Genomic DNA, 225,966 nt, shown 5'->3' on the forward strand with positions numbered 1-225,966 from the left:
CAGTGGTGTTCGTATCCCTTCTTCCGGGTCGAGTTCATCTCCGGCCCCCCCCCCCCCCCCCCCCCGGCCGGACGGAGAACATCCCGCCGCCGCCAGACGCGTTCTGCTCCCGCGCAGAACACCTCACCCCGGGGAACGCACGCGCCGGACCAGCGCGAACATTCACGCGGAAACCTGCTCGCAGAAAACCGCCTCATGGGCTCCTGGCTGCCCCCGGTGCTGCGACGATTACCAAAGGTTGCCAAATCGGACGCAAGCGACGGCACCGTCCTCGCAGCACGTCCGCCTGCCGTCCTCCCCCATGCCCAGGACCCCAGCCAGGAGCCCCCACATGACACACGCCTCCCCCGAGCAGTCGCCGCCCGGGACCGAGCACCTGCCTCTGGACGTCGAGACCGCGCTCGCGGCCGCCGAGGACGCCCTCGCCCTCCGGCTCGGCACCGTCACCCGCGAGGAGATCGACGTCCGGACCGCCGAACTGGTCGGCCGGGTCGGTCTCTTCGCCGACGAGGTGCTGGACCGCGCGCTGACGCCCGCGTCCCGCTCCGTACGGTGGGAGGTCGACCAGCTCCTCGCCTCCACGCCCCGGGGCGGCGCGCTCGTCTTCGCGTCCTACCAGCATCTGCACGACCTCGCCCGGATGCTGCGCCGGCTCGCCAACTCCGTTGCCGGGCAGGGGGCCGGGCCGGTCACCGCCGCCCCTCCGGCCTCCCCGGCCTCCCCGACCGCTCCCGTCGAGGGCGGGGTGACGGCATGAGCGTCGAGGTACAGCCCTGGGAGTACGCGACGTTCGCACCCTCGGGACACATCTGCCCCGCCTGTCTGGAGCCGGTCCAGCCGTCCGACCGCTGTCTCCGGGGCAGTCTCCCCCGCCAGGGCGGAGGGCCGGTCACGCTCTACCGGCACATCGACTGCGCGCACCCGCGGAGCCCGTCGGTCCGGCCCCGACGAAGCCGCTGACCCGCCCGCCGCGACGCACGTCCCGCCCGCTTCCGGGGCGCGCCGTGGTGCCCGTACCCGCCCGAACCACCCGCTGGGAGCACGTGTGAGCAATCCGACCGACCTCGACCGGGCCCGGCCGCACATGGCCGCTCTCGCCGACGCGCTGGCCCGCGACGGCGCCATCCGGACGCCCGCGTGGTCGCAGGCGTTCAGCAGTGTGCCCCGCCATCTCTTCGTGCCGCGCTGGTACGTCCAGGAGCGGAACGAACGGGGCATCAGCGTGTGGCGGGAGGGCCACGGCGCGGCCACCGACGACGGCCTCGCCGCCGCCCACCGCGACGAGACGCTGGTGACCGCACTCGACCCGGACACCGCCGAGCGGGTCGACGACACCGCGTGGACCGGCGTCCCGACCTCGTCGAGCACCCTGCCCCGGCTCATGGCCGGAATGCTCGAAGACCTCGGCGTCGGGGACGGCCACCGGGTCCTGGAGATCGGCACCGGCACCGGCTACAACGCGGCCCTGCTCTGCCACCGGCTCGGGGACCGCCTGGTGTCCTCCGTCGACATCGATCCGGCGGTCGTCGACACGGCGCGGGACCGGCTGGCGGTCGCGGGCTTCGCGCCACGGCTCGTCCCGGGCGACGGCATCCGGGGCAACCTCACCGGCGACCGGTTCGACCGGATCATCGCGACCTGCTCCGTCCCTGCCGTACCCGCCGCCTGGATCGGGCAGAGCAGGCCCGGCACCATTCTCGTCACCGACATCGCCCTCGGCATTGAGGGCGGGCTCGTCCGCCTGGAGGTCGACGAACAGGGGCGCGCCCTCGGCCACTTCACGACGACCGGCGGCCGCTTCATGCCCGCCCGCACCGACGCCCGTACGTACGCGGCGCCGCGCCGGCCGAGGCCCGCCGCCGGGACGGGCGTCCGGCGGTCGCGGGTCACCGCCGCGGACGTGCGCGCGCACTACGCCTTCCGCCTGGTCCTCGCGTTCCACCTGCCGGGGGCGGAGATCGTCCACCACCTCGACGACACCGGGGCCCTGGCGTTTCAGATCCAGGGCCCGGACGGTTCGTGGGCGCGTACGCCGCTGGTCGGCGAGGACACCGGCACCGTCGCCCACGGGGGCGATCCCGGCCTCTGGTCCCGGGTCGAGGACGCGTGGCGCTGGTGGAACGGGGCGGGCCGCCCGGCCCACGACAGGTTCGGCTACGCGCGCGAGGCGGACGGCACCGCGCGCGTCTGGCACATCCCCGACGGGACCCGGTGGAACGTCACGTGACGGGCTCCCTCGCTTCCGTACCGGCCGCGATATGTCTCGTACGGTCCATCTCCCGCCACTCCCGGCGCAGTCCGGCCAGGTTGGTGGTGAGGAAGTACAGGATCCCGCAGGTCAGCAGTACCGGTGTAAGACCGGCGGCGGCCACCGCGGCACCGGCGAGCAGGCCGCCGAGCGGGATTCCGGCCCAGGCGAGCGAGTCGCCGAGGGCGTTGACCCGGCCCAGCATGTGGCGCGGGACCCGTTCGAAGAGGACGGCGCCCAGGACGGGGTTGATGAACCCGGCGCCGAACCCGCTCACGACGAAGACCGCCAGCACCGCCCCCAGCGGGACATCGGCGGCGAGGACCAGGAACCTCGGCGCCCCGGCCAGCAGGAACCCGACCAGCACCACCGTCCGGCGGTGCAGCCGGTGCGCGAACGTCGCGGCGATCAGGCTCCCGGCCACCGCCGCGGCCCCCATCACACTGCCCATGAGGCCCATCGCGGCCGGTCCGTTGCCGGACTCCCTGGCCCAGACGGGGAGGAGCACCGAGCCGATCGCCGCGTCGAGCAGGTTGGTGATGGCGACCATGACGATGACGGTGAGCAGCAGCGGCTCGCCCCGGAGGAAGGTGAAGCCCTCGCCGAACCGCTTCCAGTAGCCCGGCTCCTCCGCGTCGTCCGGTCCCGGTTCGGCCGCCTCCGCCGCGCGTCCCATGCCGCGCGGCAGCACCAGCGCGACGACCACCGAGCCGCTGACGAGGCAGACCGCGTTGACGACCAGTCCGGTCAGCGGGCCCACCAGCGCGACCAGGGCGCCACCGGCCGCCGGGCCGATGGTGGAGGCCAGCCGCTCGACCACACCGGCCAGGCCGGTGGCCCGCTCCAGCGGCACCGCGCCCCGGTCGGCGGCCTCCGGCACCATGACCTCCTTGGCCAGATCGCCGGGCCCGCGCGCCGCACCGATCACCGCGACCAGCGCCAGCAGCAGCGGGAAGGTCAGCAGGTGCAGGACGTGGAACAGGGGGATCAGAGCGGCGGCGGTCGCGCTCGCCAGGTCGCTGGTCCAGGAGACGACCCGGGGGCCGGCCCGGTCCACCACCGGCCCGGTGAACGCCTTGACCAGGACGTAGGGCGCCATCTCGCAGAAGACGACCAGGCCGGTCCGGGTGGCGCTGCCCGTCGTGACGAGCACGAACCAGGGCAGGGCCACGAGGGAGATCCGGGTGCCGGTCAGGGACAGGGCCATGGCCGTCAGCACGCCGGACAGGGGTCTTAAGGACCGTGTTCCGGGCAGTCGGGCGGCCGCGGCCTCCGTCGCGCCGCCCCCGCCCGCCGTCACGACTCCTCCGGATCGGGCAGGAGATAGGTGATGACCTCGACCCGCCCGGCGCCCTCGGGAGCGGTCGCCGCCGCTTCCGGGCTGTCCCGGCGGTAGCGGCCGACCACGTCCCACAACTCCTGGCGCAGGGCGGCGGCTTCCTCCGGGGTGAGCAGCAGGCCCACATCGCTCATGTCGAACGTGTTCTGCCAGGCGGGGGGCATCGTCTGGAGTTCGCCGAGCGTCCGCTGGATCTGGAGGGTGTGGAGGGCGGCGACCGACTGGAGGTACGCCAGGACGGCCTCGGGCTCCTTGACGGCCAGTTCCCGGCCCCGCAGCTCCGTCGTCCGGTGGACCGAGCGCCACCAGCGCTCCCGCGCGTTGCCGCGCTCGGTGTCCTCCTCGACGAATCCGGCCGCGCCGAGCTGGCGCAGGTGGTAGCTGGCGGTGCCGGAGTTCACCCCCAGCCGCTCCGCGAGCCGGGTGGCCGTCGACGGGCCGTGCTTCCGCAACAGCCCCACCAGCCGGACCCGCACCGGGTGCGCCAGGGCGCGCAGCCCCTTGGCGTCCAGAACAACCGATTCCGCTTCTACGGCGGGCCCGTCCGGGCCCTTCCACTCGTCTGCCATGCCGCACACACTAGACCGCAAAGAGTTCTTCGCAAAGAGTTGTTCGCGAAGAGGTCTTTGCGGTTAGGTGAGTGGCCGGCTCAAGGACGCGGGACGCCGAGGACGGCTCGGGTGGCGGCCCGCGTGGCCGCCGGGTCGGTGAGGACGTCGGTGCTGTCGATGAACTGGTCGACGGCGCCGCTCACCGGAAGGGCCCGCACGGCCGGGTCGGTGATGCGCGCGGTGAGGGCGTCGGCGAAGCGTTCGGCGCGCAGCACCCGGTAGGGGCGGCTGTGGTACGGCCGGGTGGCCGGGTCGACGGGATCGGTGAGGGCCAGCCGGTTGTGCAGGGCGGCGACCGTCCCGTAGGCGCGGCCGAGGTACGTCTCCCGCTCCTGCGGGTCGGTGGCGGCGAGCGCGGCGGTGAGGTGCGGAGCGAGGGCGGGCGCTCCGGCCGTGCGGGCGAAGGCGGAGCCGAGCCATTTGGCGTACGGCGGGTAGCGGCGGTCCATCAGCAGGCAGAGCCGCATCAGGTCGCGTACCAGCCGGGCGGCGACGACGGCCGATCCGAGCGCGTCCCCGACCTCGGCGCACCGGCCGACGAACGCCTCCTCCTGGGAGATCCGCCGCCACTGGCAGGCGAGGAGGTGGAGCCAGAGATCGTGCGGATACCAGTCGAGCGCGGTCCGGGCCGGGACGATCCGGCCGAGCCCGTCGTGGAGGACGGCGCCGGAGGTGACTTCCGCGAGGCGCTGGGTGGGGGTGGCCAGCCAGTCCTCCGTGCCGACGCCCTCCCCCGGGTCGAATCCGAGCCGCGCGGCGAACCAGGCCGCCGGGTCGGTGATCTCGACGCCGTGCCGCACGGGCCCGTCGGCCGCCCGCATGACCCCGATGCCCGCCTCGCCGGTGTCGGCGAAGTGGGTCGGGAAACCGTGGACGGTCCTCGGCAGGCGGTGGGAGAGCAGCGCGTCGATCCGGGCTCCGTGCCGGGCGACGTCCTCGGGGTCCAGGAAGAGCTGGAGGCGCGGGCCCCAGTCGTGGTCCGCCGAACGGGCCGTGTCGAATCCGAGCACTTCGGAGCCGGCGCCGATCCGGGCGGCGGAGTGAGCGAGCCCGGGGGCGGCCTCCTCCAGCAGGGGGCGTACGGCCTCGGCGTAGAAGCGGCGGCAGAGTTCCAGACCGGGCAGGAAGGCGGGGGCGTTCATTCCGGGCACGATGCCAAAACGGGGGCGGCGCGTCGAAGAGAATTCCCCGCGAAACGCCGCGCCGCCGGGCCCGGCCCGGTCAGGGCGACCCGCGGGACGGCCCTTAACCTGCACAACATGACTGATCCATACGCGGGTTCGGACGATGTCTCGGTCGCGACGGCCGGGGCGCGCGCGGGTGCGGACGTGGTCCGGGAGCTGTACGGCCGACGGCTCGACCGCATCGACAAGGGCGCCGGGGACTTCGCCACCGCCGCCGACGTGGCGGCCGAGAAGGCGATCGTCGACGTCATCCGCGCCGCCCGGCCCGATGACGGGGTGCTGGGCGAGGAGGGCGGGCGGCAGGGGGTGGACGGGGCCGTGCGCCAGTGGCTGGTGGACCCCCTGTGCGGGACGCTGAACTACGCGGCCGGCACCCTGCTGGTCGCCGTCAACGTGGCGCTGCGCGACGGGGCGGCGGCGGTGGCCGACCCGTTCGGCGGCGAGGTCTTCTCCACCGACGGGAAGACCGCTTGGATGCGGCGCGACGGGGCCGACGAAGCGCCGCTGACGCCCACGTCCGCCACCCGGCTGGTCGACGTCAACCTCGATCCGCCGTTCCCGAACGCGCCGGAGTACCGGGCCGTGGAGTTGCTGGCCCACCCCGGGTTCGTCGCGCGGTTCCGGCCGCGCGTCGGGTCCACGACCCTGGCGCTGGCCTGGGTGGCCGCCGGCAAGCGCGCCGCGTACGTCACCGACGGCGGCGACCTCTCCGGAAGCGTCCACTTCGCGGCCGGGATCGCCCTGTGCCGGGCCGCCGGCTGCGTCGTCACCGGCATCGACGGCGCCCCGCTGGGCGAGTCGGGCCGCGGGCTCCTGGCCGCCGCCGACGAGGAGACCCACGGGCTGCTGCTGTCGATGCTGCGCCGCTGAGGCCGGGGCCGCGTCGGCCGCCCCGGCCCCGGCCCCGCCCGTGCCCCGGTGCGGGGCATGCGGCACGATGGGGCGCCGCCCCCGGGCGCGTAGCCGTACCCGTCGTCACCAGGAGGAACCCGTGTCCGCCGCGTCAGTTGCCGAGCCGTCTTCCGTCGAGCCGTCCCCGGAGATCCTCGCCGCCTTCCGGGCGGCCAAGGGCTTCATGCCGGAGGGCGAGGGGCTCGCGCTGTACGCGGCCGCCGTGGAGGGGGCAGCGCTGGGGCTGCCGGTGCTGGAGGTCGGTACGTACTGCGGGCGTTCCACGATCCTGCTCGCCGACGCCGCGCGGGCGGCCGGGGTGACGGCCCTCACCGTCGACCACCACCGCGGCAGCGAGGAGCAGCAGCCCGGCTGGGAGTACCACGACCCGGCCGTGGTGGACCCGGAGGTCGGGCGGATGGACACGCTGCCCACCTTCCGCCGGACCCTGCACGCGGCCGGTCTGGAGGAGCACGTGGTGGCGCTGGTCGGACGGTCGCCGCAGGTCGCGGCCGTCTGGGGCGGGAAGCTCGGCTTCGTCTTCATCGACGGCGGCCACACCGACGAGCACGCCACCGGCGACTACGAGGGCTGGGCGCCGCACGTCGCCGAGGGCGGGCTGCTGGTGATCCACGACGTGTTCCCGGACCCGGAGGACGGCGGGCAGGCCCCGTACCGGATCCACCAACGGGCTCTGGCTTCCGGCGCGTTCACCGAGGTGTCGGTGACGGAGTCGCTGCGGGTGCTGCGGCGGACCGGCCCCGGCATCTGAGACCGGGCCGCCCGGACGCCCCGATAGCATCGCGTGATGCCGTACGACGAGAGTGTTTCCCCCACCCGCCGCCGCCGTACCCCGACAGCCGTCGCGCTGGCCGCCGTGTGCGCGCTGGGCGCCGCGGGGTGCGGCGCGGGCGAGGCCGGCGGTGCCGGAGGCGGCGCGGCCGCCGGGCCGCCTCCGAGCGGTACGGCGTCCGCCGCGTCCCCGTCCACGTCCGGGGCGGCCGAGCCCTCCGGGCGGGCCTCGCCGTCGAAGTCACCGTCCCGCACCACCGCGCCCGCCTCCGAGCCGCCCGCGGGCACCGGCTCCGGACCGCTGTCCGGCCGGACCGTCGTCATCGACCCCGGGCACAACCCGGACAACCACCTGCACACCCGCGAGATCAACCGCCAGGTGGACATCGGCACCACCCGCAAGGAGTGCGACACCACCGGGACGTCGACCGACTCGGGTTACGCGGAGGCCCGGTTCACCCTGGACGTCGCACACCGGCTGCGCACCCTGCTCCGGGCGCAGGGCGCCAAGGTCGTGCTGACGTACGACGACGACCGGGCGTTCGGGCCGTGCGTGGACGAGCGGGCCCGGATCGGGAACGAGGCGCGGGCCGACGCGGTGGTGTCGGTGCACGCGGACGGTTCGGCGGTCGGCAACCGGGGCTTCCATGTGATCGTCCCCGGGCTGGTACGGGGCGGGGCGGCGGACACCTCGAAGATCGTCGCGCCCTCGCGCGACCTCGGGGCCAGAATCGCCGGTCTCTTCGTCCGCGCCACCGGAAGCGCGCCTTCCAATTACATCGGCGGCAATACGGGATTGGACACCCGAAAGGATCTGGGCGGGCTGAATTTGTCGACCGTGCCCAAAGTGTTCATCGAATGCGGCAATATGCGAGACCCGAAGGACGCCGCCCTGCTCACCAGCGCGGGCTGGCGCCAGAAGGCCGCACAAGGCATCGCGGACGGCATCAGCAGCTATCTCGACCGTTAGCAAGAGGTGGTTCTGCGGCGAAATCGGGGGGATGTGCGTCCGTCTTCCGGGCAAGGGCACAACCCGCCCCGGCAGACGATAGATTCATCCGTACGATGGGGGCCGCCCCCAGCTTCGTACCGAACCCGCCGTATCCGTACCGGTGGCAGCGACGACCGCCCCGACGAGACGACCGACTAAGGACCTTCACGTGAATATCCGCTCCCTCACACGAGGCGACGGCGTGGTGATCGGAGCAGCGGCCGTGCTGTTCATCGCCTCTTTCCTCGGCCGCTTCAGCTGCTCCTCGGGCGGCTGCTTCAGCACGAACGCCTGGGACAGCCTCGGCCTCCTGATGAGCGTCTACATCGCCGGCATCATCGCGGCGGTGCTGATCATCCTGAGCCGCGCGACTCCGGGCCGCAAGGTCGCCGGATTCGACCTCGGCCAGTTCGGCGCCGCGCTCAGCATCTTCGCCGCGTGGACCGCCCTGTGGACCCTGCTCGGCGCGGGCAGCGCGGGTGCCGGCACGATCCTGGGCCTGCTCGCGGCTCTCGCCCTCGCGGGCGGCGCGGTCGCCACTCCGCTGGTCCCCGCGCTCAAGGCCCCGCTGATGAGCGCCCCCGCCCCGAACGCCGCGCAGCCGCCGTTCGGCGGGCAGCCGGGCCAGCCCGGTCAGCCCGGTCCGGGGTACGGCTACCCGGGCGGCCAGCAGCCGTCGTACGGTGGTCAGCCGCAGGCCGGCCAGCCGGACCCGAACGCCACCCAGCAGGCGTCTGCCGGTGACTTCACCCCGTTCTGGTTCGCGGTCCCGGTGGCCCGCCCGCTGTACGGGGAGGACGGTTCGCCGACGCCCATCGCGGAGCTGGCACCGGGCACCTGGTACCTCGCGGTGGAGCAGCGCGGTCCGGGCCTGGTCGCCCAGACCCAGGACGGCCGTCGCGGCGTCCTCCAGGACACCACGGGCATCCAGCGCGGCTGAGCCGACGCCGTCCCGCGCACCGCTTCAGCGGCCCCTCGCCCCTTCCGGGCGAGGGGCCGCTGCCGTACCCTCCGTACCGCGTCATTGATCTGACGTATCGTCAGGAATCTGGGGAGGCGGCGGACATGAGGCTGGGACTGGCGCTCGGGTACTGGGGCCGCGGCCCGAACCCGGCCCATCTGGAGCTGGCCCGGGAGGCCGAGGCGCTGGGGTACGCCTCGGTGTGGACGGCGGAGGCCTGGGGTTCGGACGCCTTCACGCCGCTGACCTGGATCGCCGCGCACACCTCCCGGATCCGGCTGGGCACCGCCCTCGCGCAGATGGCGGCGCGCACCCCGACCGCGACCGCCATGCACGCCCTCACCCTGGACCACCTCTCCGGCGGCCGGATGATGCTCGGCCTCGGGCTGTCCGGGCCGCAGGTGGTGGAGGGCTGGTACGGACGGCCGTTCCCGAGGAGCCCGCTGACCGCGACCCGGGAGTACGTCGACGTCGTCCGGCAGGTGCTGCGGCGGGAGGCCCCGGTCACGCTGGACGGCCGCTTCCACTCCCACCCGTACGCCGGTCCGGACTCCACCGGGCTCGGCAAGCCGCTGAAGCCGATCACCCATCCGCTGCGGCCGGGGCTGCCGGTGCTGCTGGGGGCCGAGGGGCCCAAGAACATCGCGCAGACGACCCGGATCGCCGACGGGTGGCTGCCGCTGTACTGGTCGCCGACGCGCACCGACGTGTACGCGGCCTCGCTCGACGGGCTGCCCGACGGGTTCATGATCGCGCCGATGGCCCGCGCCCTGGTCTGCGACGACGTCGCCGAGGGGCTGCTGCCGGTGAAGGCGATGCTCGGTTTCTACATCGGCGGCATGGGGCACGCGGCCCGCAACTTCCACGCCGACCTGATGGCGCGGATGGGGTTCGAGGAGGAGGCCCGCCGCATCCAGCGGCTCTTCCTCGAAGGGCGCAAGGAGGAGGCGGTGCTGGCGGTGCCGGACGCCTTCGCGGACGAGATCTCGCTGGTCGGGCCGCGGGAGCGGATCGCGGAGCGGCTGGAGCTGTGGCGCGGGGGCCCGGTGACCGACCTGCTGGTGACCGCACCGGACCCCCACACCCTGCGGGTGCTCGCCGAACTCAACGCCTGAGGGCTGTCCCGGCCGGGCGCTCAGAACTCGGTGTTCTTCAGCCAGAGGTCCAGCACCTCGCGGTCGCCGATCACCTCCACCCCGTCGTGGTCGACGGGCAGGCGCCGGTTGAACACCAGCAGCAGTTCGGTGAGCGGGGCGCGCAGGGTCACGTCCGCCTTGCCGTGGGCACGGCGCCAGCTGTAGCCGTCCTCACCGAACCCGACCAGCCACTCGGCGCCGGGCGCGTCGGTGGCGTGGAGGTGGAGGGAGTGGCCGGTCCCGGCGCCGGGGGCGGTCAGGCCCGCCGCCCGCTCGCTGCCCGAGGACTGCACGAAGTCGACGATCTGGAGCCACTCCTCGATCGTGTCGGCGGCCAGCTCCGGGTCCACCTCGAAGCCGGTGCCGGTGGTGAGCGCGGCATCGGCGTGGTGGACGATCGTCTCGTGGGCCATCCGGCGCGCCCAGAAGCCCGTGCTGCCCTCCCAGGCCCAGGACCACACCTTCACCTCGGGGCCCGCGTCCCGCAGAGCCTCGACGGCCGCTGCCGCACCCTCGGCCAGCCAGGCGTCCAGCGTTTCGGCGTCCTCGTCCGCCGGGGTGGCGTTCGGCACCCGGTCGGGCGGGATCACCTCGGCGGAGCGGGTACGGACGATCTCGGCGACCCAGTGGTGGACCTGGCCGATGTGGTGGGCGAGTGCGCGCAGGTCCCATTCGGGGCAGGTCGGCACGGTGGTGGAGAGGTCGGCGCCGCGGATCGCGGCCCGGAAGGCTTCGGCGCGGCTGGCGATCTCGGTGCAGTAGCGGTCGTGCGTGAGTGAGCTCATGGCTCCACCCTAAGCATGACGGAGGGTGGAACGCCCGTGTTTATCCGCCGAGTTGGGACGTGGTCGGCACCTTGTCCTTCACGTCGGCGCCCGCGCTGCTGCCGGCCGACTTGATGTTGTTGATCACGCTCTCGAAGGCACCGATGTCGCCCTCGCCGGCCTGGCCGTTGCGGAGCTTGCCGGCGAGCCCCTTGAGCGATTCGATGCCCGCGGTCAGCGGGGCGACCGCCTTGGCGAGCAGCGGGTCGCCCTTGGCGTTCTCCGTCGCCGCCTTGAGCCGGTTGTAGGTGAAGCCGCCCGCGAGCCCGGCCTTGACCAGGGCGAAGGTCCGTCCGTCCGCGCCCTTCTTGAACTTGCCCGCCCGGTACGGCTTCACGATCCACTGGTACGTCGCCCCGGCCGCGAGGCCCGCGTTGGCCACGAACCGGGTCTTGGCGAACTTCTGCGCCTCGGCGGACGAGGTGGCGCTCGGCGAGGCGGAACCGGAGCCGCTCGCGCTGCCGCCGCTCTTCCCGCAGGCGGCGGCCCCGACGACCAGGGTGCCGGACAGCAGCAGCGGCAGGAGCAGACGGCGGACCGGCGCCGGGGCGGTCGGGGCTGAACTGGACACGGCGGGCCCTTCTGACCAGGGCGTCGGGGCGGACCCCCGACGGGTGGCCGCTGCGGCCACTCCCGGTCAGGCTGCCCCGGCCCCGGACGGCCCGCCAGCCGGGGCGGGCCGTCCGGGTCCGCGGACCCGGCTCAGCGGCAGCAGTCCGGCTCCAGGCCGTGCGGGAGGTGTTCGCCGCCGAAGACCGCCGTGGTCGCCTCGTGGCCGCCGAGCGCGGCCACCGCGAGGAGCAGGGAACCGGCCGTCCAGGTGGTGAGCTCCTGGGGCCAGAAGGCCCGGTCGCCCTCGAAGACGTACCCCGTCCAGTACAGGCCGCCCTCGGCGCGCAGGTGCTGGATGGACTGGAGGATCTCCAGCGCCCGGTCGGACTCGCCCACCGCCCAGAGCGCCAGGGCGAGTTCGCAGCTCTCGCCGCCGGTCACCCAGGGGTTGGGCACGACGCAGCGCACCCCGAGGCCGGGGACGACGAAGCGGTCCCAGCCGGCGTCGATGCGCTTCCTGGCGGCCTCGCCGGTGACCGCGCCGCCGAGGACCGGGTAGTACCAGTCCATCGAGTAGTGGCTCTTGTCCAGGAAGCGTTCCGGGTGCTCGCGGATGGCGTGGGCCAGCGCCCCGGCGGCCAGCTCCCAGTCGGGCTGGGGCTCCTCGCGGCGCTCGGCCAGGGCGAGGGCGCAGCGCAGCGCGTGGTGGACGGAGGAGCTTCCGGTGAGCAGCGCGTCGTGGACGGGGGTGCCGTCGGGTTCGCGCTTCCAGCCGATCTCGCCGCCGGGCCGCTGGAGGCCGAGGACGAATTCGACGGCGGCGTAGACGGTCGGCCACATCCGGTCGGCGAAGGCGTCGTCGCCGGTGGCGAGGTAGTGGTGCCAGACGCCGACGGCCACGTACGCGCAGAAGTTGGTCTCCAGCGAGCGGTCGGTGGGCCGGGCGGGGTCGCCGTCGTGGTAGGCGGCGTACCAGGAGCCGTCCGGGTTCTGGTGCCGGGCCAGCCAGTCGTAGGCGCGGGCGGCGGCCCCGTGCTCGCCGGCCGCGTCCAGGGCCATGGCGGCCTCGGTGTGGTCCCAGGGGTCGAGGTGGTGGCCGCGGAACCAGGGCAGCGCGCCGTCCTCGCGCTGGACGGCGAGGAGCGCGGCGACGGTCTCGGCGGCCTGCTCGGCGGTGAGGACGCCGGGCAGGACGAGGTGTTCGGTCTGCTCGGGTACGGTCACGCCTCGGCCCTGGTGAGGTCCTGGGCGGCGGCCGCGGGGAGGTGGGGCTTGGTCGCGTAGGCGACGAAGCTCTTGCCGACGACGGGGTTGAGCAGTTGCTCGGCGACCCGGGTGGCCATCGGCTTCTTCATGATGTCCCAGACCAGCAGCTTGTGGTACGCCCGCACCGGCAGCGCCTTCTCGTTGTCGACGCCGAAGGCGCACTTGAGCCACCAGTACGGCGAGTGCAGGGCGTGCGCGTGGTGGGTGCCGTACGGCTTGAGTCCGGCGCCGCGCATCTTGCCGAGCAGTTCGTCGGCCTTGTAGATGCGGATGTGGCCGCCCTCGACCTCGTGGTACGCGTCGGAGAGCGTCCAGCAGACCTTCTCGGGGCCGTAGCGCGGGACGGTGACGGCGATCCGTCCGCCGGGCCTGAGGACCCGGACCATCTCGGCGAGGACGCCCTTGTCGTCGGGGATGTGCTCCATCACCTCGGAGATGATGACGACGTCGAAGGAGGCGTCGGGGAACGGCAGGTTGAGCGCGTCGCCCTCCATCGCGGTGGCGGTGGCGCCCTCGGGTGCCTCGCCGGCCTCCTTCATCGCGGCGAACCACTTGGCGACCTCGCGGATCTCCTCGCCGTTGCGGTCCAGGGCCACGACCTGGGCGCCGCGCCGGTAGCACTCGAAGGCGTGACGTCCGGCGCCGCAGCCCAGGTCGAGCACTCGGTCACCTGCGGCGAGCGGGAAGCGGGTGAAGTCCACGGTCAGCACGAGTGCCTGCTTTCGCGGTCGAGGGGGTGGGTCGGGGTGGGCGGGGCGGATACGGGGACCGGGTCAGCGACGGCCGCCGGAGCGGGCCGCGATCGCCTCTCGGTACAGGTCGGCGGTGCCGATGGCGGCCCGCTTCCAGGTGAAGCGGGCGAGCACCCGGTCGCGGCCCGCGGCGCCGAGCCGGGCGCGCAGCTCCGGGTCGCCGAGGAGCCGGCCGAGCGCGTCGGCCAGGGCGCCGGGGTCGGCGGGCGGGACGGCCAGGCAGGTCTCGCCGTCGGGTCCGGCGACCTCGGGAATGGCGCCGCCGGTGGTGGCGACGAGCGGGGTGCCGGTGGCCATGGCCTCGGCGGCGGGCAGCGAGAAGCCCTCGTACAGGGAGGGGACACAGGCGATCTGGGCGCCGCGCACCAGGTCGACGAGTTCGGCGTCGGTGATGCCCTTCACGAACTCGACGACGTCCTGGAGGCCGTGCCGTTCGATGGCCTGGGCGACCGGGCCGTCCTCGGCCCGCTTGCCGACGACGACGAGGTGTGCGCGCGGGTTCCCGGCGCGGAGCTTGGCGAGCGCCTCGACGAGGTGGACGAGGCCCTTGAGCGGGACGTCGGCGCTGGAGGTGGTGACGATCCGTCCGGGCACCTCGGCGACCGAGGGATCGGGCGACCAGAGGTCGGTGTCCGCGCCGATGTGCACGACGTGGATCCGGTCCGGGCGCACCCCGAGGTGGTCGACGATCTCCTGCCGGGAGGAGCCGGAGACGGTGAGCACCGAGGGCAGGCGGCGGGCGACCCGCTTCTGCATGCGGGTGAAGGCGTACCAGCGGCGCACCGAGGCGCGGCGGCGGCGGTCCTCGGCGGCGGCGAGCTCCAGTTCGCGGTCGACGGTGATGGGGTGGTGGATCGTGGTGACGAGCGGGGCGCCGAGATCCGCCAACAGCCCGTAGCCGAGCGTCTGGTTGTCGTGGATGACGTCGAACTCGCCGCGCCGGGCGGCGAGATGGCGGCGGGCGCGGAGGCTGAAGGTGAGCGGCTCGGGGAAGCCGCCGGTCCACATGGTGGCGACCTCGGTCAGGTCGATCCAGTCGCGGTACTCGCCCCGGCCGGGGGTGCGGAAGGGATCGGGCTGGCGGTAGAGGTCCAGGCTGGGCAGTTCGGTGAGCGGGACGCCCTCGTCGAGCACCGGATAGGGCTGGGCGCCGATCACTTCGACGTGGTGGCCGAGCCGGGCGAGTTCGCGGGAGAGGTGGCGTACGTAGACGCCCTGACCTCCGCAGAAAGGATTGCCCTTGTAGGTGAGGAGTGCGATGCGCAGCGGGCGGTCGCCGGACGCGCCGTCACCCGCGCGGGGGCCCGACTCTATGGCCTCAGCGGTCACACTCGGCCCCCTTCGTCACTGCGTTTCCGCCGGAGCGTAACCGCTCGCGCTAATCTAGAACAAGTTTCAGACTGGATCGTTCAATATCGTTCAATGAGCTACGAATCTACCGGCAGGTAGCGTCGGTGCAACGGCCGGATCAGGTGATTCGCGCCACGACCTGGCACGCTGGCATGCTGTGCGCCGCCGGGGGCCGACAGCGTCCCCCCGCCGGTAGCGGACAGATGCCATGAAGGGGGACGGGGAGACATGACAGCGGAAGCCAAGCCTGCGTCGCCGCCCCTGACCGAACGCCAGGAGGCCCGCCGCCGCCGCATCCTGCACGCCAGCGCCCGGCTCGCGGGCCGGGGCGGCTTCGAGGCGGTGCAGATGCGGGAGGTCGCGGAGGACGCCGGGGTCGCCCTGGGCACGCTGTACCGCTACTTCCCGTCCAAGATCCACCTGCTGGTCGCCACCATGCAGGACCAGCTCCAGCACCTGCACTCCACGCTGCACCGGCACCCGCCGGCCGGGCGCGCCCCGGCGCAGCGGGTCGCGGACACCCTGATGCGGGCGTTCCGCGCGCTCCAGCGCGAGCCGCACCTGGCGGACGCGATGGTGCGGGCGCTGACCTTCGCGGACCGCAGCGTGAGCCCGGAGGTGGACACCGTCTCGCGGATCACCACGGCGATCATCCTGGACGCGATGGGACTGGAGGACCCGACGCCGGAGCAGCTGTCCGCGGTCCGGGTCATCGAGCACACCTGGCACTCGGCACTGATCACCTGGCTGTCGGGGCGGGCGTCGATCGCCCAGGTGAAGATAGACATCGAGACGGTGTGCCGGCTGATCGACCTGACCAGGCCGGAAGAAGCCCCGTAACGCCCGCCCGGCGGCCCGGGATGCGGTCCGGAGGGATGGCTGCCAACCTGGTGGAGGTGCACGCCGTGCCCCGGTCCGTCACTCGGCCGGGTGCAACGGGCCCGGTGGAACGGACCCCGGGGCGGCACCCCGCAGGCGGGCCGCGCGGATGCCCCCGCAGCGCCCCCCACGTTCACGTACAGAACGTGACAGGTGACGAGTCGAACGTCACTCATCCCATCTGACCCCTTCCAGAAGGGTCCACCGTCATGCAGATCCGTCGCTCCCATGCCTTCGTCGCCGCAGCCGCCGCAGTCCCGCTGGTCATGGTCGGCATGGCTCCGCTGGCGTCCGCCGACGCCTCGCCGAAGCCCGCCCACTCGGCCAAGACCTTCGGGACCGGCTGCTCGTCCATGCCCACCTCGGGCAAGGGCAGCGCCGCCGAGGCGGCCAAGAAGAAGACGGGCGATGCCATCGCCGACAACAAGGACCTCTCCAAGCTCCACGACGCCCTGAAGAAGTCCGGTCTGGACAAGAAGCTGAACGACGCCACGCACGTCACGGTGTTCGCTCCGACCAACGCGGCCTTCGACAAGCTGTCCAAGACCGAGCTGGACTCCCTCATGAAGAATCCCGACCAGCTCAAGAAGGCGCTCGAGTACCACGTGGTCGACAAGAACATCACCCGCACCGACCTGGCCAAGGGCTCCTTCACCACTCTTGAGGGCTCCAAGATCACGACCTCGGGCTCCGGCGAGAACTACAAGGTCAACGGCACCGCCACCATCACCTGTGGCGACATCGAGACCATGAACGGTCACCTCAACCTCGTCGACAGCGTTCTGATGCCGACCTCCTGACGGGACGTCAGACGCTCCGGAGCCCCGGGGCTCCGTCGGGACGCGGACCGCGGACACGGTCCACGTCCGGGCGGGGCCCCGGGGCTCCGCCGGTCCACTCCCGGCCCACCCGGAAGGGCTTCTAACACAGGCGGTGACCGTACCGCAGCCCTTTCGTCACATTCTCCTCACTCTTTGGCTCGAACACGCGTTTAAGTTCCCTTTACCATGGCTGTGACCAGCACCTATGGAGAGGGAGACATGACTGATCAGTCAGGCATCGCAGGCGGCACCTCAGGGCCCCAGGCCCCGGGCGGACCCGGATTCGGCGTACAGCCGCCGCCCGGATACGGATACCCCGGCGGCGCCCCGCTGCCCAGCGGCAAGGCGACCGCCTCGATGGTGCTCGGCATCCTCGGCCTGCTGGTCATCCCGATCATCCTGCCGATCATCGCGCTGGTCCTCGGCATCTCCGCCAAGAAGATGGCCGACCGGGGCGAGGGCGGCGGCCGCGGCCAGGCGGTCGCGGGCATCGTGATGGGCTGGATCGGCGTCGGGTTCGCCGCCCTCGGCATCATCGCGGCCACGATCCAGGCCTTCACCGCGATGTGACGGGCCACCGCCCGCACCTCGCGGAAGCCGCGCCGGGGAACCGTACGATCCGGTTCCCCGGCGCGGCTTCCGCGTTCCCGGACGCGGAGTCCGGCGTACCGGTGCGGGCTTCCGGGTAGCCGTGCGCGGGCCGGCGCGTACTGGCACGCGGCTTTCGCGCCGCGGCTCCATGTGCGGCACCCACATGGGCATCGCGCCAGGTGGGGCGCCCGGCACCATATCGACGGCGGCGCGGTGTTCATACGGTTCGGCGACATCACATGAACACGCCGAGGAGCCGGTCACCATGCGTCGCAGAGCCACGGGCATCCCCCGTCACCGCGGATCCCTCTCCACCGCCCTGTCACTGGCCTGTGCCGGTCTGCTGCTGGCCGGGTGCACCGCCGCCGGGAAGGCCGGTGAGAGCGGCTCGGGCGGGGACGCGAAGGACTCCACCGTCAAGGTGGGGCTCGTCTACTCCCGGACCGGGCTGCTCGCGGACTACGGGAAGCAGTACCGGGACGGCTTCATGGCCGGCCTGGACCACGCCACGAACGGCACCCGCAAGGTGGCCGGACACCGCATCGAGGTCGCCGAGCAGGACGACGCGGGCGACCCCGGCAAGGCGGTCGCCGCGGCCAAGACCCTGATCGGCAAGGGCTACAAGGTCCTCGCGGGCACCACCGACTCCGGGGTGGCGCTCCAGATGGCGCCGCTCGCCGCCCAGAACAAGGTCCTCTACATCAGCGGACCGGCCGCCACCGACGCGGTGACCGGCATCAACGACTACACCTTCCGCTCGGGCCGCCAGTCCTACCAGGACATCCTCACCGCCGGATCGATGCTCGGCGACGCCAAGGGCAAGAAGGTCACGGTGCTGGCCCAGGACTCCACGTTCGGCCAGGCCAACGTCGCCGCCGTGAAGGCGGTCCTCGGGGCCGGGGGCGCGAAGGTCGGCTCCGTGATGGCCCCGCCCAGCGCCACCGACCTGACCCCGTTCGCCCGGCAGGTGAAGGCGGGCCGCCCCGACCTGGTCTTCGTCGCCTGGGCGGGCTCCACCGCACCGGCCCTGTGGACCGCGCTGGACCAGCAGGGCGTGCTGGAGGCGGGCAAGGTCGTCACCGGGCTCGCCGGGACCGCCTCGTACCCGGTCTTCGGGGAGGCCGGCACCAAGGTGTCGTTCCTCGCCCACTACTTCCCCGGGGCGGGCGGCGGCAACGCCGTGGAGAAGACCATGCTCGACGCGGTCACGAAGGCGGGCGGCACCCCCGACCTGTTCACCCCCGACGGGTTCACCGCCGCGCAGATGGTGGTGCGGGCGATCGAGAAGGGCGGCGCCTCCGACACCGCCGCCATGGTCAAGGCCCTGGAGGGCTGGAGCTTCGACGGGGTGAAGGGCAAGGAGCAGGTCCGGGCCGAGGACCACGCCCTGGTGCAGCCGATGTTCGTCGCGAAGCTCAAGGGGAAGGGCGCCGCCGCCACCCCGGAGCTGGTGGACACCGTGCCCATGGCCGAGGTCGCGCCGCCCGTGACGCCCGCGGCGGGCTGACCGATGGCCGCACCGGACACCACCGCGCCGCGCGCGGGGACGGCCCCGGACACCGCCCCGGTGCTCCGGCTGGCCGGAATCGGCTGGAGCGTCGGCGGGGCGACGATCGTCGAGGACGTCTCCCTGAGCGTCCGCGAGGGCGAGTTCCTGGCCTTCATCGGCCCCAACGGGGCGGGCAAGACCTCCCTGTTCAACCTGATCAGCGGGGTCACCGCGGCCACCTCCGGCACCATCGAGCTGGACGGCGCCGATCTGACCGGCCGGCCTGCCCACGCGCGGGCCCGGCGCGGCCTCGGCCGCACCTTCCAGACGTCCAGCCTCTGGCCGGGCATGAGCGTCGCCGAGCACGTCCGGCTGGCCGCGCAGGCGGCCAGGGGCGGCTCGCACCGACTGTGGCGGCGGGCCCCCCGCTTCACCGCCGAGGTGGACGGCGTACTGGAACGCACGGGCCTCGCCCACCGGGCCGGGGCCACCGCGGCCGAACTGTCGCACGGCGAGAAGCGCAAGCTGGAGCTGGCCGTACTGCTGGTGGGCGAACCCCGGCTGATGCTGCTCGACGAGCCGATGGCCGGGGTCAGCGCCGAGGAGGTCCCCGCCCTCACCGAACTCATCCGCACCCTGCACCGGGACGAGGGACGCACCGTCCTGATGGTCGAGCACCACATGGACGTCCTGCTGGGCCTGGCCGACCGGCTCGCCGTGATGCACCACGGCCGGCTGCTCGCCCTGGACACCCCCGAGGCGGTCACCGCCGACCCCGTCGTCCAGCAGGCCTACCTCGGGGAGGGGCTGTGACGGCCGGACCCCTGCTCTCCGTACGGGACCTGCGGGTCCTGATCGGCGGGCGGCACATCCTGCACGGCGTCGAACTGGACGTGGCCCGGCACGGGGTGACCGCGCTGCTCGGCCGCAACGGCGCCGGGAAGACCACCACCGTGCGCGGCGTCCTCGGTCTCGTCCCGCGCACCGGCAGCGTCCGGCTGGACGGCGAGGAGACCGTGGCGATGCCCACCCACACCGTGGTGCGGCTCGGCATCGGCTACGCCCCCGAGGACCGGGGGATCTTCGCCGGGCTGACCGTCGCGGAGAACCTGCGGCTCGCCGAACGGCGCGGCGCGGAGGGGCCCGCGTACGGGCTCGTCCACGAGCTGTTCCCCGAACTGAAGCTCAGGGCCTCGCAGTTGGCGGGAACCCTCTCCGGCGGGCAGCAGCAGATGGTGGCGATCGGCCGGACCCTGCTCAACGGCAACCGGCTGATCATCGCCGACGAGCCCACCAAGGGGCTGGCCCCCAAGGTGGTCACCGAGGTCGCCCAGGTGCTGGAGCGGGCCGCCGAGGCGGTGCCGGTGCTGCTCGTGGAGCAGAACCTCGCCGTGGTGCGGCGGCTGGCCCGGCACTGCGCGGTGCTCGCCGACGGCCGCACCGCCCACCAGGGCCCGGCCGACGAACTGCTCGGCGACGCGGAGAAGGCCCGGCGGCTGCTGGGCGTCGGCCACGGGCCGGCCGCCGGCGCCGCCGCGTCCGGACCGGCCACCGACGCACCGTCGCGGGAGGCGGATTCCTGATGTCCACCGTCGTACTGCTCACCATGACCGGACTCGGTCTGGGAGCCCTCTACTTCCTGATCGCCTCCGGGCTCTCGCTGATCTTCGGCCTGATGGACGTGCTCAACTTCGCGCACGGGGCGCTGCTGTCGATCGGCGCGTACGGCACCTGGTGGGCGGCCTCCGGCCATCTGCCCGGCGCCGGCCCCGGCGGGGCGGGCTTCGTCCTCGCGGTCCTGTTCGGTACGGCGGTGGGCACCGCGGCCGCCGTGCTGCTGGAACTCGCCGTCGTCCGCCCGCTCTACACCCGGCCGCGCGAGCAGGTGCTCGCCACGGTCGGGGTGGGGCTCGCCGTCCCCGCGCTGCTGTCCGGGATCTGGGGCTCGGACGCCCGTACCTTCCCCGGGCCGAAGGCGCTGTCCGGCACCTTCGAACTGTTCGGCGCGCAGGTCCCCGTCAACCGGCTGGTGCTGGTCGGGGCGGCCGTCGTGGTGCTGGTGGCGCTGAAGCTCTTCCTCGGCCGCACCCGGCACGGGCTGGTCGTCCGGGCCGGGGTCGAGGACCGGGCGATGGTCACCGCGCTCGGCATCGACGTACGGAAGGCGTTCACCCTCGTCTTCGCGATCGGCGGCTGCGTCGCCGCGCTCGGCGGGGCACTCGGCGGGCTGTACTTCGGCTCGGTCGACCCCCGGCAGGGCACCTCGCTGCTGATCTTCGCGTTCGTCGTGGTGGTCACCGGCGGCATGGGCTCGGTGAGCGGCGCCGCCGTGGCGTCCGTCGTCATCGGCCTGGTCCAGCAGTTCGCCAACTACTACACCGCAGCGGGCCTCGGCGACCTGGCCGTCGTGGTCCTGCTCGCCGCGCTGCTGCTCGTCCGGCCGCGCGGACTGACCGGGAGGCTCGCGTGAGCACCGCCACCGAGACACGTCACCCCGCCCGCGAGGAGGCCGCCGCCGGGCGCGCCCCCGCGAGCGCCGCCCGGCTGCTGCGCCGCTGGTGGCCGGCGGCCGCCCTGCTGGTGCTGGCCGTCGCCCCGTTCAGCGCGCTGCCGCTGCCGGGGCTGCTGGACGGGCCGCTCGGCAGCCCGGGAAGCCTGCAACTCCTCGCCACCTGCCTGCTGTTCGGGGCGCTGGCGACCGGCTACGACCTGCTGCTGGGCCGGACCGGGCTGCTCTCCTTCGGGCACGCGCTGTACTTCGCGGCGGGCAGCTACGCCACGAACATGTTCCTGCTGGAGGCGGGGCTGCCGTTCGCGGTGTCCGCGCTGCTCGGCGTCGCCTGCGGGATCGGTCTCGCGCTGGTACTGGGCTCGGTGAGCCTGCGGGTCACCGGCATCGGCTTCTCCATGGTGACGCTGGCGTTCGCACAGGCCGGGTCGATCCTGGTCTCCCGCAACCCCGGCGGGCTCACCGGCGGCGAGGAGGGCCGGGCGGCCCCGGCCGAGCTGCTGCCGTCCGGGCTCGTCGGCATCGGGAACACCGCCAACCTGTACTGGCTGGCCCTGGGCTACCTCGTGCTCACCCTCGCCGTCGTCCACTGGGCGGTCAACTCACCCACCGGGCGGGTCTGGGAGGGCATCAAGGAGAACGAGCGCCGGGTGGAGGTGCTGGGGCTGAAGCCGTACGGGTTCAAGCTCACCGCCTTCGTGCTGGCGGGCGCCCTGGCCGCGCTCGGCGGTCTGGTGCACCTGCTGCTCACCGGCGGCTCGACCCCGCAGACCACCACCTCCGACTTCACCCTGTCGCTGCTGGTGATGGTGGTACTGGGCGGCTCCGGCACCCGGTGGGGGCCGATGGCCGGCGGCATCCTCTACACCTGGGCCGACCACCGGCTCGGCGACCTGGCGGGCTCGGGCGCGGTCGCCGATCTGCCGGCGGTGCTGCGGGTGCCGCTCTCGCAGCCGCTGTTCCTGCTCGGCGTGGTGTTCGTGGCCGTGGTACACCTGCTGCCCGGCGGCCTGGCCCGGCTGCCGTCCCGGCTGGCCGCGCTGCGCCGCCGCACCACCGACACCCCCGCGGACGGCGGGGCCCGGAAGGAGAACGCACGCCCATGACCCCGTACGAAGAGATCCGAACGCCCGTGACCGGGGGCGAGCTGGCGGTGCTGCGGTGGCCGGCCCGGGAGCCCGGCGCCCCGGTCGTCGTCGCCCTGCACGGCATCACGGCCAACGCCCTGTCCTGGGGGCCGGTGGCCCGGCTGCTGGACGGCCGGGTCACCCTGGTCGCCCCGGACCTGCGGGGCCGGGCCGGGAGTTCGGCGCTGCCGGGCCCGTACGGGATCCCCGCGCACGCCGACGACGTGGCGGCGGTGGCCGACGCGGTGGCGGGGCCGGGCCGGGTGGTGCTGGCGGGCCATTCGATGGGCGCCTTCGTGGCGGCTCTGGCCGCCGTCCGGCACCCGGAGCGGTTCGGGCCGCTGCTGCTGGTGGACGGCGGGGTCGGCTTCCCCGCCCCCACCCATCTCTCCCCCGACGAGCTGCTGACCGCGGTGATCGGCCCGGCCATGGACCGGCTGTCGATGACCTTCCCGGACCGGGCCGCGTACCGCGCGTTCTGGCAGGCGCACCCGGCGTTCGCGGGCGGCTGGTCGGCGGAGGTGGACGCGTACATCCAGCGCGACCTGACCGGCCGGGAGCCGGAGCTGCGCTCCTCCTGCCGGATCGAGGCGGTACGGGACGACGGGATCGGCCTGTTCGCCGAGGAAGTGCTGGCGGCGGTCCGGCGGCTGCCCGTGGACGCGACCCTGCTGTGGGCGCGGCGCGGCCTGATGGACGAGGACCAGGGCCTGTACGACGAGGGCCGGCTGGCGGTGGCGGACCTGGGCGGTACGCGGGTGACTCCGGTGCCGGTCCCGGACGTCAACCACTACACCCTGCTCACCGGGGAGGCGGGCGCCGCGGAGATCGCCGAACGGCTGGTGAAGGCGGCCGGCTGACCGTCCGGGCCTTCCCTCAGGCCGCCCCGCCCGTCAACAGGTGCAGACGGAGGGCGAGTTGGAGTTCCAGGGCTCGGTCCGGCGCGTTCCAGTCGTGGCCGAGCAGCACCTGGACCCGGTCGAGCCGCTGCACCACCGTGTTGACGTGGACGTGGAGTTCGTCCTTGGCCCGGACGAGGCTGCCCCCGGAGCCGAAGTAGGCGCCGAGGGTGCGGACCAGCTGGGTGCCGCGCTGCGCGTCGTACTCCAGGAGCGGGCCGAGGGTCGCGGTGACGAAGCCCTCGACGTCCTGGGAGTTGCCCAGCACCACGCCCAGGAAGCCGAGTTCCTCGACGCAGGCGCCCTCGCCGGTGCGGCCGAGGGCCCGCATCGCGCGCAGGCAGCGGGCGGCCTCCCGGTGGGCGTCGGCCAGCTCCCGGGCGCCGCGCGCCGGGCCGGTGGCGGCGACGGTGACGGGGGCCTGGGCGAGCTGGCCGAGCTGGGCCGCCGCCGCACGGGCCGCGTCCCCGGCCGACGGGGTGCGCTCCCCGGCGTCGACCAGCAGCACCACGGTCCCGGCGTGCTCGGCGCTCACCCCGTGGACGTCGCCGCCGAAGAGGTAGCGCACCGCGGCGGGGGCGAGCCGGCCCCGGGGGCCGCCCTCGGCCACCAGCAGCAGATGCGGGCGGTCCAGGTCGATGCCGAGGCGGCGGCCGCGTTCGGTGAGCCCGGCCGGGTCGCGGTCGGCGTCGGTCAGCAGGTCGGTGATCAGCTCGCCGCGCACCCGGTTCTCGGTCTCGGCGACCGTGCGCCGCAGCAGCAGGAGGAGCCCGGTGACCACGGAGGCCCGCTCGAACAGCCGCCGGTCGGAGTCGTCGAGCGGCCCGCGCCGGTGCAGGACCAGCCCGGCCAGCAGCTCCTGCCCGGCGAGCACGGCGCAGATCCACCGGCCGTCGCGCTGCACCGCGCGGGCGCCGGTGCGGGACGCCTCGGCGGTCTCGGCCAGCCAGCCCGCGTCCATGCTGTCGGCGGCGAAGTCGCCTCCGTCGGCCCGGACGGCGGCCAGCGGGCGTCCGACCGGGTCGTGGATGGTCAGCGGGGAGTCCAGCAGCCCGGCGACGGCCGTCGCGACATCGGCGACGTCCCCGCCGCGCAGCACCAGGTCGGTGAGCCGGTCGTGGGACTCCTCGGCCCGTCGCATGGCCGCCGAGTGGGCCCGTACCGCGGCGTTCGCCTCGGCCAGTTCGGCGTTGGCCCCGGCCAGTTCGTCCAGGGCGGAGCGGGTGTCGGCCAGTGCGCGGGCGGTGTCGATGGCGATCGCGGCGTGCGCGGCGAGCGAGCAGAGCAGAGCGACCTCGTCGGGGCTGAAGACGCGGGGCGCCCGGTCGGCGGCGAAGAGGACCCCGATGACCTTGCCGGTGCCGCCCCGGCTGGAGCCGAGCAGCAGCGGTACGCCGAGGATGGCGACGAGCCCCTCGTCGAGCACCCCGGCGTTGATGTTGCGGGTGTGGTGGAAGCGGTCGTCGGTGCGGTAGTCGTGGGTGGCGTACGGGCGGGCGGTCTGCGCGACCAGTCCGCCCAGCCCGTGGCCGAGCTCCAGGCGCAGCCGCTGGAAGACCATCGAGACGGAGCCGTCGGTGACCCGCATGTAGGTGTCGCCCGCCTCCTCGTCGGGGAGCGTGAGGTAGGCGGTGTCGGTGCCGAGGAGCATCCGGGCCCGGCGGACGATCGCCTTCAGCACCTCGTCCAGGTCGCGGGAGGCGGCCAGGTCGCCCGCGGTGTCGAAGAGCGCGGTGAGCTGGAGCTCGCGGCGGCGGTGCTGGCGCAGGGCTCCCCTGATCCGCAGCGCGGTGGCGGTCGCCCGCTCCACCTCCGCCAGATCGCCCGCCGCCACCCCTGCGGCGCGGGCCCGCGAGGAGACGGCGCCCAGCTCCTCGGCGGGGGCGTCGTCGGCCAGCAGGTCGAGCAGGTGGCGCAGATGGGGCGCGGCGGAGGCGGGCGGTTCAGACATGGGGGGCCGGTCTTCTTCGGGAGCGGGGGCCGGGGGCTCCCGGCCCCCTGGTCGACGGGGTTCTAGGGGGTGTCTGACACATGCCTGCGGCGTCGCGGGGTCCGGCACGCACGCTCGCGGCGTTGCCGAACCGCCCACGTGGCTCCGCCACGCGGACGCCCCGGCGCCTTGCGATCGCACGCACCGGACCCCGCTCCTTCACCCGCACTCATTTGTCAGACACCCCCTAGTGGGCGGTCCAGCCGCCGTCCATGGAGAGCGAGGTGCCGGTGATGTGCCCGGTGCGCGGTCCGCAGAGCCAGAGCACGGCCTCGGCGACGTCCTCGGGCTCGATCAGCCGCTTGATCGCGCTGCGCTCCAGCATGACCCGGCCGACCACGTCCTCCTCGGAGATGCCGTGGGTGCGGGCCTGGTCCGCGATCTGGTTCTCGACCAACGGGGTGCGTACGTAGCCGGGGCAGACGCAGTTGCTCGTCACCCCGTGCTCCGCCGCTTCGAGCGCGACCACCTTGCTCAGTCCCTCCAGTGCGTGCTTGGCCGTCACATAGGCCGATTTGTAGGGGCTGGCCCGCAGGCCGTGGACGGACGAGATGTTGACCACGCGCCCCCAGCCGCGTTCGTACATGCCCGGCAGGGTCCGGCGCAAGATGCGGAAGGGGGTTTCCACCATGACGCGCTGGATCAGGGCGAACCGGTCCGGCGGAAAGGTGTGCACCGGGGCGACGTGCTGGAGCCCGGCGTTGTTGACCACGATGTCCGCGTCGGCGGGCAGCGTCTCCACCACCTCGGGGTCGGAGAGGTCGGCCACCCACGCCGTCCCGCCGATCTCCGCCGCGAGGCTCCGCGCGGCCTCCTCGGCCCGGTCCACCACGTGGACCCGGGCGCCCGCCGCCGCCAGGGCCTGGGCGCAGGCCCGCCCGATCCCGCTCGCTCCGCCGGTGACCAGGGCGGTGCGCCCGGTGAGGGGGCGGTCGGCGGGGGCGGGCGGCGGGGCGGTGGGCGGGGCGGCCTGGGTGTCCGGGCGCTGGGGAGTCTCCATGGCCGTCACCGTAGGGAGACCGGGGCCCGCGTCACACGGCGCCGACGCACACACCCGGTTACCCCGGCATGGTGGCGGGCCACACGGGGCCGCGCCGCCCGCTCAGTGCGCCGCGTCCAGCACCGCCCGCTGCTCCGCCGTCAGCTCCAGGTCGACCGCCGCGAGGCTCTCGTCGAGCTGGGCCACCGAGGAGGCGCCGACCAGTGGGACGAACGGCACGTCCCCGCCGATCAGCCAGGCCAGCACCACCTGGTTGACGGTCGCCCCGGTCTCCGCGGCGACCTTCCGCAGCGCGGCCTGCCGGGCGGGGGTGCCGGGGTGGTCGTACTCCGGGCCGAGCGGCTTGTCGTCGCGGACGTAGGCCCCGGCCAGCAGCGGCGAGTACGCCACCGGAACGAGCGCGGGTTCGGCCCGCAGATAGCTGAGCAGGTCCCCGGCGACCACGCCCTCCTGCCCGTCCGGGGAACGCCAGCTGGGCTGGTCGGTACGGCGGCGCAGGTAGGTGTGGTGGTACTGGAGGACCTCGTACCCGGGCAGCCCGGCGTCGGCCGCGATCCGGCGGGCGCGCTCCACCTGCCAGGCCCAGTGGTTGCTCACCCCGAGCAGTCCGACGGTGCCCTCGGCGACCAGGCCGGCGAAGGCGCCGACGGTCTCCTCCAGCGGTGTGGCGGGGTCCTGGACGTGCGCGTAGAGCAGGTCGATCTTCTCGACGCCGAGGCGTTCGCGGCTGCGTTCCGCGGATTCCCGGACCACTTCGGCGGAGAGGCCGACGATGCCCTTGGTGAAGTCGGTGGCGGGGACGGTGGGACGGGCGCCGAGCTTGGTGGCGATGACGATCCCGTCGCCGACGCCCCGGCTGCGGCGCCAGCGGCCGAGCAGGGCCTCGCTCTCGCCGCCCCGGGTGCCGTCGACCCAGAACGCGTAGTTGTCGGAGGTGTCGATGAACGTCCCGCCCGCCTCGGCGTAGCGGTCGAGGATGGCGAAGGAGGTCGCCTCGTCGGTGCGGGTGCCCATCAGCATGGCGCCGAGGCTGAGCACACTCACCTCCCGGCGGGTGGTGGCATCGGTGCCGATGGTGCGGTAGCGCATGGTGATCCCCTCGTCAACTGACCGTTCCGGTCAGGGCGTTGGCAGGGAGTCTGCATGTTGGAGTGCGCTCCAGGGCAAGGGCGGAGCGGTCCGGGTCGGGATCGCGCAACGGGGGCGGCGCACACTGCCCGGCCCGGGGTGTGTCCGCCGGGCCCATGGGCCGCCGGTGGGGCGGCCCGTAACGTCCGCACGCATCCCCACCCCCGTACCGCCCGCCGGGCCGTGCCTTCCCCGGGCCGTGTCCGCTCCCCCACCCAGGAGGTCTCCGTGCGCCCACCGATCCTGCGACGCCTGCTCGGGCGCGTCGCTTCCACCGCGGCGCTGGCGCTCGTCGCCGCGTTGCTGAGCGTGGCCGGGACCGCGCGCCCGGCCGTGGCCGCCGGCGGTCTCCAGCAGGTCACCGGCTTCGGCTCGAACCCCGGCAACCTCCAGATGTACGCGTACGTCCCCGAGGGGCTGCCCGCCGACGCGCCGCTGGTGGTGGCGCTGCACGGCTGCACCCAGACGGCGAACGACTACTACACCGGCTCCGGCTGGCCGAAGTACGCCGACCAGTGGGGCTTCGCGGTGGTGTTCCCGCAGACCACGGCGGCCAACAACGCGCTGTCCTGCTTCGGCTGGTTCGATCCGGCGGAGAGCGGGCGGGGCCGGGGCGAGGCCGCCTCGGTCGCGCAGATGGTGGAGTACGCGAAGCAGCGGTACGGCTCGGACGGCGGCCGGGTGTACGTCACCGGCCTGTCGGCGGGCGGTGGCATGGCGGCCGATCTGCTGGCCGCCTACCCGGACGTGTTCGCGGGCGGCTCGATCGCCTCGGGGCTGCCCGCCCAGTGCGCGACCAGCCAGGTCGGGGCCTCCTCCTGCCAGTCGGGGTCGGTGAAGCTGACGCCCGCGCAGTGGGGCGACAAGGTGCGCGGCTCCTACCCCGGGTACGCGGGCCCCTGGCCCCGGGTGGCGATCTGGCAGGGCACCGCCGACTACACGGTGAACCAGGCCAACGCGACGGCCCTGCGCGACCAGTGGACGGACGTCTGGGGCATCGGCCAGACCCCCTCGGCCACCGACACCCTGCCCGGGAGCACGACCCGCACCACGTACGACGACGCCTCGGGCCGCCCGGCGGTGGTGACGTACTCGCTCGCCGGGATGGGCCACGGGCTTCCGGTGAGCCCCGGCCCGGGCGCCGACCAGTGCGGGGCGGCCGGGGCGTACTTCCTGAACACGATCTGCTCGACGTACCACACGGGCGTCTTCTGGGGCCTGGACCAGGGCACCCCGGGCGGCGGGGACGGGCTGCCCGCCCCGTCCGGGCTGCGGGTCGCCGGGGTCACGGCGGACAGCGTCTCGCTGACCTGGGACGCGGTCGGGGGCGCGGCCTCGTACGCGGTCAGCCGGGACGGGGCGCGGATCGCCTCGCCCGCCTCGGCCTCGTACACCGACACCGGTCTCGCGGCGGGCAGCAGCCACCGCTACACGGTGACGGCGCTGGACGCGGCGGGGACGCCCGGCACCGCCTCGGCCGCGGTGACGGCGACCACCACGGGCTCCGCGCCCGCCCGCTGCTTCACCGCCACCAACTACGCGCACGTGGTCGCCGGACGGGCACGCACCACGGGCGGCCTGGTGTACGCGGAGGGATCGGGCGACGCGATGGGCCTGTACAACGTGTTCGTCACCCACACCCTGCGGGAGTCCCCGGCCGGGTACTTCACCCTCGCGGACACCGGCTGCGCGGCCTGAGCCACGGACGGCCGGGCGCCGGTACCTCCCGAGGAGGGCCGGTGCCCGGCCGTCGCGTCACGCCTTCCGCAGGTCGGGGGCGGGGACGCCGATGAGCAGCCGGCGCACGGCGTCCCAGGCGGTGCGCATCGCGCGGTTCAGGGCGGGCGGGTCGCTGCCGACGATCCGGACCCAGGCCCCGCAGTCCTCGGGCAGGGTGCTCACCCCGAAGGCCGGACCGGCCGGGCCCAGCGCCTCGTGCAGCGCGTCGGCGATCCGTTCGGCGGGGGCGAGCGGGCTGACCGCGTACAGCGTGGCCATCAGGTCGTGGCCGGCGAAGACGGCCGGGCCGGTGACCCCGCCGGGCCCGTGCGGGTCGAGCCGGACGCTGTCCACGGCCAGCAGCGCCCCGTCCGGGCGCTGGATCTCCAGGTCGCTGAAGAGCATCCGGTAGGCGTGCCGTTCGCCCCGGGCCAGCCGGCCGGCCGCGATCGTCTCACCGAGCAGCAGGGTGGCGGTCGCGTCGACCGTCGCCCGGGTCTGCTGGTAGAAGCGGGCGTCCCGGTAGGGGATCACCGGGTCCGGCAGGTACTCGACGTAACTCCCCTCCCCCGCCGTCAGGTTGACGACCTGGGTGGCGTGGTCGAACTCCATCCGGTGCACCTTGGTGGCGGCCTGGGTGGTCAGGTGCAGGGCGGTGCCGGGGCCGCAGTCGATGTCGATCCGGTTGCGGTCGGCCTGCACGATGCCGCCGCCGGTCGACATCAGGTACGTCACCGGGAGGTCCGGCCGCTCCGGGTCGACGTAGAGCGGGCGCATGATCTGGAGCGGCGACTTCTGGTACCGGTCGACGAGTTCGGTGCGTCCGTCCACCCGGGCGTAGCGGAGTTCGAGCAGGCCGACCTTGCCGGGGCGCCCGGCGGCCAGGGTGTCCGGGGTGCCGGTGAGGTCGAGCATCCGGGCCGGTACCCGGCGGGGTTCGTAGTGCGCGGGATCCAGCCGCGCGGGCGCCCGGTTCACGCGGAGGCCGTCTCCGGGGCGGGCTCCGCGGTGCCCTGGGCGGCCTCGTGGGCCAGTACGAAGTCGGCGATGGCGCCGAGCCCGTCCCCGGTCAGCGAGTTGGTCAGCACCACCGGGCGCCCCTCCCGGACCCGGTGCGCGTCGGACTCCATGGTGTCGAGGTCGCAGCGCACGTAGGTGGCGATGTCCACCTTGTTGATGACGAGCAGGTCGGACTCGGTGATGCCGGGGCCGCGCTTGCGGGGCATCTTGTCGCCCTCGGCGGTGTCGAGCACGAAGAGGAACAGGTCGACCAGGGCCGGGCTGAAGGTGAGGGTCAGGTTGTCGCCGCCGCTCTCGAAGAGCAGGGTGTCCACCTCGGGGAAGCGCTCCATGAGTTCGTCGGCGGCGGCCTGGTTCATCGTCGGGTCGTCGCGGACGGCGGTGTGCGGGCAGGCGCCGGTCTCCACGCCGACGATCCGGTCCTCGTCGAGGATCCCGGCGAGGGTGCGGCGCACATGGGCGGCGTCCTCGGTGGTGAAGATGTCGTTGGTGATGACGGCGGGGGTCCGGCCGCGTTCGATCAGTACGGGGACGAGCGCCTCGATCAGCGCGGTCTTGCCGGAGCCGACCGGTCCGGCGACGCCGACGCGGAGCACGCCGTCCTTCGGCCGGCGCATGAGGGCGTCGAGGTCGTGGTGGTGGTGTCCGCGGGCCTGCATGGGGTCGTGCATGGGGTGGTCCTGTCTGCGTGTGGGGTGGGGTGGGGTCAGCTGGCGAAGAGGCGGGCCTCGGCGCGTTCGTGGCGGCCGGCCATGATGTCGGCGACCGGGACGCAGCCGCCGAGGTCGGCCGCCTCCCTGGTCAGGGCGGCCTCGACGGTCTCCTCGATCACCGGGGCGGCGCCGTGCAGCACGACCTGCGCCCGGCGGTGGTCGGTCAGCCGCAGCCGCAGGGCGGCCCCCACGAAGCTGGCCGCGAAGGCGAACAGCTCGCAGGTGACCGCCTGGCGGACCGGCAGTCCGTTGCCCGCGTGGACGACGGCGGCGACGACCGGCTGGCAGCCGGGTACGGTGCCGTCCCGGTGGAGGGCCCGGTACCGCTCGATCGGCTCGGTGCCGTACACCTCGGCGGCCAGGTCCAGCAGTTGCCGCCCGGTGCGGACGGCGGCCTGCCGGGCCTCCCGCCCCAGCTTGGTGGCGTGCAGCCGCCGCTCCACCGCCACCAGTTCCGCCCAGTCGCCGGCGGTGACCGCGCGGTGGGCGAGGGCGAGGGCGGTGGCGTCGGACGGGCCGACGCCGTGGCGCAGCAGGTCGTGCAGGAGGGCCGGCAGTCCGCCCGGGGTGACCGCGCGGGCCTGCTGGAAGCCCTCCAGGCCGTGCGAGAGGGTGTAGTAGCCGCTGGGGAAGGCCGAGTCGGTGAGCTGGAGCCCGGTCAGCAGGGCCGGGATCGGTATCGGGTCGTTCACACCGGTGCACCGTTTCCGTTCGGACGATTCGCTCTCGGGCGATTCGTTCTCAGACGATGTAGAAGAGGTGGTTGAGCGGGAGCCGTTCGGCGGGCTCGATGGTGGCGGGCTCGCCGTCCACGGTGACCTTGTACGTCTCCGGGTCCACCTCGATGCGCGGCAGCGCGTCGTTGCGCACCATGTGCTCCTTGCCGATGGTCCGGCAGCCGCGCACGGGCTCGATGCGGCGGCCGAGCCCCAGCTCCTCGGGGACCCCGGCGGCGATGGACGCCTGCGACATGAACGTCACGTTGGTGCGCTGCGCGGCGCGGCCGTGGGTGCCGAACATCGGCCGGTAGTAGACCGGCTGGGGGGTCGGCAGGGAGGCGTTGGGGTCGCCCATCAGCGCCCAGTTGACCATGCCGCCCTTGATGACGAGCCTCGGCTTGGCGGCGAAGGAGTGGATCGGCCAGAGCACGATGTCGGCGAGCTTGCCGGGCTCCAGGGAGCCGATCACGTCCGCGGCGCCGACCGCCCGGGCGGGGTTGATCGTCAGCTTGGCGAGGTAGCGCAGGACGCGGGCGTTGTCGTTGCGGGAGCTGTCCTCGGCGAGCGGTCCGCGCATGTCCTTGCAGTGGTGCGCGGTCTGGAAGGCGCGCAGGAAGGACTCGCCGACCCGGCCCATGGCCTGGGAGTCGGAGGAGAAGATGCTGATGACGCCGAGGTCGTGCAGGACGGTCTCGGCGGCGATGGTCTCGGCGCGGACCCGGCTGTCGGCGAAGGAGACGTCCTCGGGGATGTCGCGGGAGAGGTGGTGGCAGACCATCACCATGTCCAGCAGCTCGTCCACGGCGTTGACCGTGTACGGGAGGGTCGGGTTGGTGGAGGCGGGCAGCACGTTGGCCTCGCCGGAGACCCGGATGATGTCGGGGGCGTGGCCGCCGCCCGCGCCCTCGGTGTGGAAGGTGTGGATGGTGCGGCCGTCGATCGCCGAGAGGGTGTCCTCGTAGAAACCGCCCTCGTTGAGGGTGTCGGTGTGGATGGCCATCTGTACGTCGTACTCGTCGGCGACCCGGAGCGCGGTGTCGATGGAGGCGGGGGTGGCGCCCCAGTCCTCGTGGACCTTCAGCCCGGCGACGCCCGCCTCGACCTGTTCGCGCAGCGCCTCGGGGAGGCTGCCGTTGCCCTTGCCGAGGAGCCCCACGTTGACCGGCAGGTCCTCGACCGCCTCCAGCATGCGGTGGATGTTCCAGGGGCCGGGGGTGCAGGTGGTGCCGTTGGTGCCGTCGGTGGGGCCGGTGCCGCCGCCGAAGAAGGTGGTAATGCCGTTGGAGAGGCCCTCCTGTGCCTGCTGCGGCGCGATGAAGTGGATGTGCGTGTCGACGCCTCCGGCGGTGGCGATGAGGTGTTCGCCGGATATCACCTCGGTGCCGGGGCCGATGACGAGCTTGGGGTCGACGCCCTTCTGGAGGTGCGGGTTGCCGGCCTTGCCGACGCCGACGATGAGCCCGCCGCGGACGCCGATGTCGCCCTTGACGACGCCGAGGACCGGGTCGAGGACCACGACGTTGGTGATGACGAGGTCGAGCGCGCCCTCGCGGTTGAGCGCGGCGGGGTCCTGGGCCATGCCGTCGCGGATGGCCTTGCCGCCGCCGTAGACCGCCTCCTCGCCGTAGGAGCCGGCGTTGTGGTCGTACTCGACCTCGACGACCAGGTTGGTGTCGGCGAGGTGGAACCGGTCGCCCACGGTGGGGCCGAACAGGTCCGTGTACTGCTTGCGCGGGATGATCGCCATCAGATCCGGTCCTCTGCTTCGTTCTCGGTGGCCGGCTCGGGGTGTACGAAGCCGAGTTCGGCGGCGCGGCGGAGCGCGTTGCGGCGGGTGTCGGGGGCGGTCAGCCCGCCGTCGACGAGCCCGGCGAATCCGACGAGCCGTCCGGTCCCGGCGAAGGCGCAGAGCTCCACCTCGCGGGTGTCGCCGGGCTCGAAGCGCACAGCGGTCCCGGACGGGATGTCGAGCCGCATGCCGTAGGCGGCCTCGCGGTCGAAACGCAGGGCGCGGTTGATCTCGAAGAAGTGGTAGTGCGAACCGACCTGTACGGCCCGGTCACCGGTGTTGGAGACGGTGATCCGGGTCTTGGCCCGGCCGGCGTTGATCTCCACGGGGTCGTCCCCGTAGAGGTAGTGGGCTCCGCCCGACATGTGTATCTCCTCGTGGTGGTGGGGCGTCTCAGAGCCTGTCGGGTGACCTTCGACCGATGGGCGGACGCGGTCTGGTGCGTGTGGTTCCAAGGCGCCGGGATGTCCTTGTAGCGGAGCTACTCGGGCATTCCGGCAGCGCCGGAAGCGCGCGTGCCAGGACGTGGCGGCCCGGTCAGAGGTCGCCCGACGGGCTCTCAGGCGCTGATCGGGTCGTGGCAGGTGACGAGCTTCGTCCCGTCGACGAAGGCCGTCTCGACCTGGAGGACGGTGAGCATCTCCCGTACGCCGGGCATCACGTCGTCCCGGGAGACGACCTGGCGGCCCAGCTCCATGCACTCGGCGACGGTGTGGCCGTCGCGGGCGGCCTCCAGCACGGCCTCGGTGATCAGGGCGGCGGCTTCGCTGTAGTTGAGCTTGGTCCCGCGGTCCCTGCGGCGCCGGGCCAGGTCGGCGACCACGTAGACGTGGAGCTTGTCGATTTCCCGCGGTGCGAGGTTCATGACGTCACGTCGCTTTCTCGAAGGAGATGCCGGGCCGGTCCAGTACCGGTCCCGCGGCCAGGAAGAGCCAGGTCGTCACGGTGAACGGCCAGGTGAAGGGGGTGGTGCCGAACGACTGGGCGAACACTTCCCAGGCGGCGGCGAAGGGAACCGTGGCGACGGCGGCGAGTGCCGCGTACCCCGCGGTCCACACGGTGGGGGTCAGGAAGACGGCTCCCAGGGCCACGGCGCAGAGCACCGCGTTGTAGCCGTACAGCCCGTCGGTGATCGAGGCGGCGGGCAGTCCGGCCGCGCAGGCCGTCACCAGCGCGACGGCGCTGCCGGCCACCGCCGCGAGGGCCGCGGTCCGGGAGGCGACGAGGAGCCCGGCGAGCACGATCAGGCCCGCGTACCAGGTGTCGAGGAAGAAGATCTGGCCGATGTTGGCGCAGAGCGCCCGCCCGGCATCGGCGACGCCCAGCTCGGTGAACCCGGGCACGCGCGCGGTCGCGCCGACGGTGACCGGGCCCTTCGACAGGGCGACCGTCAGGGCGCTGACGACCAGACAGTACGGGGCCGTCAGCACGGGCAGCCCGAGGGGGGTGAACAGCCGGCCCACCGCCCCGCTCAGCACGGCGCAGACCGCCGCCGCGAGCACGACGAGCACGGCCGTCCGCCACGAGGCGCCCAGCCGGAGCACCAGGGCGAGGCCGGTCAGGCAGCCGCAGTAGCCCTGGAGGCCCTGCGCCATCCCCCTCCGGTCGGCCCCGAGCAGCACCCCGGCCCCGGTGGACGCGACGGTCCCGAGCAGCCCGAACACCCCGAGCCGCCACCCGCCGGTGAACAGGGCGAGCGCGAAGAGCAGCCCGGCCCACGGACTGCCGACGAGCACCACCTGCCCGATACCGCGCAACTGCGCCGCCCCGGCCCTCAGAACCGTTCCGTCGCGGGGAAATACCCGACCCCGTATCCGCACCGCCTGTTCTGCTGCGGGCACGTCTTCTCTCCTTTGAGACACGACGAATAAGGGCACGCCGAATTCATCCACATCGCCTCGTCCAGGCGATGTGGATCTTGATCAACAATCTGTTGAGACGGTACGCCCGACCGTGGCGCAAAGACATCGACACAAGGTGGTCACGGAGTGCTATCGACTGGCGACCCTCGGAGGTAACACCAGCTCAGAGCCCCACCAAGCCATCTGGACGGCAATCCGGAACCACCCAATCCGCGGATTCCTTGATCAGAGGTTGAACATTCCACGTCCACTTTTTGACCGAAGGATAAGCCCCACAAAGGCACTTCGCCCCTTTCCCGCCACCGCGACCGCCAACCCCGCCCACAACACCCGCCCCCAGACCGCATGCACCATGCACGCATAAAATTCGACAAGAAAATTAGGTTAAATTCCGGCACAAGGGAATCGACCCGTCACCCGCCGCGGATCCCCCGGCGTACCATCCGCCCCCGCCACGGGCCGGCGGCGGCCGTGAGTGAATGGGGGCATGCTCCTCGACTTCACCCACACCCACGGCGATGAACGGCTGAGCGGCGTGTACGGCGGCGCGCCGTCCAGGGCGACCGCCGTACTGCTGCACGGCGCGGGAACCGGCAGCAAGGAGCGACTGCTGCCGCTGGCACGGGAGTTCGCCTCCCACGGCTGCCGGGCGGTCGCCTTCGACTTCTCCGGGCACGGCGGGAGCACCGGGAAGCTCCGCGAACTCAGCCTGCGGCACCGGTTCGAGCAGGCGGTCTCCGTGATCGACGCGTACGCGGGGCCGGACGGGCCGCTGGTCCTGGTGGGGTTCAGCATGAGCGGGCAGACGGTGGCCGATCTCGCCCGGCACTACGGGGACCGGGTGGCGGCGCTGGGGCTGTGCGCGCCCGCCGTGTACGCCGCCGAGGCGTGGGACGAGCCCTTCGGCGACGGGAACGGCCGGTTCAGCGACATCATCCGGCGGCCGGGCAGTTGGCGGGAGGCGCCCGCGTTCGAGGCGCTGCGGGCGTACGAGGGCCGGGCCGTGCTCGCCGTACCGGGCACGGACGAGGTGATCCCGACGGCGGTGACGGAGGCCGTCCAGGAGGCGCTTGCCGCACGCGCCCAGTACACCCGGTTCGATCTGCCGCACGCGTCACACCAGTTGGGCCTGTGGTTCCGCGAGCACGCCGACGACTGCCGGGCGTTCGTGACGTCGGTGCTGACCGGCCTCGGCGACCGGGGCTGGACGGCGACGCACGCCTGGGTGGCCGATCAGCTCGGCCCCGGCAGCTCGGTCACCGGCTCCCGCCCCCTGTCCGGCGGCTGGAGTGCCCAGATGCGCCGCCTCACCCTCGACGACGGCCCGGACCTGGTGCAACGCACCTTCGTGAAGCCCTTCTTCCGCCGTCACGGGCCCGGACTGCTGGACCGCGAGGCGTCCGTCCTGACCCTGCTCGCCGGAGAGGACTCCATCCCCGCGCCTCGACTCGTCGCCGTGGACGCCACGGCCGAACACTGCGACCACCCGGCCCTGTTGATGTCCGCGCTGCCGGGCCGGGTCCGCGTCGACGGGGACGACCTCGACCGGCGGCTCGACCTGCTCGCCGCCCAACTCGTCCGCGTCCACGCCGTCGTACCGGCCGCACGGCCGCGCACGTACCAGGCGTGGACTCCCCCGGAGCACCTCAGTCCCCCGGAAGGCCCCCTGTGGCAGCGGGCCATGGACCTGCTCCACCGCGACCCGCCCCCGTACCAGGGCCGCTTCCTGCACCGGGACTTCCACCCCGGCAACGTCCTCTTCTCGGGGACCGGGCCCGAGCTGCGGATCACCGGCGTCGTCGACTGGGTCGAGACGTCGTGGGGCCCCGCCGACCTGGACGTGGCGCACTGCTCGACCGCGCTCGCCCTGCTGCACGGACCGGCGTACGGCCTGGACTTCCGCGACCGGTACGAGGCCCGGGGCGGCCACGGCCTCGCCGACGGCCCCGACCACCTGTACTGGCGGCTGCTGGACGCCCTGCACTACTGCCCCGACGCGGCGAAACTGGCCGGCCCCTGGCGCGAACTGGGCCGGACCGACCTGACGCCCGAGGTGCTGGCGAACCGCCTGGAGGCTTACGTGGAGGGCCTGTTGAACCGCTACGCCTGACCGGGCGGCAACACCCTCACGCCTTGGCGTGCTTGGCGCGCACCACGGCGCGGGCCTCGGCGAGGAGTTGGAGGGCGTGCTCCCGGTCCTGCTTCAGCGCGTGGTCCACACCGTCGACGGTGACCGTGAGCAGCGCCGTCCCCTCGTCGGCGTACGCCTGGAGCCTGCCTCCGGTCAGGGCGGCGTCGGGCGGGTCGGCCCGGTAGACGACACAGGTCTTCCCGGGGCCCCGGAAGGTCTTGGTGACGCCTGCGGCGGTCGTGTCACGGCAGTACTCGCCGGCGTAGTCGTCCGAGCCGACGCGGCGCTCCCAGTCGAGGATCTCCAGCGAGACCTTCGCGGCCGTGCGGTGCGGCCCGTCCGTCCCGTACCCCGCCTCGACGGCCGAGACGAACACCACGCACGACCCCTTGCCGTCCTTGAAGCCCCCGACGGCCTGGTCGAAGTCGTTGTCACCGAGCGCCGTTGCCACCGTCCCCGCCTTGAGGTAGGGCCCGCACCGCTTCTCCACCCCCCGGGCCAGCGCCTTGCCCACCGCGGGCTTCGCGTCCCCGCCCCCTCCCCCGCACCCGGCCACCAGCACCGACACCACGGCCACCACCCCGGCCAGCGCCCACTCCTTGCGCGCCCGCGCCATCATCCCGTCTCCCCCTGTCGTTCCGACGCCCCTCGACTCCCCATCATGGTGCCCAGCACCGACAAGGGTGCACCGGAGGGGGCGCGGCACACCGGCCACGCCCCTTGACCGGCGTCACCCCCCGCTTCCGGGCGCCCCGAACCGCGCGACGTAGTGCCACACCTTCTTGACGGCCTGGGGGTCGTGGTGACCGTCCCGCGCCGCGTTCCCGATCACGAGCGGATCGAGTACGCCGTCGACCGCGAGTCGTACACCCAGGTCGACGTACTCCTGACCCCGGTAGCCGGGGTGGCGGCGAAGCTCCTCGACCGTGAGCCGGAAGCCGGGGTGCCACTCCACCGGGCAGCCCAGGCGCGAGGCCGCCTCCTCGACGGCCCCACCCCGGTAGCAGGGGTCCAGGACCAGCGCCTCCACATGACGGTCCGGCCGTACGGGCCCGTGCACCTGCGCCTCGATGTAGTCGTCCAGGTCGTCCTGCCGGTCGGCGAGGGCGAGGTCGATGAGCCCCATGCGGGCGGCGTCACCGAAGTCCGAGGGTTCGAGGAAGCTGTCGGGGTAGCAGAACGTGGTCCGCGTCAGCGCCCCGGCCGCCAGCCGGAAATGGGCGGAGCCGAACCTCGGTGCGGCGCCGACGAGTTTGCGGCGGAAGTCCAGCGCCCCGTACACGGGCCGCTCGTGGGCGGGCTCCTCGTCGTAGGCCCCGCCGAAGATCCGGCTCTCCCAACGCCACCGGTCACCACCGGGATGCGCGGTCAGCCCGCCGTTGCTGACCCCCGTGACGAACTGCGAGCGGTAGACCCCGTCCTCGGCCATGACATCCAGGACCGACCTGCCCCGCACCAGCCGGTCCGGGTGAAAGTTGAGGGTCACCCGCAACGCCGGGTCCAGCGGCGGGCCCGCCGCCAGCTTCGCGACATGACCAAGAGCCCGCGCCTGAGGCGTCAGAGAGAGGGGAACCGAGGAACTCATCCGCGCAGTCTCCCCCGATCCGATCAACCACCGCACGCGAATTGGGGCGCTCGACGTCCGGCACTCCGACAGTGGCGGGTCGGCATTCCAACCCGTCCGTTTCGGCTCTTGCATGACGCTCCGTGGCGGGGCCGGCGCATGAGAACTCAGCCGAACGGGGATTACCGCTGGGTGAAAACAAGGGGGTACGGCAACGTTTGGTACCGCGGGCGGCTGCCCCACTGGTTACGGGGGCTGCTCGTCCTCGCGGCCGGGTGGGGGGTCCTGCTCTGCGGTCAGCAGGTCGCCGAAGGCTTCGGAGCGACCATGGAGTACCGCGACGCACCGGTCTGCCAGGGCGGGGACCGGAGCGGGGACGGGGACGAGGGAGAACCGTGCGTGCGGCGTGAGGCGGGCACGGTGCTCGACCGGCGAACAAGTGAGCACTGCACGTCCAACAGCACGAGCGGCGGCACGACGGGAGGCATCGTCACCGGAGGCATCACGGCCGGGGGCGGTATGAACACCGCCGGTGGCGCCGGCGGAGCAACGGTTGGCGGAGTGACCACCGCAGGCGGAGGAAGCGGTGGCACGACCTGTACGACGTACTACGAACTGAAGGTCCAACGACCGGGGGACACCACCTGGTTGGGTGTGGCGTCGGCGACGTACGACGACGCCGGGAAGGGTGACCACGCCGAAGTCCGTCTCTGGCAGGAGGACGTCGTGGAGCTGAGGGTTCGCGGCCACAGCGACTCCTACCCGCCCTCCGCGCAGCAATCGGTTCTCCCATGGCTCGCACTGGGCTGCCTGATCCTGGCGGGCGGCGCATGGGCATTGCTGAGCGGGCGACTCTCCGGCCTCTTCGCCTTCCCCAACTTCGGCATGCTGTTCGTGGCCATCGGGGTCGGCTGGCTCGGCTCCATGGCGCTGTTCGGCGGCCACCCCGTGGCCTGGGGCTTCGCCATCGTGTGGACGGGCTTCGCGGTCTTCTGGACCGTGAGTGCCTGGCGGGACTGGTAGTACGCAAACCGCTCCCGATCCAGAGGAGCGGTCACGCGTGAGCAGGCTCTCAGGAGCTGATCCCGTCGTTCGAGGTTGGCGCGCGATCACCCGGCGCCGCCCTCGCCACTCACGGGGAGCCCGGGTCAGCCCTTCTCCCGCCCTGGCAGGGCCGCGCCATCCAGGAACGCGTGATAGGTCTCAACGGCATCCGGTTCGACTTCCGGGTTGGACGGGCCATAGCGGGTGTCGGAGCGGTCCCGCTTCGGTCCGAAGACCCAGAACTCCTCATTGGTCTGCGTTTCGTAGAAGTTCGCGTCGAACATCCCGCCCGCCCGGCGCAATGCCCTTCCCTGAAAATGCGCGGTGCTCCACGTCTTGGAGAAGTCCACCCACCCGATCCACGAGGGACCACGGTCGGTGTCATGACCAGACTTCACTGCATGAACATGAGACGTCGAGGCATGTACCCAGCGTCCCGCACAGCCCGCACCCGCGGCCAGCGCTTATACAGCGGACGGACGGGCACGCCCATCGTTGCAGGTCCGAGCCGCTACCCATCCGCTCGATCAGGCCCCGGAGAGGCTGGCTCGTGAAAGCCCAGGGTTAGGCCCCCGGTCATGGGGACGCATACGGGTGAGGGAACCGAACCGGTCAACATTCCGCCGGGAACGGTGCCGCTGTCGGACCGGGGTACGCAGCGGATCACCGGCGGCCGACCGGGCGCGCTGCCCCTCGCATTGTTCACATCGGGACGCGGCGAAGCATCGACGCTTACACGCCAGATACAGAGGAATAAATAGACACCTTTATCCTTCTTTTTCAGCGCGAAACGCACACTCGATGGGCACTTTCAAGCCATACACCCCCGGCCCGGATAGGGATGATCGACATCATGCATCCACATTCCTCACACTTTCCACACGCTCTAGTGTGCATATCGACCAGGCCGGAAAGGGGTTTCACTCCATGCATGCTCCCAGAGGGAGAACCGGACAAATAAACATGAAGGGTGTGACGGCTCCGCTTGCCTTCGCGCTGGCGCTCGCCCTCGCCCTGCCGCAGCACGCGGAGGCATCCGACAGCTCACGGGGCAGGAGGGCGCCAGGGGTCGGCCAGTCCCCCGCGACCGCGCCCGACGCCCCGACCGGGCTGGACACCGCTCCCAGCTCGGGCGGTTGCCGGACCTCGGCCCCTTTCGTCTCCCTCGGCAACACGGACATGACGCTCCACGCCGGGGTCAGCGCCCCCGACGGGGGCACACTGAACGCCCGGTTCGACCTGTGGGCCACGGGCCATCACCCCGACGACGACCCCGCCGGAGCCCTGATCGTCAGTACCGAGGTCCCGGCGACTTCCGGGACGGTGGCCTCACTCAGAGTGCCGAAGGAGACGCTGCGGCAGTACCTCACCGCCGCCGACGGCAACTTCTCCTGGCGGGTCCGGGCGGAGAACGGTACGGCCCGGTCCGCCTGGGCACCGGACGCCGACGGGCCCGGCTGCCGGTTCGTCTTCGACCCCGACCGTCCGAGCTCACCGCCGGGCGTCAAGTCGACCGAGTTCCCCGACGGGTCGGACGGCTGGCCGAAGGAGACCGGTCAGGCCCGGAAGCCCGGAACCTTCGTCCTCGGCGACGGCGGTGTCGACGACGTGGCGTCGTACCAGTACTGGACCGACTGGGACCCCACCGTCCGCTCCGTCGTGCCCACCGCCGACGTGGACGGTGACGGAAGAAAGGACGGCGAGATCACGCTCACGCCGCCTTCGGCGGGCCCGCACACACTCAGCGTACGCAGCCTCGACGCCGCCGGTAACCGCTCGGACCTCACCCGATACCTCTTCTACGCGAACAGCTCCACCGCCCCGGACGAGCCCGGCGACCTCGACGGCGACGGAATCGCCGACCTCTACGGCGTACGCGCCGACGGCGGACTGGCGTTCTACGCGGGCGAGGGGGACGGCCGCGTCGGAGCCGCCGCCACGGGCGGAAGCCGCGACTTCAGCGGGGCCTCCCTCACCCATCGCGGCGACTGGACGGGAGACGGCTACGAGGACCTGATCGCCGCGCTTCCCGACAGCGGGGGGAAGTCTCTGTACCTGTTCCCCAACAACGGATCGGGCTTCGCCTGCTCAGAACGCGGCGAACAGGCCGACGAGCAGTCGCCGCCCTGCCAGTACGACGCGCAGAAGCTCGAAGTGTTCGACGAGAGGAACAACCACTGGGCGGCGGCGGACCAGATCCTCGCGATCGGTGACGTGGACGGACCGCCGGACTACGACGGCGACGGCACGGCGGACGCTCCCGGCTTCCCCGACCTCCTGGTCAAGGAGGGCGACCGGCTCTGGCTCTACTTCGGCTCCGCCTCCCTCTACCTCGACGCAGAACGGGACCCGGTCCTGCTCGGCGAGGGACCCTGGGCCGACTACGACCTCGTCGCACCGGGAGACCGCACCGGGAACGGGTACGTGGACCTCGTCGCCCGTGACAGGAACACCGGCCAGCTGCGCCTCTTCGAAGGCACCGGAGACTCCGGACAGGGGCTCGGTGACGAGGCGGCCTCCGTGGTGCTCGGCACCGGCTGGGCATCTGCCGACCGGCCGCTGATCGCGGCCGCCCCGGGTGCCGCCGGAGACTCCGGGGCCGGTCTCTGGGCGACCGGGAGCGACGACCTGCTCCGCTTCCACCCGAACACCTCGGGCAGCGGAGTCGTCGTGGGCGCCACGGGCTGGCTGGGCTTCCAGGCACTGAGCTGACCCCAGCAGCACGGGAACGCGGGTTCGGCCCGTACCGGAGGCGTTCCGGTACGGGCCGAACCCGCGCCCGCCCGGTTCCTCGACGACCACTTCCCATCGCGCTTCGCTCCTGAGCAGGAGCCGGCACGGCGAACCCCGCATCGGCAGGGGCTTGCGTCCTTCCAGGAAATGCCGGGCAGAATCCCGCACGGAAGAAGAAATGCACCCCCGATTCAGCGGAGCATTTCACACGTCAGCAGGCCCGCCAGGAGCTGATCCTGTCGTTCGCGCCCCGTTCGAGATTGGGGCGCGAGTCACCCGGCGCCACCCTCGCGAGGAGAGCGCCGCCGTAACCTGCGTCGTCGTAGAAGCAGATCGTGGAATCCGTGCGGTTCCACAGCGAAGTCGTCAGATCGTTCATCTGGGAACCGACATTCTCCCGACTGGTTCCCGGCACGAAGATGAAACGCCCCTCGTAGTTGCTGTCTCCCCATACGCATACGTAGCCGTCGGGGCAGTCCTTGGAGTCGGCCATCGCCTGCACCCCACCCGCAACGACCGTGGTCGCCGTCATACACAGCCCGGCGACCATTCCGGCCAGCACGGTTTTCCTCATCGGATTCACATCCCTTTCGACATTGTCCGTATCACCCGACCGCAAAGTGTTCTTCCCGCACGGGGCGACACCGCGTCACCCTACCCACTTGCCGAGCGATCAACGATCTTCCTCGACTAGAGTGAATGTACGGAGAATGCATTGTTGATCTGATTACTATTCATGACCATGCCCCGCGCGCGATCCGGGACGCCGTCCGAGCGTCCGCCTCTTTTTCCTCGAAGGGCGGCGGCATGGACAGCAGTTAAGGCTTGTCCCGCAATGAACTTCGAGTCGAAGCCGACGCGGGGACTGCCCAGGGCTGAAAGGACCGCCGGGGAGGGCGGCTCCTGCACGGCGGCCTCTACTCCGGACTGCGCCCACGCCCTGCAGTCGTTGCGGTTGCCCGGGCACGACCCTGACCATCACCGGCAGCGGCTATCCCGGCACCGGGCTCCTCATACCCCACCGCCGCACCCCGGGCGAGGAATTGCCCGAGGGGAAGAATGAACACAACCGCTCGCACAAGCAGACCCGCGCCCGCCCACGTCGAGCATGTCCTCGCCCGTATGAAGGCCTGGAGATCCTTCGTGACTGCCTGCTCAAAGGCGGCGGCGCCCATCACACCATGCTCGGCGTCGCCCGCCTGCACGATCTCACCCTCACCGGCAGGGGGTTGACGGTTCGAGATGGACGTCTTGAGGGAACGGGCAGACACACACCCGCGTGGTCTTGCGGCTCCTGTCGCAAGCTGTCGGCCGCCGCAGCGGAAGGTGCACCCGGTGAACGCGCACAGCCACGACTCACACCAGGTCGTTCAGCGGTACTCCCGGATGTGGAACACAGGCGACACCTCAACCGCACCGCAGGTGCTGAGTCCCCACTGGGCCGACCATGCCCACCCAGCGATATCCGGACCCTCTGACGTTCGGCGCAGCGTCCTTCAAATGCCCACCAGCCGACCCGGACTCCGCTTCCACATCGACACGATCCTCGGCACCGACGACCTGCTCACGGTGATCGACGGCGTCGGCCACGAAAGCCGGACTTGCCATGATGTCGGCCATGCCTTCCCTGGTCACTCCGGTCATGTCCCCTGGCATCCTCAACGCCTCTGCCCAGCCGACGCTGCCGATCGACGACGACTTGCTGCTGCGGCCTTGGCTGCCATCCGATGCAGCCGCCGTCACCCGGGCTTTCCAGGACCGGGCGATCCAACGCTGGCACCTGCGCAGGGCGGACTCCGAAGACGAAGCGCGAGAGTGGATCAAGCATTGGCGATGTGGCTGGGAGACTGAGACCGCCTGCCACTGGGCTGTGGCCGATGCCAGCAGCACCGCGCTTCTCGGACGGGTCGCCCTCCAGTCCATCATCATGGCCGGAGGCCAGGCCGAGATCTCCTACTGGACCACTCCGGAGGCCCGTGGCAGGGGTGTCTGCTCCCGGGCAGTGGCCCGAGTGGCGAGCTGGGCACTGGAAGAAGCCGGCTTCAACCGACTCGAACTCGGCCACTCAACGGTAAACGTCGCATCCTGCCGTATCGCGGAGAAGACAGGCTTCGCCCTGGAAGGCGTACGACGCCAGGCGCTGCTCCACGCGGACGGCTGGCACGACATGCATCTGCACTCCCGAATCCACAAAGCGTGACCGGGCATCCGGTCCCGCCGGCGAGAGACCACCGTCCCGATGCACCGAGGGTCATTACGGGGCAAGTATTAGGCTCCCGGCCATGGGGACGCATACGGGTGAGGGAACCGGACTGGTCGACATTCCGCCGGGGACGGTGACACTGTCGGACCGGCGGACGCAGCGGAGTTGGGCGGTCGAGCTGGCCCCGTACCGGCTCGCGTCCGTGCCCGTCACCCGGGCGCTGTACGCGCGGATCACCGGGGACCGGCCGGGTGCCGCGCGCGGGGACCGGCTGCCGGTCGAGTCCGTGTCCTGGTGGGACGCGGTGCGGTTCTGCAACGCGCTGTCGCTGCGCGAGGGCCTGGCGCCCGCGTACCGCCTGCCCGACGACGACTCCGAGGAGCGCGTCGAGTGGGACGAGGGCTCCGACGGCTACCGGCTGCCCACCGAGGCCGAGTGGGAGCACGCCTGCCGCGCCGGTACGACCGGTCCGCGCCACGGCGAGCTGGACGCGGTCGCCTGGTACCGGGACAACGCCGACGACCGCGTCCACGAGGTGGGCGGCAAGCAGCCCAACGCGTGGGGCCTGCACGACACACTCGGCAACGTCTGGGACTGGTGCTGGGACGTCTACGACGCCGAGGTGTACGGCGGCTACCGGGTGCTGCGCGGCGGCGGCTGGTTCGACGAGCACTGGAGCTGCCGCGCCTCCGCCCGCCGCCGCAGCCACCCCACCTTCCGCGTCGACGACGTGGGCTTCCGGCTCGCCCGCTCGGGCACGAGCTGACAGCCCTTACTCCTCCGGCGGGAACACCACCTCGTCCGAGCCGGTCAGGGTGATCGTGATCGCCTCGACCGGGCAGCCCTCGGCGGCCGTGAGGACCTTCTCGTCGGCGTCGGTCTCCGCGTCCACCGGGTGGGACTGGCGGGCGGTGTCCAGGGCGAAGCGGCCCGGGGCGTGGTTCAGGCACATGCCGGAGCCGATGCAGACGCCCCGGTCGACCTCCACGGACCAGCGGTCCCCCATCACGCCTCCCCGTATCCGGCCGGCAGGTGGATCATCTTGTGCTCGAAGAACTCGCCGTACCCCTCGGGGCCGAACTCCCGGCCCAGGCCGGAGTTCTTGTACCCGCCGAACGGGCCGAGCATGTCGAGGCTGAAGGTGTTCACGCTGTACGTGCCGGTCCTGACCCGGCGGGCGATGTCGATGCCGTGCTCGGTGTCGGCGGTCCAGACGCTGCCGCTCAGGCCGTACTCGGAGTCGTTGGCGATCCTGACCGCCTCGTCCTCGTCGCCGTACGGCAGCAGGCAGATGACCGGTCCGAAGATCTCCTCGCGGGCGATGCGCATGGAGTTGTCGACGTCGCCGAAGAGGGTCGGCTCGACGTACCAGCCGCGCTCCTGGGAGGCCGGGCGGCCGCCGCCGGTGAGGATCTTGGCGCCCTCGTCCTGCCCGGTCCGGATGTAGTCGAGGGAGCGCTGCTGCTGGCGGCGGGCGACCAGCGGGCCCAGTTCGGTGGCGGGGTCGAGCGGGTCGCCGACCTTCAGCGCGCCCGCCGCGGCCGCGAACGCCTCGGCCGTCTCGTCGTAGCGGGAACGCGGTACGAGGATGCGGGTCTGGGCCACGCAGGCCTGGCCGTTGATCATCCAGGCGAACGGGACGATGCCCGCGACGGCCGTGTCCAGATCGGCGTCGGGCAGGATCACGGCGGCGGACTTGCCGCCCAGTTCGAGGGTGACCCGGGTGAGGTTGCGGGAGGCGACCTCCATCACCCGGCGCCCGGCGGCCACCGACCCGGTGAACGACACCTTGTCCACGCCCGGGTGCCCGACCAGGTACTCGCTGACCTCCCGGTCGGCGGGCAGGATCGACAGCACCCCTTCCGGCAGCCCCGCCTCGGCGACGATCTCCGCCAGCAGATAGGCGTCCAGCGGGGTCTCCGGGGAGACCTTGAGCACGGCGGAGCAGCCGGCCAGCAGCGCGGGCGCGAGCTTGGCGGCGGCGGTGAACTGCGGGACGTTCCACGGCACCACGGCCGCGACCACCCCGACCGGCTCCCGGCGCACCAGCAGCGGCCCGAGCGCCCCGGCCCGCCGCTCCTCGTACGGGAAGTCGCGGGCGACGGTGAGCGCCGAGTCCCACACCATCATCGCGGCGAGCGCCTGCACCATGACGCTCGACGTGTACGGGGTGCCGTTCTGCGCGCTGATGACCCGGGCGAACTCCTCGTACCGGGCGGTGAACGCGTCCTTGATCCGGGCCACCACCGCGATCCGCTCGTCCAGGCTCGTCCGGGACCACGGCCCCTCGTCGAAGGCCCGGCGCGCGGCGGCGACGGCCCGGTCCACGTCCGCCTCGGAGGCGTGCGGCACCCGGCCGATGACCTGCTCGGTGTGGGGCGAGACGACCTCGATCACGTCCCGGCCCAGCGGATCGACCAACTCACCGCCGATGAACAGCTTTCCGTGTTCGACTAGCTCGGTCATGGCCTGCCGCCTCTCACACACCGACACCTGAACTGATTACTCGTCAGAACTGATACCAGTTCCAGTTCCAGGAGTCCACGGCCGCGCGCCCGGACAGCGGTTGGTCGACCGGGGCTACTACTGGAACAAGTTCTCGTTACAGTAGGGGCGTTGGGCCCGACAGGCGGTGGGGCGGGCGGTTCGCCGCGGCCCGCCGGGAGAGATGGGGGACCGCGTGACGCAGGTGACCGACCACGGCGGGGGCGTGCACAGCATCAAGGTGCCGATCCCCGACAACCCGCTGGGCCATACGCTCGTGCACGTCCTGGAGACCGGCCGCGGTCCGGTGCTGATCGACACCGGCTGGGACGACCCGGAGGCGTGGGACACCCTCGTCGCCGGGCTGGAGGCGGTCGGGACGGCGGTTTCCGGTATCCACGGCGTGGTCATCACCCATCACCACCCGGACCACCACGGGCTCTCCGGGCGGGTGCGGGAGGCGTCCGGGGCGTGGATCGCCATGCACGCGGCGGACACCGCGATCGTGCGCCGCACCCGGGCCTCCCGGCCCGGCACGTGGATGACGTATCTCGTGGCCAAGCTCAGCGCGGTCGGCGCGCCCGAGGAGCATCTCGCGCCGTTGCGGGAGGCGGCGGCCGCCGGGGAGCGGATGCGTACGCTGCCGGGGCTGCGGGCCGCCGTGCCGGACCGGGAGATCGTGCCGGGCGAGCTGCTGGACCTGGCGGGGCGCAGCCTGCGGGCGATCTGGACGCCGGGGCACACGCCGGGCCACGTCTGCCTGCATCTGGAGGAGGAGCACCCGGGGAACCTGCCGGGGCGGGGGCGGCTCTTCTCCGGGGACCATCTGCTGCCGGGGATCAGCCCGCACATCGGGCTGTACGAGGACCCGGACGACGCCACGGTCACCGACCCCCTCGGCGACTACCTCGACTCGCTGGAGCGGATCGGCAGGCTCGGGGCGGCCGAGGTGCTCCCCGCCCACCAGTACGCCTTCACCGACGCGGCGGGGCGGGTACGGGAGTTGCTGGACCACCACGAGGAGCGGCTGTCCGGGCTGCTCGGGCTGCTGGCCGAGCCGCTGACGCCGTGGCAGCTGGCCGAGCGGATGGAGTGGAACCGGCCCTGGGAGCGGATTCCGCACGGCTCGCGGAACATCGCGGTCTCGGAGGCGGAGGCGCATCTGCGGCGGCTGGTGAAGCTCGGACGGGCGGAGGCGGTGGCGGGGAGCGAGCCGGTGGCGTACATCGCGGTGTGACCACGCCTCCGGAACGCTCCCCGAACGGCCGGTGCTACTGGCCCACGCGGCCGTCGATGCACTCGCGCAGCAGGTCCGCCTGGCCGCAGTGGCGGGCGTACTCCTCGATGCGGTGCACCAGCAGCTCCCGGACCGAGACGCGGTCACGGCCGAGCCGCTCGCCGAGGTCCGGGTGGGCGGCGAGGGCGGCGTCGGTCGCGGCCTGCTCGCGCTCCAGGTCCGCGTAGGCGGTGTCGATCACGGCCCGGTCGGCGACGGCCCCGTCGAAGTCCGCGTCGCGCTTCCCGTACAGCTTCGGGAGGGGGTCGCCGTCGCTGATCCAGTTGCGCCAGTCCCGTTCGTCCTCGGCGAGGTGGCGGAGGAGGCCGAGCAGGGAGAGCGTCGAGGGCGGGACGGAGCGGCGGGCCAGCTGCTCCGGGTCCAGGCCCTCGCACTTCATCCTCATGGTCAGCCGGTAGTCGTCCAGGTACTGGGTGAGCGTCGCGAGCTCGCCCTCCGGACTCGCGCCCTCCTCACTGCGGGGGTCGTCGTCCGGGTCCACCCACATGTCGGGGTAGACGGTCGCCTGGGTCCAGCGCTCGGGTCGATCGTTCATGGACGCCATCGTCCTGTGCCGGGACATGCGCATGCCACTCGTTTACGGTCCCCGAACACGGCATCGAATCGGCTTCGGGGGCGCCCGGTAGAGTGGGCGGGTCGTCATCATGCCCGTTCAGGGGGAAGCCGGTGCAAATCCGGCACTGACCACGCAGCCGTGAGCCGTCCTCGCCGACGGCGAGTCGGAATGCCCTGTCCCCGGTCGTGACCGGCTCGGACCCCCGGATCCCCCGGTGGTCGGCACCGTCGAGGTATACGGAGCCGGAGCCTGGTGCCTGAGCGTGCCTGCCCGGTCCACCCCGCAGGAGAGGCACCCGCCCGTCATGACCGTACGCCGCAGCGCAGCGACGCTCGCCGCCACCGCCGCCGTGCTCTGCTCGGCCGCCGCGCCGGCCGCGGTCGCCGCACCGTCCCCGACGCCCTCGCCGTCCGCCGCCCTGCCCGCCGGGCTGTACGGCACGAAGGACCCCACGTACGACGGGGTGTGGCGGCAGTCGCTGTCCTTCCTGGCGCAGAAGCTCGAAGGGGTCACCCCGGCCGCGAAGCCGGTGGAGTGGCTGATCGGCCAGCAGTGCGCCGACGGTTCGTACGCCGCCTACCGGCCCGACACCTCCGTGCCGTGCGACGACAAGACGGTGCGGGACACCAACGCCACCGCCGCCGCCACCCAGGCGCTGGTCGAGGTCGGCGGCCACGGGGACATCGTGAACAACGGGGTGCGCTGGCTGAAGTCCGTGCAGAACAAGGACGGCGGCTGGGGCTACACGGCGGGCGCGCCCAGCGACGCCAACTCCACCTCGCTGGTGATCGGCGCCCTCGCCCGGCAGGGGCAGCGGCTGGCCGAGATCACGACCCCGGACGGGAAGACGCCCTACGACCCGCTGCTCGCGCTGGCCATCCCGTGCGGCGGCAAGGACGCGGCCGGCGACGAGGCCGGCGGCGCCTTCGCGTACCAGCCGGACAAGAAGGGGAAGCTCGTCGCGAACGCGGACGCCACCGCGGCCGCCGTGCTCGGCTCCATGGGCAAGGCCCTGGCGGTCGGGAACAACGCCCCGGGCAAGGCGCCCGCCTGCCGCCCCGGTGCCGTGCGCACGCCCGAGCAGGCCGCGCAGAACGGCGCCCACTACCTCGTCGGCGCCCTCGCGAAGACCGGCCACCTGGACCAGCCGCCGATGCCCGGATCCGACGACACCACCCCGCTGCCCGACGTCGGCAACACCGCGGACGCGGTCGTCGCGCTCTCCGCCTCCGGCCACCGGGACAAGGCCGCCGGGGCGGTCGCCTGGCTGAAGAAGAACTCCGCGGACTGGGCCGCGCAGGGCGGCCCGGCCGCCTATGCCCAGCTGATCCTGGCCGCCCACTCGACCGGCGACGACGCCCGCGACTTCGGCGGTGTCGACCTCGTCGCCCGGCTGAACGCGACCGGCCCCGCCCCCGCCTCCATCGTCACCCCCGACCCGTCCGCCGACACCGGTTACGTCTCCACGGAGAAGGACCAGGTGCACAGCGGCGACGACGTGATCGGCGGCGTGTGGTGGTACATCGGCATCGGGCTGGTCGTCGCGGCGGGCGCGTTCTTCCTGATCAGCGGCCGGCGGAAGAACCAGCAGTCGTGAGGCGCGCGGGGAGCGCCGCCGTGGCGCTGGTCCTCGGCGTCCTGCTGGCCGCGGCCGGCGCGGCCCCGGCCCAGGCGGCCGGTTACCGCTACTGGTCGTTCTGGGAGGGGTCCGGCTCCGGCTGGACGTACGCCACCCAGGGCCCGTCGCTGGAGCGGCCCGACGACGGGGAGGTGCGGGGCTTCCGGTTCGCGGTGAGCGAGGACTCGCAGAACGCGGCGAAGCCGCGCCGCGCCCCCGTCTTCGCGGAGATCTGCGGGGACACCCCGGCCGCCTCCGGCACCAAGCGCGTCGCGGTGGTCATCGACCCGGGCACGGCCGCCGACGCCCCGGGCGGTGCGAACCCGCCCGCACCGCGCGCCGCCTGCGCGCGGGTCGCCCCCGACGCCAGCGCCGCCGAGGCCCTCGCCAAGGTCGCCCAGCCCCTGCGCTACGACAGCAACGGGATGCTCTGCGGCGTCACCGGCTACCCGGCCACGGGCTGCGGCGAGCAGGTCTCCGGCGACGGGCACTCCGCCCCGGCCTCCTCCGGTGACGCCGCCTCCGCCCCGGCCTCCCCCCGTCCGGAGGCCGACGGCCCGGACGGCTCCGGCGGCCCGTCCGCCGGGGTGTACGCCGGTGTCGGCGCCGTGCTCCTCCTCGGCGTCGCCGGGGTCGTCCAGGCCCGCCGCCGCCGCGGATGACCGCCGCCCCCACCGGCGGCGGCACGCTCCTGACCCGTCGCGGCCCGCTGCGCGCCCCCGAGGCGACCCGGAGCAACGCGCTGCCCGCCGGGGCGTGGTGGCTGTGGGCGCTGGGCCTGGCCACCGCCGCGTCCCGGACCACCAATCCCCTGCTGCTCGGGCTGCTGGTCGGGGTGGCCGGTTACGTCGTGGCGGTGCGCCGTACGGACGCGCCGTGGGCCCGTTCGTACGGGACGTTCGTGCGGATCGGGCTGTTCGTCATCGGGGTGCGGCTGGTGTTCTCGGCCTTCCTCGGTTCGCCGATCCCCGGTACGCATGTGCTGTTCACCCTCCCCGAGGTGCCGCTGCCCGACTGGGCGCAGGGCATCCGGCTCGGCGGCCGGGTCAGCGTGGAGCAGCTGGTGTTCGCCCTGTACGACGGGGCGAAGCTGGCCGCGCTGCTGATCTGCGTCGGGGCGGCGAACTCGCTGGCCAACCCGGCCCGGCTGCTGAAGTCGCTGCCGGGCGCGCTGTACGAGGCGGGGGTGGCGGTGGTCGTCGCGATGACCTTCGCGCCGAACATGGTCGCCGACGTGCTGCGGCTGCGGACCGCCCGGCGGCTGCGGGGCCGTCCGACCGGGGGGATCAAGGCGGTCCTCCAGATCGGGCTGCCGGTGCTGGAGGGCGCGCTGGAGCGGTCGGTGGCGCTGGCGGCGTCGATGGACGCGCGCGGGTACGGGCGCACCGCCCGGGTGCCGCGCGCCGTCCGGCACACCACGAACGTCCTGACCCTCGGCGGGCTGCTGGGGGTCTGCGCCGGTACGTACGGGCTGCTGGCCGCCGAGGGCGCGGTGTACGGGCTGCCGCTGGTGGCCGTCGGGCTGGTCGCGGCGATGGCCGGGCTGCGGCTCGGCGGGGCCCGTTCGGTCCGTACCCGCTACCGGCCCGACCGGTGGGGGGCGCGGGCCTGGCTGGTGGCGGGTTCGGGGGTCGTGGTGGCGGTGTCGATGATCTGGGCGGGCGCCGTCGACGGGGAGGCGCTGCACCCGGGTGTGGTGCCGCTGGTCGCGCCGGTGCTGCCCCTGTGGCCCGCCGCGGCGGTGCTGATCGGGCTGGCGCCCGCGGTGGTGGCCCCGGCCCCGCCGGTGGTGGGCGGCCCGCGTTCCAAGGAGTTGCGGTGATCCGGTTCGAGCAGGTCTCGGTACGTTACGAAGAGGCGGAGCACGCCACGCTGTCGGGGGTCGATCTGACCGTCCCGGAGGGTGAGCTGGTGCTGCTGGTCGGCCCGTCCGGTGTCGGCAAGTCGACTCTGCTGGGTGCGGTGAGCGGGCTGGTGCCGCATTTCACCGGCGGCACGCTGGGCGGCCGGGTCACGGTCGACGGGCGCGACACCCGTACCCACCGGCCGCGCGAGCTGGCCGATCTGGTGGGCACGGTGGGCCAGGACCCGCTCTCCCACTTCGTCACCGACACGGTCGAGGACGAGCTGGCGTACGGCATGGAGTCGCTGGGCCTGGCCCCGGACGTGATGCGGCGGCGGGTCGAGGAGACCCTGGACCTGCTGGGCCTGGCCGAGCTGCGCGACCGGCCGATCGCCACGCTCTCCGGCGGTCAGCAGCAGCGGGTCGCGATCGGTTCGGTGCTCACCCCGCACCCCAAGGTGCTGGTCCTCGACGAGCCGACGTCCGCGCTGGACCCGGCGGCGGCCGAGGAGGTGCTGTCGGTGCTGCAACGGCTGGTGCACGACCTGGGGACGACGGTCCTGATGGCGGAGCACCGGCTGGAACGGGTGGTGCAGTACGCGGACCAGGTCGTGCTGCTGCCCTCGCGGGGCGCCGCTCCGGTGATGGGCGCGCCCGCGGACGTGATGGCGCTCTCGCCGGTGCACCCGCCGGTGGTGGCGCTGGGCCGGCTGGCGGGGTGGGAGCCGTTGCCGCTCTCGGTGCGTGACGCGCGGCGCCGGGCGGGCGGGCTGCGGGAGCGGCTCGCCGACGTGGCGCCGCCCGCCCCGGGGCCGGTGGCCGTGGCGGCGCCGTCGCCGCTCGCCGCCGCGCCGGTGCGGCGGGGTGCGCTGGCCCGGCTGCTGGGGCGCGGTGTGCGGGCCGGGGACGCGGTCGGGGAGCCGGCCGCCGAGGTCGCGGCGCGGGTGGAGCGGCTCGGGGTGCGGCGCGGCCGGGTGGAGGCGCTGCGCCAGGTGTCGTTGACGGTGGCGCCGGGCGAGACCGTGGCACTGATGGGGCGGAACGGGGCGGGCAAGTCCACCCTGCTGTCCGCGCTCGTCGGCATGGTCGAGCCCACCTCCGGCACCGTCCTGGTCGGCGGCCGGGCCCCGCACCGTACCGACCCGCGCGCGATGGTGCGCCGGGTCGGGCTGGTCCCGCAGGAGCCGCGCGATCTGCTGTACGCGGACACCGTGGGCGCGGAGTGCGCCGCGGCGGACCGCGACGCGGGCGCCGCGCCGGGCAGCTGCCGGGCCCTGGTCTCCGCGCTGCTGCCGGACGTGCCGGACGGGACCCATCCCCGTGATCTCTCCGAGGGGCAGCGGCTGGCGCTGGCCCTGGCGGTCGTGCTGACCGCACGGCCCCCGTTGCTGCTGCTGGACGAGCCGACCCGGGGCCTGGACTACGCGGCGAAGGCCCGGCTGGTCGGGGTGGTCCGCGAGTTGGCGGCCGAGGGGCACGCGATCGTGCTGGCCACCCATGACGTGGAGCTGGCGGCGGAACTGGCGCACCGGGTGGTGATCCTGGCCGACGGGGAGGTCGTCGCGGACGGGGAGACCCGGAAGGTCGTGGTCTCGTCCCCGGCGTTCGCCCCCCAGATCTCGAAGATCCTCGCCCCGCAGGAGTGGCTGACCGTGTCGCAGGTGCGTACCGCGCTGGGAGAGCCGTCGTGACCGGGCGGCGGGCGGAGCCGGTGGTGCGCCGGGCGCGGCCGGTGCGGCTGGGGCCGCGGGCCGTCGCCGCGCTCGTCCTGGTCAGCGCGATCGGGGTGGTCGCGTTCGGCTGGCCGCTGCTGGCCGGGCCCGGGATCGGTCCGGCGCACGCGCAGGACGCTCCGTGGCTGTTCGCCGCGCTGCTGCCGCTGCTGATCGGCGTGGTGGTGGCGATGATCGCCGACTCGGGTCTGGACGCCAAGGCGGTGGCGATGCTGGGGGTGCTGGCCGCCGTCGGGGCGGCGCTGCGGCCGCTGGGGGCGGGCACGGCGGGGCTGGAGCCGATGTTCTTCCTGATGGTGCTGAGCGGTCGGGTCCTCGGGCCGGGCTTCGGTTTCGTGCTGGGCTCGGTGACGATGTTCGCCTCCGCGCTGCTCACCGGCGGGGTGGGGCCGTGGATGCCGTTCCAGATGCTGTCGATGGGCTGGTTCTCGATGGGCGCGGGGCTGCTGCCCGGCGCGGACCGGCTGCGCGGGCGGGCCGAGGCGCTGCTGCTGGCGGGGTACGGGTTCGCGGCGTCGTTCGCGTACGGCACGGTGATGAACCTGTTCGGCTGGGTGACGGTGCCGCCGACGGGGTCGGGGGTCTCCTTCCACGCGGGCGATCCGCTGGCGGAGAACCTGGTCCGGTTCCTGGCGTACTGCCTGGCGACCTCGCTCGGCTGGGACCTGGGCCGCGCGGTGCTGACGGCGGTGCTGACGCTGGCCGTCGGCCCGGCACTGCTGAAGGCGCTGCGGCGGGCGACCAGGCGGGCCAACTTCGAGGCCCGGGTCACATTCGACGCTCCCGGCGCGTGAGGGCTCCCACAGGACCTTCGTCCTCCACTACCGGGGTTAGTGGCGGCGGCGGGACCGGACGGCCCGGTCGCGCACCGGCCGCGACCTGCGACGACGGCCCGGGGACGGGGCGGGCGGGCGGCGGGCCGTGCGGCCCCGGGTGCGAGGCGGGCTCGTACCGGGGGTCGTTGCGGCGGGGCAGCCGCCTCGCTATCACTGGATGAGTCGCCGAGCACCGCAGGGTCCGCCCGATCGGACCCCGGTCGACGAAGCCCGGTCCACCCGCACGATCCGGACCGGTCCGCGACTTCCCCCGTACCCGACGTTAGGTTCCTCTGTGTCGTTCGCCCGTAACCTCCTCGCCAAGCCCCGCAACTCCCGTCGCACGTCCGCCGTCGCCGGCGCCGCGGTCCTCCTCGGTGCCACCGGTGTGGCCCTCGGGGTCACCCCGGCCATGGCCGCGCCGACCACCGTCGCGACGGGAGCGCAGGCCACGGCGCAGGCGATGATCGGTGACGCCGCGCAGTACCAGTGCTTCAGCAACATCGTCCAGAACGAGAGTGGCTGGAACCACACCGCGACCAACGCCTCCTCCGGCGCCTACGGCCTGGTGCAGGCCCTGCCCGGCTCGAAGATGGCCTCGGCCGGTGCCGACTGGCAGACCAACCCCACGACCCAGATCAAGTGGGGCCTGGACTACATGAACTCCCGCTACGGCAGCCCGTGCGCCGCCTGGTCGTTCTGGCAGGCCAACCACTGGTACTGAGCCGTCCCCCGGCTCTCCCCGCCCGCACCCCGTACCGAGTCCGGTACGGGGTGCGGGCTTTTCCCGTCCGGCCGTCGTTCCGCTGCCCCCTTACGCCCGCAAGTAATGAGCGCTAGCCTCTAGTGACTATTACAAGCTCGCCAGGGAGCGGAGCCCCGCCATGCCCGGATTACTGCCGCCCGCCGGACCCCGGCGCGTCATCGCCGCGTCCAACTTCGTCTACACCGTCGGCAGCGGCCTCTATCTGACCGCCGGGGTCCTCTACTTCACCCAGGCGGTCCGCCTTCCGGCCGGCCAGGTGGGAGCCGGGCTCGCCGTCGCGGGCCTCTTCTCGCTGGCCGCGGGCATCCTCGTCGGCCATCTCGCGGACCGGTACGGGGCGCGCGGCGTCTACCTGGCCACCCTCGTCGTGCAGGCACTGGCGACCGCCGGATTCCTGCTGGCGGACCGCTTCTGGCCGTTCGTCCTCGCCGTGTCCGTCGCCACGGCGGCGAAGGCGGCCGGACTGGCCGCGCGCTCCCCGCTCGTCCGGCGGTACGGGGGCGACCGCCCCCAGGAGTTCCGCGGCTACCTCCGCGCGGTCTCCAACACCGGCATCTCCCTGGGCGCCCTGCTGGCGGGCTGGGCCGTGCAGGTCGGCACCCACTCCGCGTACCAGCTCCTGGTCGTCGGCAACGCGCTCTCCTTCGCCGCCTCCGCCGCCCTGCTGCTCCCCCTGCCGCCGGTCGAGCCCGCGCCCGCCGCCGGGGGCCCTCGCCCGGCCGCCCTGCGGGACCGTCCGTACCTGCTGATCACGGCGCTCGACGGCATCATGGCCATCCAGTTCAAGGTGCTCACCGTGGCCGTCCCGCTCTGGCTGGTCACGGCGACCGCCGCCCCGCGCTGGCTCGTCTCGGGCACCATGCTCGTCAACACCGTCCTCGTCGTCGCCCTCCAGGTGAGAGCGGGCCGGAGCATCGATTCCGCCCCGGCCGGCGCCCGCGCCTACCGCCGCTCGGGCATGGCCTTCCTCGTCTCCTGCGCACTGATCCCGCTGGCCGCGGGGGTGTCGGCCCCGGTCGCGGTGACCCTGCTCATGGCCGGGGTGGTGGTCCATACGATCGGTGAACTGTGGCACTCGGCGGCGGGGTTCGAGGTGTCCTTCGCGCTGGCCCCGGAGCACGCCACCGGTCAGTACCTCGGCGTCTTCGGCCTGGGGGCGGGCCTGTCCGAGGCCGTCGGGCCGACCCTGCTCATCCCGCTCTGCATCACCTGGGGCCGCCCCGGCTGGTACGTCGTCGGCGCCCTGTTCGCCGTGACCGGTCTGCTCGCGCCGTTCGCCGTCCGGCGGGCCCAGCACCCCCGGGGCGCCCCGGGCGTGCGCCGCTCACCGGCCGAATCGCGCCCGGCCGCACCCCGCCCGTCCGGCCCATAAGTCCGATGGGCGGCACCAGTGCGACCGCGTTGGTCCATTCGAGCGCTTTTGGCTCAGCCATCCGTTCCCCGGCGGCCGTGGCGCGTTGTCCCTCTCGTGGAACCACGAGATTTCTGGGAACGGAACAGCGTCCTGGCGGAAGCTTTCTGCGCCAGTGACGAGCGCATGCGCCGGGCCCAGGCACTGCTGGACGAGATGCGGGCGGAGCGGAGCAGGACACTGGCCGCCTTCGCCGTGGCCGTCGGTGACGACGGATCGATCGCGGACCTGATGGGGCTGAACGAGCGCGAAGTGCGATTAGCACGACGGACGGTCGGCCGCAGCACGGCGCGGTCCTTCGCAGAGAAGCTGCTGGGCCGGTCCTCCCCGGCGGCGGGCCCTTCCCCGAGCGGGCCCGCCGCCGCGCCGGGGGGCGGGGCTCCGGACGAGGCGGCGCCCCGTCCGGCCGGTCCGCCGCCCGCCGTGGCCGTCCCCCCGGCACCCGTGGTTCCGCCGATGCCGGCCGCTCCCCCGGCGGCGGCCGGCACCCCGGCGCTGAACCCGGCCCCCGCCCATGCCCGCGCGCCCGTCCCCGTGACGCCCCAGATGCCGCAACCGCACCAGCCGACTCCGGCACCCCAGGCGTCACCGGTGCCGCAGTCGGCGCAGGGTGAGCCGGTGAACGCGGCCGCCTGGTCGTCGAGCATGGACTCCGTGCTGCTGTGGAGCTGGGAGTCCGGCCTCGATCTGCACACGGTCGCGGCCGAACTCGGCCTGGATGTGCGGACGTTGCTGATGCGGGTGCAGGAGCTCGCCAACGACGGTCTGCTCACGCCCGCGACGCCGGTCCCCGAGACCGGCCGGACCGGGCGGCACCGCCGTCACCACCACGAGGAGGGGTACGCGGCACTGTTCAGCCCCACCGCCACCTTCCCCACCCATGTGCCGTACTGACGGCGCCGGGGACGGCGGCCGCTCAGCGGCGCGCGGCCAGCGCGTCGAACCAGCGGACGATCTGCGGCCCCGACGTCAGATACGTACCGGTGTGGTCGGTGGTCCCCTGGTCGATCACCGGGGCGTCGGTGCCCCGGGCGGCCAGGTCGGCGGCGCAGTTCCGGGCGTTGGCGATCACCACGTCGGTGTCCCCGGCGGAGGTGTAGAGCCGGACCGGGGCACCGGGCCGCCAGGCGCAGTTGCCGTCCTGGGCGCGGGCGGCGGCCAGCAGGCCCCCGGTGGGGTGCTGGAGGCGGCGGTAGAAGTCGTCGGTGAGCAGCTCCTTCACCGTCGCGGGCAGCGCGGGGATGATCTCTTCCTCGGTGTGCTCGCCGTCGAAGAGTCCCTCCACGATGTCCGCGTACGGCTGGCGGAACGCCTCGGCGGGCTCCCGGTAGATCGGGTGCAGCCGGTTCTGCGCGGTGAGGTAGTACGACAGGTAGAAGACGCCGCTGATGTCGTTGATCCCGCCGTCGAGGAGGGCGGGGGTCTCCGCGTGCTCGATGTCGTAGGGGCCCGACACGGGGGCGAGTGCCCGGAGCCGGAAGTTCCGGTCCGCGCCGCCGTCGAGGGCCCGGCCGAGGGCCATCGCGACCTGGCCGCCCTGGGAGAAGCCGCTGGCGTAGACGTCGCCGGTGAGCGGCCGCCCCAGCCGCCCGGCGGCGGTGCGGGCGGCCCGCAGCATGTCGACCGAGGCGGTGACGGCGGACCGGGTGTCCATGTACGGGTGGCGGCCGGGGCCCTCGCCCAGGCCCAGGTAGTCGGGGGCGGCGACGGCCCGGCCGGCGGAGGCGTGGAGGTAGGGGGCGATGCGCCCGAAGTCCTCGCCGACCGAGGGGGCGTAGTCGCGGTGGGCCATGGTGCCGTGGGTGTCGGCGACCAGGTCGAGCCGGTGCGGCCCGCCCTTGGGGAGGACCAGGAGGCCGGTCGCCGTGGTGGGGGCGCCCTGCGGGGTGACGGTGCGGTAGGTGAGGCGGTAGCCGCGCAGTCCGTGGCGGACGGTGCCGGTGTCCATGCCGGTCCGGGCGAGGAAGCGGACGACGTCCGCGCGGTCGAGGTCGGAGACCGGGGTGACGCCCAGGAGGGTGCCCCTGGCCCCGGCCCCGGGCGCGGAGGAGACCACGGCGGTCCCGGTGGCTCCGGCGGGCTGCTGGGCGAGGGCCGGCGCGGTGCCCAGGGCGGCGAGGAGCAGGGCCGCGGCGGCCGCGGCGGTCCGGCGGGCACCGCGTCGATTTCCGTTCCGTCCGCGCGAAGTGACCTGCGTACGGCGGATGTTGTCGTTGTCCATGGCCACGACGCTACGAGGCGGCGGACCGCGCCGACATCGGCCTGGACACCCGCCCCGGGGTGCACCTGGCACCACCCCCGGGCGGGGGCCGCCCCGACCGCGTCAGAGCCGCTGGATGATCGTCCCGGTCGCCAGCGCACCGCCCGCGCACATCGTGATCAGGGCGAACTCCTTGTCCCGGCGCTCCAGTTCGTGCAGGGCGGTGGTGATGAGCCGGGCCCCGGTGGCACCCACCGGGTGGCCCAGCGCGATGGCGCCGCCGTTGACGTTGACCTTTTCGAGGTCCTGCCCGAAGACCTGGGCCCAGCTCAACACCACCGAGGCGAAGGCCTCGTTGATCTCGACGAGGTCGATGTCCTTGAGCGACATGCCGGCCTTGCCGAGCACCGCGCGGGTCGCGTCGATCGGCCCGTCGAGATGGAAGTGCGGGTCCGAGCCGACCAGGGCCTGGGCGACGATCCGGGCGCGCGGCTTGAGCTTGAGCGCCCGCGCCATCCGCTTGGACGCCCACATGATCGCGCAGGCGCCGTCGGAGATCTGCGAGGAGTTGCCCGCAGTGTGGACGGCGGTGGGCATGACCGGCTTGAGCCGGCCGAGCCCCTCCATGGTGGTGTCGCGCAGCCCCTCGTCCCGGTCGACCAGGCGCCACATGCCGTGTCCGGCCGCCTGCTCCTCCTCGGTGGTCGGCACCTGGACGGCGTACGTCTCCCGTTTGAAGCGCTCCTCGGCCCAGGCGACGGCGGCCCGCTCCTGCGAGACGAGCCCGAAGGAGTCGACGTTCTCCCTGGTCAGCCCGCGTTTACGGGCGATGCGCTCGGCCGCCTCGAACTGGTTGGGCAGGTCCACGTTCCACTCGTCGGGCCAGGGCTTGCCCGGTCCGTGCTTGGAGCCGCTGCCCAGCGGCACCCGCGACATGGCCTCGACGCCGCAGCTGATGCCGACGTCGATGACCCCGGCCGCGACCATGTTGGCCACCATGTGGGACGCCTGCTGCGAGGAGCCGCACTGGCAGTCCACGGTGGTGGCGGCGGTCTCGTACGGCAGGCCCACGGCCAGCCAGGCGTTGCGGGCCGGGTTCATGGACTGTTCCCCGGCGTGGGTGACCGTGCCGCCGACGATCTGCTCGACGCAGTCGGCGTGGATCCCGGTACGGCCGAGGAGTTCTCGGTAGGTCTCGCCCAGCAGATAGCCGGGATGCAGATTGGCGAGCGCGCCTCCGCGCTTTCCGATGGGGGTGCGTACGGCTTCGACGATGACGGGTTCCGCGGCCATGAGCTCGTCCTCTCCTCGCACTTCCGCAGGGGCGTCCCGGCGCCCGCGGATGGAACGCGTTCTAGTTATGCAAGCAGTCTTATGAGGCTTACCCACGGTACGCAAGAGTGCTGCACGGACCTCGCGCCCGCTCCGCACCGGCCCCACCGACTCTTCACGCAACAGATCGGACCGCCGGTCTTGCCAGTTGTAGAACTCGTTACTACCTTTCCGTCAACTTCTGATGGGTCGTCAGGCAGCGTCCGGACGGCCCTCGGACCGACCTGGAGCTGCCGATGTCCTGCCCCCATCTGCCCGAAGGGTTCGACTTCACCGACCCCGATCTGCTCCAATCCCGTATTCCGCACCCGGAGTTCGCTCAGATGCGGCAGACCGCGCCGGTCTGGTGGTGCACCCAGCCGACCGGCATCTCCGGTTTCGACGACGCGGGCTACTGGGCCGTCACCCGGCACGCGGACGTCAAGTACGTCTCCACGCACCCGGAGCTGTTCTCCTCGCACATCAACACGGCGGTCATCCGCTTCAACGAATCGATCAGCCGGGACCAGATCGACGTCCAGAAACTGATCATGCTGAACATGGACCCGCCCGAGCACACCCGGGTCCGGCAGATCGTCCAGCGCGGCTTCACGCCCCGGGCGGTGCGCTCGCTGGAACAGGCACTGCGCTCACGGGCCCGCTCCATCGTCGACACCGCGCGCGCCTCCGCCGCCGACGACGGATCCTTCGACTTCGTCACCAACATCGCGGTCGAACTGCCGCTCCAGGCCATCGCGGAGCTCATCGGCGTACCGCAGGAGGACCGGTCCAAGATCTTCGACTGGTCCAACAAGATGGCCGCGTACGACGATCCCGAGTACGCGATCACGGAGGAGGTCGGCACCGAGGCGGCCATGGAAATAGTGTCGTACGCGATGAACCTGGCGGCCGCCCGCAAGGAGTGCCCGGCCAAGGACATCGTCTCCCAGCTGGTCGCGGCGGAGGGCGAGGGCAACCTCTCCTCCGACGAGTTCGGCTTCTTCGTGATCCTGCTCGCCGTCGCGGGCAACGAGACCACCCGCAACGCCATCAGCCACGGCATGCACGCCTTCCTCACCCACCCCGACCAGTGGGAACTGTACAAGCGGGAACGCCCGGAGACGACCGCCGAGGAGATCGTCCGCTGGGCGACCCCGGTGGTCTCCTTCCAGCGGACCGCCACCCAGGACACCGAGCTGGGCGGCCAACGGATCAAGAAGGGCGACCGGGTCGGGCTGTTCTACTCCTCGGCCAACAACGACCCCGAGGTCTTCGAGCACCCGGAGACCTTCGACATCACCCGCGACCCCAACCCGCACCTCGGGTTCGGCGGCGGCGGTCCGCACTTCTGCCTCGGCAAGTCCCTCGCCGTGATGGAGATCAACCTGATCTTCAACGCGATCGCGGACGTGCTGCCGGACCTGCGGCAGACCGGTGACCCGCGGCGGCTGCGCTCGGCGTGGCTCAACGGGATCAAGGAACTCCGGGTCACCACGGGTTCCACGGGAAGCTGACGTCCCCCGGCGCACGGGCCAACCCCCGTGCGCCGGGCGCACACCGGCGCGAGGATCATGGCGGGCATGTCCGCCCTGCTCTCCGCCTTCGCCCCGATCTGGATGCTCACCGCGATCGGGTACGGGGTCGGGCGCGGCGGGCTGCTCGGGGCCGGCGCGGAGGCGGTCCTCGGCCGGTTCGTCTTCCATGTGGCCATGCCCGCCGCCCTGTTCACCATGGTGTCGAGGGCGCGTCCGGGATCCTTCGCCAACCCGTCGATGGTGGCCTTCGCGGCGGGCACCGCGCTGGTCTGCGGGCTCGGATTCCTGCTGTCCGGGCGGCTGTTCGGGCGGGGCAGGGCGGACCGGGCGATCGGCGGCATGGTGTCGGGATACGTGAACTCGGCCAATCTCGGCATCCCGGTGGCCGTCCAGGTGCTCGGGGACGCCTCGTTCGTCGCCCAGATCATCCTGTTCCAGGTGCTGCTGGTCTCGCCGGTGGTCCTGACCCTGCTGGACTCCGGCACGGGGGCCGGGGCGGGCTCCGGACCTGCTGGTGCGGGGGCCGGGGCGGCTTCCGGGCGGGGTGCCGTGGTGCGGCGGATGCTGACGATGCCGGTCCGCAACCCGATCATCCTGGCGTCGCTGCTGGGGCTGGCCGTCGCTCTCCTCGGGGTGCGGCTGCCGCACCCGCTCGCCCACTCCCTCGAACTGCTCGGCTCCGCCGCCGTGCCGACGGCCCTGGTCGCGCTGGGGCTCTCGCTGTGCGCCCGCCCGGCCGACGGGGAAGCCGCGGCCACGGGCGGGCCCCGCCCGGTGCGGGCCGAGACCGTGGTGGCGGTGGCGCTCAAGACCGTGTTCCAGCCGCTGGTCGCCTTCGTCGTCGGCGGCCCGCTGCTGGGGCTGCCGGGGCCCCAACTGCTCGCCGTGGTGCTCTGCTCGGCGCTGCCGACCGCCCAGAACGCCTTCGTCTACGCCCAGCAGTACGGGCTGGACACCCGGGTGGCCCGCGATGCCGTGGTGGCCTCGACGGTGGTCTCCATGGCCACGCTCTCGCTGGCCACCTGGGTGCTGGGAGGCGTCTGATCCGTTCGAGTGGCGGGCCGGGGCCGGTGGGCGGATGCTGGTCGGGCGGCGATCCACGCCGGAGGGGTGCCGGGACGATGTGCGCGTCCCGGCACCCCTCCGGCCATTCCCCGGCCCGTCAGCCCTTGCGGAGGCCCCGCGCCGGTGCGCCGTCCGGCGGCCTCGGCACCGGTACGGTCACGGCCGGACGCGTCCGGTCCTCCCACGGCCTCGCCGCCCCGGGCACGACCGCCGCCGGGTCCGGGCACCGTCCCCCGGTCAGCAGCCGGGCGAGGGCGAAGCCGAGCCCCACCACGACCGCCCCGCCCACCGCGTCCAGCACCCAGTGGTTGGCGGTGGCGACGATCGCGCAGACCGTGAGGAGCGGGTGCAGCAGCCCCAGCGCCTTCATCCACCCCCTCGGCGCCAGCAGCACCACGACCACCCCGCACCAGAGCGACCAGCCGAAGTGCAGCGACGGCATCGCCGCGTACTGGTTGGTCACGGCGGTCAGACTCCCGTAGTCGGGGCGCGCGAGGTCCTGGACGCCGTGGACGGTGTCGACGAAGCCGAGGCCGGGCATCAGGCGCGGCGGGGCCAGCGGGTAGAGCCAGAAGCCGACGAGGGCGACGAGGGTGGCGAAGCCGATGGTGCTGCGGGCCCAGCGGTACTCCGCGGGGCGGCGGACGTACAGCACCCCGAGGATCGTCAGCGGCACGATGAAGTGGAACGTCGTGTAGTAGAAGTCGAAGAAGCCCCGCAGCGGGGCGATGCCCGCCACGGTGCGGTTGGCCCAGTGCTCGATGTCGATGTGCAGCCACCGCTCGACGGCGTGGATCTGCCGCCCGTGCCGCTCGGCGGTGTCGCGTCCGGCCGTCGCCGCGAGCCTGACCTGGGCGTACGCCGAGTAGACGACCCTGATCAGCAGGAGTTCCAGCAGCAGGTTGGGCCGGCTGAGCACCCGCCGCGCCCAGCGGCGGGCCGGGGCGGGTGCGGCGTACGCGGTGGGGACGGGGTCGCGCCAGTACGGCGAGGCGCGCGGCAGGAACGGCACGGCGCAGGCCGCGGCGAGCGCGGCGAGCAGCGGCACGTTGTCGCGTACGGGGACGAGCACCGCGAGGTTCGGCAGCAGCATCGTCCCCGGCAGGGTGAGCACCAGCACCACGACCACCGGCCAGAGCCGCCGGTCACCGGCCCGCTTCCCGACCCGGCCGACCACCGCGAGCAGCACCCACAGCAGCTGGTACGGCCAGGTCGTCGGCGAGACGGCCACGGCCACGCAGCCGGTCACCGCGACGGCGAGGAGCAGCTGCCCGTCGCGCGCGTACCGCACGGCCCGGCGCAGCCCGAGGACGCAGACGGCCCCGGCCAGCACGAGGAGGAGCGCGACCTCCGCCGGTCCGGTGAGGCCGAACCGGAGCAGCGCGCCGTGCAGGGACTGGTTGGCGAGGTCCGCCGCGTCGCCGCCGAGACCGGCGCCCGCGACGTGGTGCACCCAGTACGCCCACGAGTCGCCGGGCCGCACGGCCCAGGCCAGCGCCGTACAGCCGGCGAACGCGAGGCCGCCGGTCGCCGCGGCCCGGCGCCGCCCGGTGAGGCCGAGCAGTACGGCGAAGAGCAGCACGGTGGGCTGGAGCGCGGCCGCCACCCCGATCAGGACGCCGCGGGCGTGCTCCCCCCGGACGGCGAAGCAGCCCAGCAGCACCAGGAGGACCGGCAGGACGCCGGTCTGCCCCAGGTGCAGCGCGGTGCGGACCGGCAGCGAGACCATCAGCAGGCTGATCGCGACGGGGGCGGCGAGCAGCGCGGTACGGCGGGAGACCGGCCCCGGCAGCGCGCGGGCGGCGACGACGCCCAGCGCGGCGACGAGCAGCAGGGAACCGAAGGTCCAGACGAGGCCCAGGTGCTGTTCCGCGACGCGGGCCGGCGTCCTCAGCACCAGACCGGCGAACGGGGTGCCGGTGAACCGGTCGCCGTCGTACAGCGAGCCCGTCATCCGCAGCACGCCGCCGGGGCCGGTCCAGGTCTCCGGTTCGGTGAGCCGCTGCCCGGGCGGGCGCCCCAGCACCGTCGCCGTCTGCCGGACCGCCAGGACGGCGGCCACCAGCCAGAGCGCGGCCCTGACCACGCCCGTCCGGTCGCCGCTCCCCGCTGCCGCGTCCCCGCGCACCCTGTGTTCCGCATTCGCCACGCCGCGCCGAACCTTCCGCCGTTCCGCCGTTCCGGTGCCCATCGCTCGGACCGGACATCGGTGAAACCTTCGCATTGCACGACGAGACGGATGTAATCCACGCCCTCTCCACTTGACCGACATCACACCTCGATCGGACATTCAGCCGAAAGTCGATCGAATGCCTGAGCCGGGCGGGCCGCCGGGACGGTCGCGCGGCCGCCACCACCCGTATCCGCGCACGCACAGGCGCCCGGAACCGGAACGCGGGTTCTCACGTCCTCCCCCGTGTTTCGTCGATGCCTCGTCGATCACGGTCGGCCGGGGCCGGTCACGGGGGAGGCGGGCATTCCATGCGCCGCACAGGGGTGAAGCGGGGTGTCCGGGATGACGGGCACGGTGGCGTCCGGGGGCGCGCCGGGGACGACCGGCGCGGGTGGCCGGTGCGGGTGCTGTCGCTGCTGCTGATGCTGGTGTCGCTGCAACTGGGGTCGTTGATCGCACCCGCGTACGCCTGTGGCTGCGGGGCGATGGTCCCGGGCCGGGAGAGCCGGGTCGCGGTCGACCGGGAGACCTCGGTGGTCGGCTGGGACGGGCGGACGGAGCAGATCGTCATGCGGCTCACGGTGCGCGGGGACGCCCCCGAGGCGGCCTGGATCATGCCGGTTCCGCACCGCGCGACCGTGGAGCTCGGTGACCCCGAGGTCTTCTCCGAGCTGTCCGGGCTCACCGCACCGGCCCATGTGACCAGGCACTACTTCTGGCCCCGGGACCGCGACTGGCCGTTCGGCGGCGCCACCGGGGACTCGGCCGCCGCGCCGCTGCCCGGGGCGCCGTCGGTCGAGGTGGTGGGGCGCGAGCGGCTCGGCCCCTTCGACGTGGCGCGGCTGGCCGCGAACGACCCGGAGGCGCTCCGGTCCTGGCTGACGGAGAACGGCTTCGACCTGCCCGACCGGCTGGCGACGGCGCTGCAGCCCTACGTCGACCGGAAGTGGGAGTACGTGGCGGTCCGCCTCGCGCCCCGGGACGGTACCGAACCGCTCCGCGGCACGCTCGACCCGCTCCGGCTGCGCTTCGCGAGCGACCGCCCGGTCTACCCCATGCGGCTGTCGAAGCTCGCCGCGAACCCGCAGCAGCTGGAGCTGTACGTCCTCGCCGCGCACCGGATGGAGCCGCGCGGCCGGATCGGCGGAGACGCCCCGGAGGTGACGTACGCGGGCCGGGTCGACACCCGGGCGGCGTCCTCGGACACGGACGCGCTCGCCGGGCTGACGGGCGGCGGGCCGGTGTTCCTCACCGCGATCGAGCAGTCGTTCCCCCGCCCGGAGCTGATCGACGGCGACCACGAGCTGCGCGCGGCCGGCGCGGACACCCCGTACCGGACCGAGATCTTCGAGGACCGGCTGCTGACCGTGGCCGGGACGCCCGCCTGGGTGCTGGCCCTGCTCGCGGTGGCGGGGGTGGTCGGCGCGGTGGTGCTGTCGGTGGTGCTGCGGGTGGCCCGGCGCGGGACGGCGACGGCCCCCGGGGCCCGGTAAACCCGGTTGACCGGGCGGGCGGGGGCCCGGCCACAATGCCCGGCATGACCTGGACCGTTGCCCCCGAGCCCTTCGACTCCCCCGACGCCGCGCTGCTGCGCCGCGACTACTACGACGAGGTGGCCAGCCGCTACTGGGGGCGGCCCGCCACCGTCGAGGAGATCGAGGAGGGGCTCACCGACGACGGGGCCGGCCTGCTCACCGGGGCCACCGGCCGGTTCGTCGTCGCCCGCCGCGACGGACGGGCGGCGGGGTGCGCCGGGCTGCTGGTGCTGGACGCGGGCACCGCCGAGCTGACCCGGGTCTTCGTACGCCCGGAGCACCGGGGCACGGGCGGCGGCGGGCTGCTGCTGGCCGCCGTGGAGGAGGCGGCGCGCGCCTTCGGCGTCCGCACCGTCCGGCTCGACACCCGCCACGACCTGGTCGAGGCTCGCGGGCTCTACGCCAAGCACGGCTACCGGGAGGTCCCGGCGTTCCACCGGCGGCAGTACGCGGAGCACTGGTTCGCCAAGGAACTGTCCGCTCCGGGCGTCTGACCACCACCGGCCGCCGCCGGCTCAGGTCGGCTCCTCGCCGGGCTCGGGCCGGCACCTGGCCGCGTGGTCGCGGTGCGGGGCGGGGCTGTGCGGGCGCTCCTCCTTCGACCCGCAGGTCTCGGCGGTCAGCTCCTCCACCAGCCGGACCAGGTCGGTCGGCCGGTCCGGCCCCCACCAGTCGCCCAGCAGCTCGGCCATGGCCGCCTCCCGGGCCCGCGCGAGGTCGACCACGACTTCCGAGCCGGTCTCGGTGAGCACCAGCTGCACGCCCTCGCGCCGGGCCAGTCCGCGTTCCTCCAGCTGCCGGGCCGCGTCGGTGACCGCCCGCAGCGGCACCGGGGTGGTGTCGGCGAGCAGGGCCGGTTCGACCGTGCCGTGCCGCCGGATGCGCAGCAGCATCCAGCTCGCGGCGGGCAGCAGGTCGTATCCCGCCCGTTCGGTGATCCGCTGGTAGATCTCGCGGCGCCCCGCCCGGGTCGCGAGGACCGAGAGGGCGCGCGCGCATTCGTCGTACGAGGACCGCTCCACCGGGTTCGACGCCAGGGTCTCGCTGACCTCCGGGGCCGTCACCGAGCCGCGCAGCTTGTCCTCCTTGAGGAACCAGGCGAAGACGAAGGCGACCAGCACGACGGGGGCCGCGTACAGGAACACGTCGGTGATCGACGTCGAGTACGCGTGGAGCACCGCGGGCCGCAGCGCGGGCGGCAGTTGTCCGATGGCGCGCGGATCGGAGGCCAGCCCGTTCACCCCGGCACCGGGCGGCAGCGGGTGTCCGGCGAGCGCGGCGGTGAGCTTCTCGGTGAGCCGGTTGGTGAAGATCGTGCCGAAGACGGCGACGCCGAACGAGGCGCCGATCGACCGGAAGAAGGTCGCCCCGGACGTGGCGACGCCGAGGTCCTCGTACGCGACGGCGTTCTGCACCACCAGCACCAGTACCTGCATCACCAGGCCGAGTCCGGCGCCGAAGACGAAGAAGTAGCCGCTCATCACCCAGGTGCTGGTGGTCTCGGTGAGCCGGTGCAGCAGCAGGAGGCCGATGGCGGTCAGGCCGGTGCCCGCGATCGGGAAGACCTTCCAGCGGCCGGTGCGGCTGACGATCTGGCCGGACGCGGTCGAGGTGAGGAGCAGGCCCAGCACCATCGGCAGCATGTGCACACCGGACATCGTCGGCGTGATCGAGTGCACCACCTGGAGGAAGGTCGGCAGATAGGTCATCGCGCCGAACATCGCGAAGCCGACGACGAAGCTGATGACGGCGACGAGCGTGAAGGTCCTGATCCGGAAGAGGTTGAGCGGGATGACCGGTTCGACGGCCCGGCGCTCGACGTACACGAAGGCGACCAGCAGCAGCACGCTCAGCACGGACAGGGAGACGATCTGCGCCGAGCCCCAGGCCCAGGTGGTGCCGCCGAGCGAGGCGACGAGCACCATGCAGGTGGCGACGGCGGCGATCAGGAACGTGCCGAGGTAGTCGATGACGTGCTTCTCGCTGCGGACCGGGATGTGCAGCACGGCGGCGATGACCAGGAGCGCGACGACGCCGATCGGCAGGTTGACGTAGAAGACCCACCGCCAGGTCAGATGCTCGGTGAACAGGCCGCCCAGGAGCGGTCCGAGGACACTCGTCGTACCGAAGACCGCACCGAACAGCCCCTGGTACTTGCCCCGTTCGCGCGGCGGCACGATGTCGCCGACGATCGCCATCGACAGCACCATGAGCCCGCCGCCGCCGAGCCCCTGGAGGGCCCGGAAGCCGATGAGCTGCGGCATGTTCTGGGCGACCCCGCAGAGCGCCGAACCGATCAGGAAGATGACGATGGCGGCCTGGAAGAGCTTCTTGCGGCCGTACTGGTCACCGAGCTTGCCCCACAGCGGGGTCGCTGCGGTCGACGCCAGCAGATAGGCCGTGACCACCCAGGACAGGTGCTCCAGACCGCCGAGGTCGCTGACGATCGTCGGCAGCGCGGTGGAGACGATGGTCTGGTCGAGTGCCGCCAGGAGCATGCCGAGGAGCAGTGCTCCGATGGCCACGAGCACGGACCGCCGGGAGCGCTCCGCACCGGGCGCCGGGGCAGAACCCGGGGCAGGGATCCTCGCATGCCGGGCCATGAACACCTCCTCGGGTCCGCTACATCCCTATCCTGTCCTTTCCGTACGGTTATGGCCTGCTGAGCGGGTGTACGCACCGGGGCGGGCTGCATAATCGCAGGGCTATCAAGGGGAGGGGCCACCATGACCGGACACATCTGCCCGGAGTGCGGTACGGACAACGGACCCGGCGGCGGGCCCGGCCACCGGTCCGCGCCCCGGCCGGGCTGCGCCTGCGGGCGCACGGCGGCGGAGCGGGACCGGCAGCGGTACGAGGAGGAGCGGCACCGGGCCGGGCGGGCGGCGGCCGACCGGGCGGAACGGGAGGCCGCCGAGGACTTCGACCCGCTGCGGATCCGGCCGTACGTGACCCTGGGGAACGACCTGTCCGCCCCGGACGCGCCCGGGACGGGGAACCCCGGGCGGGCCCGTCCGGCCGAGGCCGTGGAGGGTGACGCGGCCACGACGATGCCGCTCCGTATCGGCCCGGCGACGGCGGGCCCGCTGCCGGACGCCGCACCGACCGCCGCCGTCCCCGCGTTCGACGCCTCCTTCGGCACCCCGTCCGACGCCCCTTCCGACGCCCTTGGCGCGGCCGGTCGCCCCGGCTCCCCCACAGCCGCGATGCCCGCGCTCCCCGACGAGGACGGGGCGTCACGGCGCCGCCGCCCGTTCATGGCCGTGGCGACGGGGGTGGCCCTGATCGCCGTGGTGGGCACGGCGGCGTTCGCGACCGGGCTGCTCGGTGGCGGCGACGGAGGCGGGGACGGGGACCAGGTGCGGGCACTGCCCAGTACGGCGGCCGACCTCCCCGGCGCGGACGCCGACGCCACGGACCCGGCACCGCCCTCCGGACCGGCCTCCCCGACCCCCTCGGCCCCCGCCTCGCCCTCCGCATCCGCCGCACCCTCCCCCTCCGCCTCGGCCACCACGGAGCCGTCACCCTCCCGGCCCGCCGCCCCGCCCCCGCCGACCACCACCGCCCCCTCGGCACCGGCCGACAGCTCACCGTCGGACGCGCCGCCCGCCTCGCTGGCCGGGCCCTCGCTGCGCCCCGGGGACCAGGGACCGGCGGTGGCCGACCTCCAGCGCCGACTGGCGGAGGTCTGGCTGTTCCACGGGTCCTACGACGGCGACTACTCGAACCGGGTCGAGCGCGCGGTGCTCATCTACCAGTCGTACAAGTCCATCGAGGGCGACCCCGCCGGGGTCTACGGCCCCCGCACCCGCAGCGCCCTGGAGGCGGAGACGACGGGCCGGGGACCCTCCTGAAGAAACCAGGGGCATTCCCGAAGAAAAGAGGAGAGGAAGGACAGGGATTGGCTTTCCCGGACAGCTCTTTGTATCGTGATGAAACAAAGTAGCCTCCGCCCGCCACCCCTGACCGGCGGGCGAGGCTGCTTGACCCTTCTGTTCCGCCGCCCCCTCCCCCCGCTTCCTGGAGCCCGCCCATGCCGGCCACCGTCCTCACCACCCGCGCCCTCCTCCTGGACATGGACGGGACCCTGGTGAACTCCGACGCCGTGGTGGAGCGCTGCTGGCGGCGCTGGGCGCTCCGCGAGGGGCTGGACCCGGAGGCCACGCTCAAGGTCGTCCACGGCCGGCAGGGGTACGCCACCATGGCGGCCCTCCTCCCGGACCGCCCGATGGAGCAGAACTACGCGGACAACCGGGTCATGCTCGCCGAGGAGACCGCCGACACCGACGGCGTCGTCCCGATCGGCGGCGCCGCCGCCTTCATGGACGCGATCGCCGACCTCCCGCACGCCCTGGTCACCTCGGCCGACGAAGCCCTGGCCCGGACCCGGCTCACCGCCTCGGGCCTGCGTATACCTGAGGTCCGGATCACCGCGGAGAGTGTCGGCGCCAGCAAGCCGGACCCGGAGGGCTTCCTCAAGGGCGCGGCCGAGCTGGGCTTCGCCCCGGCGGACTGCATCGTCTTCGAGGACTCCGAGGCGGGCATCACGGCGGGCCGGGCCGCGGGCATGCGCGTGGTGGGCGTCGGCCCGCGCGCCGCGGCCCTCTCCCCCGACGCGCATGTGCCGGACCTGACGCACCTCCGGGTGGAGGCGGCCCCCGACGGCCGGATCCACCTGCACATCGGAACCGCCCGCTAGGCGCTGTCTTCGAACTGCCGCCCGCCGTGCGGCGCCCGGCCCTTCCCCGAGCTCTCGGCTCCGCTCGAGCAGGGGAGGCCCCATTGCCCGCCGCGTTGTCGGAGTCGTCCCCGTACGCCCAGTACGGGGACGATCCTCCGCCTTACGACCGAACGCACCGGACACCGCACGGCCCGGCCTCCGGCCGGACGACGGCACTGTGAAGACAGGGCCCAGGGCCTTTCGCCCGGAGGGGCGCGTACGCGGCCGGACCCGTAGCCGACGCCCCGACTTTCGGCGGCATCCCCCGCGCCGGAACCCGGCACCCCGTCACGTCCGGTGCAGCCGCCCCCGTGCGACCAGTTCGAGCACCACCGTCACGGCCACCGCCTGCACGGCCATCAGGGCCACCAGAACGAACAGCTGCACGGCGCCCGCCTGCACCGGCGAGGCGCCGCCCAGCAGCATGCCCACGAAGGCGCCCGGCAGGGTCACCAGTCCCACCGTCCGGGTCTGGTCGAGCCCCGGAAGCAGCGCGTCCGCCGCGGCCGGCCGGGCGATCTCCATCCGCGCGTCCCGGTCGAGCAGACCGAGCGCCATCCCCGCCTCCACCTCCCCGCGACGGGTCGTCAGCTCGTCCAGCGCGCGCCGCCCACCGAGCACGGTCGCGGTCAGCGCCCCGCCGATGAGGATGCCGACGACCGGGATCATCGCGATGCCCTTCACGGGCAGAAGCCCGGTGAGCAGCAGCAGCCCGACCACCGGCGCGACCCCCGCCGCGATCGGCAGCGCCGCCCACCACCAGGTGCCGTTGCGGGTGACCCGGCGGCCCGCGGTCCGCGCGGCCACGGCGTACATCAGTGCCACGAACCCCAGCGTCGGCGGCAGCGACCGCACCACCCAGCCGATGAGCAGCGAGACCGCGGCGAGCTGAACGGCCGCCCGCAGCCCCGCCAGCAGAATCTCGCGGGACCGCCCGAGCGAGGCCAGGGCGGCGACCCCGGCGGCCGCCGCGAGCAGCACGGCAAGCACGACCCCGAGGGTGATGTTGACCGGTAGCAGCACGCCGCAACTGTATGACCGGAAACGTCCCGGACACCCTCATGAACCGGCCGTCCGCGTCGGGGAACTGTCGTCGCATCAGCACGCACGCCCGCGCAGATACGGACGTACGCCCCCATGCCCCAGGCTTGTCGGCCAGACCCCTTGCTACTGACGTGCCCATGTCGCCACTCTGTTACCTGGCGCCCACCCCACGGAAACCCGGCGCCGCCACAATGGCCGGGCTTCACGGGTTGCCCGTCCAAGTTCCCCCCACATCAAGGGAGTTCGCATGTCCGGTGTCTACGCGCGTCGTATCGCCGCCGTCGCCGCGTCCGTCGCCATGGCCGCAACCGCCGGCCTGTTCACCGCGCCCACCGCCCAGGCAGCCATGCCCACGCCGGTCGCCGCCTCGACGGCCCGCACCTACCTGAGCCAGCTGACCGTCGCCCCCGAGGGCTCGTCGGACGGCTACAGCCGCGACAAGTTCCCGCACTGGATCACCCAGTCCGGCGCCTGCAACACCCGCGAGGTGGTCCTGAAGCGCGACGGCACGAACGTGGAGACGAACTCCAGCTGCGCCGCCGTCAGCGGCAGTTGGTACTCGGAGTACGACGGCGCGACCTGGACCGCCGCCTCCGACCTCGACATCGACCACATGGTGCCGCTCGCCGAAGCCTGGCGGTCGGGCGCCAGCGGCTGGACGACCGCCCAGCGGCAGGCGTACGCCAACGACCTGACGCGCCCGCAGCTCATCGCGGTCACGGACAACGTCAACCAGGCCAAGGGCGACAAGGACCCCGCCAAGTGGATGCCGCCGCGGGCCGCGTACAAGTGCACGTACGCGCGGGCCTGGGTCCACGTGAAGCACTACTACGACCTCACCGTCGACCCGGCGGAGAAGAGCGCCCTGCAGACCATCCTGAACGGCTGCTGAACCGGCAGAACCCCCGCTTCCCGCGCGCCCTCTCGCACCGGCCGGTACGAGGGGGCGCGCCCCTGCCCGGCATCTCCGCCCGGGGCCCTCGCCCGGCGCCACGACCCTCTCCGCGACCGCCCGCGCGTCGCGCCGCGGCCACCCATACGCTTTCGGTCAACTACGGTCACCCGCCGGTCGCCATGCGTCCACCTCGGACCCACCCGGTCGACGACATCGGTTCTCCGGCACCGCGGAAGGCCCGTCCGGCCCGCATTCCCCCCTTGACCGCTCCCCCTCCTCCGGACCGCACCCCCGCCACCGCGGCCGCCACCGCCATTGGTCCACCCCACCGCCCCACGGGGACCGCCCACCTCCACCGGACCACATGCCCGTCGGACGGACATCACGCCACCCCCGTGGTCCAGAACCAGCGGATCATGACCGGACACCCCCTCCAGCACCCGCCCACCACCTCGCAGGCCTGGCCGGAAAGTTACGCCGCCATTGGTTCAGGCCAACGCCGGGAGGAGAGGTTCGCAGATGGCAGGGGGTCCCGAACGAAGCGCGACCGAATTACGCGAGACATTTTTTGGTCAGCCATCAGAAATGTTGAACTTGCAAGCATTAATAAGGTCTCCCTAATCTGGAGCGCCCGATCGGTTCACGTCCCCACCCGACCGAAGGAGCCTCCCCCCATGCAGACCCATCTGCGCCAGGCCCAGCCCTACGTCCTCGGCCTCTTCCGGATCGTCATAGGCCTGCTCTTCGCCTGTCACGGTGCCGCCTCACTCTTCGGCATCCTCGGCGGCGCCATGAACGGCGGCTCCATACCCGCCGGCACCTGGCCCGGCTGGTACGCGGCGGTCATCCAGTTCGTCGGCGGCGCCCTGGTGGCACTCGGGCTCGGCACCCGCGTCGCCGCCCTGATCTGCTCCGGCTCCATGGCGTACGCCTACTTCACCGTCCACCAGCACGAGGCGCTGTTCCCGCTCCAGAACGGCGGGGAACCCTCGGCCGTCTTCTGCTGGACCTTCCTCCTGCTGGTCTTCACCGGCTCCGGCGCCCTCGCCCTGGACGGGCTGTTCGCCCGGGCCGGCGCCGACCGCAGCGAGGGGCGCGCCCCCGAGCAGGCACCACCCGTATCGGTCTGACCGCACCCCGCCACCCCGGCCCGCACCGTCCCGGCACACCGCCCCGAGCCTCACGCGCCCCCGGAACCAGCGCATTCCCCGTTCCCGGGCGCGCGTGAGGTTCCCAACATCGTTCCTATTTATAGATCACCGCATGAACGGCAGGCGTACGCTGTACAGCTGACCCTGCCGCTCCTGTCCGCTCCCCCGCGACGTCGCGGCGTTGTTCCGAATCGGGGAGTAGAAGGTGCTTGAGAGTCTGGGCGCGCTGATCAGCAGTCCATGGATCTACGGCCTGGTCGCGCTGTCGGTGCTCCTGGACGTCTTCCTCCCGCTGCTGCCCAGCGGCGTGCTGGTGATCACCGCCGCCACGGCTGCCGCCGCCGGTACGACGACCGTCGCGGGGGCCACGGCCGCACCGGCTGCGGAGGTCCCCTCGCTCCTCGTCCTCATCCTCTGCGCGGCCACCGCCTCGGTCCTCGGCGACCTCGTCGCGTACCGGCTGGCCTGGCGCGGCGGCGAGCGCCTGGACCGGGCCATCGCCCGCTCGCGCCGCCTCACCTCCGCGCAGGAACGCCTCGGCGCCGCCCTCGCCCGGGGCGGCGGCGCCCTCGTCGTCATAGCGCGCTTCGCCCCGGCCGGGCGCTCCGTGGTCTCGCTGGGCGCGGGCGCCGCGCACCGCAAGGCGAAGGAATTCCTGCCGTGGTCGGCCCTGGCGGGCGTGGCCTGGGCCGGCTACAGCGTGGGCCTCGGCTACTTCGGCGGCCAGTGGCTCGGCGCGACCTGGGTGGCCACGGCCGTATCGGTCCTCGCCCTGTTCATGGCGGGCGCCCTGGCCGCCTTCTTCATGCGCCGCCCGGCGGCGGAAGCGGCCTCTACGGCGCCCTGACCGCTCCCCGCACCTCCAGGCCGTCCAGCAGTCTGGCGGTCGCCTCGGCGATCTCCTCCACGGCCCGGTCGAACACCTCCTGATTGTGCGCGGCCGGGGCCCGGAAGCCGGACACCTTGCGTACGAACTGCAGGGCCGCGGCCCGGATCTCCTCCTCGGTGGCCTCTTCGGGGAGGGCGGGCGGACGCAGAGTCTTGATGCTTCGGCACATGCCCCCAGTGTGAACCGCACCACTGACAACCGCCCCGCCCCACCGCGTCGGCTACCGCGCGGGAATCCGGGTCACCTCGGCGACCTCGCAGGTCATCTTCCCCGGAACCTTCCCCAGCCCCTGGGCGTTCTCCACCGCCTTCCGCCCCGCCTCCAGGTCGGTCACCGTCGCGAGCCCGGAGGCCCGGCGCGTACCGTCCCCGTCCAGGAACTCCACGGAGACGATGTACGACGCCCGGTCGTCGGCCCCGTTCACGATCTCCACATCCGCATCCGGCCACTCGGTCAGTGAGTCGACCCGGCACCGGGTGATCCGCACATCGCCCTTGGCATCCACCTCCCCGGACGACGGCGCCTCCGCCGACTCCTCCGAGGGCGCCCCGGAAGCCCCGTCCGCCGAGGACCTGGCCGCCTCCGGCTTCAGGCCTCCCGACGAGGACCCCCTGCCGCTCAGCACGGCGATCAACACACCAACGGCCAGCAGGACAACCACCCCGCCGACCACCGACAACGAAACGATCAACCCGGTACGCGACTTCCCCGGCGGCTGCTGCTGCGCATAGCCGTACGACATGAATCCCCCCTGGGACATCACCGACGTGAACAAGACACCCTTGCCCGAACCCCACGCTACGGCCCACCCCCACCACCCCCGCGGATGCGGGGTGGTACCGAGGACGTCGGTCACCGGCTCAACACCGCGGGCGGCCGCAGCCCGACGGATGCGCTACGCGGGGGTCGGCATCGGCGCCAGCCATGAGAACGGCCCTCCGATCGCATGCGACCGAAGGGCCTGGAACAGGCTCTCGCCTGCGGTTTCCTACTGGTGGGCGCGGACGGTTTCGAACCGCCGACATCTGCTTTGTAAGTTCGACCGCGCTATCTCCTCGCCTGGGTAGCGAACCTATGGCACGGTGCAGCGCGTACACCGGGATGCGATCAAGACTGCTCCGGTCTGCCGACGTTGCCGTCAGAGACTGCCGTCAAAGAATGTCAGTGGCGCGGCCGTGATAGCACACGCGCCACTGACATGCGGTTGAACCAGTCCTTGGGCGATCGGATTCAGCTATCCAATAGGCGTCGGCAGTGCACGGTGAAGGTAGCCACGGCTTCGTGGCTACGATCTCTGTGATCGACTAGCTCGCTTAGGGAGACCGACCAGCCTGAGGGAAGCGTGACTTGTCCTTCCCTTGTGGCTACGGCGACGTCGAGACTGTTCGCCCATGTGTATAGCTCTGTAATGAGCTCACCAGCTTCGTTGGACGCTTCTTCCGGGCCTTCAAGAGCAATCAGACTCTCAGCTTCGCCCAGCCTGTGCATTACCTCACTGAACTGTTCGGAGAGAGCAGTAGAGGACGGGGCACGGGCTTCGAAAGCATCTTGCGCGCTGCTGCCTAGCCTGAGAGCTTCAGAAGCTTGCATCACAAGCTGACTGTAGGCGTCTCGCCGCTGCTGGCGACGCCAGTGCTCATGTTGGTTCCGTCTCTGGTCTTTCCCGGTCAGTCGCGCGGCCCCCAGGGTGCCCACGACGCCGATCAGTCCCCCAACCGCGGCTCCCACTAAGCCTGCTATGCCCTGATCCATGGCAGTAGTAAAGCTCACTGCGTCTGCTCATGGAGCGAAGAACGACGCTGAGGCGGTCACCTCAGTAGTCATCTGAGTTCTGAGGCTTCTACAGAGCCGCCGTCAGAATTCGGACCCGAGACCTACGCATTACAAGTTGTCCGATCTTGTTCCACGGACGTCCACCGACGCCCTCCAGGGTGGCGAATCCCCTGGTCAGGACGTCTCGCAGACCTACGCGGACACGGGTGGACAACTGCGGATGTGGCAGCAACTGAGACTGAGACCGCTTCGTCCCGAAGCAACCTGGGGGAGTGCTCGACCGGGGCCTGACGCCCGCCGGCCTGGGTTGATCGTCCCTCGGCATCCGTGGTTGTCCGTGATGGTCTGTCTGCATTGCCACGCAGACAGACCATCACCGGGATGCAGCCGGGCAGTCGCCCTTCTGATCCGTAGCTCTAGCCGGATCGGTCAGTGACGGCCATACCGGAGTTTGGCTTACCTCGCCGCTTTACCCCGAGTCTCTGTTGACTGGCTCGGAATTACAACATCTCCTTCTCTTTCCAATGTGCGCACTTCATCCGCTGCCTCCACCACGAATTGTGGCCAAGCCCAGATCTTCTTGATGCGCTCACCCAGCAACGTCTGCCGGGAGTCGACCGCAGCCTCATTCCAATCGGTGCAGTTTGCCACCTCTTGAGTGATCAGCAACTCCGACTCTGACAGGTGCTTCCTTTTTTCGGCGAACGGCGCATTCTTGATCCTTGTATTAATCGCTCGCGAAAGAAGAGTCAGATTTCCCAGTTTGCTGACATATTCGGCATGACTCGCCCACCTATACTCACTGCGAGGACGTTGGGGATAGACATGCTCGACGTGCACCTTGGGAGGGCGTTCGACTTTAGTCTCTTCACCGTTCCTGAGGGACATTTCAATCTCCTTAAGGAGATATCTTGCCGAGGGTGTGTCGAGACCTCTCAGCCCGCTCACTGCCGCTTCGAAGACATTGTCGTCGGCGCTTTCTCGCAGAAACGCAGAAAACACCCTTCTAACATCTTTGCGCTTATGGAGATCTACGGCAGCGGAAAAGACGATCCGCTCCATCTGAGATCCATTCCGTTTGGCCACGATCCCTTCACGCGTGTAGTACGTGATTGCAGCCTCCACAAGCCCGGAAAAATTCTCCTCCCCCGAAGCGAGTCCACTCAGAAAAAGCGGATAGAGCATCTTTGCCTTGAGGGAGAATACATCTTGGAGCACATCGCGGACCCGGGCATCCTGGAATTTTGCGCTGATGATCCGAACGTAGTCCTTATGCGCGTCAGCGAGGTCGCGCATAAATTCAAGACTGGGAGTTGCGTCCTCTTCCATCCGGTCACGGATTGCTCGGTAGAGTCTTTGTGACTTGATGTCTCCATGCCGAGAAGTCCAATAATGCCGCAGAAAGTCGTCGACGTCCACCGACGAAGACTCGTCGAGAATTTGGTGCCAGAGACTGATGATTTCCTCGCGATCAGGCTCAGCAGCCCGGCGCAAAACGAAGTTCCTCAGCAAGTCCACTGTGGAGAGCCCCAAACCTCGGTCGTTTAGGGTTTCAAAAATGCTGGCCGCGTAACGTTCGCTTGCGCACGTAACGGTCACCGTAGTCAGGTGATCAACAATCACATCTCGCAGGAAGATGAGCCATTGCTCCCTCTCCCTTTCGTCAGCCTTGGTAGCTAGGACGTTAGCGAGTTCAAGGTCAAACTTATTGCGCGCCTCATTAATCAATCTCTGACTGCGAGTCTTTGCTTCCACCTCGGCTCCGGACTCTTCCTGAATGCGCCGCCGGAAGTAATCGCGATCATACCTGCTCAGCCGCAGAGAGGGGGCGATTTCCCCGGTGCGATCAGCTTCTTCAGCAATGTATTTATCCTGTGTTTTATCCGCCACTCGCCTATTCAACGGCCGCAGATGATCCCGGATGGCCGAGAGGAGGATTACCGCGGTCGCCAGTCGCTGCTGCCCATCCAACAACTCAAAATGAGAGGGGAGATCAACTCTGACCATGGACCCCAGGAAGTATTCTTCGTCCGCCATATCTTTTCCAATAAGGCCGTCTGCGAAATGCACGACGTCCTGCCAGAAATAATCTACGTGGCTAGCGGTCCAGCTGTAGTCCCGCTGGTAGTCAGGGACTGATGTCTTCTTCGTGTCATTGAGAAGCTGGCCAATTGTTTGCTTGGACGGCTGGTAGATGAGGCTCATGTTGGACTCCTCGACCGGGACGGCGTTGCTGAGGAAAGTTAAGTCGACCTCTCCACGGCATCGCAGGGAAACCGAGAAACCGGCAAGAGGAAGCGAGGGCGTGACGTGCCCGGCCCGGCTCTAGGAGCCAGCAGGGCTGGCCTCACCGCTTACCAGCACTACCCAGCAAGGACGGGTGGGGGCCACTACGGCAATGGAGTGTCACGGGCAGGATGTGAGGGAGCTGCCCCGCGGTCCTGTCAGGGGTGGAACCTAGCGTCATCGATCGGGTGAGAGATTGGGGGACGCATGTCCAAATGGCTCCTGACCTGCAATCCGACCAAGTTCGACCTGGACAGGTTTCGCAGACTGCCGTCCCGAGAAGAACACCACCTGCCCCTGTCGGCGGAATCTGGCGCCTACCTGACTCGATGGTGAAGGCGTCGACCTGCCCGCTATCAGCTCTGGGGTTCAAGGGGTCCACCGACCCTGTCGGCGGACCCCGGTCAAAAGATCGAGCCTAGTCACTTCTGCGGGAAGGTCACAGGAGTCGAGGGGCCAGAAGGTGGCAGTCCAGGATCTTCCGGGCTTCCTTCCGGCGAGAGTGGCGGGGGTGGAGCAGGGCGACGCTGACGATGACGACGTACACGGTGATCCAGACGTACAGGGCCGTGAACAGTGCCCAGGGCAGGGGGCCGGTCGTCGGAAGGAGGTCGGTAAAGGTGATCAGCATGGGTCCTCCAGGTTCGTTGCCGGGCCATGTGGTCCGGCGGTTCCCTAAGAGCACCAGATGCGGTGCACGCGCTTTCGGCGAAGGTGGGAGGTCTCTATTCCTCTCATAACCAGGTCCCCTTGTGTCCTGAGTGTGTAGGTTCGCGCCATGTCTTCTATGAGTGGCCGGGTATCCGCTGATCAACAGCTCATCGACCATGCGCGACAGCACGGCTATACGGTGTCTGTGAAGCAGCTCGCGTCGTGGCGGCGGGCGCGTTTGTTGCCAGGGCACATGGTGCGGGCGCTGGGCCGCGGGCGCGGGAGTGCATCGATCCCGGCTGATGAGGCATTCGGCTTGGTCGTGGCGCTCGCCCGGTTGGCCCGGCGTGGTGCTCGGCCGTTTCATCTGGCGCTGACCTTATTCGGCGAAGGACATCCGGTGCCGGAGATTGCCGTGCGGCGAGCCTTCGAGGAGGCCGTTCGACGCCTAAACATCGGTCTCGGTGAGGAGGGGCTGAGAGCCCGGGAGGACGAGGAAGAGTGGGCGGAGCGTGTCGCTGACGAGGTGGTCGCGTCGGGGCAGCGAGTCCGGCTCGTCCCTACGAGGGCCCGCCGGATCGATGAGGGAATCACCCGGTGCATGCGCAACCGGGGTGTGGTGTGGCCCCCGCCGGAGTTAGCTGAGCTGGACCGGAACCCAGAACCTCCGAATCTGTCTGACGGGGAGGTTACGGCTGCAGCAGTGACTACGGTGTTGCGCGGAGGGGCCGCCATCACACCGCAGGGAATCGGTGATGTGCTGCGGGCCATGCAGCCTGCAGGGTGGTACAACCCATGGGCGTCGATGGCTGAGTACACGCTCGAAGACGTCCCGGACCTTGCTCAGGAGGTGTTTCTCCCTGACGGCGGCATGAGTACCCTTCCAGACCGCCCCGTTCTCGACACCCTGCTGGGTGTGGTGGAGAGAGCGGCCCTGGACGATCTGCAGGACGCCTGGGAGACGGCCGGAGCGGCCCGGGAGTGGGCCGTAGATTTGTGTACGCGAGTTGAGGCGGAGATTGAGGCCAACGTGCTTGATGACGCTGCTTACACGTGGCTGATGAGTAGAACCCTTGCGCCGGGCATGCTTCTGATGGTCGATGTGAATAATCGCCACTGGTCCCCCGCGACCCAAGCGTCCACGGCTGTGAGTCTTTTGATGTGCCGGCAGGCGCTCCGCGATCTGGCCGAGAAGGTGCCTGATTGCCAGTGGGGGCTGCTCGAGTTCCCCTTCGTGATGCCGCCCCCACTGCTGCCGTTTTTCCAGGCCAGTCTGGCCCGATCCGGATGAGGGGGGGCATCCTCCGCGTTGCAACGAGCCGCGGCCACCTCCTGGCAACGAGCGAAGCGCGTGAGCCCGCCTACTGACCTACGGTCCCGCCGGCGAGCACGGCAACAGAGCCGCCGCACGGTGAAGCCGCCGGATCTCAGCCCAGTCCTCCACACCGATCACCTCTTCCACCTGACTCCCATGGAGCCAGACTGATCACTTGATCACGGAAGGGGGCACTTTTCATCGACCGATAGGGGGGCACGGTTCAAAGCACGCCGACACCCTGGGCCGCGACTGCTCGGCTCTGCCTGGGTCGAAGGTGGTCGGGATGGGAGCCCACGACGCTCGCCACGCTCCGGCCGGCACTCGCGAACGGCGCCCCGTCCATCCCGGAGTCTGAGCGCCCCCGCCGGAGGCATGTCCTTCACCCGCAGATTGGTTCTCTCCTCAAGGCCGTAGTGGTTGCTGCGGCCACTGGGTCAGGCCCTGGCGTCACAGGCGCTGAGGGCCAGACCCAAGGGGCCAGCCCGCGCCTTGCGCGGGCACCTTGATGAAGTAGGGAAAGTTCTACCGCACTGGGATCACAACGGTTCTCAAGTTGTCCGATCTTGGTCCGGGGGCGTCCACGGACATCCGTCGCAAGCCTTACGTACCTAGTCAGGCGCCTTGCAGGACTGTCCTGGACGGAAGCGAACCACCCCGGAATCAGCACCAACTGAGACCGGGGTGTCCGCTGCGGATACAGCTGCGAGCAGGCCTGACGCATAACGCCCTCGTCGGGAAAGACCCCAGTTCGTTGTCAGTGCTCTGATCTACCGTGTCGCCATGGCACCTTCCGAGATCACCCGCACGGGGATCCTGCGAGCAATTGCTGAGCACGACCGACTTGGGACGGAGGCCTTCCGTGCTGAGTACGGCTTCCGCGCAGCTGCAACGTACCTACTCGTTCACGAGGGGCGGCAGTACGACTCGAAGGCCATAGCCGGTGTTGCCCACTTGTACGACTTTGGCGTAGCGCTCAAGCCCTCATCCCCCGGGCTCAGTGGTGGTCTCAAGCACGCGGTGGCTTGGTTGAGGCGGGAGGGTTTCACCGTCGTGGAGCCGCCCAAGACCTTTCACCGACGTGTGGGAGACGTGCGGCCAGCACGGCGCGCGGCCGGCACACCATTGCACCGGCCCGTGCTTCTCCTGTGGGCCATCGGCCAGGCTGTGACCGGCGCCCCACGCATGCGATCGTGGTCGGCTACGCGCGATGCCGTGGCCCCGCTTTTGGAGAAGTACGCTCAGGTCGATGACGGCATGGACAGCGCGCGATACCCGTTTTGGGCACTCGTGCGCGATGGCTTGTGGATGTTGGACCGTGCGGAGGATCTCGTCCTCACCAGCCGCGGCCGGCGCCCCGCTCCGGAGTCCTTGAACCAGGTCGACCCCGCCGGCGGTCTCCGTGAGGACGATTACGCTCTGCTGCAATCGCACCCTGAAGCCGCAGCGTCAGCCGCAGCCGGTCTCATCCTGCGCTACTTTTTCCCGCTGCCTCCCGACCTGCTGAAGGACTTCGGGTTGCACGACCTGCTCGCCGGCAGATGGGCGGACGCTCTACGCCCCCAGCTCGGTGAGAGCTTCAAGGACCGGGACGCCATCTGGCGTGCGTATGGCGGTCAGAAGATGGCAGGCATCGGCTGTACCGCCGACGGCGTCCTGAGTGCCTTCTCGGACGAGAAGGGGCCGTACGCTGACGGCCGCATGCCGGATACGGACTGGATCGCCTACGTCGGAGACGGGCTCTCGGGCGACCAGAAGATCAAAGACGGCAACGAGCTCATGGCCGAGTACCAGTCTGCCAGCCGTCCTCTGCGCTACTGGCATAAGCCCTTTCAGAAGCAGTTCAGCTTCGAAACGTGGGCCGTCATCGTGCAGCGCCGGTTGCGATGGGGCGTCGGAGAGGACAAGCAGTGGCGCCGGGAGTTTCTATGGGTACTGGCCCCTGTCCCCTCACCAGAGCGTGAGACGTGGCCCGCGGATGTTCTGGAAGCGCTCGATGCTGACACGGGCGCCCTGCACGACGACACAAACGCCTACCTCCCGAGCGACCTAGACCCAGAAGTGCGCGACACCTCGGAGAGCGACGAGGACGCCTACCGGCGACTGACGCAGAACGCGGAAGCCAATGCCGAGCAGCGGGGGCAACTGAAGAAGCCTTCACTGGCTGACCGCTTCGTCCGTGACCCCAGCGCAAGGGCGGCAGTCATCCGACGCAGCAAGGGCAACTGCGAGAGCCCCGAGTGCGCCGGCCACCCCAAGGAACGCACTACGGCGGGCAAGCCAATCTTGCAGGTCGACCACGTACAGGACCTGGCCAAGGGCGGACCTGACGTCCCCTCGAACATGATCGCCCTGTGTCCCAACTGCCACGCCCTCAAGACCTACGGCGTCAACAAGGACAAGCTTCGCCGGCTCCTCGCTGCCACCGCCCGACGCCTGCACACAGAAGCGCTTCGCTAGCGTCCAACCGTTCCCCTCCCTCGGGCACCGGGGGAGGGGAACGACACTCAAGACCGCTCCACCTGGCGCGGCTCTGCCCCACCTGACCTGCGACTACGCCTTAATGCGCTTGCTCGCGGAAGCGCCTGGCCCACGCATGGCCTTAGCGCCCTCACGGCACCGGGACGAGGCGACTTGTGAACCCAGCAGCACACAATCGCTCGTAGGCCTTGGCGACAGAGTCCGGGACCTCTTGCCGAATCATGAAACCCTGCTCCGGGTAGATGAGCAGACGCTGCTGAGCCCCAACGAGCATGTCGAGCACAAGCCGTGGGTCGTTGATCGAGTCGACGTATTCCGTGAGGGTCATCGGCGCCGAAGCGCTTACGAACTCAACCCCCGGCCACAGCTTGCGCGCAGTCGCATAGGCCCTCCGTTCCTCGTACGGCTTGCTGACGAGTAGCACGGACGAGACGGTGACGTGCCGTTCTGCGAGCAGTGCGCGCGAGAAGTTGATGTTCTCTCCCGTGTTCCGCGCGTTCGGCTCGACAAGGACGGCTGAGTCGGGAACGCCCAGCTCCAGCGCCCGTTCCCGATAGTGCTCGGCTTCCCCGCGGGGCATCCGGTCGCGCGTCGTGCGGCTGGTAGCACCCGTGAAAACCATCAGCGGGAACATGCCACGCCGGTACAGATCAACCGTCACGTCTGCCACACCCAGGTCATGACTGCCGAGCCCGATGGCCACCGAGCAGGAGTGCGGCTCGTGGCGCATCTGCTGAAAGGTCCAAAGCTGTTGGGCATCCGACCATGCCTGCGTAGAGATCACTGGGCTGCTCCTTGCGCCGAGTCGGGGACCTTGAAGTCGTATGCCCAGGCGAAGCGGCTCGCCGCGTGAATACCGACCGCGAACTCCACGACGGTCCCGTCAGCTGTACAGGTGGTGCGGTGAAGCTCCACGACCCACTCGCCGGGCGTCAACTGGAGTAGCGCAGCCTCCTCCGATGTCGCGGGGCGAGCGAACAGCTCCTCCCGCATGTGATCGATCTCGTATCCCGCGTCATAGAGCACGCGGTAGCCACCACCCTTGCCTGCTGGCCCCGGCGTCGGGTCGACAAGCCGTGTTCCCTCGACGTGCTCGGGACGGTAGTAGCTGGTCAAGGTGTGTGTCGGCTGGTCACCCTCCTTCACGAGGCGGGCACGTGCGTACACCTCGGAGCCGTCCGGCAAACCGTGCGCCGCCGCTACAAGCGGCGTGGCTGGCACACGGCTGACGTTCTGTGTCTGCTCGCCACGTTTGTGCGATCGGCCCGAAGCTACGCGGTCAGCGATGAATGCGACCTCATCACCGTCACGCCACTTGGCCTTGTCGTACCGAGCGATACCGAGCCTCTTGAGCGGGGCTTGCTGCCGCACGACAGTGCCATGACCTCGGGAAGAAGTCACCAAGCCTTCGGCTTCCAGGGCCTTGTAGGCCGCATGGACCGTGGACTTTGAACCTTCACCAGCCTCGACCAGGTCTCGGATGTGCGGAAGCTGCTGACCAGGGGTGTATTCGCCCCCCTTGATCTGCTCAGCCAGCTTGTCTGCCAGTTCTCGCCACTTGGGTGCCACGCCAACTCCTCTCGACAGGTCCAGTCAAACACAGTCCCAGGACTGTTGACAGTCCTGGGACTGTGCGTCATTGTCATCTCAGACGCCCGCAGTCCTAGGACAGCGAGCGGACGAGGCCCTTCTTTGGGCTGCTTCGAGTTGCACGACCGCAGAGCGCCCGGCGGGTCTCGTGAGGACGAGAGCCCCTCTCACCAGGGGTTACCGCGCTTGCCGGGGAGCGACTGGCTTTTGTTGACAACTGAATGGGGATCACGCCGCCTCTCCTCGGCCAAGTAGGCGGCCACGCGGGTTCCCGCGTGATGTACAGCGCAACTCACAAACCTCGCAGCGCTCCGGCGCTGCGGCCGGTTGCCTCCTCCGCCCGTCCAGTCCTCATCGCGGCTGTACGGGCGGGGTTGAGGGGAGCCGGTTCGACGACTCCATTGATTGCGATTGCTGTGGAACGCAAGGCGGGTCCGGTGTTGCAGCGCCGGGCCCGCACCCGTTCATCCCCCGTCGTTCATGAGGAGACACCATGTGGACCAGCCTGATCGCGGTGGCCGGCACCTTGCTCGGCTCCGTCACCGCGTACCTGCTCCAGCAGCGCACCGCCCGCACGGACCGGGCCGAGTCCAGGGCTCACGAGGTGCGGCGGGACCGGATCGCCGCTGTCACCGCGCTGACCGTGGCTCTGGCCGATCACCGCCGCACGATGTGGGCGCGTGAGGATCTGCGGCTGTCCGCTGCTCCCGAGGCCGAGTACCGGGAAGCGCGGGCGGCCAGCCACTCCACCCGGTCCGCTCTCACCGCCCCGCTGACCACGCTGGTGATCCTGGCTCCGGCTCTCACTAATGCCGCGCACGAGGCCGCTGCCGCGTCGTACGCGCTGCGGAACGCTGCCGACTCCCAGGCGCTGAACGCGCTTCGCCTGTCCGCGATCGAGGCGGCCGATCGTCTCGTCCGTGCGGCCGCGACGGCTGCCTGACCCTCACCACTCAGCCCCGGGCCCGCCCCTGCGGGAGCCGTGAGGGCGCCGGATCGAATCCGGCCCGGAGCACTCCGGCCACCACCGGCCGGCCTCTTACCCAAGGAGCAGAAATGGCCCGCAAGAACACGATCATCGTCAACGGCGACCACACCGGCGACATCGGCGGAACGGTCATCTCGGGCAACACCGGCCCGGTCGCGATGAACGGCGACATCCACGACGGCGACACCGGCACGAACAGCAAGGACACCGGCCGCACCTTCTCTGGCAAGGGCATGACCGTGGTCGAGGGCGACAACCACGGCACCATTTCCCGCCGTTTCTGACCAGCACAGCCAGCCCCGGCAACCTGCCGCGAAGGGCGCCGGATCGAATCCGGCCCGGGGCACTGGCCGCATCTCTCGCGGCCCGCCGCACCACTGGTGTGCGGTTCCCACCACAACGGCGCGCGGCTCCCGGGGTGCCACCCGGGAGCCGCTGTTCAGGCCGTTTCCACAGCTAGGGAGAAAACGACCCATGAAGTCCATCGCTGCACTTCAGGCCCTTGTTACGGCGGCCTCGCTCGACGGCGGGCCGTCGGCGGCCGAGCTGGACGCGATCGAGGCGGAGATGCCGCTCATCCGGGCGGAGGTCGAGTTGCTGGACGCGCAGATCATGACCATCGACCGCCCGGCCGCCGAGCTGGACGAGCGGCGTATCCGCCGCGCCCGTAACCGGGTCATGGCCGCCCGCCGGGACCTGACCAACCGCACCGCGGCGCAGGCGGGCGGTGCGGCGTGAGGACAGGGAAGACCGTTCTGCCGGCCGTCGCGATGACGGCGGTGTCCATGGCGCTGACTCTGGCCGTGGTCATGATGTGGCTGGGCCCGGTGATGCCGTGGCTGGTCGCGCTGGTCGTCGGTCTCGGGATCGACGGCGGGTGGCTGGCCACCCTCGCCTACGAACGCCGACTCGCCGCGCAGGGCGACCACTCCACGCCGGTAACCGTGGTCGGGTGGTCCTTTGGCCTGGTCGCCACCGGGGTCCTGGTCGCGCACGCGCTGACCGTCGAAGAGTCCACCGGTGCTTGGCTGGCCGTGGCGTGGCTGCCGATCGCGGCCAAGGCTTTGTGGCTGGTCCATTCCATGTGGGAGCGGACCGCGCTCACTGTCGGGGCCCTGACTCAGATCCGGGGCATTCAGCAGGAGGCCCGTGATGACGCGGCTGTGGCGCGTGCCCGGCTGCGGGCGCAGGCGGGTACCGAGGAGACGCGGCTGACGGCCGTGACGCAGGCCGGGGCACGCGTCGCACGCGTCCAGGCCCGGACCGCGAAAGCCCTCTCCGGGGCGTGGTCGACGCTGGAGCAGGCACGGGGTGGAGAGGGCACGAACCGGGCCTTGACCAGCGTGACTGTGGGCGTCACGCCCGACGACACCCTGGGCGTCGCGTCCCGGTGGGAGCTGCCCGTGTGGGGCCCCACGGAACCGGTGGCCCCTGCTCTGGAGTCCGGGCCCGCGCTCACCGATGAAGCCCTGGACGTGCTGGTCGACGAGATCCGTCACAGCGAATCCCCCGCCCTGTCCTACCGCGACATGGCCGCCCGCTTCCGCGCGGCCGGCCACTCCGCGTCCGAGACCCGGCTCCGGGCCGCGTGGAAACGCGTCGCCTGAAATCAACCGCACCACCTGGACCGAGGAGAGACCCGTGTCCCGCGACAGCGAGTTCATCGCCTACATGCGCGCGTTCGAGGCGTCCACGAAGCACGTCGGAGCCTGCGTCGCCTGCCAGAACGACCAGCCCTGCACCACCGGGGCCCCGATCCATGCCGTGTTCATCGCCCGTCAGGACGCCTGGACCAAGCGCGTCCGGGCCGGAAGGAAGCAGCCGTGACCCATCTCCCTGAGCCTGTCCGGGCGGTCACTGTCGTCCAGCTCCCGGACGGTACCTACACCTACGCCGACGCGGCCCACCTGCCCGCCCCGCAGGCGCCGCCGCAGCAGATCGTCCAGCACATCCACCACGCCCCGCCCGACCGCACGGTCCAGCGCATCGCGCTCGGCTCCGGTGTCGGCGCCGGAGCCGTCGCGGCGGGCGTGTACTTCGGCCCGCTCCTCGTCGGCGCCCTGACCGCCATCGCCGCCAACCTCGCGATCCTCGCGTTCCTTGCGGCGGTGCTCGCCTGGGGTGTCGTGACCGTCGTGAAGTCGGTCGGCGGTGCGGACGGCCAGGCCGCCGCCAAGTCCCTCTCCAAGGCCCGCCGCCGCTGACCCGAAAGGAGCCCGCCATGTTCAAGGCAGGCGACAGGGTGCGGATCGTCCGCTGTGAGGACGACCCGCGTGCGGTCGGCAGGACCGGCCACATCGTCGACGACGTACCGCCCGGCCCGCTGACCGGGGGCCGGTGGACCGTGAACCGGATCGGCCCCCTGATCGGCCCGGTCCTGTGCCACGCCTTCGAGTTGCGGCCCGCCTGACGGCTGCCCGTCCCTCCCGGCCGCCACTGGTGGCCGGGGCGGGCGGGGAGCCGGGACAGTCCCGGCCGCCCCAGGGAGGACACCGTGGAGAGCTACACCCCCGCCGAGAAGCGTGAGCGCAACCGTCTCTTCCGTAAGGGCTTCCGGCAGGCCATGGCCGACTGTGTTGACCCGCGCTTGGAAGCCCGGATCGAAAAGATCGACCAGCGGGCCGCCGAGCGCGGCGCCCAGGAGCTGCAAGCCCTGCACCAGGTGCAGGCCGACGCCCGCCAGACCCTCGCCAACGCCAAGGCCGCCGAGCGCACCGCCCGCCGCGAAGACCGCACCGCCGCCCGCCAGGCCCGCAAGCAGGCCGAGGACGCCGTGCGCCGTGCCGAACGCGCCGTGGCCCGCGCCGAACGCTGAACCCACCCACCACCGAATCGAGAGAAGCCATGACCGAGACCGAGACGTTCGAGACCATCCGCTTCACCGCCGACATCGTGATCCTCACCCCCGATCGGCGCGTGCTGCTGATCGAGCGGGGCTGGGATCCCTACGAGGGTTACTGGGCCCTGCCTGGCGGGCACGTGGACCCGGGCGAGAGCTCCCTCGACGCGGCCGTCCGGGAACTCGGCGAGGAGACCGGCGTGCGCGTGACGCCTGAGGCCCTGCGCCAGATCGGCACCTGGGATGCCCCCGGGCGTGACCCTCGCGGCCGGTACGTCACGGTCGCCTACCTCGCGACCGTCCCCACCGGCACCGCCACCGCCGCCGGGGACGACGCCCGCCGCGCCGCCTGGTGGCCGCTGGACGACCTCCCCGAGCGGCTCGCCTTCGACCACGCCGACATCCTCCGCACGGCCGTGGCCCGCGCGGAGCGCTGAAGAAACCACCACACCCCACCCCGCTCCTTTCCAGGCAGGAGCACAGTCATGACCGAACTCGCTGTTGAGGGGGCCGACATGGGCACCCTGCACCATCTCGACGACCACCGCCCCGGCACCCCGCCGGTGTCCCTGGTCAAGGACCCCTCCGACACCGAGACCGCCCCGGCCGCTGCCGGTGAGGAGGCGGTGGACCGGGCGGACAACCCGTTGGCCGACTGGCTGACCGTCCCGGATGCCCCGGTCCTGCCCGCGTGGGCCCGGTCCGCGACGTCCATCAAGGCCAACGCCACCGCCCTGGTCCGGCTGTCCTGGTGGCACGCCCGCTACCACGGCATCCGGACCCCGAAGTACCTCGTGAAGACCGTGCTGCTGGCCGCCCGCGGCTTCTTCCGCGCCACGGTCGGGCTGTGGCCGACGCTGTCCGCGCAGGACCACAGCGCCACCGTCAAGGCCCTGCGCGCCCAGAGCAAGGCCAGGCCGGAGGATGTGGAACTGGCGACGCGGTTGCAGATGGCCCACGCAGAGCGGACCCGCACCCGCCGTTGGCGCTTCGGTGCCGCCGCCGTCGGTGTGGCCGCCGCCGCAATCGGTATCGCCCTGGCCGATCCGATGCTTCAGACCGGGATCGCCGGGGCCGTCGTGACCCCGCTCGCCTACCTGGGACGGGGCAAGGACACCCAGTTCCTGGACCAGGGCGCCCCGCCGCTGCGGGTCGACATGTCCGCGCAGCAGCTCAACGACGCGCTCCGCGCCGCCGGCCTCCTGAAAAGCGGCAAGGGCGACGAGGAAGGCCCGCGCGTTTCTTGCTCGATGGGTCCGGTCCGTGACGGCCGTGGCTGGGCCGTGATCTTCGACCTGCCCCGTGGTGGCGGCAAGACCGCCTCCGACGTCCTGGCCAAACGTGAGGTCATCGCGCAAGAGCTGGGGGTGGACGAGATCCAGGTCATCATGTCCCGCGTCCGCGCCGCCAAGGGCGGCAACGCCGGTCGGGTGTCCATGTGGGTCGCGGACGACGACCCCTACCTCGGCACGCCGAACCCGTCGCCGCTGGAAAAGGCGGAAAGGTTCTCGATCTGGGAGCCGGTCCCCTTCGGCCAGGACGCCCGGGGCGTCCGCGTCGAGATCCCGGTCATGTGGCAGTCGATGTTCTTCGGCGGGCTCCCGCGCCGGGGCAAGACGTTCTCCCAGCGCCTGCTCACGGCCGCCGGTCTCCTGGACGCGTTCGTGCGGCACTACGTCGCGGACGGGAAGGGCGGCGCGGACTGGATGCCCATGAAGGCCGTTGCCCACCGGCTGGTCATGGGTGCCGAGGACGACGCGATCGAAGCGTTGAAGGCCATGCTCGCCGAACTCCTCACGGAGATGGAACGCCGGTTCGCCCTGCTCAGGGACCTGCCCACCTCCGTCTGCCCCGAGGGCAAGCTCACCCCGGACATCGTGGCCAAGTACAACCTGCCGGTCATCTTCGTCACCATCGACGAACTGCAGGAGTACTTCACCGCGATGGAGAAGGAGGACCGCGAGCAGGTCATCAACGACCTGTGCCGCATCGCCCGACGCGGACCGGCCGCCGGATTCATCAGCAACTTCGCCTCCCAGCGGCCCGACGCGGAGTCGGTTCCGGCGAAGCTGCGGGAGATCATCACCATCCGCTACTCGACACAGGTCGTCGACCGCACGTCCTCCGACATGGTGCTGGGCAAGGGCAAGGCCGCCCAGGGCGCCGACGCCTCGGTCCTGTCCGAGGACCACAAGGGCGTCGGCGTCCTGGTCACCGGACCCGCGTCGTATGTGACGGTGCGGGCGGACTACCTCGACGGCCCGACGTTCGCCGGACTGTGCCGCAAGGGCCGTGTCCTGCGCGAGCAGGCCGGGCAGCTCACCGGGGAAGCCGCGGGCGACGTCACCGCCGCCGCCGACGCGGCCGGCGTCACGGTTCCCGCGATCGTGTCCGACGCGCTTGAGGTCATGCGGCACTCGCCGCGGATGTTCACCACGGATCTGCTGAACGGTCTCGTGAACCTGGACGAGGACGTGTACGGCGACTTCAACGCCGAACAGCTCGCCGCCGAGCTGGAGGCCGCCGGGGTCAAGCGGACCAGCAAGCAGGTCAAGATCAGCGGCTCCAATGGCGCCGGATACCAGCGCCGCGACATCGAGGCCGCCGTGCCCGCCGAGATCCTCCTCAGCACCGGCAGGTAAAGGGGTCCCCCTCTACCCAGCCCACCGATCAACCCCCTTCACCGCCCCTCCGGCGGCCTCCGGCAGGGGCCCCGGAGTAGAGGGGGCCCTTTACCCCGGTAGAGGGGGAGGTAAGGGCCCCTGACCTGCAAGGTAAGGCCGGTAAAGGGGGGTGTCCACCACCCGCCCGAACCCCTCCCCAGCCCCGTTCTCCCACCCGAGAGGAACACCCGCGTGACCAACACCCACACCGACCACGACGCCTACGACGCGACCGAGGAACCCGAGTACCTCGACTGCGAACTGTGCGACCCCGCCGACGACACCGAGCCCTACCCGTACCCGCACTGCTGCGGATGCGGCGCGGACGGCAGCAGCGAGTTCCCCGACTGCACCTGCGAGTAGTTGCGCCGACGGCGGCCCCCGTCTCACGCCAATGATCCGGGGCCGCCGTCGTCCAGCCGCTCTCTCACGAGAACTGGAGACACCCAGCATGACTCAACCTGTCCCGGTCCGGCGAGACCACCTGAGGTCCGCCCTCGAACTGGCGGCGGCCGGTGTGCCCATGCTGCCGCTGCGCGCGGGCAAGCGCCCGGTCGGCAACTGCCCCGACTGCGCCGACAACGCGTGCGGCGGACGCCCGAACATGAAGACCCCCGGGCCCTGCTCCTGCCCGCGCCCGTGCCACGGCTGGGCCGCCGCCACCACCGACCCCGCCGTCCTTCGGTCCCCCGCGTGGGCTGGGGCGTGGCGGCAGGCACATGCGGTCGCCTACCACCCCGGCGGGGCCGGGGTCACCGTCGTCGACCTCGACAACGCCGACGCCATCACCTGGGCCCGCGAAACGCTGCCGCCCACCCGGACCGTGCCCACCACCCGCGGGGAGCACTGGATCTACCTCGGGGCGATGCAGTCCGCGAACAAGGTTCGCCCCAGCGTCGACGTCAAGTCGACAATGTCCTACGCCCGGTGGCTCGGCCCCGGCACCGGGACCATGACCCGTCTTCCGGGCGTCGTGCGCGCGCTGGTCGTGAAGAAGCCACCAGCCGTCCGGCCCGTGACCGTCGCGGTGCCTGGTCCGGGCGGGGGCGGGGAGTGCCGTCATCGCATGCCCGCCTATCTGGAGCGCGGTATCGCCATGGCTGAGCAGCGCATCACCGAGGCCCGCAGCGGCGTGCACGCGACCGTGTACCGGACGTTCCTCGCCGTGCTGTCCGCGCATGGCCGGTGCGGCTGCCTGACCGACACCCACATCGGACGGCTGTTCACCGCCGCTCAGGCCAAGGGCGAGAGCCCCCGGCACTGCACCGACGCGTGGACCAACGCCCGTACCGCACTGGGGATGTGAGTCATGTCCGAGGATGAGAAGACCCCGGCCCGTGAGGTCATCACCGAGTACGCGCAGAGCCATTTCAGGTACTTCCGTACCACCGAGGGAACCGTCTACGCCCAGCGGATCGGCCACCCCGTGGCCCGCCCGATCCGCTCCCAGGGCACGACCGGCAGCCACCGGCAGGAACTCATGGTCGACCTCTTCAACGACGGGGTCGGCGTCTTCAACGGCACGTCACTCAAGGAGGCGTTGGACTTGATCGAAGCACTCGCGCTAAGCCAGGACGTGCAGCCCACCCACATCCGCGTCGCCCCCGGGTTCGACGGGGCGACGTGGCTGGACCTGGGCCGCGACGACGGACAGTCCGTCCGCATCCACCCCAACGGCTGGGACATTCGCATCCCCGACCCGCGAGAGGTTTGCTGGCGGCGCACCCAGCTCACCGGGGAACTTCCCATGCCCGCCCGCGACACCGACAGCAAGGGCATCGACCTCCTGTTGCGGCTGACGAACTTCGCCACCGCCGAGACCGAGTCTCTGGCCCTCGCCTGGCTCGTCGGCTGCCTCGGCCCGTCCGTGCCCGTCCCCGCCCCCTTCCTCACCGGCCCCCAGGGCGCCGGCAAGTCCACGGCGGGCCGGATGCTGGTACGGATCATCGAGGGCATGACCGGCGACCTGCGCCGCGCCCCGCGTGATGAGGAGAACCTGATCACGGCCGTCGCGGCCGGGTGGGTCACCGCCCTGGACAACCTCTCTCATCTGGCCCCGGACCTGTCCGACCTGATGTGCTGCATCGTCACCGGGGCCGAGAGCATCAAGCGCGCGCTGTTCAGCGACGGAGACGTCGTGCGCTCCCGCTACCGCCGCCCACTGCTGCTGACCGGCATCGACGTCGGTGTCATCCGCCCCGACCTCGCCGAACGCCTGCTGCCCCTGCGTCTGGAGCGCCCCACGGTGCGGCGGACCGAAGCCGAACTCTGGACCGAGTTCGAGGAGGCCCTGCCCGTCATCCTCGGGTCGTTGCTCGACCTCACAGTCAAGGTCCGCGCGGCCGAGGCCGAGACTCCAACCGATCTGCGGATGGCGGACTTCGCGCACCTGTGCGCGCAGCTCGACGCCGCGATGGGATTCCAGACGCTCAACGCCTACCGAACCAGCCTGGACGACCTCAACGACGACGTCATCGAAGGCGACCTGCTTGCACAGACCGTCCTCAAGCACGCCGCCACCCTCGACCCGGGGGCAGAGCAGCGCATGACGTCCTCGGAGTGGCTGCACAGCCTCACCGGCCTCTACAGCGGCGACGACTGCCGCCCCCTGCCCAAAGGGTGGCCCACCACCGGCAAAGTCCTCTCGGACCGTCTCAAGCGCCTTCAGCCCACCCTCGCCGCGCGAGGAGTCCTCATCGACTGGGGACGCACCAGAGAGGGGCGCTACGTCGAAATGACCCGCCGTCCGGTCCCGTCGCCGCACGAGCAACCCCCGCTGCTCTGACCGGCCCGGCCCGACAAGCAAGAGGAGCACGCCCCCCGGCCACGCGGCAGGACGTGCTCCTCTTGCTGTTCGGCAGCTTGCCGCCCAAAGGACGCGCCGCTCCGCGGCTCCGCATTCACGCCTTCAGACGCACCGCACCACAACAGAAACCACCCTCTCTTTTTTCTTAAGAAAGGAAGCGCTGCGTCACAGCGTCACCGGACGGCCAGAACCACCCCCTGACCTGCCGCAACAGGCGTGACGCAGAGCGCTTTCGGCTGCGTCATCCTGCGTCACCTGCGTCACAGCCCGCGTCACAGTGACGGACGCCTGCGTCACAGATGACGCACTCCGACACCCCTGCGTCACCACAAAACCCCAGCTCAGGGGCCATGCGTGACGCTGGTGACGCCGTGACGCAGAGATCCGCACCTTGGACAGACACGCGCCCGCTCCCGATGTTCCGCCCTTGGAGGCCGCAGTGAGTTCTGCCCTGCCCACCACTCACCGAGCACTCACCGTCCCGGAAGTTATGGAAGCGCTCGCCCTCAGCCGCTTCAAGGTCTACGACCTCATCCGCTCACGTCAGCTCAAGAGCATCAAGATCGGCCGATGCCGCAGGGTGCCCGCTGACGCTCTCCGAACCTTTATCGACCACCAGTTGGAGGACGCTGCCTGATGGCACGCAAGAGGAATCCGAACGGTGCCGGCAGCATCTGGCAGCGCAAAGACGGGCGATACGAAGCCCGGGTTTACGTTCCCCAGCCCGACGGCACGCGCAAGCGCAAAACCGTCTACGGGGCCACCTGGGATGAGTGCGACGCCAAGCGACAGGAGTTGGTCCTGCGGGACCGCCAAGGCGTCCCCACTCCCACCCGCTCGGCCAAGCTCTCCGAGTGGTTGCCGTACTGGCTGGACGAGTTCGTCAGAAACGACCGCAAGAAGACGACGTACGCCAAGTACGAGACACACGTCCGCCGCTACCTGATCCCGCACATCGGCTCCAAGCGTCTGGAGACCCTGGGCGCAGCCGACGTGCGCCGCATGCTCACAGCAGTAACAGCGCAGGCGTCGGCAGCCACGGCCAAGGAGTCGCACCGCGTCCTACGCAGCGCGCTCACGGCCGCATGCCGAGAGGAGCTGATTAGCCGGAACGTGGCCAAGCTCGTTCCGGCCCCTCGGGTGCAGTCCCGGGAGCTCAAGCCGTGGGATCTGGGCCAGACGACAACCTTCCTGGAGGCTGCGAGGAAGGACCCGCTGTACGCGGCGTTCGTGCTGGCTGTGGCCCTCGGCCTGCGCCGAGGAGAGATCCTGGGACTGCGCTGGTCCGACATCGATCTGGAGCGTCGCACGCTCACCGTGCGCAACCAGATCCAGCGGGTCCAGAAGGAGCTCTACGCGGACTCCACGAAGAACCGGCGTACCCGTGCCATCCCCGTCCCGCTCATGTGCGTGGCACCCCTGCGTTGGCAACGTCTGCGACAAGCCGCGCAGCGCCTCGCCGCAGGGCAGGCGTGGGAGGACAGCGACTACGTGTTTACGACTCGCACCGGTCGCACGATCGAGCCGAGAAACCTCAGCCGTTCGTTCGAGCGCATCACAGAAGACGCAGGGCTCCCCCGCATCCGGCTGCACGACGCCCGGCACGGATGCGCCACACTCCTGTTCGCCGCAGGTGTACCGGCGCGCGTCGTGATGGAGATTCTGGGTCACTCACAGATCGCCGTCACGATGAACATCTACACCCACGTCTCCGACGACAATCGAAGGGAGGCGATGGGTCACATGGACCGCCTATTGCGGCGTCGCCGCCCGTCCAACTGAGCGACTGCCGTCAAGAACTACCGTCAACGCCCCCGCAGCGGCTCGCTGCGGGGGCGTTTTGGCTGGTGGGCGCGGACGGTTTCGAACCGCCGACATCTGCTTTGTAAGAGCAGCGCTCTACCCCTGAGCTACGCACCCGTGGATGAAGCAACAGCGTACATGGCCCACGGCCCCCGGTCACAAACGGTATCCGGCCTCGTGGGAGGGGGTCGGGGTGTACGGGGGATATCCCCACCTTCGTACGGTGGTCCGCCCCGTTCTGGTGGGGCGGAGGGTGATCGTACGGTGAGGTGCGCGCCGTGCGAGGCGGTCGTCGCTCGACTCCGGGGGAAAAGATCATCGTGACAGTCCGTACCCGTACCCATGCCCGTACCCGTGTTCTCGTCGCGTCCGGTGGCGTCGCGGTCATGGTGCTCGCGTTGACCGGTTGTGGGAGTACGGATGTGAGCGGGGCGCCCGCCGAGCACAAGTCGTTCGCGTTGAGCGGGAAGACGCTGACCATCGACACCCGGTCGTCGTCGCTGGAGCTCGTACCGGCCGATGTGCGCGAGGTCGAGGTCACGCGGCGGGTCGACGGCTGGGGGGTGCTCGGGAGCGGGCCCGATCCGGAGTGGGGGATGCGGGACGACACCTTGTCGCTCCGGGTGAAGTGCGAGGCGCTGATCAGCAACTGTTCGGCGCAGTACCGGGTGAAGGTGCCGCGCGGGGTGGCGGTGGTCGTCGACGGGGACAACGGGGAGATCACCGCCGCCGGCTTCCGGACGCCGCTCACGCTCCGCGCCGACAACGGCAGGGTCTCCGTCCGGGACTCCGCCGGGCCGCTCGACCTGTCCAGCGACAACGGCGAGATCCTCACCGAGGGGGTGTCGGCCCGGTCCGTGTCGGCGCGGAGCGACAACGGCAGGATCCGGCTGCGCTTCACCAGCGCTCCGGACCGGGTGGAGGCCGTGAGCGACAACGGCTCGATCACCATCGACCTGCCGCCCGGTTCCACGAAGTACGCGGTGGACGCCGCCGCCCGCAATGGAAACGCCTCGGTGGACGTACCGCAGGTCGCGGTGGGCGCGGGCAGCGGCCATGTGGTGAAGGTTCGCAGCGACAACGGCCAAGTCAGGGTCCGAAACGCGAACTAACCGGCACGTGTGTTCGTCTTTACCGGGTGGGAGAATGTACCGGGCAGGGGCGAGCAGCACGGGAGAGGGATGTGAGGGCGACAGACGCACGGCCGCGGAGGAGAGCGGGCGGGGGCTCCGCAGTCGGCGATGTCCTCGCGCTGGTGCTGTTGCCGGTGCCACTGCTGGTCGCCGCGTTGCCCGCGGCCTTCGCCGGTGGCGGTACGAGGCGCTGGTTCGGCGGGCGCGGAGAGAGTCAGCGCGCCGAGGCGCAGGCCGCGAAGGACGCGGCCGCCGAGGCCTTCTACGAGCTGGACACCGCCCAGCGCGACCTGAGGATCTCGATCGAGACGATCACCGCGGTGGACGGTTCCCCCGCCGCGCGCAGGGCCGTGGACGACTTCGCCGCCCTGGGCCGGCGGATCGACGAGGCCAGCAACACGTACATCACCGCGGTCGACGCCCACGATCTGGACCGGGACGACCTGGAGTCCTCGGTTGCCGCCCGCGCGCGGGCCGAGCTGACCGGGGCCAAGGACGAGCTGGTCCGGGTCAAGGCCGAGCTGGACCGGTTCACGCAGGGGCTCGGGCCGCTGCTGGGCAGTGCGGAGACGCAGCTCGCCCGGCTCGCGCCCGCCGTGGAGCGGGCCCGGCAGGCGTTGCTCGGCGCCAGTAACGCGCTCGACGCGGCGCGCGCGTCCGGGCTCCGGGCGGACGACCTCGCCGCCCGGCTGGCGGCCCTCGCCCCCGAGCTGACCAGGCTCAACGAGGGCGCCGGACGGCACGGCGTCCCGGAGACCCTCCAGCGGGCCGACCGGGTGCTGCGCGATGCCGAGGCGGTACGGGCAGAGGCGGAGAAGCTGCCCGCGCGGGCCGCCGAGATCGACCACCGCCTGGTGTCGCTGCGTACCCGTGCCGAGGCTCTGACGACCCGGGCGGGCTCGGTGGATCCGGTGCTGAGCGAGTTGCGGCGGCGTTTCTCGGCCGTGTGCTGGCAGGACCTCCAGCGCGTTCCGGAGCAGGCGGCGGTCAATGTGCGGCAGGCCGAGGACAAGTTGAAGGAAGCCGCCGAGGCTCGGGACGAACAGCGGTGGGCGGACGCGACGTCCCGGCTGAGCACGGTCCGCGCCCTGCTGAACGCCACGGACGAGGCGGTGTCGGCGGCCGGTGACCGGCTGCGGCAGCTGGACGCGGTGGCCAAGGACCCGCAGCAGGAGATCGAGCGGACCCGGTTCGCGGTCCGGGACGCCCAGCGGCTGGCGATGGAGGGCCGCAGTACGCCCGACCCGCGCCACGCCCGCCCGCTGGACGAGGCGGTGGCCCGGCTGGACCGCGCCGTCGCCACGCTCGACGGGCGGCATCCCGACTACTGGCACTTCCTGACCGAGACGGAAGCGGTGCGGCAGACGGCCGCGCGGGTGGTCTCCGGGATCCGCGAGGAGCGCGGGGCGGGGCGGGGCTGAGCGCGTCCGGCCACCTCCGGGCCGCGTCGTCGCACGGAATCGCGGAGCGGGACCACCACCGACCACCGGACGGGGCCATGGAGCGGCCCCCCAGCGTCGCGGAGCGGTCGCCCCACGGCGTCGCGGAGTGGTCGGTTCACGGCGTCGCGAGTGGTTGCCCTGCGGCCTTGCCGTGCGGGATCTCCGTCCCGCACGGTCCGGAAGCCTCCGTCGGCCCCTCTCCACCGCCGGGCGAACTGCCACCGGCGGACCGGCACCGGCACCGGTCGTCCGCCGTACCAGCCTCTGAACCGCCGATGCCGGCCATCCCCCACGGCGCCGGGCCACGGCTAACCTGAGGGCATGCCTCGATACGAATTCCGCTGCCGCTCCTGCGGGGACACGTTCGAACTGAGCCGTCCGATGGCCCAGTCCTCCGACCCGGCCTCCTGCCCCGCCGGGCACACCGACACCGTGAAGCTGCTCTCCACCGTCGCCGTCGGCGGCTCGTCGTCGGGCAGGCCGGCGCCCGCCGCCCCGTCGGGCGGGGGCGGCGGAGGCTGCTGCGGGGGCGGTTGCTGCGGCTGAACGGCCGCCACAGCACTACCGACCGGCCCCGGACGCGCGCTACCGCTTGCGGGAGAGGGTCAGGCCGTCGGACACGGTAAGCATCACGCTGTCCATCCGCGGGTCGGCGGCCACGTGGTCGTTGAATTCCTTGATCGCCGCCGCCCCGCCGGTCGCCTCCGGGTCGGTGACCCGGCCGTGGAAGAGCACGTTGTCCGAGACGATCAGGCCGCCCGGCCGCATCCGGGGAACCAGCTCCTCCCAGTACGGGATGTAGTTGCCCTTGTCCGCGTCCAGGTAGGCGAGGTCGATGTGCGGCTCGGCCGGCATCGCCCGCAGGGTGTCGAGCGCGGGGGCGATACGGAGGTCGATCCGGTCCGCGACGCCCGCCTTCTCCCACGCCTCCCGGCCGTACGCGGTCCACTCCTCCGAGACGTCGCAGGCGATCAGCCGGCCGTCGGCGGGCAGCGCCCGCGCCATCGACAGCGCGGAGAAGCCGGTGAACGTCCCGACCTCCACGACGTGCCGGGCGCCGGTCAGTCGGACGAGGAAGCCGAGCAGCGGCCCCTGCTCCTCGGCCGACTGCATCCCGGCGTGCTCGGGGAACCGGGCGTACGTGGTCTCCACCAGCGCGCGCTGGACCTCGTCGAGGGGCGGGTTGTGCGCCAGCATGTACGCGTACAGCTCGTCCGTGATCTTCGTTTCGTTGCCCTTGGTCATGACGGTGCTCCCGGTGCGTCGAGCGGCCGGGCGTGGTCACGTCCGGCGTCGGGACGATCTTTCCACCGCGGGGTGTCCGGACGACGGAGTCAGGACGATCTTTCCACCGCCGGGTGTCCGGACGACGGGGTCAGGGGTCAGGACGGTCGTCCCGCGCGTGCCGCCCGGAGGAAGGAGCGGAGGATCTCCTCGCCCGCCGCGACGCCCCGCGCCGCCGTCACCTCGGTGTGCGGGGCGCTCCAGTCCGCCTCGGCCAGCTCGCCGTGGTCCGGGCGCCAGGCTCGGTCGGCGGCGAGCAGCAGGTCGGCGTCGAGGAGGCTGTCGCCGGCGGCGAGGGTGAGCGTGGCGCCGGTGCGCCGGGCGATCTCCTTCATGGCCGCGCTCTTGGTGAGCGGGCCGGGTACGGCGTAGATCTTGCGGCCCTGGAGGGAGACCGTCCAGCCCCGCGTGGACGCCCAGGCGCCCAGCTCATCGGCCCAGCCCCCGGGCAGCAGCGGGCGCTCCACGACGAGGTAGGCGAAGAGGTCCTCGGCGACCCGTTCCTTGCGCAGCCAGGCCGGATCCGCCGAGGCCAGCAGATGGGCGCGGACCTCCGCGAGGGGGGCGCACTCCTCGGCGATCCTCCGGGTCACCCGCCGCTGCCAGTCGGCGTCGGACTCGCCGTCGACGAGGATGTGCCCCCCGTTGGCGCAGATCGCGAAGCGCGGGGCGGGGCCGGGCAGCCGGACGCGCCGGTACTGCTCGCGGGTCCGGGTGGTCGTGGGGACGAAGACGGTGGTGCGGGACAGCTCGTCGAGGAGCGTCGCGGCCGTCTCCGTCAGGTAGGAGAGCGGCTTGTGGTCGTACGTCTCCACGCAGAGCAGCCGGGGGGTCTCGGCGTCCGGCCCGGTGAGCCGGAGGGCCGCGGCGGAGTAGATCAGGGTGCGGTCGAGATCGCTGGCGACGAGGGTCACGGGAGCGTCGGAACCGGGCGATGCCTCGGAACCGGCCGATGCCTCGACGCCGGTGGGCACCTCGGGACCGGCCGCCGTGAGGGGACCGGTGGCGGGAGCCTCGGACGAACCGGTCACTTCGCGTCCACCGCCCGGCCGTCCGCGCCCGTCGCGCCGCGGGTGTACCTCGGGTGGATCAGGCCGACGCAGCTGTACGGGAGGTCGTCGGCCTCCTCCACCGGTACGCCCCGCTGCTCGGCCAGCAGGCGGATGTGGTCGAGGTCGGCGCCCGCGCCGCGCCGGGTGAGGATCTTCCAGGGGACCCGGCGCAGCAGCACCCGGGTGGTCTCGCCGACGCCCGGCTTGACCAGGTTCACGTCGTGGATGCCGTACTCCTCGCTGATCCGCTCCACGGAGGCCCAGCCCTCCCAGGTGGGGGCCCGGTCGGCCGCGAGCAGGTCCTTGGCCTCGGCGTCCACCGCGTCGGCGACCTCGTCGAAGTGTTCGGCGACGGTGTCGAGGAAGAGGCCGGACACGTCGCCGTCCGCCAGCTCCCGGTAGAACTTCGCGCCGTGGAAGTCGTCGGGGCCGACCAGGTCGGCGCGGAGCACGGTCCGCGAGATCAGCCCGGAGACGGTGGAGTTGAGGCAGGCGGACGGGATGAGGAAGTCCTCCCGGGTGCCGTAGGTGCGGACGCAGCCGCCGGGGTCGGCCAGCACCGCGATCTCCGGGTCGAATCCTTCGAACTCGGCGAGCGCCGCGGAGAGTTCGCGGGTGATCGCGCCCTTGCCGGTCCAGCCGTCCACGAAGACGACGTCCGCCGGGTCGTGGTGGGCGGCCAGCCAGCGCAGGGCGTTGGCGTCGATGCCCCGGCCCCGCACGATGGAGACGGCGTAGTGGGGCAGCTCGACGCCGTGCCGGTGCAGGGCCCAGCGGCGCATCAGCACACCGACGGGGGTACCGGCCCGGGCCAGCGAGACCAGGACCGGGCGGGGGCCACGCTCGGCGAGGACCGTCTCGGTGACGGTGCCGACGGCCCGCGCGATCCGGGCGGCCGACAGCTTCAGCGCCGACCGGAACAGCTCCTGGTACTCGGCGGAGGGCTGGTACTCGACGGGCAGCGATTCGGCGTAGTGCGCGCCGCCGCTCTGTATCGCCTCCTCGCGCTCCTCGGTGGGCGCCTCCAGCTCGGTCTCCGAGAGGTCCTGGAGCAGCCAGCCGACCTCGTCCGGCGCGTAGGAGGAGAAGGCGGGGCCGCGGAGGGGCTCGGGCAGCATGGAGGTTTCCTGCCGTTCGGGGGCGTGCGTGCGGGGGCCGGGGACGTACGAGGGGACGACCGCGAGCAGTACGTGACCGGTGTGCGCGGCGAGCTGTTCCAACAGGCCGCCGGGCGCGTGGAGTTCGGGGGTGTCGGCGGCGGAGTCGACAGCGAGCAGCACGGCGTCGAATCCGGCGCCCGCGACGTTGTACGCGTACCGGTCGCCGGGGCCGTCGTCCGGGTCGTCGTGGGCCGGGAAGACCAGCCGGGTCCGTATCGCGTAGCCCGGGTCGTCCACGGCGAGGACGGGGGAACGCGTGGTGGTGGAGTACCGCACCTCGGCGTCGGTGAGCCGCTCCAGGGCCGTGCCCAGGCGCAGCGGGGCGTACATCAGCTCCTCGAAGCCGAGGACCAGGACGCGCCGGGCGTCGCCCAGCTGTCCGGCGATGCGGGCGGCCATGGCGGGGAGGGCCGTTTCCAGGGCCGCCCGGTGGGCGGGGGTGAAGCCGTGCCGGCCGCCGTCGGGCACCCCGGCGGGCCACCGGAGGTCGATCCGGGTGCAGGGGCGGGGGGCGGGGACGCGGGGCTGTTCCAGGGGCGCCGGCTCGTGCGCGGCGACCAGAGCCCGGCCCTTCTCCAGGACGCCCTCCGGGAGGGTGACGGTGCCCGAGCCGTACGCCACCAGGTCGACCCGGGCGCCGATCTCCTCGGCGAACCGGGCCAGCCTGTCCCGGTCGGCCGGGGAGCGCATGTCCATCAGGGCGACGATGACGTAGTGGTCGCGCGGGTACCGCTCGTGCAGGTCGCGGACGGTGTTGAGGACGGTGTTGCCGGTGGAGAACTCGTCGTCGACCAGGACCAGGGGTGCGCCGCGGCCGCCCGCCAGCAGCTCCGGGTCCTCCGGGAGCAGCAGGTGCGAGGTGGCGTGCGAGTGGGACTCCTCGAAGCCGCCCGCCCGCGCCACGCCCGCCACGGGGCGGCGGGTCGAGTGGAGGTACGGGGCCTCGCCGAGCCCGTCGGCGACCGCGTGGCCCAGGGCGGTGGCGGTCTCCGCGTAGCCGAGCACGACGGCCCGGCCCGCCGCGGCCGTACCCAGGAGTTCGCGGACCCGGCGGCCCAGCTCGAATCCGGTGCCGTAGACCACGGAGGGCTTCTGCGGCACGTGCTTGCCGAGCACGTTCGACACCAGCAGGTGGGCGCGCCGGGGGTTGCGGCGCAGGGCGAGGCCGAGCAGTTCGCGCAGCTCGCCGTCGCCCTCGGGCCTGCCGTCGCCGACGAGCTCCACGCCCAGTCGCTCCGTCACCCAGCTGCCCGACCACACCACGTCCGCCGCTCCCTTCTCCGCTTCTTCGTCGCCCTTCTCCGCCGGCCGCTCCGCGCTCACTCCGGGACACTCGCGGACAGCAGGTCGACGAAGCCGACGTCCGGGCCGGCGACCCCGAAGGCCTCCGCGCGCAGCAGGGTCCGCTCGGCCCAGGCGCGGTGCGGCTTCACCTCGTTCATCTTGTTCGTGTACGCGGAGCGCAGGACGCCGCCGCCGCCGCGCTCGGGGCGCAGGATGTCCTCGGCGTCGCTGAACTCCTCGTGGCTGACCACGGACAGGGCGTGCACAGGGGCCACGTGGGAGGGGTGGATGCAGGTCTTGCCGAGCAGGCCGTTGGCCCGGTCGAGCTCGACCTCGCGCAGCAGGCCGTCCAGGTCGTGTTCGATCAGCGTGGCGCGCAGGTCCTCGGCCCGGCCCTCCAGGAAGGGGCTCTGGCGGAGCTGGGGCTTGAACATCCGCTCCTGGAGCCGGAAGTACTCCCACACCGGGCCGGTGATGGTGAATCCGGTGCCGTCCGCCCGGCCCAGCACATTGACCACGTCGGCGATGACGGCTCCGACGATCCGCACGTCGTACGCCGTCATGTCGGGCGTCCTGCGCAGCCCGTACGCCGAGCAGAAGTCGGTGACGCCGAGCCGGAGCGCGAGCACCCGGTCACGGTAGGCGTCGACGGTGCGGGCGATGCCGTGGAGCGCGGCCGCCCGGGTCTCCAGATGGAGCAGCTCGGGGGATTCGAGCACGGGCATGGCGAACAGGCGCAGACCACTGGCCTTCTCGGCCTCGGCGAGCGCCTCCATGAAGGGGACGCCGCGCTCCTCGGTGAACTTCGGAAGTACAAAACCGGACAACATTCGGGCGGTGGCACCGAGCCGACGCACCAAGTCGCCAATCTGGCCGGGCTCGCGGACCCGGATGAAGAGCAGCGGCACCTCGGCGCCCCGGGCGTCGAGGTCGGCGAACTGCCTGACCAGATTCTCCTCGGCGCCGGTGACCTCGGAGTCGTCTATCGAATCCTCCAGGCAGAGCACCATCGAGACGACGCCGCGACCGGCCTGCTTGACGATGTCGTCAGCGAGCTTCGGCCGGGTGGCGGGGCTGTACAGGGTCGCCCCCAGGGCGGCCGAGAGGAGCCGGGCGGGTGCGTCCGGACCGAATGCGCACGGCTCCCGGAAGAACAGCCGCTCCCGCACGGCGGGCGCGATATGCCCGAAATGACGCATGTAACTCCCCCGAACCGACCGATCGACCAACGAATGCATGGCCGGTAATAGTACGTATGGGCGAGTGTCAAGAGTTCCCCTCACGCATGAACTGCGGGTAACTCGACCATTTCCCGATGGGTCGAAGCGTGCCGGAACGGGCAGTTCCGAAAGATCGTCGGGAGACTCGGTACGACCCCCGCGTTGTCCGCGCGGGCCGCCAGCAGGCAGGATGACGGGCATGACGCACGCGATGGTGAAAGGCTCGAACGTCCCTCTGGACACCCTGGCCGTACGGGCCGTGCTGCGCTGGACCCCGGGCACCGGGGTGCCGGACGTGGACGTCTCGGCCCTGCTGATCGGCCCCGGCGGCCGCGTGCGCTCGGACGAGGACTTCGTCTTCTACAACCAGCCCCGCCACCCCTCCGGCCTGGTGCGGCACCTGCCGAAGCGGAGCGTCCCCGAGGGGCTGACGGACACCGTCGAGGCCGATCTGGGCGGGCTGGACCGCTCGGTCGAACAGGTGGTCGTCGCCGCCTCCTCGGACGGCGCCACCTTCGCCCAGGTGCACGACCTCCGCATCCTGCTGTACGACGCGACGGTGCCCGGCGGGGAGCCGCTCGCCGTCTTCGACGTGCAGCCGGAGACCGGCGAGGAGACGGCCATCATCTGCGGCGAGCTCTACCGGCGCGGCGATGGCTGGAAATTCCGCGCGGTGGCGCAGGGCTACCCGACCGGGCTGGTCGGTCTGGCGACCGATTTCGGCATCTCGGTCGACGAGGCGGCACCCGAGCCCGACCCGGCCCCGGCACAGACGGCTCCCGCGCCGGTTCCGGCACCCGCCGCCCCGCCCGCGCCCGACTTCCCGCCGGCCGCGCCGACGGGGCCCGACGCGCAGGCCACGATCCAGCACCGGCAGCCCGCGTACGGCTACCCGCAGACCGCCCAGCCCGCGTACGGCTATCCGCAGCCGGCCGCTGCTCCGCCCGCCTACGGCTACCCGCAGCCCGCGGCGGCCGCGGCCCCCGCCCCGGACCCGAACTTCACCCTGCCGCCGATGGGCCCGCAGTTCGTACGGTCCTGAGAAGGCGCCTCCGGGAGACGCCCGGAGGAGACGCCCTGAGGACCGTCGCCCCGAGGACCGTCGTACGGCCCCGAGGCCGGGGACAACTCCAGGAGCCGGCCCGGATCAGGTCTTGGACTTGTAGCCCCGGCCCCACTGCATGCCGTAGCCGTACATCCGGTCCAGCTCCGACTGGAACCCGTAGACGAACTTCACCTCGCGCCGCACGATCAGGTCGTCCTTGACGTTCTCCATCGTGAACACGGCGCAGGAGCGGGCCTCCGGGGCGTGCTCGTCGAGCTCGATCTCGATGCTGGGCCCGTTGCCCGGGTAGAGCGTCACCTTGGCGTGCGTCCGGTCGAAGGCCGGCGTCTGGTCGTAGATGTAGACGAAGAAGAGCAGCCGTTTGAACTGCTCCCGCTGGTCGATATTGACGTAGAGCGTCTCGCCCGAGGGCGCACCGAAGCGGTCGTCCCCGCTGAGCCGGATGTACGGCGGGCTGTTCAGATCGCCCAGGAGGTTGCCGAGCGGCTGGACGACGCCCCGGGTCCCGTCCTTCAGCTCGTACATGCAGCCGAGGTCCAGGTCGACGTTGACCATGCCCTGGGTGTGCGCCTGCACCGGTTCGGGCTTGAAGAACTCCATCGGGCGCAGCAGCCGGCCGCCCTGCCGTGACCGGCCCCTTATGTCCGAGGTGCGCATCTGCCAGGACAGGTTGACCCGAAGATTTCCGCTCAGCGCGCCCTGCTTGCCGAGCGAGACCGTGTGCTGCCGCTTGGTGAGCACGATGGAGCTCGTCAGCGCGTTGCTCGACTCGAACTGTGCCCGGCGCGGCCACAGGTTGTCCCAGAACGCCATCCCCAACCCCTATGTGTAGAAAATCTCCCGTTCCCGGGCCCGGGAACGCCCCGGATCCGGCCCGGGACGCCCTCAGCACTGCGGGGCGGCCGGGGGGCCGGGGCCGGATGCCTCCGGAGAACCCTGCCTCACGAACCGCCCCGCAGAAGAGCGTTCCTCAATCCCTACCGGGTCACACCCCGGACGGGACTTCCGCCTTGGAACCGGCGTCGTCCCCGCCCCCCTCGGCCTCCAGCCTCTTGTTGCGCCGGACCGAGGACCAGAAGGACAGACCGATCAGGATGACACCGACGGAGCCGGTGATGAGCTCGTTGATCTGGTACTGGATGGTGACGAGCAGGATCGCGGCCAGCGCGCCGATGGCGTAGTGGGCGCCGTGCTCCAGGTAGACGTAGTCGTCGAGGGTGCCCTGGCGGACCAGGTAGACCGTGAGCGACCGGACGTACATGGCGCCGATGCCGAGGCCGAGCGCCATGAGCACGATCTCGTTGGTGATGGCGAAGGCGCCGATGACACCGTCGAACGAGAAGGAGGCGTCGAGCACCTCCAGGTAGAGGAACATGAAGAACGCGGCCTTGCCGGCCAGCGCGACCGCGGAAACCTTCTTGCCGCTCCGCGCGGCCTCCTCCTCGGCCTCGTGCTCGCGCTCTTCCTCCTCCTCCAGGCGGTTCTCGAAGAAGCCGGAGAGGCCGCCGACGATGAGGTACGTGATCAGACCGGCGACACCGGCGAGCAGGACCGTCTCCGTCTTGTCCGCGTGGCCGCCGCCGTGCTGGTGCGCGTTGCCCGCGACGGTCAGGGCCGCGACGAGCAGCACGATCAGCGCGATGCAGACCGACAGCATGTCGACCTTGCCGAGCTTGGCGAGCGGACGCTCGATCCAGCGCAGCCACTGGATGTCACGGTCCTCGAAAATGAAGTCGAGGAAGATCATCAGAAGGAACATGCCACCGAACGCGGCGATCGCCGGGTGGGCGTCGGTGACGAGTTCCTGATAGCGCTCGGGCTGGTTGAAGGAAAGATCGACCGCCTCGATCGGACCGATCTTGGCGGTGATGGCCACGATCACGACAGGGAAGACCAGTCGCATACCGAAGACCGCGATGAGCACACCGATCGTGAGGAAGATCTTCTGCCAGAAGGCATTCATCTTCTTCAGGATTCCGGCGTTGACCACCGCGTTGTCGAAGGACAGCGAGATCTCCAGAACGGAGAGGATCGCCACCACCCCGAAGGCCTGCCACCCCCCGTAGAACACAGCTGCGACCAGGCCGAGCGCGGTAACCGCGAACGACCAGCCAAAGGTTTTCAGAAGCACTGGCTACCCCATCGTGTAAGTAACGGGTCTCCCCCGCGCCGTACGCGGCTTTACGAAACGTTGACCCCGAAGTCTAGAGCGATACCGCGAAGGCCGGACGCGTACCCCTGACCTACCGCACGGAACTTCCACTCGCCGTTGTACCGGTAGAGCTCGCCGAAGATCATCGCCGTTTCCGTCGAGGCGTCCTCGGTGAGGTCGTACCGCGCGAGTTCCTGACCGTCCGCCTGATTGACCACACGGATGAAGGCATTGCTGACCTGGCCGAAGGTCTGCCCCCGGCTGTCGGCCTCATGGATGGAGACCGGGAAAATGATCTTGTCGCAGTGCGCCGGGACCTGGTCGAGATGGACGATGACCGACTCGTCGTCGCCGTCCCCCTCCCCGGTGAGGTTGTCACCGGTGTGCTCGACGGAGCCGTCGGGGCTCGTGAGGTTGTTGTAGAACACGAACCACTCGTCGCCGAGGACCCGGCCCGAACGGCACAGCAGCGCGCTGGCGTCGAGGTCGAAGTCCGCGCCGGTGGTGGATCGCGCGTCCCAGCCGAGCCCGACCAGCACCTGGGTGAGGTTGGGTGCGGCCTTGGAGAGGGAGACGTTGCCTCCCTTGGCGAGTGTGACGCCCATGGTGTGTCCTCCCCGGATCGATGAACCGTCTGCCGGGCCCGCCGGAGCCGCACAGAGCCCCCGGGCCGCCTGTCGAGCACGTCCGGCGCCGCACGGGAGTGCGGCGCCGGACGGGTGGTGCGTACGGGGGCGACGCGGGCCGCTGCCCGGTCGCACCCATGATCCTCCCGGCCGGTGGGGGCCGGAGGAACTTTGATCAGACGTTGACGCCGAAGTCCTGCGCGATGCCGCGCAGCCCCGAGGCGTACCCCTGACCGATGGCCCGGAACTTCCACTCCGTCCCGTGGCGGTACAGCTCGCCGAAGACCATGGCGGTCTCCGTGGAGGCGTCCTCGCTCAGGTCGTAGCGGGCCAGCTCGCTGTTGTCGGCCTCGTTGACCACGCGGATGTACGCGTTGCGCACCTGGCCGAAGCTCTGCTGCCGGGCCTCCGCCTCGTAGATCGAGACCGGGAAGACGATCTTGTCGACGTCGGACGGGACCGTGGCGAGGTTCACCTTGATGACCTCGTCGTCGCCCTCGCCCTCACCGGTGAGGTTGTCACCGGTGTGCTCGACGGAGCCGTCGGGGCTCTTCAGGTTGTTGAAGAAGACGAAGTTCCCGTCGCTGCTGACCTTGCCCTGGTCGTTCGTCAGCAGGGCGCTGGCGTCCAGGTCGAAGTCACCACCGGTGGTGGTGCGGGCGTCCCAGCCGAGACCGACGACGACCGCCGTCAGGTTGGGCGCGGCCTTGGTCAGCGAGACGTTGCCGCCCTTGCTGAGGCTGACTCCCACGAGTCCTCCCATTGGTTTCTTGGGGGCCGGCGGACCGCCGGCGCCTCCACTTGCGTTGGCATCCGATCAACGACTGGATCCTAGTGACCGGTTCCCGGCCGAGCAGCCTTTTCGCCGGGCCGGTCATGGATCGTCCGGCCGGGTCAGAGCGCTTCGAGGGCCTTGATGTAGTCGTTGAGGTCGCGCGCGTCCGGAAGACCGTTGACGACGGTCCAGCGCACCACGCCCTCCTTGTCGATGACGAAGGTGCCGCGCACCGCGCAGCCCTTGTCCTCGTCGAAGACGCCGTAGGCCCGCGAGGTCTCGCCGTGCGGCCAGAAGTCCGAGACCAGCGGGTACTCCAGGCCCTCCTGCTCGGCGAAGACGCGCAGGGTGTGGATGGAGTCGTTGGAGACGGCGAGCAGCTGGGTGTCGTCGTTCTCGAACTTCGGCAGCTCGTCGCGGAGCGCGCAGAGCTCACCCGTGCAGACGCCCGTGAAGGCGAACGGGTAGAAGAGCAGCACGACGTTCTTCTCGCCGCGGAAGTCGGACAGCCGCACGGTCCGGCCGTGGTTGTCCTTCAGCTCGAAATCCGGGGCCTTGGTGCCGACCTCGATCGCCATGGAAAGCGTCCCTTCGCTACGTTCACCGGGCTGGACCGTCCGGGTGGTCCCCACCCTACGCAGCCCCCGCGCCGGCCCGTACGGCGCCCGCGCGGGCCTCCGGAAATATCCCGGCGCCCCGGGTGCACGAAGGCCCCCGAACGGCTCATGTGCCGTTCGGGGGCCTTCGGGACGAACAACGTGCCGGGGGCGTGCCTCAGCGCTTGGCCCGGGCCGACTTCGGCGTCGCCAGACGGCTGCCCGCCCAGTCCTTGCCCGCGTTGATGCTCTTGGTCTGGGCGAGACCGGCCGTCTGGGCGGCCTCGTTGATGTCGCTCGGCTCGACGTATCCGTCACGGCCGGTCTTCGGCGTCATCAGCCAGACCGTGCCGCCGTCCTCGATCAGACCAATGGCATCCACCAGCGCGTCCGTAAGGTCGCCGTCCTCGTCACGGAACCAGAGCAGGACGACGTCGGCGACGTCGTCGTAGTCCTCGTCGACGAGTTCCTGGCCGATTGTGGCCTCGATGGCTTCGCGGAGTTCCTGCTCGACGTCGTCGTCGTAGCCGATCTCCTGGACCACCTGTCCGGGCTCGAACCCCAGGCGTGCTGCCAGGCTCGTCTGCTCCTCCGCGTGGTCCGCGGTCGCGCTCACGGGTTGCCTCCTGATCATGTTTCGGAAAATGCTTCAGCCACGCGCGTGCGCGGGGCGTTGGCCGTAGTCCACACGGGAGTGGCGGATCGCGCAAGTACCCGGCGTCCGAGACCGCCTAAACGGTGACGTTCCCTGCCACGTCTCCGCACTGTCGGCAGATCCCCTCCGGGGCCCGGCGCTGCTGTCCACACCCTTTACGGCCTTCCACAGCTTATGCCGTATCGGTCCGCCATTCGGAGTCGAACATCCTTTGGGAACGCTTGGACGCCTTGGGCGTATGGTTGCGCTTTGGGCCGTACCATCCCCTCGCACCGGACACGACGTCCCGCAACACGGCGGTTACCCCTCGGTAGAGATGACGTTTGCGCCCTCGCGGTACACGATGGTCACGGCGTACCAGCACGGCCCGTAGACACCACCGAACAGCGAAGGAACAGCGTGGCTTCCGGCTCCGATCGCAACCCGATCATCATTGGCGGCCTGCCGAGCCAGGTCCCGGACTTCGACCCCGAAGAGACCCAGGAGTGGCTCGACTCGCTCGATGCCGCAGTCGACGAGCGGGGCCGCGAGCGGGCTCGCTATCTGATGCTCCGGCTCATCGAGCGCGCGCGGGAGAAGCGTGTCGCCGTTCCGGAGATGCGCAGCACGGACTACGTGAACACGATCGCCACGAAGGACGAGCCGTTCTTCCCCGGCGACGAGGACATCGAGCGCAAGGTCCTCAACGCGACCCGCTGGAACGCGGCCGTGATGGTGTCGCGCGCCCAGCGTCCGGGCATCGGCGTCGGCGGCCACATCGCCACCTTCGCCTCCTCGGCCTCTCTGTACGACGTGGGCTTCAACCACTTCTTCCGCGGCAAGGACGACGGTCTGGGCGGCGACCAGATCTTCTTCCAGGGCCACGCCTCCCCGGGCATCTACGCCCGCGCCTACCTGCTCGACCGGCTCAGCGAGGCGCAGCTCGACGGCTTCCGCCAGGAGAAGTCGAAGGCGCCCAACGGTCTGTCCAGCTATCCGCACCCGCGGCTGATGCCGGACTTCTGGGAGTTCCCGACCGTCTCGATGGGTCTCGGCCCGCTCGGCGCGATCTACCAGGCCCGGATGAACCGCTACATGGAGGCGCGCGGCATCGCCGACACCTCGCAGTCCCATGTGTGGGCCTATCTGGGTGACGGCGAGATGGACGAGCCGGAGTCGCTCGGCCAGCTCTCCCTCGCCGCCCGTGAGGGTCTGGACAACCTCACCTTCGTCGTCAACTGCAACCTCCAGCGGCTCGACGGCCCGGTGCGCGGCAACGGAAAGATCATCCAGGAGCTGGAGTCGCAGTTCCGCGGTGCCGGGTGGAACGTCATCAAGCTGGTCTGGGACCGCTCCTGGGACCCGCTGCTCGCGCAGGACCGCACGGGCATCCTGGTCAACAAGCTGAACACCACGCCGGACGGCCAGTTCCAGACGTACGCCACCGAGTCGGGCGCCTACATCCGCGAGCACTTCTTCGGGGACGACCCGAGACTGCGCGAGATGGTCAAGGACATGACCGACGATCAGATCCTGCACCTGGGGCGCGGCGGTCACGACCACAAGAAGGTCTACGCGGCCTACGCGGCGGCCAAGGCCCACAAGGGCCAGCCGACGGTGATCCTGGCGCAGACGGTCAAGGGCTGGACCCTGGGGCCGAACTTCGAGGGCCGCAACGCGACCCACCAGATGAAGAAGCTCACGGTCGAGGACCTGAAGCGGTTCCGCGACCGGCTGCACATCCCGATCGCGGACAAGGACCTGGAGGACGGCCTTCCGCCGTACTACCACCCGGGCCGCGACTCGGAGGAGATCCAGTACATGCACGACCGCCGCAAGGGCCTGGGCGGTTACGTCCCGACCCGTGTGGTGCGCGCGAAGCCGCTGGTCCTCCCCGGGGACAAGACGTACGCGACCGCGAAGAAGGGCACGGGTCAGCAGTCGATCGCCACGACCATGGCGTTCGTCCGCATCCTGAAGGACCTCATGCGGGACAAGGAGATCGGCAAGCGCTTCGTGCTGATCGCCCCCGACGAGTACCGCACCTTCGGGATGGACGCCTTCTTCCCGAGCGCGAAGATCTACAACCCGCTGGGCCAGCAGTACGAGTCGGTGGACCGCGATCTGCTGCTGACGTACAAGGAGTCGCCGACCGGGCAGATGCTGCACGACGGCATCTCGGAGGCCGGCTGCACGGCGTCGCTGATCGCCGCCGGTTCGGCGTACGCCACGCACGGCGAGCCGCTGATCCCGGTGTACGTCTTCTACTCGATGTTCGGTTTCCAGCGCACGGGCGACCAGTTCTGGCAGATGGCCGACCAGCTCGCGCGCGGTTTCGTGCTGGGCGCGACCGCGGGGCGTACGACGCTGACCGGTGAGGGTCTCCAGCACGCGGACGGCCACTCGCAGCTGCTCGCCTCGACCAACCCGGCCTGTGTCGCCTACGACCCGGCGTTCGGCTACGAGATCGCGCACATCGTCAAGGACGGTCTGCGCCGGATGTACGGCGAGAACAGCGAGGACGTCTTCTACTACCTCACCGTCTACAACGAGCCGATCCAGCACCCGGCCGAGCCCGAGGACGTGGACGTGGAGGGCATCCTCAAGGGTGTCCACCGCTACCGGGCGGCCGACCGGGGCGAGATCCCGGCGCAGATCATGGCGTCCGGCGTGGCGGTCCCGTGGGCCCTTGAGGCGCAGCGCATCCTCGCCGACGAGTGGAACGTCCGGGCGGACGTCTGGTCGGCGACCTCCTGGAACGAGCTGCGCCGCGAGGCCGTCGAGGTGGAGCGGTACAACCTGCTGCACCCGGAGGAGGAGCAGCGCGTCCCGTACGTGACGCGGAAGCTCTCCGGCTCCGAGGGCCCGTTCGTGGCGGTCTCGGACTGGATGCGTTCGGTGCCGGACCAGATCGCGCGCTGGGTGCCGGGGGCGTACCAGTCGCTGGGTGCGGACGGCTTCGGCTTCGCCGACACGCGTGGTGCGGCCCGCCGGTTCTTCCACATCGACGCGCAGTCGATCGTTCTCGCGGTGCTCACCGAGCTCGCGAAGGAGAACCGGATCGACCGCTCGCTGCTGAAGCAGGCGCTCGACCGGTACGAGCTGCTGGACGTCACGGCCGCCGACCCGGGCGCGGCCGGCGGCGACGCGTAGCCGTACAGGTCCAGAAGGGCGGCGGGGCCGGGAGGCTCCGCCGCCCTTCGGCCTTCCCCGGTCAGTTCTCCCAGATCTTGAAGGCCCTGACCTGGTACGGGGAGCGGGGCACCCAGGTGCCGCCGCCCGGGTAGGTGTTGAACTCGCCGGTCTCGGCGCACTCCGCCGACTGGTAGGTGGTGACCGGGCGGCCGGTGCGGTTGGCGAGGGCCTGGACGCCGCCCTTCGGCAGCGGTACGCAGCTGTCGATGTCGGTCGAGGCGAGCTCATGGGTCCGGCGGGTGCCGGTGAAGTCCGGCGCGTCCCAGAGGCAGAGCTGTCCGGCGGCGCAGTCGCCGAGCCGGGCGGGCGGCGCGGAGTGGGCGGCGCTCTGCGGGAGCAGTGTGGCGGCGGCCAGCGAGGCGGCTGCCAGGGCGGTGGTGAACGCGGTCTTGCGCATGTGGAACGACCCCCGTGGTCGGTTGCGAATCAGTTGTCCGCACCCTGACCTGCGGCGCGGCGCCGGGGGAAGGGGGCCGGGGGCACACCACCCTGATAGGCGACAGCCCCGCCCGTGTCCCTGGGCGGGGCTGTCGTACGCGGGGTGTTGACGGTCAGATGTGTCCGGCGCCGACGCCCGCTTCGGCGTTCTCACCGCGCTTGGTGAGCGTGGCGACGACGGCGGCGAGGACCGCGACGCCACCGGCGACCATGAACGCGGTGCTCATGCCGGACACGAAGGTGTCATGGGCGACGCCCGCGATCTTGCCCGCGACCTCCGGCGGGACGTTCCCGCCGACCGGCGGGATGCCGACCTCGACGGCCGAGGAGGCCTGGTCGAGCTGGTCCGGGCTGAGCGGCGGAAGCTGCGCCGCCCGCCAGTTGTCGGCGAGCTGGGAGTCGACCCGGGTGGCCATGACGGCGCCGAGCACCGCCGTCCCGAGGCTGCCGCCGACCTGCATGGCGGACTGCTGGAGGCCGCCGGCGACGCCGGACAGCTCCAGCGGGGCGTTGCCGACGATGACCTCGGTGGCGCCGACCATCACCGGGGCGAGGCCGAGGCCGAGCAGGCCGAACCAGATCGACATGGTGAGGGTGCTGGTGCCGGTCCCCAGCTGGGACATGCCGAACATGGCGGCCGCCGTGCACACCATGCCGCCGACCAGCGGGACCCTGGGCCCGAATTTGGTGATCATGGCGCCCGCGAGCGGCGAGGCGACGATCATCATGCCGGTCAGCGGCAGCAGGCGCAGACCGCTGTCGACGGGGCTCAGACCGTGCACGTTCTGCAGGTAGAAGGTGACGAAGAAGAGCCCGCCCATGAAGGCGAAGGCCATCAGCACCATCAGGACCACACCGGCGGAGAGCGGCACGGACCGGAACATGGCGAGCGGGATCAGTGGTTCGCGGACGTTCTTCTGGGAGAACGCGAAGACCACGAACAGGGCCACGGCCGCCCCGAGGAAGCCGAGGGTCTTGTAGTCGCCCCAGCCCCACGCGGAACCCTTGATGAGCGCCCAGATCAGGCAGAACATCGCCTGCGAGAGCAGCACGATGCCGCCGACGTCGAAGGAGCGCGGCGCGTTCTCGGCGCGGTGGTCCTTGAGGATCACCAGCCCCAGCACCAGCGCGATCACACCGACCGGCACATTGATGAAGAAGACGGACTGCCAGCTGACGTGCTCGACGAGAACGCCGCCCAGGATCGGGCCGCCCGCGGTGGAGGCGCCGATCACCATGCCCCAGATGCCGATCGCCATGTTCAGCTTCTCGGCCGGGAAGGTGGCGCGCAGCAGGCCGAGCGCGGCGGGCATCAGCAGGGCGCCGAAGAGGCCCTGGAGCACCCGGAACGTGATCACGAGGGCGGCGCTGTGGGACAGGCCGATGGCCCCGGAGGCCGCGGCGAATCCCACGACGCCTATGAGGAAGGTCTGGCGGTGTCCGAAACGGTCACCGAGCTTGCCCGCGGTGATCAGGGAGACCGCCAGGGCGAGCATGTAGCCGTTGGTGATCCACTGGACGTCCGCGAGCGAGGCCTTGAGGTCCTGCTGGATGGCGGGGTTGGCGATCGCGACGATCGTGCCGTCGAGCGCGACCATCATCACGCCGATGGCCACGGAGAAGAGCGTCAGCCAGGGGTGGCCGCGCAGCCCCTTGGCAGGTCCGGGAGCGGCGGCCTCGCGCGGCTCCCGCGACGCCTTGTCGACGGTGGTCTGACTAGTCATATCAAGGACACTAGTGACAGTCGCTGACAGTTCACAAAGCATTTCGCGAGCCGGACACTGTCGCGTAGCTCACAGGTACGCTGAGCTGGGGAAAGCAGGAGAAGGAAGGCCAGCGAAGTGACCGATGTGCGGCGGGCCGCACCCCCGACCGGGCTCCGCGAGCGGAAGAAGCGGCACACCAGGGACGCCCTGCTGCGCACCGCGCTCGACCTGTTCACCACCCAGGGGTACGACGAGACCACCGTCGACGAGATCGTCGAGGCCGTCGCGGTCTCCCAGCGGACCTTCTTCCGCTACTTCGCGAACAAGGAGGAGGCCGCCTTCGCCCTCCAGTCCACGGTGGAGTCGCACTTCCTCGCGGAGCTGCGCCGGCGCCCCGCGGCGGAGACGCCGTTCGACGCCCTGCGCCGGTCGGTGCTCCAGGTCTGGGACGGGATCGACGAGACGTTCGAGGAAGTCTTCACCGTCGATCTCCACATGCGGATGTACCGGATGATCGAGTCGACGCCCTCGCTGCTCGCCGCCCATCTGCGGCGGTGCAGTGCGCTGGAGGACCAGATCGCGCTGCTGATCGCCGACCGCGAGGGGCTCGACGCGGACGAGGATCCTCGCCCCCGGGTGGCCGTCGCCGCGTTCTGCGGGGTGATGCGGGTGACCGGTCAGCTCTGGGGCCGGGGCCGGGACTGCGGTGTGGACTCGCTGCGCGCGCTGACCGAGGCGTACCTGGACCGGCTCGGACCGGCGCTGGCCGGTGACTGGCGGGCGGGGCGCGGCACGGAGGACGTCGCGCGCCCCTGACCCCCGCGCCCGTGGCGGGAATCACCGACGGACCGTCACCGGACCCGCACATGCGCCGCCCCGGATGCCCGGGATGTGCCGAACGTCTCGGCGCCGGGCATGACCGACGTCACAACAGCCGTACGCCGAGGGCGACATGCGGCCCGCCCGGCGCTTTCCACGCGCCCGAGCGTACGGATGACGGCCACACAGCGTGAAGATCCGGGGCTGGAATTCCCCGAGGTGAGGTGATGTGTGTCACCCTCGTCACGGCTGCCGTCGCGCGTCTCCTAATGTGGGCCGGAGTGACTTCCTTCGACTCCTCCCCGACGCTCACCGCGTGGCGCGCGCTGCTCGCCGTGGCGGTCGTGTTCGTCATGCTGGCGACCACCGGCTGGACCACCATCCGCCATCAGCGCTCCGACGAGCCGCGTACCGTCGCGCTCGCCGCCTGGGCCCGGGGCCGGGTGGCGGGTCATCCGCTGCCGGACGCCGACGCGCCCTCCTACCGGCTGGCGCGTTTCTTCGCCTCGCTCAGCGGCGCGCAGCGCACCGCGCTCGCCGACCGGTACCCCTTGGTCGTGGGCAATCTGAACGGCGCCCCGATCACCTTGCGCTACCGCGCCAACCGGCTGGCCGTGGCCCAGGCGCGCCGGGTCGAGGAGCGGCGCACGCACGACGTGCGGCTCTCCCCCGACGGGCGCGCCCTGGCGGTCCGCCGGATGGAGCGCTTCGAATCGATGCTCACCCCGGGCCGCCGCTTCCTGTCCTTCGACCCGTCCGGCAGGGGCCGTGCCGCCGAGGTGTTCGGCGACCTCGGGCGGGCCGACCGGATCTCGGTGATCGTCCCCGGCGTGGACACCGATCTGCTGACCCTGGAGCGGCCCGCGCCCAAGGTGAACGCCGCCCCGGTCGGCATGGCGAAGTCGCTGTACGCGGCGGAGCGCGCCGCCGGCCCCGGTGTCCGTACCGCCGTCATCGCCTGGGCCGACTACACCACGCCCGCCGGTATCGGCATGGACGCCGCTCTGGGCAACCTGGCGGCGCGCGGCGCGCTGCGGCTGAACGCGCTGCTGGACGCGTTGCCCGGCGCCGCGCCGGTCTCGCTGTTCTGCCACAGCTACGGCTCGGTGCTGTGCGGGGTCGCCGCGCACGCGCTGCCCGCCCGGGTCACCGACATCGCGGTGGCCGGCAGCCCCGGCATGCGGGTGGAGAACGCCGCGCAGCTCCGCACCGGGGCCCGGGTGTGGGCGACGCGGGACCGGGGCGACTGGATCGAGGACGTACCCAATCTGGAGCTCGGCGGCCTGGGCCACGGGGCCGACCCGGTCGATCCCGGGTTCGGCGCACGGATCTTCTCGGCGGGCGACGCGATCGGCCACAGTGGCTATTTCGTGCCGGGTACCGAGAGCCTGGACAACTTCGCCGCGATCGGTGTGGGCGCCTACGGATCGGTGAGCTGTGCCGTCTCCGACAGCGGTTGCGGCGGGCGGACCGGCGGGGACCTGGGAGTCTGACGGAACCGGGCATTCACAGCGGGCCGCCGGAGCCGGGCCGCTTCGAGGGGGGACACACGGAGCAAGTGCCGCATACGATGAGGCACATGGGTGATGTGCTGGCCGGAATTCATGCCACCTGGGAGTTCGAGACCGACTCCGTGCTCATCCGCTTCGAACGGGGAATCCGCACACCGAGGCTCTTCCAGAGCCTGCGGGAGCGACGCGTACCGCATGCGGCGCTGTCGTCGGTGACGCTGACCCCGGGCAAGCGAGGCACGGTGGTCCTGCATGCCATGCCCAGACCCGGGGCCGACCCGCTGATCGAGGCGGCCGACGGGCAGCTGAAGGACGGCTGCGATCCGTACCGGCTGGTGCTCCCCGGCGACCGGAGCACGCTCGCCGAGTACTACGCGGACGAGCTGCGCGCCCGGCTCGGCCCCGACGCGGCCGAGCCCGCCGACCGCTTCCTGGTCACCGCGCCCGAGGCACCGCTCCACTTCAAGGCGTACGACGGCCGGGCCGGGTTCGACGGGCAGCGGGTCTCCTTCCGCTGGTTCTGGACGGGCGCCTCGTCGGCGAAGTGGAAGGCCGGGGACCAGAGCTTCGCGGTCTCCGAGCTGAGCGGGGTGGAGTGGCGGCTGCCGGAGGGGCTGGACGGGTATCTGCGGCTGCTGCCGAGGGACCGGGAGCCGTTGCGGGCCGACCAGGACCCGGCCGCGGTGGTCTTCAGCCTCGGTTACGGGGCGGTGCACGAGTCGCTGCCGTTCGCCGCGGCGGTCCTGGAGTCGGTGCGCAGGAACCATTCCTCGGCGCCGGTGCCCGCCGCCGTCCTGGCGGGCGCGGCCCGCCGCGACCCCGCCGACATCGCCGACCGCATCCGCCACCTCGGCGAGCTCCACCAGGCCGGACTGGTGACGGACGACGAGTTCAGCGCGAAGAAGGCCCAGCTCCTCGCCGAGCTGTAGGGCCGGTCGTACGGGGTACGACCGGCCGTCGGCGGACGGACCGGAACCGGGCGTGACGGGGCCCCGTCTCGTACGGGGGTATGACCGGCCGGGCAGCGGATCGAAACCGGGGTATGACGCGGCCGGGCACATCCGCTGCCTAGGCTCGTGCGGCCATGACCTCTTCCACTCCGCCTCCCCCACTGCCCGTCGCCGACGGGCTGGTGAGCGCCGCCCGCCGCAATCTGCGCGGCATCGTCCACGGCCTCGCCCACCCCTCGCACCCCCCGGTCCCACCGCTCGCGGGCTCGCCCAGGCGGTGGCGCCGGCTGGTCCCGTACGTGGTGGTGTTCGCGCTGACGGCGCTCTTCCTGCCGGTCACGATCACCGTGCTGACCAACGAGTACGGGATGGGCGACTGGCCGGCGGGGCTGCTGGCGGTGGCTCAGGCGGGGCCGCTGCTGATGCTGGCGCACCGCCCCCTCCAGGCGTGGTGGATCGTGTTTCCCGCCGGCGTCCTCGGGGCGCTGGTGCTGCTCGCCCATCCGCAGCCCACGCAGGGCATCTGGCCGTGGCCGCCGCCCACCCTGTTCTGCTTCCTCTTCCTGCTGCTGGCGGTGGCCCTGCGCGAGACCCGGCGCACCACCGTCGCCGTGTGGGCGCTGACCGCCGCCGCGAGCCTGGTCCTGCACCTGTCCGTCCCGGAGCGCAGCAACGGCAGCGCCGGGCTGCTCGCGGCCTTCGGCGCGGTGGTCATGGTCATCGGCGCGGTGGTGCGGGAACGGGGCGTGGCCCAGCGCAGGCTGGCCGAGCAGGAGACCATCAGCGTCGCGGAGCGGGCCCGGCGGACACTGCTGGAGGAGCGCACCCGGATCGCCCGCGAGCTGCACGACGTGGTCGCGCACCACATGTCGGTGATCACGGTCCAGGCGGACTCCGCGCCGTACCGGATCAGCGGGCTGCCGCAGGAGGTCCGCGAGGAGTTCGAGTCGATCGCGGCGAGCGCGCGGGAGTCGCTGACGGAGATGCGACGGCTGCTGGCGGTGTTGCGCAGCGACGGTTCGGCGGGCGAGCGGGCGCCGCAGCCGGGGCTCGACCGGGTGCAGCAGCTGGTGGAGGCGACGGTGCGGGCGGGGCTGCCGGTGGAGCTGTCGATGGCCGCCCGGCTGCCGGACGTGCCGCAGGCGGTGGATCTGTCGGCGTACCGGATCGTGCAGGAGGCGCTGGCCAACGTGATCCGGCACGCGCCGGGTGCGCGGACCCGGGTGTCGGTCCTGACCGACGGTACGCATCTGATGGTCCTGGTGGTCAACGACCTTACGGAGAAGCCCGGTTCGCCGCTGGAGCCGGATTCGTCCGGGACGGGGCACGGGCTCGTCGGGATGCGGGAGCGCGTACGGTTGACGGGCGGCACGCTGGACACCGGGCCGCTGCCGGGCGGCGGCTTCCGGGTGGCCGCGCGGCTGCCCCTGACCCCTGTCGCCCCCGCCGCCCCGGAGGACTCTTGACCATCCGCGTGATCATCGTCGACGACCAGGCCATGGTGCGCGCGGGGTTCGCGGCGCTGCTGGCGGCGCAGAGCGACATCGACGTGGTCGGGGAGGCGCCGGACGGGCGCCGGGCCGTCGAGGTCAGCCGGTCCGTCCTGCCGGACGTGGTCCTGATGGACGTCCGGATGCCGGAGATGGACGGGCTGGCGGCCGCCCGCGAGGTGCTGAACCCGCCGCCCGGGGTGACGCACCGGCCGAAGGTCCTCATGCTCACCACCTTCGACGTGGACGACTACGTGTACGAGGCGCTGCGCGCGGGGGCGTCCGGCTTCCTGCTGAAGGACGCGCCGCCCGCCGACCTGATCTCGGCGGTGCGGGTGGTCGCGGCGGGCGAGGCGCTGCTGGCGCCCTCGGTGACCCGCCGGCTGATCGCGGACTTCGCCCGGCAGGGCCCGTCCGGCGCCACCCGCGGCGGCCAGGCACTGCGGCTGAACGGACTGACCCCGCGCGAGACGGAGGTGCTGGAGCTGATCGCGCGGGGGCTGTCCAACCAGGAGATCGCGGCGCGGCTGATCCTGGCGGAGCAGACCGTGAAGACGCACATCGGCCGGGTCCTGGCCAAGCTGGACCTGCGCGACCGGGCGCAGGCGGTGATCTTCGCGTACGAGGCGGGGGTGGTGGTCCCGGGCGAGGCCTGAGGACCCCGGAGCCCGTACACCCCCTACCCAGGTACCGGTCCGTGGTTGGCCCCCGGGTGCGATGTCCTCGCACCGGGGGTCTTTCTACGTTTCTCCCCGTCACGCCGTAGGGCGGGTCCGGCGGATCGGGGGCGGGCAGGACGGCACGGCCCCGGCCATGATCTTCCGGGCCCGCCCCCAGGGCCCGCCGTCGCCGGTCGGGCCGCAGCAGGGGGAGGAACGGGATGCGCCGTTACGCGAGGACTCTGGTCGGGCTCGCGCTGGCCACCACCATGGTCACGGGGACGGCCGGCTGGGCGTCCGGGAGCGCGCAGCGGGCGCTCACTGGGCCGCCGCCGGGCACCGCGTCGTGGCGGGCGGACCACACCCGGGGCACACTGCCGGATCCGGAGCGGGCCACTCCGGCCGAGGTGGCCCGGTTCTTCCGGGGGCTGACCCCGTCGCGGCAGCAGGATCTGGCCGTACGCCATCCGCTGGTCGTCGGGAATCTGGACGGCGCCCCGGTCGGGCTGCGCTACCGGGCCAACGCCCTCGCCCTGCGGGCGAACCACGACCCCCGGTACGCGCATCTCGGCGGAGGCCGGGGGCGCCGGATCCTGGCGTTCGACCCGCGCGGGCGCGGTCAGGTCGCCGAGGTCTTCGGGGACCTGCGCTCCGCGCGTCGCGTCGCGGTGGTGGTGCCGGGCTCGGACATCGACGCCGGGACCTTCGACCGTACGAGCGATGTGTACGGAACCCCGGCGGGCATGGCGAAGGCGCTGTACGCGCGGACCGGGCCCGGGAGCGCGGTGGTCGCGTGGGCCGGTTACACCACGCCCGTGGGCCTCGGCGTCGACGCCGCGACGGGCACGCTCGCCGAGGCCGGGGCGGACCGGCTGGCCCGGTTCACCGACGGGCTCGCCGCCGACGGGGTCCCCGCGCCCGCCGTGTTCTGCCACAGCTACGGCTCCGTGGTCTGCGGGCTCGCCGCCTCCCGGCTGCGCGTCCGGGACCTGGTCGTCCTCGGCTCGCCCGGGATGCGCGCGGAGAGTGCCGCCGCGCTGCACACCCGGGCCCGGGTGTGGGCCGCCAAGGACGCCACGGACTGGATCGACCGGGTGCCGAACGTCCGGGTGGCGGGGCTGGGGCACGGCCCGGACCCGGCGGGCCCGGAGTTCGGGGCGCGCCGGGTCCCGGCCGAGGACGCCCGGGGGCACACCGGCTACTTCGTCCCGGGTACGGACTCGCTCCGCGCCTTCGCCGCGATCACCGAGGGGACGGCGCGGTGAGCCCGGGAGCCTATTCGCGCGCCGTGGCCGTGTTGCTCATGTCCGGGTAGCGGTCGCCCGCCACCTGGCCGGCGATCGGCTCCAGCAGGGCCAGCTCCTCGGCGCTCAGGGTGAGCCGGGTCGCGGCGACGTTCTCCAGCAGCCGGCTGCTCTTGCGCGTACCGGGGATCGGGACCACGGCCAGCTGGTGGACCTGGGCGCGCTGCTGCACCCAGGCGAGGGCGACCTGGGCGGCCGTCGCCCCGTGCGCGGCGGCGATCTTGTGGACGGGCTCCAGCAGGGCGGCGTTCTTCTGCGCGTTGTCGCCGGTGAAGCGGGGCTGGTACTTCCGGAAGTCGCCGTCCGACAGCTCCTTGGCCGCGTCGGTGAACGCCCCGGTGAGGAAGCCCCGGCCGAGCGGCGAGTACGGCACGAGCGCCACCCCCAGCTCGGCGGCGGCCGGTACGGCGCTGCGCTCGACGTCCCGGCTGAAGAGCGACCACTCCGACTGGAGCGCCGCGATCGGGTGCACCGCGTGCGCCTCGCGCAGCTCGGCCCCGGTCACCTCGCTCAGCCCCAGGTGCTTGACCTTGCCCTGCCGGACCAGCTCGGCCATCGCGCCGACGGACTCGGCGAGCGGGACGGCCGGGTCGCGGCGGTGCATGTAGTAGAGGTCGATGACGTCGGTGCCCAGCCGCCGCAGGCTGGCCTCGACGGCCGTACGGATGTACGCGGGGTCGTTGCGCACGCCCCGGTAGTGCGGGTCGTCGTCCCGGCGCTCGATGGCGAACTTCGTGGCGAGGGTGATCTCGTCCCGGTGCGCGCCGACGAACGGGGCGAGGAAGGTCTCGTTGGCGCCGCTGCCGTAGATGTCGGCGGTGTCGAAGAGCGTGACGCCCGCCGCCAGCGCCGTCTCCAGCGTCTCGCGGGCCGCGGCCTCGTCGGTGTCGCCGTAGAACTCGCTCATGCCCATGCAGCCGAGCCCCTGCACGCCGACCCGCGGGCCGCCGTCGCCGAGCTCCACCGTGGTGATCCTGTCGTCAGTCATCAGGCACAGGGCCTTTCCGGCGCCGTCCGGGCGCTCGCGTAGAAGTCGATCTTGTGGTCGAGCACGGCGAGGGTGTCCCGCAGCTCCGCGATCCGCGTCCGTACGTCGCGGCGGGTCGCCTCCAGCAGCTCCTGGCGCTGCTCGAAGGTGTGCTCGCCCTCGCGCAGCAGTTCCGCGTACCGGACCATGTCGGCGACCGGCATCCCGGTCATCCGCAGCTTGCCGACGAAGGCCAGCCAGTCCAGGTCCCGGTTGGTGAACCGGCGCTGGCCGGTGTGGGACCGGTCGACGTGCGGCATCAGCCCGATCCGCTCGTACCAGCGCAGGGTGTGCGCGGTGAGGCCGGTGAGGGCCGCGACCTCGCTGATGGTGTACCGGTCCCGCCCCTCGGGACGCGGATGGGGCTGCGGGGGCGCGGTACAGACGTCCACCCTCGGGGAAGTGCTCTCCATCACCGTCATGCCCTCCACGCTAGAACCTTGGAGTGCACTCGAAGCAAGCGCGCCGGACACCCCGGCCCGGGAGGCCGCTATTCGGGGCGGATCAATTCCGACAGCGACCGCAGGTGCCGCGGATTGTCCGGTTCGAACGACTGGAGCCCGGATTCGGGCCAGTAGGCGCGTCCGTCGATCCACGGCACCACCACCGTCCCCGGTCCCATCCCCGGTTCGGTCCCTCCCGCCAGTACGGCCTCGCCGACGGGCGGTGGAAGCTCCCGGAACCGGTCGCGCAGCGGACCGTACCGAAGGGGCAGTAGTCCCAGCGGTTCGGCTTCGTCGTCCGCCGTATCGGCGAAGAGGACCAGCCAGGGAGCCTCCGTCACGTAGGGCGTTTCGTTTGGATCAGGCCGGGCTCGCGTGCCCCGGTGCTGCGCCTCGCCGCGTTGTCGTCACTCGCCGACGCTCCGCGTCGACTCCCTCCTCCGCCTTGCGATCCACAGCACCGGACCCCGCTCCCTGATCCGGCCTGATCCAAACGAAACGCCCAAGCTGTGCAGCAGCGTGTAGCGCACGCGCGGCCCGGTCCGCCGCGCCGCACCCGCCATCCGCAGCGCCCGTCGGCCGCCGACCACCGCGAGGCCGAGGACGAAGACCGTCAGCAGGGGCAGGGAGTAGATCCAGACCGGAGCGTCGGCCCCGGGGTACTGTGCCTTGACGAGCAGGGTCGCCCCGTCCACCGCGAGCACCAGCGCCAGCAGGGGCAGCTGCGCCGCGCGCCGAAGGCCGCGAACCCGCCACCACGCGGCCCGCCGGACATCCGCCTCCGGGCGCACGACCGGCGCCTCCAGCCCGCGATAGGCCGCCTGGCTGACCGCCGCATCAGCCAGGGTGGCGTACGTCGGGGAGTCCTCCTGGCGCTCATGTGCCTGGAACGAGGTCACGCCCTCTCCCCTCCGCACGGCTGCCTGACGGAAACGCTCACCGTGCAGACCGGCACCAGGAAGAGAACCCGCGCCCAGCGAGTCATCTCCGCCCCCCTTTGCTCGTCCCCGGACGACCCGCCCCGCCACCCCCGCACGGAACGAGCCGAAGGCCCCGGTGCTCAGGGTACGAGGACGATCCGGCCGCGCAGGCCGCCTTCGGCCAGGCGGGCGTGGGCCTCGGCCGCTCCGGCGAGCGGGTAGGTCGCGGCGACGCGGGCCAGCACCTCGCCCCGGTCGGCGAGGCGGGACAGTTCGGCGAGCCGGGCGGCGTCGGCCCGTACGTCCAGGGCGCCGACCCGGACACCGCGCTCGGGCGACGGTTCCCGGCCGGGCCACAGGCCCACGTAGGCGCCGCCGTCCCGGACCGCGGCCAGCGCCTCCTCGCCCAGCCCGGCAGCGTCGAGCACACCGTCCCAGCCGCCCGGCGCGGGCCGTTCGCCCCGGGGCAGGAAGTGGCCGGCGCCCCTGGACCGGAGGAACTCCTCGTCGGCGGGCGAGGCGAGCGCGGTGACGTCCAGCCCCTGGAGGTGCGCGAGTTCCACCGCGTGGGCCCCGACCGCCCCGGCCGCCCCGGTGACCAGCAGGCCCTGCCCGGGGCGCAGCGCCAGGATGTCCAGCGACTGGGCGGCGGACAGCGTGTTGAGGGGCAGCGTCGCGGCGTGTACGTCGTCGAGGCGGGCGGGCGCCGGGGCGACGGCCTCCGTGTCGAGCACCACGTACTCGGCGTGCGTGCCGAGCGGGGTGCGGTGGCCGGTGGACAGGCCGATGACCCGGTCGCCGGGGACCTGCTCCGCCCCGGGGCCCACGGCGTCGATCGTGCCGGCGACGTCCCAGCCCAGCCCGATCCGCTCGCCCTCGCCGCCGAAGACGCCGGAGCGCATGGCCGCGTCCACGGGGTTCAGCGCGGCCGCGGCCACCTTGATCCGCACCTGGCCGGGGCCCGGAACGGGAACCGGGACCTCCGTGATCCCGACCGCCTCGGGACCGCCGAAGCGGGACACGGTCGCGGCATGCATCAGCATCGTCGTTCTCCTCACAACAAGGGGGCGGCTGTGGGCCGGTTCTCCGTGCCCGGCCGTACGGCGCCATGATGGAGGGGTACGGAGTCCGCCACAAAAGGCACACGCGTGTGCGGAAGAGGAGGGCCGCAGGCCATGGAGGCAGTCCCCCGGCCCGTCCCGCCCGGCCCCTGCTCCCGCTGGCCGGCCGAGAACGGCGAGGTCATCCGGCAGATCGTCGAGCGGGCGGGCGACAAGTGGGCGGTGTTCGTGATCGGCGCCCTCCAGGACGGGCCGCTGCGCTACACCGACCTCCAGCACGCCGTCCCCGGCGTCTCCCAGCGCATGCTGACGTACACCCTGCGCCAGCTGCGCCGCGACGGCCTCGTCACCCGGACCTCCTACCCCGAGGTGCCGCCGCGGGTGGAGTACGCGCTGACCGGTCTGGGGGCCACGCTGCTCTCCGCCGTGGCCGCCCTGATCGACTGGGCGGGCACCCACCACGACGAGATCGCCGCCAACCGCGCCCGCTTCGACGCGGCCACCCCGCCGTCCTCCTGATCCGCCCGGGGCCCGTCCTCCCCCGCCCGTTACGCTCGTACGCATGCAGAGCCTGGCGATGACCGACAACTGGCCCGTCCCCACCGCGGCGGCGGCCGTCGTACGAGCGGACGGCACGGTCGTCGGTACGCACGGCCCGACCGCGCACCGCTTCCCGCTGGCCTCGGTCACCAAGCCGATCGCGGCCTACGCGGCGCTGGTGGCCTACGAGGAGGGCGCGGTCGAGCTGGACGAGCCGGCCGGGCCCGAGGGCGCGACCGTACGGCATCTGCTCGCGCACACCAGCGGGCTCGCCTTCGACGAGCACCGGGCCATGGCCGCGCCGGGCACCCGGCGGCTCTACTCCAACGCGGGCTTCGAGGTGCTCGGCGACCACATCGCCAAGGCCACCGACATCCCGTTCCCGGAGTACGTGCGCCAGGCCGTGCTGGAACCGCTCGGGATGACGGCGACCACGCTGGACGGCTCGCCCGCCAAGGACGGCGTCTCGACCGTCGACGACCTGGTCCGCTTCGCCGCCGAGGTGCAGGCCCCGCGCCTACTCGACCCGCGTACGGTGGCGGCCGCGCAGACCGTCGTCCACCCCGGCCTGAAGGGCGTGCTGCCGGGCTACGGCCACCAGAACCCCAACGACTGGGGCCTCGGCTTCGAGATCCGCGACTCCAAGTCCCCGCACTGGACGGGCAGTTCGTCGTCCCCGGCGGCCTTCGGCCACTTCGGGCAGTCCGGCACGTTCCTGTGGATCGACCCGGTCGCGGGCGCCGCGTGCGTCGCCCTGACCGACCGGGCCTTCGGCCCGTGGGCCGTCGAGGCGTGGCCCCCGTTCACGGACGCGGTCCTCGCGGAGCTGCGCGGCGGCCGCTGAGCGGGCCCGGGCGACGGGCGGCCCGCAGGCCCTCCCGTCGCCCTCCCGGCAGGGCTCAGCCGTCCCGCAGCAGGACGTGGAGCGGCCGGGCGGCCGCTTGCGCCCGGGGGCGGGTGAGGTACAGGGCGGTGTGGAAGTGGCCGTCGGTCTCCTTCCCCCGGGGATCGTCACCGGCCGCGGCCACCGCGCCGACGGCGTACCGCTGCTCGTCCTCGTCGGTGAAGCGCCTCTGCGGATACGTGCGGGAGGTGTCCTTCTCGGTGGTCATGCCCAGCCGGGCCAGGCCGTCGGCGATGTCCCGGTAGGAGCCGGTGCGCAGCACGAAGGCGGCCACCCACGGCTGCTCCCGCCTGCCTTCGAGCAGCGCCCGGAAGGTGCGGGCGGACAGGAAGCTCGCTCCGCCGGTCACGGTGATCAGACGCGTGCCGCGGGTGGCCCGGTGCAGGGCCGGGCTGGGCTCGGCCGCCTCCAGGTTCTCGGCGAACCCCTCGTCGACGAGACCGGCCTCGCGTCCGTAGGCGACGGCCGGTGCGGAGATGTCGAGGCCGATGACGGGCACGGCGTCCGGGCGGCGGCGCGCCGCGTAGTACGCGCGGTCCGATGCGATCAGCTCGGCGGTCGTGAGGCGGGCCACCTCGGGCGAGGTGTAGCGCTCGCGCAGTTCCTCGAACGTCACATGGTGGTTGAGCAGGGCGGCGTTGATGCCGTAGGAGCAGCAGATGTCCAGGACCGTGGCCGGTGCCCCGGCGTCCGGGACGCCGTCCGGTCGTCCGGGGGACCCGTCGAAGCCGGCGAGGGGCAGGAGCCCGCGGAAGACGCTCTGGGCGTGATGAGGTGTCTGGTACCCCAGGGGCCCCAGCGCGCCGAAGTACGGCCGCGGGTCCGGCTGACCGTAGATGTCGTCGAAGCGGGTCATCCGCGCGGGCGTGACCGGTGTGTGCTGATTCCGAGCGGCGGTCATCGGAAGCCTTCCTGTCCGGAGGAGGTAGGCATAGCGCATCGCGCCGCGGGCCGGGAAGACCGCCGAAGAGGATGACGGGGATCCGGCCCTCCTCGACGGTGGCGCACAGGGCGGAGAAGCCCTCGAAGGACCGGTCATTTTTTACACTCTTCGAGTCTGGTGTTAAATTTGTAGCCATGTCCAAGGTCAGTTCCTCCCAGCTCGTGCTCGACGCCGCCTACCGCTGCTTCTGCCGCAACGGCTTCCGGCGCACCACGGTCTCCGACATCGTCGACGAGACCGGAATGTCGCGCCCGACCGTCTACAAGTACGCGGGGAGCAAGGAGGAGGCGATCACCAAGGTCGTCCGCTCCCTGCTGGAGCGGGCCCGGGAGGCGGCGCGGGAGGCGGCCGAGGCCGCGGGCACGCCCGAGGAGAAGATCCTCGCCGTGCTCACGGTGAAGCTGGAGGTCGCCATCAGGCTGTGGCAGGACAGCCCCGCGCACGCGGCGGAGCTGCTGTCGGCCGCCACCGCCCAGGCGCCCGGGCTGGTCACCGAGTACACCGACCGTCTCGCCGAGCTCCTGGTGGCGGCCCTGTCCGGCATCGCCCCCGATACCGCGAAGCAGGCCGCCGCCGTCCTGCTCACCTTCACCCGCGGCCTGGAGGAGGACCTGCGCGACGCCGACGCCGTACGCCACGAGCTGCGCACCGGCACGCGGATGATCACCCGTGGGGCGCTCGCCCGCCCCGTCCCGTCCCGGCCCGGCCACTGACGGGCCACCGGCGAAAGGCACCGCCATGAGCAGCACCGCACCCATGTACTACCGCGACCAGCAGGCCTGGCGCGACCTCCAGCAGTTCCTGCCCGAGCACCTGCGGCTGACCGACGCCACCGCGCCCGAGGAGGAGTTCTGGAACTGGCGCGGCCACCGCGTCCACCTGGACCGCTACCGGAACCCGGACGCGGGGGCCAAGGTCGTCCTGCACCACGGGGTGGGCACCAACGGCCGCCAGATGTCCCTGATCCTGGGCGCCCCGCTCGCCCGGCGCGGCTTCGAGACCGTCTCCCTGGACAACCTCGGTTACGGCCTCACCCGGGTCGGGCCCGGTTCCGTCCCGTCGTACGACGACTGGGTCGATCTCGTCGTCGACTTCCTCGCCTTCGAGCAGTCCCGTGACGACCGCCCGATCGTGCTCTACGGTCTCAGCGCGGGCGGCATGCTCACGTATCACGTCGCCGCCAGGGCCCCCCGTGACACCCTCGCGGGCATCGTCGGCATGACCTTCCTCGACCAGCGGGACCAGCGGGTGCGCGACGAGACCGCCCACGACAGGCTGACCTCGCGCGTGGGCATCCCCCTCTTCCATCTGCTGGCCAGGACCCCCGCGGCCCGTATGAAGTACCCCATGACCCTGGCCTCCAGGATGTCGGCCCTCGCCAACGACCCGGCCGCGCTCGACGTGATGCTGAGGGACCGCACCTCCGCGGGGAACTGGGTCAGTGTCCGCTTCGTCGACCGCTACGGAAACTACGCCCCGGCCGTCGAACCCGAGGACTTCGACGCCTGCCCGGTTCTGCTCACCCAGCCCGCCGAGGACCGCTGGACCCCGCTCCACCTCAGCAGCCCCTTCCTGTCCCGCATCACCAGGGTCCCCGTCGACACCGTCATGCTCGACGGCGCCGGTCACTACCCCCTCGAAGAACCCGGCCTGACGCAGATGCAGGACGCCATCGCCGACTTCGTCACCGCCCGCACCGCGTGACCCGGACACTCCTGCCCTGTACCGGTCACCGGCGTCATCCGTTCGTGGCGGCGGGCGCGTCCTCGTAGCCGGAGGCGACGGCGAGGGAGGCGGCCCGGCGGTCGTACCGGGCGGTGCCGGTGATCATCCAGTCGTAGTTGCCGCGGAACATGTGGCGCATCCCGCGCACGTAGGTGTCGGCCGCGGTGCGGTCGGCCGGGCCGAGCCCGAGGTCGTCGTAGTGGGCGGGCAGTCGGTCGCTGAGCCGGCGGAAGCGTTCGCCGGCGTGCCGGACCATCGCCCGGATCTCGGCGACGGCCTCGTCCCGGGTTCGGCCGGCGGCTTCGAGGACCAGCACCATGTTGTCGACCTCGCCCCGGTTCTCCTCCCGTTCGACGGCGAAGACGTCGTTCGGCAGGATGGCGAGCTTCGTCGCCTCCTCAAGGAGCGCGCGGGCACGTGGCGTGTCCAGGAACCACTCCGGCGCATGCCAGTGCTCGGCCCGTTCGGCGACGGCCAGGCCCAGGGGCAGCCCGGTGGTGACGTACCGCCGCCGGAGGTACTGGTCGGCGGTCGGCATCGTGCGGTGGACTCGGTGGTCGAGATAGGCGCCGAAGACCGCGGTGTGTTCCCGGCGGACGCGCCTTCGCCACGCTTCCGGCATGCCGTCGCGCAGGCGCTCCCACAGACCGCACCAGGCGGCGCCCACCGGAGTGGCGGGGTGGGACGGCTCGTCGTGTTCGAAGAGGGCCAGCAGGTCGCGGCAGACGTCGGCGGCGCTCTCGGCCCTTACTCCACCGGTGCTGCCGACCAGGTCGTTGACGAAGCTGCACAGGGCCATGTGGTCGGCGGCGAGGCAGAGGTCCTCGCCACGGGCGCCGGGGTAGACGTACGCGGCGCAGGTTCCCAGCCGCATGGCCGCGAAGTAGCCCGCCTGCTCCGGAGTCAGCAGTTCCTGCGCGAGGGCCCACCGCACAAGGTGTGCGTCCGCTGCGGCGGCGTCCGGGCTGACGGCGCCGGGAAAGGGGATGTGGAACTCGACGTTGCTCGGCATATGTCCTTCGGTCTTCGGCCCTCGGCCAGGTCGGACCGGGAGCGGCGGTGGGTGCGGGCCGGTCTCCGGTCAGGGGCCGGCCGGCTCGACGGCCTCGTCCCCGACGGACTGGTGCGTGAACTGATCGGCGTAGGCGCACATCAGCTCCGCCAGCCGCCGGTCCTTCACCGCGCGGCGCACGCAGGAACGCGCCTGCCGCAGATGGTGGGCGATCTCGTGCTCGGCCCAGTCGCGTCCGCCGCACCGCTCGACGAGGTCGGCCATGCGGCCGAGTTCTCCGTCGTGCGGGCCGTCTGGCCGCCGGTAGTAGAGGGCGAGTTCGTCCTGGAAGAGGTGACCGGACTCCAGGGCGGCGCACACGATGCTCGTCTTCCTGCGGGCCTTCAGGTCGTCGCGCCGGGGCGGCACGTCCTCCCTGCCGTCCCCGAAGACGTCCAGGACGTCGTCGCGCACCTGCATGACCCTGCCCAGGTGCCACCCGAAGGACCGCATCAGTTCCACCCCGGCCGGGCCGGCTCCGCCCTGGAGCGCGCCGGCCTCGCAGCAGGCGGCCACCCAGTCGGAGCTCTTGCCGTCGACGACCTCCAGCGCCTGCCGCAGGGAGGCCCCGCCGCGTTGCTGGTACTGGGCCTCCAGGGCCTGTGCGCGGAACGCCCCGTGCATCGCCCCGAACAGGACCTGCCGCACTTCGGCGGCGGCGGGCGGCGTCCGCTCGGTCAGCTCGGTGAGGGCCATCGTCAGCAGGGTGTCGGCGGCCAGGATGGCGGTGGGGACTCCGAACGCCTTCCACACGGTCGGAACGCCGCGCCGCGTCGCGTCCTGGTCGATGACGTCGTCGCAGATGAGACCGTACGCGTGGATGAGAGCGCACGCGGCGGCCACCGACCGCGCCCGCCGCCAGGAGCCGCCCTCGACACCGGCGCTGAGCAGGACGAGCGTGACGACCCGGAAGCTGGGCCCCCGGTAGGCCACCGTCCGGCCCGCTTCGTCGACCCACCCGAAGTAGTACGCGCACGGCGTGTGGAGCGGCGGGGGAATCCGGCCGACGACGTCCCGCAGGTGCGGCATCAGCATCCTGCGCGCGCCCGCGGCGACCTGGTCCGGCAGGGCGGTGGGCGAGCTTCCCCGTTCGGCGCTTCCCGGCATAGGAGTCTTCCGCTCAGCAGGCTTGATCGGCCGCGCGGTTCCCGACCGGAACCGCGCCCTCTCTTCCCCACGCTCCCCCTTCGTTCCGCGCCGGGCACCTCAGGCCGTCCAACCGGGCGACCGCCTTCCCGGCCCGCCCACCGCGGAAGGCGGAACGTCGGGTTTCCCCCTTCACCACGCCCTCGGGGACAGCCACCATGACGGCATGCCGCAACCCGCTGACGCCACGCCCGTGGTCTCGATGTCGAACAGTGATCTCGCCGGACAGGACCGCTTCGGCTGGTACACCGACGTGGTGCGGGAGGGAATCGCGCCCTTCGCCCTGGCCAGCCCGTACGCCGACGACTTCACGGCGCGGGTCACGGCCACCAGGATCGGTGACGCGCGGCTGACCGCGTTCTCGTTCCTCCCCCTGAGCGCCGTCCGGACCCCCCGGCTCATCCGGCGCGGCGACCCCGAGAGCTACCAGCTGGGGCTCATCGAAGGAGGCCCCCTGCAGGCGACGCAACGGCGCGGGACGAACGCCGTCCAGGTCGGCGGGCTGGCCTTCTTCGACACGTCCTACCCGCTGGAGGCCGACTTCCCGGATTCCGGGAACGGGATCACCGTGACGATCCTCCGACTGCCCAAGAACACGTTCCCTCTGCCGAACGACCTCGTGGACCGGCTGCTCTGCCGGCCGCTGTCCTCGCGGAGCGTCACCGGTTCGCTGCTGCGGCACTTCATGGGCTCGGCCCTGCGCCCTGACGGAGACCGGTCGGTGAACGAGAACACGCGTCTCGGCGGGATCGCGGTCGATCTGGCGGCGGCCTTCCTCGCCGGGCATCTGGATTCCGGAAGCCTCCTCCCGGCCGAGACCCGGAACAGGGCCCTGATGGCGAGGATCGACGCCTTCATCGACGCGAACCTCGGCGATCCGCACCTCACCCCGACCGCCATCGCCTCGCGGCACCACATGTCGGTCCGCGCCCTGCACCAGTTGTTCAGCACCGAGCGGAACACGGTGATGGGGACGGTACGGCGGCGTCGACTCGAACGCTGTCGGGAGGCCCTCGGCGATCCCCTCCTGAAAGGGAGGTCGATCGGCGCGATAGCCGCGCAGTGGGGTTTCGGCAGCCCCGCGGAGTTCAGTCGCCTGTTCCGAAGAACGTACGGAACGACGCCCAGGGAATTCCGGAGGGATTCCGCACGCTGAATGCCGGCGTCCCGCGTGCGTGGCGGAGGCCCGGCTCCATCTCCCCGACGCGTTCCTCCCGGACCGGCCGCGCGGAGGCCGCCGCGGCCGGTCCGGAACGTGCCGCGGGCTCCGCCGGGCCGCACCGCGACCGGAGGGAGCCCGCCGCGCTCCTACCGCCCCGCCCCGGTTCCTACGTCGCGGTCATGACGGTCGGGGCCGGGGCGGGCGCACGCGCGCGGAGGTCATCCGTCGTAGACGCCCCAGTCGCGCACCGTGCCGTGCCCGGAGCAGCTACCGGTGAAGACCCAGTACCCCGGGCCGACCAGCGGGCCCCAGATCTCGGTGCCGTCCGAGCACTGGGTCCACGACCCGGAGCTCCCGTAGTCGACGTTGCAGTCCGCTCTCCACGACGTGCCGTAGTTGACGAAGTTGTCGCAGTAGTTCGCGTGCTTGATCGAAGGCGTCCCGTCGTCGCCCCGGGTGACCGTCACCGGCCCGTCGGGTATCTGCCGGGGCTGTGCCTTCGCCGCCGAGGCGCCGGAATCCGCGGACGCGGCGGCCGACGGTGCCGCTACGGCGGTGGAGGCTCCGGCCAGGACGAGCAGCAGTCCGGCAGCAGGTACGAGAAAGCGTTTCATTTCCCCCTCCTTGGGGTGGGAATCCGCATGGGAGCACCAGGCAGCGCACCGGAAGGGTGCGCGTGCATGGCCTGGGCCGATCGTGCGGTCCCACCGTGGCACGGTGGACGCGGAGGCGATTGAGGACCGGCGCGGCGTCAGTTGTGGCCTGGCGCAGCCGGGTTCATCGGGGCGGCAGGGCCGCTTCGGGTCACGACCGCCCGCCGGACTGCCAGGCGTGCACCTCGATGTCGGCGTACCGGTCCGCCGTCAGGACGGCGCGTGCCGTCTCCGGGTCCGGTGCCCGGAGGAGTACCGCCGTGCCGAGCCAGGCGGCACCGTCGTCGGAGAGCAGCGGCCCGTAGGCGATCAGCTCGTCCCGGTCGGCCGGTACGGCGAGGTCGGCGGCCGGTCCCGCGCCGAGGCCGAGCACCAGATACCGGTCGCCGTCGGTCCCGCCGCCGGGGAACTCCCACATGGTGCGCCCCAGCAGGTTGCGCCACCGCCGCAGCAGTACGTCCCGGTAGACACCGGCCTGGTGGCCCGGTTCGTCGAAGGCGAAGGCGCGGGCGGCGGCGGCATCGGGCAGGTCGACGATGTGCACGCTGCCCGTGGGGGATTCGCGGTCGTCGGTGAGGGTCGGGCCCCGGGCGATCATCTCCTTCTCGTACCGGTCCATGTAGGACCAGTGCTCTTCCAGCAGTTCGCTCCGGAGCGGCAGGGAGCCGGGCCGGTCACGGTGGTAGCAGAGGAACTCCATGACCGTATGGTGCCCTCGCAGGGGATGCCCCGGCCGCTCGGGGCCCACGGCCCCGGCCCGGCTGCCGTCTCACAGCGCGGCCGCTCCCACCACGGCCGCCGCCACCACGACCAGGAGGCCCACGACGTCGACGGCGAAGTCCCGCTTGCGGGAACGGCGTTCGGCGCCGGGGTCCAGGACGAAGACGGCCGGGTCGTCGGGGTCGTAGTGGACCGTGACGTCCCGGCCCCGCGATCCGGCGGGGTCCCGCAGCCCCGACTCGCAGTAGGCCGTGACGGCCCTGCCGTCGAGGGTGGTGAAGGCGAGGACCGGCACCAGGCGGGTGGAGACGTGGCCGTCGTCGGCGTCGACGCTGACGTTCTTGAGTACGGCGACGACTCGGCCGGGTACGGCGGCCAGGCCGGCCAGTCGGTCCAGCCGGCGGTTCCTGTCGCGGACGTTCCCGGGCAGGTGGTACAGGCCGGAGAGGGCCCACGGCCCGCAGAAGCCGAGCACGGCCCACGGCCAGCCCCGCTCGATCGCGGCGGCGACGACCGGACCGGCGTAGGCGAGGAAGAGCGCGAAGAGCGGTATGCCCAGACCTCGTCCGCCTCCGGAGAGGTTGCTGGTGAACCGGTGGGCGTGCGGTCTGCCGGGCGGGTAGTGGACGCCGATCTCCCGGCCCGTCCAGGCCGCGCCGATCCGCTCGCCCCGGTCGCCGTCGTTGGTGACGGTGAACTCCTGCCCGGTGGCGGGGTCCTGGAAGGAGACGACCACGGGTATCCCGTCGCTCGGGGAGCTGCCGTGCCGGGGCTCCCCCACCCGCTCGATCCGCCCCCTCGCCCGGACCGTGAGCTGCTCCCGGGTCGCCCCGGCCAGCGACCGCCCGAAGCCGACCATCGCGACCGTGCCGAACACACCGCACCACAGCGCCAGATATCCGTGCCAGCCCATCCGTCCTTCTCTCCTGCCGCTTCGAGGGTTCGAGGGACTGCCGGCCGTCCGGAGCGGTGCGGGTCCCGGGCGCGTCACCGTACGGGTGCGCGCCGCACCACCTCGCCCCGCCCGTCCGCCTCCAGGGACGCCACTCCTTCGGGACCGGTCACGACGACCTTGACGACGAGGGAGCCGGTGAGGCGGTCGGCGGTGATCCGCCAGGTCCGCGGGGAGTGGATACCGAGGGTGGTCGTGGCCTCCTCGACCAGGGCGGGGAGGCGGTCGCGGGGCAGCGCACCGGGGGCGAACCCCGGGGCCGGTGTCCCGGACGGCAGGAACACCGCCGTCAGCAGGCGTTCCTGCACCACGATCATGAGCGCCCGGCGCTTCCGCCCGTCCCCGGTGAACGAGTCGAGGGCCCGCTCCAGCTCGCCCCTGTCGAGGAACGACTGCCCCGGCCCCAGGGCGACCGTTCCGGACGCCGACGACACGACCGTGGTCGACAACGTGGAGGAATCGGACGGCGACGCGGCCGAGGGCGGCTTCGCACTCTCGTCCCGGCCGGGGGGATCCGTGCCGAAGAGGTCCGCGCGGAAGAGCAGGACCACGGCGACCGCGCCGAGCAGCAGCCCGAGAAGCGCGACCAGGCCGTCGGCGCGGCCCTCCGGCGGCTCGGCCCACCGGGCCGCCCCGGCCCCGGGCACCGCGTCGAAGCGGGCCGAGGCCGCCCGGTCCTCCCACTCCGGCGTCGGCCGCTTCACGATCCGCACCCGCCACGGCCGGTCCGGCGGGTACTGGACCACCAGGACACCGCGCGGCCGGTAGTCGGGCAGCTCGACGAGGTTGATGTCCTGCGTGATCTCCACCCGGAACGCCGCCCCGTCGTCCGGTACGACGGTGAGCCCGAACCGCACCGGCACGTCGCTCGCCTCGCCCCCGACGGCCTCCAGGGTCTCGATGACCGCGAGCGCCGTCCGGGGCACGACCGCCGCCTCGCGGGCACGCCTCGGCGCACCGGCGAGGAAGAGCAACGCCCCGTACACCAGGGGCAGGACGAGCCCCGTGACGAACAGCGGCACGCTCTCGACGATCGCGCCCACGACGAGCGCGGCGAGCGACGCCCCGGCCACTGCACCGGTGAGGAACCCCCGGGCGAGCCGGACAGGCGTGTGGTGCGTGGGCGGCGGCGCGCCCGGGGCGGTCGACATAGAGGCGATTGTGCTGGGCCGGGGCGGTGGCCGGTAGTCCTTGCGCGGCGGAACCGGCCACCGCCTCTACTCCGCGCCCTTTTCCAGCCGCCAGCCCACCATTCCGGTGGCCCCCACAACCGCCTCGGCCTTGATCACGACCGTGGTCGCCGGGGCCGTGATTCGCCGGTGGACCGGAGCGCCGTCGCAGTCGATCCTCCGACGGGCACGGTCCTCGCCCGTCACGGACAGAACGATCTGCCCGGTTCCGGCGCAGGCGACCTGGAGCCCGTACGAACGCCCCCGCTCCAGCTCCGGTTCGGTGTGGAACCCGTCACCGACACGCTCCAGGCCGGATTCGACGAAGAGCGGGCCGGATTCGTCGGGCTCCTTCGTACCGAGGGCCTCCTGCACCTGCTCGCCGAGCTTCTTCTCGGCAGGGTCGGACGCCTTCACGGAAGGCTTCCGCGGCTGTTCCGCAGCTCCCGCCTCCTCAGGAGCGACGTCTCCGCCGGTGCACCCGGACATCAGGGCGACGGACAGCACCGTGCCGCAGACCGCGAGAGCGGGACGGGGGAGCCTGGGCCGCGCCCTCATGAACGCGGCGCCCGGAATCCCCGACCGGCCTCCTTGGCGGGGAACCGCGCGGTCCCCGGGCCGGCTTCGGCCCTCCCCGTTGGCGCCGCACCCGGCCTCGACTTCGGCCCCGGCAATGAGACAGCTGGCGCTGGCATCGGCGTTTCCCCCTACGGAAGGCTGAGTTGACCGGTCAGGTCCCTGCACAACCTAAGGGCTGTCCCGCCCCCTTCTTCCCGGGTTTCGCTCAGGTGATCCGGTCAACCGGTGCTTTGCACCGGCCGCCCCCATGGCCCCGGCGGCACGGGCGGACCTACACTCCTCGGCCATGGCCGACATAGTCCGCGCGACCGCCGCCGACGTCCCCGCGCTCGCCGCCGTGCTCGCCAGCGCGTACGCCGAGGACCCCGTCTGGAGCTGGCTGATGCCGCGCGACCGGGACCGGCGGCTACGGCTGCTGTTCACCGCGCACCTGGCCCAGCAGGTCCCGGCCGGGCGGGTGTGGACCGATCCGGAACGCACCGTCGCGGCGGTGTGGGCGGAGCCCGGGGCCTGGAAGCTCCCGGCGACGTACCTGCTGCGCAACGCGGGGCCGCTGCTGCGCGCGACCCGGGCCCAACTGCCGCGCACCACCGGGCGGTTGTTCGCCATGGAGCACCGCCACCCGGCCGGGCCCGAGCACTGGTACGTGGAGTACATCGGCACCCGGGCCGAGGCGCGCGGCACCGGGCGCGGGGCGCGGGTGCTGGGCGGGCTGCTGGAGCGGGCGGACGCGGACGGGCGGCCGGTCTTCCTGGAGTCCAGCAACCGCCGCAACCTCACCTTCTACCAACGGCACGGGTTCGCCGTGCACGAGGAGATGGCCTTCCGGTCGGGGCCGCCGATGTGGTCGATGTGGCGCGGGGACCACCTCCCGGGCCCGGGCCGGGCGTGACGTTCTCCGGGCCCACCGCCCTGGACCGGTGCGCGAAGGACCGGCCCGGACGGTGAGAGCCGGCTACGGCTACGGCTGGATGACGACCGAGTTGATCGGAGAGAGATTCATCCACACGCCGCCGCCCGGCGGGATGGGGTCCTCGCATCCCGTGCCGTTGCTCCCCGTGCACGCCCGGATGGTCCAGCCGTCGGTCTGGTTGTTGTAGATCCAGTGGTAGCCCTCCTGGTAGTAGAGCTTGTGGACACCGGCCTGGAGGTACTGGTTGGTCGGCTTGCTGTTCCGGTAGTCGAAGACACCCTCCGGGTAGATGCACGCGGATCCGGAGTCGCACCCGTACCGGGCACCCGCCGCCCCGGCGGCCGACGCCGGCCCCGCGGTGACCCCCGTCAGCAGGCCCGACGCGAGAGCGATCGACGCGGCGCCGCCCGCGAGTGCGCGCTTGAAGTGCTTCATGGGTCTCCCCCTGTGTAGCGGTTGGCTGACGCCGAAAGACTGCGGCAGCTCCCACACGCCACGCGCGACACTTCGGCCCCAGCCAAATCGTCGGCCGCGCACCGCAGGGCCTCAGCCCGGAAATTCCCAGACCAGTACCTCGGCCGCCGGGCCGTCCGCGAGCAGGCGCAGCCCTTGCTCGTCGCTGATCCGTACCGAGTCGCCCGGCCCCAGCTCCTCGCCGTCGAGCCGTACCGTGCCGGACACCACCTGGACGTACACCTTCGGCGCGCCCGGCAGCGCGACCCGCTCCCCCGCCGCCGGGCGGTGCGCGTGGAGCACGGCTCCGGCGGCCGGTACGGCGTACGGGGCACCGGCGCGGGCCGGGCCGGGGACGACGGTGTACGCGGGCTCGCCGCCCGGTTCGAGGGGGGCCAGCCACATCTGGACGAAGGTCAGCGGGGTGTCGCCGTCGTTGCGTTCGACGTGGCGGACGCCGGAGGCGGCGCTGAGGTGCTGGAGGTCGCCGGGGCGTACGCGGGTGGCGCGGCCGGTGGAATCGCGGTGGGTCAGCTCGCCCTCGACGACCCAGGTGACGATCTCCGTATGGCTGTGCGGATGCTCCTCGAAACCGGCGCCGGGCTCCAGCCGTTCCGTGTTGCAGGCCATGAGCGGGCCGAAGCGCAGGTTGTCCGGGTCGTAGAAGCCGCCGAAGGAGAAGGCGTGCCGGGACAGGATTCCTGCCTCCCGGTCGCCGCCCCGGTAACTTTCCTCGGCACGGTGTACGGAGATCACCGGGCCACGGTAGCCCGGCCGGGGCGTGCGCGGGTCCACCCGCCCCCCTTGACCGCGGCGGGGCGCGCGGACCGGTCCGGGGGCTCCCTACCCGCCGGTACACCCCGTGGCGGCCCCGGCGCTCCGCGTCCGCCGCCGGATGAGGCAGTCTTGTCTGCGTGTCCCGACCCGATCCTGAGCAGCCCGATGCCACCGCCGCCCATCTGCACGCGGCGACCCTGAAACGTCTGGAGCAGTCGTCCGGCCGGCTCGCCGCGAACGCGATCGCCCGCATGGACGAGTCGCTGCCGTGGTACCGGGCGATGCCACCGGAGAACCGGTCCTGGATCGGCCTGGTGGCCCAGGCCGGTATCGCGGCGTTCACCGAGTGGTTCCGGCATCCGGAGACCCCGCAGGCGATCTCCACCGATGTGTTCGGGACGGCTCCGCGCGAGCTGACCCGGGCGATCACGCTGCGGCAGACCGTCGAGATGGTGCGGACCACGATCGAGGTGATGGAGGCCGCGATCGAGGAGGTCGCGGCGCCCGGCGACGAGTCGGTGCTGCGCGAGGCGCTGCTCGTCTACGCCCGGGAGATCGCCTTCGCGACCGCCCAGGTGTACGCCCAGGCCGCCGAGGCGCGCGGCGCCTGGGACGCCCGGCTGGAATCGCTGGTGGTCAACGCGGTGCTGTCCGGCGAGGCCGACGAGGGCGCGGTGTCGCGGGCGGCGGCGCTCGGCTGGAACTCCCCCGAGCACGTGTGCGTGGTGCTCGGCACCGCCCCGGACGGGGACAGCGAGCTGACCGTGGAGGCGATCCGGCGGGCCGCCCGGCACGCGAAGCTCCAGGTCCTGACCGGGGTGCTGGGGAACCGGCTGGTGGTCATCGCGGGGGGCAGCAACAACCCGATACACGTGGCGAAGGCGCTGATCGGCCCGTACGCGGCGGGTCCGGTCGTGGCCGGTCCGGTGGTGCCGGACCTGCTGGCGGCGACCCGGTCCGCGCAGGCGGCGGCGGCCGGGCTCAAGGCGTCCTGCGCCTGGCAGGACGCCCCCCGCCCGGTGCTCGCCGACGACCTGCTTCCGGAGCGGGCGATGGCGGGCGATCCGGCCGCACGCGATCAGCTGGTGGAGGAGATCTACAGACCGCTGGAGGAAGCGGGATCCGCGCTGCTCGAAACGCTGAGTGTCTATCTGGAGCAGGCGAGCAGTCTGGAAGGCGCGGCCCGGATGCTCTTCGTCCACCCGAACACCGTGCGCTACCGGCTGCGACGTGTGACGGACGTCACCGGGTGGTCGCCGTCCGATGTCCGCTCGGCCTTCACGCTGAGGATCGCCCTGATCCTGGGGCGCTTGGCCGCCCGGGATCAGCAGCCCTAAGCTTTTGTTGGACCTCAACAATTACCCCTACTGTTCTTCGTCCCTGTCCCCACGGGTCTTCGGAACCGTTCACAAGAGAGAGTGTGAGGGTGCTCGTACTCGTCGCTCCTGGCCAAGGCGCTCAGACGCCCGGCTTCCTGACCCCCTGGCTCGACCTCCCCGGTGCCGCGGACCGCGTCGCTGCCTGGTCGGACGCCATCGGGCTCGATCTCGTCCACTACGGCACCGAGGCCGACGCGGAGGCGATCCGTGACACCTCGGTGGCGCAGCCGCTGCTGGTCGCCGCGGGGCTGCTGTCCGCCGCCGCGCTCGGCGCGTCGCCGGCCGTCGTCGCGGGCCACAGCGTGGGTGAGATCACCGCCGCCGCCCTCGCCGGGGTCATCGGCGAGGAGGACGCCCTCCGCCTCGTCCGTACCCGCGGGCTCGCGATGGCCGATGCCGCCGCGGTCACCGAGACCGGCATGGCCGCCCTCCTGGGCGGCGACCCCGACACCTCGGTCGCGCACCTGGAGAAGCTGGGGCTGACCCCGGCGAACGTCAACGGCTCCGGCCAGATCGTGGCCGCGGGCACCGCCGAGCAGCTCGCCGCGCTGGTCGCCGCCCCGCCGGAGGGGGTGCGCCGGGTGGTCCCGCTCAAGGTCGCCGGCGCCTTCCACACGCACCACATGGCCCCCGCCGTCGAGCGGCTGCGCGAGGCCGCCGCGGCGCTGACCCCCGCCGACCCGGCCGTGACGTACGTCTCGAACGCCGACGGCAAGGCCGTCGCCACCGGTGACGAGGTCCTCTCCCGGCTGGTCGGCCAGGTCGCCAACCCGGTCCGCTGGGACCTGTGCATGGAGACCTTCAAGGAGCTGGGTGTCACGGCGCTCGTCGAGGCGTGCCCCGGCGGCACGCTCACGGGGCTCGCGAAGCGCGCGCTGCCCGGTGTGAAGACGGTCGCGCTCAAGACCCCCGACGACCTCGACGCGGCCCGTGCTCTCATCGCCGAGCACGCCGGCGCCTAAGGAGCGAGAGACATGTCGAAGATCAAGCCCAGCCAGGGCGCCCCGTACGCACGGATCATGGGGGTCGGCGGATACCGGCCGACCCGGGTCGTGCCCAACGAGGTGATCCTCGAAACGATCGACTCGTCCGACGAGTGGATCCGCTCGCGTTCGGGCATCGCCACCCGCCACTGGGCCTCCGAGGAGGAGACCGTGGCCGCGATGTCCGTCGAGGCGTCCGGCAAGGCCATCGCGGACGCCGGGATCGCGCCCGAGCAGATCGGCGCCGTGATCGTCTCCACCGTCTCGCACTTCAAGCAGACCCCGGCCATCGCGACCGAGATCGCCCACCTGGTCGGCGCGGGCAGGCCCGCCGCCTTCGACATCTCGGCCGGCTGCGCGGGCTTCGGCTACGGGCTGACCCTCGCCAAGGGCATGATCGTCGAGGGTTCGGCGGAGTATGTGCTGGTCATAGGCGTGGAGCGGCTGAGCGACCTCACCGACAAGTCGGACCGTGCGACGGCCTTCCTGTTCGGCGACGGCGCCGGAGCGGTCGTCGTAGGCCCCTCCGAGGTGCCGGCCATCGGCCCGACCGTCTGGGGCTCCGAGGGCGACAAGTCCGAGACCATCAAGCAGACCGTCGCCTGGGACGCGTTCCGTTCCGGCGACGGGTTCCAGCTGCCGCTGGACGCCGACGGGAACGTCAAGTTCCCGGCCATCACGCAGGAGGGCCAGGCGGTCTTCCGCTGGGCCGTCTTCGAGATGGCGAAGGTCGCCCAGCAGGCGCTGGACGCGGCGGGGATCGCCCCGCAGGACCTGGACGTCTTCATTCCGCACCAGGCCAACATGCGGATCATCGACTCGATGGTGAAGACCCTGAAGCTGCCGGAGAACGTGGTCGTCGCCCGCGACGTGGAGACCACCGGCAACACCTCCGCCGCCTCGATCCCGCTCGCCATGGAGCGGCTTCTGGCGACCGGTCAGGCGAAGAGCGGCGACACCGCTCTCGTCATCGGCTTCGGGGCGGGTCTCGTCTACGCCGCGACGGTCGTTACCCTCCCCTAGGCACACCGGGCCGTTCGGTCCCACCAGCCTCAACCTGCAACTAAACCTCTAAGGAGCGTCAAAATGGCTCACACCCAGGAAGAGATCGTCGAGGGTCTCGCCGACATCGTCAACGAGATCGCCGGCATCCCGACCGAGGACGTCCAGCTGGACAAGTCCTTCACCGACGACCTGGACGTCGACTCGCTGTCCATGGTCGAGGTCGTCGTCGCCGCCGAGGAGCGCTTCGACGTGAAGATCCCCGACGAGGACGTCAAGAACCTCAAGACGGTCGGCGACGCCGCCGACTACATCCTGAAGCACCAGGCCTGATCCGGCCTGCCCCTGTGTCGCCACCCGGCGGTGGCGCCGCTGATTCACGACCCTCTACACGTGGAGAAGATTTTCCAGTGAACTCGACCAATCGCACCGTGGTCGTCACCGGTATCGGCGCAACCACTCCGCTGGGTGGCGACTCGGCGTCGACCTGGGAAGGTCTGATGGCCGGTCGTTCCGGTGTCAGGCCTCTCGAGGGCGAACGTTTCGCCGAGCTGCCCGTCCGGATCGCAGCCCTCGCGGCCGTCGACCCGGGTGACGTACTGCCCCGTCCGCTCGCCCGCAAGCTGGACCGTTCGGCGCAGTTCGCGCTGATCGCGGCCCGCGAGGCGTGGGCCGACGCCGGTTACTCCGGCAGGGCCGGCGACGACGACGACAAGGTCCGGCCCGAGCGGCTGGGCACGGTCATCGCCTCCGGCATCGGCGGTGTGACCACCCTGCTCGACCAGTACGACGTGCTCAAGGAGAAGGGCGTACGCCGCGTCTCCCCGCACACCGTGCCCATGCTCATGCCCAACAGCCCGGCGGCCAACGTCGGTCTGGAGGTCAACGCCCGCGCCGGTGTGCACACGCCGGTCTCGGCCTGTGCCTCGGGCGCCGAGGCGATCGGGTACGCCGTCGAGATGATCCGCACCGGCCGCGCCGACGTGGTCCTCGCCGGCGGCACCGAGGCGGCGATCCACCCGCTGCCCATCGTCGCGTTCGCCAACATGATGGCGATGTCCAAGAACAACGAGGAGCCCCAGAAGGCCTCCCGCCCGTACGACACCGGCCGCGACGGCTTCGTCCTCGGCGAGGGTGCCGGGGTCGTCGTCCTGGAGTCCGCGGAGCACGCCGCCGCGCGCGGCGCCAAGGTCTACTGCGAGGTGCTGGGCCAGGGCCTCTCCGCCGACGCCCACCACATCGCGCAGCCCGAGCCGACCGGCCGGGGCATCGCCGCCGCGCTGGAGGACCTGCTGGACCACTCGGACCTCAAGCCGTCCGAGGTCGTGCACCTCAACGCGCACGCCACCTCGACCCCGCAGGGCGACGTCGCCGAGGTGAAGGCGCTGCGCAAGGTCCTGGGAGACCACCTCGACCACGTCGCGATCTCGGCCACGAAGTCGATGACCGGTCACCTCCTCGGCGGCGCGGGCGGCATCGAGACCGTCGCGACGGTGCTGGCGCTGGTCAACCGGATGGCCCCGCCGACGATCAACGTGGACCAGCTCGACGAGGACGTGGAGGCGGACATCGTGCGCGACACGCCCCGGCCGCTGCCGGAGGGCTCGATCGCCGCGATCAACAACTCGTTCGGCTTCGGCGGCCACAACGTGGTGCTGGCCTTCCGCAGCGCCTGATCCGCGTCGCGGTCCGGTGCCCCGGCCCGCGCACCGGCACACGGCCGAGGCCCGCCTTCCCCGCGCGTGGGGAGGCGGGCCTCGGCCGTGTCGTGCTCAGACCACCTGGTGGAGCCAGCGGACCGGGGCGCCCTCGCCCGCGTGACGGAAGGACTCCAACTCGTCGTCCCAGGGCTTGCCGAGCAGCTTGGCGATCTCGGCCGCCAGATCGCTCTCGCCCTGCTTCGAACGCGCCAGCGCGGCCCGCAACCGGTCCTCGGGCACCAGGATGTCGCCGTGGACTCCGGTGACGGCGTGGAAGATGCCCAGGCCCGGCGTGGAGCTGTAGCGCTCGCCCTCCGCCGTGGCGCTCGGCTCCGCCGTCACCTCGAAGCGCAGCATGTCCCAGCCCCGCAGCGCGGAGGCCAGTTTGGACGCCGTGCCGGCGCGGCCCTGCCAGGAGAACTCGGACCGCCAGGTGCCGGGCGCGGCGGGCTGTCTGATCCAGTCGAGCTGGACCCGGACGCCGAGAACACCCCCGACCGCCCATTCGACGTGGGGGCAGAGCGCGCGCGGTGCGGAGTGAACGTACAGAACTCCACGTGTCGTCACCGGGACCTCCAGTGTGGAACGAAGTTCGTCTTCTCCTGCGGCCTCGTGTCCGAACCGTCGATTCTCGGCCGGATCCCGAGGTTGTCATCAGTAAACAGCATCGGGGTGAAGCTCCTGAAAAAGGACAGTATGTGACGTGGTGTGATTTCCGGAAAGCCACTCAAGTGGAGCCGAGTGGGGGACAGCGCCGCCGGTCCGACGAGGAAAAGCTACCGCGCGGCGGGGGCCCCGGTGTGACGTACGGTCGGTCCTGGGCCCTTCCTTCGCTCAGCTTTCACCCGCCAGGGCGTCGGGGCCTTCCGACCGGTGCCACCAGGGGTTGCCGGGGGCATAACCGAGGGGACCACGGCATGCAGGACCGCTCTTCCCGCCACCGTCCGCGTGGCGCTGCCGCCCGTCCGCGTACCGCCGCGGCCCTGCTGGCGGCGGCCTGTCTGCTCGGTACGGCGGCGCTGGCCGGTTGCGACTCCGGTACGGAGAGCACGACGAAGGGGGCCGCCGCCCGGCCCGGACCGGTCTGGGACCGGAAGCCGGGGTCGGTGGCCGCGGTGGGCGACTCCATCACCCGGGGCTTCGACGCCTGCTCGGTGCTGGCGGACTGCCCGGAGGTCTCCTGGGCGACCGGCACGGACGGCGAGGTGCGCAGCCTGGCGGTGCGGCTGCTCGGCGGTACGAAGGCCGCCTCGCAGAGCTGGAACCACGCCCGGACGGGGGCCCGGATGGCCCAGCTGCCGGAGCAGATGGCGCTGGCCGCGAAGGAGGGGCCCGATCTGGTGACGGTGATGATCGGTGCCAACGACGCCTGCCGGGACTCCGTCCGGCACATGACCCCGGTGGCCGATTTCCGCAGCTCGTTCGAGGCGTCGATGCGGCAGCTGCGGGCCGGTGCGCCCAAGGCGCAGGTGTACGTGTCGAGCGTGCCGGACCTCAAGCGGCTCTGGTCGACGGGGCGCGACAACGCGCTGGGCAAGCAGATCTGGAAGCTGGGGATCTGCCCGTCGATGCTGGGCGACGCCGACGACCTGGGCCCGGAGGCGACGGCCCGGCGCGCGGAGGTGCGGGAGCGGGTGGTGGCGTACAACGGGGTGCTCCGGGACGTCTGCGGGAAGGACCGGCTCTGCCGCTACGACGGCGGCGCGGTCTTCGACTACCCGTTCACCGGCGAGCAGCTCAGCCGGTGGGACTGGTTCCATCCGGGGCGCGACGGGCAGGCCCGGCTGGCGGAGATCGCCTACCGCAACGTCACCGCCGCCCGGCCCCCCGCATAGGCTTCACGATCATGACCATGATCACGGGTTCGGGCACGGCGGTACGGGCGGACGACTTCGGCACTCTCGCGGACGGCACTCCGGTGCACCGCTGGACGCTGGAGCGGGACGGCACGCGGGTGCGGGTGCTGACGTACGGCGGGATCGTGCAGTCGGTCGAGGTGCCGGACCGGGACGGGGCGCGGGCGGAGATCGCGCTCGGGCTGCCGGACCTGGACGGGTACCGGGCGTTCCCCGGCCCGTACTTCGGCGCGCTGGTCGGGCGGTACGCGAACCGGATCGGCGGGGCCCGCTTCGAGCTGGACGGGCGGACGTACCGGCTGACGCCGAACGAGGGGCGCAACCAGGTGCACGGCGGGGCCGCCGGCTTCGACAAGCGCGTCTGGCGGGCCGACGAGGTGGCGGACGGCGTCGAGCTGTCGCTGGTCTCCGAGGACGGCGAGGAGGGCTTCCCGGGCCGCCTCTCGGTGCGTGCCGCGTACACCCTGGAGGCGGGCGGGGCGCTGCGGATCACCTACCGGGCGACGACCGACGCGCCGACCGTGCTGAACCTGACGAACCACACGTACTGGAACCTGGCGGGTGCGGGCAGCGGCAGCGCGCTGGGGCAGGTGCTGCGGATCGCGGCCGGGCGGATCACCCCGGTGGACGCCGAGTCGCTGCCGACCGGCGAGCTGCTGCCGGTGGCCGGGACCCGGTTCGACTTCCGGGAGCCGGTGCCGGTCGGTGCGGGCTACGACCACAACTTCGTGCTGGACGCGCCGGGCGCGGGCCCGGCGGCCGAGCTGTACGACGCGGGCTCGGGGCGGGTGCTGACGGTGGCCACGACGGAGCCGGGGCTCCAGCTGTACACGGCGGACCACTTCGACGGGCGCCCGTTCGGCCCGTGCGCCGGGGTCGCGCTGGAGACCCAGCACTTCCCGGACTCCCCGAACCGGCCGGATTTCCCGAGCACGGTGCTCCGGCCGGGCGAGGAGTCCGTCTCGACGACGGTGTACGGCTTCTCGGTGCGCTGACCCCGGGGGCGGCCCCGGGTGGCTACGCGTCGATCTCCACGGTCGCCGTCAGGCGTACGTCGGCGAGCGAGCGGGCCGCCTGGACCTCGTAGCCGCCGGGCAGCCGGAGCCAGCCGTACGCGTCCTCGTCCCAGATCTCGTAGCCGCGCGGGTCCAGGGCGATCGTCACCTCGGCGCTCTCGCCGGGCGCCGCCTCGGCGCGGGCGAAGCCGACGAGCCTGCGGGCCGGGCGGCCGGCGGTGTCCTGGCGGGGCGCCAGGTAGATCTGGACGGTCTCGGCGCCCGGCCGGGTGCCGGTGTTGCGGACGCGCACGGTGGCCGTGTCCGGGCCGGCGGTGAGGCTCTCGTACGCCCAGGTGGTGTAGCCGAGTCCGTGGCCGAAGGGGTAGGCGGGCGTGGCGCCGGCCCTCTCCCAGGCCCGGTAGCCCACGAAGACGCCCTCGTCGTAGTGGAGTTCGCCGTCGGTGGGGGTGGTGTTCGCGACCGGTACGTCGGCGAGGGCGGCCGGCCAGGTGGTGGGGAGCCGCCCGCCCGGCTCGGCGGCGCCGAGCAGGACGTCGGCCAGCGCGTGTCCCGCCTCCTGCCCCGGGAACCAGGCGAGCAGCACGGCGGCGACCTCCTCGCGCCACGGAAGCTCCACCGGGGAGCCGGAGTTGACGATCACCACGGTGTTCGGGTTGGCGGCGGCGACGGCGTGGACCAGCTCGTCCTGGTGACCGGGGAGGCGTAGGTCGGTGCGGTCGAAGCCCTCGGACTCGACGCGTTCGGTGGTGCCGACGACGACGATCGCGGTGTCGGCGGCGCGGGCCGACTCCACCGCCTCGGCGATCAGTTCGGCCGGGTCGCGGCGCGGGCCGAGGTGGCAGAGGGCGAACGAGACGCCCAGGACCGGCGCGTCGTCGCCGAGGGTCTCGGGGAGCTGCCGCAGCGAGACCTCGACGGGCTCGCCGGCCGTGAGGGTGATCCGGCCGCGCTCCAGCGGGTTGCCGAAGAACGCCTCGCCGGGGTCGGCGGAGACGACCCGGTGCACCTCGTCGTACAGGGTTTCGCCCGCGACGGTGAGGGTGAGCGCGCCGGTGCCCCGGGTGCCGAAGACGTGCTCGCCGCTGTCGCGCGGAACGAAGGTGCCGGTGATCTCGACGCTGTGCAGCGCGGCGCGGGTGACGCCCTCGGGGAGGTCGTCGCCGATCCACTGGACGGTGCCGCCGGGCAGCGGTGCGGAGCCGAGGACGGCGCCGGTCGCGTCGTAGCAGACGGCGCGCAGCTCGAAGCCCTGGTCGGCGGGGGTGAGTTCGGTGTTGGGGTCGGCGCCGACGCGGTAGTCGACGGTTCCTTCGGGGAGGGCGGCGAGCAGGCCGTCGAGCGGGGTGACGACATGGTCCGGGAAGACCTGGGCGGAGCCGCCGCCGAGGACCCGGGCGTCGCGGGCGAGGGCCCCGCTGACCGCGACGGTGCGGACGGCCGCCGGGTCGACGGGGAGGGCGGGGCGCCCGTCGCGCGTCTCGTTGCGCACCAGGACGAAGGAGCGGCGGGCGATCTCGCGGGCCAGCGCGTCGCCGTCGGTCTCCGCCGGGAGGCCGGCCGGGTCGACGGCGGGCGGGGCACCGTCCAGGAGGCCGACGCGGGCGGCCAGCCGCAGCACGTTGCGGACGGCGCCGTCGACGACCGACTCCTCGACCTCACCGGCCCGTACCGCCTCGGCGAGGGCCTTGCCGTACACCGTCTTCGGGCCGGGCATCGCGATGTCGAGGCCGCCGTCGGCGGTGGCGGCGGTGGAGCGGGCGGCCAGCCAGTCGGAGACGACGCAGCCGTCGAAGCCCCATTCGCCGCGCAGCACCGTGTTCAGCAGGTAGTGGTGCTCAGTCATGGTGGTGCCGTTGACCCGGTTGTAGGCGGCCATGACGCCCCACGGGTGGGCGTTCGCCACGATCCGCTCGAAGGGCGCGAGGTAGATCTCGCGCAGGGTCCGCGGGTCGACGACGTTGTCCACGGTGAAGCGGTCGGTCTCGGCGTCGTTGGCGACGTAGTGCTTGACGGTGGTGCCGACCCCGCCGTCCTGCACCCCGCGCACATAGCCGGTGCCGATCTCGCCGGTGAGGTACGGGTCCTCGCTGTACGTCTCGAAGTGGCGCCCGCCGAGCGGGGACCGGTGGAGGTTCACGGTCGGGGCGAGGAGGACGTGGACGCCCTTGCGGCGGGCCTCCTGGGCGAGCAGCCGGCCGGTGCGGCGGGCCAGGGCGGGGTCCCAGGTGGCGGCCAGCGCGGTCGGCGAGGGCAGGGCCACGGACGGGTCGTCGGCGCTCCAGGCGACGCCCCGGACCCCGATCGGCCCGTCGGACATCACCAGCGAGCCGAGCCCCACGGCGGGCAGCGCGGGCAGCGACCACATGTCCTGCCCGGCCAGCAGCCGCGCCTTGTCGTCGAGACCCAGCGCGGCGAGCGCCGTTTCGACCGCCGCCTCGCGGAGCTCGTCGGGGTGGGTGGGTGTGGGCGCGTCTGCCACGGCCGTACCTCCGCGTCGGATTCTGTGTGCTGTCGGTTTCTGTGCTGCCGACTCCATACTGACCCCGGACCAGGTAGACCAGTAGGTTTCGTTACCTTTATGTAACTTAACGGGATGGCGTACGGTCCCCGTACGGGGGCGGACGAGCGCCGAGAGGGGCCGGGGCGATGGTGCGGGGCAGAAGTACGGAGCGGCGGGCGGAGATCGTCCGGGCGGCGCTGGAGGTGATCGCCGAGCGGGGGTACCGGGGCGCCTCGCTGAGCGCCGTAGCCGAGCGGGTCGGCCTCAGCCAGCAGGGGCTGCTGCACTACTTCCCCACCAAGGACGCGCTGCTCCTCGCCGTGCTGGCGGAGCGCGACCAGTGGGACACCGGCGCCTCCCCCCGGAGCGACGGCGTCTGGCCGGTCGAACTGCTGGCCTCGCTGGTGGAGTACAACGCGATGCGGCCCGGCATCGTCCAGACCTTCTCGGCGCTGCTCGGCGAGAGCGTGACGGAGGGCCATCCGGCACGGGAGTTCTTCACCCGCCGCTACACGCAGGTCCGGGCGAGCATGGCGGCGATCCTGCGCGCGGAGTACGGCGAGCGGCTGCCGGGCGGGCTGACCCCGGAGCGCGCGGCCCCGCTGCTGGTCGCGGTGTTGGACGGGCTCCAGTACCAGTGGCTGCTGGACCCGGAGTCGGTGGACATGCCCGCGGCCTTCGAGGACTTCCTGACGCTGCTGCGGACCCCGGGGGCGCCAGCGGATCCGAGTGGGGCAAATGCCTCAACTCCCCCTCCGGAAGCCGGAGTTCCGGAGAACCGATCATCATGACACCCGCTGCGGCGCGGTGGGGTCGGGATGCCCGAACCCCCGCCACCTGCGGGTGATTCGGGGCAGGTCTACGCGCGTCCGGGCTCGGGCACCCCGGCGGGCGCCCCAAGGTTGACCGCATGACTTCCACGCCCGCAGGCCCGTCATCCGGCCTGACCTCCCGCCGTACCCTGCTCTCGGGCGCCACCGCCGGTGCCGCCGCGCTGGCCGTGACCGCCGCCACCGGCCCCGGCACCGCGCACGCCGCCACCGGCGCCGCCCCGGACACCGCGCCGCTCGCCCCCGCGGCCGCCGGTCCGGACTGGGAGACCTGCCTCTCCGTCGCCCGCGCCATCCTCGTACGCGACGCCCAGGACCGGCCGTTGGTGCCGCGCTACCGCGAGATCCTGCTCTCCAAGGGGCTGCCGCGCGGCCGCCGGGCCCCCAAGAAGGTGCTGATCGTCGGGGCGGGCCCGGCCGGGCTCACCGCCGCCCATCTGCTCCACCGCGCCGGGCACACCGTCACCGTCATCGAGGCCAACGGCAACCGCGTCGGCGGCCGGATCAAGACCTTCCGCCGGGGCGGCCACGAGCGCGCCGAGGCACCGTTCGCCGACCCGAAGCAGTACGCCGAGGCCGGCGCGATGCGCATCCCCGACAGCCACCCGCTGGTCACCGGGCTGATGGACGGGTTCGACCTGAAGCGCCGCCCCTTCCATCTGGTGGACGTCGACGCCCACGGCCGCCCGGTCAACCACACCTGGCTGCACGTCAACGGCGTCCGGATGCGCAAGGCCGACTACGCGAAGAACCCCCGGAAGGTGAACCGTTCGTTCGGCGTGCCCGCCGCGTTCGAGGACAAGCCCGCCGCACAGATCGTGCGGGAGGCGTTCGCGCCGGTGCGCCGGGAGTTCGAGGGCAAGGAGGGCCGGGAGCTCGTCGAGGGCTGGGCACGGGTCGTCCAGCGGTACGGGCACTGGTCGATGTTCCGCTTCCTGACCGAGGCGGCCAAGCTCGACGAGCGCACGATCGACCTGATCGGCTCGGTCGAGAACATGACCTCCCGGCTCCACCTCTCCTTCGTGCACAGCTTCATCGGCGCCTCCCTGATCAGCCCGGACACCGCCTTCTTCGAGCTGCCCGGCGGCACCGGCGTCCTCGCCGACGCGATGTACGAGCGGGTCAAGGGACTGGTGAAGCTGGACCGCCGGGTCACCCGGATCAGCCACGGCGAGCACGGTGTGGAGGTCGAGACGGTCTCCGAGGGCCGCGACGGCAGGCCGCTGGTGCGCCAGACCTTCCGCGGCGACCGGGCCATCATCACCGTGCCGTTCTCCGGGCTGCGCCACATCCCCGTCGCGCCCGCGCTCTCGTACGGCAAGCGGCGGGCGGTCACCGAGGTCCACTACGACGCGGCGACCAAGGTGCTGCTCGAATTCAGCCGCCGCTGGTGGGAGTTCGAGGAGAAGGACTGGAAGCGGGAACTGGACCGGGTCAGGCCCGGCCTGTACGACGCCTACCGGCAGGGCAGGGCACCGGCCGACGGCTCGCTGCTGGGCGCCCACCCCTCCGTCCCGTCCGGTCATCTGCCCGCCGGCCAGCGGGTGCACTACGCGGCGCACCGGGCCGTCGCCCGCGACCAGCCCGAGGCGGCCCGTGTGATCGGCGGCGGCTCGGTCACCGACAACGCCAACCGCTTCATGTACCAGCCCTCGCACCCGGTGGAGGGCAGTGCGGGCGGCGTCCTGCTCGCCTCGTACAGCTGGTCCGACGACGCGCTGAAGTGGGACTCGCTCGACGACGACGAGCGCTACCCGTTCGCCCTGGCCGGGGTGCAGGACGTGTACGGGCAGCGGGTCGAGGTGTTCTACACCGGCGTCGGCGCCACCCAGTCGTGGATGCGCGACCCGTACGCGTACGGGGAGGCGTCGGTGCTGCTGCCCGGCCAGCACACCGAACTCCTCGCCCATGTGCGCGCGGTGGAGGGTCCGCTGCACTTCGCGGGCGACCACACCTCGGTCAAGCCGGCCTGGATCGAGGGGGCGCTGGAGTCGGCGGTCCGCTCGGCCCTGGAGGTGCACGGCGCCTGACCGGGACGGGCCGCCCGCCGCACCGCCCCGGATAGGCTGACGGCCCGCTCGCGACACCGAAGGGCCCCACGTGACGGACGAGACCAGGACACCGCACGGCACGGTCCTGCTTCCCGAGGGGTCCTGGTGGGACTGGGACGTGGTCTCCTGGGACCCCGGCCGGCTCCGGCTCGGGGCGGGTCACGACCTGTCGTACCACCACGGTCTGGAGCTGGTCTTCGACTGCCCGGTCCTCGTCGCCTGCCCCTCGGAGTTCCAGGACCCGGTCTTCCGCGCCCCGACGCAGGTGGAGGTGGCGGGGGTCGCGCGGGCGGTCGGCGGGGTGCCGGAGGTCGTCGTCGCCTTCGACGCCGACGCGGGCGGACGCGGCCCCGTGGCGTGCCTGATCGCCGCCGAGCGGCTGGAGATCGTCCAGGAGACGGTCCTGCGGTACTGGCGCGAGGACGCCGCACCAGGGCAGCGCTTCGCCCCCTGGGTGCGGCCGCCGCTCCCGTAGGCGTCAGCCCTTGTCGAGGGTGCAGGGGGCGGGGTCGCCGGCCCCGTCCCCGCTCTCCGGGGCCGTCAGGTCGCGGGCGAGCAGGGTGGCCCCGGCGACGGCGCCCGGCATCAGGAACACCGCGACGAACGGCACCAGGAAGGCCAGCCCCAGCGGTACGCCGAAGCCCAGGACCAGCAGCCGCCGCCCCCGCAGCAGGGCGAGCCGGTCCCGCAGCACCATGCCGCGGCGCTGGAGCGCGACGGCGGTCAGCTCCTCGGTGAGGAAGTAGCCCGTGACGCAGAAGCCGAGGACGGGCACCACCGTCTGGCCGAGCACCGGGACGAAACCGAGGGCGAAGAGCAGCAGCGAGTAGAGCCCCACCCGCACCAGGATGCGGAGGCTGTCCCGGGCGGAGATCCACAGCTCCCGCCAGAGCGGCAGCCCGGACTCGGGGACCTCGCCGCCCTCCGTGCGGTCGACCTGCTCGGAGAGCGACTCGTAGAAGGGCTGGCCGACCAGCAGGGTCACCGCGGTGAAGGTGATCACGGCGAGGAAGAGGCCGAGGCCGAAGACCAGCACGGTCAGGGTGGTGCGGAAGACGCCGAGCCAGGGCGAGGACCAGCCGTCGGCGAACGGCGTCGCCCAGTCCACCAGGTCGTCGGCGCCGTAGCCGAGGCCGACGAGGGCCGCCGCGTACAGCACCAGGGTGATCAGCCCGGGCAGCAGCCCGAAGCCGAACCACCGCCCGTGCCGGCCGACCCAGCGCTGCCCCTGTACCAAGTAGCCGAAACCCGCCCCGAGATCACGCATGGCGCCAGCGTACTGGCGGTGCCGCGACGGCCCGAGGGCCGCACCCCCGTGTACGGGATGCGGCCCTCGGAAACGCTGCGAGCGGGGGTGGTCAGGAAGCGACCGACAGCTCGACCTTGATGTTGCCCCGGGTGGCGTTCGAGTACGGGCACACCTGGTGGGCCTTCTCGACGAGCGCCTGCGCGGTGGCGGTGTCGACGTTCGGGATGGTGGCGCGGATCGCGACCGACAGCCCGAAGCCGCCCTCGGCGGTCTTGCCGATGGAGACCTCGGCGGTCACCGTGGAACCGGAGATGTCCGCCTTCTCCTGACGGGCCACCACGCCCAGCGCGCCCTGGAAGCAGGCGCTGTAGCCGGCGGCGAAGAGCTGCTCCGGGTTGGTGCCGGCGCCGCTTCCGCCCATGCTCTTCGGCGGGTTGACGACGACGTCGAGGTTGCCGTCGTCGGACGAGACCCGGCCGTCGCGGCCGTTCTCGGCGGTGGCGACGGCGGTGTAGAGGACGTTGATGTCCTGAATGGTCATGCTGAGGATTCCTCCTGCTGTGCGCCGCGACTCGCGCCCACGATCGCGACGGCCTGGGATGACAATAATGCCTGCGTCAGGCGAGGGAGACGATCATCTTCCCGGTGTTCTCGCCGCGCAGCAGGCCGAGGAAGGCGTCGAAGCCGTTCTCGATGCCCTCGACGACGGTCTCGCGGTACTTCAGCTCGCCCGAGGCCAGCCAGCCCGCCACGTCCTTCACGAACTGCGGCTGGAGCGCGGCGTGGTCGCCGACGAGCATGCCCTGGATGCGCAGCCGCTTGCCGATGACGAGCGCGAGGTTGCGCGGGCCGGGGGTCGGTTCGGTCGCGTTGTACTGGGCGATCATTCCGCAGACGGTGACCCGGCCGTGCACGTTGAGCACGGAGATCGCCGCTTCGAGGTGCTCGCCGCCGACGTTGTCGAAGTAGACGTCGATGCCGTCGGGGGCGGCGGCGCGGAGCTGCTCGACGACCGGGCCGTCGTGGTAGTTGAAGGCCGCGTCGAAGCCGTACTCCTCGACGAGGAGCTTGACCTTCTCGTCGGAGCCGGCCGAGCCGATGACCCGCGAGGCGCCCTTGATCCGGGCCATCTGGCCGACCTGGCTGCCGACCGCCCCGGCCGCGCCGGAGACGAAGACCGCGTCGCCCTCCTTGAAGGACGCGACGTCGAAGAGGCCCGCGTAGGCGGTGAGCCCGGTCATCCCGAGCACCCCGAGGTAGGCGGAGAGCGGGGCGACGTCCGGGTCGACCTTCACCGCGTGCTGGGCGGGGACCTCGGCGTACTCCCGCCAGCCGAGGCCGTGCAGGACGTGGTCGCCGACCGCGATGCCCTCGGCATTCGACGCGATGACCTCGCCGACCGCGCCGCCGTCCATCGGGCGGTCGAGCTTGAACGGCGGGGTGTACGACTTCACGTCGTTCATCCGGCCCCTCATGTACGGGTCGACCGAGAAGTACCGGTTGCGGACCAGGACCCGGCCCTCGCGGGGAGCCGTGACCGGGGCCTCGCGCAGCGCGAGGTCCTCGGCCTTCGGCCAGCCGTGCGGGCGGGCGACGAGGTGCCATTCACGGCCGGAGGTGGGAAGTGCTGCTGACATGGGCTCGGGCTCTCCTCGGTGTCCTGGGGGTCCTGCGGGGCGGGGGGATCGCCCCGGGCGCCGGACGGTATTACTTCAGATGGTGAAACAACAATGCGCCTGAATATTTCACCTTGTCAAGCAACCCGCTATCCTGGGTGTCATGGCACTCCCCCGTACAGACCCACTGACCCTTGAGGTCGTCGAGCTCATCGGCACCGTCGTGGCGCGCTACTACGAGGAGTACGACCAGGCGGCCGCCGCCCACTCGCTCACCGGCGCGCAGGCCCGGGTGCTCGGACTGCTCGCCGTGGAGCCCCTGCCGATGCGCCGGATCGCCCAGAAGCTCAAGTGCGAGCCGTCGAACGTGACGGGCATCGTCGACCGGCTGGAGGTGCGCGGCCTGGTGGAGCGGCGGCCCGATCCGGCCGACCGGCGGGTGAAGCTGGCCGCGCCGACGGAGCTGGGCACGCGGACGGCGCGGGAGCTGCGCGATTCGCTGACCTTCGCCCGGGAGCCGCTGGCCGAGCTGTCGGAGGCGGAGCGGACGGTGCTGCGGGACCTGCTGCGCCGGATGCTGGGCGAGGCCGGGTAGGGACCCGGCCGGCGGCGCCCCCTCCTACGGCTCAGCCCAGCGCGCGGCGCGTCCCCGGGCGGCGCACGATGCGAAGGTACCGGCGGCCGCCGGTGCCTCCGTCCGCGCCCCCGGGAGATCTGCCGTGGCCGTCAGTCTTGAGCAGTTGCGCCGTTGCCATGTCGCCGTCGACCTCGGAGCGGCCCGGACCCGGGTGTACGTCAAGGGGCTCGGGCTGGTCGTCGACGAGCCGAGCGCCGCCGCGGTGAACACCCGTACCGGGTCGCTCATCGCCGTCGGCTCCTTCGCCGAGCAGATGACGGGCCGCACCCCCGACTACATCAAGGTGACCCGGCCGGTCACCGGCGGGACCGTCATCGACATCGAGATGGCCCAGCGCATGCTGCGCCACCTCCTCGGCGACAAGCTCCGCCGCCAGCTGCGGCGCAAGCCCCGGCTCCGGGCCGCCGCCTGCACCCCGCACGGCAGCGATCCGCTCGCCCAGCGGGCCACCGTGGAGACGATGGTCGGAATCGGCGCCCGCCGGGTCGAGCTGGTGGACACCCTGATCGCGGCGGCGGTCGGCTGCGGGCTGCCGGTCGAACAGCCGACCGCCACCATGATCATGGTGTGCGGGGCGGCGACCACCCAGATCGCGGTGCTCTCGCTCGGCTCGATCGTGAGCGCGGTACGCATCCCGGTCGGCGGCGACGCCATCGACCACGCGGTCATCCAGCATCTGCGCCAGCACCACGAGCTGATGCTGCCGAGCCAGTCCGTGCGTCCGCTCCAACTGGCGCTCAGCGACAGCGGGCTGACCTCGCAGGGGCCCGCCACCACGGAGATCCACGGCCGGGACGTGGCGACCGGGCTGGCCCGCTCGGTGCGGGTCGACACCGCCGCCGTGCGGCAGGCCATCCACGCCCCGCTCACCAACGTGCTGGACGGGCTCGGCAAGATCCTCCGCGAGTGCCCGCCGGACCTGGTCGCCGACCTGGTGGACTGCGGGATCATGATGGTCGGCGGGAGCGCGCTGCTGCCCGGCCTCGACCAGATGCTGCGGAACGCGACGGGGCTGCCGGTGCACATCGCGGAGCGGCCGGACACCTGCGCGGTGATGGGGCTCGGCGCCATGCTGGACGGGCAGATCGAGCCGATGGTCCTCGACCCGCTCGGCTGCTGAGGGCGGACGCCCCGGCGGTCATCTGGCGGGCGCCGCCCGGAGCGCGACCCTGGTGTTGGAGTGGGCCACCCCCGCCTCCCGCTTGAGCCGGCGCAGCAGCCCGTCCAGGGCCGCGGTGTCGGCGACGGCGGCCCGTACGAGGTAGTCGTGGGCACCGGTCACATGGACCACCTCGGTGATGCCGGGCAGGGCGAGCACCGCCCGTTCGAAGGTCTCGTTGGTCGTGTCGATCCGCAGGGACACGTCGATGAAGACGACGAGCCCGGTGCGGGTGTCGGCGGCCGGGTCGATGATCACGGTGAAGCCCCGGATCACCCCGTCGCGGCGGAGCCGGCGCACCCGGTCGGCCGCCGCGTTGGCGCTGAGCCCCACCCGTTCGCCCAGATCCCGGTACGAGATCCGGGCGTCCTCCTGGAGGATGCCGAGGATGTCCCTGTCCAGACGGTCCATACTGCGATTGTCGCAGCTTTGTCCGGCATACGGGCGTATAAAAGCCTTTCGTCACCACCGGTTCGGAGTCACTCGCCCGGCGTATTCCGGCGCGCCGCCGGAGCGGGGCCGCCCTTGACTTGGGGGGTGGACACAACGGTCAAGCAGTCCCCCGCCGCGGTCGACGCGCCGTCCTCGGCCGCGTACCGCAATCTCGTGATGGCCACGATCGGGTTCGGGCTCACCTTCTGGGCCTGGAACCTGATCGCACCGCTGTCCGGCGACTACAAGGAGCGGCTGGGGCTGACCTCGTTCGAGCAGTCGCTGCTGGTGGCGGTGCCGGTGCTGGTCGGTTCGCTGGGCCGGATCCCGGCGGGCGCGTTCACCGACAAGTACGGCGCCCGGCTGATGTTCCCGCTGGTCTCGGCGCTCACCGTCGTGCCGGTGCTGCTGCTGATCCCGGCGCGGGACTCGTACGGCGCGATGCTCGTGGTGGGCTTTCTGCTGGGGCTGGGCGGCACCACGTTCGCGATCGGCATCCCGCTGGTCAACTCGTGGTTCCCGCCCGCCAAACGCGGTCTCGCGCTCGGTGTCTTCGGCATGGGCATGGGCGGCGTGGCGCTCTCCGGGTACTTCACCCCGCGGATCGCGGAGCACGGGAAGAACCTGCCGTACCTGGTGGTCGCGGCGGCGCTCGTGGTGTACGCGGCGCTGGCCGCCGTGCTGGTCAGCGACCGGCCGGGCCGCCCGGTGCCGACCGAGTCGCCGGCCCGCCGGCTGGGCCGCGCCGGACGGCTCCGGGTCACCTGGGAGCTGTCCGCGCTGTACGCGATCGGCTTCGGCGGGATCGTCGCGTTCGGCGTCTACCTGCCCACGTATCTGAAGACCTGGTACGACCTGTCGCCCACCGACGCCGGGACGAAGGCCGCCGGGTTCGCCCTGGTCACCGTCGTCTTCCGGCCGATCGGCGGCTGGCTCTCGGACCGCGTCCACCCGGCCGTGGTCACGGCGGCGGCGCTCGGCCTGGCCGCCCTGATGGCGATCGTCCAGGCCTTCGACCCGCCGCTGAACCCGGTCGGCACGATCGCGCTGCTCTGCATGGCCGCGGGTCTCGGCACCTCCAGCGGCAGCATCTTCGCCCTGGTCTCGCAGGTCACACCGCAGGCACAGGTGGGCAGCGTGACCGGGATCGTCGGCGCGATGGGCGGCCTGGGCGGCTTCGTGCCACCGCTGGTGATGGGCGCGATCTACAGCGCCCAGGGCTCGTACTCGATCGGCTTCATGCTCCTGTCGGACCTGGCGCTCGCGGGCTGTGTCTACGCGTACGGCCGCATGCGGGGGCTGCGCGGGGAGTAGGGCCTTCCGTAGGGTGCGGAGAGTGACGCATCCTCTTCTGCCCGTACCGGACGACGGTTCGCGCCGGGAAGCCCTCCGGTTCGGCGAACACAGCCTGACCTACGACGAGTTGGCCGCCGCTTCCGGCGCGCTCGCCGCCCGGATCTCCGGTGCCGGGCGGGTCGCCGTCTGGGCCGCCCCGACGCCCTCGACCGTGGTCGCCGTGGTGGCCGCGCTCCGGGCCGGGGTGCCCGCGGTGCCGCTCAACCCCCGTACGGGTACGAGCGAACTCGCCCACATCGTGGCGGACAGCGGACCGGCCGTGGTGCTGGCCGCGGCGGGCGACGTCCTCCCGCCGCCGCTGGACGCGCTGGACCGGATCGACGCCGACCCGGCCGGGACGGGCGGCCCCGCCTCGTTCCCCGAGCCCGGCCCCGAGTCCCCCGCCCTGGTCGTCTACACCTCGGGCACCACCGGCCCGCCGAAGGGCGCGGTGCTGCCGCGCCGGGCGGTCGCCGCCTCGCTCGACGCGCTGGCGGACGCCTGGGGGTGGACCGGGGACGACGTGCTCGTCCACGCCCTGCCGCTCTTCCACGTCCACGGCCTGGTCCTCGGGGTGCTCGGGCCGCTGCGCCGGGGCGGCTCGGTGCGGCACCTGGGCCGGTTCTCCACCGAGGGGGTCGCCCGGGAGCTGTCGTCCGGCGGCACCATGCTGTTCGGCGTGCCGACGATGTACCACCGGCTGGCGGAGGCCCTGGAGGGCTCCGGCCCCGGGGCGGCCGGGCTGGCGGAGGCGCTGGCCGGGGCCCGGCTGCTGGTGTCCGGCTCGGCGGCACTGCCGGTCCACGACCACCAGCGGATCGCGGCGGCGACCGGGCGCCGGGTCATCGAGCGGTACGGCATGACGGAGACCCTGATGAACACCGGCGTACGGGCCGACGGCGAGCCGCGCCCCGGCACCGTCGGCGCCCCGCTGCGCGGGGTGGAGCTCCGGCTGACCGAGGAGGACGGCACCGTCCTCACCGGCACCGGGCCCGAGGTCATCGGCGAGATCCAGGTGCGCGGGCCGAACCTCTTCACCGGCTATCTGAACCGCCCCGACGCCACCGCCGCCGCGTTCACCGGCGACGGCTGGTTCCGCACCGGCGACATGGCGACCCGGGACCCCGACGGCTATGTACGGATCGTCGGCCGCAAGGCCACCGACCTGATCAAGAGCGGCGGTTACAAGATCGGCGCCGGGGAGATCGAGAACGCGCTGCTGGACCACCCCGGGGTCCGCGAGGCCGCCGTCACGGGCGAACCGGACCCCGATCTGGGCGAGCGGATCGTCGCCTGGGTGGTCCCCGCCGACCCGGCCGCGCCCCCCTCCGAGCAGGAGCTGGCCGACCATGTCGCCGGCCGGCTCGCCCCGCACAAGCGCCCGCGCACCGTCCGCCACCTGGACGCGCTGCCCCGCAACGACCTCGGCAAGATCATGAAGCGGGCGCTCCATGGCTGACCGGCAGAGCGCGCGGGCGGCGATCGCGGCCCTCACCGCGGAGTTCGAGGAGCTCACCGAGGCCCCCGGGGACCCCGCCGGGGACGACGGGCCGCTGGCCTGGGCCGGATACGCGGACTCCCGGGCCCGCGCCACCGCCCGGACCGGCGAGCGGGAGTCCGTCGTCCACGGCCTCGCCTCGGTGGGCGGCCACGACTGCGTGCTGGTCTCGTTCGAGTTCGGCTTCCTGGGCGGTTCGCTGGGGCAGCGCACCGGGGACCGGCTGGTGGCCGCGTACGAGGCGGCCCGCAGGCGCGGGCTGCCGCTGGTCTCGCTGATCGCGACGGGCGGCAGCCGGATGCAGGAGGGCATGGTCGCGCTGACCCAGCTCCAGCGGGTGGCCCACGCCTCGGCGCGGCTGAGGGCGGCCGGACCGGCGCAGATCGCCGTTCTGCGCGACCCGACGACGGGCGGCGGCTGGGCCACCCTGGGGGCGGGCGCCGATGTGGTGCTGGCGCTGCCGGGCGCCCAGGTCGGCTTCGCCGGTTCCCGGGTGCGGCCGCCGGACGCGGATCCCGCCGCGTACACGGCCGAGGGCCAGCTGGCGGCGGGGCAGGTGGACGCGGTCGTGGAGCCGGACGGGCTGCCGGGGACGGTCGGCCGCTGGCTGCGGGCGCTGCGGCTGCCGGACGCCCCGCCGGACCCGGCCCCGGTGCCGCGGGCGCTGTCGGCGGCGGGCCTTCCGGAGACCGGCTGGGACGCGGTGCGGCAGGCCCGCTCGCCGTCCCGGCCGCGCGCCGAGGCGTATCTGGACGACTACTTCGCGGACCGGCTGCCGCTCGTCGGCGACCGCTGCGGGGGTACGGATCCGGGGCTGCTCGCCGGTTTCGGGTGGCGGGAGGGCCGGTCGGTCGCGTACGTCGCCCAGTGCGGCACCGCGACCCGCCCGGCCGGGTACCGCACGGCGGCCCGGGTGATCCGGCTGGCGGACCGGCTCGGGCTGCCCGTGCTGACCCTGGTCGACACCCCGGGCGCGGCCAACGACGCGGCGGCGGAACGGGCGGGCGCGGGCGCCGCGATCGCCGACGCCTTCGCGGCGGTGGCGGCGGCCCGGGTGCCGCTCACCACCCTGGTGATCGGCGAGGGCGGCTCGGGCGGCGCGCTGGCCCTCGCGGCCCCGGGGAACACCCATGTCACCCCGGACAGCTACTTCTCGGTGATCGCCCCGGAGCTGGCGGCGGCCATCCTGAAGCGCGCCCCGGACCAGGTGCGGGCCACCGCCGACCAGTTGCGGCTGCGCCCGCAGGACCTGGTGGAGCTGGGCTTCGCCCGGTCGGTGGTGGGACCGGAGCGACCGGGGCCGTGTCCGTGACCGGGGCGGGGGCCGCGTCCGTGACCGGGGCCGTCCCCGGTCACGGCTGCGGGTCGCGGGCGTCGTAGCGGGCGAAGCCGCGCCAGCGCAGCGCCAGCAGGCAGACGGCGACGACGCAGGCGATCCCGCCTCCGGTCACCGCCAGGCCGGGCGAGGTCAGATCGGAGACCGAGCCGGAGAAGAAGTCGCCGAGCCGGGGCCCGCCCGCCACGACGACGATGAACACGCCCTGGAGCCGTCCGCGCATCTCGTCGGGGACGGCCGCCTGGAGCATGGTGTTGCGGAAGACCATCGAGATGGTGTCCGCGCAGCCCGCGAGCGCCAGGAAGAGCAGCCCGAGCCAGAGCTGCCGGGTCAGCCCGAAGACCGCGATGGCGGCGCCCCAGCAGGCGACGGCGACCAGGACGGCCAGCCCGTGCCGCCGTACCCGTCCCAGCCAGCCGGAGAACACCCCGCCGAGCAGCGCCCCGAACGCGGGGGCGGCGACCAGCAGGCCGGTGGTCCTCGCGTCGCCCCCGTACCAGACGACGGCGACGACCGGGAACAGGGCCTTGGGCTGGGCGAGCACCATGGCGCAGAGGTCGGTGAAGAAGGTCATCCGCAGGTTGGAACGTTTCGCCAGGAAGCGCAGCCCGTCCGCGACGGACGCCCGTTTGGCGGGCCCGCTCGCCTCCCCCCGGTCCGGCAGCATGGCGGGCAGCCGCCACATCGCGTAGAGGGCGGCGGTGAAGGTGACGGCGTCGACGGTGTACGCGGCCCGGTAGCCCCACCAGCCGACGATGACCCCGCCGAGCATCGGCCCGACCAGGTTGCCGGTGGTGCTGGTCATGGAGGAGAGCGCGTTGGCGGCGGGCAGCTGCTCGGCCGGGAGCAGCCGGGCGATCATCGAGCTGCGGGCCGGGGAGTTGACCGCGAAGCAGGCCGCCTGGAGGGCGACGAGCGCGTACAGCAGCCCGACCTGTTCCACCCCGGCGACGGTGAGGGAAACCAGGGCGAGGGAGAGCAGGAACGAGCCGAAGGCGCTGGCCAGGCCCAGTTTGCGCCGGTCGAGGGTGTCGGCGACGGCCCCGCCGTACAGGCCGAAGACCACCAGCGGCAGGAACGAGCAGAAGCCGATGAGCCCGACCGAGAAGGCGGAGCCGGTGATGTCGTAGACCTGGAGCGAAACGGCGAGGGAGGTCATCCCCTGCCCGATCCAGGAGACCGTGTTCCCGAACCAGAGGCGCCGGTAGTCCGGCGAAGTGCGCAAAGGGGTCAGATCGGCGAATATGCGGCGGCGGGCGGCGGGTTCCTCGGTCGTTTCGGTCACAGCGGATGGTAACGACCGGCCCGGTACGGACCAACCGGGTATCCCGCCGGCGGCCCGCCCGGGCGCGTCCGGCCGTCGCCCGCCGGACGCGTCCTACGGTCGGTCGATGCCGGTGGTCCGGACGGCCCGGTGGACGGTGCCGTTGTGCTGCGGCCCCCCGCGGCGCTCGAAGAGGGTGGCGTAGAGGCCGCTGCGGCCGAGGAGTTGGATGTGCGTACCGGATTCCACGAGCCGCCCCTCGTCCAGGACGAGGATGCGGTGGGCGTCGGCGGCCAGGGCCAGGTCGTGGGTGATCACGATGGTGGTGCGGCCCTTGGCCAGGCGGCGCAGGGGTTCGAGGATGCGCTCGGCGGCCAGCCGGTCCAGTCCGGTGGTGGGCTCGTCGAGGATGAGGACGGGGGCGTCGCGCAGCATCGCGCGGGCGATGGCGATCCGCTGCAACTGGCCGCCGGAGAGCCGGGAGGTACCGGTGGATATGACGGTGTCATATCCCTCCGGAAGGATCTCGATGAACTCGTGCGCGTCCGCCGCCCGCGCGGCCCGCACCACGTCGTCGTGGCTGGAGCCGGGGCTGCCGCAGCCGATGTTCTCCTCGATGGTGTCGTGCAGGACGAGGGTGTCCTGCGGCAACAGCGTGACGTTGCGGCGGAGATACGTCAGCGGCAGCCGGTCGAGGGAGACCCCGTCCAGCAGGACGCTGCCCGTGTCCGGGTCGTAGAAGCGCAGCAGCAGGGAGGCCAGGGTCGACTTGCCCGCGCCGCTGGGGCCGGTGAGGACCAGCAGCTCCCCGGGGCTCGCGGTGAACGACAGGTCCTGGAGCACCTGCTCGTCGCTGCCCGGGTAGTGGAAGGACACCTTGCGGGCCTCCACCTCCCCGAACGCCCGCTCGTTGGACGGCTCGGGCACGGAGCCGGCCGGGTCGGTGACGGCGGGATCGGCGTCGAGGATCTCCATCAGGCGTTCGGCGCCGGCGGTGGCGGCGGTGGCCGTCAGGCCGAGGGTGCCGAGCTGGCGGACCGGCGGATAGAGGTAGCCGATGAAGGCGGCGAAGGCCAGCAACTGGCCGAGGGTCATCCGGCCGGCCGAGATCTCCCACGCGCCGAGGCCGATGATGGTCAGGACGCAGATCGTTTCGAGGACCTCGATGAACTGCCCGTAGAACTCGGTGAGCCGGACCGCCTTCACCGCGGTCCGCAGCCGGGTCCACGCCTTGCCCCGCAGCCGCTCCTCCTCGGCCTCCTGCCGGTTGTACGCCTGGGTCATGACGACGTTGACCAGCGTCTCCTCGACCACCGCCGTGATGGCGCCGTCCGCGGCGCGGCCGCGCCGGGAGACCGCGCGCAGCGGTCCGGCGAACCGCCGGGTGACGAAGAGGAGGATCGGGACCATGACGAAGGTGGCCAGGGCCAGGTCCCAGCGCAGCCAGAGGGCGGCCGCCGCATAGAAGGCGGTGCCGAAGAGCGCCGAGGCCGCGCCGACGATGCCGGAGACCACCAGTGCCTCGATGGCCTCCACGTCGCCGGTGAGCCGCTCCACCAGGTCGCCCCGGCGGTTGCGCTGGAAGAAGTGGGGCGGAAGGTTCTGGAGATGGCCGAACACCCGGGCCCGCAGGCGGAACACGAAGCGCTCGGCGGTCCAGGCCGCCAGCGAACTGCCCAGATACCCCAGCACGGCACCGGCGACCGCGACCGCGAGCCACTGGCCGGCCGGCCGCCAGAACGCGCTGACGTCCCCGCTCGTCAGCGCCTTGTCGGTGAGTTCGGCGAAGAGCAGCACGGTGGCGGTCTCGGCCAGTGCGGCCAGGATCGCGCAGATGAAGACGATGACGAGCCAGCGCCGATCGCCCTTGGTCAGCGGCCAGAACCGCCGGAAGGAGGCGATGATACTGACCGGATCGGTACGGATCGGGACATCGGTCACGGGGTCGGCCGGTTCGTCGGAACCGTCCGAACTCGTCAGCGGGCTACGGAAACGCATGGGCATCACACCATGGAGGAGCCGTCGTCACGGACGTCGCGGATGTCATGGATACGGGCCCAAAAATTGAGGCGGACCCGCGCGAACCGCGCGAGCCTGCCTCGTTTCGGGTCAGAGTGAGGGGTCAGCAACCCCAGCGACGCCCGCGACCGAACCGGCCGTAGCCGTAGTCGCCGTAGTCGCCGAAGTCGTCGAAGCCACGTCCGCGGCCGTATCCGCCACGTCCGTAACCACCGCGGCCATATCCACCACGTCCGCCGCGGCCGCCCCTGTCTCTGCGGTCGAAGATGCTACGAACCTTCATCTTCGCCTCCTCCGGAGGTTTTGATCTCGCCGCTCCTTGCTCTTGCTGCGGCACTTTCGACAGTACGTCCGCCCTCTGTGGCCAACAAGTCGTAGAAGCCGTAATCAAGGATTAATAGTGACGAATCCCCTTAATTCTCCGCAGCGTTGCCGCTCGCTACCTCTCGTAGCGAAAGTCGCCGCAGGGTCACCACCAGCCACCGTCCGTGGCCGCGCCGGACGGGCGGGACGGGTGGGACAGCTCGACGGCCTCCCCGACCGGCACGTTCCCGGCGGGCGTGGAGCGGGCCGCCCGGACGCGGAGGCGGTCGCCGGGGAAGAGCACGAGCAGGGCCAGGTCCGAGGGGGCCGGGCGGTGGCCGCGGGACGGTTCCGTCAGGTTCTCGACGTCGAGGACGTCGGCCTCCGCGGCGACCAGGAGTTCCACGAAGCGCAGCAGTTCATCGCCCTCGTCCTCGGCCGATCTGCCGGTGTGGACGAGGGATTCCGACTCCGTGACGACCGCCAGCCCCCGCCCGGCGAGCACCGCCTCCCGGGTCGCGACGTCCCGGGGATCGAACCCCAGCAGCCCGCCGCCGAGATGGTCGCAGCCTGCCCAGCCACCGGGGCCGCGCACGGAGTGGAAGAGCTCTTCCGCGACAAGGCCGTCGTCCCGGCGGTGGAGGATCAGGACGCAGCCGAGGGCGTGCCCGGTCCAGACGTCCGCGACGACCGGTTCCACGATGCGGCCCGTGCCGGCGGGAGCCGCCGGAGGGCCGTCGCCAAGGGCCCTCCGGGCGATCTCGGCCAGGGGCCGCGTCATGCCTTCCGCCTTCCGTCACCGGGTTTCCGTCACCCGAAACCGTCGTGGCCGCACAGCACGGCGCGGCGCCGCTGTGGCGTACCGGGTCCGTCAGCCGATGAGCGCGACCGGGGCGTCCCAGGCGTTGCGGTCGACGGTGATGGTGTAACCGCCGCGGGTCTCCTTGCTGTCGACCATGTACTGATGGCCGCGGCTGTGACCGGTGAACTGGTCCGGCTTCCACGGCCAGTCCGTGGTCGTCGTGTTCTTCTTGTCCCACAGGGCGTACCAGAGGTTGCCCGGGAGGTCCGTCTTGTTCGTGGCGGTGGCGATGGCCTTGGCGCTGGAGCTGCTGAAACCGTAGAAACCGCTGCGGTAGGTGGCGTTGCGCAGGGTCTTGCTGAAGGAGCGCACGTACGTCAGGACGGCGTCGTTGCACGCCTTGTCCGTGATGCTGTACGGCTCCATGTCCAGGTAGATGGCGCTGCCGGCCTTCATCCCGAGCGCCGACGCCTTGGCCACCGCGTCCTTGGCGTTGCTCGCGCCGACGGAGGCAGCCGTGGCGGTGGTGAACTTCTCGGGGTTGGCGCTCTTCTGGCAGGGCGGCTGGGCGCCGACGTAGAGCGGGATGAGCTTCCAGCCCGCGGTGCTGACCGACTTCACCCAGGACTTGGTCAGGTTGGGCTGGGCGCAGCCTCGGTTCTTCCCGCCGATGTAGACGGCCGCGGCGCCGTAGAACTTCGTGTTCCACGCCTTCATCGCGGCGAGCGAGGGCGCGGTGCAGGTGTCGAACGCCCGCCCGGTGTACGTCTTCTGCGCGGGCCAGGTGGTGGCCGCCATGGACGTCTGCGCCGCGATCCCGGCCCCCGCGGCCACGACCACGCCCGTGGTCGCCCACGCGATGTAGCGGCCCTTCCTGGACAGCCTGTGTCTGGACAAGTTCCCCACCCCATTCGTCTGCGGCCCCCGGCCGCGCCCGATGCCCCGCGACCGGCGCGGTACGGGCGCGCGGTGGGGCGGTGCTCCGCTCCGGAAGGCCGGAGCGGATCGCACCATAACCGACGCCGTCGACGCCGGTGGGCCCCGCACCTACGCGTGCGGCGGCGGGGCCGTCGTGGACCGGACCACCAGCTCCGGATCGAAGAGGAGTTCGCCGGTGGGCACGGACCGGCCGCCGACCAGCGCCAGGACGCTCCGGCCGACTTCGAGGGCGAGCCGTTCGCCCGGCTGCCGGACGGTCGTCAGCGGAGGATCGACGAATTCGGTGATCATCGATCCGTCGTAGCCGACGACCGAGACGTCGTCGGGCACCGCGTGCCCCTGCCGCCGGATTCCCCGGATCGCGCCGAGGGCCATGTAGTCGCTGGCCGCGACGATCGCGGTGGCACCGAGCCGCAGCAGCGCCTGGGCGGCCGCCTGGCCGCCCTCGATCGAGTACGACTGCCGGATCACCCAGCGCTCCGCGTCCTCGCACCCCCGCTTCCGCATGGCGTCGAGGAAGCCCCGTACCCGCCGGTCGGCCGGGTGGTTGCCGACCGGGCCGGAAGCCATGCCGATGGCACGGTGGCCGAGCCGGTGCAGATGGTCGACGGCCAGCTCGGCGGCGAGGTTGTCGTCGGTGGAGTAGACGGGGACCGGCACCCGGTCGGCGAACTCCCCGTTGACCCCGACGTAGGGGATGCGGCGGGCCCGGAGCATCTCGTACGTCTCGGTGTCGGCGCCCTCCACCGTGTTGGACGAGGAGAGGAACACCACCGCGGCGATGCCCTTGTCCACGACGGACTCGATGAAGTCGCGCTCCTGGACGCCGCCGGGGAAGGCGGGGCAGAGCACCGTCTTGAGCCCGTGGGGGGCCAGGGCCGCCTCCACGCGCTCGGCGACGTCGGCGAAGAACGGGTTGGAGACGTGCTCGGTGATCACCGCGACGAGCTGGCCCTCCACGGCACGCTCGTAGCCGAGCTCCGCCATCGCCGTCTCGACGGCGTCCCTGGTCTTCTTCGCCACGCCCTGGCGGCGATTGATGACCCGGCTGACCGTTGCCTCGCTCACCCCCGCACGGGCGGCGATCTCGATGATCCCGACCTTCATTCTCTCCCTCTCCCCGTGACGGGTCACACGGTCCTCGTCAGCAGAGCCAGCCCCATCGGGGGGATTGGAACCGTGTGCAGGCCGGGCCCGAGCGGCATCCGGGTGCGCTCGATGATACGTCCGTCCGGCCCGCGTACCTCGAGATCCGCCGCGGCGCCCCCGTCCCGCACGTCGACCACGACGCGGTCGCCCGTGGTGGCGTTGACCAGGACCGTCTCCCGGTGGGTGGCGGGCAGCAGAGGGACGACGCACGCGTCGTGCACGGACAGCACCCGTACCCCGTCGGCCTCGGCCCGGACCACGGTGTAGAGCCCGTCGGGACGCCCCGGCTCGACCGTTCCGTCGAGCAACTGCGGTCGCAGGCGCCGCCATTGACCGAGCCAGAAGCGGACGGCGTCGGCCTGCTCCGGGGAGAGCGCGTCGAGGCGCACCGAGACCTGGGGCACCGAGTGCAGGGCCCCGACGAGCTGCCGGGCGGCGGCCTCGACCGGGGCGGACGTGTCCCAGAGCAGCGGGTCGGAGTGGACCGCGCCCCCGACGGCCAGCAGGGAGGTGTCGATCGTGCGGACGCGGTTGGCGGTGGAGTCGGCCGGGCAGTCGTTGGACCTGAGCATGTTGCCGAACGCCGCCATGCCGGGGCCCACGTAGGGCTGGCGCAGTTCGAGGAGCACATCGGGGCGTTCGGCCAGCAGCGCGGCGCGCAGTTCGGTGAGGAGCGTCAGCAGGGCCTGTCCCACGTCGCCCCGGCCGTCGCCCGCGTAGGCCATGGCCTCGTCCAGGAAGTCGACCTTGAGGCCGTCGAGTCCGTAGTCGCGCACCAGGCGCAGGCAGGTACCGACGACGTGCGCGCGCACCTCCGGGCTGCGGGGGTCGAGGACCCGGGCGCCGGGAACCCCCGCGGCGGCGGTCGCGAACGGGGCCCATGTCCCGTAGCAGTCCGCCCGCGGCCCGAGGAGGAGCGGGGCGACCCAGAGCAGGTAGCGCAGCCCGCCGCCCTGCACCCGTGCGACGTGGGCGGCCAGGTCGGGGAACTTGCCGGGGTCCGGGATCCAGTCGCCGACCCCCGCGTAGCCGCGGCCGCTGCCGAGGCGCTGCCAGCCGTCGTCCACGATCAGCGCGCCGAACCCCAGGTCCGCGGCGAGTCCGGCCTGCCGCTCGACCTCGGCACCGTCGATCCGCTGGTTGAACGCGTACCAGGTGCAGTAGAGGGGCAGCCGGGCCGCCTCCGGAACCGGCATGGGCGCCGGCATGGTGGTCCCGTACCAGCCACGCAGTACCCGCAGGGCCGAGGCCACCGTCGGGCTGCGGGGCACGAACAGGATGCGGTGCGGGGACGAGGAGGCCGGGAGGCGGAGGTGCACCACATGGGTGTCGTTCTCCTCGGACACCCCGAAACGCAGGTCGATCTCGGGAACCGGGTCGGCCGCCGCGAAGGTGAGCAGGGTGGCTCCGGCGTAGTCGTACAGGCAGCCGGCGGCGAGGCCGTCGACCAGGCTGACCCGGGACCGGCCCTCCCAGTCGGCGACCAGGGTCCGGCTCCAGTCGGCCTTGGGGTGCCAGTAGCCCGCCGCGTCCCCGAGGGGTACCGAGAGGCGGATCTCGACGGCCGAGCCGGGCGCCTCGACCTCCAGCACGCGCAGGCCGCCGGGGCCCTCGGACAGGGCCCGTACGGGGTCGGCGCCGTCGGCGACCACCGCGATCTCCACCGTGTCGAGCAGCGGCTCGAAGGAGGCCGGGGCCAGTTCGGCGGTGGTGACGGCCTCGGAGGACAGGATGCTCACTACTACTCCTTGACGGCTCCGGCGAGCAGGCCGGAGACGAAGTGTCGTTGAAGGGCCAGGAAGACCAGTGCCATGGGGATCGCGGCAACGGCGGTCCCGGCGAGAAGTGCGCCGTAGTCGGTGTCGTCCACTCCCTGCAGTGCAGCGAGGGCGACGGGGATCGTGTAGTGCGCGCCGTCGCGCAGCACGATCAACGGCCAGATGAAGTCGTTCCACTGGAAGAGGAAGAGGAAGATGGCCAGGGCGGCCAGGGCGGGCTTCATCGGCGGCAGCGCGACCCGCAGGAAGAGGCGGAACTCCCCGCAGCCGTCCATGCGCCCCGAGTCGAGGAGCTCGTCCGGGAGGGCCGCCATGGACTGGCGCATCAGGAAGATCCCGAACGGCAGCGCCAGATTCGGCATGATCACGGCCTGGTAGGTGTTGAGCCACTGCCAGTCCGCCATCATCCGGAAGAGCGGGATCAGGGTGACCTGGCTGGGGATGACGAGCCCCAGCATCAGCAGCCCGAAGAGCGGGCCGCTCCCCTTGAAGCGGTACTTGGCGAAGGCGTATCCGGCGAAGGTGCAGACGAGACCGGCGCAGACGGTGTAGACGGCCGCGATCAGCAGGGAGTTGAACACCACCTTCCCGAAGGACGCCGCCTCCTGGAGGCCGGAGAGGTTCTCCGCCAGGTGACCGCCGGGCAGCAGGGGCGGCGGGGAGCCGAAGATCTCGCCGCTGCTGTGGGTGCTCGCGACGACGAGCCAGTAGAAGGGGACGAGTACGGCGGCGAGGGTGATGGCGAGCCCGGAGGTGAGCATGATGCCGCCGCCCGCGGTACGGCGCGTCCGGGTGCCCGGGGCCGGGGCGGTACGGCTGGACTGGTGCTTCATGACTTGTCTCCCAGTACCCGGAACTGGATCAGGCCGAGGATCCCGATGAGTACGGCCAGTACGTAGGCGATGGCCGAGGCGTAGCCGAAGTCGAAGTAGGTGAAGGCGTTCTGGTACAGGTACACGCCGATGGTCAGCGTGGCGTTGTCCGGTCCGCCGTGGGTGAGGATGTACGGCTCGTCGAAGATCTGCAGGGTGCCGATGGTCGAGAGCACCGCCGTGAGCAGGATCGCCGGCCGCAGTCCGGGCAGTGTGACGTGCCGGAAGGACTTCCAGGCGCCCGCGCCGTCGACGGCGGCGGCGTCGTAGAGCTCGCTCGGGACGTTCTGCAGTCTGGCCAGCAGGATGACGGCGTTGTAGCCGGTGTAGTGCCAGGTCAGGGCGAGACCGAGGGAGATCTGCGCCCACAGCGGGTCGGTGAGCCACGGCACCCCGTCCGCCCCGACGAGCGAGATCAGCCAGTTGACCAGGCCGTACCGCTGGTTGAGGAGTACGGAGAAGATGACTCCGTAGGCGACGAGTCCGGTGACCATCGGCAGGAAGAACCCGAGGCGGAAGAGCGAACGCGCGCGCAGCAGGGTGGAGTTGAGCGCGACCGCGAGCCCCGTGGCGAGTGCGAGCATCACCGGCACCTGGATCAGCAGGATGACGGCGGTGTTCTTCAGCGCGGTCCAGAAGAGGGGGTCGTGGGAGAGCCGGACGTAGTTGTCGAGGCCGACGTAGGCGTCCACCCCGTCCACCGACTTGAAGAGGCTGAGGAAGAAGGACCAGCCGATGGGGTAGAGCTTGAACGTCGCGAAGAGGACCGCGGCGGGCAGGATGAACAGGTAGGGCGCGAGGCGGCGGGCGTTCACGCGTGGCCGCTGTGGCGTCCGGGTGCCGGGCGCTGCACTCACGCGTGTCACGGGCATGGTCATCGGGCCACCTCGCGTGCGGTCTGTGCGGCGAGCTGGTCGGCGGCCCGGCGCAGTTCGGTGGCAGGGTCCGCTCCCTTGAGGAGGACCCTGGTCTGGGCGTCCGTGACCGCCTTCAGCGCACGGGCGTAGTCGGAGGTGTAGTTGAAGGCCGGGGAGCCGGCCTTCAACGCCTCCAGGAAGACCTCGCCCTTGCGCTGCCCGCCGAAGAACGCGGACGGCTGGTGGAAGACCGGGTCCTCGTACGCCGCCATCAGCGCGGGGGCGATCCCCTTGTTCCGGTAGATCCGGACCTGGACCCGGGGCCGGGTCAGGACGTACTCGACGAACTTCCAGGCGGCCCCCTGGTGGCGGCTGGTGCCAGAGACGGCGAGGTGGGTGGAGTTGACCGTGGCGGCGTTGGTGCCGCCGCGCCGGACGGCGGGCGGCAGGCGCACGCCCCAGAGCCCGGCCTGGTCGGGAACGGACTCCTCGATGACGCCGCCGAACCAGGTGGGCCAGGGAAGGACCGCCGCGGTGCCGCTCTTGATCGAGCTGATCAGGGCGTTCCAGCCACCGGAGATGTCGCTGACCAGCCCGGCGTCGTTCATCCGCTTGATGAGCGTCATGGCCCTGACCGCCTCGGGCGAGTCGACCATGATGGCGCCGTCGAGGTCGAAGTACATGGTGCCCTGCAGCTGGAGGAGCATCTGGAAGAGGTTGGCCGAGTCCGGCTGCGAGGCGGGTTTGTCGATGCCGAGCAGGTACTTCCCGGTCTTCTTCTTGATCCTCAGGCCGGCTTCGACCACGTCGTCCCAGGTACCGAGGGCGTCGGCGTCCACACCGGCGTCCTCGAAGACGTCGCGGCGGTAGTAGAAGCCGCCCGAGTTGGCCTCCCACGGCAGGGCGTCGACCCGTGAGCCGTCCATGGAGACCGTGCGCCAGAGCCCTTCGGCGAAGGCGGTCCGGTACTTGTCGGCGCCCAGTGTGCGGAGGTCGGCCAACTGCCCGGGGAACCGGGCCGTGTACGCGGGCAGGTAGTCGACGCCGATGTGCAGGACGTCCGCGATCCCCGCTCCGTTCGCCGCCATCGACGTGGTGATCTTGTCCCAGATGGCCGGGTTGCCGATGTCCTGGACCTCGACCCCGATCCCCGGGTTCAGCCTGGTGAACTCCGGTACCAGCGCCCGCATCTCGGCGGCCGGCCCCGCCCAGCTCCACACCTTGATGGCGCCTTTCGTGGGATCGCCGATCTCACCGGCGGCCGCACGTGACGAGCAGGCGGTGAGGGCGCCCAGCCCCGCTCCGACGGCAAGACCCGCCCCCAGCCCCATCGCCCTGCGACGGCATATGTCCATACACGACCACCTCTACCCGCGGCTCGGACGTCGGCCTGCCCGGCAGGCGGCCGACGGAGGGAAGTAAACAGCGGGGACAAGCCTGCTTGCAATACTCGATTGAAAACTTTCCGACGATCCAACCAGTGGAATCTGCACACCTATTGAAAGCTTGCGGCACCGAGAGATACGTTCCCGAGCACCGCCCTTCGCCTCTTCGGACTTCTCGGAGCGAATCAGCATGAGAAACCATCGCCCCGCACGCCTCGCGACCGTCACGGCCCTCACCGTCCTGGCACCACTGACACCACTGGCGCCGTCGGCCCTGGCGGCGACCGCCGCGGCGGCACCGCTCGTCGTCGAGAACCCCGGATTCGAGGAGGGAACCACCGGCTGGACCTTCACCACCGGCACCGGGGTCGCCACCAACCGGCCGCACGGCGGCGCGAAGCTGGCCTACCTCGACGAGGGCGAGGGGAAGAAGGTCTCGCAGGAGATCGAGGTTCCCGGCGACGGCATGTTCGACTTCTCCGCCTGGGTCGCCACCGGGGGTACGGGAGGCACGTTCACCGCACGCGTCAACGGTGTCCCCGCCGCCTCGGTCGACCTGCCCGCCCGCTCCACGTACGCCCGCTACACCCTGAGCAGGATCGCGGTGAACAGGGGCGACAGGCTGGAGCTCTCCTTCGGCTCGGGCGCCGGATGGGTCAACGTCGACGATCTGATGGTCTCGCCCGCCGCCCCCGCCGACCCGGTGGTCTCGTCGTCCGACCCGGAGATCGTCGAGATGTTCCACTGGGCGAAGCGCAAGGCCAACAGCTGGGTGCAGCAGGCGGGCACGAACGGCCCCCTCAACGTCGACGAACGCAATGGCACGGGCACCGGAACCGGCGTCTACGCCCCGTCCTACTGGGCCGGTTACGCCCATCGCAGCGGCTACTACTCACGCGACATGGCACACCAGCTCAGCGGCGCCTCGGTCCTCGGCCTGCACGAAGCGAACAGGGCCATGCTCGGCACGTTCGCCGCGTCCGCGACCGAGGAGCACGGCTACTACCCGGGCTGGTCCTTCAACTTCGACAACCGGACACGCCTGTCCATCGACTACCGCGGCCCCGACTCCTTCGTCCGCGAGGTGCCCGCCACCTTCGAACTGGTCGAGAAGGCGAACGAGGCGTACCGCTGGAGCGGCGACAGCACCTACGTCGAGGACAGCACCCTGTGGAACTTCTACCGCCACGCGACGAAGGAGTTCGTCGAACGCCACGACGGCGCGAAGCCCAACGGCGTCGCGGAGGGCACGGGCAAGGGGATCTTCGCCGGAACGGCCAGCTACAACGAGGCGAGCGACGAACCGCTGGCGGAGGCGGGAGACGCCATCGGCTCCCAGTACCAGGCGTACCTGGCGATGTCCGCGCTGGCCGGGAGCAAGGGCGACAAGGCCCTGTCCAAGGAGTTCCGCACCAAGGCCGAGCGGCTCGGGAAGTACTTCAACTCCACGTGGAGCGGCTCCGGTTCAGGAGCGGACATGATCCGCGGGTACACCGTCGACGGCGAGCCGCTGACCGGCTGGGGCATGGAGAACAGCTGGTTCATGCCCATGAAGCGGATCCTGTCGCCCGGTGCCCGCGCCGACGCCTATCTCGACTACATCGACGAGCAGGCCGGCGGCAGCGGAAAGCCCTCCAACATCGAGGCGATCTCCTATCTGCCCGACACCTTCTTCGCGTACGGGCACAACGAGACGGCCTGGAAGTGGATGCGCTACGTCTACGCCCAGCGCGACATCCAGCACCCCGTCTCCAAGCAGGGCCCGAACGGCGACTACCCGGAGGTCTCCTACACCCTCCTCGGCCAGACCGTCGAGGGACTCATGGGCGTCGCGCCCGACGCCCCCGCCACGTCCCTCAGCACCCGGTCCCGCCTGCCCGCCGGAATGGACTGGCTGCAGATCAAGGACATCGGCATCGGGAAGAACACCTTCACCCTGCGCCACGACGGGGCGGGCCGGTCGACGCTGACGAACGGGACCGGCCCCGCCGCCTACACCTGGCAGGCCCGGTTCCCGGGGAACCACCCGAAGATCAAGGTCAACGGCAAGGCGCGCCCGGCGAAGACCTCGAAGGCCGACGGAGAGACCTACAGCTACATCGAGGTCGAGGTCCGTCCGGGCCGAACGGTCACCGCCGAGACCCCGTAGAACCGCCCGGCACCGCCCGAAGCGGCGCGATCCCCCGACCGGGGGCCACCCCCGCGACCTGGTGGCCCCCGTTTTCCCACGCTTCCCCGGGCGGCACGGGCACGCCCCGGCAGAGTCCCTCGGGTCAGCCCCGCACCGTGCTCACCGGCGCCTTCCTCACACTCCCAGATGTCCCAGTACGGAGCCCAGCGCCCGGAGGACCGCGGCACGGGCCTGCTCCGTGTGGTCCAGGGTCTCGAAGCCGTGACGGCCGTCCGGGACGTCGATCACCTCGACCTTCGATCCGGACTGCTCCGCAGCGGCCAGAAAGGCCGTCACCGTCCCCGCGATCTCCGGGAGTTCCAGGCCCACCCGGGTCAGCACGATGGGCAGCGCCCCCGCCGAGCCCACCACACCCACCGGGTGGAACCGGCCGTCGCCGAGGCCCCAGGCCGGCTGCGGGGCGAGCACCGGGTACGTCGCCGCCACGCACCGCAGCCACGGCGGGGGCGCGGCGAGCCAGTCCGCGCTGAGCAGTCCGCCGCCGGAGAAGAACCACAGCGCGATCCGGTCCGGGTCCACCCTCGGGTCGGCCCGCAGCAGATCGACCGCCTCGGCCACGTCGGCCGCGGCGCGCGGACAGTCCGCGATGTCGTGCATCCGGTGGTCCACGGTCGCCGCGAGCGCACCGTGCTCCGCGAGGAGCTTCGCGTACCCCGTGTACGACGGCCAGTCGCGGGGCGTCGGCCGGGCCTCGGCGGGCACCGGGCCGCCGTGCACCAGGAGCACGGCGGGGCGCGGCCCGTCCGCGTCCGGCGGGTAGAGGTCGACCCGGCCGGTCCGCTCACGCGGCCGCTCCGGCACGTCCAGGAGGAACGGCCGCAGGTGCGGCGGGGGCCCGGTCGGCGCCGCCAGCCGCTCGCCCCCGCCGTCGGCCGCGCGCAGCAGTACGTCGGCCAGCCCGTCCGGCGCCGACAGCATCGGCCAGTGCCCGGCGGCCAGTTCGAAGAACCGCACCCGGGGCTCGGTGAGCGCCAGCAGGCGGGGGTCGCCGAGGCCGACGATGGTCCCGAGCACGGCGAGGGAGGAGCCGTTCGCCGTGCAGAGCACCCCGGTCGAGGGCAGCGCGGCCACCTCGGCGGGGAGTCTCAGCGGGGCGGTGAGCGTGCCCGTGGGCTGCGGCGCGGCCAGCGCGGCGAGCCGGTCGAGGGCCTCGGCGGGCACGTCCGCGAGGTGGCCCCAGCGCTGCCAGCCCGCGCGGTCCGGCGGGGCGAGGCGTGCCGGCGCACCGGGCGCGGTCAGGAGGTCGCGGGCCTCGGGGTCGGGGAGCAGGGCGAGCGCCGGGTCTCCGTCCTGCGCCGGGGCCGTGTCGACGTACACGATCCGGGTCACGCGCCCGGTGCGGCGGGCCGCGGCGCCGAGCGCGGGGTGGATGCCGTAGCCGTGGCCGACGAGGACCACGCCGGTGGCCTCGGGCAGGCCGTCGATCAGCCGGACCACGTCGTCGACGTGCGTCTCGGGGGTGCCGTCCTCCGGGTCCGCCGCGCCGGGCTCGTCCCGCATGCCGGTGAGCGTCACCGGCAGGGCCCGGGACCCGGCCGCGCGCAGCCGGTCCGCGACCCGCTCCCACACCCAGCCGCCGGTGTGCGCGTCCGGCACCAGGACGAACGCCGTCGCGCCGCTCTCCGTGCCCACGGCCCTCTCCTCACTCATGACTCTCTCCTCGTCACCGTGCTCCACGGGCCCGGCCACCTGGGCCGCCCGTGCTCGCCGGTACGGTAGGAACTCCCCCTGAGGGAGGTTCAAGCCTTGCCGACCGAATCCCTGTGGAGCATCGGAGAGCTGGCCGAGCGCGCGGGTGTGACCGTCAAGACCGTCCGGTTCTACTCGGACCGCGGTCTGCTCCCCGAGGCCGCGCGCAGCGCCGGTGGCCACCGGCGGTACGGCCACGACGCCCTCGACCGGCTCCGTACGATCCGCGCCCTGCGCACCCTCGACCTGCCGGTGCCGGACGTGGGCCGGGTGCTCGGCACGGACGGTGCCCTGGAGGACGTGGTCACCGAGCGATTGCGGGACGTCGGCACTCAACTGGCCGCGCTCCGCTGGCGGGAGGCCGCGCTGCGCCTCCTGCACGACTGCGCCCCCGAGGAACGTGTCGAACGGCTGCGCCTGGTCGGCGCGGTGACGGTGCCGCCGAACACGGACGCCCTGGCCCGGTTCTGGCGGCGCTGGCTGCCGCCCCGGCTCCCGGCCCGGGTACGGTCGGCGGTCGTGGAACAGGCGGTGCCCGCGCTGCCCGACGAACCCGCGCCGCACCAGGTGCTGGCCTTCGCCCGGCTGCACGCCTTCGTCACGGCGCCCTGCCCCGGCGGCGCGACCCGCGACGACTGCCAGCCCGCGGCACACCGGGACCTCGACGGATTCCGCCCGGCCGTTCTGTACACCGGACTCGGTGAGGCATTCACCCTGGCGGCACCCGCGATCCGAGCGGGGCGGGCCCCTGGCGCGGGGGAAGCCCTGGACTGCTTCGTGGCCGCGTACGCCACCGCGGGCGGGGTGCGCGACACCCCCGGCTTCCGGGCGGGCCTCAGCCGCGTCCTGGCGGCGGACCCGCGCGTCGACCGCTACTGGCAGCTCGTCACCGACCTGTCGGCCGAACCGAACCCCGGCACGTCGCACGACTGGCTCCGGTCGGCCCTGACCGCCCAGGCGGCCGGGTACTGAGGGCCGTTCCGGCGGTCCGGCGCGTCACCGGTGCCGCGGGGAAGCCTGCGAGCCGCAGATCGGCTCGCGCCCCACGCGCCAAGTGAAATCAGGGAGGACACCAGGCAGACGTTCCCGAGCCCGGCGCCGGCCGGGAAGGCGTGACCACAGCCTCCCGATACGTTCCGGGGCAGAACCGGCACGTATCGCGAGCCATGCCCACGGCGAGGTCGGCTTCGCCGCCACAGCAGCCCGCAGGACCGCCCCGGCACACCCGGACCCGCGTCCGCCGCACCGTCACACAGCGAACGCCGCACGCGAAAAACGTCCGAAAAACACGTTTCCCCAGGTCAGAACGATTCTGCCTGGGGATACCGAGTGGGGCGGGTGGGACTCGAACCAATCCCGGTGACGCTTCTCACCTGCACCTTTACGAAACCACCCGATTTACACCCCTGTTTGGGTCCGGCTGACTCCCCTTGGATCCAGCTCAATCGGAAACGGTGCAGCGAACGCTGCACCACATCCACCACCCAGAAGAACCACCTGCCTGCCCCCTGAAGCAGACCACGGAAGTGATCTGCATCCACGCGCCAGCGAACAATCCCTCTCCCGCCCCTTCCCACTAACAGGGGAGCGCTAATTGTCACCCTCAGTAACCGTAGTGCCTCATCCCTTCAATAGACGCGATACACACAAGCAGGTCCCTGCGGGCGCGGGGACAACTCCGACGTGCTCAACACCCATGCGCTCGTGGCCGGACCACCCCCGCGGGCGCGGGGTCGACCAACAGGGCTGTCTCGGAGGCGAAGCGCAGGGCGGACCATCCCCGCGGGCGCAGGGTCGACGCGGATCTGCGCGGCACGCGGGTGCCACACGAGCTGGGACACGTCGATCCCGCCGGGCACCTTCGACGCCTTCACCGCACCGTGCCACAGCAGGGCGGCCGGGACGCGAGTCTGGCCCTGCGCGAACGGAGCCTCGGCGATCACGAAGCCGCGCAGGATCTGACGGCCGCAGTGCGCGTCCGGGTCGTACGGGCCATAGAGGCCGGACTCCGCGACGCGGCCGACCGGCACGCCGGACAGCACCCGGCCGTACGGGTCACAGCCGTCGCCGCACACGTAGTGCGTACCCTCGCAGAACAGGTTCAGGTCGAGGGTGATGGTGTCGACGGAGTCGGTGCAGGGAAGCCAGCCACTCGCGGTTGGCGGTGGTGTACTCGGGCTTCGAGACGGGCTGGATGGTCATGTGCGTGTCTCCATGGACGCTGCGGTGACTTCCGCACACCGCCCACGGAGGCGGTGACGTCCACGAAGTTACGGGGCGTGGCCCCCTGAATCTGGGCCCGGAACTACCGGGCTGCTGTTTCGCTGGACTCGGATATCAGGCCCCGGCGCTTGGTCATCTCTAGCCCGGCCGAACCGGGCTTCGACACCGGCGTCGTACGGGTGGGGCCGCGCCCGGCCGGAGCGCCCGCAGGGGCCGCCGGCGCCCGAGTACGCACCTCACCAAACAGCTCCGGCCTCCGGGCACGCAGAGACTCGGCCGCCGACTGGACCTGTGCCTCGTCCGCGTCCTCGTCATCCACGGCCAGCAGACGCTCCGCGTCCACCAAGTCATCGCCCTCAGCGCCGAGCGCCACCAGCGCGGCCCGGCGCAGCGCCGCCCGCTCCCGCTCAGCGGCCAGCTCCTCCCGGCGCGCGGCCTGCAACTCCCGCTTCTCCGCAGCCTGCTCGCGACGTTCGACCTCCGTCAGAGCGGCCTGCTCGACCTCCCGCTGCGTGGTCACGAACTCGGCCAGTGCCTTCGGCGAGTCGAAGCCGAGCGTGGACAGCAGCCTCTTGACGGCCGCGCGTTCACCCTGGGCCTTCTCCGCGGGTGAGTATCTTTCCCAGCCGATCCTGGGAGAACGTGACCTGCTGCTCTTGCCCGCCGCCGTCGTTGGCGTCATCGAGCTGGTTATTCGTCTCGTCCTCCGAGGAAGCGCCCCGGATGGGATAGATCGGCCGCCCATCACGGCGGTGACCGACTGGACGGCGAAGCGGCAAGGGCCGGACCATACATCTCCTCCAGAGCGCGCCCCCGCGCTGCCGATCAGTTTAGCCAGACGGTCGGTCCGTCGCTTCGCTCTGCCGCCAGGACGTGATTTCCAAGAATCGGTCATGCCACGTGTGTCGCGCGCGTAACCTGGCTCGTGCCAGCAACGGCGCACCACCTCCACGACTCTGCCCCCGGCCAACGGGGCCGGGGCGATGAGGAGGTGACAGTCGTTGAGGCAATTACGGGAACTGGTCCACAGGCTCGGTCGGCGCGAACTAGCCCTGATCGTCTGCGCTGCGTTCGTCTCGGCATTCGCCACCAAGTTGGTGGACGTCTCCGAGAAGGCAGCGATCTGGGTAGTTGGTGCGCTTTGACCTAGCCGGCGACCACGACGTCGATACCGCCGTGGTCGCCGGCCGCTGAAGGGCCAGACCCTAGCGAGCCCTGCTCCGCGATGCGGAGCAGGGCTCCGCTGTGCGCGTCGGGGGCGTCTTCACACGCTGGGCTACGAGAACCAGAGCCGTGGCGGGTAGGGCTCTAGTTGAGTCAGCCGTTGGCGGACGGATGACCCTTATAGCTTGCTCTGCTTCGAGAGCTTAGTTGATCCAATAGGGTCAGGTAGCATCTTACTTGTCATTGAGCCCCTATCCCTTAACAGAGTCTGCCTTCATTAAAGGCTAAGCGACTGCCTATTCCTCACCATTACTGGTCAAGGCGACCCTAAGCGCCCCCCTCCTGTCCCCGTACCGACCTGGGGCAGCCCTTGTCCGACCATCCCCGCAGGATGGCGACCAGACAAGGAGGTCACAGCCCATGACCATCGCCCCGTACACCGCAGTCGGGCTTATCCCGGAGATCACCGAGATCCAGGACCGCGACGACATCGCCACCAACCTGGACCACCTGTACTCGCTCACCCGTGCCGCTGTCGCTCTCGGTGGCCTCGACCACCCCGTTCGCCTTGTCGTCCTGCCCGAAGGCGCACTCCAGGGATTCACCGACGAGATCCACGACCTCGACCACGCCACCTACGCCCGCACCTGCGCCATCACCCTCCCCGGCGCGGAGACCGAAGAACTCGGCCGCTGGGCAAACGAGTTCGGCGTGCACGTCATGGCGCAGGCCAAGGCCCTCCACCCGGCCTTCCCCGACCGGTACTTCAACGTCGGCTTCGTCATCGACCCGACCGGCGCGATCGTGCTGCGGTACTACAAGCTCGCCCCGCTCCCACCGATGGAACACAGCCTCAGCCCGCACGACGTCCTCAACCGGTGGACCGAGCTGTACGGCAACAGCCCCGACGCGTACTGGCCCATCGCAGACACCGCCATCGGCCGCCTCGGCGTCATGATGGCCAACGAAGCCAGCTACCCGGAGAACGCCCGCGGCCTCGCCCTCAGCGGCTGCGAGATTGCCTATCGCACCAGCTACCCGCTGCCCGGTGCCGCCAGCGACGCCTTCGACATCCAGAACCGCGCCCGCGCCCTCGACAACACCATGTACGTCCTCACCCCCAACCCGGCCTCTTACACCGGCGCCGACGGACAGCGCACCAACTCTTTCGGCGGCCACTCCACCGTCACCGACCACACCGGACGCACCATCGGCCACCTCGACCACGGCGGCGTCGTCTCCTTCGTCACCGCCACCATCGACCTGCCCGCCCTACGCCGACACCGCACCACCGCCACCTGGACGAACTGGACCAAGGATCTACGCACCGAGCTGTTCGCCACCCTCTACGAACAGCCCATCTACCCGGCGAACCTCTATACCGATCGCGCGCCGTACAAGCACGCCGAGTACCGCAAGCACGTCACCGAGCCTCAGATCGAGTTGATGCGGGCCCGCGGCACGTGGCGGTAACCCCTCTGCGCCCCAGCCAGCATCTACCATCGAACCATTCATACAACGGAAAGCTCTCGACGGCTTCCGTCCACAAAGGCCGTCAGAGCAGCTCGAAGCTCGTGATCAGCGCGTGTTTCAGACCCCCTCACCTCGCGCCAGACAGATCCCCAGTTCAACACTTCACGTAAGGCAGTCAGTTCAGCGCCGGTCAGGACATCGCTCGTCACAAGGGCATACTCCAGTTCCTCGCGCACATCAAACTGCTCATAGTCGTCCAGGAACCCCCAGTCATACAGCAGCTCGTACGCGCGGAAGGCGGACCAGTGTCGGCTGCTGGTACACACCTCGGCGTTTCCGTCGCACACCCCTTCCTTCCCAGGGCACCAGTGCTCCATCAGGTCCGACAGAGCCGACCGAGCTACAGCCCTGGCCAGAGCCTGTCCCTCCGACCGCTCGACGCAGGCATACAGTTGGTCCGCAGCTGAAACCACTGAGGGTGGCCCCCAGAACGTGACTCCGTTGTATGCCACCCGCACCGCGTTGAATGCCTCGTCCAGGATGGCCTTGCGCGCCCCGAAGTCGACGCCTGGCAGCTTTTTCACAACATGCACGAAGTCCCGGCTGGCGGCTGCCAACTCCTCGCAGCCTTGTACCGACTTCTCCTGTCGAACGACAATCACCTGCGACTGCCTCTCCTTGCGCGCCGCACGGTAGCCCAACCACGTCACGGCCGCAGCGACGAAAGCTGCCACCCCCGCCAGTACAGACCCCAACCCTCCCAAATCCATACCGCCCATCTTGCCGAACACCGACTCGCCAGGTGCCCCGTTTGCTGAGCGCGCCATCACTGATCTGCCGGAGTCGGCGATCCCTCACCTACTCGTCCATGTGACGCTCATCCTCAGGACCACCAGCACCCTCCACATCTGCACGCCCGCGGCGGTCCGCAGCCTCCACCACCCGCTCGGCGGCCTCCTGCTCCGCCTTCGCCCGGATCCGCGTCACCTCCTGCGAGGCATCCTTGATCGGATACCCGGCCTCCAGCAGCATCGTCACCGCCGTCTCCAGCGACAGCACCCCCGCCCCATACGCCTTGACGGCCTCCTCCAACACCGCTCCGCGGTCGGTCGGAGTGTGCGGCGCCCACGCCAACCGTGCCGGCAGCGTCTCTCCGGCCGTCCACCCCTCCGCCCGTCCAGCCTGGTACAACCGCTGCACCATCTTGAACAGCAGCCGGTACTTGTGCTCACGGGCCAGCCGCATCATGCCGATCAGCCCGTCCAGCGGACCCAGCGCCAGCTTCAACGCGTACCCCGACGGCACCTCCGTGGCGTCCAGCGTCCCCAGCCCCGCTGCCGTCACCCGCGAATTCGCTGCGATCCGCTCCAGTAGGTGGTCCACCCGCGCTCGCAACTCGGCCAGCTGCGGCGACGTATCCAGAGCATCCATCCGCCCCGCCTCCCCGAGCTGCCACACCGCCCCGGCCTTCACATCCAGCTCCTGCGGCTTGCCCGTCGCCCGGTCTACCGGCAACCGCGCACCGGCGAGCCCGATGATCGGCGTGCCCGTCGTCGCGGACGCCGCCGAGCTGTCCGAGTCCGTGGCCGCCAGCTCATCCAGCGCCTGCAGAAACCGCGCCAGCACCGAGCGACCCCAGTGCTCCCCGCCATCGGGAATCGTGTTCGCAATGTGCACCACCGGCACGAAGCCCGGAAGCTCGCCTTGCCCATCGGCAGCCGGTCCAGCGTCTCGCCGTTCTTCAAGTCCTCCAGCAGCCACTCCGCATCCGTGAGGTAGCACGTCACGTTGGACGCCCGGCCTGGCTCCCACGGATACGAACGCGACCCCACCACGCCTCCGCCTCCAACGTCGCTGGCCTGCTCACCATCCTCGGAGATCGGCCCCAGCTCATATGTGACCCGGCGCACCTGCGCCTTCAGCCCGGCGTCGTCGTCCGCCGGAAGCTCCCACGCCAGATGTACACGCACGGGAAAGTCGTCGTCCTCGTCGTCCCACTGCGGGAAGAAGAACCCCGGATCGTAGACCCGGAACGTCGGCCGCTGCTTCTCCGGGTTCCACGCCAGCACCATCACGCTGTCGCCAAGGAGCACCGCCGCCCGCTCCGCCTGCTGGACTCGGAACGTCAGCAGTTCTTTGTCCGCCCACTCCCGCAACCGCTTCTGTACCGCGACAGCCTCCGCCGCACCTGGCGTCGGCGTCTCCTCGTTGGCGTTCTCCGCCCCCTCGACCGCGACCTTCTGCTCCGAGCCCAGGAGGTAGCCGAGCGCGGTGTCCACGAGATTCGCCGCGTCGCCCAGCTCTCGACGCTCCAACGCACCCGGGTCACCCTCGATGTCCGCGAGCTGCCCGGCCTGGTTGTTGTCGTACGACGCCAGTACCTTGTACGCGGCCAGCCGCCGCAACTCGTGGGGCGGCATCCACGTCTTGGCCAGCTCATGGAACGCACGACTACCCGGTCTCCCGGCCTCGGCCATCACCGGCTTGTAGTTCAGCCACAACCACGCATCGATCACAAATTGGCGCAGGCCCACATCCACTCCAGGAAGCTCAGCCCCACGCCTTACGCACAGCGTATCCACTATTTGAAAGGCAGCGCCTTGCCAAGAACATCACGCACATGGCCTGCCGCATCGGGTGACGAGAGGATCGACGTCACACCCAGCACCAGCAGCATCAATCGAGCCGAACTCTCCGCAGTGTGCGAAATCCCCGGAATCAATGGCAGTGCCCAGGCAATTCCGATGAGCACTACTCCCGGAAGTACCCGTGCTCCCGCCGCACGCAAGCGGGATGCCCTCGAAGGGAGGCCAGGAGCATTGGCCAGCAAGGCAGCACGGTCCTCACGAACAAGAGCGTCGATGCCGTTGACGAGTGAGGCGACCACGCGTTCAACATCTTCAGCGGATACAGCGGTGACCAAAGCTCGCTTGTGCAACCGGATCGACTCGCCCACACGCAACGCTTCATCGCGCAGCTCACTTCTCAGCCCAGCGTCAGCGGGGTCAATTCGTTCTCTGAGAGCCAGATACCGTGCCGCCTCCACCGCCAGGTTCTCCAGCGATCCGCACCATTGGCGAACCTTCGCGCCGCGCCGCCAGAGGTTACGTTCCTCGTAGATCCGGTCAGCTACATGCAGAACCGCTATTGCCAGCACGTCGTAGGCGTGCGCCTCCACCCGAACACTCCGTCGCCATTTCCGATAGAACCAGAAGGTACCGGGCAAAGACCCAAAAATAAGCACCAATATGCTAAATCTGGCGACGGGTGGGGAGAGCCCCGCCATCCCGGAGTCCATGCTGTAAACCACCCACCACGTATACGCGCTTATCAGCGCGACCAGAGGCACCATCATCCGCGCGAGAAGAACTCGGTAAAGAAGTGTCCTCCACAGCCCCACCGTGCACGTGGTGAAAATCAACGCGGTAAAGACTGAGATCAGCCGAGTGCTACCGAAAGTGATCATTCCTATGAGGGGCAGCCAAACGACGAACCCTAACGGTGAGTAGATGAAGAGAGCCAGAAAACGAGCCCCTCCTTCATCCCGCCTACGACCTGCTGCCTCCACCCGCCGCCTCAAGCCGGAGCCCGCATCCAATGGGATACGCCCCAACGCCGCAGAAATCTGTAGCTCGTCGGCCACACGCCACCGGTGCTCACCACGGCCAAAGAGCCAGTGCATCACCACGCCCACTCTGGACGGTGCCGTCGTCATACAAACCCTCTCTTGCAGAGCCAGCGATGCTTCGCGCACGCCAACGAACCGGCTACGCGACGCCGAAATCCCAGGCATCGTGCAGGTCCGCCGCGACCTTGCGCAGCCGCTCAGCAAGCTCAGCCTGCCCAGCTCCATGCGTTTTGTTCCGGTGGCAGTTCGGGCACAAGGCGATCATCGCCGCCGGATGGTCCCGGCCGCCACTGGCATGGTCATCGATATGGTCAACCTCCAGCAACGGTTCCCCGGCCTTCGTCCGGTACGGAAGGTCCGGCAGCAGGCACTCCGGGTTCTCGCAGCGTCCCTCGCTTCGAATCACTACCGCACGCCGTGCCGCAGGGTTTCGAGTACGTCGGTCTCCCGCCGCCTCCCGCCACTCCCGATCACGCCCGGACATCTCCCACTCGACCGCCCTCCCGCAAAGCGCCTTGTACTCGGCCACCGGAGCAGTACGAGCACGCAACCTCCGTGGCGCGTACGGCTCGGAATCCAGGCTGAAGTAGTCCGGTCTGGTGGGGTTGCCCGTATTCCCGCCAAGCCCTGCTCGGGCGGCTTCCAACTCGTCCTCGAACTTCGCGAGCTCGTAACGGCCCTTGACCACGACCGTAAGTCTGTGTCCCTGTCTGGCCGCTTCGTGTGCCACCGCCACGAAGTTCAGAGTCTTACCCGTCCCTGTGGGCAGGTTCACCACACTCTTCATACTCACGCCGAACCGTCCGATCATGCCCTCACGACGGCGCCCCAACCGGCGGGCATCCAGAACACCCGACGCGTTCACAACACCAGACGTTCGACCACTCACCAGCCATTCCGGAAGTCCCCGGGCATCCTCCATCGCCACAGCTCCCTGTTCTCGCGCCATCGCCGGTCAACAGGCCACGCTGCCACAGCCCACTGACAGCGACCTGGGCCAGCTAGCGCCGACCTGACAGAAGCTGATCGTCCCCGCCCTGCGGGGACGGCATCGTCGGGTCGAGGAACAAATCCCACAGCGCCCACACCGCACTGTCCAACAGGTCTGGGGAGTCCTCCATCTCCCCCTGGCCGACGAATGTCGTCATCTGCTCCTCCAGTTCCGCGAACACCCGAGCCGGGCCGACGTGCGACACCCGGGCCTGCTCATACAGCTGCGCCGCAGGAGCCGCCCGCGCCCGCTTCCCCCGCGTGGCGTGCACGATGCGCCAGTTCACCGTCGGGTCCACCTGCTCCAGCAACGCGGGCAGGTAGTCGCCGCTGTTGTTCGCCTCGATGACCGCGCAGTCGGCGCGGTGCTCGTGATACAGCGGACCATCCCCGCGGGCGCGGGGACAACACTTCTTGAGCTGGGGCTTTACGGAGCGAAGCAGCCATTCTCATTCGGTTGCTTCTGACTCACTCCAACCCAGCGCACCTCTGCACCAATCCCGGCCAAACATCCAGTTCACCCCGGTGACGGCAAGCCGATAGAAATCCATACGGACAAGGAGAAACCATGACTGCCAGGCAGGTGGGGACCGCCGCCCGACACTCCCACCACCACATCACCACGAAGGCCCAGGTCAAAGCACCCTGAAGGACCGCCCCGGCACACCCGGCCCCGCGTCCGCCGCACCGTCACACAGCGAACGCCGCACGCAAAAATCGTCCGAAAAACACGTTTCCCCAGGTCAGAACGATTCTGCCTGGGGATACCGAGTGGGGCGGGTGGGACTCGAACCCACGGCCGACGGATTATGAGTCCGCTGCTCTAACCGGCTGAGCTACCGCCCCTTTTCGGCGTGGCGCGTACAAGTGTGCGCGCCGTCTGCCGCAGCATAGCCGGTCATACGATCTCCCGCTCCGGATGGTCGGCTACGCATGACCATGAAGACTCCGGCGCGCTCCGCGTGGTTCCGGACCGGGCGAAGTCCATGCGAAAGAGTCACTCCAGCCCCACCCGCACCACGGCGAGGACGGTGGGCGGGCACACGAAAAAGGACCCCGAAGGGTCCTCTTCCGATCCGCTCCCCCGACTGGACTCGAACCAGTAACCCTCCGGTTAACAGCCGAATGCTCTGCCAATTGAGCTACAGGGGATCGCGCTCCCCCGACTGGACTCGAACCAGTAACCTGCCGGTTAACAGCCGGCTGCTCTGCCAATTGAGCTACAGGGGATTGCTGCGTGTGCACCGAACCCGACCACCCTGGCTCCTGCCGGGCGGCGCGTGCTCGCTGCGACACATACATTAGCGCAAGCAGGGGGGTGCTTTGCCAATCGGTATCCCCCGGGGTGATCTCCGGTGCCCGCAGGCACGCGGGCAGCACACGTCGCAAGGAAGGGTGGCACCCATGCGGTACCGGCTCACGTTCATCGCCGGACTGGCCCTCGGATACGTGATCGGGACACGGGCCGGGCGGGAGCGCTACGAGCAGCTGAAGGAGTCCGCGCGCCGGATCGCCCGGAACCCGGCCGTCCGGAACACCGCCGAATCCGCCGCCCAGAGCGGCCGGGACCTGGCCGGAAAGGCCTACCAGGCGGTGAGCGACAAGGTGGGCGAGAAGGTGCCGGCCTCGGTGGCCTCGCGGCTGCGGCCGCGCCAGGACAGGGTCACGGAGGACGACTGGGGCACCAGCAACACGTAGGGCCCCGCCGAGGGCGTCCCGCTCCTGCCGCACCACGGGTACGGAAACGTCCCCGCGGTGCGGCAGAATCTTGTGCATGGGGATAGTCGCCGGGCTGGACAGTTCTTCCGCCTTCACGCACATCGTCGTCTGCGACACGGACACGGGCGCCGTGCTGCGCCAGGGGTTCGCCGCACATCCCGTCGAGGCGAAGGCAACCGAGGTGGACCCGCAGGCCTGGCTGCTCTCGCTCGGCGAGGCCGCCACCGGCGGGCTGCTCGAAGGGGTGGAGGCCATCGGGGTCTCCGCCCAGCAGCACGGCCTGGTGCCCCTGGACCAGCAGGGCAACCCCGTCCGTCCGGCGCTGCTCGGCAACGACCGGCGGGCGCAGGCCGCGGCGGCCGATCTGGTCGACGGGCTCGGCGGGCGGCAGGCCTGGGCCGAGGCGGTCGGCTCGGTGCCGCAGGCCGCGCAGCCGGTGTCGAAGCTGCGCTGGATGGCGCGGACCGAGCCGGAGGCGGCCCAGCGGGTGGCCTCGGTGCTCCAGCCGCACGACTGGCTGGTGTGGCAGCTGCTCGGCCGCCCCGCCCGGCGGACCACCGACCGGGGCGCCGCGTCCGGCACCGGCTACTGGTCCGCGGAGACCGGGGCCTACCGGCCCGACCTGGTGGAGCTCGCGCTCGGGCACCAGGCCGCGCTGCCCGAGGTGCTCGGCCCCTCCGACACGGCCGGTACGACCCCCGAGGGGCTGCTGATCTCCGCGGGGACCGGCGAGACGATGGCGGCGGCGCTCGGGCTCGGGCTCGGGGCCGGTGACGCGGTGGTGTCGCTGGGGGCGTCGGGATCGGTCATGGCGGTGCACCACCAGGCGCTCTCCGACCCGACCGGGACGATCACGTCGTTCGCCGACGCGACCGGGCGGTACATGCCGGTGGTGCACACCTCCAACGCCGTACGGGCGCTGCGCGGGAGTGCCGAGATGCTCGGCGTCGAGAGCCTCGACGACCTCTCCACGCTGGCGCTGAAGTCCACTCCGGGCGCGTCCGGGCTCGTCCTGCTGCCGTATCTGGAGGGCGAGCGGACGCCCAGGCTGCCGCACGCCGCCGGGACGCTGTGCGGGCTGCGGCGCGAGTCGATGAAGCCGGAGCACCTGGCGCGGGCCGCCTTCGAGGGGATGCTCTGCTCGCTGGCCGACGCGCTCGACGTGCTGCGCGGGCGGGGCGTCGAGGTGCGGCGGGTGTTCCTGCTGGGGGCGGCGGCCGCGCTGCACGCCGTGCAGACGATCGCCCCGGCGCTCCTGGGGACGCAGGTGGTCGTGCCGCAGCCCGCCGAGTACGCGGCGCTGGGCGCGGCCCGGCAGGCCGCCTGGGCGCTGGGGGTCTCGCGGGGTACCGCCGATCCCCTCACCCCGCCGGCCTGGCAGGGCGCCGCCGCGCAGGTGCTGGAGCCGGGTGCGGAGCTGGCCGTCGGGCAGGCCGTGCGCCAGCAGTACGCGGCAACGCGGGACCAGATCCACCCGGGAGCCTTCGACCACGCGGGCTGAGGAGGGCCCGAGAGTCGAGGAGGGTCCGCAGGCCGTGGAGGGCCTGCGGGCCGGGAAGGGTCCGCGGGCCGGGGAACGCCCGCGCGCGACGGCGTGTGTGAAGGGTCCGCACGGCAGGGTCGCGTACGCCGGTGGAGTACCTCGTCCCACTTGTGTACTCGGTCTGTTTTTTGACCTGGTCTTGAGTAAAAACGGTCGCGGCCCCCGTCACCGGTACCGGAAGATGGATCGACTCCCGACCTCTGCCGACTCCGAGAGACACGCGTGCTCATAAAACTCCTGCGGGCCCATCTCGGCCCGTACAGAAAGCCGATCCTGCTGCTGGTCGTGCTCCAGCTGCTCCAGACCTGCGCCAGCCTCTACCTGCCCACCCTGAACGCCGACATCATCGACAACGGTGTGGTGAAGGGTGACACGAACTACATCCTGGAATTCGGCGGCATCATGATCGCCGTCAGCATCGGCCAGGTGGTCTGCAACATGGGGGCCGTCTTCTACGGCGCCCGCACCGCTTCCGCGCTCGGCCGTGACGTCCGGGCGGCGATCTTCGACCGGGTCCAGTCGTTCTCCTCGCGCGAGGTCGGGAAGTTCGGGGCGCCCTCGCTGATCACCCGCACCACCAACGACGTCCAGCAGGTCCAGATGCTGGTGCTGATGACGTTCACGCTGATGGTGTCGGCGCCGATCATGTGTGTCGGCGGCATCGTGATGGCGCTCGGCCAGGACGTGCCGCTGTCGGCGGTGCTGCTGGCGGTGGTGCCGGTCCTCGGTATCGCGGTGAGTCTGATCGTGAAGCGGATGCGTCCGCTGTTCCGCACGATGCAGGAGCGGCTCGACACGGTGAACCGGGTGCTGCGCGAGCAGATCACCGGCAACCGCGTCATCCGGGCCTTCGTCCGGGACGGGTACGAGGAGGAGCGGTTCCGCGGTTCCAACACCGAGCTGACCGATGTGGCGCTGTCCACCGGCCGGCTGATGGCGCTGATGTTCCCGACCGTGATGACGGTGGTCAACGTCTCGTCGATCGCCGTGCTCTGGTTCGGCGCCCAGCGCATCGACAGCGGCGGCATGCAGATCGGCGCGCTGACCGCCTTCCTCGCCTATCTGATGCAGATCGTCATGTCGGTGATGATGGCCACCTTCATGTTCATGATGGTGCCGCGCGCCGAGGTGTGCGCCGAGCGCATCCAGGAGGTCCTGGAGACCGAGTCCAGCGTGGTCCCGCCGGTGAAGCCGGTCCGCGAGCTGACGGCCCACGGCCATCTGGAGGTGCGTGGCGCGGACTTCCGCTACCCGGGTGCCGAGGAGCCGGTGCTGCGCGCGGTGGACCTGGTGGCCCGCCCCGGCGAGACCACCGCGATCATCGGCTCGACCGGCAGCGGGAAGTCGACGCTGCTCGGTCTCGTGCCCCGGCTGTTCGACGTGACGGACGGCCAGGTGCTGGTCGACGGCACGGACGTGCGGACGCTGGACCCGGCGCTGCTGGCGCGGACCGTGAGCCTCGTACCGCAGAAGCCGTACCTGTTCTCCGGGACGGTGGCGTCGAACCTGCGCTACGGGAACCCTGACGCGACCGACGAGGAGCTGTGGCACGCGCTGGAGGTGGCGCAGGCCAAGGAGTTCGTCTCGGCGCTGGAGCACGGGCTGGACGCGCCGATCGCGCAGGGCGGCACCAATGTCTCGGGTGGGCAGCGGCAGCGGCTGGCCATCGCCAGGACGCTGGTGCAGCGGCCGGAGATCTACCTCTTCGACGACTCGTTCTCCGCCCTCGACTACGCCACCGACGCCGCGCTGCGCGGCGCGCTGACGCGGGAGACGGCCGAGGCGACCGTGGTGATCGTGGCCCAGCGGGTCTCCACCATCCGCGACGCCGACCGCATCCTGGTGCTCGACGAGGGCCGGGTCGTCGGCTCCGGCACCCACCACGAGCTGATGGACGGCAATGAAACGTACCGGGAGATCGTGCTCTCCCAGCTGACGGAAGCGGAGGCCGCGTAATGGCCGGGCCTGGCGGACGCATGATGGCGGGCGGGGCGCCGACCGACCGGTCGATGGACTTCAAGGGGTCCTCGAAGCGGCTGTTGAAGCGCTTCGCGACGGAGAAGACCTCGCTGTACGTGATGCTGGTGACCTGCGCGCTGAGCGTCGGCCTGTCCGTGGTCGGGCCGAAGATCCTCGGCCGGGCGACCGACCTGATCTTCGCCGGGGTCGTCGGCCGCCAGATGCCCGCGGGGACGACCAAGGAGCAGGCCGTCGAGGGGCTGCGGCACAGCAACGGCACGCTGGCCGACATGCTCGCCGGGGTGGACTTCGTCCCCGGTCACGGCATCGACTTCGACGCGGTGCGCGACGTGCTGCTGGTGGCGCTGGCGGTCTACGTCGGCGCCGGGCTGCTGATGCTGGTGGCGACGCGGCTGTCGATCCGGATCATCAACCGGATCATCTTCCAGATGCGCGAGGACATCCAGACGAAGCTGTCGCGGCTGCCGCTGTCGTACTTCGACCGCGCCAAGCGCGGCGAGGTGCTCAGCCGGGCGACCAACGACATCGACAACATCTCGCAGACGATGCAGCAGACGCTGGGCCAGCTGATCAACTCGCTGCTGACCATCGTCGGCGTGCTGGTCATGATGTTCTGGGTCTCGCCGCTGCTGGCGGTCGTCGCGCTGGTGACGGTGCCGCTCTCGGCGTTCGTGGCCGCGAAGGTCGGCAAGCGGTCGCAGCCGCAGTTCGTGCAGCAGTGGCAGGTGACGGGCAAGCTCAACGCCCACATCGAGGAGATGTACACCGGGCACACGCTGGTGAAGGTCTTCGGCCGGCAGGAGGAGTCCGCGAAGGACTTCGCCGAGCAGAACGAGGCGCTGTACGAGGCCGGGTTCAAGGCGCAGTTCAACAGCGGGATCATGCAGCCGCTGATGATGTTCGTCTCCAACCTGAACTACGTGCTGATCGCCGTCGTGGGTGGTCTGCGGGTGGCCTCGGGGGCGCTGTCGATCGGTGACGTGCAGGCGTTCATCCAGTACTCGCGGCAGTTCTCGATGCCGCTGACCCAGGTCGCCTCGATGGCGAACCTGGTGCAGTCGGGCATCGCCTCGGCGGAGCGGATCTTCGATCTGCTGGACGCCGAGGAGCAGGGCGCCGACCCGTCGCCCGAGGAGCGCGAGCGGCCCGAGGAGCTGCGGGGCAGCGTCTCGCTGGAGAAGGTGTCGTTCCGCTACGAGCCGGAGAAGCCGCTCATCGAGGACCTGTCGCTGAACGTCGAGCCCGGTCACACGGTCGCGATCGTCGGTCCGACCGGCGCCGGGAAGACCACGCTGGTCAACCTGCTGATGCGGTTCTACGAGGTGACGGGCGGCCGGATCACCCTGGACGGTGTCGACGTGGCGCGGATGTCGCGCGACGAGCTGCGGCAGGGCATCGGCATGGTCCTCCAGGACACCTGGCTGTTCGGCGGTTCGATCGCGGACAACATCGCGTACGGGGCCTCCCGCGAGGTCACCCGCGAGGAGATCGAGGAGGCGGCGCGGGCGGCCCACGCCGACCGGTTCATCCGTACGCTGCCGGACGGCTACGACACGGTGATCGACGACGAGGGCTCCGGGGTCAGCGCGGGTGAGAAGCAGCTGATCACGATCGCGCGGGCGTTCCTGTCCGACCCGGTGATCCTGGTGCTCGACGAGGCGACCAGCTCGGTCGACACCCGTACCGAGGTGCTGATCCAGAAGGCGATGGCGCGGCTGGCCCACGGCCGTACCAGCTTCGTGATCGCGCACCGGCTCTCCACCATCCGGGACGCCGACGTGATCCTGGTGATGGAGAACGGCTCGATCGTCGAACAGGGCACGCACGACGAGCTGTTGGAGGCCCGGGGCGCCTACGCGCGGCTGTACTCGGCGCAGTTCGCCCAGGCGGTCGCCGAAGTCGACTAGATCCGGCGCTTCCTGAGGAGGAGGGAGGGCCCGTACCGGTGGTACGGGCCCTCCCGCGTGTCCGGCGCCGTCAGTCGAGGTAGCCGCGGAGCTGGTCGGCGTAGGCGTGGTCGCGGAGCTTGGCGAGGGTCTTGGACTCGATCTGGCGGATGCGTTCGCGGGTCACGCCGAAGATCCGGCCGATCTCCTCCAGGGTGCGGGGCCGCCCGTCGTCCAGCCCGTAACGGAGCTGGACCACCTTCCGTTCGCGCTCGCCCAGGGTGGAGAGCACCGCCTCCAGGTGTTCGCGCAGCAGCAGGAACGCGGCGGACTCGACCGGGGACGCGGCGTCGCCGTCCTCGATGAGGTCGCCGAGGGCGACGTCGTCCTCCTCGCCGACCGGGGCGTGCAGCGAGACCGGCTCCCGGGCGAGGACCAGGATCTCGCCGACCCGTTCCGGGGTGAGGTCGAGCTGTTCGGCGACCTCCTCGGGGGTGGGCTCGTAGCCGCGCTCCTGGAGCATCCGGCGCTGTACGCGGACGACGCGGTTGATCAGCTCGACCACATGGACCGGGACCCTGATGGTCCGCGCCTGGTCGGCGAGGGCGCGGGACATGGCCTGCCGGATCCACCAGGTCGCGTACGTGGAGAACTTGTAGCCCCGGGCGTAGTCGAACTTCTCCACGGCCCTGATCAGCCCGAGGTTGCCCTCCTGGACCAGGTCGAGCATGGTCAGCCCGCGGCCCACGTAGCGTTTGGCGACGGAGACGACGAGCCGGAGGTTGGCCTCGATGAGGCGGCGCTTGGCCGTGCGCCCCATGACCACCAGCCGGTCCAGGTCGACGGCGAGCCGGGTGTCCGGGTCGGGGGTGCCCGCCAGCCGTTCCTCGGCGAAGAGCCCGGCCTCGACGCGGCGGGCCAGCTCCACCTCGTCCTCGGCGCTGAGCAGGGGGATCCGGCCGATCTCCCGCAGGTACTGGCGGAAGAGGTCGGAGGACGGCCCGGTGGCCTCCGGTCCACGTCCGCGCCGGGACCCGGGCGCCCCGGGTGCCTCGCGCGGTCCGGGCTCGTCCGGCGGTTCCACCGCAGTCTCCGGATGGCGTACGGCCCGGTTCTGCGCGGGGATGGCCGAGACGTGCTCGGTCGTGGTCGGGGTCCGGGTCTGCACGGGGGCGACCTCCAGGTGATCGCTGCCGGGCCGCGGCAGGGAGGCCCACCGCTGGGTGGACCGGCCGCGCTCCGATGTCTCAGGCACCGCCACCAGTGTGGGGGAAGACATCTCTCCGCCACGAGGGGCGTGCGGCGACTTTCTGAGTCCGTTCCGTGACCGCCGGTTACGCGGGGGACCGCTCCCCCGCTCAGAGCGCGGCGGCCCCGTGGCTGCGCAGGGACTGGGCGTACTGCTGGAGGACCCAGACCTCGTTCTGCGCGGCGGCCAGGTGGTCGGGGGCGACGTTGCTGCCGAGGCGGGCGAGGCTGCCCTGTACGTCGCCGATGCGGCGGTCGACGGCGCGCAGCCGGACCTGGACGAGCTGGATTCCCGCGTAGGTCTCGTCGATGGACTTGCCGCGGAACACCTCGACGGCGAGCTCGGTGACCAGGCTGCGCACGGAGTCGTCGGGGGCGGTGTCCAGCACGGCGGCCAGGTACTCCCGGGCCTCGGCCAGGCCGCGCTCCGCGCCGCCCGCCTCCTCGATGCACCGGCGCACCGCCGCGTAGGGCGGGGCGGTGAACTCGTCCTCGCCGTAGGCGTCGAAGGCCGGGGAGACCAGCTCGGGGCGCTGGAGGGCGAGCTTCAGCAGCTCCCGCTCGGTGTGGAACGCGGGGCTGCGGAGGTGGAGCGCCGGGCCGGAGGGGCCTCGGGGCGCCGGTGGGGCGGACTGCTGCTGCTCGCGGCGGGCGGGGGCGCGGCCCCGGTCGCCCCGGTCCCCGCGGTCGCGGGCCCAGCGGGCGAACTGGGCGACGCGGTGGACGACGAACTCCTGGTCCAGGATGCCGACGAGGCCGGCGAGCTGGACGGCGACCTCCCGCTGGATGCTCAGCGTCTTGATCTTGGCGACCACCGGTGCCGCCTCGTCGAGCGCGGCGGCCCGGCCCGCCGGGGTCTCCAGGTCGTACCGGGCGACGATCTGCCGGAGCGCGAACTCGAAGAGCGGGGTGCGGGGCTCGACCAGCTCGCGGACGGCCTCGTCGCCCTTGACCAGGCGCAGGTCGCAGGGGTCCATGCCGTCCGGGGCGATCGCGATGTACGTCTCCGCGGCGAACTTCTGGTCGTCCTCGAAGGCGCGCAGGGCGGCCTTCTGACCGGCCGCGTCACCGTCGAAGGTGAAGATCACCCGGGCGCTGCCGTTGTCCATCAGGAGGCGGCGGAGGATCTTGATGTGGTCGCCGCCGAAGGCGGTGCCGCAGGTGGCGATGGCGGTGGTGATCCCGGCGAGATGGCAGGCCATGACGTCGGTGTAGCCCTCGACGACCACGGCCCGGCTGGCCTTCGCGATGTCCTTCTTCGCGAGGTCGATGCCGTAGAGCACCTGGGACTTCTTGTAGATCGCGGTCTCGGGGGTGTTGAGGTACTTGGGGCCGTTGTCGTCCGCGCGGAGCTTGCGGGCGCCGAAGCCGACGACGTCGCCGGAGGTGTCGCTGATCGGCCACATCAGGCGGCCGCGGAAGCGGTCGATGGGGCCGCGGCGGCCGTCCTGGGAGAGGCCGGAGGCGATGAGCTCCTTGTCGCTGAAGCCCTTGCCGCGCAGGTAGCGGGTGAGGTGGTCCCAGCCGGCCGGGCTGTAGCCGACGCCGAAGTGGGCGGCGGCGGCCTGGTCGAACCCGCGCTCGGCGAGGAACGCGCGGCCGATCTCGGCCTCGGGCCCCTCCAGCTGCCGGGTGTAGAACTCGGCGGCCGCCTTGTGCGCCTCGACCAGCCTGATGCGCTCGCCGCGCTGGTGGGAGGGGTTGTAGCCGCCCTCCTCGTAGCGCAGGGTGATGCCCGCCTTGGCGGCGAGGCGCTCGACCGTCTCGGAGAAGGAGAGATGGTCGATCTTCATCACGAAGGCGATCGTGTCCCCGCCCTCCTGGCAGCCGAAGCAGTGGAAGAGTCCCTTGCTCGGACTGACCTGGAAGGAGGGTGACTTCTCGTCGTGGAACGGGCAGAGGCCCTTGAGGTTGCCGCCGCCCGCGTTGCGCAGCTGGAGGTACTCGGACACGACGGCGTCGATCGGGACCGCGTCCCGTACCGCCTTCACATCGTCGTCATTGATCCTGCCTGCCACGAGTGAATTCTACGGGTGAGGTGCGACAGTCCGGCCCGCCCGCCGTGGACCGGCCCCGCGCACGGGGCCGCCGGCCCGGCTCAGACCAGGGACTCCAGGGGTACGGACGGGTCCCCCAGGGCCTCGGGGTCGGTCTGGCGGCCGGACCTGATCAGTGCCTGCACGGTCTCGGTGACGTCCCACACATTGACGTTCATCCCGGCCAGCACCCGCTGGTCCTTCAGCCAGAAGGCGATGAACTCCCGCTTTCCGGTGTCGCCCCGGACCACCACCTGGTCGTAGCTGCCGGGCGGCGCCCAGCCGGAGTATTCGAGGCCGAGGTCGTACTGGTCGGAGAAGAAGTACGGCACCCGGTCGTAGGCGACCTCCTGGCCGAGCATGGCGCGGGCCGCGGCCGGGCCGCCGTTCAGGGCGTTGGCCCAGTGCTCCACCCGCAGCCGGGTTGAGAACAGCGGATGGGCCACGTTGGCCACGTCCCCGGCGGCGAAGATGTGCGGGTCGCTGGTGCGCAGCGAGGCGTCGACGGCGATGCCGCCGCCGTCCGCACGCGGGGCCATGGCGAGGCCGGCGGTCTCGGCCAGGGCGGTGCGGGGGGCGGCGCCGATCGCGGCGAGCACGTCGTGGGCGGGGTGCTCCTCGCCGTCGTCGGTGCGGACGGCGAGGACCAGGCCGTCCTGGCCGATGATCTCGGTGAGGCGGACGCCGAAGTGGAAGCGGACCCCGTGGTCGCTGTGGAGGTCGGTGAAGAGCTGGCCGAGCTCGGGGCCGAGGACCCGGTGGAGCGGGGTCGGCTCCGGCTCCATGACCGTGACCTCGGCGCCGTATCCGCGGGCCGCCGCCGCGACCTCCAGGCCGATCCATCCGGCCCCGGCGATCACCAGGTGGCCGTTGTCGCGGCCGAGTGCGGAGAGCACGTTGCGCAGCCGGTCGGCGTGGGCGAGGCGGCGCAGGTGGTGGACGCCGGCCAGGTCCGTGCCGGGGATCTGGAGGCGGCGCGGCTCGGCCCCGGTGGCGAGCAGCAGCTTGTCGTAGTGGACGACGGTGCCGTCGCCGAGCCGGACGGTGCGGGCCTTGCGGTCGAGGGCGGTGACCGGCTGGCCCAGGTGCAGCTCGATCTCGGCGCCCGCGTACCAGGCGGGCTCGTGGACGAAGACGCTGCCCCGTTCCTCCTTGCCCGCCAGGTAGCCCTTGGAGAGCGGGGGCCGTTCGTAGGGATGGTCGCGTTCGTCGCCGAGCAGGATCACCCGGCCGCTGAATCCCTCCGTCCGGAGCGTCTCGGCCGCCTTGGCTCCGGCCAGTCCTCCGCCGACGATGACGAACGTCTGGTGTGCGTCGACCACGTGATGCCTCCTCGGTGCTTGCTGCGCTCCGCCGCCTGCGAGCCTCCCGCACGCGGCGTGATGGCGGTAGGGGTGTACCCGGTCACCAGTCTGGTGGGACCGGCCCGCCGGGCGGGGTGCGGCACGCGAGCCCGGCCCGACCAGGACGGATTGGTCAGGCGAGCGCCGCGTGCAGGGACCGGGCGGAGGCGTCGGTGAGGGAGGCGATCTGGTCGACCAGGACGCGTTTGCGGGCGGTGTCGTCGCGGGCGGCGTCGAAGAGCGCCCGGAACTGCGGCTCCAGCCCCTCGGGGGCGCTGGCGGTCAGGGCGGCGGCCAGTTCGGCGATGACGACCCGCTGCTCGGCGCGGACCGCCTCCTGCTCGGCGCGGCGCATCACGTACCGGTCGGCGACCGCCTTGAGCACCGCGCACTCCAGGCGGGCCTCGCGGGGGACGACCAGCTCGGCGGTGTAGCGGCCGAGGCGGCCGGTTCCGTACGCCCGGCGGGTGGCGCGCTCGGCGGCCAGGCAGAACCGGCCGATCAGCTGGCTGGTGGCGTCCTTGAGCCGGGCCTGGGCGACGGCCGTCCCGTCGTAGCCGCGCGGCCACCACTCCTGGGCGGTGAGCCGGTCCAGCGCCTCGGTCAGCTCGGCCGGGTCGGTGTCGGCCGGTACGTAGCGGCCGAGGGCGACCGCGGGGATCCCGTCGCGCTCGGAGGGGGCGCAGAGCCGGTCGGGGTCGATGTGCCCGGCGTGCAGCCCGTCCTCGAAGTCGTGCACGGAGTAGGCGACGTCGTCGGACCAGTCCATGATCTGGGCCTCGAAGCAGGTGCGGTGGACGGGAGCGCCCTGGCGGGCCCAGGTGAAGACCGGGAGGTCGTCCTCGTAGACCCCGAACTTCGGGGAGCCGGGGTCGGTGGGGTGTCCGCCGCGGGGCCAGGGGTACTTGGTGGCGGCGTCCAGGGCGGCGCGGGTCAGGTTGAGGCCGACGCTGACCGGTTCGCCGGTGCGGGTGTCGGGGACGAAGCGCTTGGGCTCGATCCGGGTCAGCAGGCGCAGCGACTGGGCGTTGCCCTCGAAGCCCCCGCAGTCCGACGCGAAGTCGTTGAGCGCCTGTTCGCCGTTGTGCCCGAAGGGCGGATGGCCCAGGTCGTGGGCGAGGCAGGCCGTCTCGACCAGGTCGGGGTCGCAGCCGAGCGCGGCGCCGAGCTCCCGGCCGACCTGGGCGCATTCGAGGGAGTGGGTGAGCCGGGTGCGCGGGCTGGCGTCCCAGGAGCGGCCGACGGTGCCGGGGGCGACCACCTGGGTCTTTCCGGCGAGCCGTCGCAGCGCGGCGGAGTGCAGTACGCGGGCGCGGTCGCGCTGGAACGCGGTGCGGCCGGGCCGTTTGTCCGGCTCGGTGTCCCAGCGCTCGGTGTCCGCCGGACCGTAGGGGTCCGTGCCGTACGAGCTGTGCGTGCCGTGCGTACCGTCCATGGTTCCGACAGTAGACGGCCGCACCGACAGTGACGCTCCGGGCACTCCAGACGTTCCGGATGCTCCGGGGCACTCCGCCACCGCCCTGTCGCGACGGCGTCGGTCGTCCGCCCTCGCGCCGGCCCGGGTGGGCTGGATCGAGTGGGACGGGTATCCCGGGCAGGGCCGAACGGGCCGAGTGCTGCCCGGGTCCTCAGTCCCTGGCGTCGGCAACGCCCAGTCCGTCCATGTAGTCGCGGACCCGCGTGATCAGTCCGTCGCGGACGTGGAGTATCAGGAGACCGGGAACGGTGAACGTGGTGGTCCTGGTCGGCAGCGTTCCCACCACGACATGCTCGGCGACGATCACTTCGGGGTCGGAGGTCTCGTAGGCCGTGACCCTCCTGACCTCCTCCACCTGAACGGGGCTGGCGCCCCAGGCCGCCCGGTAGCCGGCACGCACGGCCTCACGGCCTTCGAAGCTCGGCGGGAAGCCGGGTGAGGAGAACGGGAACACGTGCACCGCGTCGACGGCGTAGAGATCGGCGAGATCGTCCGGGGACTTGTCGAGCATGGCCTGGTAGTAGCAGGTCAGCACCTCGCGAGGGGTGCGGGCAGCAGGGGTATCCGGATGCGACACGGTGACCGTTCCATTCGCTCAACACTTGTTGACCCGCTCACCGTAGGGTCGGCCGGAATTTCGGTCAACGGCTGTAGAGTGAATCGGTGTCCACTTCTCACCAGTCCCGGGCCGACCGACGCCGGGCAACCGAGGTGCGCATCCTCGACAGCGCCCGGGAGCTGTTTGCCGAGAAGGGGTACGAGCGCACCACCATTCGCGCCGTGGCGGCCGCGGCGAGCGTCGATCCGGCCCTGGTCATGCAGTACTTCGGCTCGAAGCGGGGGTTGTTCGGCCAAGCCGTGCGGGTGGCCCCCGCCGCGCTGACGGCCACCGACACCGACGAGATCGTCGAGCAGTTGCTGACCTCGCTCGGCCTCAAGCTCGGCGGCCTTCCCGAAGGCACGCTGGCGATGATGCGGTCCATGCTCACCGACCGGACCGCGGCCGATCACGTCCGTGCCGCTCTCGGCCGGCAGATCGACAGCGTCGGTGCCGCTCTGCCCGCCGCCGAGGATCCCGAGCTGCGCGCCGCGCTGATGGTCAGCGTGCTGCTGGGCGTGACCATCGGCCACCAGTTCCTCGGCCTGGCCGCGCTTCGTGGGGTTCCCGCGGACCGCATCGCCGCGTTGCTCCGCCCGGCCGTCAAGGCCCTGTCGGGACCGCCGAAGTGAAGTCGGTTCGAGAACCTTTTCGATCTCCGGATCGTCCTTCAGGTCGTAAAGGTGAGGAACGGGAGGGTTCGGTATGCGGGTGGAACGGCCCGGGTGGCTGCGGACGCGGCGTGGGCAGCGGCGGGCCGTGCAGGGGGTGATGGCCGCGTGCGTACTCGGACTGGCGCCCATGACCTGGACGTACGCGGCCGCCGGCGCCCGGGTCGGGACGGTCGCGGACGCGCCCTCGCGCCAGGTGGCGGTGGTGTTCGGGGCCGGCCTGTGGCAGGGCAGGCCGTCCCCGTACCTCGCCAACCGGCTGAAGACCGCCGCCCAGCTGTACCGGGACGGCAAGGTGCGGGTCGTGCTGGTGACCGGCGACAACAGCCGCGAGGAGTACGACGAGCCGGACGCCATGCGCACCTACCTCAGGGAGCACGGGGTGCCGGACCGGCGCATCGTGAGCGATTTCGCCGGTTTCGACACCTGGGACTCGTGCGTGCGGGCCAAGAAGATATTCGGGGTCGACCGCGCGGTGCTGGTGAGCCAGGGCTTCCACATCCGCCGGGCGGTCGCCCTCTGCCGGACCGCCGGGATCGACGCGTACGGGGTCGGCGTGGACGCGGTCCACGACGCGACCTGGTATTACGGCGGGACCCGGGAGGTGTTCGCCGCGGGGAAGGCGGCGCTGGACGCGCTCCTCGACCGCGATCCGCACTTCCTGGGCCCGCGCGAGACCGGGATCGTGGAAGCCCTGGGGGCGGACGCGCCCTGACGGGCGGTCAGCCCGCGTAGGGGTGCGCGGCCCTGGCCCCGCGCAGCGCCCTCCCCCACCACAGCAGCTGGTCGAGCAGCGCCTTGGCCGCCGCGTCGCTGCCCTCCGGGTCGCGGAGCCGGCCCCGCTCGTCGAAGAGGGCGCCCGCGTTGTGGAAGGAGACCGTCTCGCGGACGGAGACGGCGTGCTGCTCGGCGAAGACCTGCCGCAGGTGCTCCACGGCCCGCAGGCCGCCGGAGACCCCTCCGTACGAGACGAAGCCGACGGGCTTGGCCTGCCATTCGTCCCGGTACCAGTCGATGAGGTTCTTCAGCGGGGCCGGGTAGGAGTGGTTGTACTCGGGGGTGACGACGACGAAGGCGTCGGCCGCCGCCAGCCGGGGCGCGACGGCGTCGAGCCGGGCCTGCGCGTCCGGGGCGGGCCGGAAGGAGATGGCGGTCGGGAGGTCGGCCTCCGCGACGTCGATCAGGTCGGTCTCGATGTCGGGGTGGGCCCCGGTGTGGGTGAGGAGCCAGTCGGCGACGACCGGGGCGAACCGGCCCTCGCGGTTGCTGGCGAGGATGACCGCGACCTTCAGGGGTGCGGTGGCGGGCGTCGTGGGCACTGTGGTGAGGTCCATGCGAAGAGCCTCGTACCTCAACAAGGCTTGAGGTCAAGCCCGTTCGGGGATCCGTCCCCGGACGCACCGCGCCCCGGTGCGGCCGGGCGGCCGTACCGGGGCGGAGAACCGTGCGCGTGCGGTTACTTCTCCCAGCCGATCGTCTCCGGGAGCGGGCTGTAGAAGATGGTGGCGCCGACGTTGGCCAGGCCCTTCTTCACGCTGTACGTGGACGGACCGCTGAACAGCGGCAGGAAGGCGTACTGCTGGAGCGCCTCGCGCTCGACCACGTTGGCGGCCGCGGCCTGCTTGTCGAGGTCGGCGATGCCGAGGACGTCCCGGATCTTCTTGTCCAGCTCCGGGGTGCCGGAACCGGTGATGTTGGAGTCACGGTCGGAGCAGTAGAAGTCGCACAGGTAGCGGGCGCCGTACGGGTCCATGGAGCGGTTCCCGGACAGGAAGAGGTCGAACCTGCGCTCGCTGAGGACCTTCGCGAAGTCCGCCGCGTCGGCCTTCTTGACGACCAGTTCGACGCCGGCCGGCTTCAGCATCGCGGCGAAGGCACCGGCGATGGCCTTGTCCAGCGGGTCCTCGCCGACGATGGTGTAGCCGACCGTCAGCTTCTTGCCGTCCTTGGCGCGGATGCCGTCGGCGCCGGGCTTCCAGCCGGCCTCGTCGAGGGTCTTCTTCGCCTCGTCCGGCGCGTACGTCAGCACCTTCGAGACGTTGTCCTCGTAGCCCTTCTGGAAGCTGTACAGCACGGCCGAGCCGGGCAGCGGCTCCGTGTAGTCGAGCCCCTGGAACTGGATCTTCGCGATCTGGGAGCGGTCGACGCTCTGCTGGATGGCCTTGCGGACGGCCTGGTCGGCGAGGGTCGCGGACTTGGTGTTGAAGTAGAGCGAGTACTCGAAGGGGGAGCCGCCGCTGCGGATCTCCGTCCCCTTCAGCCCCTTGAGCTGCTTGAGGCTCTCGGCGTCGACGGCCGAGGTGTAGTCGAGCTGGCCGTTCTTGAAGGCGTTGACGGCGGCGGTCGACTCCAGGTTGACGTAGACGCGCTTGTCGAGCTTGCCCTTCTTCCCCCACCACTTGGGATTGCGGACGAAGGTGATGTTGCCGGAGTGGGTGTTCCACTCGCCGACGGTGTACGGACCCGCGCCCCACTCCGGGTGGGCCTTCTTGATGTACGCCTTGTTGAAGTTGGCGACGGTGGCCGCCTTGGGGTGCAGGAAGGTGCTGAACAGGGTCGACCAGGCGGAGTCGACGCCCTTGAAGGTGATGACGGCCTGCTTGGCGTTCTCGCCCTTGGCCACCGAGGTGATCTGGCTGTAGCCGTCGGTGGTGGAGGCGTCGAAGCCCTTGTCGGAGCCGTTGTTGGCCTTCCAGGTGGCCTCGATGGCGGTCCAGTCGATCGGGGTGCCGTCGTTGAACGTGGCCTTCTCGTTGATCGTCAGGACGACCTTCTGGTTGCCGCCCTCGGTGGTGACCTTCACATCGCTGTAGTAGTCCGGGTTGTACTGCACCTCGCCGGTGGGCGCGTACGTGATCGCGTCGGCGTTGTACCAGGCCCAGACCCGGGACGCGGTCAGGGTGGCGTTGACGTTGAACGGGTTGCCCTGGTCGTCGAAGGTCCCGGCGCTGGTGTACGTGCCGCCGTCCTTGACCTTGTCGTACGGGACGGGGTTGTAGTCGGTCACGGACGAGGCGGCCTTGGGGGCGTCCTTGCCCGTCGCGCCCCCGTCCTTCCCGGACGAGGAGTCGCACGCGGTGGCCGCGACCGAGACGGCGGCGACGAGGGCGAGGGGCAGGGCAAGTCTTGCGCGCATGGCGGAGGGGTTCCTTACTGGTTCGGTGGTAGGGGGCGTGCTCAGGGGGTGCGGGCGGGCTCAGACGGCGTGGCAGGCGTACCGGTGGCCGGGGCGCGCGGCCACCTCCGTGGTCTCGGGGCGCTCCGTGCGGCAGCGGGCCTTCACGTCCTCGTCGGCGAGGCGGTACAGCGGGCAGCGGTCGACGAAGACGCAGCCGGCCGGCGGGCGGGTGGCGCTGGGCTGCTCGCCCTGGAGCACGATCCGTTCGCGGGCCCGTTCCCGTCCCGGGTCGGGCACCGGGATCGCCGACAGCAGCGCCCGGGTGTACGGGTGCTTGGGGTCGGAGAAGATCGCCTCGGTCGCGCCGGTCTCGACGATGTGTCCGAGGTACATCACCGCGATCCGGTCGGAGACGTACCGGACCACGGCCAGGTCGTGGGCGACCACCAGGTAGGCGAGTCCGAGTTCGCGCCGGAGCCGGGCCAGCAGGTTGATCACCCCGGCCTGTACGGACACGTCCAGCGCCGACAGCGGCTCGTCGAGCGCGAGCAGCTTCGGCTCGGTGGCCAGGGCCCTGGCGATGCCGATCCGCTGGCGCTGGCCGCCGGAGAGCGCGGCCGGGAAGCGGCCGCTCACCGTGGGGTCGAGGCCGACCAGCGCGAGGAGTTCACGGACCCGGGCGGTGATCGCCTCCCGGTCCTTCCCGGCCGCCCGGAGCGGCTCGGCGAGCAGTTCGAAGACGGGCAGTCGCGGGTTCAGCGCCCCGAGCGGGTCCTGCATGACGATCTGTACGTCCTGCCGCAGCTCCCGGGCGCGGGCGGCGGACTCGGCCGTACCGGTCTCAGTGCCGGAGACCTCGATCCGGCCGCCCTCGGGCCGCTTCAGCCTCAGGACCTCCATCAGGGTGGTGGTCTTGCCGCTGCCCGACTCGCCGACCAGGCCGAGGGTCTCTCCGGCGCGCAGCTCGAAGCTCACCCCGTTGACGGCGTGCAGGGTGCCGACCCGGCGCCGGAGCAGCGCGCCCTTGGTGACGGGGAAGGTCTTGACCAGGTCCTCGACCCGGAGCACCACCTCGCCCGCGGCCGGCTCACCGGCCCCGTCGGACGGTTCGTCCGGTACGGGGTCCCCGGCCGGGTCCAGGGTTCCGGCGAGGATCTCGTCGGCGCGCAGGCAGGCGGCGTGGCCGTGGCCGGTGATCTCGCGGAGGGCTGGCTCCTCGGCCCGGCAGGCGTCCTCGGCCACGGCGCAGCGGCTCGCGAAGGGGCAGCCCGCCGGGAGGTCCACGAGCGCGGGCGGTTCGCCGCCGATCGGGACCAGGGGCCGGTGGACGCCGCTGTCCACGGTGGGCACGGCGGCGAGGAGGCGGGCGGTGTAGGGCATCGCGGGACGGCGGAACAGCTCGTCGACACCGGCCCGTTCCACGATCCGGCCCGCGTACATCACGGCGACGTCGTCGGCATGGCCGGCCACCACGCCGAGGTCGTGGGTGATGAGGACGAGCCCGGCGCCGGTCTCCCGCTGGGCGAGCCGCAGCACGTCCAGGATCTGGGCCTGCACGGTGACGTCGAGGGCGGTGGTGGGTTCGTCCGCGACGAGCACCGAGGGCCGGTTGGCGATGGCCATCGCGATGACGACGCGCTGGCGCATGCCGCCGGAGAACTCGTGCGGGAAGGACTTGGCCCGGCCCCGGGGGTCGGGGATGCCGACCAGGTCGAGGAGTTCGACGGCCTGTTCCCAGGCGGCCTTCTTCGTCAGGTCCTGGTGGACGCGGAGGGCGTCGGCGAGGAGCCGGCCCACGGAGAAGATCGGGGTGAGCGCGGAGAGCGGGTCCTGGAAGACCATGCCGATGGAGTTGCCGCGGATCGCGGAGAGCTCCTTGTCGCCGAGGCCGACCAGGTCGCGCCCGCCGAGCAGCACCTGGCCGCTCACCTCGGCGGAGGCGGGCAGCAGGCCCATCACGGCCATCGCGGTGGCCGACTTCCCGGAGCCGGACTCGCCGACGATGCCGAGGGTCCGGCCGGGCAGCAGGTCGAAGCCGACGCCGCGCACCGCTTCGACGGGCCCGGCCTCCGAGGGGAAGGTGACGCGCAGGTCCCGTACCGAAAGGACCGGTTCGGCGGTGGCGGGAGCGGCCTGGGGCCCGGCCTGGGTGGTGATGGTCATCGTCGGCCTCCTGCCGCACCGGTCACGGACGTGGGGTCGAGGGCGTCGCGCAGCCCGTCGCCGACGAAGGTCATCGACACGGTGAGCAGCACGACCAGCCCGGCGGGGAAGGCGAAGAGCCAGGGGGCGCTGGTGACGGTGGACGCGCCGTCGGCCAGCATCGTGCCGAGGGAGACGTCCGGGGTCTGGACGCCGAAGCCGAGGAAGGACAGGGCGGTCTCGCTGAGCACGGTCGCCACGACGCCGAGCGTCAGGTTGACGATCAGCAGCGAGCCGAGGTTGGGGATGATGTGGCGCAGGATGATCCGGGAGGCGCGGACACCCATGAACTCGGCGGCCGTGACGTAGTCCCGTTCCCGCAGCGAGGTGGAGACGGACCAGACGACCCGCGCGGTCGACATCCAGCCGAAGACGGTGAGGACGACGATGAGGACCCGCCAGTCCCCGGCCAGCCGGTGGGAGACCAGGGCGAGGATCAGGAACGAGGGGACGACCAGCAGGAAGTGGATGAGGGCGAGGGTCGCCTTCTCCACCCGGCCGCCGAAGTACGCGGCGCTGGAGCCGATGACCGCGGCGACGACGACGGTGAGGACGGAGACGCTCACCGCGATCACCAGGGAGCGCTGGAGCCCGTGGACGGCGGAGGCGTAGACATCGTTGCCGCCCTGGTTGGTGCCGAACCAGTGGGTGCCGCTCGGCGCCTGGGTGAGCGCGGCGAAGTCGACGTCGGAGTACGTGTACGGGGTGAGCAGCCCGCCGAAGGCGCTGAACAGCACCAGCAGCAGGAAGATCACCACACCGACGACGGCGAACCGGTTGCGCAGGAATCGCCGCAGGTAGAGCCGGCCGAGGCCCGGATGGGGCGTGCCCCCGGTCTCCTTCGGGGTTTCGGTCCCAAGGTCTGTCGCCACGTCAGTTCACCCTCACTCGGGGGTCGAGGAAGACGGTGGCAACGTCCGCGAGGATCGCACCGATCGCGGTGAGGACGGCGGCGAAGGCCGCCGTCGCGACCGTGCCGTGCACGTCGTTCTTGCTGATGGTCTGGATGAAGTAGCGGCCCATGCCGTTCCAGCCGAAGATCGTCTCGGTGATGACGGCGCCGGTGAACATGGCCGGGATGCTGAACGCCACGGAGGTGGCGGTCGGGATGAGCGCGGCGCGCAGGGCGTGTCTGCGGATCGCCCGGGACCGGGTGAGGCCGGTGGCCTGGGCGGTCCGGACGAAGTCCGCGTTGATCGTGTCGAGCAGCAGGGAGCGCTGGGTCAGGTGGTAGCCCACGTAGCCCATGAGCGTCAGGCTCACGGTCGGCAGGATCAGATGCAGCAGCCGGTCACCGATCGTCGCGAACACCCCTTGTACGTCGGGTGAGTTCTCCCCGGCGACGTAGAGGAAGGTCAGCCCGGCGTGCTGGTTGAGCCAGATGGCCACGAAGACCACGGCGAGCGCGGCGACGGCGGTCGGGACGTTGAAGACCGCGATGGACACGGCCTGGGTGATCCGGTCGGCCCAGCCGTACTGCCGCGAGGCGGTGTACACGGCCAGTCCGACGCCGATGACCACGGAGAGGACGGTGGCGATGATGACCAGTTCCCCGCTGATCAGCGCCCGGTAGCCGATCTCGCCGTTGACGGCGACGCCGGTGGGCGACCGGCCCCAGTCGAAGTGGAGCACCACCGAGGTGAACCAGTCCCACCAGCGGTGCAGCACCGGTTCCTGCGGGCTCAGGTTGTACGGCGCGAGGGCCCGGTCGATCTGCTCCTCGGTACGGACCGGACGCAGCTCCCGGAAGTTCGCCCGCGGGTCCAGGAACCAACTGGCCAGGAAATACGTGGCGTTGGTCGCGACCACGATCATCAGCAGCCAGCCGGCCGCCTTGCGGATCACATAGCGGAGCACGTGCGCCACCTCCTCCCCGCGCGCGGAAGGCGCATCTCGGGGATGCCGGATCGAAGGGGCGTGTGCATCTGCGGCGTGGGCTTTCTATGGACGGACCATGGGCACGAATGTGCGAGTTCCAGCCTGACGTGCGCCCACGCACGGGCACTACCGATTCGCCGCCCCCGCCATCAGATCTACACACTGCCGAAGCATTCGGTCGCTGTACGTAGCGGATCACTCGGATTCGGACACGCTCCGGCGCGAATCCGCCCCCGCCGGGCCCAGGGGGGCGGGCTCGGCGGGGGCGGCAGCCGGGGGCGGCCGTGACACCGTCCCGTGGGGGGTGTGGAACATGTGCCCGGCGACCGCAGAGTCATGCATGTGACGTACGCCACACCGCACGCACCTCGTGTCACCCGATCGGCACCGGATGGCAAAGGACTGACCACATCCACCCCGATCACGGCCGTGACCTGCACGATCGCACCTTGGCAAGGACGGCGCGCCGGTCCGTGCGGGTGAAAGCTGACCCGGTGTCAGCAGGCGTGCACGGCGTGTCGCCCGTTAGCTCGTGGTCAGGACACACCGACTCGTGACCATCGCCGGAGGAACCCCCCATGCGCCCTGTCCGCATAGCGACCGGTACCGCCGCATCCGCGGTCACCATAGCCGCGCTCGGCCTCCTCGCCGCCGGGCCGTCGGCCTACGCGGCCGGGGCCGACGCACCGCAGTCCGGTCCGGCCCAGGCCGCGTCGCGCACCGACGAGGACCCTCCGGGCGACGAGTCCGGGAACGGCGCCGAGGAACTGTTCCCCCTCGACGTCCTCTCCGGGCGCCAGGTGCCCTCGCTGCTCGACGCGGTGGGCGGGGGCGGCGCCTTCTCCGGATTCGGCGACGCCTCCGGGGACGGGGACGGGAGCGGGTACGGGGACGGAGGAGACGGCAGGGACTCGGACCGGGGCGGCGGCGGCCACGACGGGGGCGGCGGCCGGGGCGACTCGTCCGGTCGCGGCGACCACGCGTCGGGCCACGACAGCGGCCCGGACGGACGCGAGCCCTCGGGTGGCCGGGACTCCTCGCACGGGGACTCCTCGCGCGGTGACTCCGGACGGGATTCCTCGCGCGGTGACTCCGGACGGGACTCCTCGCACGGGGACTCCGGCCGGGGCGACAAGGAGGATCAGGGCCGCCGCGACGACGGCCCCGGCGACGGGCGCGAGACCCCGGGGCGCGGGGACGCACCGTCCGGTCATCGCCCCACCGGCCCCACCGGGCATGTCGGAACCGGTGTCGGCGGCAGTGTCCGCTCCGACACCACCCAGATCGCGGCGGGCGCCGGCGTACTCGCCGTGGCCGCCGTCGGCGGAGCCTGGCTCCTGCGTCGCCGGGCGAGCGGCACGCAGAGAGCCGGCTGACGGAGCCGGATTCACGGCTCCGTACCGCCCGGTGCCCGTCCCGGTGGCCGCGTGCCACCGGGACGGGACCGTTCCCGTACCGCCGGCGTCCGGTGCGCGCCCCGACGCGTACCGCCGGTGCCCGGTACGCGCCCTTCCCGTACCGCCGACCGGAGGACGACCGTGTCCCAGAAGGCCAAGGGCTGGCTGCTGGCCATCGCAGCGCTGGCCGGTGTCTGGCTGATCCGCAACGGTGCCGACACCCAGCTGGTCCCGCCCGGCCCCACCGCCGCCCAGGCCTTCGCCGACGGCCCCGTACCGCAGCCGGGCTCCCTGCTGGCCGCCCCGCTGAAGCCGTCCGCCCCGGTCCGCCTGCGCATCCCGAGCATCCGGGTGGACGCCCCGGTGACGCGGCTCGGTCTCGGGCCCGGCGGCCGGCTCGACGTACCGCCGGCCGCGAACCGCAATGTCGTCGGCTGGTACAAGGACGGCACTCCCCCGGGCTCCGAGGGCAGCGCCATCATGGCCGGGCACGTGGACAACGCGGAGGGCCGCTCGGTCTTCTACGACCTCGGCGCCCTGCGCAAGGGCAGCACGGTGGAGGTGGTCCGCCAGGACGGCCGCACCGCCGTCTTCTCGCTCGACGCGGTCGAGGTCTACGAGAACGACGCCTTCCCCGACAAACGGGTGTACGGCGCCGCCCCCTTCGCCTCACTGCGGCTGATCACCTGCGGCGGCGGCTTCTCGAAGGCGACGGGCTACCAGGGCAACGTGGTGGCGTACGCGCACCTGACCGCCGTCCGCTGAGACCAGGCGGAGCCCCCGCTCAGGCGATCCACTGGTCGAAGGCCAACTTCGCGACCAGCGAGAACACCACGACCAGCAGCACGCCCCGGACGAACCCGCTGCCCCGGCTGAGCGCCATCCGCGCCCCGACGATCCCGCCCGCCAGGTTGAACACCGCCATCAGCGCCGCCAACTGCCACAGCACGCTGCCCTGGTAGGCGAACATGGCCAGCGCACCGGCGTTGGTGCAGACGTTGACGATCTTGGCGGTGGCGGAGGCCGTCACCAGGTCGAGGTGGAGGACCGCGGTGAGCGCCAGCACCAGGAACGTGCCGGTGCCGGGGCCGAAGAGCCCGTCGTAGAAGCCGATCCCTCCGCCGACCAGCACGATCGCGGTGACCGTACGGGCCCGGGTGACCCTTGTGCGCTCCGCGTCGCCGGTCTCCTTGCCGAAGGACGGCCGCAGCAGCACGAACGCCGCGACGGCCAGCAGCACGACCATGATCACCGGCCGGAGCACCTCGCTGCTGAGCCCCGCGGCGAAGAACGCCCCGGCCATCGAACCGGCCAGCGCGGCGAAGCCGATCCGCAGCCCGGTCCCCAGCCGCACCGGGGTCCTGCGCACGTACGCCACGGCGGCGCCGGAGGTCCCGACGATCGCGACCGCCTTGTTCGTCCCCAGCACGTGCGCGGCCGGCACCTGCGGCAGCCCCAGCAGGAGCGCGGGCAGCAACAGCAGTCCGCCACCGCCCACCACCGCGTCGATCCAGCCGGCCGCGGCGGCGGCGATACACAGGACGACCAGGGTCGTTATGGCTATGTCGGGCATGATCGCGACCCTAGGGACGCGGTCCGGGCCCCGTCCATTCCGTTGAGCCAAAACTGAGCTTCCCCACGGACTTCCCCCGCCCGGTGGCCACGGTCGTACGCTGGGGCGCATGAGCCATGGCTGGAACGCCGACGACATCCCGGACCAGCGCGGCCGCACGGCCGTGATCACCGGGGCCAACAGCGGCATCGGCCTGAACACCGCCCGGGAGCTGGCCCGGCACGGTGCGCGGGTCCTGCTGGCCTGCCGCGACGAATCCCGCGGCCGGGCGGCCGAGAGCCTGCTGCGCAAGGCGGTCACCGGCGCGGACGTGGCGTTCGTCCCGCTCGACCTGGCCGATCTCCGCTCGGTACGGGAATTCGCCACCGACCACGCGCCCGAGCGGATCGACCTGCTGATCAACAACGCGGGCGTGATGGCCCTCCCGTACGGGACGACGGCCGACGGCTTCGAGCGGCAGTTCGGCGTCAACCACCTGGGGCATTTCGCGCTGACCGGGCTGCTGCTCCCCCGCCTCCTGGACACCCCCGGGGCCCGAGTGGTGACCGTCTCCAGCGGGCTGCACGCGCTGGCCGACATCGACATGGGCGACCTCAACAGCGAGCGCGGCTACCGCCGCTGGACCGCCTACGGCCGCTCGAAGACCGCCAACCTGCTCTTCGTCCACGAGCTGGCCCGGCGGCTCGCCCGGGCGGGCTCCCGGCTGGTGGCCGCCGCCGCACACCCGGGGTACGCGGCGACCAACCTGCAGTCCGCCGCCGCCAGGATGGAGAACCGCCGGGCGGCCGAGCGGTTCTTCGAGCTGGGCAACCGGATCGTCGCCCAGCCCGCCTCGGCCGGGGCGCTGCCCACCCTGTACGCGGCCACCGCGCCCGGCGTGCGCCCCGATTCGTTCACCGGGCCGGGACCGCTGGGCTGGCGCGGGGCCCCGGCCCCCTCCTGGCGGGCCCGGCGGACCCGCGACGACGTACGCGGCGAGCGGCTCTGGGTGGCGTCCGAGCAGCTCACCGGCGTGACGTACCCGGAGCTCGGCCCGGCCTGACCGGCCGGGCTCAGCCGTTCTGCCCGCCCTCGACGACGGCCGGGTCCATCCACATGACCTCCCAGATGTGGCCGTCCGGGTCCTGGAAGGAGCGGCCGTACATGGTGCCGTAGTCCATCGGGTCGTTGGCGGGCGAGCCACCGGCCGCGAGGGCGGCGTCGGCCAGCTCGTCCACCTTCTGACGGCTCTCGGCGCTCAGCGCGAGGATCACCCCGGTGGACGTCGCGGGGTCGGCGATCTCCTTCTTGGTGAACTGCCGGAAGCGCTCCTCGGTCAGCAGCATCACGAAGATGGTCTCGCTGATGACCACGCAGGCGGTGGTCTCGTCGGTGAACTGCGGGTTGCTGAAGTAGCCCAGCTTGCCGAAGAAGTCCTTGGACCTCTCCAGGTCCTTGACCGGCAGGTTGACGAAGATCATCTGAGGCATGGTCGCTTCGCTCTCTCGTTGTCCGAACGGGTACGACAGGTAGACGGCGGGGCCTCGGAGAACTCATCGCTCGTCTCGAAAAAACTTTCGTCCACCTCGAACGCGTCCGCCACCCGGGATCAGGACAGGGCGAGCGGCGCACCGCCCCGGAGCAGCGAACCGCCCAGCGGGGTCAGCGTGTGCACGACCGAGCCGCCGTGCCGCAGGGTGTGGACCAGGCCCGCCTCGCGCAGCACGCAGGCGTGCTGGCTCGCCGAGGCGAGGGAGACCCCGGCCCGCAGCGCGAGCTCGCTGGTCGTGCAGCCGCTCCCTATGGCGCTCAGGACCGTGGAGCGGGTGTTGCCCAGGAGCCGGCCGAGCCAGGGGCCCGGCTCGGCGAAGACCGGGGCGCGGGAGTGGGTGACCGGGTAGACGAGCACCGGCGGAAGGCCGGGGTCGCGGTAGACGACCGGGGTGACGCGGCAGAAGAAGGAGGGCTGGAGCAGCAGCCCCCGCCCGTCCAGCCGGAGCTCCCGGTCCACGGGGTAGTCCGCCTCCAGCACCGGGGCCCGCCAGCGGATCATCGGCGGGAGGGAGGCGAGCAGCTCATCGGCCCCGCCGTCCAGGAGGGCGCGGCCGCGCACCGCCCGGTCGGCCTCGACGCTGGCCCGGATGTGCGGCCAGTAGGGCTCGATGGCCGCGCGGTGGTAGCGGCGGAGTTCGTCGGCGATCCGGCCGAGCGGATCGGCGTGGACATCGGGCAGGCGGGCCGCGGAGCGGCGCTCGGCGCCGAGCAGGGCCAGCTCGGCGAGGACCCGGCCGTGCGGGGTGGCGCGCAGGGCCTCCATTCCGGCGTCGATGCCGTACGGCTCGGCGCTTTCCTGAGAAGGCGTCAGGAAATCCGGGAAATAGCCGCGGGCCGGAATCACCGCGGACAGCAGACGTGCTTCACCATTCAACCGGGAGCGGGTTTCCGTACGCCATTCGCCGAACACCGCGGAACCGCGCCGGTCCCGCAGCCGGTGGAAACTCAGCGCGGTTTCCCACAGCGCGTCCGGCCGGGAGGCCATCCGGACCTTGGACAGGTCCACCCCGGACATATGGATACGCAGCACCGGTCCCCCACTTGTTGCACCTGCAATTACCCCCATCCCAGGGTAGGTGATCCGTAACAGCACGTCACCACGGGGTTTCGGCCACAGGTGAAACGCCTCGCACCGGACCGCCACCACCCGAAAAGCTGTACGACGTCGGGCACGAATCCGGCGCCACCGGAAGGGCGAGCGAAGGCCGTGGGGGGTTTCGCATGCCTGGCGGCGGTGGGCGACGGTGCGGCACCGTTCCCGATGGGGGTAACCCGGGACGCGGCCCATGGGTGGGGATCCAGGGGGCGCGTCCCGGTCCGTTTCCGGTCTCTTCTTTGCGCATTAAACAAAGAAGCCCGTCTTCTTAACGAAGAAAAAAGAACAATGCCGAACAACCGTTTTACCCGGAACGAAACGAGACGGCGGCACCCCCGCACAGGGTGCCGCCGTCTCCGGGCGGTGGATCACGGTGTTCCCGTACCGGGCCTCGGGGCGTGCCCGGCCGGCGGGGCTACCGGGTCAGCGGCTGTCGCTGCCGGTGGAGCCCGCCGCCGCGCGCCCCGCTTCGAGCCGGGCGACGGGGATGCGGAACGGGGAGCAGGACACGTAGTCCAGGCCCGCCTCGTGGAAGAAGTGCACCGACTCCGGGTCGCCGCCGTGCTCGCCGCAGACGCCGAGCTTCAGGTCCGGGCGGGTGGCCCGGCCGGCCGCGACGGCGCTGCGGACCAGCGAGCCCACGCCGTCCCTGTCGATCGTCTCGAACGGCGACACACCGAAGATGCCCTTTTCCAGGTACGCGGTGAAGAAGGAGGCCTCCACGTCGTCGCGGGAGAAGCCCCACACCGTCTGGGTCAGGTCGTTGGTGCCGAAGGAGAAGAACTCGGCGGCCTCGGCGATCTGTCCGGCGGTCAGCGCGGCCCGGGGCAGCTCGATCATCGTGCCGATGGTCAGCCTCAGCCGGGTGCCGGTGGCCTCCTCGACCTCGGCGATGACCCGGTCGGCCTCCTCGCGGACGATCTCCAGCTCCTGGACCGTGCCGACGAGCGGGATCATGATCTCGGCGCGCGGGTCGCCCTTGGCGTTCTTCCGCTCGGCCGCGGCCTCGGCGATCGCCCGTACCTGCATGGCGAACAGGCCGGGGATGACCAGGCCGAGCCGGACCCCGCGCAGACCCAGCATCGGGTTCTGCTCGTGCAGCTTGTGCACGGCCTGGAGGAGGCGCAGGTCGTTCTCGTTGGCGTCCTTGCGGGACTCGGCGAGCGCGACCCGCACCGACAGCTCGGTGATGTCGGGCAGGAACTCGTGCAGCGGCGGGTCGAGCAGCCGTACGGTGACGGGCAGCCCGTCCATCGCCTCGAACAGCTCTATGAAGTCGGCCTTCTGGAGCGGGAGCAGCTCCGCCAGCGCGGTCTCGCGCTCGGCGTCGGTGTCCGCGAGGATCAGCTTCTCGACCATCGTGCGGCGTTCGCCGAGGAACATGTGCTCGGTACGGCACAGCCCGATGCCCTGGGCGCCGAAGCGGCGGGCCCGCAGCGCGTCCTCGGCGTTGTCGGCGTTGGCCCGCACCCGCAGCCGGCGCACCCGGTCCGCGTACGCCATGATCCGGTGGACGGCGGCGACCAGCTCGTCGGCGTCGTCGGCGCCGGCGTGCATCCGGCCCTCGAAGTACTCGACGACCGGGGACGGCACTACGGGGACCTCACCGAGGTACACCTTGCCGGTGGAGCCGTCGATGGAGACGACATCGCCCTCCTCGATCACCCGGCCGCCCACCGTCATCCGGCGGCGCTTGGTGTCGACCTCCAGCTCCTCGGCACCGCAGACACAGGTCTTGCCCATGCCGCGGGCTACGACGGCGGCGTGCGAGGTCTTGCCGCCGCGCGAGGTCAGGATGCCCTCGGCCGCGATCATGCCGTCGAGGTCGTCGGGATTGGTCTCGCGGCGGATCAGGATGACCTTCTCGCCGGAGCGGGACCACTTGACCGCGGTGTAGGAGTCGAAGACCGCCTTGCCGACCGCCGCGCCCGGCGAGGCGGCGATGCCCCGGCCCAGCAGCTCGGTGGTGGCCCCGTCGTCGAAGCGCGGGAACATCAGCTGCGCCAGCTGCGCCCCGTTGACCCGCTGGAGCGCCTCGGCCTCGTCGATCAGGCCCTGGTCGACGAGCTGGGTGGCGATCCGGAAGGCGGCACCCGCGGTGCGCTTGCCGACCCGGGTCTGGAGCATCCACAGCTGACCGCGTTCGATGGTGAACTCGATGTCGCACAGGTCCTTGTAGTGCGTTTCGAGGGTCTCCATGATCTGCATCAGCTGGTCGTACGACTTCTTGTCGATCGACTCCAGATCGGCGAGCGGCACAGTGTTGCGGATGCCGGCCACGACGTCCTCGCCCTGCGCGTTCTGCAGGTAGTCGCCGTAGACGCCCTGGTGGCCGCTGGCCGGGTCGCGGGTGAAGGCGACGCCCGTGCCGGAGTCGGGGCCGAGGTTGCCGAAGACCATCGAGCAGACGTTGACGGCGGTGCCCAGGTCGCCGGGGATGCGCTCCTGGCGGCGGTAGAGCTTGGCCCGGTCGGTGTTCCACGACTCGAAGACGGCCTTGATGGCCAGGTCCATCTGCTCGCGCGCGTCCTGCGGGAACGCGCGCCCGGCGTCCCGCGCGACGATCCCCTTGAACCGCTCGACCAGCTTCTTCAGGTCGGCGGCGTCGAGGTCGACGTCGACGGTGATGCCCTTGGCCTCCTTCGCCTCCTCCAGCGCCTCCTCGAAGAGTTCGCCGTCGACGCCGAGGACGGTCTTGCCGAACATCTGGATGAGGCGCCGGTAGGAGTCCCAGGCGAAGCGCTCGTCACCGGCCTGCGCGGCGAGACCGGTCACGGACTCGTCGGAGAGGCCGATGTTGAGGACCGTGTCCATCATGCCGGGCATCGAGAACTTGGCGCCGGAGCGGACCGAGACCAGCAGCGGGTCGTCGGCCTGGCCGAGCTTCTTGCCCATCCGCGATTCGAGGGCGTCGAGGTGCGCGCTGACCTCGGCGCGCAGCTCCTTCGGCTCCTCGCCGCTCTCCAGGTAGACCTTGCACGCCTCGGTGGTGATGGTGAATCCCGGAGGGACGGGAAGCCCGAGGTTGGTCATCTCGGCGAGATTCGCACCCTTGCCGCCGAGAAGGTCCTTCAGATCCTTGTTGCCCTCGGTGAAGTCATAGACGAACTTCTCGCCCTCGGACCCCCGGGACTCCGGGTTGGCTACGTGAGGATCTTTGTTTTCCGACACGGGTCTCGACTCCTTGAGGACGCGGGTGGCTGCCCTGACGGCGAGGAACATACCCAGATCGAAGGTTTCTGGGTACGTCCACTTGTGCGTCACCAGGCCCCGACCACCCATCCGCCAGCGGATCGAAAGTGACACGATCAGCTGCCCCAGCGGCAGAATTCATTCACTTCTTGAACACATAACTACGATGCGATACCAGCAGCCCTCATTTTGGTCACCCATAGTCGCCATTGCGTCGATCGATCAAAATAGAGGCCACTGGCACCGAGTGCCACCATTTGAGAAGTCAAGCCCCCAAAAATGCGCTCATCTGAGCGCAAGGGCTCTCAGGGTGGCGAGAATCACTCTACGGCCGCCGCTCAGATGTCACCATTCGGACGCCGAACAGGCGACCGTACGTCATCAGGGGATCACGGAACGGACTCCTCGGCGAGTCGGGGCGGTGCCCGAAGACCACCATCCACCCGTTCCGGGCATGGATCGACCGGACCCGCACCGAATCCGGCCGAATGAAGCGCTCACATGAGCGAGCAAAAGCAAGAGGCACGCGGTGCCTGGTGGCGCCGCGTGCCTCGAAGGTCCGGGGAGGGGTCAGCCGCCCGAGGTGTCCAGCTCCGCGTCCGGGCTCACGCCCGCGCAGTCGTACGGGTCCTTCAGCCAGCCGTCCGGCAGCACGACCCGGTTGTTGCCCGAGGTGCGCCCGCGCGGCCCGTCCGCGCCGTCCGGCCACGGCTGGTCCAGGTCCAGCTCCGCGAGCTGGCCGGCCAGCTCCTCCAGCGAGGAGGTCACCGCGAGCCGCTTGCGCATCTCGGAGCCGACCGAGAAGCCCTTGAGGTACCAGGCGACATGCTTGCGGAAGTCGATCACCCCGCGCGTCTCGTCGCCGATCCACTCCCCCAGCAGCGTCGCGTGCCGGACCATCACCTCGGCGACCTTCCGCAGCCCCGGCGCCTGACGCGCCGCCGTGCCCTCGAACGCGTTCACCAGGTCACCGAAGAGCCACGGGCGGCCCAGGCAGCCCCGGCCCACGACCACACCGTCGCAGCCGGTCTCGCGCATCATCCGCAGCGCGTCGTCCGCGCACCAGATGTCGCCGTTGCCGAGGACGGGGATCTCCGGGACGTGCTCCTTGAGGCGGGCGATGGCGTCCCAGTCGGCAGTGCCGCCGTAGTGCTGGGCGGCCGTGCGGCCGTGCAGGGCGACGGCGGTGACGCCCTCCTCGACCGCTATCCGGCCCGCGTCCAGATAGGTCATGTGGTCGTCGTCGATGCCCTTGCGCATCTTGATCGTGACCGGCAGATCGCCCGCGTGGGAGACCGCCTGCTGAAGGATGGCCCGCAGCAGCGGCCGCTTGTACGGGAGCGCCGAGCCACCGCCCTTGCGGGTCACCTTGGGGACCGGGCAGCCGAAGTTCAGGTCGATGTGGTCGGCCAGGTCCTCGTCGACGATCATCCGGACGGCCTTGCCGACGGTGACCGGGTCCACCCCGTACAACTGGATCGAACGCGGGGTCTCGCTCGCGTCGAAGTGGATCAGCTGCATGGTCTTCTCGTTGCGCTCGACCAGCGCCCGCGTGGTGATCATCTCGCTGACGAACAACCCCTTGCCGCCGGAGAACTCGCGGCACAGGGTGCGGAACGGTGCGTTGGTGATCCCGGCCATGGGGGCGAGCACCACCGGCGGCTGCACCGTGTGCGGGCCGATACGGAGCTGCGGGAGCGAAGGGGCGAGCGTGGTCATGGCCCCATTGTCCCGTACCGGACGGGCCACTCCGGCGGCGGAGTTCGTTAGTTAACCGTACTATCCTTGTATGCCCGAGCTCAGCCCCCGCCGCCGACAGCTGGTGCTGGCGATCTGCTGCATGAGTCTGCTGATCGTCAGTCTCGACAACACCGTGCTCAACGTCGCACTCCCCTCCATGCAGAAGGAGCTGCACGCCTCGGTCGCCGGCATGCAGTGGACGATCGACGCCTACACCCTGGTGCTGGCCTCGCTGCTGATGCTCGCGGGCTCCACCGCCGACCGGATCGGGCGCCGGAGGGTCTTCAAGGCCGGGCTGGTCCTCTTCACCCTCGGCTCGCTGCTCTGCTCCCTGGCGCCGAACCTGGAGTCGCTGGTCGCGTTCCGGATGGTGCAGGCGGTGGGCGGTTCGATGCTCAACCCGGTCGCCATGTCGATCATCACCAACACCTTCACCGACCCGCGCGAGCGGGCCCGCGCCATCGGGGTGTGGGGCGGGGTGGTCGGCATATCGATGGCGGCCGGCCCGGTGGTCGGCGGTCTGCTGGTGGACTCGGTCGGCTGGCGGTCCATCTTCTGGATCAACCTGCCGGTCGGCCTCGCCGCGCTCCTGCTCACCTGGCGCTACGTCCCCGAGTCCCGCGCCCCCCGGCCCCGCCGCCCCGACCCGGTGGGTCAGCTGCTGGTGATCGGGCTGCTCGGTTCGCTGACGTACGCGATCATCGAGGCGCCCTCCTCGGGCGTGACCTCGCCGCGCATCCTGCTGTTCGCCGCGCTCGCCCTCGGCTCGCTGGCCGGTCTGCTGGTGTACGAGCCCCGGCGCGCCGAACCTCTGATCGACCTGCGCTTCTTCCGCAGCGCGCCGTTCAGCGGTGCCACCGTCATCGCGGTCTGCTCCTTCGCGGCGCTGAGCGGGTTCCTCTTCCTGAACACCCTGTACCTCCAGAACGTCCGCGGGCTGAGCGCGCTCCACGCCGGGCTGTACATGCTCCCGATGGCGGCCCTGACCTTCGTCTGCGCACCGCTGTCCGGCCGGCTGGTCGGCAACCGGGGGCCGCGGCTGCCGCTGCTCGTGGCGGGCGTGGCGATGACGGCCTGCGGGCTGCTGTTCGCGGTGTTCGACGCGGAGAACGACACCGCGCTGCTCTTCACCGGCTACGTCCTCTTCGGCCTCGGCTTCGGCATGGTGAACGCGCCGATCACCAACACCGCGGTCTCCGGAATGCCCCGCTCCCAGGCCGGGGTGGCGGCCGCGGTCGCCTCGACCAGCCGCCAGATCGGCGGAACCCTCGGGGTCGCCGTGATCGGCGCGGTGCTGGCCTCCGGGGTGGCGGGCACCGGCTCGCCGCACGGCGCCGCGTACGCGACGGCCTTCGTGGACGCGAGCCGGCCCGCCTGGTGGATCATCGGCGGCTGCGGCCTGGCCGTCCTCCTGGTGGGGGCGCTGACCAGCGGCCGCTGGGCCCTGGAGACGGCCGCCCGGACGGCCCTGCGCCTGGAGAAGCAGTCGGCCCCCGGGCCCGGCGACCGCTCCTCGGCGAACTCCCGGGCCTCCTGACCTCAGTCCCCCGCGAGCGCCAGGTCCAGGAGGCGGTGCAGCCGCTGCCGGGTCTCCTCGTCCGCGGGGGCGTACGTCACCATGCGCGGGCCGCTCGACGGGCCGAGCCACAGATCGGTGTGCTCGACCCGGAGCAGCCCGACATGGGCGTTGCGGAACACCTTCGTCCGGCCGCCCGCGCCGACCACCTCGTGGCGGGCCCAGATCTCCCGGAACTCCTCGGACGACTCCTCCAGCCGTCGTAGCAGCGCCTTCCACGCGGGCTCGGCCAGATGGTCCGCCATCGCGCGGCGGAACTTGGCGGCCATCAGCCGGTTCACCTCCGGCAGATCCACGACGGAGGACCGCCACTGCTCGTTGGTGTAGGCGAGGATCATGCAGTTGCGGTCCTCGGGGGCGACCGTGTCCAGGTCGCACAGGAGCCTGCCGTAGGTGCGGTTGTGGGCAAGAATGTCGTAGCGGCTGTTCTGGACGCAGGCCGGGATCGGGTCCAGCTGCTCCAGCATGGCGCGCAGACCGGGCGTCACGCTCGGGCAGTCCGCCCCCGGGGACGGGTCGACGGCGCCGCCGAGCGAGAAGAGGTGGCCGCGCTCGCTGCGGTCCAGCAGCAGCGCGCGGGCCAGCGCGTCGAGCACCTGGGCCGAGACCTTGATGTCACGCGCCTGTTCCAGCCAGGTGTACCAGGTGACCCCGACGGCCGAGAGCTGGGCGACCTCCTCGCGGCGCAGCCCCGGGGTGCGCCGGCGGCGGCCGCGGACCAGGCCGACCTGCTCGGGCGTGATCCGCTCGCGGCGGCTGCGCAGGAAGTCCGCCAGCTCGTGTCGCCGCACGTCGGGCAGGTCGCTCGCCATGGTCGTCATGTCCCCAGCCTGCCGAGGCGCCCGGCCTCTTGCCAGGTGCTGCTTATACCAGGATAACGACACTCTGGTACCAGGCTGGTGCCGGGGCGATCCTCGATGACGTGAGTGAATCAACTGTTCGGACACAAGCGATCGCCCCCGTCGGCGGGGTGGTCCGGCACGACCACCCCGCTCCGGTGCTCGGGGCCCTCGGGCTGTTCACCGTGCTGCTCGGCGCGGCGCTGCCGCTCATCGACTTCTTCATCGTGAACGTCGCGCTGCCGACGATCGAGGACGACCTGGCCGCCGGCCCCGCGCTGCTCGAACTGGTCGTCGCGGGCTACGGCCTGGCCTACGCCGTCCTGCTCGTCCTCGGCGGCCGGCTCGGCGACACGGCCGGACGGCGCCGGCTCTTCCTGCTGGGCATCGCCGCCTTCGGGATCACCTCGCTGGCCTGCGGGATCGCCCCGAACGCCTGGACGCTGGTGGCGGCCCGGGTGGCGCAGGGCGCCGCGGCCGCGCTGATGCTGCCGCAGGTGCTGGCCACCATCCAGGCTGCCACCTCCGGGCACCGGCGGGCCCGCGCGATGAGCCTGTACGGGGCCACGGCCGGGCTCTCCATGGTGGCGGGCCAGATCCTGGGCGGGGTGCTGGTCGCCGCCGCACCGCTCTCGTCGGTGTTCGGCGCGAGCGCGGGCTGGCGTTCGGTGTTCCTGGTGAACGTCCCGGTGGCGGCGGTGGGCCTGGTGCTGGCCGCCCGCACCGTGCCGGAGACCCGCTCGGAGCGGCCCGCGCCGGTCGACGTGCCGGGCACGCTGCTGCTGACGGTCTCGCTGGTGACGCTGCTGGCCCCGCTGACCGAGGGCCGGGCGGCGGGTTGGCCGCTGTGGACCTGGGTGTCGCTGGCCCTGTTCCCGTTCGCCGCGTACTGCTTCTACCGGGTCGAGCGGCGGGCCGACCGGCGCGGGCTGCTGCCGCTGGTGCCGCCGAGCCTGCTGCGGCTGGAGTCGCTGCGGCGCGGGCTGGCGCTGGTGGTGCCGTTCTCGATCGGCTTCGGCGGCTTCATGTTCGTCATCGCGGTGGCGCTCCAGCAGGGGCTGGAGCTGGGACCTGCGGCGGCGGGGCTGTCGATGGCGCCGATGGCGGTGGCGTTCTTCCTGGCCTCACTGGCCGGTCCGCGGCTGGTCCGGCGGTACGGCAGCCGGGTGGTGACGGCAGGCGGGCTGCTCCAGGCGACGGGGGTGCTGGTTCTCGCGCTCACCGTGTGGCGCGCGTGGTCCGGCCTCGGGGTGGCGGGGCTGCTGCCGGGGGTCGCGATCGCCGGGTTCGGGCAGGGGCTCCAGCTGCCCGTCCTGTTCCGCATCGTCCTCTCCGACGTACCGGCGGCCCGGGCCGGAGTGGGCGGCGGGGTGATGACGACGACCCAGCAGGCGGCACTGGCCCTGGGTGTGGCCACCCTCGGCACGCTGTTCCTGTCCCTGGTCCCGTCCACGGGCATGCGGGACGCGCTGGTGGTGACGCTGCTGGCGCAACTGGCCGCGATCGCCCTGACGACCCTCCTCAGCCTGCGGCTGCCGCGCACGGTGGCGTGAGCGGCGCCCCCGGCCGGGCGCCGGACAGGGCCGTGGGCCCGGATCACGGATGATCCGGGCCCACGGTCGTACGTGCTGGACGCGGGGCGTCAGCTCTGCGCGTCGTCCTCCGCCGGCGCCTCGACGGGCTCCGGGGTCTCCGCCCCGGCACCCCCCTGGGCACGCTCGCGCATCCGGCGCAGCAGCTCCTGCTTCTGGTCGGCGGCCGCCCGGCGGTCGGTCTCGTTCGCGGGGCCGGCACCCTGCCCGCCCGCCCGGGACAGCTTCTTGCGCTGTCCGCCCACGCCGAGCAGGTTGTTTCGGCTCTTGGCCACGGTGTTCTCCCGTTCGTAGTGCTAAGTGAGGCCGCCGTGCGACATGCGGTCCGGGCGACCCGTGATCGGTCCGGTGGCGGCGGGTACGCGGCCCCGCCGCGCGCTCACTCGTAGATCTGGAAGAACGAATACATACCGGAACCGTACCGGCCCCGCCCCGTCCCGCGCACCGGTTTTTCGCCCTGGCGGGGCACACGCCGGAGCCCCCGGCCCCTGAAGGGGTCGAGGGCTCCGGCGTACGGGTTTCAGCAGCCGAGCAGGCGGGCGCCGAGGTAGGCCTGGATCTGGTCCAGGGAGACGCGCTCCTGCTTCATCGTGTCGCGCTCGCGGACGGTCACCGCGTTGTCGTCGAGGGTGTCGAAGTCGACGGTGACGCAGAACGGGGTGCCGATCTCGTCCTGGCGGCGGTAGCGGCGGCCGATGGCGCCCGCGTCGTCGAACTCGATGTTCCAGTTCTTCCGGAGGTCGGCCGCGAGGCCCTTGGCCTTCGGCGAGAGCTGCGGGTTGCGGGAGAGCGGGAGGACGGCGACCTTGACCGGCGCGAGGCGCGGGTCGAGCCGCATCACGGTGCGCTTCTCCATGACGCCCTTGGCGTTGGGCGCCTCGTCCTCGACGTAGGCGTCGAGGAGGAAGGCGAGCATCGCCCGGCCGACACCGGCCGCGGGCTCGATGACGTACGGGGTCCAGCGCTCGCCGGCCTCCTGGTCGAAGTACGACAGGTCCGTGCCCGAGGCGGTGGAGTGGGCCTTGAGGTCGTAGTCCGTGCGGTTGGCGACGCCCTCCAGCTCACCCCACTCGCTGCCGCCGAAGCGGAAGCGGTACTCGATGTCGGCGGTGCGCTTGGAGTAGTGGGAGAGCTTCTCCTTGGGGTGCTCGTACCAGCGCATGTTCTCCTCGCGCATGCCGAGGTCGGTGTACCAGTTCCAGCGCTGGTCCATCCAGTACTGCTGCCACTCCTCGTCCTCGCCCGGCTTGACGAAGAACTCCATCTCCATCTGCTCGAACTCGCGGGTCCGGAAGATGAAGTTGCCCGGGGTGATCTCGTTGCGGAAGGACTTGCCCATCTGGGCGATGCCGAACGGCGGCTTCTTGCGCGAGGTCTGCTGCACCTGGCCGAAGTTGGTGAAGATGCCCTGGGCGGTCTCGGGGCGCAGGTACGCGACGGAGCCGGAGTCCTGGGTCGGGCCGAGGTGGGTGGAGAGCAGCCCGGAGAACTGCTTGGGCTCGGTGAACGTGCCCTTGTTGCCGCAGTTGGGGCAGTTGAGGTCGGCCAGGCCGTTCGCGGGGCCGTGGCCGTGCTTCTCCTCGTACGCCTCCACCAGGTGGTCCGCGCGGAAGCGCTTGTGGCAGGAGGTGCACTCGGTGAGGGGGTCGGTGAACGTGGCGACGTGACCGGAGGCGACCCAGACTTCGGAGGCGAGGATGACCGACGAGTCGATACCGACCACG

General features: G+C 71.7%; 208 protein-coding genes, 4 tRNA genes, 1 pseudogene and 1 riboswitch (1 of these 214 only partly in view). Of the genes and pseudogenes, 105 read left to right on the top strand and 108 right to left on the bottom strand.

Annotation, left to right across the window (positions count from 1 at the left end):
- Window positions 1-331: 331 nt before the first annotated feature.
- On the top strand, window positions 332-757 hold the full coding sequence (locus tag ACIQGQ_RS03965; RefSeq protein WP_402390331.1) for a hypothetical protein: 426 nt from the start codon (window positions 332-334) through the stop codon (window positions 755-757).
- Between the two features lie 288 nt (window positions 758-1,045).
- Window positions 1,046-2,227, top strand: a complete 1,182-nt coding sequence (locus ACIQGQ_RS03970; protein WP_402390333.1) for a methyltransferase domain-containing protein — start codon at window positions 1,046-1,048, stop codon at window positions 2,225-2,227.
- On the opposite strand, the gene ACIQGQ_RS03975 is transcribed toward ACIQGQ_RS03970, so the two are convergent.
- The 3 genes from ACIQGQ_RS03975 to ACIQGQ_RS03985 all read right to left on the bottom strand — a co-directional run bounded on the left by ACIQGQ_RS03975 (window position 2,220) and on the right by ACIQGQ_RS03985 (window position 5,340).
- The gene (locus tag ACIQGQ_RS03975; protein ID WP_402391927.1) at window positions 2,220-3,455 is read right to left on the bottom strand and encodes an MFS transporter; all 1,236 of its coding nucleotides are present in this window, start codon (window positions 3,453-3,455) and stop codon (window positions 2,220-2,222) included. The two genes, ACIQGQ_RS03970 and ACIQGQ_RS03975, sit on opposite strands and share 8 nt — an antisense overlap.
- Before the next feature lie 89 nt (window positions 3,456-3,544).
- Entirely contained in the window at window positions 3,545-4,156 is a 612-nt protein-coding gene (locus tag ACIQGQ_RS03980; protein ID WP_402390336.1) for an ArsR/SmtB family transcription factor, read from the bottom strand.
- A gap of 80 nt (window positions 4,157-4,236) precedes the next feature.
- The gene (locus ACIQGQ_RS03985) at window positions 4,237-5,340 is read right to left on the bottom strand and encodes a DUF4037 domain-containing protein (protein WP_402390338.1); all 1,104 of its coding nucleotides are present in this window, start codon (window positions 5,338-5,340) and stop codon (window positions 4,237-4,239) included.
- A 117-nt stretch (window positions 5,341-5,457) separates the two neighbouring features.
- Here ACIQGQ_RS03985 and ACIQGQ_RS03990 point away from each other — a divergent pair, with 117 nt between their 5' ends.
- From ACIQGQ_RS03990 to ACIQGQ_RS04010, 5 genes are all read left to right on the top strand, one after another.
- Window positions 5,458-6,252 carry an inositol monophosphatase family protein gene (locus ACIQGQ_RS03990; protein ID WP_402390340.1) on the top strand — a complete coding sequence of 265 codons (795 nt, stop codon included), beginning with the start codon at window positions 5,458-5,460 and terminating at the stop codon, window positions 6,250-6,252.
- 205 nt (window positions 6,253-6,457) lie between these two features.
- Window positions 6,458-7,045 carry a class I SAM-dependent methyltransferase gene (locus ACIQGQ_RS03995; RefSeq protein ID WP_402391930.1) on the top strand — a complete coding sequence of 196 codons (588 nt, stop codon included), beginning with the start codon at window positions 6,458-6,460 and terminating at the stop codon, window positions 7,043-7,045.
- A 36-nt stretch (window positions 7,046-7,081) separates the two neighbouring features.
- The gene (locus ACIQGQ_RS04000) at window positions 7,082-8,035 is read left to right on the top strand and encodes an N-acetylmuramoyl-L-alanine amidase (protein WP_402390343.1); all 954 of its coding nucleotides are present in this window, start codon (window positions 7,082-7,084) and stop codon (window positions 8,033-8,035) included.
- A gap of 190 nt (window positions 8,036-8,225) precedes the next feature.
- Window positions 8,226-8,996, top strand: coding sequence for a hypothetical protein (locus ACIQGQ_RS04005; protein ID WP_402390345.1), 771 nt, complete (start codon window positions 8,226-8,228; stop codon window positions 8,994-8,996).
- A gap of 125 nt (window positions 8,997-9,121) precedes the next feature.
- Window positions 9,122-10,132, top strand: a complete 1,011-nt coding sequence (locus tag ACIQGQ_RS04010; RefSeq protein ID WP_402390346.1) for an LLM class F420-dependent oxidoreductase — start codon at window positions 9,122-9,124, stop codon at window positions 10,130-10,132.
- Between the two features lie 20 nt (window positions 10,133-10,152).
- On the opposite strand, the gene ACIQGQ_RS04015 is transcribed toward ACIQGQ_RS04010, so the two are convergent.
- From ACIQGQ_RS04015 to ACIQGQ_RS04035, 5 genes are all read right to left on the bottom strand, one after another.
- Entirely contained in the window at window positions 10,153-10,938 is a 786-nt protein-coding gene (locus ACIQGQ_RS04015) for a maleylpyruvate isomerase family mycothiol-dependent enzyme (protein WP_402390349.1), read from the bottom strand.
- Between the two features lie 40 nt (window positions 10,939-10,978).
- Window positions 10,979-11,548: a hypothetical protein gene (locus tag ACIQGQ_RS04020; RefSeq protein WP_402390352.1), complete on the bottom strand. Its 570-nt coding sequence runs from the start codon at window positions 11,546-11,548 to the stop codon at window positions 10,979-10,981.
- A gap of 131 nt (window positions 11,549-11,679) precedes the next feature.
- Window positions 11,680-12,753 carry a prenyltransferase/squalene oxidase repeat-containing protein gene (locus ACIQGQ_RS04025; RefSeq protein WP_402390354.1) on the bottom strand — a complete coding sequence of 358 codons (1,074 nt, stop codon included), beginning with the start codon at window positions 12,751-12,753 and terminating at the stop codon, window positions 11,680-11,682.
- Window positions 12,750-13,505 carry a class I SAM-dependent methyltransferase gene (locus ACIQGQ_RS04030; RefSeq protein ID WP_402390357.1) on the bottom strand — a complete coding sequence of 252 codons (756 nt, stop codon included), beginning with the start codon at window positions 13,503-13,505 and terminating at the stop codon, window positions 12,750-12,752. The genes ACIQGQ_RS04025 and ACIQGQ_RS04030 overlap by 4 nt, the downstream gene beginning before the upstream one ends.
- A gap of 63 nt (window positions 13,506-13,568) precedes the next feature.
- On the bottom strand, window positions 13,569-14,876 hold the full coding sequence (locus ACIQGQ_RS04035; RefSeq protein WP_402390360.1) for a glycosyltransferase family 4 protein: 1,308 nt from the start codon (window positions 14,874-14,876) through the stop codon (window positions 13,569-13,571).
- Window positions 14,877-15,125: 249 nt separating this feature from the next.
- On the opposite strand from ACIQGQ_RS04035, the gene ACIQGQ_RS04040 reads away from it, so the two are divergent.
- From ACIQGQ_RS04040 to ACIQGQ_RS04080, 9 genes are all read left to right on the top strand, one after another.
- Window positions 15,126-15,737: a TetR family transcriptional regulator gene (locus ACIQGQ_RS04040; protein WP_366296586.1), complete on the top strand. Its 612-nt coding sequence runs from the start codon at window positions 15,126-15,128 to the stop codon at window positions 15,735-15,737.
- Window positions 15,738-15,985: 248 nt separating this feature from the next.
- A complete protein-coding gene (locus tag ACIQGQ_RS04045) occupies window positions 15,986-16,576 on the top strand; it encodes a fasciclin domain-containing protein (RefSeq protein ID WP_402390362.1) in 591 nt (196 codons plus the stop codon).
- Between the two features lie 240 nt (window positions 16,577-16,816).
- Window positions 16,817-17,167, top strand: a complete 351-nt coding sequence (locus ACIQGQ_RS04050; RefSeq protein ID WP_402390365.1) for a DUF4190 domain-containing protein — start codon at window positions 16,817-16,819, stop codon at window positions 17,165-17,167.
- Window positions 17,168-17,453: 286 nt separating this feature from the next.
- The gene (locus tag ACIQGQ_RS04055; protein WP_402390368.1) at window positions 17,454-18,695 is read left to right on the top strand and encodes a substrate-binding domain-containing protein; all 1,242 of its coding nucleotides are present in this window, start codon (window positions 17,454-17,456) and stop codon (window positions 18,693-18,695) included.
- Window positions 18,696-18,698: 3 nt separating this feature from the next.
- Window positions 18,699-19,490 (top strand): ABC transporter ATP-binding protein, encoded by a 792-nt coding sequence (locus ACIQGQ_RS04060; protein WP_402390371.1) that lies wholly within the window; start codon window positions 18,699-18,701, stop codon window positions 19,488-19,490.
- Window positions 19,487-20,260: an ABC transporter ATP-binding protein gene (locus ACIQGQ_RS04065; protein WP_402390373.1), complete on the top strand. Its 774-nt coding sequence runs from the start codon at window positions 19,487-19,489 to the stop codon at window positions 20,258-20,260. The genes ACIQGQ_RS04060 and ACIQGQ_RS04065 overlap by 4 nt, the downstream gene beginning before the upstream one ends.
- Window positions 20,260-21,147: a branched-chain amino acid ABC transporter permease gene (locus ACIQGQ_RS04070; protein ID WP_352279378.1), complete on the top strand. Its 888-nt coding sequence runs from the start codon at window positions 20,260-20,262 to the stop codon at window positions 21,145-21,147. Before ACIQGQ_RS04065 ends, ACIQGQ_RS04070 begins: the two co-directional genes overlap by 1 nt.
- Complete coding sequence (locus tag ACIQGQ_RS04075; protein ID WP_402390376.1) at window positions 21,144-22,292, top strand: branched-chain amino acid ABC transporter permease; 1,149 nt, start codon at window positions 21,144-21,146, stop codon at window positions 22,290-22,292. The genes ACIQGQ_RS04070 and ACIQGQ_RS04075 overlap by 4 nt, the downstream gene beginning before the upstream one ends.
- Window positions 22,289-23,173: an alpha/beta hydrolase gene (locus ACIQGQ_RS04080; RefSeq protein WP_402390379.1), complete on the top strand. Its 885-nt coding sequence runs from the start codon at window positions 22,289-22,291 to the stop codon at window positions 23,171-23,173. The genes ACIQGQ_RS04075 and ACIQGQ_RS04080 overlap by 4 nt, the downstream gene beginning before the upstream one ends.
- A gap of 16 nt (window positions 23,174-23,189) precedes the next feature.
- Here the strand turns inward: ACIQGQ_RS04080 and ACIQGQ_RS04085 are convergent, their stop codons facing one another.
- From ACIQGQ_RS04085 to ACIQGQ_RS04095, 3 genes are all read right to left on the bottom strand, one after another.
- On the bottom strand, window positions 23,190-25,163 hold the full coding sequence (locus tag ACIQGQ_RS04085) for a helix-turn-helix domain-containing protein (RefSeq protein ID WP_402390381.1): 1,974 nt from the start codon (window positions 25,161-25,163) through the stop codon (window positions 23,190-23,192).
- Between the two features lie 226 nt (window positions 25,164-25,389).
- Complete coding sequence (locus tag ACIQGQ_RS04090) at window positions 25,390-26,202, bottom strand: 3-hydroxybutyrate dehydrogenase (RefSeq protein ID WP_402390383.1); 813 nt, start codon at window positions 26,200-26,202, stop codon at window positions 25,390-25,392.
- A 102-nt stretch (window positions 26,203-26,304) separates the two neighbouring features.
- Window positions 26,305-27,291, bottom strand: a complete 987-nt coding sequence (locus tag ACIQGQ_RS04095) for an aldo/keto reductase (protein ID WP_402390386.1) — start codon at window positions 27,289-27,291, stop codon at window positions 26,305-26,307.
- A gap of 267 nt (window positions 27,292-27,558) precedes the next feature.
- Between ACIQGQ_RS04095 and ACIQGQ_RS04100 the strand changes: the two genes are divergently transcribed.
- Window positions 27,559-29,028, top strand: a complete 1,470-nt coding sequence (locus tag ACIQGQ_RS04100) for a PHB depolymerase family esterase (RefSeq protein WP_402390388.1) — start codon at window positions 27,559-27,561, stop codon at window positions 29,026-29,028.
- A 57-nt stretch (window positions 29,029-29,085) separates the two neighbouring features.
- Here the strand turns inward: ACIQGQ_RS04100 and ACIQGQ_RS04105 are convergent, their stop codons facing one another.
- From ACIQGQ_RS04105 to ACIQGQ_RS04135, 7 genes are all read right to left on the bottom strand, one after another.
- A complete protein-coding gene (locus ACIQGQ_RS04105) occupies window positions 29,086-29,964 on the bottom strand; it encodes an urease accessory protein UreD (protein ID WP_402391932.1) in 879 nt (292 codons plus the stop codon).
- A gap of 59 nt (window positions 29,965-30,023) precedes the next feature.
- Window positions 30,024-30,686 (bottom strand): urease accessory protein UreG, encoded by a 663-nt coding sequence (ureG, locus tag ACIQGQ_RS04110; RefSeq protein WP_402391935.1) that lies wholly within the window; start codon window positions 30,684-30,686, stop codon window positions 30,024-30,026.
- An 89-nt stretch (window positions 30,687-30,775) separates the two neighbouring features.
- Window positions 30,776-31,474 (bottom strand): urease accessory protein UreF, encoded by a 699-nt coding sequence (locus tag ACIQGQ_RS04115; protein WP_402390390.1) that lies wholly within the window; start codon window positions 31,472-31,474, stop codon window positions 30,776-30,778.
- 49 nt (window positions 31,475-31,523) lie between these two features.
- Window positions 31,524-33,248 (bottom strand): urease subunit alpha, encoded by a 1,725-nt coding sequence (ureC, locus tag ACIQGQ_RS04120; RefSeq protein ID WP_402390393.1) that lies wholly within the window; start codon window positions 33,246-33,248, stop codon window positions 31,524-31,526.
- Complete coding sequence (locus ACIQGQ_RS04125; RefSeq protein WP_402390396.1) at window positions 33,248-33,655, bottom strand: urease subunit beta; 408 nt, start codon at window positions 33,653-33,655, stop codon at window positions 33,248-33,250. Before ACIQGQ_RS04125 ends, ureC begins: the two co-directional genes overlap by 1 nt.
- 194 nt (window positions 33,656-33,849) lie before the next feature.
- Window positions 33,850-34,155, bottom strand: a complete 306-nt coding sequence (locus tag ACIQGQ_RS04130) for an urease subunit gamma (RefSeq protein WP_352279394.1) — start codon at window positions 34,153-34,155, stop codon at window positions 33,850-33,852.
- Between the two features lie 4 nt (window positions 34,156-34,159).
- The gene (locus tag ACIQGQ_RS04135; RefSeq protein ID WP_402390398.1) at window positions 34,160-35,131 is read right to left on the bottom strand and encodes an urea transporter; all 972 of its coding nucleotides are present in this window, start codon (window positions 35,129-35,131) and stop codon (window positions 34,160-34,162) included.
- Window positions 35,132-35,639: 508 nt separating this feature from the next.
- Here ACIQGQ_RS04135 and ACIQGQ_RS04140 point away from each other — a divergent pair.
- Window positions 35,640-37,262, top strand: coding sequence for an alpha/beta fold hydrolase (locus tag ACIQGQ_RS04140; protein WP_402390401.1), 1,623 nt, complete (start codon window positions 35,640-35,642; stop codon window positions 37,260-37,262).
- A 16-nt stretch (window positions 37,263-37,278) separates the two neighbouring features.
- Here ACIQGQ_RS04140 and ACIQGQ_RS04145 read toward each other — a convergent pair whose 3' ends face one another.
- On the bottom strand, window positions 37,279-37,902 hold the full coding sequence (locus tag ACIQGQ_RS04145; protein WP_402390403.1) for a hypothetical protein: 624 nt from the start codon (window positions 37,900-37,902) through the stop codon (window positions 37,279-37,281).
- Window positions 37,903-38,013: 111 nt separating this feature from the next.
- Complete coding sequence (locus ACIQGQ_RS04150; protein ID WP_402390406.1) at window positions 38,014-38,868, bottom strand: DUF3626 domain-containing protein; 855 nt, start codon at window positions 38,866-38,868, stop codon at window positions 38,014-38,016.
- Between the two features lie 171 nt (window positions 38,869-39,039).
- Here ACIQGQ_RS04150 and ACIQGQ_RS04155 point away from each other — a divergent pair, with 171 nt between their 5' ends.
- On the top strand, window positions 39,040-39,870 hold the full coding sequence (locus tag ACIQGQ_RS04155) for a hypothetical protein (protein ID WP_402390409.1): 831 nt from the start codon (window positions 39,040-39,042) through the stop codon (window positions 39,868-39,870).
- Window positions 39,871-39,995: 125 nt separating this feature from the next.
- Here the strand turns inward: ACIQGQ_RS04155 and ACIQGQ_RS04160 are convergent, their stop codons facing one another.
- The gene (locus ACIQGQ_RS04160) at window positions 39,996-40,241 is read right to left on the bottom strand and encodes a hypothetical protein (RefSeq protein ID WP_402390411.1); all 246 of its coding nucleotides are present in this window, start codon (window positions 40,239-40,241) and stop codon (window positions 39,996-39,998) included.
- A gap of 622 nt (window positions 40,242-40,863) precedes the next feature.
- On the opposite strand from ACIQGQ_RS04160, the gene ACIQGQ_RS04165 reads away from it, so the two are divergent.
- On the top strand, window positions 40,864-42,603 hold the full coding sequence (locus ACIQGQ_RS04165; protein ID WP_402390414.1) for an FG-GAP repeat domain-containing protein: 1,740 nt from the start codon (window positions 40,864-40,866) through the stop codon (window positions 42,601-42,603).
- Window positions 42,604-42,835: 232 nt separating this feature from the next.
- Here ACIQGQ_RS04165 and ACIQGQ_RS04170 read toward each other — a convergent pair whose 3' ends face one another.
- Window positions 42,836-43,198, bottom strand: a complete 363-nt coding sequence (locus ACIQGQ_RS04170) for a peptidase inhibitor family I36 protein (RefSeq protein WP_402390417.1) — start codon at window positions 43,196-43,198, stop codon at window positions 42,836-42,838.
- Window positions 43,199-43,586: 388 nt separating this feature from the next.
- Between ACIQGQ_RS04170 and ACIQGQ_RS04175 the strand changes: the two are divergent.
- Window positions 43,587-43,847, top strand: a pseudogene (locus tag ACIQGQ_RS04175) (transposase family protein); the annotation flags it as partial.
- Between the two features lie 184 nt (window positions 43,848-44,031).
- Here the strand turns inward: ACIQGQ_RS04175 and ACIQGQ_RS04180 are convergent.
- On the bottom strand, window positions 44,032-44,268 hold the full coding sequence (locus ACIQGQ_RS04180; RefSeq protein ID WP_402390420.1) for a hypothetical protein: 237 nt from the start codon (window positions 44,266-44,268) through the stop codon (window positions 44,032-44,034).
- On the opposite strand from ACIQGQ_RS04180, the gene ACIQGQ_RS04185 reads away from it, so the two are divergent.
- Both ACIQGQ_RS04185 and ACIQGQ_RS04190 read left to right on the top strand, forming a co-directional pair.
- Entirely contained in the window at window positions 44,267-44,824 is a 558-nt protein-coding gene (locus ACIQGQ_RS04185) for a GNAT family N-acetyltransferase (RefSeq protein WP_402390423.1), read from the top strand. The two genes, ACIQGQ_RS04180 and ACIQGQ_RS04185, sit on opposite strands and share 2 nt — an antisense overlap.
- Window positions 44,825-44,906: 82 nt before the next feature.
- Window positions 44,907-45,593, top strand: coding sequence for a formylglycine-generating enzyme family protein (locus tag ACIQGQ_RS04190; protein ID WP_402390426.1), 687 nt, complete (start codon window positions 44,907-44,909; stop codon window positions 45,591-45,593).
- A gap of 6 nt (window positions 45,594-45,599) precedes the next feature.
- Here the strand turns inward: ACIQGQ_RS04190 and ACIQGQ_RS04195 are convergent, their stop codons facing one another.
- Entirely contained in the window at window positions 45,600-45,833 is a 234-nt protein-coding gene (locus ACIQGQ_RS04195) for a ferredoxin (RefSeq protein ID WP_352279406.1), read from the bottom strand.
- Entirely contained in the window at window positions 45,833-47,293 is a 1,461-nt protein-coding gene (locus tag ACIQGQ_RS04200; protein ID WP_402390428.1) for an aldehyde dehydrogenase, read from the bottom strand. Before ACIQGQ_RS04200 ends, ACIQGQ_RS04195 begins: the two co-directional genes overlap by 1 nt.
- Window positions 47,294-47,495: 202 nt before the next feature.
- Here ACIQGQ_RS04200 and ACIQGQ_RS04205 point away from each other — a divergent pair, with 202 nt between their 5' ends.
- Entirely contained in the window at window positions 47,496-48,548 is a 1,053-nt protein-coding gene (locus ACIQGQ_RS04205; protein ID WP_402390430.1) for an MBL fold metallo-hydrolase, read from the top strand.
- Between the two features lie 34 nt (window positions 48,549-48,582).
- Here ACIQGQ_RS04205 and ACIQGQ_RS04210 read toward each other — a convergent pair whose 3' ends face one another.
- Complete coding sequence (locus ACIQGQ_RS04210; RefSeq protein ID WP_402391938.1) at window positions 48,583-49,152, bottom strand: DUF664 domain-containing protein; 570 nt, start codon at window positions 49,150-49,152, stop codon at window positions 48,583-48,585.
- A gap of 110 nt (window positions 49,153-49,262) precedes the next feature.
- A riboswitch (cobalamin riboswitch) is annotated at window positions 49,263-49,338 on the top strand.
- Between the two features lie 130 nt (window positions 49,339-49,468).
- Between ACIQGQ_RS04210 and ACIQGQ_RS04215 the strand changes: the two genes are divergently transcribed.
- From ACIQGQ_RS04215 to ACIQGQ_RS04250, 8 genes are all read left to right on the top strand, one after another.
- Window positions 49,469-50,761, top strand: a complete 1,293-nt coding sequence (locus ACIQGQ_RS04215) for a prenyltransferase/squalene oxidase repeat-containing protein (protein ID WP_402390433.1) — start codon at window positions 49,469-49,471, stop codon at window positions 50,759-50,761.
- The gene (locus ACIQGQ_RS04220; RefSeq protein WP_402390435.1) at window positions 50,758-51,444 is read left to right on the top strand and encodes an SCO2322 family protein; all 687 of its coding nucleotides are present in this window, start codon (window positions 50,758-50,760) and stop codon (window positions 51,442-51,444) included. The genes ACIQGQ_RS04215 and ACIQGQ_RS04220 overlap by 4 nt, the downstream gene beginning before the upstream one ends.
- Window positions 51,441-52,604 carry an energy-coupling factor transporter transmembrane protein EcfT gene (locus tag ACIQGQ_RS04225; protein WP_402390438.1) on the top strand — a complete coding sequence of 388 codons (1,164 nt, stop codon included), beginning with the start codon at window positions 51,441-51,443 and terminating at the stop codon, window positions 52,602-52,604. Before ACIQGQ_RS04220 ends, ACIQGQ_RS04225 begins: the two co-directional genes overlap by 4 nt.
- A complete protein-coding gene (locus ACIQGQ_RS04230) occupies window positions 52,601-54,316 on the top strand; it encodes an ABC transporter ATP-binding protein (protein WP_402390441.1) in 1,716 nt (571 codons plus the stop codon). Before ACIQGQ_RS04225 ends, ACIQGQ_RS04230 begins: the two co-directional genes overlap by 4 nt.
- On the top strand, window positions 54,313-55,152 hold the full coding sequence (locus ACIQGQ_RS04235; protein WP_402390444.1) for an ECF transporter S component: 840 nt from the start codon (window positions 54,313-54,315) through the stop codon (window positions 55,150-55,152). The genes ACIQGQ_RS04230 and ACIQGQ_RS04235 overlap by 4 nt, the downstream gene beginning before the upstream one ends.
- A 316-nt stretch (window positions 55,153-55,468) precedes the next feature.
- Window positions 55,469-55,897, top strand: coding sequence for a transglycosylase SLT domain-containing protein (locus ACIQGQ_RS04240; protein ID WP_366296647.1), 429 nt, complete (start codon window positions 55,469-55,471; stop codon window positions 55,895-55,897).
- A gap of 160 nt (window positions 55,898-56,057) precedes the next feature.
- Window positions 56,058-57,311 carry an MFS transporter gene (locus ACIQGQ_RS04245; RefSeq protein ID WP_402390446.1) on the top strand — a complete coding sequence of 418 codons (1,254 nt, stop codon included), beginning with the start codon at window positions 56,058-56,060 and terminating at the stop codon, window positions 57,309-57,311.
- A 96-nt stretch (window positions 57,312-57,407) separates the two neighbouring features.
- The gene (locus ACIQGQ_RS04250; RefSeq protein ID WP_402390449.1) at window positions 57,408-58,244 is read left to right on the top strand and encodes a hypothetical protein; all 837 of its coding nucleotides are present in this window, start codon (window positions 57,408-57,410) and stop codon (window positions 58,242-58,244) included.
- A 22-nt stretch (window positions 58,245-58,266) separates the two neighbouring features.
- Here the strand turns inward: ACIQGQ_RS04250 and ACIQGQ_RS04255 are convergent, their stop codons facing one another.
- Both ACIQGQ_RS04255 and ACIQGQ_RS04260 read right to left on the bottom strand, forming a co-directional pair.
- Window positions 58,267-59,571, bottom strand: a complete 1,305-nt coding sequence (locus ACIQGQ_RS04255; protein WP_402390452.1) for an alpha/beta hydrolase — start codon at window positions 59,569-59,571, stop codon at window positions 58,267-58,269.
- A gap of 102 nt (window positions 59,572-59,673) precedes the next feature.
- Window positions 59,674-60,843: a steroid 3-ketoacyl-CoA thiolase gene (locus ACIQGQ_RS04260; RefSeq protein WP_402390454.1), complete on the bottom strand. Its 1,170-nt coding sequence runs from the start codon at window positions 60,841-60,843 to the stop codon at window positions 59,674-59,676.
- A 275-nt stretch (window positions 60,844-61,118) separates the two neighbouring features.
- Between ACIQGQ_RS04260 and ACIQGQ_RS04265 the strand changes: the two genes are divergently transcribed.
- Both ACIQGQ_RS04265 and ACIQGQ_RS04270 read left to right on the top strand, forming a co-directional pair.
- Complete coding sequence (locus ACIQGQ_RS04265; RefSeq protein WP_402390457.1) at window positions 61,119-62,375, top strand: cytochrome P450; 1,257 nt, start codon at window positions 61,119-61,121, stop codon at window positions 62,373-62,375.
- A 66-nt stretch (window positions 62,376-62,441) separates the two neighbouring features.
- Window positions 62,442-63,440, top strand: coding sequence for an AEC family transporter (locus ACIQGQ_RS04270; protein WP_402390460.1), 999 nt, complete (start codon window positions 62,442-62,444; stop codon window positions 63,438-63,440).
- 118 nt (window positions 63,441-63,558) lie between these two features.
- On the opposite strand, the gene ACIQGQ_RS04275 is transcribed toward ACIQGQ_RS04270, so the two are convergent.
- Window positions 63,559-65,652 carry a bifunctional glycosyltransferase 87/phosphatase PAP2 family protein gene (locus tag ACIQGQ_RS04275; protein ID WP_402390463.1) on the bottom strand — a complete coding sequence of 698 codons (2,094 nt, stop codon included), beginning with the start codon at window positions 65,650-65,652 and terminating at the stop codon, window positions 63,559-63,561.
- 404 nt (window positions 65,653-66,056) lie between these two features.
- On the opposite strand from ACIQGQ_RS04275, the gene ACIQGQ_RS04280 reads away from it, so the two are divergent.
- Window positions 66,057-67,127 (top strand): DUF2330 domain-containing protein, encoded by a 1,071-nt coding sequence (locus ACIQGQ_RS04280; RefSeq protein ID WP_402391940.1) that lies wholly within the window; start codon window positions 66,057-66,059, stop codon window positions 67,125-67,127.
- Window positions 67,128-67,171: 44 nt separating this feature from the next.
- Window positions 67,172-67,663, top strand: coding sequence for a GNAT family N-acetyltransferase (locus ACIQGQ_RS04285; RefSeq protein ID WP_402390465.1), 492 nt, complete (start codon window positions 67,172-67,174; stop codon window positions 67,661-67,663).
- Between the two features lie 21 nt (window positions 67,664-67,684).
- Here ACIQGQ_RS04285 and ACIQGQ_RS04290 read toward each other — a convergent pair whose 3' ends face one another.
- Window positions 67,685-69,772: a DHA2 family efflux MFS transporter permease subunit gene (locus ACIQGQ_RS04290; RefSeq protein WP_402390468.1), complete on the bottom strand. Its 2,088-nt coding sequence runs from the start codon at window positions 69,770-69,772 to the stop codon at window positions 67,685-67,687.
- Between the two features lie 123 nt (window positions 69,773-69,895).
- On the opposite strand from ACIQGQ_RS04290, the gene ACIQGQ_RS04295 reads away from it, so the two are divergent.
- Together ACIQGQ_RS04295 and ACIQGQ_RS04300 are read left to right on the top strand one after the other, a co-directional pair.
- The gene (locus ACIQGQ_RS04295) at window positions 69,896-71,023 is read left to right on the top strand and encodes a peptidoglycan-binding protein (protein ID WP_402390471.1); all 1,128 of its coding nucleotides are present in this window, start codon (window positions 69,896-69,898) and stop codon (window positions 71,021-71,023) included.
- A 179-nt stretch (window positions 71,024-71,202) separates the two neighbouring features.
- The gene (locus ACIQGQ_RS04300) at window positions 71,203-71,868 is read left to right on the top strand and encodes an HAD-IA family hydrolase (RefSeq protein WP_402390474.1); all 666 of its coding nucleotides are present in this window, start codon (window positions 71,203-71,205) and stop codon (window positions 71,866-71,868) included.
- Between the two features lie 309 nt (window positions 71,869-72,177).
- Here the strand turns inward: ACIQGQ_RS04300 and ACIQGQ_RS04305 are convergent, their stop codons facing one another.
- The gene (locus tag ACIQGQ_RS04305) at window positions 72,178-72,912 is read right to left on the bottom strand and encodes an ABC transporter permease (RefSeq protein WP_402390476.1); all 735 of its coding nucleotides are present in this window, start codon (window positions 72,910-72,912) and stop codon (window positions 72,178-72,180) included.
- A gap of 268 nt (window positions 72,913-73,180) precedes the next feature.
- Here ACIQGQ_RS04305 and ACIQGQ_RS04310 point away from each other — a divergent pair, with 268 nt between their 5' ends.
- From ACIQGQ_RS04310 to ACIQGQ_RS04320, 3 genes are all read left to right on the top strand, one after another.
- Window positions 73,181-73,825, top strand: coding sequence for an HNH endonuclease family protein (locus tag ACIQGQ_RS04310; RefSeq protein ID WP_402390479.1), 645 nt, complete (start codon window positions 73,181-73,183; stop codon window positions 73,823-73,825).
- Between the two features lie 677 nt (window positions 73,826-74,502).
- Window positions 74,503-74,958, top strand: coding sequence for a DoxX family protein (locus ACIQGQ_RS04315; protein ID WP_402390481.1), 456 nt, complete (start codon window positions 74,503-74,505; stop codon window positions 74,956-74,958).
- A gap of 226 nt (window positions 74,959-75,184) precedes the next feature.
- Window positions 75,185-75,826 (top strand): DedA family protein, encoded by a 642-nt coding sequence (locus ACIQGQ_RS04320; RefSeq protein WP_402390484.1) that lies wholly within the window; start codon window positions 75,185-75,187, stop codon window positions 75,824-75,826.
- Here the strand turns inward: ACIQGQ_RS04320 and ACIQGQ_RS04325 are convergent.
- Both ACIQGQ_RS04325 and ACIQGQ_RS04330 read right to left on the bottom strand, forming a co-directional pair.
- Window positions 75,813-76,037 carry a DUF2277 domain-containing protein gene (locus tag ACIQGQ_RS04325; protein WP_385204526.1) on the bottom strand — a complete coding sequence of 75 codons (225 nt, stop codon included), beginning with the start codon at window positions 76,035-76,037 and terminating at the stop codon, window positions 75,813-75,815. The two genes, ACIQGQ_RS04320 and ACIQGQ_RS04325, sit on opposite strands and share 14 nt — an antisense overlap.
- A 51-nt stretch (window positions 76,038-76,088) precedes the next feature.
- Window positions 76,089-76,301, bottom strand: coding sequence for a hypothetical protein (locus ACIQGQ_RS04330; RefSeq protein WP_402390487.1), 213 nt, complete (start codon window positions 76,299-76,301; stop codon window positions 76,089-76,091).
- Window positions 76,302-76,362: 61 nt separating this feature from the next.
- On the opposite strand from ACIQGQ_RS04330, the gene ACIQGQ_RS04335 reads away from it, so the two are divergent.
- Entirely contained in the window at window positions 76,363-76,599 is a 237-nt protein-coding gene (locus ACIQGQ_RS04335; RefSeq protein WP_402390489.1) for a hypothetical protein, read from the top strand.
- Window positions 76,600-78,097: 1,498 nt separating this feature from the next.
- Here ACIQGQ_RS04335 and ACIQGQ_RS04340 read toward each other — a convergent pair.
- Both ACIQGQ_RS04340 and ACIQGQ_RS04345 read right to left on the bottom strand, forming a co-directional pair.
- Window positions 78,098-79,846 (bottom strand): DUF262 domain-containing protein, encoded by a 1,749-nt coding sequence (locus ACIQGQ_RS04340; protein ID WP_402390492.1) that lies wholly within the window; start codon window positions 79,844-79,846, stop codon window positions 78,098-78,100.
- Window positions 79,847-80,366: 520 nt separating this feature from the next.
- On the bottom strand, window positions 80,367-80,558 hold the full coding sequence (locus ACIQGQ_RS04345) for a hypothetical protein (protein WP_402390495.1): 192 nt from the start codon (window positions 80,556-80,558) through the stop codon (window positions 80,367-80,369).
- 147 nt (window positions 80,559-80,705) lie between these two features.
- Between ACIQGQ_RS04345 and ACIQGQ_RS04350 the strand changes: the two genes are divergently transcribed.
- Window positions 80,706-81,869: a hypothetical protein gene (locus ACIQGQ_RS04350; protein WP_402390498.1), complete on the top strand. Its 1,164-nt coding sequence runs from the start codon at window positions 80,706-80,708 to the stop codon at window positions 81,867-81,869.
- Between the two features lie 807 nt (window positions 81,870-82,676).
- Window positions 82,677-84,353 (top strand): HNH endonuclease, encoded by a 1,677-nt coding sequence (locus ACIQGQ_RS04355; RefSeq protein WP_402390500.1) that lies wholly within the window; start codon window positions 82,677-82,679, stop codon window positions 84,351-84,353.
- Between the two features lie 151 nt (window positions 84,354-84,504).
- Here the strand turns inward: ACIQGQ_RS04355 and ACIQGQ_RS04360 are convergent, their stop codons facing one another.
- Together ACIQGQ_RS04360 and ACIQGQ_RS04365 are read right to left on the bottom strand one after the other, a co-directional pair.
- Window positions 84,505-85,158 (bottom strand): YdcF family protein, encoded by a 654-nt coding sequence (locus ACIQGQ_RS04360; protein WP_402390502.1) that lies wholly within the window; start codon window positions 85,156-85,158, stop codon window positions 84,505-84,507.
- Window positions 85,155-85,943 (bottom strand): GntR family transcriptional regulator, encoded by a 789-nt coding sequence (locus tag ACIQGQ_RS04365; RefSeq protein ID WP_402390504.1) that lies wholly within the window; start codon window positions 85,941-85,943, stop codon window positions 85,155-85,157. Before ACIQGQ_RS04365 ends, ACIQGQ_RS04360 begins: the two co-directional genes overlap by 4 nt.
- Window positions 85,944-86,457: 514 nt before the next feature.
- Here ACIQGQ_RS04365 and ACIQGQ_RS04370 point away from each other — a divergent pair.
- From ACIQGQ_RS04370 to ACIQGQ_RS04440, 15 genes are all read left to right on the top strand, one after another.
- Complete coding sequence (locus ACIQGQ_RS04370) at window positions 86,458-86,907, top strand: protein kilB (RefSeq protein ID WP_402390507.1); 450 nt, start codon at window positions 86,458-86,460, stop codon at window positions 86,905-86,907.
- Between the two features lie 113 nt (window positions 86,908-87,020).
- A complete protein-coding gene (locus ACIQGQ_RS04375; protein ID WP_402390510.1) occupies window positions 87,021-87,236 on the top strand; it encodes a hypothetical protein in 216 nt (71 codons plus the stop codon).
- Between the two features lie 190 nt (window positions 87,237-87,426).
- Window positions 87,427-87,690 (top strand): DUF6284 family protein, encoded by a 264-nt coding sequence (locus ACIQGQ_RS04380; protein ID WP_402390513.1) that lies wholly within the window; start codon window positions 87,427-87,429, stop codon window positions 87,688-87,690.
- A 32-nt stretch (window positions 87,691-87,722) separates the two neighbouring features.
- The gene (locus ACIQGQ_RS04385; protein WP_402391943.1) at window positions 87,723-88,559 is read left to right on the top strand and encodes a protein spdB; all 837 of its coding nucleotides are present in this window, start codon (window positions 87,723-87,725) and stop codon (window positions 88,557-88,559) included.
- A 34-nt stretch (window positions 88,560-88,593) separates the two neighbouring features.
- A complete protein-coding gene (locus ACIQGQ_RS04390; RefSeq protein WP_402390516.1) occupies window positions 88,594-88,779 on the top strand; it encodes a hypothetical protein in 186 nt (61 codons plus the stop codon).
- A complete protein-coding gene (locus ACIQGQ_RS04395; RefSeq protein ID WP_402390519.1) occupies window positions 88,776-89,156 on the top strand; it encodes a DUF6251 family protein in 381 nt (126 codons plus the stop codon). The genes ACIQGQ_RS04390 and ACIQGQ_RS04395 overlap by 4 nt, the downstream gene beginning before the upstream one ends.
- 17 nt (window positions 89,157-89,173) lie before the next feature.
- Entirely contained in the window at window positions 89,174-89,362 is a 189-nt protein-coding gene (locus tag ACIQGQ_RS04400) for a hypothetical protein (protein WP_402390521.1), read from the top strand.
- A gap of 84 nt (window positions 89,363-89,446) precedes the next feature.
- Window positions 89,447-89,767, top strand: coding sequence for a hypothetical protein (locus ACIQGQ_RS04405; protein WP_402390524.1), 321 nt, complete (start codon window positions 89,447-89,449; stop codon window positions 89,765-89,767).
- 29 nt (window positions 89,768-89,796) lie between these two features.
- On the top strand, window positions 89,797-90,228 hold the full coding sequence (locus ACIQGQ_RS04410; RefSeq protein ID WP_402390526.1) for an NUDIX domain-containing protein: 432 nt from the start codon (window positions 89,797-89,799) through the stop codon (window positions 90,226-90,228).
- A 48-nt stretch (window positions 90,229-90,276) separates the two neighbouring features.
- On the top strand, window positions 90,277-92,433 hold the full coding sequence (locus tag ACIQGQ_RS04415; RefSeq protein ID WP_402390528.1) for an FtsK/SpoIIIE domain-containing protein: 2,157 nt from the start codon (window positions 90,277-90,279) through the stop codon (window positions 92,431-92,433).
- A 213-nt stretch (window positions 92,434-92,646) separates the two neighbouring features.
- The gene (locus ACIQGQ_RS04420; RefSeq protein ID WP_402390531.1) at window positions 92,647-92,817 is read left to right on the top strand and encodes a hypothetical protein; all 171 of its coding nucleotides are present in this window, start codon (window positions 92,647-92,649) and stop codon (window positions 92,815-92,817) included.
- 88 nt (window positions 92,818-92,905) lie between these two features.
- Window positions 92,906-93,760: a bifunctional DNA primase/polymerase gene (locus ACIQGQ_RS04425; protein ID WP_402390533.1), complete on the top strand. Its 855-nt coding sequence runs from the start codon at window positions 92,906-92,908 to the stop codon at window positions 93,758-93,760.
- A 3-nt stretch (window positions 93,761-93,763) separates the two neighbouring features.
- On the top strand, window positions 93,764-95,239 hold the full coding sequence (locus tag ACIQGQ_RS04430) for an ATP-binding protein (RefSeq protein ID WP_402390536.1): 1,476 nt from the start codon (window positions 93,764-93,766) through the stop codon (window positions 95,237-95,239).
- 460 nt (window positions 95,240-95,699) lie between these two features.
- Window positions 95,700-95,897: a helix-turn-helix domain-containing protein gene (locus tag ACIQGQ_RS04435; protein ID WP_402390539.1), complete on the top strand. Its 198-nt coding sequence runs from the start codon at window positions 95,700-95,702 to the stop codon at window positions 95,895-95,897.
- Window positions 95,897-97,042 (top strand): tyrosine-type recombinase/integrase, encoded by a 1,146-nt coding sequence (locus ACIQGQ_RS04440; RefSeq protein WP_402390542.1) that lies wholly within the window; start codon window positions 95,897-95,899, stop codon window positions 97,040-97,042. The genes ACIQGQ_RS04435 and ACIQGQ_RS04440 overlap by 1 nt, the downstream gene beginning before the upstream one ends.
- 63 nt (window positions 97,043-97,105) lie before the next feature.
- On the opposite strand, the gene ACIQGQ_RS04445 is transcribed toward ACIQGQ_RS04440, so the two are convergent.
- Window positions 97,106-97,180: transfer RNA gene (locus tag ACIQGQ_RS04445), tRNA-Val, on the bottom strand.
- Between the two features lie 203 nt (window positions 97,181-97,383).
- Here ACIQGQ_RS04445 and ACIQGQ_RS04450 point away from each other — a divergent pair.
- From ACIQGQ_RS04450 to ACIQGQ_RS04460, 3 genes are all read left to right on the top strand, one after another.
- A complete protein-coding gene (locus ACIQGQ_RS04450; protein ID WP_402390544.1) occupies window positions 97,384-98,175 on the top strand; it encodes a DUF4097 family beta strand repeat-containing protein in 792 nt (263 codons plus the stop codon).
- Between the two features lie 71 nt (window positions 98,176-98,246).
- Complete coding sequence (locus tag ACIQGQ_RS04455; protein WP_402390546.1) at window positions 98,247-99,617, top strand: hypothetical protein; 1,371 nt, start codon at window positions 98,247-98,249, stop codon at window positions 99,615-99,617.
- 342 nt (window positions 99,618-99,959) lie between these two features.
- The gene (locus tag ACIQGQ_RS04460; RefSeq protein ID WP_402390549.1) at window positions 99,960-100,184 is read left to right on the top strand and encodes a zinc ribbon domain-containing protein; all 225 of its coding nucleotides are present in this window, start codon (window positions 99,960-99,962) and stop codon (window positions 100,182-100,184) included.
- Window positions 100,185-100,223: 39 nt separating this feature from the next.
- Here ACIQGQ_RS04460 and ACIQGQ_RS04465 read toward each other — a convergent pair whose 3' ends face one another.
- The 4 genes from ACIQGQ_RS04465 to ACIQGQ_RS04480 all read right to left on the bottom strand — a co-directional run bounded on the left by ACIQGQ_RS04465 (window position 100,224) and on the right by ACIQGQ_RS04480 (window position 105,617).
- Window positions 100,224-100,883, bottom strand: coding sequence for an O-methyltransferase (locus ACIQGQ_RS04465; protein ID WP_352279451.1), 660 nt, complete (start codon window positions 100,881-100,883; stop codon window positions 100,224-100,226).
- Window positions 100,884-101,020: 137 nt separating this feature from the next.
- Window positions 101,021-101,896 (bottom strand): HAD family hydrolase, encoded by an 876-nt coding sequence (locus tag ACIQGQ_RS04470; protein WP_402391946.1) that lies wholly within the window; start codon window positions 101,894-101,896, stop codon window positions 101,021-101,023.
- Between the two features lie 53 nt (window positions 101,897-101,949).
- Window positions 101,950-104,397, bottom strand: a complete 2,448-nt coding sequence (locus tag ACIQGQ_RS04475; RefSeq protein ID WP_402391949.1) for a phosphoribosyltransferase — start codon at window positions 104,395-104,397, stop codon at window positions 101,950-101,952.
- Window positions 104,398-104,453: 56 nt separating this feature from the next.
- Window positions 104,454-105,617: an HpcH/HpaI aldolase/citrate lyase family protein gene (locus tag ACIQGQ_RS04480; protein WP_402390552.1), complete on the bottom strand. Its 1,164-nt coding sequence runs from the start codon at window positions 105,615-105,617 to the stop codon at window positions 104,454-104,456.
- Window positions 105,618-105,837: 220 nt separating this feature from the next.
- Here ACIQGQ_RS04480 and ACIQGQ_RS04485 point away from each other — a divergent pair, with 220 nt between their 5' ends.
- On the top strand, window positions 105,838-106,680 hold the full coding sequence (locus ACIQGQ_RS04485) for a TerD family protein (RefSeq protein ID WP_402390554.1): 843 nt from the start codon (window positions 105,838-105,840) through the stop codon (window positions 106,678-106,680).
- Window positions 106,681-106,785: 105 nt separating this feature from the next.
- Here ACIQGQ_RS04485 and ACIQGQ_RS04490 read toward each other — a convergent pair whose 3' ends face one another.
- From ACIQGQ_RS04490 to ACIQGQ_RS04515, 6 genes are all read right to left on the bottom strand, one after another.
- Window positions 106,786-107,517, bottom strand: a complete 732-nt coding sequence (locus ACIQGQ_RS04490; protein WP_402390556.1) for a Tellurium resistance — start codon at window positions 107,515-107,517, stop codon at window positions 106,786-106,788.
- Window positions 107,518-107,689: 172 nt separating this feature from the next.
- Window positions 107,690-108,835: a DUF475 domain-containing protein gene (locus ACIQGQ_RS04495; protein WP_352279457.1), complete on the bottom strand. Its 1,146-nt coding sequence runs from the start codon at window positions 108,833-108,835 to the stop codon at window positions 107,690-107,692.
- A 50-nt stretch (window positions 108,836-108,885) separates the two neighbouring features.
- Window positions 108,886-109,461 (bottom strand): TerD family protein, encoded by a 576-nt coding sequence (locus tag ACIQGQ_RS04500; RefSeq protein WP_352279458.1) that lies wholly within the window; start codon window positions 109,459-109,461, stop codon window positions 108,886-108,888.
- Between the two features lie 196 nt (window positions 109,462-109,657).
- On the bottom strand, window positions 109,658-110,233 hold the full coding sequence (locus ACIQGQ_RS04505) for a TerD family protein (protein ID WP_402390559.1): 576 nt from the start codon (window positions 110,231-110,233) through the stop codon (window positions 109,658-109,660).
- Window positions 110,234-110,376: 143 nt separating this feature from the next.
- Window positions 110,377-110,835 carry a peroxiredoxin gene (locus ACIQGQ_RS04510; protein ID WP_366291355.1) on the bottom strand — a complete coding sequence of 153 codons (459 nt, stop codon included), beginning with the start codon at window positions 110,833-110,835 and terminating at the stop codon, window positions 110,377-110,379.
- A 196-nt stretch (window positions 110,836-111,031) separates the two neighbouring features.
- On the bottom strand, window positions 111,032-111,469 hold the full coding sequence (locus ACIQGQ_RS04515; protein WP_366291353.1) for a DUF3052 domain-containing protein: 438 nt from the start codon (window positions 111,467-111,469) through the stop codon (window positions 111,032-111,034).
- 438 nt (window positions 111,470-111,907) lie between these two features.
- Here ACIQGQ_RS04515 and aceE point away from each other — a divergent pair, with 438 nt between their 5' ends.
- Window positions 111,908-114,640, top strand: a complete 2,733-nt coding sequence (aceE, locus tag ACIQGQ_RS04520) for a pyruvate dehydrogenase (acetyl-transferring), homodimeric type (RefSeq protein WP_402390563.1) — start codon at window positions 111,908-111,910, stop codon at window positions 114,638-114,640.
- Between the two features lie 61 nt (window positions 114,641-114,701).
- On the opposite strand, the gene ACIQGQ_RS04525 is transcribed toward aceE, so the two are convergent.
- Window positions 114,702-115,079 (bottom strand): peptidase inhibitor family I36 protein, encoded by a 378-nt coding sequence (locus tag ACIQGQ_RS04525; RefSeq protein WP_402390566.1) that lies wholly within the window; start codon window positions 115,077-115,079, stop codon window positions 114,702-114,704.
- A gap of 154 nt (window positions 115,080-115,233) precedes the next feature.
- Window positions 115,234-116,844 carry an MFS transporter gene (locus ACIQGQ_RS04530; protein WP_402390569.1) on the bottom strand — a complete coding sequence of 537 codons (1,611 nt, stop codon included), beginning with the start codon at window positions 116,842-116,844 and terminating at the stop codon, window positions 115,234-115,236.
- 117 nt (window positions 116,845-116,961) lie between these two features.
- Between ACIQGQ_RS04530 and ACIQGQ_RS04535 the strand changes: the two genes are divergently transcribed.
- The 6 genes from ACIQGQ_RS04535 (at window position 116,962) to ACIQGQ_RS04560 (ending at window position 123,520) form a co-directional block, all read left to right on the top strand.
- Window positions 116,962-117,642, top strand: coding sequence for a TetR family transcriptional regulator (locus ACIQGQ_RS04535; RefSeq protein WP_402390571.1), 681 nt, complete (start codon window positions 116,962-116,964; stop codon window positions 117,640-117,642).
- A gap of 284 nt (window positions 117,643-117,926) precedes the next feature.
- Entirely contained in the window at window positions 117,927-119,138 is a 1,212-nt protein-coding gene (locus ACIQGQ_RS04540; protein ID WP_402390573.1) for an alpha/beta hydrolase, read from the top strand.
- Between the two features lie 86 nt (window positions 119,139-119,224).
- Entirely contained in the window at window positions 119,225-120,085 is an 861-nt protein-coding gene (locus ACIQGQ_RS04545; protein WP_402390576.1) for a DUF4429 domain-containing protein, read from the top strand.
- A gap of 155 nt (window positions 120,086-120,240) precedes the next feature.
- Window positions 120,241-121,572, top strand: coding sequence for a sensor histidine kinase (locus ACIQGQ_RS04550; RefSeq protein WP_402390578.1), 1,332 nt, complete (start codon window positions 120,241-120,243; stop codon window positions 121,570-121,572).
- The gene (locus ACIQGQ_RS04555) at window positions 121,569-122,252 is read left to right on the top strand and encodes a response regulator (protein WP_402390581.1); all 684 of its coding nucleotides are present in this window, start codon (window positions 121,569-121,571) and stop codon (window positions 122,250-122,252) included. Before ACIQGQ_RS04550 ends, ACIQGQ_RS04555 begins: the two co-directional genes overlap by 4 nt.
- Window positions 122,253-122,476: 224 nt before the next feature.
- Complete coding sequence (locus ACIQGQ_RS04560) at window positions 122,477-123,520, top strand: alpha/beta hydrolase (RefSeq protein ID WP_402390584.1); 1,044 nt, start codon at window positions 122,477-122,479, stop codon at window positions 123,518-123,520.
- A 10-nt stretch (window positions 123,521-123,530) separates the two neighbouring features.
- Here ACIQGQ_RS04560 and ACIQGQ_RS04565 read toward each other — a convergent pair whose 3' ends face one another.
- The 5 genes from ACIQGQ_RS04565 to ACIQGQ_RS04585 all read right to left on the bottom strand — a co-directional run bounded on the left by ACIQGQ_RS04565 (window position 123,531) and on the right by ACIQGQ_RS04585 (window position 126,986).
- Window positions 123,531-124,547 carry an aldo/keto reductase gene (locus ACIQGQ_RS04565; protein ID WP_402390587.1) on the bottom strand — a complete coding sequence of 339 codons (1,017 nt, stop codon included), beginning with the start codon at window positions 124,545-124,547 and terminating at the stop codon, window positions 123,531-123,533.
- Window positions 124,547-125,008: a MerR family transcriptional regulator gene (locus ACIQGQ_RS04570; RefSeq protein ID WP_402390590.1), complete on the bottom strand. Its 462-nt coding sequence runs from the start codon at window positions 125,006-125,008 to the stop codon at window positions 124,547-124,549. The genes ACIQGQ_RS04565 and ACIQGQ_RS04570 overlap by 1 nt, the downstream gene beginning before the upstream one ends.
- 68 nt (window positions 125,009-125,076) lie before the next feature.
- Window positions 125,077-125,370 (bottom strand): hypothetical protein, encoded by a 294-nt coding sequence (locus tag ACIQGQ_RS04575; protein ID WP_402390593.1) that lies wholly within the window; start codon window positions 125,368-125,370, stop codon window positions 125,077-125,079.
- Window positions 125,371-125,436: 66 nt separating this feature from the next.
- The gene (locus ACIQGQ_RS04580) at window positions 125,437-125,928 is read right to left on the bottom strand and encodes a hypothetical protein (protein WP_402390596.1); all 492 of its coding nucleotides are present in this window, start codon (window positions 125,926-125,928) and stop codon (window positions 125,437-125,439) included.
- Between the two features lie 161 nt (window positions 125,929-126,089).
- A complete protein-coding gene (locus ACIQGQ_RS04585) occupies window positions 126,090-126,986 on the bottom strand; it encodes an NADP-dependent oxidoreductase (protein WP_402391951.1) in 897 nt (298 codons plus the stop codon).
- Window positions 126,987-127,124: 138 nt separating this feature from the next.
- On the opposite strand from ACIQGQ_RS04585, the gene ACIQGQ_RS04590 reads away from it, so the two are divergent.
- Both ACIQGQ_RS04590 and ACIQGQ_RS04595 read left to right on the top strand, forming a co-directional pair.
- The gene (locus ACIQGQ_RS04590; RefSeq protein ID WP_402390600.1) at window positions 127,125-127,529 is read left to right on the top strand and encodes a winged helix-turn-helix transcriptional regulator; all 405 of its coding nucleotides are present in this window, start codon (window positions 127,125-127,127) and stop codon (window positions 127,527-127,529) included.
- A gap of 43 nt (window positions 127,530-127,572) precedes the next feature.
- On the top strand, window positions 127,573-128,394 hold the full coding sequence (locus tag ACIQGQ_RS04595) for a serine hydrolase domain-containing protein (RefSeq protein ID WP_402390602.1): 822 nt from the start codon (window positions 127,573-127,575) through the stop codon (window positions 128,392-128,394).
- 55 nt (window positions 128,395-128,449) lie between these two features.
- Here ACIQGQ_RS04595 and ACIQGQ_RS04600 read toward each other — a convergent pair whose 3' ends face one another.
- Window positions 128,450-129,355, bottom strand: coding sequence for a hypothetical protein (locus ACIQGQ_RS04600; RefSeq protein WP_402390605.1), 906 nt, complete (start codon window positions 129,353-129,355; stop codon window positions 128,450-128,452).
- 176 nt (window positions 129,356-129,531) lie between these two features.
- On the opposite strand from ACIQGQ_RS04600, the gene ACIQGQ_RS04605 reads away from it, so the two are divergent.
- Window positions 129,532-130,110, top strand: coding sequence for a TetR/AcrR family transcriptional regulator (locus ACIQGQ_RS04605; RefSeq protein ID WP_402390607.1), 579 nt, complete (start codon window positions 129,532-129,534; stop codon window positions 130,108-130,110).
- 25 nt (window positions 130,111-130,135) lie between these two features.
- Complete coding sequence (locus ACIQGQ_RS04610; RefSeq protein WP_402390609.1) at window positions 130,136-131,101, top strand: alpha/beta hydrolase; 966 nt, start codon at window positions 130,136-130,138, stop codon at window positions 131,099-131,101.
- A gap of 34 nt (window positions 131,102-131,135) precedes the next feature.
- Here the strand turns inward: ACIQGQ_RS04610 and ACIQGQ_RS04615 are convergent, their stop codons facing one another.
- On the bottom strand, window positions 131,136-132,134 hold the full coding sequence (locus tag ACIQGQ_RS04615) for a hypothetical protein (RefSeq protein WP_402390612.1): 999 nt from the start codon (window positions 132,132-132,134) through the stop codon (window positions 131,136-131,138).
- Between the two features lie 69 nt (window positions 132,135-132,203).
- Window positions 132,204-133,280, bottom strand: coding sequence for a polyprenyl synthetase family protein (locus ACIQGQ_RS04620; protein WP_402390615.1), 1,077 nt, complete (start codon window positions 133,278-133,280; stop codon window positions 132,204-132,206).
- Between the two features lie 205 nt (window positions 133,281-133,485).
- Here ACIQGQ_RS04620 and ACIQGQ_RS04625 point away from each other — a divergent pair, with 205 nt between their 5' ends.
- Window positions 133,486-134,475 (top strand): helix-turn-helix domain-containing protein, encoded by a 990-nt coding sequence (locus ACIQGQ_RS04625; RefSeq protein WP_402390617.1) that lies wholly within the window; start codon window positions 133,486-133,488, stop codon window positions 134,473-134,475.
- Window positions 134,476-134,699: 224 nt separating this feature from the next.
- On the opposite strand, the gene ACIQGQ_RS04630 is transcribed toward ACIQGQ_RS04625, so the two are convergent.
- The 5 genes from ACIQGQ_RS04630 to ACIQGQ_RS04650 form a co-directional block, all read right to left on the bottom strand.
- Window positions 134,700-135,095 (bottom strand): hypothetical protein, encoded by a 396-nt coding sequence (locus tag ACIQGQ_RS04630; RefSeq protein ID WP_402390620.1) that lies wholly within the window; start codon window positions 135,093-135,095, stop codon window positions 134,700-134,702.
- A 190-nt stretch (window positions 135,096-135,285) separates the two neighbouring features.
- Window positions 135,286-135,834: a YciI family protein gene (locus ACIQGQ_RS04635; protein ID WP_402390623.1), complete on the bottom strand. Its 549-nt coding sequence runs from the start codon at window positions 135,832-135,834 to the stop codon at window positions 135,286-135,288.
- A 69-nt stretch (window positions 135,835-135,903) separates the two neighbouring features.
- Window positions 135,904-136,767 carry a DUF3592 domain-containing protein gene (locus ACIQGQ_RS04640; RefSeq protein ID WP_402390626.1) on the bottom strand — a complete coding sequence of 288 codons (864 nt, stop codon included), beginning with the start codon at window positions 136,765-136,767 and terminating at the stop codon, window positions 135,904-135,906.
- A gap of 74 nt (window positions 136,768-136,841) precedes the next feature.
- Window positions 136,842-137,957 carry a hypothetical protein gene (locus ACIQGQ_RS04645; protein WP_402390628.1) on the bottom strand — a complete coding sequence of 372 codons (1,116 nt, stop codon included), beginning with the start codon at window positions 137,955-137,957 and terminating at the stop codon, window positions 136,842-136,844.
- 66 nt (window positions 137,958-138,023) lie between these two features.
- A complete protein-coding gene (locus tag ACIQGQ_RS04650) occupies window positions 138,024-138,392 on the bottom strand; it encodes a hypothetical protein (RefSeq protein ID WP_402390630.1) in 369 nt (122 codons plus the stop codon).
- A 448-nt stretch (window positions 138,393-138,840) separates the two neighbouring features.
- Here ACIQGQ_RS04650 and ACIQGQ_RS04655 point away from each other — a divergent pair, with 448 nt between their 5' ends.
- The gene (locus ACIQGQ_RS04655; protein ID WP_402390633.1) at window positions 138,841-139,446 is read left to right on the top strand and encodes a GNAT family N-acetyltransferase; all 606 of its coding nucleotides are present in this window, start codon (window positions 138,841-138,843) and stop codon (window positions 139,444-139,446) included.
- Window positions 139,447-139,515: 69 nt separating this feature from the next.
- Here ACIQGQ_RS04655 and ACIQGQ_RS04660 read toward each other — a convergent pair whose 3' ends face one another.
- Both ACIQGQ_RS04660 and ACIQGQ_RS04665 read right to left on the bottom strand, forming a co-directional pair.
- Window positions 139,516-139,902, bottom strand: a complete 387-nt coding sequence (locus ACIQGQ_RS04660; RefSeq protein ID WP_402390635.1) for a hypothetical protein — start codon at window positions 139,900-139,902, stop codon at window positions 139,516-139,518.
- A gap of 111 nt (window positions 139,903-140,013) precedes the next feature.
- Entirely contained in the window at window positions 140,014-140,676 is a 663-nt protein-coding gene (locus ACIQGQ_RS04665; RefSeq protein ID WP_402390638.1) for a pirin family protein, read from the bottom strand.
- Between the two features lie 158 nt (window positions 140,677-140,834).
- Between ACIQGQ_RS04665 and ACIQGQ_RS04670 the strand changes: the two genes are divergently transcribed.
- The 5 genes from ACIQGQ_RS04670 to fabF all read left to right on the top strand — a co-directional run bounded on the left by ACIQGQ_RS04670 (window position 140,835) and on the right by fabF (window position 145,737).
- Window positions 140,835-142,034 carry a helix-turn-helix domain-containing protein gene (locus ACIQGQ_RS04670; protein WP_352275131.1) on the top strand — a complete coding sequence of 400 codons (1,200 nt, stop codon included), beginning with the start codon at window positions 140,835-140,837 and terminating at the stop codon, window positions 142,032-142,034.
- A gap of 89 nt (window positions 142,035-142,123) precedes the next feature.
- A complete protein-coding gene (locus tag ACIQGQ_RS04675) occupies window positions 142,124-143,038 on the top strand; it encodes an ACP S-malonyltransferase (RefSeq protein WP_402390640.1) in 915 nt (304 codons plus the stop codon).
- A gap of 12 nt (window positions 143,039-143,050) precedes the next feature.
- Window positions 143,051-144,082, top strand: a complete 1,032-nt coding sequence (locus ACIQGQ_RS04680; protein WP_402390643.1) for a ketoacyl-ACP synthase III — start codon at window positions 143,051-143,053, stop codon at window positions 144,080-144,082.
- Window positions 144,083-144,145: 63 nt separating this feature from the next.
- The gene (locus ACIQGQ_RS04685) at window positions 144,146-144,394 is read left to right on the top strand and encodes an acyl carrier protein (RefSeq protein ID WP_402390645.1); all 249 of its coding nucleotides are present in this window, start codon (window positions 144,146-144,148) and stop codon (window positions 144,392-144,394) included.
- A 77-nt stretch (window positions 144,395-144,471) separates the two neighbouring features.
- Window positions 144,472-145,737, top strand: coding sequence for a beta-ketoacyl-ACP synthase II (fabF, locus tag ACIQGQ_RS04690; RefSeq protein ID WP_402390648.1), 1,266 nt, complete (start codon window positions 144,472-144,474; stop codon window positions 145,735-145,737).
- A 96-nt stretch (window positions 145,738-145,833) separates the two neighbouring features.
- Here the strand turns inward: fabF and ACIQGQ_RS04695 are convergent, their stop codons facing one another.
- Window positions 145,834-146,328, bottom strand: coding sequence for a DUF3145 domain-containing protein (locus ACIQGQ_RS04695; RefSeq protein ID WP_352275136.1), 495 nt, complete (start codon window positions 146,326-146,328; stop codon window positions 145,834-145,836).
- A gap of 350 nt (window positions 146,329-146,678) precedes the next feature.
- Between ACIQGQ_RS04695 and ACIQGQ_RS04700 the strand changes: the two genes are divergently transcribed.
- A complete protein-coding gene (locus tag ACIQGQ_RS04700) occupies window positions 146,679-147,596 on the top strand; it encodes an SGNH/GDSL hydrolase family protein (RefSeq protein ID WP_402390651.1) in 918 nt (305 codons plus the stop codon).
- A 17-nt stretch (window positions 147,597-147,613) separates the two neighbouring features.
- Entirely contained in the window at window positions 147,614-148,612 is a 999-nt protein-coding gene (locus ACIQGQ_RS04705) for an aldose epimerase family protein (protein WP_402391954.1), read from the top strand.
- Between the two features lie 22 nt (window positions 148,613-148,634).
- Here the strand turns inward: ACIQGQ_RS04705 and ACIQGQ_RS04710 are convergent, their stop codons facing one another.
- On the bottom strand, window positions 148,635-151,115 hold the full coding sequence (locus tag ACIQGQ_RS04710) for a glycoside hydrolase family 3 protein (protein ID WP_402390654.1): 2,481 nt from the start codon (window positions 151,113-151,115) through the stop codon (window positions 148,635-148,637).
- 167 nt (window positions 151,116-151,282) lie between these two features.
- On the opposite strand from ACIQGQ_RS04710, the gene ACIQGQ_RS04715 reads away from it, so the two are divergent.
- From ACIQGQ_RS04715 to ACIQGQ_RS04725, 3 genes are all read left to right on the top strand, one after another.
- Entirely contained in the window at window positions 151,283-151,927 is a 645-nt protein-coding gene (locus ACIQGQ_RS04715) for a TetR/AcrR family transcriptional regulator (protein WP_402390657.1), read from the top strand.
- Window positions 151,928-152,046: 119 nt separating this feature from the next.
- On the top strand, window positions 152,047-153,996 hold the full coding sequence (locus tag ACIQGQ_RS04720; protein ID WP_402390659.1) for a flavin monoamine oxidase family protein: 1,950 nt from the start codon (window positions 152,047-152,049) through the stop codon (window positions 153,994-153,996).
- Between the two features lie 70 nt (window positions 153,997-154,066).
- Window positions 154,067-154,492 (top strand): hypothetical protein, encoded by a 426-nt coding sequence (locus tag ACIQGQ_RS04725; protein ID WP_402390662.1) that lies wholly within the window; start codon window positions 154,067-154,069, stop codon window positions 154,490-154,492.
- A 3-nt stretch (window positions 154,493-154,495) separates the two neighbouring features.
- Here the strand turns inward: ACIQGQ_RS04725 and ACIQGQ_RS04730 are convergent, their stop codons facing one another.
- The 3 genes from ACIQGQ_RS04730 to ACIQGQ_RS04740 form a co-directional block, all read right to left on the bottom strand.
- Entirely contained in the window at window positions 154,496-155,284 is a 789-nt protein-coding gene (locus tag ACIQGQ_RS04730) for an EI24 domain-containing protein (protein ID WP_402390665.1), read from the bottom strand.
- A 91-nt stretch (window positions 155,285-155,375) separates the two neighbouring features.
- Window positions 155,376-155,807, bottom strand: coding sequence for an organic hydroperoxide resistance protein (locus tag ACIQGQ_RS04735; RefSeq protein WP_402390667.1), 432 nt, complete (start codon window positions 155,805-155,807; stop codon window positions 155,376-155,378).
- Window positions 155,808-155,883: 76 nt separating this feature from the next.
- Entirely contained in the window at window positions 155,884-156,903 is a 1,020-nt protein-coding gene (locus tag ACIQGQ_RS04740) for an NADP-dependent oxidoreductase (RefSeq protein WP_402390670.1), read from the bottom strand.
- A gap of 142 nt (window positions 156,904-157,045) precedes the next feature.
- Between ACIQGQ_RS04740 and ACIQGQ_RS04745 the strand changes: the two genes are divergently transcribed.
- Entirely contained in the window at window positions 157,046-157,477 is a 432-nt protein-coding gene (locus tag ACIQGQ_RS04745; protein WP_366291267.1) for a MarR family transcriptional regulator, read from the top strand.
- Window positions 157,478-157,601: 124 nt separating this feature from the next.
- Window positions 157,602-158,639, top strand: a complete 1,038-nt coding sequence (locus ACIQGQ_RS04750; RefSeq protein ID WP_366291265.1) for a rod shape-determining protein — start codon at window positions 157,602-157,604, stop codon at window positions 158,637-158,639.
- Window positions 158,640-158,657: 18 nt separating this feature from the next.
- Here ACIQGQ_RS04750 and ACIQGQ_RS04755 read toward each other — a convergent pair whose 3' ends face one another.
- Window positions 158,658-159,089, bottom strand: coding sequence for an Lrp/AsnC family transcriptional regulator (locus ACIQGQ_RS04755; RefSeq protein WP_352275152.1), 432 nt, complete (start codon window positions 159,087-159,089; stop codon window positions 158,658-158,660).
- Between the two features lie 126 nt (window positions 159,090-159,215).
- On the opposite strand from ACIQGQ_RS04755, the gene ACIQGQ_RS04760 reads away from it, so the two are divergent.
- From ACIQGQ_RS04760 to ACIQGQ_RS04770, 3 genes are read left to right on the top strand one after another with little or no spacing between them, the layout of a single operon-like run.
- On the top strand, window positions 159,216-160,424 hold the full coding sequence (locus ACIQGQ_RS04760) for an MFS transporter (RefSeq protein WP_402390675.1): 1,209 nt from the start codon (window positions 159,216-159,218) through the stop codon (window positions 160,422-160,424).
- 22 nt (window positions 160,425-160,446) lie between these two features.
- The gene (locus ACIQGQ_RS04765) at window positions 160,447-161,904 is read left to right on the top strand and encodes an acyl-CoA synthetase (RefSeq protein ID WP_402390677.1); all 1,458 of its coding nucleotides are present in this window, start codon (window positions 160,447-160,449) and stop codon (window positions 161,902-161,904) included.
- On the top strand, window positions 161,897-163,255 hold the full coding sequence (locus ACIQGQ_RS04770; RefSeq protein ID WP_402390680.1) for a carboxyl transferase domain-containing protein: 1,359 nt from the start codon (window positions 161,897-161,899) through the stop codon (window positions 163,253-163,255). The genes ACIQGQ_RS04765 and ACIQGQ_RS04770 overlap by 8 nt, the downstream gene beginning before the upstream one ends.
- A gap of 40 nt (window positions 163,256-163,295) precedes the next feature.
- On the opposite strand, the gene ACIQGQ_RS04775 is transcribed toward ACIQGQ_RS04770, so the two are convergent.
- The 9 genes from ACIQGQ_RS04775 to ACIQGQ_RS04815 form a co-directional block, all read right to left on the bottom strand.
- Complete coding sequence (locus ACIQGQ_RS04775; RefSeq protein ID WP_402390683.1) at window positions 163,296-164,564, bottom strand: MFS transporter; 1,269 nt, start codon at window positions 164,562-164,564, stop codon at window positions 163,296-163,298.
- A 93-nt stretch (window positions 164,565-164,657) separates the two neighbouring features.
- Window positions 164,658-166,541, bottom strand: a complete 1,884-nt coding sequence (locus tag ACIQGQ_RS04780; protein ID WP_402390685.1) for an ABC transporter ATP-binding protein — start codon at window positions 166,539-166,541, stop codon at window positions 164,658-164,660.
- A gap of 490 nt (window positions 166,542-167,031) precedes the next feature.
- Window positions 167,032-167,646 carry a hypothetical protein gene (locus ACIQGQ_RS04785; protein ID WP_402390688.1) on the bottom strand — a complete coding sequence of 205 codons (615 nt, stop codon included), beginning with the start codon at window positions 167,644-167,646 and terminating at the stop codon, window positions 167,032-167,034.
- Window positions 167,647-167,736: 90 nt separating this feature from the next.
- Entirely contained in the window at window positions 167,737-168,564 is an 828-nt protein-coding gene (locus ACIQGQ_RS04790; RefSeq protein WP_402390691.1) for a glycoside hydrolase domain-containing protein, read from the bottom strand.
- Window positions 168,565-168,714: 150 nt separating this feature from the next.
- Window positions 168,715-169,713, bottom strand: a complete 999-nt coding sequence (locus tag ACIQGQ_RS04795) for a LacI family DNA-binding transcriptional regulator (RefSeq protein ID WP_402390693.1) — start codon at window positions 169,711-169,713, stop codon at window positions 168,715-168,717.
- Between the two features lie 23 nt (window positions 169,714-169,736).
- Window positions 169,737-171,494: a glycoside hydrolase family 36 protein gene (locus tag ACIQGQ_RS04800; RefSeq protein ID WP_402390696.1), complete on the bottom strand. Its 1,758-nt coding sequence runs from the start codon at window positions 171,492-171,494 to the stop codon at window positions 169,737-169,739.
- Between the two features lie 2 nt (window positions 171,495-171,496).
- Window positions 171,497-172,366 (bottom strand): carbohydrate ABC transporter permease, encoded by an 870-nt coding sequence (locus ACIQGQ_RS04805; protein ID WP_402390699.1) that lies wholly within the window; start codon window positions 172,364-172,366, stop codon window positions 171,497-171,499.
- Entirely contained in the window at window positions 172,363-173,220 is an 858-nt protein-coding gene (locus tag ACIQGQ_RS04810) for a carbohydrate ABC transporter permease (RefSeq protein WP_402390701.1), read from the bottom strand. Before ACIQGQ_RS04810 ends, ACIQGQ_RS04805 begins: the two co-directional genes overlap by 4 nt.
- A 59-nt stretch (window positions 173,221-173,279) precedes the next feature.
- Window positions 173,280-174,617, bottom strand: a complete 1,338-nt coding sequence (locus ACIQGQ_RS04815) for an ABC transporter substrate-binding protein (RefSeq protein ID WP_402390704.1) — start codon at window positions 174,615-174,617, stop codon at window positions 173,280-173,282.
- Between the two features lie 220 nt (window positions 174,618-174,837).
- Here ACIQGQ_RS04815 and ACIQGQ_RS04820 point away from each other — a divergent pair, with 220 nt between their 5' ends.
- Complete coding sequence (locus ACIQGQ_RS04820; RefSeq protein WP_402390707.1) at window positions 174,838-176,796, top strand: hypothetical protein; 1,959 nt, start codon at window positions 174,838-174,840, stop codon at window positions 176,794-176,796.
- A 156-nt stretch (window positions 176,797-176,952) separates the two neighbouring features.
- Here the strand turns inward: ACIQGQ_RS04820 and ACIQGQ_RS04825 are convergent, their stop codons facing one another.
- Entirely contained in the window at window positions 176,953-178,488 is a 1,536-nt protein-coding gene (locus tag ACIQGQ_RS04825; RefSeq protein ID WP_402390709.1) for an alpha/beta hydrolase, read from the bottom strand.
- A 96-nt stretch (window positions 178,489-178,584) separates the two neighbouring features.
- Here ACIQGQ_RS04825 and ACIQGQ_RS04830 point away from each other — a divergent pair, with 96 nt between their 5' ends.
- Window positions 178,585-179,499 (top strand): MerR family transcriptional regulator, encoded by a 915-nt coding sequence (locus tag ACIQGQ_RS04830; RefSeq protein ID WP_402390712.1) that lies wholly within the window; start codon window positions 178,585-178,587, stop codon window positions 179,497-179,499.
- Window positions 179,500-180,832: 1,333 nt separating this feature from the next.
- On the opposite strand, the gene ACIQGQ_RS04835 is transcribed toward ACIQGQ_RS04830, so the two are convergent.
- Window positions 180,833-181,432 carry a hypothetical protein gene (locus ACIQGQ_RS04835; protein ID WP_402390715.1) on the bottom strand — a complete coding sequence of 200 codons (600 nt, stop codon included), beginning with the start codon at window positions 181,430-181,432 and terminating at the stop codon, window positions 180,833-180,835.
- A gap of 902 nt (window positions 181,433-182,334) precedes the next feature.
- Here ACIQGQ_RS04835 and ACIQGQ_RS04840 point away from each other — a divergent pair.
- A complete protein-coding gene (locus ACIQGQ_RS04840) occupies window positions 182,335-183,387 on the top strand; it encodes a nitrilase-related carbon-nitrogen hydrolase (RefSeq protein WP_402390717.1) in 1,053 nt (350 codons plus the stop codon).
- A 38-nt stretch (window positions 183,388-183,425) separates the two neighbouring features.
- Here ACIQGQ_RS04840 and ACIQGQ_RS04845 read toward each other — a convergent pair whose 3' ends face one another.
- The 8 genes from ACIQGQ_RS04845 to ACIQGQ_RS04880 form a co-directional block, all read right to left on the bottom strand.
- Entirely contained in the window at window positions 183,426-184,121 is a 696-nt protein-coding gene (locus tag ACIQGQ_RS04845; protein ID WP_402390720.1) for a hypothetical protein, read from the bottom strand.
- Between the two features lie 771 nt (window positions 184,122-184,892).
- On the bottom strand, window positions 184,893-185,927 hold the full coding sequence (locus ACIQGQ_RS04850; protein ID WP_402390723.1) for a hypothetical protein: 1,035 nt from the start codon (window positions 185,925-185,927) through the stop codon (window positions 184,893-184,895).
- Window positions 185,928-185,968: 41 nt separating this feature from the next.
- Window positions 185,969-187,102, bottom strand: coding sequence for a hypothetical protein (locus ACIQGQ_RS04855; RefSeq protein ID WP_402390726.1), 1,134 nt, complete (start codon window positions 187,100-187,102; stop codon window positions 185,969-185,971).
- Window positions 187,103-187,154: 52 nt separating this feature from the next.
- On the bottom strand, window positions 187,155-187,937 hold the full coding sequence (locus ACIQGQ_RS04860) for an HNH endonuclease (protein WP_402391956.1): 783 nt from the start codon (window positions 187,935-187,937) through the stop codon (window positions 187,155-187,157).
- 79 nt (window positions 187,938-188,016) lie between these two features.
- Complete coding sequence (locus tag ACIQGQ_RS04865; RefSeq protein ID WP_402391959.1) at window positions 188,017-188,448, bottom strand: hypothetical protein; 432 nt, start codon at window positions 188,446-188,448, stop codon at window positions 188,017-188,019.
- 329 nt (window positions 188,449-188,777) lie between these two features.
- Window positions 188,778-188,851: transfer RNA gene (locus ACIQGQ_RS04870), tRNA-Ile, on the bottom strand.
- 233 nt (window positions 188,852-189,084) lie between these two features.
- Window positions 189,085-189,157 (bottom strand) — tRNA-Asn (locus tag ACIQGQ_RS04875).
- A 5-nt stretch (window positions 189,158-189,162) separates the two neighbouring features.
- Window positions 189,163-189,235: transfer RNA gene (locus ACIQGQ_RS04880), tRNA-Asn, on the bottom strand.
- Between the two features lie 174 nt (window positions 189,236-189,409).
- On the opposite strand from ACIQGQ_RS04880, the gene ACIQGQ_RS04885 reads away from it, so the two are divergent.
- The 4 genes from ACIQGQ_RS04885 (at window position 189,410) to ACIQGQ_RS04900 (ending at window position 195,154) form a co-directional block, all read left to right on the top strand.
- A complete protein-coding gene (locus ACIQGQ_RS04885) occupies window positions 189,410-189,703 on the top strand; it encodes a YtxH domain-containing protein (protein WP_402390729.1) in 294 nt (97 codons plus the stop codon).
- Window positions 189,704-189,779: 76 nt separating this feature from the next.
- On the top strand, window positions 189,780-191,225 hold the full coding sequence (locus tag ACIQGQ_RS04890) for an FGGY family carbohydrate kinase (RefSeq protein WP_402390732.1): 1,446 nt from the start codon (window positions 189,780-189,782) through the stop codon (window positions 191,223-191,225).
- Between the two features lie 264 nt (window positions 191,226-191,489).
- A complete protein-coding gene (locus tag ACIQGQ_RS04895; RefSeq protein ID WP_402390734.1) occupies window positions 191,490-193,223 on the top strand; it encodes an ABC transporter ATP-binding protein in 1,734 nt (577 codons plus the stop codon).
- Window positions 193,223-195,154: an ABC transporter ATP-binding protein gene (locus ACIQGQ_RS04900; protein WP_402390737.1), complete on the top strand. Its 1,932-nt coding sequence runs from the start codon at window positions 193,223-193,225 to the stop codon at window positions 195,152-195,154. The genes ACIQGQ_RS04895 and ACIQGQ_RS04900 overlap by 1 nt, the downstream gene beginning before the upstream one ends.
- Before the next feature lie 70 nt (window positions 195,155-195,224).
- Here the strand turns inward: ACIQGQ_RS04900 and ACIQGQ_RS04905 are convergent, their stop codons facing one another.
- The 5 genes from ACIQGQ_RS04905 to ACIQGQ_RS04925 form a co-directional block, all read right to left on the bottom strand.
- The gene (locus ACIQGQ_RS04905) at window positions 195,225-196,301 is read right to left on the bottom strand and encodes an RNA polymerase sigma factor (protein WP_402391961.1); all 1,077 of its coding nucleotides are present in this window, start codon (window positions 196,299-196,301) and stop codon (window positions 195,225-195,227) included.
- Window positions 196,302-196,491: 190 nt separating this feature from the next.
- Window positions 196,492-198,399 (bottom strand): DNA primase, encoded by a 1,908-nt coding sequence (dnaG, locus tag ACIQGQ_RS04910; RefSeq protein ID WP_402390739.1) that lies wholly within the window; start codon window positions 198,397-198,399, stop codon window positions 196,492-196,494.
- An 80-nt stretch (window positions 198,400-198,479) separates the two neighbouring features.
- Window positions 198,480-199,739, bottom strand: coding sequence for an FAD-dependent oxidoreductase (locus tag ACIQGQ_RS04915; protein WP_366291227.1), 1,260 nt, complete (start codon window positions 199,737-199,739; stop codon window positions 198,480-198,482).
- A gap of 154 nt (window positions 199,740-199,893) precedes the next feature.
- On the bottom strand, window positions 199,894-201,195 hold the full coding sequence (locus ACIQGQ_RS04920) for a deoxyguanosinetriphosphate triphosphohydrolase (RefSeq protein WP_402390741.1): 1,302 nt from the start codon (window positions 201,193-201,195) through the stop codon (window positions 199,894-199,896).
- Between the two features lie 193 nt (window positions 201,196-201,388).
- Complete coding sequence (locus tag ACIQGQ_RS04925) at window positions 201,389-201,814, bottom strand: nuclear transport factor 2 family protein (protein ID WP_402390742.1); 426 nt, start codon at window positions 201,812-201,814, stop codon at window positions 201,389-201,391.
- Window positions 201,815-201,900: 86 nt separating this feature from the next.
- On the opposite strand from ACIQGQ_RS04925, the gene ACIQGQ_RS04930 reads away from it, so the two are divergent.
- Both ACIQGQ_RS04930 and ACIQGQ_RS04935 read left to right on the top strand, forming a co-directional pair.
- Entirely contained in the window at window positions 201,901-202,467 is a 567-nt protein-coding gene (locus ACIQGQ_RS04930) for a TetR family transcriptional regulator (RefSeq protein ID WP_402390745.1), read from the top strand.
- Between the two features lie 73 nt (window positions 202,468-202,540).
- Complete coding sequence (locus ACIQGQ_RS04935; RefSeq protein WP_402390748.1) at window positions 202,541-203,221, top strand: vancomycin high temperature exclusion protein; 681 nt, start codon at window positions 202,541-202,543, stop codon at window positions 203,219-203,221.
- A 7-nt stretch (window positions 203,222-203,228) separates the two neighbouring features.
- Here the strand turns inward: ACIQGQ_RS04935 and ACIQGQ_RS04940 are convergent, their stop codons facing one another.
- The 5 genes from ACIQGQ_RS04940 to ACIQGQ_RS04960 all read right to left on the bottom strand — a co-directional run bounded on the left by ACIQGQ_RS04940 (window position 203,229) and on the right by ACIQGQ_RS04960 (window position 209,683).
- Window positions 203,229-203,840: an NADPH-dependent FMN reductase gene (locus ACIQGQ_RS04940; RefSeq protein ID WP_402390750.1), complete on the bottom strand. Its 612-nt coding sequence runs from the start codon at window positions 203,838-203,840 to the stop codon at window positions 203,229-203,231.
- 122 nt (window positions 203,841-203,962) lie between these two features.
- A complete protein-coding gene (locus ACIQGQ_RS04945; protein WP_402390752.1) occupies window positions 203,963-205,642 on the bottom strand; it encodes an ABC transporter family substrate-binding protein in 1,680 nt (559 codons plus the stop codon).
- Window positions 205,643-205,702: 60 nt separating this feature from the next.
- Complete coding sequence (locus tag ACIQGQ_RS04950) at window positions 205,703-207,787, bottom strand: dipeptide ABC transporter ATP-binding protein (protein ID WP_402390755.1); 2,085 nt, start codon at window positions 207,785-207,787, stop codon at window positions 205,703-205,705.
- Entirely contained in the window at window positions 207,784-208,698 is a 915-nt protein-coding gene (locus ACIQGQ_RS04955; RefSeq protein ID WP_402390757.1) for an ABC transporter permease, read from the bottom strand. The genes ACIQGQ_RS04950 and ACIQGQ_RS04955 overlap by 4 nt, the downstream gene beginning before the upstream one ends.
- A gap of 1 nt (window position 208,699) precedes the next feature.
- Complete coding sequence (locus ACIQGQ_RS04960; protein ID WP_402390760.1) at window positions 208,700-209,683, bottom strand: ABC transporter permease; 984 nt, start codon at window positions 209,681-209,683, stop codon at window positions 208,700-208,702.
- A 599-nt stretch (window positions 209,684-210,282) separates the two neighbouring features.
- Between ACIQGQ_RS04960 and ACIQGQ_RS04965 the strand changes: the two genes are divergently transcribed.
- Window positions 210,283-211,080: a hypothetical protein gene (locus ACIQGQ_RS04965; protein WP_402390763.1), complete on the top strand. Its 798-nt coding sequence runs from the start codon at window positions 210,283-210,285 to the stop codon at window positions 211,078-211,080.
- A 162-nt stretch (window positions 211,081-211,242) separates the two neighbouring features.
- Window positions 211,243-211,866, top strand: coding sequence for a class F sortase (locus ACIQGQ_RS04970; RefSeq protein WP_402390766.1), 624 nt, complete (start codon window positions 211,243-211,245; stop codon window positions 211,864-211,866).
- Window positions 211,867-211,885: 19 nt separating this feature from the next.
- Here ACIQGQ_RS04970 and ACIQGQ_RS04975 read toward each other — a convergent pair whose 3' ends face one another.
- Complete coding sequence (locus ACIQGQ_RS04975) at window positions 211,886-212,674, bottom strand: sulfite exporter TauE/SafE family protein (RefSeq protein WP_402390768.1); 789 nt, start codon at window positions 212,672-212,674, stop codon at window positions 211,886-211,888.
- A gap of 109 nt (window positions 212,675-212,783) precedes the next feature.
- Between ACIQGQ_RS04975 and ACIQGQ_RS04980 the strand changes: the two genes are divergently transcribed.
- Window positions 212,784-213,716, top strand: coding sequence for an oxidoreductase (locus tag ACIQGQ_RS04980; protein WP_402390771.1), 933 nt, complete (start codon window positions 212,784-212,786; stop codon window positions 213,714-213,716).
- A 10-nt stretch (window positions 213,717-213,726) separates the two neighbouring features.
- Here the strand turns inward: ACIQGQ_RS04980 and ACIQGQ_RS04985 are convergent, their stop codons facing one another.
- The 4 genes from ACIQGQ_RS04985 to dusB form a co-directional block, all read right to left on the bottom strand.
- Window positions 213,727-214,143: a VOC family protein gene (locus ACIQGQ_RS04985; protein ID WP_402390774.1), complete on the bottom strand. Its 417-nt coding sequence runs from the start codon at window positions 214,141-214,143 to the stop codon at window positions 213,727-213,729.
- 119 nt (window positions 214,144-214,262) lie between these two features.
- Window positions 214,263-215,237, bottom strand: coding sequence for an ArsR/SmtB family transcription factor (locus ACIQGQ_RS04990; RefSeq protein ID WP_402390776.1), 975 nt, complete (start codon window positions 215,235-215,237; stop codon window positions 214,263-214,265).
- Window positions 215,238-215,726: 489 nt separating this feature from the next.
- The gene (ppdK, locus tag ACIQGQ_RS04995) at window positions 215,727-218,474 is read right to left on the bottom strand and encodes a pyruvate, phosphate dikinase (protein WP_402390779.1); all 2,748 of its coding nucleotides are present in this window, start codon (window positions 218,472-218,474) and stop codon (window positions 215,727-215,729) included.
- A gap of 591 nt (window positions 218,475-219,065) precedes the next feature.
- On the bottom strand, window positions 219,066-220,214 hold the full coding sequence (gene dusB, locus ACIQGQ_RS05000) for a tRNA dihydrouridine synthase DusB (RefSeq protein ID WP_402390781.1): 1,149 nt from the start codon (window positions 220,212-220,214) through the stop codon (window positions 219,066-219,068).
- A 70-nt stretch (window positions 220,215-220,284) separates the two neighbouring features.
- Here dusB and ACIQGQ_RS05005 point away from each other — a divergent pair, with 70 nt between their 5' ends.
- Window positions 220,285-221,772, top strand: a complete 1,488-nt coding sequence (locus ACIQGQ_RS05005; RefSeq protein ID WP_402390784.1) for an MFS transporter — start codon at window positions 220,285-220,287, stop codon at window positions 221,770-221,772.
- A 2-nt stretch (window positions 221,773-221,774) separates the two neighbouring features.
- Here ACIQGQ_RS05005 and ACIQGQ_RS05010 read toward each other — a convergent pair whose 3' ends face one another.
- On the bottom strand, window positions 221,775-222,632 hold the full coding sequence (locus tag ACIQGQ_RS05010) for a helix-turn-helix domain-containing protein (RefSeq protein ID WP_402390787.1): 858 nt from the start codon (window positions 222,630-222,632) through the stop codon (window positions 221,775-221,777).
- A gap of 101 nt (window positions 222,633-222,733) precedes the next feature.
- Here ACIQGQ_RS05010 and ACIQGQ_RS05015 point away from each other — a divergent pair, with 101 nt between their 5' ends.
- A complete protein-coding gene (locus ACIQGQ_RS05015) occupies window positions 222,734-224,203 on the top strand; it encodes an MFS transporter (RefSeq protein ID WP_402390790.1) in 1,470 nt (489 codons plus the stop codon).
- Between the two features lie 89 nt (window positions 224,204-224,292).
- Here the strand turns inward: ACIQGQ_RS05015 and ACIQGQ_RS05020 are convergent, their stop codons facing one another.
- Complete coding sequence (locus tag ACIQGQ_RS05020) at window positions 224,293-224,517, bottom strand: DUF6243 family protein (RefSeq protein ID WP_402390792.1); 225 nt, start codon at window positions 224,515-224,517, stop codon at window positions 224,293-224,295.
- 245 nt (window positions 224,518-224,762) lie between these two features.
- Window positions 224,763-225,966: the 3' portion of a glycine--tRNA ligase gene (locus tag ACIQGQ_RS05025; protein ID WP_366291175.1), read on the bottom strand. Its footprint extends 179 nt past the window's final position; the window shows 1,204 of its 1,383 coding nt (coding positions 180-1,383); the start codon falls outside the window, past its right edge; it ends in the stop codon at window positions 224,763-224,765.

The sequence above is a fragment of the Streptomyces sp. NPDC092952 genome (genome assembly GCF_044754785.1).
Taxonomy (GTDB): domain Bacteria; phylum Actinomycetota; class Actinomycetes; order Streptomycetales; family Streptomycetaceae; genus Streptomyces.

What these genes read in the sequence shown, in the direction of transcription:
- ACIQGQ_RS03965 (WP_402390331.1), top strand. Translation starts at nt 332, where the DNA reads ATGACACACGCCTCCCCCGAGCAGTCGCCGCCCGGGACCGAGCACCTG.
- ACIQGQ_RS03975 (WP_402391927.1), bottom strand. Translation starts at nt 3,455, where the DNA reads ATGGCCCTGTCCCTGACCGGCACCCGGATCTCCCTCGTGGCCCTGCCC.
- ACIQGQ_RS03980 (WP_402390336.1), bottom strand. Translation starts at nt 4,156, where the DNA reads ATGGCAGACGAGTGGAAGGGCCCGGACGGGCCCGCCGTAGAAGCGGAA.
- ACIQGQ_RS03985 (WP_402390338.1), bottom strand. Translation starts at nt 5,340, where the DNA reads ATGAACGCCCCCGCCTTCCTGCCCGGTCTGGAACTCTGCCGCCGCTTC.
- ACIQGQ_RS03990 (WP_402390340.1), top strand. Translation starts at nt 5,458, where the DNA reads ATGACTGATCCATACGCGGGTTCGGACGATGTCTCGGTCGCGACGGCC.
- ACIQGQ_RS03995 (WP_402391930.1), top strand. Translation starts at nt 6,458, where the DNA reads ATGCCGGAGGGCGAGGGGCTCGCGCTGTACGCGGCCGCCGTGGAGGGG.
- ACIQGQ_RS04000 (WP_402390343.1), top strand. Translation starts at nt 7,082, where the DNA reads ATGCCGTACGACGAGAGTGTTTCCCCCACCCGCCGCCGCCGTACCCCG.
- ACIQGQ_RS04010 (WP_402390346.1), top strand. Translation starts at nt 9,122, where the DNA reads ATGAGGCTGGGACTGGCGCTCGGGTACTGGGGCCGCGGCCCGAACCCG.
- ACIQGQ_RS04015 (WP_402390349.1), bottom strand. Translation starts at nt 10,938, where the DNA reads ATGAGCTCACTCACGCACGACCGCTACTGCACCGAGATCGCCAGCCGC.
- ACIQGQ_RS04040 (WP_366296586.1), top strand. Translation starts at nt 15,126, where the DNA reads ATGACAGCGGAAGCCAAGCCTGCGTCGCCGCCCCTGACCGAACGCCAG.
- ACIQGQ_RS04045 (WP_402390362.1), top strand. Translation starts at nt 15,986, where the DNA reads ATGCAGATCCGTCGCTCCCATGCCTTCGTCGCCGCAGCCGCCGCAGTC.
- ACIQGQ_RS04050 (WP_402390365.1), top strand. Translation starts at nt 16,817, where the DNA reads ATGACTGATCAGTCAGGCATCGCAGGCGGCACCTCAGGGCCCCAGGCC.
- ACIQGQ_RS04055 (WP_402390368.1), top strand. Translation starts at nt 17,454, where the DNA reads ATGCGTCGCAGAGCCACGGGCATCCCCCGTCACCGCGGATCCCTCTCC.
- ACIQGQ_RS04060 (WP_402390371.1), top strand. Translation starts at nt 18,699, where the DNA reads ATGGCCGCACCGGACACCACCGCGCCGCGCGCGGGGACGGCCCCGGAC.
- ACIQGQ_RS04070 (WP_352279378.1), top strand. Translation starts at nt 20,260, where the DNA reads ATGTCCACCGTCGTACTGCTCACCATGACCGGACTCGGTCTGGGAGCC.
- ACIQGQ_RS04080 (WP_402390379.1), top strand. Translation starts at nt 22,289, where the DNA reads ATGACCCCGTACGAAGAGATCCGAACGCCCGTGACCGGGGGCGAGCTG.
- ACIQGQ_RS04085 (WP_402390381.1), bottom strand. Translation starts at nt 25,163, where the DNA reads ATGTCTGAACCGCCCGCCTCCGCCGCGCCCCATCTGCGCCACCTGCTC.
- ACIQGQ_RS04090 (WP_402390383.1), bottom strand. Translation starts at nt 26,202, where the DNA reads ATGGAGACTCCCCAGCGCCCGGACACCCAGGCCGCCCCGCCCACCGCC.
- ACIQGQ_RS04095 (WP_402390386.1), bottom strand. Translation starts at nt 27,291, where the DNA reads ATGCGCTACCGCACCATCGGCACCGATGCCACCACCCGCCGGGAGGTG.
- ACIQGQ_RS04105 (WP_402391932.1), bottom strand. Translation starts at nt 29,964, where the DNA reads ATGCTCGACCTCACCGGCACCCCGGACACCCTGGCCGCCGGGCGCCCC.
- ureG (WP_402391935.1), bottom strand. Translation starts at nt 30,686, where the DNA reads ATGCGCCGGCCGAAGGACGGCGTGCTCCGCGTCGGCGTCGCCGGACCG.
- ureC (WP_402390393.1), bottom strand. Translation starts at nt 33,248, where the DNA reads ATGGCGATCATCCCGCGCAAGCAGTACACGGACCTGTTCGGCCCCACC.
- ACIQGQ_RS04125 (WP_402390396.1), bottom strand. Translation starts at nt 33,655, where the DNA reads ATGTCGGGCGGAGCCCACTACCTCTACGGGGACGACCCCGTGGAGATC.
- ACIQGQ_RS04130 (WP_352279394.1), bottom strand. Translation starts at nt 34,155, where the DNA reads ATGAACCTCGCACCGCGGGAAATCGACAAGCTCCACGTCTACGTGGTC.
- ACIQGQ_RS04140 (WP_402390401.1), top strand. Translation starts at nt 35,640, where the DNA reads ATGCTCCTCGACTTCACCCACACCCACGGCGATGAACGGCTGAGCGGC.
- ACIQGQ_RS04145 (WP_402390403.1), bottom strand. Translation starts at nt 37,902, where the DNA reads ATGATGGCGCGGGCGCGCAAGGAGTGGGCGCTGGCCGGGGTGGTGGCC.
- ACIQGQ_RS04150 (WP_402390406.1), bottom strand. Translation starts at nt 38,868, where the DNA reads ATGAGTTCCTCGGTTCCCCTCTCTCTGACGCCTCAGGCGCGGGCTCTT.
- ACIQGQ_RS04170 (WP_402390417.1), bottom strand. Translation starts at nt 43,198, where the DNA reads ATGAGGAAAACCGTGCTGGCCGGAATGGTCGCCGGGCTGTGTATGACG.
- ACIQGQ_RS04185 (WP_402390423.1), top strand. Translation starts at nt 44,267, where the DNA reads ATGTCCCCTGGCATCCTCAACGCCTCTGCCCAGCCGACGCTGCCGATC.
- ACIQGQ_RS04180 (WP_402390420.1), bottom strand. Translation starts at nt 44,268, where the DNA reads ATGACCGGAGTGACCAGGGAAGGCATGGCCGACATCATGGCAAGTCCG.
- ACIQGQ_RS04190 (WP_402390426.1), top strand. Translation starts at nt 44,907, where the DNA reads ATGGGGACGCATACGGGTGAGGGAACCGGACTGGTCGACATTCCGCCG.
- ACIQGQ_RS04195 (WP_352279406.1), bottom strand. Translation starts at nt 45,833, where the DNA reads ATGGGGGACCGCTGGTCCGTGGAGGTCGACCGGGGCGTCTGCATCGGC.
- ACIQGQ_RS04200 (WP_402390428.1), bottom strand. Translation starts at nt 47,293, where the DNA reads ATGACCGAGCTAGTCGAACACGGAAAGCTGTTCATCGGCGGTGAGTTG.
- ACIQGQ_RS04205 (WP_402390430.1), top strand. Translation starts at nt 47,496, where the DNA reads ATGGGGGACCGCGTGACGCAGGTGACCGACCACGGCGGGGGCGTGCAC.
- ACIQGQ_RS04210 (WP_402391938.1), bottom strand. Translation starts at nt 49,152, where the DNA reads ATGGCGTCCATGAACGATCGACCCGAGCGCTGGACCCAGGCGACCGTC.
- ACIQGQ_RS04215 (WP_402390433.1), top strand. Translation starts at nt 49,469, where the DNA reads ATGACCGTACGCCGCAGCGCAGCGACGCTCGCCGCCACCGCCGCCGTG.
- ACIQGQ_RS04225 (WP_402390438.1), top strand. Translation starts at nt 51,441, where the DNA reads ATGACCGCCGCCCCCACCGGCGGCGGCACGCTCCTGACCCGTCGCGGC.
- ACIQGQ_RS04245 (WP_402390446.1), top strand. Translation starts at nt 56,058, where the DNA reads ATGCCCGGATTACTGCCGCCCGCCGGACCCCGGCGCGTCATCGCCGCG.
- ACIQGQ_RS04255 (WP_402390452.1), bottom strand. Translation starts at nt 59,571, where the DNA reads ATGGACAACGACAACATCCGCCGTACGCAGGTCACTTCGCGCGGACGG.
- ACIQGQ_RS04260 (WP_402390454.1), bottom strand. Translation starts at nt 60,843, where the DNA reads ATGGCCGCGGAACCCGTCATCGTCGAAGCCGTACGCACCCCCATCGGA.
- ACIQGQ_RS04265 (WP_402390457.1), top strand. Translation starts at nt 61,119, where the DNA reads ATGTCCTGCCCCCATCTGCCCGAAGGGTTCGACTTCACCGACCCCGAT.
- ACIQGQ_RS04270 (WP_402390460.1), top strand. Translation starts at nt 62,442, where the DNA reads ATGTCCGCCCTGCTCTCCGCCTTCGCCCCGATCTGGATGCTCACCGCG.
- ACIQGQ_RS04275 (WP_402390463.1), bottom strand. Translation starts at nt 65,652, where the DNA reads ATGGGCACCGGAACGGCGGAACGGCGGAAGGTTCGGCGCGGCGTGGCG.
- ACIQGQ_RS04280 (WP_402391940.1), top strand. Translation starts at nt 66,057, where the DNA reads ATGCTGGTGTCGCTGCAACTGGGGTCGTTGATCGCACCCGCGTACGCC.
- ACIQGQ_RS04285 (WP_402390465.1), top strand. Translation starts at nt 67,172, where the DNA reads ATGACCTGGACCGTTGCCCCCGAGCCCTTCGACTCCCCCGACGCCGCG.
- ACIQGQ_RS04290 (WP_402390468.1), bottom strand. Translation starts at nt 69,772, where the DNA reads ATGGCCCGGCATGCGAGGATCCCTGCCCCGGGTTCTGCCCCGGCGCCC.
- ACIQGQ_RS04295 (WP_402390471.1), top strand. Translation starts at nt 69,896, where the DNA reads ATGACCGGACACATCTGCCCGGAGTGCGGTACGGACAACGGACCCGGC.
- ACIQGQ_RS04300 (WP_402390474.1), top strand. Translation starts at nt 71,203, where the DNA reads ATGCCGGCCACCGTCCTCACCACCCGCGCCCTCCTCCTGGACATGGAC.
- ACIQGQ_RS04310 (WP_402390479.1), top strand. Translation starts at nt 73,181, where the DNA reads ATGTCCGGTGTCTACGCGCGTCGTATCGCCGCCGTCGCCGCGTCCGTC.
- ACIQGQ_RS04315 (WP_402390481.1), top strand. Translation starts at nt 74,503, where the DNA reads ATGCAGACCCATCTGCGCCAGGCCCAGCCCTACGTCCTCGGCCTCTTC.
- ACIQGQ_RS04325 (WP_385204526.1), bottom strand. Translation starts at nt 76,037, where the DNA reads ATGTGCCGAAGCATCAAGACTCTGCGTCCGCCCGCCCTCCCCGAAGAG.
- ACIQGQ_RS04340 (WP_402390492.1), bottom strand. Translation starts at nt 79,846, where the DNA reads ATGAGCCTCATCTACCAGCCGTCCAAGCAAACAATTGGCCAGCTTCTC.
- ACIQGQ_RS04345 (WP_402390495.1), bottom strand. Translation starts at nt 80,558, where the DNA reads ATGCTGATCACCTTTACCGACCTCCTTCCGACGACCGGCCCCCTGCCC.
- ACIQGQ_RS04350 (WP_402390498.1), top strand. Translation starts at nt 80,706, where the DNA reads ATGTCTTCTATGAGTGGCCGGGTATCCGCTGATCAACAGCTCATCGAC.
- ACIQGQ_RS04355 (WP_402390500.1), top strand. Translation starts at nt 82,677, where the DNA reads ATGGCACCTTCCGAGATCACCCGCACGGGGATCCTGCGAGCAATTGCT.
- ACIQGQ_RS04370 (WP_402390507.1), top strand. Translation starts at nt 86,458, where the DNA reads ATGTGGACCAGCCTGATCGCGGTGGCCGGCACCTTGCTCGGCTCCGTC.
- ACIQGQ_RS04375 (WP_402390510.1), top strand. Translation starts at nt 87,021, where the DNA reads ATGGCCCGCAAGAACACGATCATCGTCAACGGCGACCACACCGGCGAC.
- ACIQGQ_RS04380 (WP_402390513.1), top strand. Translation starts at nt 87,427, where the DNA reads ATGAAGTCCATCGCTGCACTTCAGGCCCTTGTTACGGCGGCCTCGCTC.
- ACIQGQ_RS04385 (WP_402391943.1), top strand. Translation starts at nt 87,723, where the DNA reads ATGACGGCGGTGTCCATGGCGCTGACTCTGGCCGTGGTCATGATGTGG.
- ACIQGQ_RS04400 (WP_402390521.1), top strand. Translation starts at nt 89,174, where the DNA reads ATGTTCAAGGCAGGCGACAGGGTGCGGATCGTCCGCTGTGAGGACGAC.
- ACIQGQ_RS04410 (WP_402390526.1), top strand. Translation starts at nt 89,797, where the DNA reads ATGACCGAGACCGAGACGTTCGAGACCATCCGCTTCACCGCCGACATC.
- ACIQGQ_RS04415 (WP_402390528.1), top strand. Translation starts at nt 90,277, where the DNA reads ATGACCGAACTCGCTGTTGAGGGGGCCGACATGGGCACCCTGCACCAT.
- ACIQGQ_RS04425 (WP_402390533.1), top strand. Translation starts at nt 92,906, where the DNA reads ATGACTCAACCTGTCCCGGTCCGGCGAGACCACCTGAGGTCCGCCCTC.
- ACIQGQ_RS04430 (WP_402390536.1), top strand. Translation starts at nt 93,764, where the DNA reads ATGTCCGAGGATGAGAAGACCCCGGCCCGTGAGGTCATCACCGAGTAC.
- ACIQGQ_RS04440 (WP_402390542.1), top strand. Translation starts at nt 95,897, where the DNA reads ATGGCACGCAAGAGGAATCCGAACGGTGCCGGCAGCATCTGGCAGCGC.
- ACIQGQ_RS04460 (WP_402390549.1), top strand. Translation starts at nt 99,960, where the DNA reads ATGCCTCGATACGAATTCCGCTGCCGCTCCTGCGGGGACACGTTCGAA.
- ACIQGQ_RS04465 (WP_352279451.1), bottom strand. Translation starts at nt 100,883, where the DNA reads ATGACCAAGGGCAACGAAACGAAGATCACGGACGAGCTGTACGCGTAC.
- ACIQGQ_RS04480 (WP_402390552.1), bottom strand. Translation starts at nt 105,617, where the DNA reads ATGCGTCATTTCGGGCATATCGCGCCCGCCGTGCGGGAGCGGCTGTTC.
- ACIQGQ_RS04485 (WP_402390554.1), top strand. Translation starts at nt 105,838, where the DNA reads ATGACGCACGCGATGGTGAAAGGCTCGAACGTCCCTCTGGACACCCTG.
- ACIQGQ_RS04490 (WP_402390556.1), bottom strand. Translation starts at nt 107,517, where the DNA reads ATGGCGTTCTGGGACAACCTGTGGCCGCGCCGGGCACAGTTCGAGTCG.
- ACIQGQ_RS04500 (WP_352279458.1), bottom strand. Translation starts at nt 109,461, where the DNA reads ATGGGCGTCACACTCGCCAAGGGAGGCAACGTCTCCCTCTCCAAGGCC.
- ACIQGQ_RS04510 (WP_366291355.1), bottom strand. Translation starts at nt 110,835, where the DNA reads ATGGCGATCGAGGTCGGCACCAAGGCCCCGGATTTCGAGCTGAAGGAC.
- ACIQGQ_RS04525 (WP_402390566.1), bottom strand. Translation starts at nt 115,079, where the DNA reads ATGCGCAAGACCGCGTTCACCACCGCCCTGGCAGCCGCCTCGCTGGCC.
- ACIQGQ_RS04530 (WP_402390569.1), bottom strand. Translation starts at nt 116,844, where the DNA reads ATGACTAGTCAGACCACCGTCGACAAGGCGTCGCGGGAGCCGCGCGAG.
- ACIQGQ_RS04545 (WP_402390576.1), top strand. Translation starts at nt 119,225, where the DNA reads ATGGGTGATGTGCTGGCCGGAATTCATGCCACCTGGGAGTTCGAGACC.
- ACIQGQ_RS04550 (WP_402390578.1), top strand. Translation starts at nt 120,241, where the DNA reads ATGACCTCTTCCACTCCGCCTCCCCCACTGCCCGTCGCCGACGGGCTG.
- ACIQGQ_RS04560 (WP_402390584.1), top strand. Translation starts at nt 122,477, where the DNA reads ATGCGCCGTTACGCGAGGACTCTGGTCGGGCTCGCGCTGGCCACCACC.
- ACIQGQ_RS04565 (WP_402390587.1), bottom strand. Translation starts at nt 124,547, where the DNA reads ATGACTGACGACAGGATCACCACGGTGGAGCTCGGCGACGGCGGCCCG.
- ACIQGQ_RS04570 (WP_402390590.1), bottom strand. Translation starts at nt 125,008, where the DNA reads ATGACGGTGATGGAGAGCACTTCCCCGAGGGTGGACGTCTGTACCGCG.
- ACIQGQ_RS04585 (WP_402391951.1), bottom strand. Translation starts at nt 126,986, where the DNA reads ATGCATGCCGCGACCGTGTCCCGCTTCGGCGGTCCCGAGGCGGTCGGG.
- ACIQGQ_RS04590 (WP_402390600.1), top strand. Translation starts at nt 127,125, where the DNA reads ATGGAGGCAGTCCCCCGGCCCGTCCCGCCCGGCCCCTGCTCCCGCTGG.
- ACIQGQ_RS04595 (WP_402390602.1), top strand. Translation starts at nt 127,573, where the DNA reads ATGCAGAGCCTGGCGATGACCGACAACTGGCCCGTCCCCACCGCGGCG.
- ACIQGQ_RS04600 (WP_402390605.1), bottom strand. Translation starts at nt 129,355, where the DNA reads ATGACCGCCGCTCGGAATCAGCACACACCGGTCACGCCCGCGCGGATG.
- ACIQGQ_RS04605 (WP_402390607.1), top strand. Translation starts at nt 129,532, where the DNA reads ATGTCCAAGGTCAGTTCCTCCCAGCTCGTGCTCGACGCCGCCTACCGC.
- ACIQGQ_RS04610 (WP_402390609.1), top strand. Translation starts at nt 130,136, where the DNA reads ATGAGCAGCACCGCACCCATGTACTACCGCGACCAGCAGGCCTGGCGC.
- ACIQGQ_RS04615 (WP_402390612.1), bottom strand. Translation starts at nt 132,134, where the DNA reads ATGCCGAGCAACGTCGAGTTCCACATCCCCTTTCCCGGCGCCGTCAGC.
- ACIQGQ_RS04620 (WP_402390615.1), bottom strand. Translation starts at nt 133,280, where the DNA reads ATGCCGGGAAGCGCCGAACGGGGAAGCTCGCCCACCGCCCTGCCGGAC.
- ACIQGQ_RS04625 (WP_402390617.1), top strand. Translation starts at nt 133,486, where the DNA reads ATGCCGCAACCCGCTGACGCCACGCCCGTGGTCTCGATGTCGAACAGT.
- ACIQGQ_RS04630 (WP_402390620.1), bottom strand. Translation starts at nt 135,095, where the DNA reads ATGAAACGCTTTCTCGTACCTGCTGCCGGACTGCTGCTCGTCCTGGCC.
- ACIQGQ_RS04635 (WP_402390623.1), bottom strand. Translation starts at nt 135,834, where the DNA reads ATGGAGTTCCTCTGCTACCACCGTGACCGGCCCGGCTCCCTGCCGCTC.
- ACIQGQ_RS04640 (WP_402390626.1), bottom strand. Translation starts at nt 136,767, where the DNA reads ATGGGCTGGCACGGATATCTGGCGCTGTGGTGCGGTGTGTTCGGCACG.
- ACIQGQ_RS04645 (WP_402390628.1), bottom strand. Translation starts at nt 137,957, where the DNA reads ATGTCGACCGCCCCGGGCGCGCCGCCGCCCACGCACCACACGCCTGTC.
- ACIQGQ_RS04655 (WP_402390633.1), top strand. Translation starts at nt 138,841, where the DNA reads ATGGCCGACATAGTCCGCGCGACCGCCGCCGACGTCCCCGCGCTCGCC.
- ACIQGQ_RS04660 (WP_402390635.1), bottom strand. Translation starts at nt 139,902, where the DNA reads ATGAAGCACTTCAAGCGCGCACTCGCGGGCGGCGCCGCGTCGATCGCT.
- ACIQGQ_RS04680 (WP_402390643.1), top strand. Translation starts at nt 143,051, where the DNA reads ATGTCGAAGATCAAGCCCAGCCAGGGCGCCCCGTACGCACGGATCATG.
- ACIQGQ_RS04685 (WP_402390645.1), top strand. Translation starts at nt 144,146, where the DNA reads ATGGCTCACACCCAGGAAGAGATCGTCGAGGGTCTCGCCGACATCGTC.
- ACIQGQ_RS04700 (WP_402390651.1), top strand. Translation starts at nt 146,679, where the DNA reads ATGCAGGACCGCTCTTCCCGCCACCGTCCGCGTGGCGCTGCCGCCCGT.
- ACIQGQ_RS04705 (WP_402391954.1), top strand. Translation starts at nt 147,614, where the DNA reads ATGATCACGGGTTCGGGCACGGCGGTACGGGCGGACGACTTCGGCACT.
- ACIQGQ_RS04715 (WP_402390657.1), top strand. Translation starts at nt 151,283, where the DNA reads ATGGTGCGGGGCAGAAGTACGGAGCGGCGGGCGGAGATCGTCCGGGCG.
- ACIQGQ_RS04720 (WP_402390659.1), top strand. Translation starts at nt 152,047, where the DNA reads ATGACTTCCACGCCCGCAGGCCCGTCATCCGGCCTGACCTCCCGCCGT.
- ACIQGQ_RS04730 (WP_402390665.1), bottom strand. Translation starts at nt 155,284, where the DNA reads ATGCGTGATCTCGGGGCGGGTTTCGGCTACTTGGTACAGGGGCAGCGC.
- ACIQGQ_RS04735 (WP_402390667.1), bottom strand. Translation starts at nt 155,807, where the DNA reads ATGACCATTCAGGACATCAACGTCCTCTACACCGCCGTCGCCACCGCC.
- ACIQGQ_RS04740 (WP_402390670.1), bottom strand. Translation starts at nt 156,903, where the DNA reads ATGTCAGCAGCACTTCCCACCTCCGGCCGTGAATGGCACCTCGTCGCC.
- ACIQGQ_RS04745 (WP_366291267.1), top strand. Translation starts at nt 157,046, where the DNA reads ATGGCACTCCCCCGTACAGACCCACTGACCCTTGAGGTCGTCGAGCTC.
- ACIQGQ_RS04755 (WP_352275152.1), bottom strand. Translation starts at nt 159,089, where the DNA reads ATGGACCGTCTGGACAGGGACATCCTCGGCATCCTCCAGGAGGACGCC.
- ACIQGQ_RS04770 (WP_402390680.1), top strand. Translation starts at nt 161,897, where the DNA reads ATGGCTGACCGGCAGAGCGCGCGGGCGGCGATCGCGGCCCTCACCGCG.
- ACIQGQ_RS04780 (WP_402390685.1), bottom strand. Translation starts at nt 166,541, where the DNA reads ATGCGTTTCCGTAGCCCGCTGACGAGTTCGGACGGTTCCGACGAACCG.
- ACIQGQ_RS04785 (WP_402390688.1), bottom strand. Translation starts at nt 167,646, where the DNA reads ATGACGCGGCCCCTGGCCGAGATCGCCCGGAGGGCCCTTGGCGACGGC.
- ACIQGQ_RS04795 (WP_402390693.1), bottom strand. Translation starts at nt 169,713, where the DNA reads ATGAAGGTCGGGATCATCGAGATCGCCGCCCGTGCGGGGGTGAGCGAG.
- ACIQGQ_RS04805 (WP_402390699.1), bottom strand. Translation starts at nt 172,366, where the DNA reads ATGAAGCACCAGTCCAGCCGTACCGCCCCGGCCCCGGGCACCCGGACG.
- ACIQGQ_RS04815 (WP_402390704.1), bottom strand. Translation starts at nt 174,617, where the DNA reads ATGGACATATGCCGTCGCAGGGCGATGGGGCTGGGGGCGGGTCTTGCC.
- ACIQGQ_RS04820 (WP_402390707.1), top strand. Translation starts at nt 174,838, where the DNA reads ATGAGAAACCATCGCCCCGCACGCCTCGCGACCGTCACGGCCCTCACC.
- ACIQGQ_RS04825 (WP_402390709.1), bottom strand. Translation starts at nt 178,488, where the DNA reads ATGAGTGAGGAGAGGGCCGTGGGCACGGAGAGCGGCGCGACGGCGTTC.
- ACIQGQ_RS04835 (WP_402390715.1), bottom strand. Translation starts at nt 181,432, where the DNA reads ATGACGCCAACGACGGCGGCGGGCAAGAGCAGCAGGTCACGTTCTCCC.
- ACIQGQ_RS04840 (WP_402390717.1), top strand. Translation starts at nt 182,335, where the DNA reads ATGACCATCGCCCCGTACACCGCAGTCGGGCTTATCCCGGAGATCACC.
- ACIQGQ_RS04855 (WP_402390726.1), bottom strand. Translation starts at nt 187,102, where the DNA reads ATGACGACGGCACCGTCCAGAGTGGGCGTGGTGATGCACTGGCTCTTT.
- ACIQGQ_RS04860 (WP_402391956.1), bottom strand. Translation starts at nt 187,937, where the DNA reads ATGGAGGATGCCCGGGGACTTCCGGAATGGCTGGTGAGTGGTCGAACG.
- ACIQGQ_RS04885 (WP_402390729.1), top strand. Translation starts at nt 189,410, where the DNA reads ATGCGGTACCGGCTCACGTTCATCGCCGGACTGGCCCTCGGATACGTG.
- ACIQGQ_RS04890 (WP_402390732.1), top strand. Translation starts at nt 189,780, where the DNA reads ATGGGGATAGTCGCCGGGCTGGACAGTTCTTCCGCCTTCACGCACATC.
- ACIQGQ_RS04900 (WP_402390737.1), top strand. Translation starts at nt 193,223, where the DNA reads ATGGCCGGGCCTGGCGGACGCATGATGGCGGGCGGGGCGCCGACCGAC.
- ACIQGQ_RS04920 (WP_402390741.1), bottom strand. Translation starts at nt 201,195, where the DNA reads ATGGACGGTACGCACGGCACGCACAGCTCGTACGGCACGGACCCCTAC.
- ACIQGQ_RS04935 (WP_402390748.1), top strand. Translation starts at nt 202,541, where the DNA reads ATGCGGGTGGAACGGCCCGGGTGGCTGCGGACGCGGCGTGGGCAGCGG.
- ACIQGQ_RS04940 (WP_402390750.1), bottom strand. Translation starts at nt 203,840, where the DNA reads ATGGACCTCACCACAGTGCCCACGACGCCCGCCACCGCACCCCTGAAG.
- ACIQGQ_RS04945 (WP_402390752.1), bottom strand. Translation starts at nt 205,642, where the DNA reads ATGCGCGCAAGACTTGCCCTGCCCCTCGCCCTCGTCGCCGCCGTCTCG.
- ACIQGQ_RS04950 (WP_402390755.1), bottom strand. Translation starts at nt 207,787, where the DNA reads ATGACCATCACCACCCAGGCCGGGCCCCAGGCCGCTCCCGCCACCGCC.
- ACIQGQ_RS04965 (WP_402390763.1), top strand. Translation starts at nt 210,283, where the DNA reads ATGCGCCCTGTCCGCATAGCGACCGGTACCGCCGCATCCGCGGTCACC.
- ACIQGQ_RS04975 (WP_402390768.1), bottom strand. Translation starts at nt 212,674, where the DNA reads ATGCCCGACATAGCCATAACGACCCTGGTCGTCCTGTGTATCGCCGCC.
- ACIQGQ_RS04980 (WP_402390771.1), top strand. Translation starts at nt 212,784, where the DNA reads ATGAGCCATGGCTGGAACGCCGACGACATCCCGGACCAGCGCGGCCGC.
- ACIQGQ_RS04985 (WP_402390774.1), bottom strand. Translation starts at nt 214,143, where the DNA reads ATGCCTCAGATGATCTTCGTCAACCTGCCGGTCAAGGACCTGGAGAGG.
- dusB (WP_402390781.1), bottom strand. Translation starts at nt 220,214, where the DNA reads ATGACCACGCTCGCCCCTTCGCTCCCGCAGCTCCGTATCGGCCCGCAC.
- ACIQGQ_RS05005 (WP_402390784.1), top strand. Translation starts at nt 220,285, where the DNA reads ATGCCCGAGCTCAGCCCCCGCCGCCGACAGCTGGTGCTGGCGATCTGC.
- ACIQGQ_RS05010 (WP_402390787.1), bottom strand. Translation starts at nt 222,632, where the DNA reads ATGACGACCATGGCGAGCGACCTGCCCGACGTGCGGCGACACGAGCTG.